Origin of the sequence: Aggregatibacter kilianii, assembly GCF_003129965.1 — a bacterium.
GTDB classification, from domain to species: domain Bacteria; phylum Pseudomonadota; class Gammaproteobacteria; order Enterobacterales; family Pasteurellaceae; genus Aggregatibacter; species Aggregatibacter kilianii_A.
In genome coordinates this window covers 1-168,099 of sequence record NZ_NRCJ01000007.1, presented here as the reverse complement: position 1 = coordinate 168,099, position 168,099 = coordinate 1, and the positions used below count along the sequence as shown (strand labels likewise).

Sequence of the window (168,099 nt, the reverse complement as noted above, 5' to 3'; positions counted from 1 at the left end):
CTCACTCTATTTCTAAATCTATCAAAAACGAATCTTCAAGTGCCCACACAGTTTGTCTGATTGATTGTTAAAGAACAAAAAACGACGCGCTGTTTTCACTTCACAACGGCGCGTCGTTGTGGGGGCGTATTATAGGCATTTAAGATTTCCTTGCAAGGACTTTTTTCAAAAAAGTCCAAATTTTTTTTCGATTGCAAATAATTTAAGCATCATCAAAATTATCGTCCCGTAAAAACTCTAATATTTAACATTAAATTTACAAGGCAAAACCTATTAATTTCATTATATGAAACGCACCGTTTAAAAGGCAGTTTTAGGTTGCTTTCTATAACAAGTGCGGTTATATTTTCAATACTTTTTTGCCATACCCAAAGGATGGCGACCTTACAATCAACTCGTTTTTCCACCTCTCAAACAAAGGAATACATTATGACTAACCAGTTAGATTCTCTCCGCGAATTTACCGTTGTTGTTGCCGATACCGGCGACATTGATGCCATCCGTCAATACAAACCGGAAGATGCCACCACAAACCCATCCTTAATTCTTAGTGCCGCCGCGTTGCCGCAATACGCTACCTTGATTGATGAAGCCATCGCTTACGGCAAGCAACAAAGCCAAGATAAAGCACAGCAACTGGTGGACGCGGAAGACAAATTGGCAGTCAATATCGGTTTAGAAATCTTAAAATTGGTGCCGGGTCGTGTTTCTACCGAAGTGGATGCCCGTCTTTCTTATGACACTGAAGCTACCGTTGCGAAAGCCAGAAAACTTATCGCGCTATATGAAGCGGCAGGCATCAATAAAAATCGTATCCTGATCAAAATCGCCTCCACATGGCAAGGTATCCGCGCAGCGGAAATCTTAGAAAAAGAAGGCATTAACTGCAACCTCACCTTATTATTCTCTGAAGCCCAAGCGCGTGCTTGTGCGGAAGCCGGTGTTTACTTAATCTCGCCGTTTGTAGGGCGTATTCTTGACTGGTACAAAGCCAATTCCGATAAAAAAGAATACGCGCCGGCAGAGGACCCGGGGGTGATTTCCGTGACAAAAATCTACAATTACTACAAACAATACGGCTATAAAACCGTGGTGATGGGCGCCAGTTTCCGTAATGTCGGCGAAATCATCGAATTAGCCGGCTGCGACCGTTTAACTATTGCGCCTCCGTTATTGAAAACCTTACACGAAACCCCGAACGCCGTGGTGAGAAAATTAGACTTCCAAGGCGAAGTAAAAACCAAACCGCAACCGTTAACAGAGGCAGAGTTCTATTGGCAACACAATAGCGACCCAATGGCAGTGGAAAAACTGGCAGAAGGCATTCGTAAATTCGCCGTTGACCAAGGCAAATTAGAAGATATGTTGCTGTCCAAATGGTAATGGTTCGTTAATTATGTTTTAAGCAAAAGTGCGGTGGAAATTTAAGGCGTTTTAAAAACGCCGAAAAATTTGACCGCACTTTTTTATCAGCACACCCTTTTTTCAAATTTATCCAAATCAGGAGGCACAATGTCAAATCGTCAACAACTCGCCAATGCCATTCGTTTTTTAAGTATGGACGCGGTGCAAAAAGCCAAATCCGGTCACCCGGGCGCACCTATGGGCATGGCGGATATCGCCGAAGTGTTATGGCGTGATTTTTTACATCACAACCCGACCAACCCGCAATGGGCAAACCGCGACCGTTTCGTTTTGTCCAACGGGCACGGTTCCATGCTGATTTACAGCTTATTACACCTCAGCGGCTACGATTTATCTATTGAAGATTTAAAACAATTCCGTCAATTACATTCCAAAACCCCGGGACACCCTGAATTCGGTTATGCACCGGGTGTTGAAACCACCACCGGTCCGTTGGGTCAAGGCATCACCAACGCCGTGGGAATGGCAATTGCGGAAAAAACCCTGGCAGGTCAATTTAACCGTGACGGTCACAACATCGTGGATCATCACACCTATGTATTCTTAGGTGACGGTTGCTTGATGGAAGGGATTTCCCACGAAGCCTGTTCATTAGCGGGCACCTTGGGCTTAGGCAAATTAATCGCGTTCTACGATGACAACAATATTTCCATCGATGGGCACGTTGACGGCTGGTTCACAGACGACACACAAAAACGTTTTGAGGCCTATGGCTGGCAAGTGATTCCGGCGATTGACGGTCACAACCCGGCACAAATCATTGACGCCATCAAACAAGCGCAAGCGGAAACCAATAAACCGACCTTAATTATCTGCAAAACCATTATCGGCTTCGGCTCACCGAACAAATCCAACTCCCATGACTGCCACGGCGCGCCATTAGGCGATGAAGAAATCGCCTTAACCCGCAAAGCGTTACATTGGGATTATGCGCCGTTTGAAATTCCAGCAGACATTTATGCACAATGGGATGCCAAAGCGAAAGGCGCGGAACAGGAAAAAGCCTGGAATGAAAAATTCTCCGCTTATGCCAAAGCCTATCCTGAACTGGCGGCTGAATTTACCCGCCGAATGGAGAAAAAACTGCCTGCCGACTGGGCGAAAGCATCTCAAGACTTCGTAGAACATTTACAAGCCAATCCGGCAAGTATCGCGAGCCGCAAAGCATCACAAAATGCCATTGAAGCCTACGCGAAAGTGTTACCGGAATTACTGGGCGGCTCTGCCGACTTGGCAAGCTCCAACCTGACCCTTTGGTCCGGCTCCAAACCGATTCGCGCCACCCAAAACGTTGACGGTAACTACCTCAACTACGGCGTACGTGAGTTCGGTATGGCGGCGATCATGAATGGTATCGCGCTACACGGCGGTTTCATCCCTTATGGCGCCACCTTCCTGATGTTCATGGAATATGCCCACAACGCCATCCGCATGGCGGCGTTAATGAAACAACGCTCATTGTTCGTGTTCACCCATGACTCCATCGGTTTAGGCGAGGACGGTCCGACCCACCAACCGGTTGAACAAACAGCGGCGTTACGTTTAATCCCGAACCTGAACACATGGCGCCCTTGCGACCAAGTGGAATCCGCTATCGCATGGAAAGCGGCGATTGAAAGAACCGACGGCCCGAGCGCGTTGATTTTCACTCGTCAAAACTTAGCGCAAATGGACCGCACTTCCGAGCAATTAGCCAACGTGGCACGCGGCGCTTACGTCTTAAAAGACAGTGCCGGCACGCCGGATCTGATCTTGATCGCCACCGGTTCCGAAGTGGAGTTGGCAGTGAAAGCGGCGGAACAATTAACCGCCGAAGGCAAAAAAGTGCGTGTGGTTTCCATGCCAAGTACCAACGTATTCGACAAGCAAGATGAAGCTTATCGCGAATCCGTGTTGCCAAGCGCAGTGACCAAACGTGTCGCCATTGAAGCGGGCATTTCCGACTTCTGGTATAAATACGTCGGTTTCAACGGCCGTATCGTCGGCATGCACAGCTTCGGTGAATCCGCACCGGCAGACCAATTATTCAAACTCTTTGGTTTTACCGTGGACAACGTCGTCGCCAAAGCGAAAGAAATTCTCTAATTTCTGACCGCACTTTCAACAAAAAACCACCTCACAAGAGGTGGTTTTTTTATTATGAATCATTTAATAACAAGACTAAGCTCTGACCGCAATTGCCTCAATTTCCAAACCCACATCTTTTGGCAGACGGGCAACTTCCACGCAAGAACGTGCCGGGAAATTCGGGTGATTATTCTCTTTGAAGAAACGTTCATATTCGGCATTAACCGCCGCAAAATCATTTAAATCTTTCACAAAAACCGTGGTTTTCACGATGTCGGCCACGTTTAATCCTGCTTGTTCAATAATGGCTTTCACGTTTTCCAAAGATTGACGGGCTTGTGCCACAATGTCTTTCGGCACTTCACCGGTTGCCGGATTCACCGGAATTTGTCCGGAAGTCAGAACCAAATTGCCTAAATCAACCGCTTGTACATAAGGACCAATGGCTGCCGGTGCTTTATCGGTATGAATTACTTTCGTCATTTTTTCTCCTTACTTGATTTATGTCATCGTCCGCCATTCTACGCCGAAATAAGGGGAATGTCAGTTTTAAGGCGTCTTCTAATCAAATTCGCTCGGTTCCGCGCCTACATAATCGGCAAAATCATCCCGATTAAAACCGTGTGAAAGCATATATTGCCAGATTTTTTGACGCATTTTCGGTGTTTGTTTTTCTTTATAATCCGGGAATTTTTTGCGTAGCACACCCAACGCCAGTTCGGGCCAATCGATTTCAGACTCGTTCATCACCGCCTCAATAGTCACACTTTCAACGCCTTTTAACTGACGTAATTCCTGTTTGATCCGATTAAGCCCATAACCTCGTTGAGCACGGCTATGCAAATAACTTTCCGCAAATCGTTGGTCGCTTTGCCAGTTTTTCTGCTGGCAATGCGCGATCGCCTGCTCGATTTCCTCTTCGGAAAAGGATTTCTCCTGCATTTTACAACGCAATTCAAATTCGCTGTATTCACGGCGGGAAAGTAAATTCATCACATAATTAAGGGCAAGGGTGGACATATTGTGAGTCTTGTCATTATTGAACTAACGGATAGAAAAAGTGCGGTCAAAAATGACCGCACTTTTAGCGCAGAAAATCTTATTCAAAATCGTCTTCGCGGGCTTCGTTTTCTACATCGGCAGTAATGGCTGTTTCCGGGTGCGCCAACAATTCGTCACGCAAGGTGCTTTCAATCAATTTGGCTTGCTCAGGATTGTCTTTCAACCATTTCATCGCGTTGGTTTTACCCTGACCGATTTTCTCGTTTTGGTAGGCATACCACGCGCCCGCTTTGCTGATGAGCTTGTGTTTCACGCCGAGATCAATAAGCTCGCTTTCTTTGGAGATCCCTTCACCGTACAGAATTTGGAAATCCACTTGGCGGAACGGCGGCGCCACTTTGTTTTTGACTACTTTCACGCGGGTTTCGTTACCGATCACTTCATCGCCTTCTTTGATGGAACCTACGCGACGAATATCCAAACGTACGGAAGCGTAGAATTTCAGCGCATTACCGCCGGTAGTGGTTTCCGGATTACCGAACATCACCCCGATTTTCATACGGATTTGGTTAATGAAAATGACCAAACAGTTGGCGTTTTTAATTTGGCTGGTGAGTTTACGCAACGCTTGGGACATCAAACGCGCCTGCAAGCCCATGTGAGAATCACCCATGTCGCCTTCAATTTCCGCTTTCGGTGTTAAGGCGGCAACGGAGTCAACGATAATCACATCCACCGCACCGGAACGCACCAAGGCATCACAAATTTCTAACGCCTGTTCGCCGTTATCCGGTTGGGAAACCAGAAGTTCTTTCACATCCACGCCGAGTTTAGACGCATAAATCGGGTCCAAGGCGTGTTCCGCATCAATAAAGGCGCAGGTTTTACCGGTTTTTTGCGCTTCGGCGATCACGGAAAGGGTTAAGGTGGTTTTACCGGAGGATTCCGGCCCGAAAATCTCTACGATACGCCCCATTGGCAAACCGCCGATCCCTAACGCCAAGTCAAGTCCGAAAGAGCCAGTGGAAATCGCTTCAATATCCAGTTTTTGGCTGTCGCCTAATTTCATGATGGCGCCTTTACCAAATTGTTTTTCAATTTGACCTAACGCCGCGTCGAGTGCTTTTTGTTTTTCTTCTTGAGTTGCCATTTTTCTACCTCGGGGGAAATCATTACCAAAATTCGCGCTTATAATAACTGTATCGATATACAGTATCAAGCGAAATTTTGATCTTTTTAAAAATTCTGTGACATGGCTTCCAAAACGGAATTATTTTGTCCTTTATTCCGCTTGCGCCATGATGTTTTCCATCTCTTCCTGCAACGCCAGCCAGTCCGTTTCGACTTCTTCCAGCTGTTTTTTTAGCCTCACCTGATCGCTTAAAAGTGCGGTCAGTTTTGCTTTCATTTCTGCTTCATACAAACTCGGATCCGCCAGATCCGTTTCAATTTGCTGCAATTGTGCACCCAGCTTTTCCATTTGCGTTTCCAGCTGCGTTACCTGTTTACGTAACGGCGCGAGTTGTTGGCGCAGTTCCGCTTCTTTGCGTTTTTGTTCTTTACGATTGGCGGCGGAATTTTCGTTTTCCACAGGCACGTCTTGTGCTTTTGTCGTCGGTTGAGCAGTTTGTTCGTTCAGCCATTTTTGATAATCCGCCAAATCGCCTTTAAATTCTTCCACCTGTTTATCGTGCACCAAATAGAACTCATCCACGGTATTACGCAACAAATGACGATCGTGCGACACCAACACCAACGAGCCCTGATAATCCACCAGAGCTTCCGTCAACGCCTGACGCATATCCAAATCCAAATGGTTGGTCGGCTCGTCCAGCAACAGCAAATTCGGGCGTTGCCAAACAATGAGCGCTAACACCAAACGGGCTTTTTCACCGCCGGAAAAAGAGGCAACGGGCTGATTCACTTTATCGCCATGAAAAGCAAAACCGCCCAAATAATCACGCAGTTGTTGCTCCGTTTGTTGCGGCGCGATTTTTTGTAAATGCCATAGGGCGCTTTCGTCGGCACGTAACGTATCTAATTGATGCTGCGCAAAATAGCCCAGTTGCACGCCTTTCGCCAGTTGAATGGTGCCGCCGGTAGGCGCGATTTCGCCAGCCAATAATTTAATTAAGGTGGATTTCCCGGCGCCGTTTTTGCCGAGCAAGCCGATACGCGAGCCGGGCACCAGATTGAGTTTAATTTTACGTAAAATTTCCACCGCACTTTCGCCATCCCCGTAACCGGCAGACGTATTTTCCATCATTAATAACGGATTCGGCAGGGAAAGCGGTTCGCGAAATTCAAAATGGAACGGGTTATCCACATACGCCGGTGCAATTTTTTCCATACGTTCCAATGCCTTAATGCGGCTTTGCGCCTGTTTGGCTTTGCTTGCTTTGGCTTTGAAACGATCGATATAACGTTGCAGATGGTCGATTTTCAGTTGTTGCTGACGATACATGGCGTTTTGTTGTGCCAATTTGGTCGCCCGTTGCAGTTCAAAAGAAGAATAATCGCCGGTATATTCGTTCAGCTTTTGTTGTTCAATATGCAGAATTTTGCCGACAATCGGGTCTAAAAAGTCGCGATCGTGCGAAATCAGGATCAAGGTGCCGGGATATTGCTTTAACCAACGTTCCAACCAAATCACCGCATCCAAGTCCAAGTGGTTGGTGGGTTCGTCCAACAGCAGTAAATCAGAGCGACAAATCAACGCCTGAGCCAGATTCAGTCGCATGCGCCAACCGCCGGAAAAGGCTTTCACCGGCTGAGTTAATTCCGCCTGAGAAAACCCTAAACCGTGTAATAATTCGCCGGCGCGGGCTTCAATGGTCCAAGCATCAATGGCATCCAATTGGTTGTGCAGGGAGGCGATGGCATTGCCGTCATTATCGGCATTCGCCTGTTGCAGCGCACGTTGTAAACGTCCATATTCGCGGTCGCCCTGAATCACATAATCAATGGCGCGGCAATCCAACGCAGGCGTTTCCTGATTCACCCACGCCAACGCCCAATTGGGCGGGAAAGTCACGTCGCCGCTTTCGGCGCTCATTTCATTTTTCAGCAGGGCGAATAAGGAGGATTTGCCGCAACCGTTTTTGCCCACCAAACCGACTTTTTGTCCCGGATTGATGGTGGCATTGGCATTTTCAAGAAGTGTGGTTAAGCCACGTTTTAATGTTAAATTTGTGAAAAAAAGCATTGGTTTGTGATGAATTTATTATAAGATAGCAGGTCATAAAATTACGCATTATTTTCCACTTTTTTCTTGGGGTTGCCAATGTTTGATTCTCTCGTCGTTCAATTTGTGGTGCTGTGGGCGGTTATCGATCCCATCGGCTCCATTCCTGTTTATTTAACCAAAACTGTGGGATTATCGGTGGAAGATCGCCGCAAGATCGCGTTAAAAGCCGTAATGATCTCCGCCGGCATTTTGATTTTCTTCCTGATTGCCGGGCAAGCCTTATTGGAAGCCATGCAAATCCCGCTCACCGCCTTCCAAATCGCCGGCGGGCTGGTGTTATTGCTGTTCGCGTTGACCATGATTTTCGGCGAAGGGAAAGCGGAACAGGAAATCAAACTTTCTTCCAATTTAAACGAACTGGCGGTGTATCCGTTAGCCGTGCCGTCCATTGCCTCACCCGGTGCCATGATGGCGATCGTGTTGCTTACCGACAACCACCGCTTCAGCCTGTTTGATCAAACCATGACAACCTTAATCATGCTGTCCGTGTTGGCGATTACCTATCTCCTGTTCCTCGCAGCAAACCGCATTCAGCGTTGGATCGGTAACACCGGCGCGGCGGTCATCAGCCGTGTGATGGGCTTAATTTTGGCGGCGGTTGCGATTAACAATATGCTGGTGGGGATTCGTGATTTCTTCACGCAAATGAGTTAATCGATTTCCCAAAACACCGAAAAAAATGACCGCACTTTTTGTTATCGCGTTTAAAGTGCGGTTGTTTTTTTGAAACATTCCTTCATTTAACGATAAACAGAATACTTTTATGATGAAAAAGAAAAATCAAATCCTCGTCAGCCTTTCATTGGTGGCGCTTTTAGGCGGTTGTTCGGAAGAGGAAATGCAGCGCGACGTGTATAACAGCCTGGATGACTGTCTCGCCGACTGGCAACGCCCCGAATTGTGCGAAGCGGATAAATCCGACACGGCGAATGCGCAAAATAATACCGAACCGACCACCAACGTCAGCGGCGACGAAGGACCTTCCATGGGCAGCGCCATTGCCGGCGCGGCAGCGGGTTATATGCTCGCACGCGCCATCGGCAGTTTTATGGGGCCGGCATATCATCCCGGTAACCGCGCCGTTTCCACGCCCACCGGGCAAGTGATTCAACCGCAGGGTAATCGTTCCGTGGGCAAACCCGTGTTAGTGAAAGGCGGTGCCGGCAGCGCCAACAGCAAACCGGTTTCCCGTGGCGGTTTTAGCAACAGCCATGCAAGCAGAAGTTCCGGCGGTTAAGCATGAAACGCATTACCGGTTTGCCAACCCGCCCCGACATGGCGCAACAGTTAATGGATGTGGGCTTCGATTATTACAATCTACCGTCTAGCGACGGCTCCCATTATTGGTCGGATAATGTGGCATACGAATTCACGCTGGCGGAAATCGACCGCATTGAAGACGCCACCAACGAACTGCACGCCATGTGCATGGATTTTGTCGCCGACGAAGTGAAACAGGGCGACTACCACGATTATCGCTTCAGCGAGTTGCAAAAAAAGCTGATCGAACAATCTTGGCGTGAAAACGCGCCGCACTTATACGGTCGCTTCGACTTGGGCTACGACGGCAAACAGCTCAAAATGTTTGAGTATAACGCCGACACGCCGACATCTCTGCTGGAAGCCGCCGTGGTGCAATGGCAATGGCTGGAACAGGTGGAAGGCATCCCGAATCGTGACCAATTTAACTGGATTCACGAAGAGCTCATCACCCGTTTTTCCGTGCTGCAACAGCAAAGCGGCAAGCCGCATTTTCACTTCGCCGCCATGTCCGAAGCCGGGCGGGAAGATTGGGGCAATCTGGATTATCTCGCCGATGCGGCATACAACGCAGGCTGGCACATTCACCGTTTGGCGGTGGAAGACATCGGCTACGATAACGAAACGCAGCAGTTTCTGGATCTCAACAACCAACCCATTGACATGCTGTTCAAACTGTATCCGTTGGAATGGATGACCACCGCCGACTACGCGCCGCATATGCTTAATTCCGCCACGCAATTCTTTGAACCGGCATGGAAACTGCTGCTCACCAATAAAGTGCTGCTCGCCAAATTATGGCAAAAACACCCGAATCACCCGCTATTATTGCCGAGCTATTGCAACAAACACGACCTTGTCGAGCGCAAATCCATTTGGGTGAAAAAGCCGATTCTGGGGCGCGAAGGGGCGAATGTGTTTTATTATGAGAAAAGCAACAATCTGGAATTTGCCGCCAAAGGCAGCGAACATTCCAATTTCTATGCCAATGCGGGCTACATTTATCAACAAAAATTTGAATTGCCGAATTTCGACGGCATGTACCCGGTGATCGGCTCCTGGGTGGTAGGCGATGTGGCGTGCGGCATGGGATTGCGCGAAGATTTCACTGCCGTCACCGGCAACGACAGCCACTTTGTGCCGCATTATTTCGTGGAATAAAAAACACCGAAAAAAAACACCGCACTTTTTAATCTGCATAAGAGAAAATTATGTTTCTGTTTTATATCCTCATTGCGTTAACCGCCGGCGTGGCACTAGCGTCGCAATCGGCGATTAACACCCAACTGGCAAAGGCCATGAGCGGCGAGCCGATTATCGCCACTTTCATTTCCTTTGCCGTGGGCACGCTTATCTTATTTTTCATTGCTTGGGCGAAAACGGATTTTTGGGGAAACCTAAGCACATTGCCGCAACAATCCTGGTGGAAACTCATTGGCGGGGCATTGGGCGCCTTAGTGGTGTTTACCACCGTGCTGCTCGCACCGAAAATAGGCATCACCGCCATGCTGTTTTTCATTATCGTCGGGCAATTGCTCACCGCCGCCGTTATCGATCATTTCGGTTTAATCGGCATGCCGGTGCGGGAAGTGAACCCGATTAAGCTCATCGGCTTGCTGATCGTGGCGTTCGGGCTGGTGTTTTATTTTTTCGGCGACAAGTTTATTCAGGTGTTTATCAGAGGATAGCCTGTCAAAAGTGCGGTCCTTTTTCACGATGTTTCAGGAAATTACGCCATTCCGTCAATGATAATCCCCGTTTCCGACACCTTCTTTACCGGCACTTTCGTCGCGATCTTTCAGCGCAATAATCCGCTTAATTTCGATAATTTGCTCATCGCTTAATCCGACGTTTTTGCCGAGGCGAATATGCGATTCAAATTGGCTTTGTACGCCGTCCATACTACCCAGCGCGGCAATCGTAACGATTTCGCGTTCCTGATGGGTTAAGCGGTTGTCGGAAAAAATATCACCGAATAAATGGCGTTTTAAGTAACGATCGATATGCGGCGAAAAGTCAAATAACGGACCTGCGACCTTTTGTCCCGCCAGTTCGGTTTGCACCTGTTCGCCGAGTGCCAGTAAATCCGTATCGGCAGGCAACGGTGCGGCAGCTACGCCCGCTTTGGTCGGTTTGTGTTGCGTCTGACGTGCATTGACCACGGTCATTAATGTGCTCAATGCATTCAAGCTACGCGGAAAACCGCAATAGGCATACAGTTGCTCCATGGCGCTTTTCGCCTGATTGACGGTTAGCCTATCGGCATCAAATGCCTGATTTAACTGCTTGGTTAACGTTTTCTGATCGCCCGTCGCAGTGGCAACGGCAACGGCGGCTAACGCCTGTTGAGTCGGTGTCAGAATCATAATTCCTCCTTTGTTATTACTATCGGCAAAAACTTTGGGCAAGGCGGAGACCAATGCGAAACCAGCCCAGAGTTTCAATAATGTACGACGTTTCACGAATATTCTCGACTATCCGTGTACAGCGAAATATTCCGCATCACTCACCGGCTCGCACCATTCGGTGGAAATGCCCGGTTTCGGTACCATGACGGAAATGTGGGAAAACCAGCCGTCTTTGGTGGCGCCGTGCCAGTGCTTTACGCCTGCCGGAATATCGATCACATCGCCTTCTTTTAAACGTTGCGCCGACTTGCCCGCTTCCTGATACCAACCTTCGCCTGCGGTGCAAATCAAAATCTGGTTGGCACCATGATGAATATGCCAGAAGTTGCGGCACCCGGGCTCAAAGGTCACATTCGCGACGTTCGCATCGCCGTTCGCCAATGGCGCCAAATAACTGATACCGGTGAAATAGCGGGCATAAGCGGTATTTTCTTCGCCCTGCGGAAACATTTGTTGAAAGGTAGTCTGTGTCATTTCGCTCTCCTTCTTTTAATCAATTGTTCATTTTGTATTCTATGCCTGATGGCTGAAAGGATAAAGTAGGATCCGTTCATGAGTGCGGTGAATGAAATTCAACAATAAAAACGTTTAAAAAAACGACCGCTCTTTTTCTCGCTAAAGACGGATTAAATCCGCATTTATTGTCGTTTTGGATTTTTCCATGGCGATTATTCCGCTACAATGTAGCCCGCGCAGAACTTTTAACCGTTTGCGCGGTCTTTTAGCGGTGTGGCTTGAATTGAGGAAATCATGCGAAAACGTTGGTTGTGTCTTTTGTTGCTGTTGTTCATCCTGGCGGGGATCGGTTCTCTGCCGTGGTGGATAACGTCTAAACAAGTCGCACAGCTTGCCAACCGTTTTTTAGCACCGGATTATTCCCTACACATTAGCGCCGAGCGTTCGCTTAATATCGACGGCTTGCAGTTGCCCGAATTGCGTTTAAATGCCGCACAATGCACGCTCGTCACCCTTGAAGATATACAATTAAACTGGTGGGCGCCCCGTCGTTTGGAGGTGGCGAAGGCGACCTTGGATTATGCCTGCCTGAACACATTGCCTGCCGATGACAATGAAAAAACGCCGCCAAAACTGACCGCACTTTTCGCTGCGCTGCCCGAAGCGGAGGTGGCAATTCGGCATTTAAACATCATCAACACCGACAACATTACCCAACCGTTACTCCACCGGATCATCAACGCCGATCTTGCCGCGATGGCGAATTATGACGGCAAGCGCTTACAATTTCACGCCGAGGCAATGGAAAACGGCACGCTGATCCTGCAACACCGCGCCTCCCTCACGCCGCAAAACGGGCAGTTCCAATGGCAGGGGCAGACCGATTTCCAACCGATGGCGCAACAGGCTTATCACCTGGCGTTCGACGCACAGTTAAACGACGAATTATTACGTCTGCAACCGCGCGGCGAAATTATGCTGAACTGGCAAAATCCCGATTTGCCCGTCACCAAAGGAGAGTTCAAGTGGACCTGGGACGGCGAAAAAGGGCAAATGAATGCGCAGGACTTGGTACGTAACGCGCCGTTGTTAGACGTGCCTTTTATTCTTACACCAAACAGCCTGGAAGTCAGTTGGGGCACGTTTTATTGGACGTTTGACGGTTATCAGCCGGTCAAAGGCTTCCTCGGTTTAACCTTACGTAAACCGCAGGAAAATTGGTTTCCGCTCAATTTGGATTTGGATATCATTCTGCAAACCTTCGGCGAACAGGGCAAAGGCGAAATTGTGTTTGCCGGCAAAGGCGGACAAATCGGTGGCGGCGAACAGCAAAACGAGATTACATTTGACCTGAAAACCCGAGGCGACCTACGTTATAACAACACCGTGGCGCAAACCAATCTGGCATACCATATCGGCGGCAATTTCAGCGATCCGATTCTACAATTCCGCCCCGGTTCGATTTTCAAAATGGACAACCTGCAACCGGATTCCAAAATTCACGTTCGGCTGCCGTTGGATGATGTGATTATCGGGCGTTATGGGCTGGAAGGGCGGTTACAGGCAACCTTACAAGGTTCTACACCGCAATTTGAAAACCTTGATTTAAAGCTCGACGGGCAAGCGCATGAGTTCATTGCGGGCATTAAAACCGTGTTTGAACTGCGCGACGAACAGCAAAATCTGCGTAGAGCGGAAATGCGTGCGGCGAATCGTTGGGATTGGACGATTAACGGCAGCGCACAATGGAAAGCCTTAAAAACCGCCGTGAATATGCAGGGTGTCGGCTTTTGGGAAGCGGATCACATCGAGCTGAACCAACTGTCGGCACATTCCGGTAACGTTTATACGAGCGGGGTAAAAATGGCACCGCTGTCGCTGGAACTGAAAGATCGTCTGCGCTGGAATTATGAAAAAGAACATATTCGCGGGCTGATGCAGGCAAAAACCGATTGGATTGAATTCGATTATGGCGGACGTTTCAACAAACCGGTGTTCGGTGTCGGGCTGGACGGCAAAAGTATCAATCAATTCAACATCGCCGGCGAATTGAAAGCAGGCTCCCTCGGGCCGCTAGATCTCACCGCCCGTTATGAAAATCAAGCATTAACGGGCAAAATCGGTTGGAAAGAACAATCCGCTAAGGTGTTCCAATCGCTGTTCCCACAACAATGGGAATGGATTATTCACAACGGTAGCATTAAAGGCGCAAGCGACTTCGTGATTAACGGCGACGGTGTCGCGTTACATGGCGAACTGAACCTGCGCGGCGGCGAAATCACTATGCCCGACGGCGAAATCCAAGGGCTAAACATTCGTTTCCCGTTAAATTATCAAGATCTTGCACTGCGCGCGACGCGTAACAAACCGATTCGCGTCTCGGCAAAAAACATCCGTAAAGGTGCGCTGTCCATGCATAAAGCGGCGTTTAACCTGTTCGGTGCCTATCCCAATTCCATCAAGGCGCCACTGACTTTAAGCAATGCACGCATCGGCGTATTTGACGGCGAATTACACATCCCAAGTTTAAGCTTCCCGCAACAAAAAATGGCAACGCTCAGTTTCAATAACATTGATTTGGCGCAGGTCATCGCCATGGCGCAATACAACCAAATCAGCCTGCGCGGACGGGTCAACGCCACATTGCCGTTCTGGCTCGGAAACAAAGAATGCCTGATTTGCAACGGCACTATCGAGCAAGTGGATAACCTGTATATCAAGCTGAATGACGACATTGTTTCAGGCTTGAAAAAAGGCGGCTGGACGGAAAGCATTTTGGTAGATTTATTAAAAGAAATGGAATTGGAAAAATCCCATGCCAACCTCAACCTTGCGCCGAACGGGCAAATGACCCTGCGCTCCAGCCTTACCGCTTTTAACCCGACAAGACGCACACGCAGCCCGATTACGCTGAACTACACGCACCAAGAGAATATGTTTGAGTTGTGGAATATGATTGACTACGGCTCACAATTTGAACAGAATTTACAATATCGACTTTACCGACATTTAGAACAATGAAAAAACACCTTAAAAATCGACCGCACTTTTTTTCTTTAGCGACCGCCCTGCTGATGCTTGCCGGCTGCACGCCGACCATTCAATTAGACACGCCGAAAGAAGGCATCACCATTAACATGAATGTGGTGGTGGATCATAATATCAGCGTCAAAATGGATGACAAAACCAAAGCGGCTGCCGGCGAGAATAACGGCACAGACAATAAAACGCAGACAAAATAAAACAAAATTTGTGCATTAAAACCTTGTCTAAACAAACGGAAACATCGTCGTAAACAATAAACGAAAGGGAGAAAATCATGTCACTTTCCGATTTATTACAATATCGCCGCGCCGTGCGTTATTACGATCCTGAAAAGCCGCTGGACAGTGAAAAAGTCCGCCATTGTTTGCAACTGGCAACCTTAGCGCCAAGCAGTTCTAATATGCAACTCTACGAGTTCTATCACATCACCGACAAATCCGTATTGCAACAACTCGCCCACGCCTGCTTAGGTCAACAAGCCGCAGCCAGCGCACAACAGCTTATCGTTTTCGTCGTTCGGCAGGATTTATATCGCCAACGCGCTACCGCCGTACTTAACATGGAACAGGAAAATGTTCGACGTACCAGCCCGCCGGAAAAGCAGGCTTCGCGCCTGAAAGCAAAAAAAATGTATTACGGCTGGCTGATGCCTTTCATTTACGCCCGCTGCTGTGGCTTGCTTGGCTTATTTCGCAAAATCACCGCCTTCCCTGTTCATCTGTTCCGCCCGATGCAAATCGATTTATCGGAAGCGGATATGCGCATTGTCGCCCATAAAAGCTGCGCGCTGGCGGCACAAACCTTCATGCTTGCTATGGCGGAGGCGGGCTACGACACTTGCCCGATGGAAGGCATGGACAGCGGACGGGTGAAAAAAATCCTCAACCTGCCGCGCGGTGCCGAAATCAACATGGTCATCGCCTGCGGCATCCGCAAAGCCGGTCGCGGCATCTGGGGCGACCGTACCCGATTGCCGTTTGAGGATATTTATCGACATATTTAAGAAAAGTGCGGTCGGAAAATCAAACGGATTTTGTGACCGCACTTTCAGCCCAATAATTCCTGGTAAAGCGCTATCTTACGATTGAGATTTACCAAATAGGCTTCCCATTTTTGCTTTTCCTGTAAAACATACGACTGATGTTGTTCTAACAAGGCTAAGCGTAGCGCAATGGTGCTGTCACCCTCATCACGCCATTTGGCGTAAGTGCGAATGTCTTTCAGTGGCATACCGGTTTCTTTTAATCGTTGAACAAACTTTGCCCATTCCACATCTTTTTCCGAATAATAACGCCGCCCGCCGCCATCCCGTTGCACCTGAATCAGCCCCTCTCTTTCATAAAATCGCAAAGTGTGAGGCGTGATTCCCGTCAATACGGAAAATTTGCCGATTCTCATTTTTCCTCCCGATGCTTGACTTAGAGTGCACTCTAAATTCTAAACTGAAAAAAATTCACAACACAAGGAGGAAAATAATGACAACACGTTTTGAGCGGGGACTAAATAACTTGAATGCTATTGACGGCGAAGCGGGCGAGCGGGTGATTCAGGCATTGCAGGACATTGCGCCGGATGTGGGCAACTACATTATCGAATTTGCCTTTGGCGATATTTATAGCCGCGCGGGTCTGACAATTCAGGAACGTGAGCTGATTACGCTCGCCTCACTGCTTACCCAAGGCGGTTGCGAAGCACAACTTGAGGTGCATTTGAATGCCGCACTGAATGTAGGGCTGAGTCTGTCTAAAATCGTGGAAAGTTTTATTCATTGCATTCCGTATGTGGGATTCCCTCGCGTATTAAATGCCGTGTTTCAGGCGAAAAACGTGGCGCAGCAACGTGAGAAAGTATTGTAAAAACGCCGGCGAAAATGACCGCACTTTACATTCAAAGTGCAGTTGTTTTCCCGCCTATTTATAGTTAAATAAGGTTCGCGCCAGAAAATCTGCTGTTTTGGGAAACAGTGTATAACACTTACGGGCAACGGCGAGAGAGCGGGGTAAATTGATTTCGCGGACGTTTTTGCCCAAGGCATCGGCGACTTTTTGTGCCACCACATCCACCGGAATTAAAAACCGTTTGATGGATTTCAAATACGAGCCGTCGGGATCTGCCTGATTGAAGAACTTGGTCGCAATGGGACCGGGATTGACGGTGGTGACAAATACCCCTTTTCCCGCCAGTTCGAGACGAATCGCGTCGGAATAGCCGATCATGGCAAATTTACTGGCGGAATAAAGGCTGGATTTAGCAGATGCCAAAAAGCCCGACATGGACACGATATTCACGATATGCCCGCGCCCCGCCTCTTTCATTGCGTGCCCCACCAGCTGACAAAACGTCATGCCCGCAAACACATTCACCTCAAACATGCTGCGTGCCTGTGCGGTGGTGAGGCGATCAAAATCGTCATACTCTGCGTAGCCCGCGTTATTCATCAACACATCCACCGCGCCATAGCGGGACTCCAGCTCCCGCAAACAGGCGGCGACGGCGTGTTCATCGCAAATATCCAACTGAATACAGACTTTTTGCGGATGGAAGGTGTAAATCCGTTCCAACTGTTCTGCATTTCTGCCGATTAAAATGAAGTGATCATCGGGCAACTGCTTGACGATCGCCTGCGCCAAATCGCCGGCGGCACCCGTGATAATAATGTTTCTCATGGCTCAAACTCCTTTTGTCAGCGTCGAAAATCCCGCGCCTTCAATAAATGCCTGCTGATTATCCGTTCTGTGAGGAAAAAGCACAACTTTTGTTCCTAGGGTAACAAGTTACCCTAGGTTAGGCATAATTCAACCCCTTTGGGGTTGGCTCTTATAGAACAGAAATTTACTTTCCCCGAATCTGTTTTTCCCAAAATTCCACCGCACTTTTCTCCCAACCTTCGGCGGAAGTGCCTGTGCCTAAGGCAAAGCCGTGACCGAGATTAGGGAAGTGGTGAAACTCGGTGGTCGTGCCAAGTTCTGCAAGACGATCAAGGCGGCGTTTCATCACGCTTGGCGGGGCGATGCCATCGTTATCGCCCACGGCAACAAAAGTCGCAGGTTCGCCTTTCGGGTTGTAATCGCTGTGTCCGGTGTAAAGCATAATCACCGCAGAAGGTTTAGAGTTTGCATTTGTGCCAAACACTTGCGTGCTGTGCGAGCCAATCGCCGCCGCCATTCTTGCGCCGGCAGACGCGCCCCAAACGGAATAATGATTCGGGGAGACTTGCAGCGATTTTGCATTTTTCCGCACAAATTCCACCGCTTGCGCCATATCTTGCGTGGCGACATTGCCGCCCATACCTGCCCGATATTTCACCACAAAGGCGTTATAGCCCATTTCCGCTACCTTCTGTGCAATGGGAAAGCCTTCGTGCAGCGAGCCAACATAAGCAAAACCGCCGCCCGGGGCAATCATGGCGAAAGGCGCGTTTGGCTTGCCTTTGAACACAAAAATGCCGGTGTAATGCTTGCTGGGATCGTGGCGTTTTTCCGCTTCCGTATAAATATCGTAAAAAATCGTCTCGCCTTGTGCTTGTTTCTCCGCCATTTTATTCAATGCCGCCACCACCTCTTGCGGATGAATATGGCTGTGATAAGGCATTAAATCCGCCACCCGATTGAGCGGTAAATCCGTGGCAACAGGTTCATCGTCCCAAGGCAAAAGTCGCTCGGCGAAGCCTTGAAATTCAGGCTTATTGAGCAAATCGCCCAAGGTATTTGATGTGGTTAGAGGCTGTGCAAAAGCCGTCATAGAAAGTCCTCCCCATAAAAGTGCGGTTAAAAATTTCGCCGTTTTCATTGCTCGCGCCTAGCGTGAAAATGCGTGCAAATCCAGTTTTACCCGTGCAGGCTCTTGCGCTATCGGGCGATTATTCGGATCTTTCACCGCATCAAAATTTTCGTTTGGTTCATCGCATAACATCGGGGCAAACAAGGCGTTGAAATTCGTCGTCCTTTCGCCTTTTTCGGCAAATAATTCCACGGTTTTATTTAAGGCTTCGGGCGTGCTTAACGCTTTCACCAAGGTTTCCGCTAATTGAACGCGGAAAACGCCACCATCGGCTGCGGTTAAGTTGTAATCGGTACGACCTTGAGTGAGAAAAAGCTGCTGCGCATTCGGTTCATTGCAATCAAACCAGCTCGGGCGCACAATGGTGTAAGGCAATTGCGAAGCACGCACCACCCGTTCCATTCGGCGTTTCCACGCCCGCCCCTTATCCGTGCTGGCATTGTTCGACACCAACGGCGCATAAATCGTACTCATCAAGGCAATGCGTGCAGTTCGACCTTGCAAATCACGCAGCACATTCAACACGCCACCGTAATCCACGCCTTCGGGATTGGCATAATTGCCTTGCGTAAAAATAATACCGTCGATGTTTGCTGTAATCCCGCGCAAGGTTTCGGGTTGGGTTAAATCGCCTTCAAACAACTCCACGCCCGCATCAAAATGTGCTTTTCTCGCATTTCGCACCAAAGCACGCACCGCATAACCCTGCGCCACCGCTTCTTTCACGACCAACTGACCAATGCTGCCTGTTGCGCCGATAACTAAAATAGTCTTCATTTTGTTCTCCTGTTTATATTTAGTGAATGAAAGTATTGTACGGCGATGTGATTGTCTTGATTAGATAGGCAAAATGGGAAAGGGTTGTGAATGAAATTCAATAATTAAAGACGACAAATAAATTTATCAATCATTTTTCATTAATTTTGATTAACAATCTTGCTTGTTTATCATAAATAAGAGACAATTTTATTTGAAAATCAAAAACACACTTTTTTGATTAACAAAGAGGAAACGAATGTACACACAACTTAATTTTGATGAGGCGATTTCATATCATTATGATCAATTTCCACCCAAATCTTTGGATTACACACAATTAATGCCGAGTTTGTTACAAGCAACTGATGCCCTTGCTCGTTACGATCAAATGCTGAAAAATTTGCATAACAGCGAAATTTTACTTGCTCCATTAAGAAACCAAGAAGCGGTTATTTCATCGCGTATGGAAGGAACAATTAGCACAATGGATGAAATTATGCAGTATGAGGCTGATTTCAGTGATGGTAATGAATCTAGCGAGGTTCGTTCTGACATTGTAGAAACCGTGCTTTATCAACGCGCATTAAAAAATGCGCAAGGGGCGATGGAGGATGGCTATCCTTTTAGTAAATCACTTTTAAAGACAATGCATCAACAGCTTTTATCTTATGGGCGAGGGGCAAATAAATCCCCTGGTGCATTTAAACATGAGCAAAATTATTTAGCCGATAAAAGTAAAAAAGCAATTCTCTTTGTGCCAATTAGCCCTGAAAAATTAGAAGAAGGTTTAGATAAACTATTTGATTATATCAATCACAACACAACGCCGATTCTAGCCAAAACTGCTGTTTCACACCTTGAATTTGAGGCACTTCATCCATTCCAAGATGGTAACGGACGTATCGGAAGAATGTTGATTACATTAATGTTATGGCAAGCCAAAGCCATCAGCGCACCGTATTTTTATATCAGTGGTTATTTTGAAGAACACAAAGAACGCTATACCGAATTAATGCGACAAGTTTCTAAAACAGGTAATTGGAATGAATGGTGTGTGTTTTTCCTTGAAGCTATTTATTGGCAAGCAAAACATAATCTGAAAATTGCCCAAGATATTCATGCTTTATATGAAAAAATGAAATCGGTGTTTGCCGAAACCCTTTCTTCCAAATATGCTCTTGCGGTGTTGGATTTTGTGTTTACTTATCCCGTTTTCCGTAACAGTCGTTTAGCCGAATTAACTGATATTCCTCCAGCAACAGCCAATCGTTTTACCAAAGCATTATTGGAAAAAGGGATTTTATCTGTGAAAGAAGAAGCAAGTGGGCGAAAATCGGCGTTGTATTCTTTTGAGAGGATGATGGAGTTGGTGAGGGTTTGATGCACATTTTAATTTAAAGGAAAAAATATTATGTATTCAATAGAACATGCTAGAGACGAAAAAATTATTTTTGAAGAATTAGAAGAATTGTGCCAACAACCTGGATATGCTCATATCATTGCATATTTTTGTTTTAGAGATAATTCTCTATTCGCTGAATCAGATGACATTACTAAAGATGACATATTAAAACAATATAATCTATATCGTTTATTGCGATCTGAAATTTCTTTGCTTATAGGGTTAATGACTAAAAATATTCTCAATTTTACATTGCCAGAACCAGAGCTATTCCAAAACCTTATTATCAAAACAGAAGAATTATTGCAAGAATTACATACTTCAATGATTAAACCTTTTGATATTTTAAAGGATTTAAAGTCTATAGATGACATTCAGAAAAAATTTCAAGACTATCTTAAATCTGGAACATTCCTAAGGGAACCAATGTTTTATGGAGGGGAGTCTGCATATCACTTCCAATATAGAGAATTTTCCAAATTAAAATATTCAAAAGATAATGACTGGTTTATCAAAAACAAGGGATATTCAGTAGAAGAATTGTACCAAGTTATAAAAGTCTTGGAGAATATCCAATCTGAGAAGGTTAATGGTGTTTTAACTAATTTTCATAATAAAGACTCTAAATACTGCAGTGTTTTAGATGGATATAAATTTTCTATTGAAGATATATCATCAAGAGTAAATATTAATAATTCTGTAATTGGAAAAATAATAGATTCATTTACCCTCTCTCAAAATGTTCAAGTATCTAATTTTAATAGCATTGGAAGCTTCAATCCTACCAATGCCTATCCAATAATTTCTTTGGGTAATGGAAGCTATCTACTATTTCAATACTATAGTTTAGTTGAGGCATTATATGAAACTCCATTTTTCTGGTTTAATAGTGATTTAAACTATAAAGATATAGCAATGGTTAATAGGGGATCATTTACTGAAGAATTCTCTTATGAAAAATTAAAATTTGTTTTTGGCGAAGATAATGTATTTAAGAATGTAGATATTAAAGATACAAATAGTAATAAACTTGGAGAAATTGATGTTCTTGTTATCTTTGGTAATAGAGCAATTATATTACAGGCTAAATCTAAAAAATTGACTATTCCTGCTCGGCAAGGTAATGACAAAGCATTAAGTGACGATTTTCAAAAAGCCATCCAAGCATCATACGATCAAGCGGTTGAATGTGGAAAATTATTACTGGATTCTAAAAATAATCTTATTTTACCATCTGGTAAGATGAAATCTATGAGTAGAGATTTCATAGAAATATACCCAATTTCTATTGTATCTGATCATTATCCCGCTTTAGCAACACAGGCAAGACAATTTCTTAAACAAGTAAAACATGAAATTATTCAACCAGCCTTTGTAATCGACATATTTACTTTAGATGTTATTACAGAAATGTTAAAAACCCCTTTATATTTCTTAAGTTATATTAATCGTCGTTCTATTTTAACAGAAAAAGTCATGGCTAATCATGAGCTTACAATTTTAGCCTACCACTTGAAATCAAATTTATATTTACTAGAAGAACACACAATGCTTCAATTAGATGACAATCTAGGAGCTGAACTTGACTTTGTAATGCTATCTAGAAGAACAGGATTATCTGAAAAATATGATATTGATGGAATTTTAACTAAATATAAAGGAACATTCTTTGAGAGATTAATAAAAAGTATCGAATGGAACCCAAAGCCTCAAACTATTGATCTGGGATTTGAGCTTCTCATGTTAAACGAAGAGACTGTATCAATGCTAAATAAGTCTATTGATAAAATTCGACAAGCCAGTTTACAGGATGGGAAATTACACGATCTTGTTTTAACTTTCGATAAACAAGATTCAAAAGGAGTTATTGTACATTGTACCAATGAGCCAGATGAAATTGCTATGCCAAAACTCATTAAGCATTGTGAAATAAGAAAATATAAACATAGAGCAAATTCTTGGTATGGAATTGCAATTGACATTGAAAATGCTAAGTTGCGGTTTGGAGTAAATAAAAATTATCCTTGGGAAAAATCAGATAAAATGGAGCAAGTTCTAGATGTTTTCCCTTTTTCTAAAAAATTTATATTTTCATCTCCTCTAATCAAAAAAAATAAAATTGGACGCAATGACCCTTGTCCATGTGGAAGTGGTAAAAAATTTAAGAAATGTTGTATTAACAATTGTTAATTTTATTTCTGTCGAGGGTAATATCTTACCCTCAGCATTTAACCTAGATCTTTCTCCCTCAACGAGTTAGAGAGTTGATCCGTCACTTCCATATTATTGAGAGCCGATATCATACAATGTGTGTTACCTTTAATGCCGGCTTTTGTCAGTTTCATAATCGTATTTGTTCACCACATCAGGCTTAAGTATCTATAACCAGATAACTGCGGTCAAAAATGTGGAGATTTTTACAAGTTTTTCATGGAGGCTCATTGTAAGGTGGGATTTATCCCACCCTATGGTTTACCCCCTAAACTCCGCCAACCACTTAATCATTTTCGGATCACGGTGATCGAAGATAGTTTCATCACGATTAAGTGTCGCAATGTCCGCGAAATCTTGCGCATCTAACTTAAAGCCGAAAATATCGCAGTTTTCGATTATTCTCTCTTCTTTCACGGATTTCGGGATAATCGCCACGCCGCGTTGATTTAACCAACGAAGCACCACTTGCGCCACGGATTTACCGTGTTTTTCGGCGATTTTCACCAAAACAGGATTCGTGAAAATATCGAATTTCCCTTCTGCTAAAGGCCCCCACGCTTGTTGTAAAATGCCGTTTTCTTTGTGGAAAGCGATTTCCGCTTCACGTTGATAGAACGGGTGGGTTTCGATCTGGTTCACCGCCGGCACGATGTCGTGGCAGGTGATTAAGTCCATCAATCTGTCCATATGGAAGTTACTCACGCCAATCGCATGCGCCTTGCCGGCTTTGTATAGCTCTTCCATCGCGCGCCATTCTTCGTGAACATCGCCGAAGGGTTGGTGCATTAAATAGAGATCCACATAATCCAAGCCTAAGCGCTCGAGCGATTCTTCCAAGGCTTTTTTGGTGTTTTCATAGCCGTTTTTGCGTTGAATCCAAAGTTTAGTGGTCACAAAAATTTCTTCACGCGGAATGCCGCTCGCTTTAATCGCGCGCCCGACACCGCCTTCGTTTGCGTAAACCGCTGCGGTATCTAACAAACGATAACCCGCTTTTAATGCTGCCAATACTGCCTTTTCAGTTTCTTCATCACTCACTTGATATACGCCAAAACCAACCATTGGCATTTCGACACCGTTGTTTAATTTGAATACTTTTTGCATTTTGTTTCCCTCTTCTGAAATCGTTGTTTCGTTTTGATGAAAGCATTATAAAAGCGAAAAATCATTTTGATTAGATAGGCAAAATGGGAAAGGGTTGTGAATGAAATTCAATAATTGAAATAACGAATAAAGTGCGGTCTGTTTTCGTTGTGATTTTACACAAGCGTTTGAATTTGAACTTTGGCTTTGCCAATGACAGAGAAATGAAGCAGGGCGAGTAAATAAAAACGGAAGCCGATGACTTCCGTTTTATTTTTTAATTAGCCAGCACCGCTTTATAGCGTTCTACTTGAGCAGTAATTTGCTCGGTTTGAATTGCCAAACAGCCTCCCGTCACGAATGGCTTTATATATTTCATATTGGTGTAGTTCGCCATAATCTCAAACGGCAATAAAATTTCATCCACCGTATGTCCCATTTCACCTTCAACTTGATAATCCGCTTCAGGTGCACCTAAGGATATGGCAATCATCAATTCCTTGCCTAATAACGCTTTGCCTTTACTACCATATGCCCAACCGTAAGTCAGCACGTCATCTTGCCATTGTTTGAGCAAGGGTGGCGAACTATACCAGTACATCGGAAACTGCAACACAATGCGATCAGCCTGCGTTAATGCCGCCTGTTCCACCGCCACATCAATCTTGCCATCAGGGTAAAGATCGTATAAATAACGCACCTCTACATTTGGTAAATCTGCAATACCCTGTGCCAATGCCGCATTGACGCGGGAATCCTTCAAATTAGGGTGAACTACCAAAACAACCGTTTTCATCATTACTCCTCTCATCAATTAACAAAATAGAGGCATTGTAGAAGGTTTAAGTGAAATTGAAAAGAAAAGTGCGGTGATTTTTTAACCCATTTTATAATGATGCTTTTAAGAAAAACATTTGTTAATCTTATGAGCAAAATTCAACAATCGAGAATTAAATTATGATCGACAACATCAACGAACTGCGCACCTTTATCGTCGTGGCGCAACAAGGTAGCTTTACCAAAGCAGCAACAAAATTGGGCGTATCCACTTCCGCGTTAAGCCATTCCATTCGCAAGCTGGAAGAACAGCTCAACATCAAACTGTTCAACCGCACCACGCGTAGCATTGCCACCACGGAAGCGGGCGAGCAGTTATTCCAAAATTTGCTGCCGTTGTTTGAAAGTATTGAAGATAATCTCAACGCGTTAAGCATATTTCGCGACACGTTAAGCGGTAAATTGCGCATAAACGGCAACGATCACGCCTTTTTATGTGTGATTTGGGATAAGTTGATGGCGTTTTTAGCGCGCTACCCTGACGTGGAATTGGAACTCACCAGCGATTTGAAATTTGTGGATATTGTCTCGGGCAGATTTGATGCGGGCATTCGCCTAGGACACGGTTTGCAGCAGGATATGATCGCCGTAAAAATCAGCGATGATATGCAAATGGGCGTGTTCGCCACCCCTGATTATTTATCAAAACACGGCACGCCGAAAACCTTGGAAGACCTGAATTCGCACCGCTGCATTAGTGTGAAAATTCCGTCCATGGATGGCGTGATGCAGTGGGAATTTATGCCGAAGGGCAAAAAACGCAAATACGATCCGCACAGCGTAATCAAATGGCAGCCGAAAGGGCGATTGTTGCTAAATAATAGCCATCTCGTTACCCGTGCCGTTGTCGCAGGACAAGGCTTGGCGTGGTTATCTAGAGATTGGTTGCATGATGAAATCGAACGAGGTGAGGTGGTGGAAGTGCTGCCTGAATACGCCGTGTATTACGACGGCTATTATCTTTACTACCCAAACCGCCGCCAAAATTCACCGCTCTTTAAGGCGTTGGTGGATGCGCTGAAGGTGTAGTGTGCAAATAAAGTGCGGTCATTTTTTCAAGCGTTTTTTGAAAACAAAAAAGGGGCTTTCGCCCCTAAATTCACGCCTTATTTACACTCAAAACTCTCCGCTTTATTCTCATCTCCGCCGATATAAGTCGCCACTTTCGGATAAGCACAAATCGGCATTTGTTTGTTCGGGTAGGTTTTGCTTTTCGCCAGCAGGCTTTCAGGGGCTTGCTTGTTGTCGTGCCATTGTTCTAGCGCGGTTAATGGATCGAAATCGTCCAAGCCGTTACCGCCACCGCAGTGGGTTAAGCCTGGGGCGACGAAAAGTCGGGAAAATTCACCCGCACTTGGGGTGTCTTTTTGCAGATCGTTGAACCACGCCACTTGGTCTTTAGCGGAGAATACAGGGTCAGACGCGCCTGTCACCACAATCAATTTCCCACCGTTGGCTTTGAAGCTGCTTAAATCGGTGGAAATCGCATCGTTAATCGCGCCTGTTTGATACACGCGTGGCGTGTCTTTGTCGAAGTCGAATTTCATTAAGTCGAAATCAGGTTCCATCGGAGTCATAAAGTAATAGGTCATTGAACCTTTAGAAAGCACGATGTTGCGGGCGTTTGGTTCGGCGGTTTGGGAATCGCCTAACTTCCAACCTCGCCAACCTTCTTGGTTGATGCCTGTATCAAAATACCAACCGCTATAAATTTGCTCGCCGCGGCTGTTTTTCGCGCCATCAAAAATGGCTTTCAATGCCGTGATTTTTTCTTTCGGCAAATCCAAGGTTTGCGGGTGGAAATCGCATTTCTCCCACGCATTTAAAATGCCGTCTTTCAAACCATCTTTCGCATCACATTTCGCCAACACGCCGTTTACCACTTTATCCAAATCCGCTTGGGTTAAGGCGTTTGCAAAAATTTTCTCGCCTTTTTCGTTGGTCGGCGCAATTTTCATCAACTGCTGATTATCCCATTGCTCCGCCACGGCAGCACGAGAAAGACGGAAGCCCGCATTTGCCGCGATGACGCCATCAAACTCCAACGGATAACGCTGTGCCGCCATCATCGCCGAACGTCCGCCGTTTGAGCAGCCCATAAAATAATTATGTTTAGCAGGCTGTTTATACGCCGTTTGCACCAGCTGTTTCGCCACCGGCGTTGCTTTACCGATGGCTTGATAAGCGTAATCAAGACGCGCTTGCTGATCCGCACCGAAATCCGGCGTCGGCGTTGGGTGACCGGAATCCATCGTCATCACCGCATAGCCGCGCATTAAGGCAGGCGTTGCGGTTGAAGTGCGCACCGGAATCGCCCCCACCGCAGGCGCGACGAAACCATCTAAACCACCGCCCCCTTGGAACAAGAATTTGTTATTCCAATGCTCCGGCAAACGGAGCTGAAACTTGATGCCATAAGGCTTGCCGTCAGCCCCTGTGCGCGCTGCAATTTCCCCTTCCACAATACAATGCGGCTTGGCTTGTAACGTTTTCTTTGAACCGCCTGTCAATGCCGACATTCTATCCGCAGGCACTTCACCGCTCGCATTCCATTCTGCTTTTTTGATTTCTGTATTGAAAATTTGGGTATCTTTCAAGGCAAGACATTGCGCTTCAGTGAAAGCGGTCGGATTTTGCGAAGGATTTGCAAAAGCGCTGGAAGATGCGCCAAGTAAGGCGAGAGAAAGGAAAGAAAGGAGGAATTTTTGCATAGAACAACTCCTGAAAAACAGATAGAAAACTAACCGCAGTTTAGCAGAAAATGGCTGTGCGGTCAGTTTATTTAAGCGAGATTACCAAGCCTGTGTGGTCGGTCCGATAGTGAATTCGCTGATGTTGGTATCTGCCGGTTGGGAAAGCGCGAATGCCACTACATTTGCTACGCGTTCGGCGGGGATTTCAAAGTTATCGTAAAGTTCGCGATAGCCTTTTGATGTACTTGAGTCGGTAATGTGGTCCACGAGTTCAGATTGCACCGCTGCCGGATAAATCGTTGCCGTGCGAATGTTAGTGCCCGCTTGAGCCGATTCCATACGCAAGCCTTCCATAATCGCTTTCACCGCCCACTTGGTACCACAATACACCGTGCCACCCGGGTACACTTTCAAGCCTGCGACGGATGAAGTGGTTAAGATGTGACCTGACTTTTGCGCTTCAAACGTCGGTAGCACCGCAGCGATACCATTCAACACGCCTTTGATATTCACATCCACCATCGCATTCCAGTTGTTGGTTTCTAAAGCGGAAAGCGGAGAACTTGGCATTAAACCTGCGTTTAAGAAAATCGCATCCAATTTGCCAAACGTCGCCTTTGCTAATTCCACCAATGCCGCGTTATCCTCCGGTTTTACCACATCTGTTACGCGATAAACCGCCTCACCGCCTTTGGCTTTAATCTTTTCCACAATCGCTTTTAATTTATCTTCACGACGCGCACCCAGCACCAATTTCGCGCCATTTTCCGCTAATTTATAAGCCGTCGCCTCGCCGATACCGGATGATGCGCCGGTGATAATGATTACTTTATTTTCGATGTTTTGCATTTTGCTTTCTCCTATCTATTTAAGTTGAGCCTATTCTAGCCCCGTTTATTTCATTTGATTAGTTGGCTAATCACAAAAAGAATGTTAGGTAAAGCCTAACAATTTTTGATTCTGAATTTGTTAGGATGAAAATAATATAGTCCTCTCGACTCCTTCCGACAATGAATGAAATTGGAATTTAGGATTCTGAAAAATGGAAACATCGAATAAATAAAATTCCATTCAAATTTTTATCTCTATTTATTATTCACTCTCACTAAAAACACCCTTCACTTTCCCCCTCTTTATCTACAATTAAAAGGTTTCTACAATAGATTCATCAAAAATCAACAGAAAAAACAATGAAAAAGATGCCTGTATTATTCGTAGGGCATGACAACCCGATGAATGTACTAAATAAAAAAATCCGCTTAACCGGAACTTCGGTGAAAACGCGGAGCTTGCCGTGCCAACGCCCGATCATATTGAATTTTTCAACGATAACCTGATTGCCGGCTCGTTGAGTATGACCTCCCTGTTAATAAGATAAGGAGAAAAAATGAAAGCAAAACTGACGTTTGAAGTGGAAAAATTAGTGCTGACATTAGGCGAACAAGAGGTCGAAATTCCGCTTTCCATTGCAAAATTACAAGCTCAATTTACGCCTTATCCGCCAAGTGAAATGGCATGGGAAACGGCAATTATGCAGGTGGAAGATGCGATCTCGCCTTACCGCGATGCGCTCAACGCTTATTCCTTGGTCGAGCTACATAATGCGACACCATTGCAAGTGGTAGCCAACGAACAAGGGCAGATTTCCAGCGAAATGTTTGAATGCGCCTTCGCCGTTCTTGCCGGTTATCGCCCAAGCCGCGATTTACCAGCCTTACCCCACAACGCTCAAACCGCCGCTTTTGTACTCATTATGCGGGAATGGATGCATCATTTAGGGTTTGAAATGGCGGAGGTTATTGAGTAAACACAAATGGAAGCCCAGGCTTCCGTTTTTTTACTCCGCCAGCGCCTCCACAATCACCCTTATTTTCGGCTGTAAATGCTGTTTTTTCTGCCAAAGCACGGAAATCGGCACGGGTGGAGGCATAAAATCTGCCAGCACTTGCACTGCTTCGCCGCTGTCGATATAGGGTTGAAACAACCAATCGGGCAGCATTGCCAAGCCATATCCTGCCAAAGTCATTTGCAGTCTTGCATCGCCGTCGTTGGTTTGGTGTGCGGCTTGAATTGGAAAGGCTTGGGCTTCGCCGTTTCTGTTTTTCAGCCACCAAACTCGTTCGGATTGTCCGCCTGTAATCGCGGAATGTTGTGTCAAATCATCGGGCGTTTGCGGCTTGCCGTGCTTGGCAAGGTAATCGGGTGATGCACAAATCATCATCTGCGAATGCCCGATTGGCTTGGCGATAATATCCGCCAAATCGCCCAGTTCGCCAAAACGCACCGCAATGTCCACGCCCTCGGCAATCATATCCACATTACGATCTTGAAAGACAAGATCAAATTTCAATCTCGGGTATCGCTGCCCCAACGCCAACAATTTCGGCAACACATATTGCCGCCCGTAAGTGGTGGGCAAATCTACCCGCACTCGCCCGATGGGTTCTTGTTGCTCGTTGGAAAGCAGTTGCTCCGCCTGCACCAACTCTTCCATCATTCGCTTGCACGCCGCCAACCACACTTCACCTTCGCTGGTGAGCGTGATTTTTCGGGTAGAACGATGGAAAAGTTGCGTGTTCAACCGTTTTTCCAAGCGTGAAATGCTTTTGCCCACCGCGGAACCTGTTAGCCCTAATTTCTCCGCCGCCGCGCTGAAACTGCCGAGTTCAACGGTGGCGAGAAACTCTTTAATACATGAAAAGTCTTGCATTTATTGTTCCCTATTGGCTCGTAGGGTGTGTGAATTTGAAAAATTCACGCACGCGGATATTTTGCGTGCGTGAAACTTCGTTTCACACACCCTACAATTATAGAATTTAATTCCTAAATAAATGGAATTTTAACACATTAATCAAATTATAAGAATAAATATAATGTAACCAACAAAACAAACAACAAGGATTCCAAAATGACAAAACAAATTCAATTTAATCAAACCGGCAATGCAAATGTACTTGAAATCGTGGACGTGAATGTTCCTGCGCCGCAGCCAAACGAAGTGCAAATCGAATTTCACGCCTTGGGCTTGAACCGTGCGGAAATTATGTATCGCAATGGGCAATATGTGATTGAGCCGCAATTCCCTGCCCAATTGGGCTATGAAGGGGCGGGCGTGGTGCGTGCGGTGGGTGAGAATGTTGCTGGCATTCACATTGGCGATCACGTCAGCATTATTCCAAGTTTTATGTTCACCGAATACGGCACTTATGCGGAAGTGGCGAATATGCCGGCACACGCGGTCGTCAAACACCCTAAAAACCTCTCCTTCGAGCAAGCTGCGGCAAGTTATATGATGTTCGTGACCGCTTATGGTGCGCTAATTGAACTGGGCAAACTGCAAGCGGGCGAATTTGTGCTGTTAAATGCAGCCACCAGCAGCGTGGGCTTAGCGGCGATTCAAATCGCGAAAATGCAAGGCGCGACAGTGATTGCCCTTTCTCGCACTCACGCCAAGGGCGATGTGTTGTTAGAAAAAGGGGCGGATTTTGTGCTTGCTACGCAAGAAGACGACATCACGGCACGCCTTAACGAAATCACAAAAGGTCGCGGTGTTGATCTGGTATTCGATCCCGTGGGCGGTAAAGGTGCGGCGGACATTTTCAAAGCAATGGCGCAAGACGGGCGTTATTTCATCTACGGTGCATTAAGCCACGATGATATTGCCGTGCCGGTGTTCGATATTCTCGGCAAACACTTAACCTTGCGCGGCTACGAATTGTTTGAAATCACCACCGTGCCTGAAAAGCTCGAACACGCTAAAGCCTATGTGAATGAAGGCTTAGCCAGCGGCAAATTACGTCCGGAAATCGACCGCACTTTCGCCTTTGAGCATATTCCACAAGCCCACGAATACATGGAAAGCAACGCACAAATCGGCAAAGTGGTGGTAAATGTGAAATAAAGTGCGGTCATTTTTACGAAAGATTTTGCAAGACCGCATAAGGAGAACCCTATGAACGAAATGAACAACGTGCCGAATTTATCGGTGTTAGGACAAGATAACAGCCAACTTTTCCACGCTTCAAACGCGAACACACAAACAACCTTGCCGGCGGATTTGGCACGCCACAAAGCCTTTTCGCAAGTGTTTCAAAAAGACAAATTAACGCTTGGACTCATCGCGCCATTCAAGGGCTACCCGAACACGCCAATCCCGAATGTGGAAGATATGGGCGACGTCGCGGAGCTTGCCGAAAAACTCGGTTTTGCAGCCCTTTGGCTGCGTGATGTACCATTTTTCGACCCGAATTTTGGCGATGTGGGGCAAGGTTTAGACCCGTTCGTGAGCCTTGGCTATCTTGCGGCTCGCACCAAAACCATCGCGTTGGGAACGGCAGGGATTGTGTCGCCCTTGCGTGAACCGATTCATATCGCTAAAGCTTCAGCAAGCGTTGATGCGCTGACTAACGGACGTTTTATCCTTGGCTTATCCAGCGGCGACCGCTCGGTGGAATATCCAGCGTTCAAGCAAGATTTCGGCAACCGCGCGGAACGTTTCCGCGAAAGTTGGGACTTGATTCGCACGCTGACCAACCGTGCAACGCACAATTTCCCCGTGTTCAAAGGCGAACATTACGGCAACTTGACAGGCAATATTGATGTTGTGCCGAAAGTGAAATCCCGCTTGCCGATGGTGGCGATTGGGCGCGCTCGCCAAGAATTAGATTGGCTTGCCAACACCGCCGACGGCTGGATTTGGCACGGCGTAAACCCGAAAGACACCGCAAACATCGTACAAACGCTGGCGGAACTCAACCAAGACGGCAACTGGCATCCCTTCGGCTATGCGAACTTTGTCGAGCTTTCCGAAAACCCGAACGAACCCGCAAAACTGTTCAACAACATCTATTTGCGTGGCGGCGCAAACGGCTTGCTGGAATTTTGGCAAGAACAAAAAGAAAAAAGCTTGGCACACGTTACCATTAACTTGAAACCGACCGAACGCCCTGTGGTAGAAGCGTTGCAGGATTTGGCGGAGAATGTGGTGGCGAAGTTGAATCGCTAGGCTAAAAGAAAAGAGCGGTTGGTTTTTACTAAGATTTTGCACAATGCTTGCGTTTGAATGTTAGCTTTGCCAAGGACTCCAAAGGAGCAAGCGAATCGAGTAAAACTAAAACGGAAGTCTGATTTTTTAATTGGACTTCCGTTTTTTTTCACGTTGTTTTTGCCGACAATGGCACAATCGATAAGGTCTTCCCTAACGGGGCAAGCAGTTTCAGCAATGTTTCAAGTTGCGGATTGGTTTGCCCTTTCTCAATGCGGGCAATCACGGGTTGCTTCACGCCACTTAAAGTTTCAAGCTGTTTTTGGGAAATTCCCAACTGCTGGCGAGCAGTGATCAATTCTTTAATTAACGCCACCCGTAAATTACTTTCGCGGATTTCTTCTTCACTGAAAACTTGGCTTTCAAACTCATTCCAGTTTGAGCCTAATGGACTGACTTTATTCATTTTTTAATCTCTCTTTTAAATCGACCAAACGTTGCTGGGCTATTTGAATTTCTCGCTTCGGTGTTTTCTGAGTTTTCTTCATAAATTGATGAAGTAACACAAACCGACCGCCAACCAATGCAGCAAACAAAATGCGATCTCGAATGGGGCGAAGTTCCCAAATATCGCCTTCTAAATGTTTCACATAAGGTTCACCTGCTCGCGTGCCAAGTTCGCTTAATAATTTGACATAATCCCGAATCTTATTGAGCTTAATACGGCTATCTTTGCTTTCATTTTTTGCAAGAGAAAACAGATATTCCTTTACAGGTTCAACACCGTTCTTATCTCTGAAAAAGATAATTTCGTACATAATTTATCCTATTTATTGCCTCATTTCAATAACTAGAAAGTTATTAAATTAGCTGTTGAGCATAAATAGAAACAAAAGTTTTGCACGGCTCACGTTTCAATTTTTCAAGCAAGATCGCAAAAAATGAAAAAAGCGGTTACTTTTTTAAATGTTTTTTTCCCGTTTTGGGGCTTGTATCTCTACCGCCCTTATCAGCCGATCACGCCAAAACGCGTACTGGTAGTGTTTGAGTTATTGAAAGATATTTTGAGAAAAGAAATGGCATAAAAATACACTAAAAAGCGACCGCACTTAGTCGATCACTTTAATGATTTTCGCCGGCACGCCGCCCACGACGCAATTTGGCGGGACATCTTTGTCCACTAACGCCCCACGGTGATTAAACGAACATTCTACAAGCGCATTGATCTAGTGACAAAATTCAATAAATACTTGCTTGTCCATTACTCGTCCTTTTTAAATTTAATGCGGCTTGATTGCGAAAGTGCGGTCAAATCGCCGTTAAATTTCCCTAGATAAATCAAACCCGTTGCCTTTTCTCCTTGTTCAAAGAACATCGCCACATTACCCCATGGGGCGTAATAAGTGATATCGCCCGCATTCGCGGCATAGCTTTCGGGAGCATTTTCGGCGCTAAGTTTGTGTGACGGGTAGAAGATTTTTTCGTTGTGGGAATAATTGTCGAGCTTACTTTCTAACGGCAACAGCTGCCAAAAACTTTGGCTGGTTGGGTTCTCTTCAAGCGTGGCGGAATACACGTCGCTGTCTAGGGTGATTTTAAGTTTCATCGTTGCTCCTGCATTGAGACTGAATAATGCAAGTGCAAGCATAAACCATTTTTTCATTTTGCAAAATATCGTTAAAAAATAACCGCTCTTTCGAGCGGTCTGTGACGATTATTTCAAATTTGCTTTGAAGAATTGTTCAAATTTATCGTAAGGGATTTTGCCTGCCACATCATCGTATAAATCGACATGCGTTGCGTTTGGTACGATGTATAACTCTTTGTTTTTGCTGCCCAATGATTGGAACGCTTCTTCACCAAAATAGCGTGAGTGGGCTTTTTCGCCGTGAACCACAAGGGCTGGGGCTTTCAACTCTGCCGCACGTTGTAAAAGTGGCATATTGATGAAAGCAATCGGCGTGGTTTTTGACCAACTTGCATTTGAGTTCACCGAACGAGGGTGGAAGCCGCGTGGGGTTTTGTAGTAGTCCGCATATTGTTTCACGAACAACGGTGTGTCTGCGGTGTGCGTTTCTGGTGCAGGTAAGTGGTCGTTTTTGGCAACGTGTTCAGGTTCGCCATTTTCTGCATCTGCCCAACGTTGTACGTTTAACGCTTCTTTCATTTTGTAGCGAGCTTCTGCGTCCATTGCCGGTTTACGATCATAGGTGCCTTGTGCGTTTGGCGTGAAGTCGATTTCATAGCCGTCCGCCATCACTTTACTCATATCGTACATGGTGCTGACCGCTACCGCTTTCACGCGAGTGTCCGCCACTGCTGCGTTCAATGCCATACCACCCCAACCGCAAATGCCTAGAATCCCGATTTCATCACGGTTCACAAAACTTTGTAAGCCTAAGAAATCTACTGCCGCGCTAAAGTCTTCGGTGTTAATGTCAGGGCTGGCGATGTTGCGTGGTTCGCCCGCACTTTCCCCCGTGTAAGAACCGTCAAAGGCTAGAGTAACAAAACCACGTTCTGCCAAGGTTTGTGCGTATAAGCCTGAAGATTGTTCTTTCACTGCACCGAACGGGCCGCTCACTGCAATGGCGGGCAATTTACCTTTCGCGCCTTTTGGTACATATAAGTCGCCCACAAGCGTAAAGCCATAGCGGTTTTTGAAGGTGACTTTATGGTGTTCGACTTTATCGGATTGTTTGAATGTTTTATCCCAAGTTTGTGTTAATTGCATGGTTTGAACTCCTTTCATCGGTGTGATGTTTACCTCTGCCATCGCAGACGTTGCGAATGTTGCTGAAAGTGCTGCGGCAAGTGCAGTGGTTTTTAAGATTCTTTTTAACATTTTGTTTTTCCTAGTAAATGTTGATTGATGACGATGATGAGGAATCATCTGTTTACGGGGTTCATTATAGAAATCAAACTATTTCGAGTAAATTCACAAAAATGAATTTCACAATTTCTGAAAATGGAATAATAAAAATGCCACCGGAAAAAACTTCAAGTGGCATGATTCTGTTTTTATGCTTGGTTAGCGCGTAGGCTATGCATGACGTTTTGCCGTCGATGCAAAGGTGATTTTGTCCGGGCGATAACTAATGCTGCCGTATTGAAATGGGCGCCCGTCGGCTAAATACGTGGTGCTGGTGACGTTCACGACCATGTTATATTCGCCAAGATCCATGGTGCTTTTTTCTTCTTCATTGGCATAGCGAAAAACAATTTCCCGTTGCGAATGGCTGATTTTTAAGCCCAACTCATTCTCTAAATATTGGTAAATGGATTGCTCCGCAATTTCTCGGTTAATAAAAGAGACAATGCGACGATCAAAATACGACACTTCATATTCCACTGCTTCCCCATCAATTTCACGGATACGACCTATACGGTAAAAGTCAATTTGATCATTTACGTTAAAGATCTGCATTAATTCCTCTTCCCCTTGCACAATGTACAGGCTGGTTAAGGTGGTTTTCACTTGATGGGTTAAAGGGCGGTTTAATTCACCCACGGTTTTGATTTCGGAAAGCAACTGCGGCTTTGATAAATTGTGATCCAACACAATGGACGTTCGCCCTTGCTGTTTCTGAATATAACCGTTCATTTCAAGCAGAGAAAGGGCTTTTCGGATGGTGTCTTTCGAAAAGCCATATTCCTGCATCAGCTCACTTTCACTGGGTAATTCTTGTTTTGCGGCTAAGGTTCCGTTGGCAATTTTGCTTTTTATATCGTTATAAACCGCTTTGTATTTACTCACTTTCCCACTCCATTTTTTTGCTTTGATTCCTTATTCCAAACGCCTAATAGCATAACACAAACTTTTATAGTTATACGTATAGTTTTTGTGATCAATATCACACTTTTACGTTAAGGATATAACTTTTACGTAAAAGTTATTGCATAAAATAACGTTTAGGTTAAAATCGCCCGCAATTTTTACTCCCAAAGGAAACATTATGACTACTCGTTCAAGCGGTGTTTTGATGCACATCACCTCGCTACCCAATTCATTCGGAATCGGTAGTTTTGGGCAATCCGCTTATGATTTTGTGGATTTTTTAGTGGAAACCAGACAAACCTACTGGCAAATCCTCCCCTTAACCACCACCAGCTACGGCGATTCGCCTTACCAATCCTTCTCCGCCATTGCCGGCAACACCCATTTAATTGATTTCGCTTTATTAACCCAAATGGGCTTATTGAAAGAAGCGGATTATGCCTCGGTCAACTTTGGCGATGATCCGACAAAAGTCGATTACGAACGCATTTTTTATGCGCGTCGCCCTATCTTAGAAATCGCCGTCAAAAATTTCCTCGCCGATAAAAAACGCCAAGCTGACTTTAAAAACTTTGAAAAAAACAACCGCACTTGGTTAGAAGATTATGCGGAATTTATGGCAATTAAAGAGCATTTCGACAATAAAGCCTTGCAAGAATGGGAAGATAAGCAGGTTGTTGCCCGTCAAGCAAAAGCCCTTGAGAAATACCGCAACATGCTGAAAGAACAGATTCAGTATTTTAAAGTGACGCAATATTTCTTCTTTGAACAATGGCTGGCATTAAAAGATTACGCCAACCAAAAAGGCATCAAAATTATCGGTGATATGCCGATTTATGTGGCGGCGGACAGTGTTGAAGTGTGGACAATGCCCGAGCTTTTCCAATTAGATAAAGCACGCAATCCGCTGTTTGTTGCGGGCGTGCCTGCAGATCAATTCAGTGCCACCGGACAACTTTGGGGCAATCCGCTGTATGACTGGGCTGAACACAAAAAACAAGGCTATGCGTGGTGGATTCACCGTATTGAAGAAAGCTTTAAGATTTACGATATGCTTCGTATCGATCATTTCAAAGGCTTTTCCGATTATTGGCAAGTGGACGGCAAAGCGGACATTGCCAAATACGGCAGCTGGCAGCCGGGCCCGGGCTATGATTTATTTAAAGCGGTGAAAGCCCAATTGGGCGATTTGCCGATTATCGCCGAAGATCTGGGCAATATTGATGAAAAAGCAGAGAAATTGCTGGCAGATTGCGGCTATCCGGGCATGAAAATTTTGCAATTCGGTTTTGAAGATGTAAGCGGTGAAAGCCTTGATAGCCCGCATTATTGCATTCCGCATTGCATTGCTTACACCGGCACGCACGACAATGATGTGATTAACGGCTGGTATGCGGAGTTGGAACCGAAGCAACAACAATATATCAATGCTTATACTCACCGCCGTGCCGATGAATCCGTTTGTCAGGCAATGGTTCGCCAATTATTCGCCACGGTGAGCAATACAGTGATCGCCACCATGCAAGACGTTTTAGATTTGCCTGCCAGCTCAAGAATGAATATTCCGTCCACGATTGGCGGAAACTGGGAATGGCGAATGCAAGAAGGCGATTTAACCCAAGCCAAAAAAGATTTCTTAACTCAAATGACCACCTTATATGGACGCGCTAATAAGGAAAAAACCATGCTCAAATTTACGACTTTTGTGCAAACAACTACACAGAAAACCCTTGAACAATTAAGCGATCGCGAAATTTACGTGCAGCTCTTAAATTACGTGAAAAACATTGCGGCAGATAAACCGAAAAACACGGGAAAACGCAAGGTTTACTACATTTCCGCAGAGTTTTTGATTGGTAAATTACTCTCTAACAATTTAATCAATCTTGGTGTGTATCAAGAAATCAAAGACGAATTGGCGCAGGCTGGTAAATCCTTAAGCCATATTGAAGATATCGAACCGGAACCGTCTTTGGGTAACGGCGGATTGGGGCGTTTGGCTTCTTGTTTTATTGATTCTATGTCCACCCTCGGTTTAAACGCGGAAGGGGTCGGCTTGAATTATCATTGCGGCTTATTTAAACAAGTCTTTAAACACAATGAACAACAAACCGAGCCGAATGATTGGATTGAACAAGACTCTTGGCTGATTCCAACGGATATTAGCTATGAAGTGCCATTTAAAACCTTTACTCTGACTTCTAAGTTAGATCGTATTGCTATTTTGGGTTATCAAAAAGACACGAAAAACTACCTCAATCTTTTTGACATTGAATCCATTAATCATAATTTGATTAAAGAAGGCATTACCTTTGATAAAACCAAAATCAAAGAAAATTTAACCCTGTTCTTATACCCTGACGATTCCGATAAAAAAGGTGAATTATTACGCATTTATCAACAATATTTTATGGTGTCCAATGCGGCGCAATTATTAATTGACGAAGCCATTGCACGCGGCAGTAATTTACATGATTTAGCCGATTATGCTTATGTGCAAATTAATGATACCCACCCTTCTATGGTGATTCCGGAACTCATTCGTTTATTAACGGAAAAACATCATATTGATTTCACCGAAGCCGTTGAAATTGTACGTAACATGGTGGGCTACACCAACCACACCATTCTTGCCGAAGCCCTCGAAAAATGGCCGTTAGCCTACTTAAACGACGTGGTTCCGCACCTTGTGGTGATCATCAAAAAATTGGATAAATTAATCCACACAGCCTATAAAGCGCCTGAAGTGCAAATTATTGATAAACAAAAACGCGTGCATATGGCACATATGGATATTCACTTCTCCAATTCAGTGAACGGCGTGGCGGCATTGCATACAGAGATTTTGAAAAATTCCGAGCTTAAAGCCTTTTATGAAATTTATCCGGAAAAATTCAATAACAAAACCAACGGCATTACGTTCCGTCGCTGGTTAGAGTTTTCCAATCAGGAATTGGCTGCTTATATTAAAGAATTAATCGGCGATGGTTATTTGCATGATGCGACGCAATTAGAAAAATTGCTTGCCTTCAAAGACGATAAAAAAGTGCACAAAAAATTAGCTGAAATTAAATTCAAAAATAAATTGGCACTCAAAACCTATCTGAAAGAAAACAAAGGCATTGAGTTGGACGAAAATTCCATCATTGATACGCAAATTAAACGTTTCCATGAATATAAACGCCAACAAATGAACGCCCTTTATGTGATTCATAAATACCTTGAAATCAAAGCGGGGAAATTGCCGAAACGTAAAATCACCGTGATTTTCGGCGGAAAAGCCGCACCGGCTTATGTGATTGCGCAGGATATTATTCATTTAATTCTTTGCTTATCCGAATTAATCAATAACGATCCGAAAGTGAGCCCATATTTAAACGTGCATTTAGTGGAAAACTACAATGTCAGCGTGGCGGAAAAACTGATCCCGGCGACGGATATTTCAGAGCAAATTTCCCTTGCCTCAAAAGAAGCGTCCGGCACGGGTAATATGAAATTTATGCTTAACGGCGCGCTCACCTTGGGCACAATGGATGGCGCGAACGTGGAAATCGCGGAATTAGCCGGCGCAGAAAACATCTACACCTTCGGTAAGGATTCGGAAAGCATCATTAAACTCTATGAAACCGCCGGTTATGTTTCCAAAGAGTATTACAAAAAGGATAAAAACATCAAAAGAGCGGTCGATTTTATCCTCAATTCTAAACTGGTGAAGTTAGGCAATGCGGTGCGTTTAAAACGCTTGCACGATGAGTTGCTCAATAAAGACTGGTTTATGACCTTAATCGACTTTGATGCTTATATCACGGCGAAAGAACAAATTCTGGCGGATTACGAAGATCAGGATAGCTGGAATGAAAAAGTGATTCATAACATCGCCAAAGCCGGTTTCTTCTCATCGGATCGCACCATTGCACAATATAACGCCGATATTTGGCATTGTGAGGAATAAGGGGAACGTATGAAATTACTTACCCTCAATGTACACGCTTGGTTAGAAGATAACCAAGCGGAAAAAATCGACATCATTGCCGACACCATTATTGAAAAGGGCTACGACATCGTCGCCCTGCAAGAGGTGAATCAATTAATGTCCGCCCCCGCTATTTCACAAGCCTTAAAAGCCGATAATTATGGCGTTGTCTTGTTGAATAAAATCAACCAACGGGCGACGCAAAAATATTCGCTGTTTTGGAGTAATTCACACATTGGCTACGATAAATATGATGAAGGTATCGCCTTTTTAACCCGCTTGCCGGTGTATGAGGTGGATGCCTTTTATTGCAGCCAACATCAACGTTTGGATTCCATTCTTTCCCGCAAAATCCTTGGCTTAACCGTGGAATATCAAGGCGCGCTTGTGGATTGCTATTCCTGCCATATCAACCTACCGAATTGCGAGGGCGAAAATCAGCTCGATAACATTCGTACTATCGTAGAACGCAGCCAAAGCTCAAGCCTTAAAATTTTGCTGGGCGATTTCAATACGGATGCAATCAGCGATCCCAAGGCTTATCAGAAAATTAAATCCCTTGGTCTGTTTGATACTTTTGACCTGGCGGAACAGAAAGATAGTGGGATTACCGTTGAAAAAGCGATTGATGGCTGGAAAGGTCACAGCGAAGAAAAACGATTGGATTATATTTTTTTAAATCAAACAAAAAGGGTTTTATCAAGTCAGGTAGTTTTCAATGGCAAAAATAAACCGGTAGTTTCCGACCATTTCGGTTTGGAAGTCGAGCTCATACTGTAGGAGAACATACATGAAAAAATTGCTCAGTTTTGAATTTTGGCAAAAATTCGGCAAATGCCTAATGGTGGTGATTGCCGTGATGCCTGCCGCAGGCTTAATGGTGAGTATCGGTAACTCGTTACCGTTAATTAGCGATGCCGAATGGCTGGCACGCGTGGGTAATATTATCGCGCAAATCGGTTGGGGCATTATCGGCAACCTGCATTTGTTATTCGCTTTAGCCATTGGCGGCAGTTGGGCGAATGAGCGCGCAGGCGGTGCCTTTGCTGCCGGTCTTGCCTTTATTTTAATCAACTTGATTACCGGTCACTTCTTCGGTGTGAAAATTGAAATGTTAGGTGATCCGAATGCTCACGTCAGCACCCTCTTGGCTGGTGACATTCCGGTGGCAAACTACTTTGTGAACATCCTCGGACAACCTGCATTAAATATGGGGGTATTCGTGGGGATCATCGCCGGTTTTGTGGGCGCGACAACCTTCAATAGCTACTACAACTTCCGTAAACTGCCTGAAGTGCTTACCTTCTTCAACGGTAAACGCTTTGTACCTTTCGTGGTGATTTATCGTTCCGTATTGGTGGCATTAGTGTTAGCGGTGTTCTGGCCCGTGGTGCAAACAGGTATCAACCATTTCGGTGAATGGATTGCCAACTCACAAGACTCCGCGCCTATCCTTGCGCCTTTTGTGTACGGTACATTAGAACGTCTTTTACTGCCTTTCGGTTTACACCATATGCTCACCATTCCGATGAACTATACGTCATTGGGCGGTACCTATGAATTCTTAACCGGTATGCAACAAGGCAAACAAGTCTTCGGACAAGACCCATTGTGGCTCGCTTGGATCAGCGATTTAATCAACCTGAAGGACGCCGGCAATATGGCGCAATATAACGAGCTCCTTGCTAATGTTACCCCTGCACGTTTCAAAGTAGGTCAAATGATCGGCTCAAGCGGTATCTTAATGGGGATTACCCTCGCCATGTACGTAAACGTGGATGCGGATAAGAAAACCATCTACAAAGGGATTTTCCTTTCTTCCGCCCTTGCCGTGTTCTTAACCGGCGTAACAGAACCGATCGAATATATGTTTATGTTCGTTGCATTACCGCTTTACCTGGTTTATGCAGTTATCCAAGGTTGTGCATTTGCCATGGCGGATATTGTGGATTTACGCGTACACTCATTCGGTAACATTGAGTTCTTAACCCGCACGCCAATGGCAATTAAAGCGGGCATCGGCATGGATCTTATCAACTTCATTTGGGTATCCGGAGTGTTTGCCGTCGCGGCATTCTTAATTGCGAATTTCATGATTAAGAAAATGAACTTAGCGACCGCCGGTCGTAACGGCAACTACGACGCCAAAGGCTCAGACGAAGCCCCTGCCGAGGAGAAAAAAGTCGCCAATGCCAGCGCACAAGTAGTGAAAATCATCAACTTACTTGGCGGCAAAGATAATATCGCGAATGTGGACGCTTGTATGACCCGCCTCCGTATCACCGTTCACAACCCGGAATTAGTGGGCAAAGAAGCGGAATGGAAACAAGTAGGCGCAATGGGCTTTATCGCCAAAGGCACCGGCATCCAAGCCATTTACGGCCCGAAAGCCGATGTATTGAAATCAGATATTCAAGACTTACTGGCTTCAGGTGTGGATATTCCGAAAGTGTAATTTTACCTTCCTCTCTCCCTCAAAAGTGCGGTGAATTTTCACCGCACTTTTCTGTTTAGAACACTGTATTATTTTCAATGTGGTTATATAATTTGGCATCATCATTTCTAAAAATGGAATAACCATGAACAACCGCTTTGAAACCCTAAAAGTCTTTTGCTCCCTTGCGGAAACCCTACAATTTAAAGAAACCGCGAATCGCCTTGCCGTGTCGCCCCCCGTCGTCACACGCTTGATTGCCGAACTGGAAGATTATTTGGGTGAGCCGTTATTTCAACGCAACACGCGCCAAGTGCATTTAACGGATTTCGGCGAGCAATTTTTGCCGCAGGCGCAGCAACTGTTAGCCGACAGCGAACGCCTGTTCGTGCCGGGCAAACAACGAGAAGCAGAAGACATGCACGGTGTCGTGCGCATTACCGTGCCGAGCTGGCGGTTGAACGATGACATTTTGGCAAAATTATTGACCGCACTTTCCCCTTATCCGAATCTGGTGATCGACTGGCGAGACGATATGAGCAAGCTCGATTCGGTAAGCCACCGCATTGATATTGGCGTACGTATCGGGTTAGAACCCGACCCGAACTTCATCGTCCGCAAAATCACCGAGATCGGTGATGTCTTGGTTGCCGCTCCCAGCCTACTGGCACGCTTGGGTGAACCGACATCGCTGGAAGACCTGGAACAGCGTTTTCCTTTCGCCGCAGAAATTAACGTTGAAACAGGCAGAACCTGGCATTTTCCGTTAAATACGGAACAAACGCTCAAACCACGACATATCCGCTTCCAAAGCACGAGCGTGTACAGCAATTTGCAGGCCGTGCTACAAGGCAAGGCAGTGGGCATGTTGAGTGATTTTCTGGTTCAACCTTATCTTCAATCCGGCGAATTACGCCAACTGTTTCCCGAGGTGGAAATTCAAAAATGGCAACTGTTTTTATATCGCCCGTACGAAACCATCACGCCGCCGCGCGTGTTGAAAGTGTTTGAAATGTTGGAAGGAATTTTGCGGGAGCAATTTCAATAAAAAACACCCTAGAAAACGACCGCACTTTTCTTTTACCGTCGAACCCACATCACGGAATTCGTTATGCTTAATAAAATCGAACAAACCTTAGAAAAACTGCGCGCCCATTACGGCGAGCAGAATTGGTGGAACAGCGAAAACCGGCTGGCGGATTGGCTGTCGATGATTCTAATTCAGCAAACCACCGCACAAAATGCCATCAACGCCCTATGTCAACTGGAGGATATTTTAACGTTGGAACAACTGTTGGCGGTATCTGAAGAAGAGTTGCAGCGTCGAATTCGATCGGCGGGATTTTATAAACAGAAAAGTGCCTATATCAAACATCAAATGATGTGGTTTGCCGAGCGGGGCGGGGATTTGCGCGCGTTTGAAACCGTACCGACCGAAACCTTGCGCCAAAATCTGCTTGCCCTGAAAGGCGTAGGGCAGGAAACGGCAGATGCCATGTTGTTGTATTTGTTTGATCGCAAAGTATTTATTGCCGATCAATATGCCCTGCGCCTGTTTAACCGCCTCGGCTTAAGCCAAGCCAAAAGCTACACCGCCTTACGCGCGGAATGTATGCCGTTGATGGAACGTATTTCGTTAAAAACCGCCCAAGAATGGCACGCGGTGATAGACGAACACGGAAAAGTTTTTCGACAAAATCCACTGTTGGATGAGGCGTGGTTACGGTAAAGTGCGGTCGGAAAAAACGTTATTTTTTTCCACCGCACTTTTGTGTATACCAAGCGGCAATGAAGTCGGCAATTTGCTCGATATTGTTAATATCTAAGCAAGGTTTAGCCGTCGTTAAAGGATAATCGGCAGCGATGGCGAGGACGTGTTCGTCGATTTCCGGTAGCGGTTTGATCATGTCTTTGCGGTGTAACAAAATCTTTTCGATGGGTTCCTGTTTGAAGCCTTCCACCAAAATCAAATCCGTTAATGCTTCATCAAATTGTTTGCACAAATAAGACAGGGAAATGTGTTGTTGCGGGGTTTCGGTCATCAGCGCCCAGCGTTGGTCGCACGCCATAATCACTTGGCCGGCACCCGCTTCTTTCATGCGCCAGCTGTCTTTGCCCGGCTTGTCCACCTGCGCGTCGTGGTGGCTGTGTTTAATCACGGCGGGACGCAACCCCCGTTGTTTTAGTTGCGGAAGTAATTTTTCCAATAAGGTGGTTTTACCGCTGCCGCTGTAACCGGTAATGCCAAGCATGGGAAGCATAATATTTCCTTAAAAACGATAAAATAAACGGGCTGATTATATACCAGCCCGTTAAGGAAAACGAATCGTGCGGAAATTTATAACACGCGCAATAACACCGGTTGATAAGCGGATTGGCGATTGAGTTTTTGCGCGTACCAACGCACACCGAGGAAAGAAAGTGCGGTGGAAATAAAGATAAAAAACACGCTGACAAGCTCATTCTCAAACAGCGAATCAAACAGCAAGGTGCTGAATAATAAGGTTAATAACGGCACGCAATACATAAGCAATGCGGATTTGATTAGGGAGTGTTCGGACAAGCCGATTTCCACCCGCTGACCGACTTTCAGCGGCGTGATGGTCTCAATAGTGAAAATATGCTCTCCGCGCGCACCTCGACCGGCTAATTCGGACAATGCCGAATTGCCGCAGGCGGATTTCGCCGCACAAGCGCCGCACGCGCTTTGCGATTGGCATTTCACTTTGGCTCTACCGGATTCATATTCAATCACGACCGCACTTTCCGTCAACATAATCGCCCGCTTATTTTCTGAATTTGATGTCTTGCACAATACGTTTTGCCGTAGAAATCGGCAGCTGACCGATAATGGTCACTTCTTTGCTATCCACGCTTTCCGTGTAAATAGTATATGCCCCCTGACGCCAGGTATTGTCCTGTTGTGTGGAATCGGCGATTTTATCGGAAACATATAATTTGAAAGAGAATAAACCGTCGCTGTAAAGTTGCGACTCGATTTTGTCCCCGCCGTCCATTTCGATACTGCGGTTAACGGATTTAAACCCTTCCGGCAACCAGCCCGCCTGCCATTTAAATGCCGGCGTTTTATTGGCGGCTTTGTCCATTAATAACGGCGGGAAAACCATACGGTTTAAATACGCCGGCAACCCCGACAATTCATTGCCGATATACAAATTCACCACGCGGAATTGATCCAGCAAATTGCCTTCTCGATCAAGCATATCGGTGCGTAACAACAAATGATTTTCTTCATCAATAAACGCCAGATATTGATAGCGGAAATCGTCTTTCGGCAGAATACGAATGGTTTGCACCACATGATCCGCCACGCGATTACGCCCGATATTCACGAAATCATAATATTTTTCCAAAGCATCAAAATTGGCGCGTAACAGCGGTGGCAAGTTATCCACAATGCTTGAGCCGTTAATGGTAAACGCCTGATAGTTCGGTTGGAAATAACTGATTAAATTCTCCCGTTGGACGATTTCCTGCTGCGGACCGTCAAGGGTGACCAGTTGGGCATAAGTTTTGCCGTCGGCAGTAAAATGGCGATAGCGTAGGGAATCCATGTTGGAGGGAGTGGTTTGCACAAAAGAGAATTCGTAATTTAGCTGCCCGGCAGCTTTTTTCATTTCGCCTAACAGTTGTTTCGGCGACAGATTCTCTTCTGCCAGAGATGAAAATGAACAGGTTAGCAACAAGAAAAGTGCGGTAGTTTTTAGAAACGTTTTTAACATACTTAAATTCCTAATAAACAAATTCACCACCAAAAATGGTGGTGAATTTTTCAGCAAACAGTCATACCGGAAAACATACAAAGTTTATTTTGCGCGGGTTTGTTCCAAACTTAAGGAATCGCCGTAAACCCGGCGTTGTAGTTCGTAACTTTGCAACATCGCACCGATACGTTTATTTTTTTGTTCCAACTGTTCGGTGGTAATCACATCTTTGGTCGGCGCATTATAGCTTACTTCCTGTACGCCGTTGTTAAACGGTAAGGTTTGTAATACCGGCGTATCCGGCGCATTTTGCACGGCAGATTTGTTGTTAAGGGATTGCACGCCCAACACAGCCACCAAACATACGCTTGCCGCCACCGCAACCTGTGTCATCGGCACAAACCATGACTTCAGTTTTTGCATAAACGGAGAAGATTCCACTTCTTGTGGTAGTGGCTGGGAAACGGTCGGTTGTGCAACGACAATTTCTTCATCCGCAATCAGACTTTCCATTTTTGCAGTGAAATCAGCACCTAAGAAAACGTTTGTCTCCTGACGCATCACCGCGCGAATCGTATGAAAATTCGCCCAGCTTTCTTGCAATTCCGCATCTTGGCATAATTGTTCGGTGAGTTCACTGCTAACCTGCTCACCGTCAATGTATGCTGAAAGTAATTCTTTTTGCATTTGTTTACTCCGACTAACCGTAGTTGTGTTGCTGTTTATGTCTATTAACGTTGTAAAAGCGGTTTGACCTTGCTTTCGATAATTTCACGCGCTCTGAAAATCCGCGATCTAACGGTTCCCACCGGGCAATCCATAATTTCCGCAATTTCTTCATAACTCAATCCTTCGATTTCGCGTAAAGTAATTGCCGTGCGCAAATCTTCCTGCAAGCCTTTGATCGTATCAAACACAATCTTTTTCAATTCATTGGATAACATTTCATTTTCGGGCGTATCCACATCCCGTAAATTTGTCCCCACATCGTAGGATTCTGCATCTTCAGCCAGAATATCTTCATTCGGCGGGCGACGCCCTTGTGCAGTTAAATAATTTTTTGCAGTATTTACTGCGATTCTATATAGCCAAGTGTAGAAAGCGCTATCACCGCGAAACGAATCAATGGAACGATATGCTTTTATAAATGATTCTTGTACAACATCAGGAATATCATTCGGTGAAATATACCGAGTCAGTAATCCAGCCACTTTATTTTGATAACGTGATACCAATAAGTTGAAAGCTTTCTTATCTCCCTGCTGTACCCTTTCTACCAAAGCTTGATCTGTTAGCTGTTCAGCCATATAACCTCATATATCACTTCTAACAAGCTTTAATTTCAAAGCCAGCAAGCTTCTTGTAATGCGTTAGACGAAGTGAAAGAAAAAAAGTTCAGTCCCTTTACAAACTTTACAAAAAACACACATTAAAATTAATAACAAATTAATCAATGTGTTAGATTTAATTTTTGTTGGATTTCCGCCACCATTTGACGTAATTCCGGATCCTCGATCGTGCCGTTATTAAAAAACCATGAAAATAATTGCAAGTCGGAACACGCCAATAACCGCACGAAAACAGCTTTTTTCTGTTCGCTTAATCGGGCGAAATATTGCTGATAAAAAGGCATAATGACCTTATCCAACTCCAACATACCGCGCCGGCAATCCCACTCAATGCGAAACGGATCATAATCTGTCATTTTGATCTCCTTAATCACCACAACGGGCGAATTATATAATCAGTGTGTCGTTTGCGAAAATAAATTAATCACCAATACGCCGCTAATAATCAGCCCAATCCCAATTAAACCGACGGTGTCGATTTTCTGCCCGAAGGCAAAATACGCCACAATCGCCGTCAACACAATGCCCACACCGGACCAAATGGCATACACCAAGCCCACGGAAAGCGTGCGAAAAATAATGGACACAAAATAAAAGGAACAACCATAAAACGCCAACGCGCCGAGGGTCGGAAGCGGCTTGGTAAAGCTATCGCTCACTTTCAGCAGGCTGGTCGCCACGATTTCCAAACAAATGGAAATCGCCAATAACATCCACGGATTCATGCTTTCCTCACACAAAAGTGCGGTCGGAAATTCAGTTAAAAATCCGACCGCACTTTATTCGGTAAATTACGCTTTAATTTGGCTTTTCAGGAAATCAATCAGTTGATCTTTGGCGATCATCTGCTTCTCGCCGCTACGACGGTTTTTATATTCGATTTCGCCGTTCGCCAGATTTTTCTCACCGATCACTACCATGTGCGGCACACCGATGAGCTCCATGTCGGCGAACATTACGCCCGGGCGTTCTTTGCGGTCATCGAAAATCACTTCCACGCCCTGCGCCAATAAAGTGCGGTATAAATCCTCGGCGAATTGTTGCACGCTTTCCGATTTGTGCATGTTCATCGGCACAATCGCTACGGTGAACGGCGCCATGGCATCGGATGGCCAAATAATACCGCGTTCGTCGTGATGCTGCTCAATCGCCGCCGCCACCACGCGGGTCACGCCGATACCGTAGCAACCCATGGTAACGATCGTTGGACGACCGTCTTCCCCCTGCACGGTGGCGTTCATCGCTTTGGAATATTTATCGCCTAATTGGAAAATATGTCCCACTTCGATACCACGCTTAATGAGCAACGTGCCTTTACCATCCGGGCTCGGGTCACCTTCCACCACGTTACGAAGATCGGCGACTTTCGGCAACGCCACATCGCGCTCCCAGTTAATGTTGAAATAATGTTTGCCGTCAATATTCGCGCCCGCGCTGAAATCGGACAGGATTGCCACGCTGCGGTCGATAATCACCGGAATGTTTAAGTTAACCGGGCCAAGAGAACCGACGCCCGCGCCGATTTTGGCTTTAATCGCCGCTTCATCGGCAAATTCAAACGGGGAAGCCACTTCCGCCAGTTTTTCCGCTTTCACTTCGTTTAACTCGTGATCGCCGCGAATGATTAACGCCACCAACGGCTGTTCTTCGCTCGCGCCTTTAACAATCAGGGTTTTGACGGTTTTTTCAATGGGCTGATTGAACTGTTCTACCAGCTCCGCAATGGTTTTCGCGTTCGGTGTATCCACCAATTCCATGGCTTTGGTCGGTTGCGCACGTTCGCCGACGGCAACGGCTTCGGCAAGTTCGATATTCGCCGCGTAATCGGATTCGGTGGAGAAAATCACATCGTCTTCGCCGCTGTTGGCAAGCACTTGGAACTCATGGGACGCACTGCCGCCAATAGAGCCAGTGTCCGCCTGCACAGCGCGGAAATCCAAGCCTAAGCGGGTAAAAATATTGCTGTAGGTTTGGTACATCACGTCATAGGTTTGCTGCAAACTTTCTTTGTCCATGTGGAAAGAATAAGCGTCTTTCATGATGAATTCACGGCTACGCATCACACCGAAACGCGGGCGCACTTCGTCACGGAATTTGGTTTGAATATGATACAAATTGAGGGGAAGTTGACGGTAAGAGGTCACTTCGCGACGCATTAAGTCGGTAATGGCTTCTTCGTTAGTCGGGCCGATGACAAAACCGCGTTCGCCACGGTCGGTAAAACGCAATAATTCCGGTCCATACTGATCCCAACGGCCGGATTCCTGCCACAACTCCGCCGGTTGTACCACCGGCATTTTGATCTCGATGGCGCCGCTTTTGTTCATTTCTTCACGAATGATGTTTTCGACTTTTTGCAGCACGCGCCAGCCGGTCGGCATCCAGTTATAAAGCCCTGAAGCAAGCGGGCGAATCATGCCGGCACGCAACATTAACTGATGGCTGACAATTGCCGCTTCCGCCGGGGTTTCCTTTAAGGTGGATAATAAATATTTACTTGTACGCATTGAATTACCTATAATTCTGAAGAGTTAAAAATATGAGAAAAAAATTGGCGATAGTGTATCTAATGCGCAAGCAAAAGCAAGCAGGAAATCAGGTTTCGCGCGTTACCGCCGCATTTAATGCGCCGATTTAACCCCGTAAAAAAGGAATCATCATGTCAGCCCTTTATCAAGCCCTCCCCGCCGTCGATAAACTCCTCAAAACCCTGCAAGGCGAACAGCTGGTGGCGGAGTTCGGTCACAGCGCCACCGTCAATCAGTCCCGCGAGATGTTGCAACTGGCGCGCGAACACATAAAACGCCACGAAAACCTACCGCACTTTTTGCAGGATACGGACGCCACCTTTCAATACCTTCGCCAACAACTTTTGTTACAGCAACAGGTGAACATCAAAACCGTGCATAATTTAACCGGCACGGTGTTGCACACCAACCTCGGGCGCGCGTTGTGGTCGCCGGCGGCACAACAAGCGGCGTTAGATGCGATGCAGGGCAACGTGGCGTTGGAATACGATTTAAGCGCAGGCGAGCGCAGCCATCGGGACAATTACATCAGCGCCTTATTAAACCGACTCACGGGCGCCGAAGCGGCGTGTGTGGTGAATAATAACGCAGCGGCGGTGTTACTGATGTTGGCGACCTTCGCGCAAGGCAAGGAAGTGATTATTTCCCGTGGCGAATTGATTGAAATCGGCGGCGCGTTCCGCATTCCCGACATCATGGCGCAAGCGGGCTGTAAACTGGTAGAGGTGGGCACCACCAATCGCACCCATTTAAAAGATTATCGCAATGCAATTAACGAAAATACCGCCTTTTTAATGAAAGTTCACAGCAGTAACTACCAAATTTGCGGCTTCACCCACGCCGTCGACGAACAGGAACTGGCGGCATTGGGCAAAGAGTTCGGCATTCCGGTCATCACGGATTTGGGCAGCGGCGCTTTAATCGATCTGAAACAATACCACTTGCCGGCAGAGCCGACGGTGCAGGAAAAATTGCAGCACGGCGTGGATTTGATTTCTTTCTCCGGCGACAAACTGCTGGGCGGCCCGCAAGCGGGCATTATCGTGGGCAAAAAAGCGCTGATTGAACAGCTGCAAGCCCACCCGCTCAAACGCGTGCTGCGTTGCGATAAAGTGACCCTTGCCGGGCTGGAAGCCACTTTACGCTTATATTTGCAGCCGGAAAAAATCACCGAAAAACTGACAGCACTTTCGTTGCTGACAACGCCCGTGGAACAGTTACAAACGCAGGCGGAACAACTAAAAGTGCAGTTGGAAAATCGCTTAAATGCAGACTATCTCGTTGCCATTGAACCGAGCGAAGCGCAAATCGGCAGTGGCTCTCAGCCGTTAGCGCGAATGCCGTCCGTAGCGGTGACCATTGCGCCTACCGATGAAAAAACGCCGGCAAAAATCACCGCACTTTTCGCCCGGTTGTTGGCATTACCGCAGCCGATTATCGGGCGTATCGAACGGGATAAAATTTGGTTAGATTTACGCAGTTTGGCGAGCCTTGATCGCCTTCTAGACAGCTTGGAGACATTATGATTATCGTTACCTCCGGACACGTTGACCACGGCAAAACCGCCTTGTTGCAAGCCCTCACCGGCACCCACACGGCGCATTTACCGGAAGAAAAAAAGCGCGGCATGACCATCAATTTGGGCTACGCCTATTTGCCGTTAAACGATCAGATTCTCGGCTTTATCGATGTGCCGGGACACGATCGCTTTCTCGCCAATATGCTGGCGGGGCTGGGCGGCATTCACTACGCCATGCTTATTGTCGCCGCAGACGAAGGCGTGCAGGCGCAAACCATCGAACATTTAAACATTTTGAGCCTGTTGCAGTTACAGGAAATCATGGTGGTCATCACCAAAGCCGACCGCGCCGACAAGCAACAAATCGATGCGTTGGAAAACCAATTGCGTGGGCAATATCCGCTCTTGGCGAACAGTCACTTTTTCGTCACCTCCGCCACCACCGGCGCAGGCATTGAAACGCTACGCGATTATTTGGCGCAGTTGCCGGAGCTCTCAGACACAGAAAAACCGTTTCGTTATGCCATCGACCGCATTTTCACCATTAAAGGGGCGGGCACGGTGGTGACGGGCACGGCGTTTGCGGGCAAAGTGGCTATCGACGACGAGCTGTATTTAAGCAACGGGCAAAAAGTGCGGGTGAAAAATATCCACGCGCAAAATGAGCAAAACAGCGAAGGCTTGGCGGGGCAACGGCTGGCGTTAAATATTAACCTGGATTTCGACCGCACTTTAATCGAGCGCGGCGATTGGCTGTTCTCCCAACCGCCCGGCAAACCGACGGATCGCGTCACCGTTTGGTTGGAAAGCCAAATTTCGCTGAACGAAAGCCAGCCGGTACATATTTATCACGCCGCCTCGCACACCACCGGCAAACTGACGTTGTTACAACAACAAAAACTGGCGCCACAGGAACAAGCATTAGCGGAGCTGATTTTGGAGCAACCGCTGTTTTTGGCATACGGCGACAAAATCATTCTGCGTAACAGCAACTCCACCGCCGTGTTGGGTGGCGCAAAGGTCATTGAAATCGATTCGCCGAAGCGACACAAACGCACGGAAGCCCGTTTCGATTATTTACGCCGACTGATCCAAGCCGAAACACCTGAAAAACGCACCGCACTTTATTTGCAAAATCAGGCTGCAGAAGCCGAGCGGTTAATGTGGATTGAACAATTGACGAGCGCGCAACTGAACGAGGTGCTTGAGAAAAACGGCGATATTCGCTTCCAAAGCTGGTGTTTCAATGCCGATTATCACGCGCAACAAACGGCAAAATTATTGACCGCACTGACGCAATACCACGAGCAACACCCCGACCAATTAGGCTTAGGCAAAGCCCGTTTGTATCGCATCGCCGCGCTCAATCAGCCGGAAAAACTGATTTATCATTTTATCGATGATTTACTTGCGCAAAACCAACTGCAACAAACTCGTGGCTGGCTACACACCGCCGAGCATAAAATTCAATTTAACGAGCAGGAACGCGCATTATGGCAGCAGGTTCTCACCCAATTCGAGCAACATAACGGACAAGCCTTATGGGTGCGTGACCTTGCCGGTCTGTTGGGGCAGGAAGAAAGTGCCATGCGTAATTTTCTCTACAAAGCGGGCAAACTGGGCTATTTAACCGCCGTGGTGAAAGACCGCTTCTTCCTCACCGAGAACATTTACGCCTTCGCCCGTTTAATCAAGCAACTTGTCGCCGACAAAGAAGGTTTTTCGGTGAACGAATTACGCGACGCACTACAATTCGGACGCAAAATGACCGTGCAACTGGTGGAATATTTCGACCGCTGTGGCTTCCTGCGCCGCAAAGGCAACATTCATGTGTTGCGCGACGCAGATGTGTTTGATTTATAACGGCTCAATAAATCGGCAGAATGGTTGGTAATTCTGCCGCTACCACATTCATCAATTTATCCCGCCATTCATCGCGCGAATGTTTAAGCCAAAGGGCGGACACCGGTAGTTTTTCACGAATCGACTGAAACTCTGCCGCCAAAGGCACGGATTTCACCCTTAAAGCGGACATTTGCGTCACCCAACTCGGCATGATCGCCGCGCCCAAACGGGCGGCAACCATATTTAGAATCGTCAATTTTTCATCGGCAAGTTGTAACAATCGGGGTGGTATGGCACTGTTAGCGAACAGGTGGGTGGTTAAATCATGGCTGTGCGGGCGGGCTTTACGTTCCGGCACAATCAGCGGTACGTCGGCAAGATCCGACACCCTCACTTGTGACTTATGGGCAAGCGGGTGATCAGCGTGCACCACCAGCGCCACATTCTCATAAAACAAAAAATGATTTTCCAGCGCATTATCCGTCGGCACGGAACGGGCAAAAATCACATCCAATCGCCCCGATTTCAATTTCGGTAGCAATTTTGAGGTCTTATCTTCCGTAATATGAATGTCCACATCGGGGTAACGGGCGCAAAATGCACTCAGAACATGCGGCACAAGCCCGACCACGACACTATCGATAGCGCCGATGCGCAAATGATTGGATTTTCTTCGCGCCAGATTTTGAAAACGCTTCTGTAATTCGTCCGCATCCGCAATAATTTTCCGCGCTTCAGGCAAAAACTGTGCACCGTAATCGGTCAACATCACATTGCGGGTTGAACGCACTAATAAACGCGTGCCGAGATCGTCTTCCAACAACTTAATATAACGTCCCAGTGCCGAAGGCAGTATATTCAGGTTGTGCGCCGCCTGCCCGAAATGCAAGGTTTCCGCTACCGCCACAAAACACCGTAAGTGATGTAATTCCATAACAACCCCCGATTAGCCCATGGTTTTTATTCGAGACGATTATGTCAATTTTTTGTATAAACCGATGCGCTTGATGATACCCCGCGTTTGCGCATAATGACAAGCACCCGCACCCACGCAGGTGCTACGTTTTCAAACCGCCAACAGACTTAAAGGAGACTCATTATGCGTAACTATAAAATTGCCGCCATTCCTGCCGACGGTATCGGTATTGAAGTGATTTCCGCCGGGGTTGATGTATTAAAAAGCTTGGAACAACGCTTGGGCGACGTAAAATTTGACGTGCAAAATTTTGATTGGGGTTCCTATTATTACAAGAAAAACGGCGTAATGATGCCCGCCGACGGATTAGATACCTTGAAAAAATTCGATGCCATTTATTTCGGTGCGGTAGGTGCGCCGGATGTGCCGGATCACATTACGTTATGGGGCTTGCGTTTGCCGATTTGCCAGGGTTTCGACCAATATGCCAACGTGCGTCCGACCAAAATCTTCCGAGGTATTCAATCGCCGTTGCGTAATGCCGGTCCGGACGATTTGGATTGGGTGATCGTGCGTGAAAACTCCGAAGGGGAATATTCCGGTCACGGCGGTCGCGCACACAAAGGTTTGCCGGAAGAAGTAGGCACCGAAGTGGCGATTTTTACCCGCGTCGGCGTCACCCGTATTATGCGTTACGCTTTTAAACTGGCACAATCCAGACCGCGCAAATTACTCACCGTCGTCACCAAATCCAACGCGCAGCGACACGGCATGGTGATGTGGGACGAAATCGCCGCCGAAGTGGCAAAAGAGTTCCCGGATGTCACTTGGGATAAAATGTTGGTGGATGCTATGACCGTACGTATGACGCTACATCCGGAATCACTGGATACTATCGTCGCCACCAACCTGCACGCGGATATTCTCTCCGATTTGGCAGGTGCACTAGCCGGTAGTCTGGGTGTCGCACCGACCGCCAATATCGATCCGGAACGCCGTTTCCCATCCATGTTTGAACCGATTCACGGATCCGCTTTTGATATTACCGGCAAAGGCATCGCCAACCCGGTCGCCAGTTTCTGGACGGCAGCGCAAATGCTGGAGCATTTAGGCGAAAAACAAGCCGCCGATATACTTATGGCAGCCGTGGAAAAAGTCTGTGCCGACGGCATTCAAACGCCGGATTTAGGCGGCAACGCCACCACCAAGGAAGTCACCGATGCGGTGATTAAAGAAATCCTTAATCAATAATTAAACCTCTCAAGTGCCGCCTCCCCGGCGGCACTTGTCGCATATTCTTTGCGGAACTGTCTTAAACGCGCCCGATAATGCAATGGTGACGGGCGTCATCTAACTTTCACACAAGAGGACGGATCTATGAGTGCAAGTACTATCACCCTGCTGTTTCTGTTGTTTGCGATTGTGATGTTCGTATGGGAAAAAATTCCGCTGGCGCTGACCGCGATGATCGTCTGTATCGGACTGGTCTTAACCGGGGTGCTGGATGTCAAAACCGCTTTTCATGGTTTTATCGATCCCAATGTGATTCTATTCGTCGCCATGTTTATCGTCGGTGGAGCATTGTTTGAAACCGGCATGGCAAATAAAATCGGTGGATTGGTGACCCGTTTTGCCAAAACCGAACGCCAGTTAATCATTGCCATCATGCTCATTACCGGCACTATGTCAGGCTTTCTGTCCAATACCGGCAGTGCCGCCATCTTAATTCCTGTGGTGGTGGGCATCGCCACCCGCGCTAATTTTGCCCGTTCCCGTTTATTAATGCCGCTGGTATTCGCCGCCGCCATGGGCGGTAATCTGTCGCTTATCGGCGCACCGGGCAACCTGATTGCGCAAGGCGTGTTGGAACAGGGCACCGGCTTAAAATTCGGCTTTTTTGAATACGCCAAAGTGGGACTGCCGATTCTGCTTGCGGGCATTATTTATTTTGCATTTTTTGGCTATAAGCTGTTGCCGAACAAAGAAAATTTAAGTATGTCCGACTCCATTTATCATGGCAAACATGATTATAGTGACGTGCCGCCGTGGAAACAGCATCTATCGTTGATTATTCTAATCGCCACCTTATTGGCAATGATTTTTGAAGAGGTCATCGGCATTAAACTCTATATTTCCGGCTGTATCGGCGCCATTTTACTGGTGCTAACCGGCGTGATTTCGGAGAAACAGGCGTATAAGTCGGTGGATTCGCAGGTAATTTATCTGTTCGGCGGCACGTTAGCGCTTGCTACGGCGTTAAAAGATACCGGTGCAGGGGCGGAAATCGCCAACAGCATTATTGGCTTGTTAGGCGACAAACCGAATCCCTTCGCTTTATTGGTAACCGTATTCATCATCAGCTGCGTCTTGACCAATTTCATGTCGAACACCGCCACCACCGCCTTGCTTGCGCCGATCAGCCTGTCCATCGCCAATGCCCTTGGTGCCGATCCGCGCGCGGTATTAATGGCAACCGTCATCGGCGCCTCCTGTGCTTACGCAACGCCAATCGGCATGCCGGCAAATACCATGGTGTTGTCCATTGGCGGTTATAAATTTATGGATTATGTCAAAGCGGGCGTGCCGCTGATTATTGTCGCCACTATCGTCAGTCTCATTCTACTGCCGATTTTCTTCCCATTCTTTCCGTAGTTCGGGCAAAAGTGCGGTGAAAAAACACCTTAAATTTCCACCGCACTTTTTCGCCTCTCATGCCTCAAGTCCTCTGACCTGACCGCCCGTCTCCGGCATTCTCTTCCCTTTGTCGGTTGCAAGACGAAACAAAACAGCGTTTAATAACTCCGTCGAATCAACATAACGGTAAAAAGTGCGGTCATTTTTTGCCATGAATTTATAAGGAGTTTCCATGAAGAAATTACTCATCGCCACACTCATCGCCGGTAGCCTAATGCTTACCGCCTGCGACGACAAAGAAAAAACCGCGCTTATCGAGCAAGCGCAAAAACAGGCGCAGACGATAGAACAATTAAATACGCAAGTGGATAACCTGCAAAAGCAAGTGGTGGATTTGGCGGAAAATCAAGCCGTTCGAGTGGAACCGGAAGTACTGTTTGAGAAATCGGAAACCGTTAAGTTCGACAAAAAACCCGCCGAACCTTCCGATGGCTATGTGCGGGAAAGCGCCGAGGCGAAAGTCAGCGTGAAAACCCTAAAAACCAACATGGATTGGCTGACGGATTTGCTGTTAAACGAATTAATCCGCAAATTCACGGCAGAGGGTCAAGATAAAATTGAGAGCAAACAACAATTTGTGGAGCAGTTACAAACACTTTATACAGACAGTGTTAGCTATGTTAAAAACAACGAAGCGCTTGGTAGAACCACCAATTTTAATGTTAAGTATCTCGGTCAAAAGGAAAATTTGGCAACCTTCACTATCAATTATTACGGCTATTTCGGCGGTGCTCATGGAATGTATTCCACCGAATTCCTCAACATTGATTTGGCGAAAAAAAACCTGCTGGATATTGATGAGGTCATCAATCCGGATCAACATGATAAATTAAAAGAATTGTTATGGAATGCTTACAGTAACGAATCGAATAACGAGACATTTACACCGAAATCCGAGTTTTATGTACCAAAAGACTTTTACTTCTCTCGAGACGGCATTGCCTTCGTTTACCCGCCTTATGCCATTGGCAGTTTTGCGGAAGGAGAAAAAGAACTGACCCTATATTGGTGGCAACTCAAAGAAGAGAAGTTGCTTATGCCGCAGTTCGACTATTTAACGGAAAACGTTGTTGAATAAAAAAATCCCCAAGCGCAAACTTGGGGATTTTTTTAATTTTCCAGTTCCAAACTCACCACGTTCGAATCATTTTTCAGCAATAAATACAATTCCTGAATAGTGGCTTTGTCGTTGATGGCGCAGCGAATGGAGAGCTTGGTTTCGCCGTTAGGTTGATCTTTGACATTAATGTTTTCGATAGCATGGTTGTTGTTATGTAACAACTGAACAAATTGCCCAATGGCGTTCGGCGACAATAAGGTGGCGTTGATTCGCGTTTTTTTCTTTCTATCGCGATGACGCACCCAGTTATGCACATAAGGGCTTAAGCGGATAGCGATTAAAATCATGATGGTGGCGATCATGGCATCAAAGTAAAAACCTGCACCGGAAGCAATACCGATGCCTGCCGCCGCCCAGATAATCGCGGCGGTGGTTAAGCCGGAAATGGCGTCGTTATGTTTGCGCAAAATCACGCCGGCACCGAGGAAACCGATGCCGCTGATCACTTGCGCCGCCAAGCGCATAGGGTCGGTACGGATGTTTTCCGACACCTGCGCATAATGCTCCGCCGATTGAATAGAAACGATGGTGAGCACGCAAGTGGTAACGGCGATAATCATGCAGGTTTTCACACCTACCGGTTTTGCTTTCAATTCCCGTTCCAAACCGATAATACCGCCCAAAATCATAGCAAACGCCATTTTGGCGAAGATGAAAAAGTGGCTGTTATGCGCGGAAGTTTCAATAAAATTTAATAGGTCATTCATATCAGTCATGTTAAATCGTTAATTTAAGTAATTGGTACAGTTCGCTTAGTTCGTTTTGAGTCAGCGTACGGTAGGTTTTCGGCATCAAATTTTGCAGGTTGAACCCCGCCAATTCATAGCGAATCAAACGCAGCGTCGGAAAACCGATATGCGCCGTCATTCTGCGCACCTGTCGATTTCGCCCTTCATAAATCTTTATTTCCAGCCAGGCGGTGGGAATATTTTTGCGCTCACGAATGGGCGGCACACGCTGCCACAAAAAATCCGGCTCGGAAATCAACCGCACTTTTGCAGGCAATGTCATGCCGTCTTTTAATTGTACGCCACGCCGAAGTTGCACCAGCGCCGTTTCGTCCGGCACGCCTTCCACCTGCACAAAATAGGTCTTTTCCATTTTGAACTTAGGCTCCGCCAAGCGATGCTGTAGCTCGCCGTTATTGGTCAGCAACAATAATCCTTCGCTATCACGATCCAACCGCCCTACGGGATAAACCCCCGCCATATCAATAAAATCTTTCAGTGTGCTACGCCCGTTTTCGTCGGTAAATTGGCACAACACATCAAAAGGCTTATTAAATAAAATGACCTTTGTTTGGGAAAACGTGATTTTAGGTTTAGAAACACCGCGAAAACCGACCGCACTTTTGCGCGTTTTCGCCTTGTTCTTCGCCCGATGAAAAGACGCCGGTTGCATAAGATTCAGGTAACTCAAAACTTGTGCATACTTTACACTAAATTCACCGAAAGTTTAAATTTCCGCCACTGAATTCCGCCGATTTACGGGAAATTTCCTCGTCCAGCGTTTTATTCGGCGCTTTTCCCTGTTTTTTAGCAGTTAAATTCAGTTTTACTTTAATTTCATTTTTTTATTCTAAAAACAAAAAGCAAAAACAGAATAATATTCTATAAAACAATACGATTTATTATAAAAATAGCGTGATTTTTATAAAAATTGTTATTTCTCTCTATTGACTCGCATTTATATTGGTCTATATTGACCGCCTAACATTTTTTTAACTTTTGATTTTTAACATTCATAGGTGTTCAAATGACACACTCCACACACAAACGCGAAACTTTCTCCGGGCGCCGGGCATTTATTTTTGCCGCTATCGGCTCCGCGGTAGGTTTGGGTAATATCTGGCGTTTCCCGTACGTCACTTACGAAAACGGCGGTGGTGCTTTCATCATTCCTTATATCGTTGCCTTATTAACCGCCGGGATTCCGTTACTTTTCCTTGATTATGCCATTGGGCATAAATTCCGTGCCTCCCCGCCATTGGCATACCGCAAATTAAAAACCGGCTTTGAAACCTTCGGCTGGTGGCAGGTGATGATTAACGTCATCATCGGGCTTTATTACGCGGTAATTCTCGGTTGGGCGGCGAGTTACGCCTATTATTCCTTTAGCTCCGCTTGGGGCAACAACCCGGTGGATTTCTTCCTGCACGAACACATCAAAATGGCAGGCGAAGTTGCGTTAAGCCTTGACTTCGTAGGGACTGTAGTTGGCCCATTACTTGCCGTTTGGATTATCACTTTATTGATTTTATCCTTTGGGGTACAAAAAGGTGTGGCTCGATCTTCCGTTATCTTCATGCCAATTTTGGTTATCATGTTTGTCACCCTGGTGGTTTATTCCTTATTTTTACCGGGCGCAGAAAAAGGGCTTAACGCCTTATTCTCACCGGATTGGGATAAATTAAAAGACCCGAGCGTATGGATTGCCGCCTACGGGCAAATCTTCTTCTCTCTTTCCATTTGTTTCGGCATCATGGTGACCTACGCCTCCTATTTGAAAAAAGAATCGGATTTAACCGGCGCGGGCTTGGTAGTAGGCTTTGCCAACAGCAGCTTTGAAGTGTTGGCAGGTATCGGTGTATTCTCCGCTCTAGGTTTCATCGCCGTCGCCAACGGACAGGATGTAAGCGAAGTGGCAAAAGGCGGTATCGGTTTAGCCTTCTTCGCCTTCCCGACCATCATCAACCAAGCGCCCCTCGGTCAAGCGCTAGGCGTGTTATTCTTCGGCTCCTTGGTGTTCGCCGGTTTAACCTCCTTTATTTCCGTATTGGAAGTAATCATCTCCGCTGTGCAGGACAAACTTCGCTTACGCCGCGCCCACGCGACCTTCTTAGTAGGTTTACCAATGATGGTGGCTTCCACCTTGTTATTCGGCACGGCAGCCGGCCTACCGATGCTCGACACAATGGATAACTTCGTGAATATGTTCGGTATCGTCGCCGTGGCGTTCTTCTCCTTATTCTCCATCATCGTCACCGGCAGATTAAAAGAACTCGGCGAACACCTAAACGAAACCAGTTCCTTCAGAGTAGGTATGATTTGGAAAGCCTGCATCGTTATCACCACCGGCGTGTTAGCCTTCATGCTCTATAAAGAAGCCACAAAAGTCCTGACAAAAGGCTACGAAGGCTATCCGGACTGGTTCGTCAACGCCTTCGGTTGGGGCATGGCAATCGGTTTGGTTGTCATCGCCTTCCTACTTTCCCGTCTGCCATGGAAACATTTAGCGCCAACACAAGGAGTAAAATAACATGTCAACCAACGCAATTATCATGATGGCAATCGCCCTCATCATCATCTGGGGCGGGCTATTGGTTTCCGTGATCAGATTACCGAAAGAATAATTCGGCACGTCAAGAGTCAAGAAAGAAAAAACCAACAAAAAGAAAAATCCCATCGATTGCCCGGTGGGATTTTTTGTGGGGAAAGTGCGGTATTTTTTTCAAACGTTTTAAAAAAAACGCCGCCAAAATTCACCGCACTTTTTTGCTATTAGCGCTCTCGCTATCAGCTATTTGACTTTGTCACATTTTGATTCAGGTTTTGGGTTAATCCGTTAATATCGGCGCCGTTTAGCCCGAGTTCTTTTAACAGATTATCTACCAATGGCGCTTGCCCGCGATAGCGTAATGCGCTATTTACCAGCTGATCGGATAAACTTGCATTAGAAGGCACTTCACCGTTTTCGACAGAAGCTGCTCCGCCGAAGCCGGCTAATCCATTGACCTGCAAAATTTTAATGTCATCAATATTTTCCATCGGACGAACACTTTCACGAATAATATCCGGCAGGTGTTTTAATAAGGCAAGGCGTACCTGCATTTCCACCTGTTCCACAGAAAGCACGTTAGACGCTTCATTCACCGCACGGGTACCTTCCGCATCTACTTTATATTGTTGTTCCAACGCTTTTGCCAAAAGAATTTTCGCATCCGCTTCCCCTTTTGCTTGTAGGCGTTGTTTCTCAGCTTCCGCTTCCGCGACAATACGCAAGGCTTCCGCGCGATCGAGTGCCGCTTGTTTTTCGGCTTCGGCGGCAACAGTGATGGCAATCGCATCTTTTTGTGCCACTTCTTGCGCCGCAATTAATTCAACCGCTTTTACACGTTCCGCTTTTTCCGTTTCACGCACGGTAATAACGCTTTCTTCTTCGCGAACGGCAGCGGCTCGGGCTTTGTCGGCAAGGGCTTTGGCTTCCGATTCGGCGCGGGATTTTTCCGCCACGGCAATGGCGCGATCCTGTTCGGCTAATTCGATAGCTTTTTTACGTTCTACTTCTGCGCGTTCAATTTGCTGATCTTTTTGAATTTTTTCATTTTCAATATCACGTTCGGCAAGAATACGTTTTAAATCTACTTCACGGGAGGCAGCAATTTTTACTTCTTCCGCTTCACGTTTTTTCTGCGCTTCCTGTCCGGCAATTTCGGCATTTTGTTCCGCACGACGCACGGCAATTTCACGTTCTTGCTCCAATTTGGCATATTCTTCTTCACGCAAAATTTGCAAACGGGTACGTTCCGCTTCCAAATTTTTGGTTTTAATCGCCAAATCCGTATCCTGTTCAATATCGTTGCGTTTTTTACGACGCACTTCGATAGTTTCCGTTAAGCGAGTTAAACCTTCCGCGTCAAAGGCATTTTGCGGATTAAAGTACTCAAAACTGGTTTGATCCAAACCGGTAAGCGAAACAGTTTCTAATTCCAAACCATTTTTAAACAAATCTTCCGAGACCACTTGTTGTACTTTTTGTACAAAATCCACCCGCTTTTCGTGTAATTCTTCCATTGCCATTTCTGCCGCAACAGCACGCAAACTATCAACGAATTTACCTTCCACCAATTCTTTTAATTGTTGTGGCGACATGGTTTTCATCCCTAAGGTTTGTGCCGCCGTAGCGATGCTTTCGGCAGTCGGTTTAACCCGAACATAAAACTCCGCCGTGACATCAACCCGCATACGATCACGGGTAATCAGCGCCTGTTCTGCCGCTCGACGAACTTCTAAACGCAATGTGTTCATATTAACGGGAATCACTTCATGCAAAACAGGTAAAACAATCGCGCCGCCGTTCATGATGACTTTTTCACCGCCGAAACCGGTACGCACAAAGGAAACCTCTTTGCTGGCGCGGCGATATAGACGGGTAAGAATTAAACCGAGAATTAATAGCGCAATAAGTACAATGCCGGCGATAATTCCTATTGAGATCAGTTCCATAATTTTTCCTTAGTTTTTGATAAAAATGTTTATTTAATCAACCAAATTACCATTTGGGTTTTTGATTGCCTTGAAGAGGTTGTTGTGTAAAGAAATCAGTAATACGGTTTCTCCTTGTGTTAATGCGTTCTCATCATCCGGCTCAACCATCACATAATGTTGCTGACCATAACCGTCTTTTACCCGCGCTTGAGCAGGGCTGCCGGGTTTTGCCGTGCCGAGTACGATAACGCCGACACAGCCCACCAAAGTATCTTGCTCCACGGCGGTAGTTTCATCTTTAGGAAAGATTTTATACACACCGGCAGCGGTGACACGCACCAAAGGCAAGCTTACAAACCAAACGATTACGGCGGCAAAACAACCATGCAAATAAAAGCCGGAAAGGTTATGCCAAGTATATTGCAGGCTGTAACCAAACAAACCAAAAATAGCGAGAAAAATCACCAGTAACATTAACAAAGGCAGCTTGCCTACATATAACCAGCTCAAAAATCGGATAAAAATGCCGGCGTCTGCGGTATCAAGTCCGATTTCCGCATGTGCCGTTTCGGTTAAACTGTCCGGTAAAAAACCATCTACCCAATCATTAATGCCACCTAACATAAATGAAATAATCTCAAGAATACCAAGTAATAACATCAACATAATGGCAATCCCAAAAATTTCATTTTGTGGCGCAGTAATCAGTTCCCACATAATTTATCCTTTATTTAAATAAGCTATTTGGTTGTTTTGAGTTGTGCCAAACGCTCTTTAATTCGATTAGCCCGGCTCACTTCCTCCAGCTCTTTTAATTTTGCTAATTGTGATGGATCACGACCATCAATATTTAAGCCGGTTTGACGCCCCATTATACGATCAAATGCATTTACTGTTTTTTCCGTATCGCGCAAAATTCGATTTAATTTCGTACCGTCGTTGCTATTTTCATTTGTTGCCGCTTGAGTTTGGCTTTGTTTCCAATCTTGAATTGCTTGCTGCATTTCACGTCGTTTCGCTTGTAATGCAACAATAAAACCTTCAAGCTCCTTCTCTTGCGCCGCACAATCCGCCACCGTATTTTCCAACACCGGAAGACGAGCTTCAATATCCATTTGTTCGGCAATGCCGGTCTCGGCCAAATCATCCCGATGAGATTTTAGGGCTTCTTGAATATGCTCCTGCAAGGCCTCATGACGACTACTTTCATCCGCCATTTTTTTCGTCGCTAAGTGCTTTTGCACTAAAATCTTACCTAATTCCGACCGCACTTCATCAATAGCACGTTCAATTTCACGAATATTTTCATTCATTACCGCTTCCGGAGCCAGATTTTCTGCTGCATCTAAAATGGCATGAAAACCACCGCTAACTAAACGACCTACCCGACGGGCTAATGTTTCACTCATGTTTTTCTCCTTTGGTTAATTAATGGTTATTTTTCATCATGTTGACGAATAATTTGCGCTAAATTCAATGTATTTTCTAACTCTTCCAACACGCCGTCATCAAATGCAGCCCCTTTACCGGTAATGGCAAGTTGCAAGACACTGTCCATTAAGCGAACAATACGCCACATCACTTCACGCTCATATTTTTTTAGTCCTTCTAAGTCAACTTCAGAGGGAAAATCAGTTGCCAATGTAGCGGTTAAATCAGGTAATAATTCAAACAAACGTGCCAAAATATGAGAATGAACACCAAGTTCTTTTTCTGCGTGCAATAAATCACGTTTCGCATTCTGTAAAAATTGCTCCGCTCGGCCTAAGGCAGTACCGTAATCTTGCGATTGCGTGTAACTTTGTCTTGCCTGTTTCAATAATTCGCGAATTTTTTCAGAGGGTGTATTCGCGCCATCAATTTGTAAATTAGCAATAAAATCAGCATCATCTTGAGTAATTCTAACACTTATGGGAATTCTATTAACTGCATTCATATACATAATCCTATTTTTGTATTCATTTGAATTCAATATACACAAAATGTTTTCATCACGCAAATTATTTATTAAAAAAACGCTCTGTTATTAATCTGTTCTAACATCAACAAACCTTTAGGCACCTGTAAATATTGAATAAAAAACGAACTAACCATCGCCAAGCCCCTCTAAAATAGTGTAATTATTGACCAATAGAGGAGTAATAAAATGATGAAAAAATACATTAACCGACTCACTTTACTACTATTTCTTTTAACTGCCTGCGTTAGCTTTACCAAAGCGGAAACGCCAAAAGCCAATTTTCAACATTCGCAAATTTATGGCGTGACCGTGGATGATAGTTGGGAGGGTCGGGTTGAAACCGCACAAATAGTGGAAGCGCTCAAAGCTATGGCAGTGAAGCCTACCGTGCGGATTGTAATGTCGCGAAATATTGCGCCCAAGGATTATAAGGAACTGTTTCAGGAAATTCATGAAGCGGCTTATATCATGGCAACACCGGTGGATTCCTACGAGATGAAAAAATACAGCAAAGCGACGTATCTGAAACGTTTTCAGGATGCTTACGCCGCGCTTGCGCCGTATGTGGATATTTGGGAAGTCGGTAACGAGGTGAACGGCGACTGGCTGGGTAAAAATGCGCAGGTCGGCAATAAAGTTTACGAAGCCTATAAATTCATCAAATCCAAGCGGGCGGAAACCGCATTGACGACCTACTATTTTGCGCCGAACAACCAGCAAATCAGTATGGAGGAATGGCTGAACAAATACATTCCGCAAGAAATGAAAAATGGGCTGAATTATGTGTTGGTGAGCTATTACGAAGACGATAACGACGGCTATCAACCCAAATGGCAGGCGGTGTTTGACGATTTAGCCAAAATATTCCCAAATTCGGGACTCGGCATCGGCGAATGTGGTAATACAGATGAAAATGCCACGACTGACAGTAAAGTGAAAATGGCGAGCCGTTATTATGCCATGCCGAAATATGTCAAAAATTATGTGGGCGGCTATTTTTGGTGGTATTGGGTGCAGGACGCCGTGCCTCATGAGGGAAATAAGGTTTGGCAGGCGATAAATAACACCATCAAAAATCAAAACAGCAGATGAATAAAAAAGTGCGGTGGTTTTTTCAAGCGTTTTTAAAACGCCGTAAAAATCCACCGCTTTAGGTGTAACAAGTTAAACGGAACTACGACATCCGCCCGTTTGCAATAGGAATCACCTGATCGCAAATCGCCATGGTGGAGGCGCGATGGCTCACCAGAATAATCAATTTTTCCGCTTTTACGTTCAGCAAAGATTGCAAAATCATGGCTTCGTTTAAGCTGTCCAGATTGCTGGTCGGCTCGTCTAACAAAATAATCGGTGCGTTGTGCAGGAAGGCGCGGGCAATGCCGATACGTTGTTTTTCGCCGTCGGAAAGGTTGTTGCCCATTTCGGTAATTTTGGTGTCGTAGCCTTCCGGCAGGCTCATGATAAACTCATGAATAGAGGCTTTTTTCGCCGCCTCAATCACTTGTTCCTTGGTCGCATTGCGGTTCGCCAACACAATATTTTCATAAATCGTTTCGTTGAAAATATAGGTTTGTTGCGTGATGTAAGCGATATTGTCGCGCAGGTTCACGGTGTTAATCTGTTTTAAGTCCTTGTCATTAATGCGAATAGCGCCTTGCTGCGGGTCGTAAAAGCGCATAATGAGCTTCAGAAGCGTACTTTTTCCGCTACCGCTACGACCGTGAATACCAAGGATCTCGCCTTTATTTAGCTGTAAATTCACATCGGATAAAATCTGTTCCTGTGCATAAGCGAAGCTGACGTTTTCCACCTTGATTTGCTGCACATCGGCGATGTTCACGCCATTTTCCACGTCTTTTAATTCCGGTTGTTCCGCCAATAATGCCAACACACGTTCACCGCTGGCAAGGGTTTGCAACAGGTTGTTGGAAAGGTTACTTAAAGCGATCACAGGGCCGTAGCTAGACATCAATAAAATCACGGCGATGAGCAAACCGGCAAAATCAATTTTGTCGTAGGCAAACAGGGTTAAGCCCACCAATAAAATCACGATATTAAAGAAGGACACGGCGATTTCGGTGAACGAGCGCACGTTGCCTTCCTGTTGTTTGATTTTTAAGAACGCGCGGTCGATTTTTTCGCTGCGTTGATGGATTTCCTGCAAACGTTGTTGTTCGTTGCCGAATAACTGGATTTCTTTCATGCCGCGAATACTGTCGAGGAAGAAATCGTTCATTTCGCCCACCAATTCGCGATATTTGCGGCCGTCTTCACGCGCCATTTGCGTGGTGATAATCGGCAAAATGATGCCGATGGTGACATACGCCAAGAATGCCACCAACACGAAACACCACGAAATATGGGCGAACACCGCCAATAAAATGCCGGAGGTCAGAAACGCGATAGCAATAGGCGCAATGGTGTGCGCATAAAAAACTTCCAGCAATTCAATGTCATTGGTCACCAAAGAAAGCAACTGCCCGGATTGTTTATCCTGCAATTTCACGAACGCCAAGCGACGCAATGCGCCGAACACTTTATCACGCAACAACGCCAATAGTTTGAAAGCAATATAATGCCCGGACATTTGTTCCAGATAACGCAAAATGCCGCGTGCCACCGCCAGCACAATAAGTGCGGTCAAAATTTGCGATAAATTTAAGTGAATATGGAAGTTGAGCAACTCCGCCAAGCCCATGGCGCCCAACACCATGATGAAAATCGCACTGAGGAAACCGAGGGTGCCCATAATAATGGTGAAACTCATGATGTGCGCCAACGGTGTAACCAGTTTCATCAATTGCCACATGACGACAAATCCGTTCTTACGCATGGTTTGCCCCCGTTCTGATATTTTCTAAATTCTTTTGTTGATTGAACATTTCCGCATAAATTCCGTTTTCTGCCATTAAAGAAGCATGATTGCCCGATTCTGCCAAGCGTCCGCTTTGTAACACATAAATCTGATCGGCGTTTACTGCATTTGCCAAACGATGGGAAATCATAACGATGGTTTTTTCATATTTAAGTTGTTGAATAAATTGCAAAATAATTTCTTCGCTTTCTACGTCGATGTTGCTGGTGGCTTCATCGAACACATATAACTCGGCGTTGTGCAGCAGCGCGCGGGCTAACGCCAAACGTTGAATTTGTCCGCCGGAAAGATTGCTTCCGCGACTTAACAACGGCATCTCCAAACCGCCGTTTTCGCGCACGAAATTAGCCAGATTCACTTGTTCCAAGCATTGATAAATGGCGTCGTCGGAAGCATCGGATAACGCCATCAGCATATTTTCTCTAAGGCTGCCTTTGAAAATATAACTGCTATGACTCACCAGCGAAACGTGACGATATAAGGCATGGCGGTCAATTTGTTTAATGTCCACGCCGTTAAACAAAATTTCCCCTTGTTGCGCCTGATAAAAGCCCATTAAGAGAGAAACCAAGGTGGATTTGCCGCAACCGCTTTTGCCCACGAAGACCGTTAATTGCTTCGGTTGAATGCTGAGGTTTAACCCGTTAATCGCCGTTTTTTCGGCGGAATACGCAAAATGCAAATCCTTAATTTGCACGGTGATGTCATTTTTAGCCGGAAAATCCACCGCACTTTTATTTTCTTCTACCGGCGTATCCAACAGGGTGAAGATTTTTTCCGACGCCGCTTTGCCGTTCATTGCCACATGGAAGAAAGAACCGAGCAAGCGTAACGGAATGAAAAATTCGGACGCCAGCAAAATAAACAGCACCACGCCGAAAACGGTTAAATCTCCGTCTTGGAATTGCAAAAGTGCGGTCAAAATACCAAGTGCTGCGCCGCCGTAAGCCAATAAATCCATTAAGGAAACGGAATTAAGCTGCATGGTGAGCACTTTCATGGTGATGGTACGGAAATTCTCCGCTTCAATATCCATTTGTTTGGCTTTGTAATCGTCGTCTTGATAGATTTTTAACGTGATCAAGCCTTGTAGGTTATCCAGAAAGCTACTGCCCAACCCCACATAAATCGACCAATATTTCGCCAATAAACGTTTGGCGATTTTATTCACGGCGATAATAGACATAGGAATTAAGGGCACGCAAACCAGCAGAATTAAAGAAGTCGGCGCGTTAAAAAAGACCAAAAAAACAAACAGCGTTAACGGTGCAAGCAGGCTGTAAAACAGTTGCGGGAGATAACGACCGAAATAAATTTCCAGCTGTTCCACCCCTTCGGACGCCACTTGAATCACGGAAGACGTGGATTGTCGGTTCACTTGGTTAAGAGGCATGGAAGACAGCTTTTGATAAATCAACGTGCGTAATTTATGTTTTACCTGCGTACTGGCTTTGTAAGAGGCTTTCACCGCCATTTTGCCCGCCCAAGCACGTAACGCCAGACAGGCGATCAAAACGCCGGTAAAAATGACCGCACTTTGTAGCGTCAGCGTGCGCTCAAACGCCGACTGTAAACAAATGGCGAACACCACCGCACTTATAATGCCGCCGATTAAAGCAACCCAGTTCCATAACACATTCATCGCAATCCATTTTTTGCTATCGGCGACCGTATTTATCAGCCGTTTATCAATCATCATACTGTTTATTTGTCCTTAAAAAATCACGTCAATGAAAAGTGCTATATCATAACATTTACATAACAAATGATAATTAATTTTATTTGTAAAAATAATTTATTTTATATTTCATGCGCAAATTTAAAACAAAAAAATAGCGCCTTAAAACAAGGCGCTATTGATAATGAAGATGAAATCGCGTTATAGGAAAATATTCGCGAATAATAAACCGAAGGCTAAGCTGAATGCCATGCTCAACAAGCCAGGCAACATAAAGCTGTGGTTGAAAATATATTTACCAATGCGGGTAGTGCCGGTGGTATCAAAGTCGATTGACGCAATGATCGGACCATAGTTAGGAATAAAGAAATAACCGTTTACCGCTACAAACACACCGATTAACACGGCCGGCGGGATACCCAATGCGATACCGAGCGGGAATAATGTGGCAACGGTAGCACCTTGGCTGTTCACCAACACGGAAAGAATAAATAAGGCAAAAGCAAATGTCCAAGGGGCGGTTTCCACTAAACCTTTAACCAATTCTTTCACTTCTTCGATATGCGCTTGCATTAAGGTGTCGCCTAACCAGGCAATACCGAAAATGGCGATAACCGCACGCATACCGGCGTGGAATACGGAACCTTTGGTAATTTCGGTGCCGTCCGGTTTGCAGGTTAAAATAATTAATGCACCGATGGCTAACATGATGATTTCAATGGTGTGTGCCATACCCATCGGTTTGCCGTCAAATACCGGACGTAGTGAAGGCATCGCACCCATTAAGACCACGAGTAATGCGCCGAATAAGAAAAGGGAAACGGAAATTTTCGCAGTTTTGCTTATTTCAAGTTCTTTACCGCTAATAGTTGAATTGAAAGCTTCCGCGTATTTCGGATCTTTTAAACGACGTTGATATTCAGGATCATCTTTTAATTCTTTACCCATTTTGTTAACAAAAATACAGGCAAGGAAAATACCGATAATCGTGGCAGGAATGGTGACAATCAGCACATCGCCCAAATGAATGCCTTGCGGTTCAAGATAAGCAACCACTGCCACTACTGCTGCTGCAATCGGGCTGGCAACAATAGAAAACTGAGAAGCAATCACCGCCATGGATAACGGACGTTCCGGACGAATGCCGTTTTGGCGGCTCACCTCGGCAATCACCGGCAATACGGAATAAGCCACGTGACCGGTTCCCGCTAAAAAGGTAAACAACCAAGTGACGGCTGGCGCCATAAAAGTGATGTATTTCGGATTACGACGCAAAATGTTGGTGGCGATTTTGATCATATAATCCAAGCCACCTGCAGCCTGCATCGCGGATGCTGCAGCAACCACCGCCATAATCATAAACATCACGTCAATCGGCAGGCCTGCAGGTTTTAAACCGAATCCGAAGGATAGGATCGCAAGTCCCAAGCCGCCAAAAACACCCAAACCGATACCGCCGACGCGTGCACCGACTAAAATACAGAGCAATACGATGGCGAACTGAATTAAAAACATAGCAGACATACTGCCTCCTTAGAGTGAAAATAAAATTTGTTTGACGTATAAGAAATTATACTCAATGAGATTTTGATGAAATGCCTTGTGTAAGGCAATTGGGATTTAGTTAACTCAAAATTCGGCTCAATTATATAAGAATGTGGTAAAAGTGAGTATGGCGGATTTCAGATGTTCTGATTAAATTATGATCTATATCACATTTTAAACAAATAATTGATTGTTATTTCAACAAAATCAACAGCCTCCGCAAAAACAATAATTTTTGATAAATAGTCAAAGTAAAGTTATACTTGAGCCCTTATTTTTAAACCTAATTATTGAGAAAAAAATGCAAGAATTTATGCCAATGGCAACCGCTTTTGCCAAAAATCACACTTTAATCGTCGTCGCTTGGGTGGCTGTCTTTGTGATGGTGATCTATAACTTTGTCAAATCCGCCACCAGTAAAACCAAACTGATTGATAATGCGGAAGCGATTTCTTTAATGAACAACCAAAATGCCGTCGTGATCGACTTGCGCTCCATTGACGAGTTCAACAAAGGTCACATCATAAACAGCCTAAATATCCTGCCTTCCGAAATCAAAAATAACAATCTCGGAAAAATTGAACAGCATAAAGATATTCCGGTGATCTTAGCCTGTGCCGATTTCGTTTCTTCCCGTTCTTCCGGTGAAATTTTGGCAAAACAAGGCTTCAACCACGTTTATGTGTTAAGAGAAGGCATCGGCGGCTGGCGTGCAGCAAATTTACCTTTAGTTAAAAAATAAAATAAGGATTTAAAAATGACCGAAGAAAACAAAGATGTAGCGAACGAAGAACAACAGCCTCAGGCAGTGTTACAAATTCAACGTATTTATGTCAAAGACGTTTCTTTCGAAGCGCCGAATTTACCACATATTTTCAATCAGGAATGGAAACCGCGTTTAGGTTTTGATTTGTCCACCGAAACCGTAAAATTAGGCGATGATTTATATGAAGTCTGTTTAAATATTTCCGTGGAAACCACCTTGGAAGATTCCGGTGATGTGGCATTTATTTGCGAAGTAAAACAAGCGGGTGTGTTTACCATCAGCGGTTTGGAAGAAATGCAAATGGCACATTGTTTAACTTCACAATGCCCGAATATGTTGTTCCCGTATGCTCGTGAACTGGTGTCCAACTTGGTAAACCGTGGCACTTTCCCGGCATTAAACCTGTCTCCTGTCAACTTTGACGCATTATTTGTTGAGTACCTGCAACGTCAGGAACAACAAGCGCAAGAAGCCGGCGAACAAACCGTTAATTAATGTGAGAACCCACTTTTTGAAAACAGAAAAGTGGGTTTTTATTATTTTCGTTACCGTCTTTTTCGCCTCTTTTTGTCATAAAGTAAGGAGCAAATGATGAATACGACAATAACCGATTCCCCTATTACCGTGCTCGGTGCCGGTTCTTTCGGTACGGCATTGGCTATCGCATTCTCACGCAATGGTCATCCCACTTATCTGTGGGGACATAATCCGGAAAAAATGCAACAACTTCAGGCTGATCGACAAAATAAAGCGTTTTTGCCCGATATTTTTTTTCCATCAGCATTGGTTATTGAAGCGGATTTAGACAAAGCCATTCATGCCTCAAAAGATTTATTACTCGCTGTACCAAGCCATTGTTTCGGTGAAATTCTCGATGAAATTCGACCGCACTTACGCCCCGATCATCGCATTGTATGGGCAACCAAAGGACTGGAACGGGATACCGGTCGTTTGTTGGAAGACGTTATTAAAGAAAAACTCGGCGATCAATACCCGCTTGCCGTGCTTTCCGGCCCGACCTTTGCCAAAGAACTGGCTTCCGGTTTACCCACAGCCATTACGCTGGCCTCCGATAACGACGTATTTGCCCGCGAATTTCAAGCACGGATTCATTGCAGTAAACATTTTCGGGTTTATATTAATAACGATATGCTCGGTGTACAGCTCGGTGGCGCAATTAAAAATGTGATTGCTATCGGCGCGGGCATTTCCGACGGCATGGGCTTTGGCGCCAATGCCAGAACCGCATTAATTACGCGCGGCATTGCGGAAATATCCCGTTTAGGCACCGCACTTGGTGCCAATCCGAATACTTTCATGGGGATGTCCGGTTTGGGTGATTTAGTGCTCACCTGCACCGACAACCAATCGCGTAACCGGCGTTTCGGCATCATGCTCGGACAAGGCATTTCCGCGCAAGATGCTATGGAAACTATCGGACAAGTGGTGGAAGGGTTTTATAACACCAAAGAAGCGCATTTGCTGGCGCAACGACACGGCATTGAAATGCCCATTACCGAACAGATTTATCAAGTGCTGTTCTGCGGCAAAGCGGCAAAAGACGCCGCCGTTAACTTATTAGGCAGAGAACGTAAAGAGGAATAATCATGTCACAAGACGTTTGGCAAAATATTCGTCAGGAAGCGAAGCAACTGGTAGACAACGAACCCATGCTTGCCAGTTTTTTTCACTCCACGATTTTAAAACACCATAATTTAGGCAGTGCATTAAGTTATATTTTGGCCAATAAACTCGCTAATACCATCATGCCTGCCATCGCTTTGCGCGAAATCATCGAAGAAACTTACCAGGCAAAACCCAGCATTATTGAATGTGCCGCTTGCGACATTACGGCGGTGCGCCAACGCGACCCGGCGGTTGAATTGTTATCCACGCCGTTGCTTTATTTAAAGGGTTTCCATGCGTTGCAAAGCTATCGTATTACCCATTATTTATGGCAACAAGACCGCAAAGCTCTGGCGATTTATCTGCAAAACCAAATTTCCGTTGCTTTTGACGTGGACATTCACCCGGCGGCTAAAATCGGACACGGCATCATGTTTGACCACGCCACCGGCATCGTGGTCGGTGAAACCTCGGTAATTGAAAATAATGTCTCTATTTTACAAGGTGTTACTTTAGGCGGTACGGGCAAAGAATCCGGTGATCGCCATCCAAAAGTGCGCGAAGGTGTAATGATTGGTGCCGGCGCGAAAATTTTAGGTAACATTGAAGTCGGAAAATATGCTAAAATCGGCGCCAATTCCGTCGTGTTACAACCGGTGCCGGAATATGCCACCGCAGCGGGTGTACCTGCACGAATCATTGGTAAAGATAAAGACGCCAAACCGGCGTTTGACATGAACCAAAATTTTATTGATCTGGGTATGGAACTCAATATTTAAGATCAATATAAAATTAAAAAACACCTTAAAAAACGACCGCACTTTAGCGCATTAAAGTGCGGTCCGTTTTTTTGTTATTTTTAAATTAAAACCAATTTTAAATGGATTATACATAATGCAAAATCAATCTTTTTTTTCAAAAAAATCCCGTTTATTTATCTTTTTTATGAGTTTATTTTTTGTTTTTTCCTGCGGAAATAATATGGATAAATTAGAGGATGAATATCTTGGTAAAATCAATCTCAATGAGGAATATCACTATACTGTTAATCTTGATAAATTAGCGAATGGAAAAGCCGTGGAAACGTCGGTAAAAGTTGCTATTACGCCTGAAAATTCAGGTTTAACAGGAAAATACCTATTCAATGAACAAGCTCAACCAGCACAAAATATTGTGGTAATTGAAGGTAAGCCGCAAGTAAAAGGCGATATTTATATTGATGTTCAATGGGGAATTTACGGCAATATGAGCTATTCGCCGAAATTATTTAAAAAGCGCTATATTTTAAAAGCAGAATAAACAAAAGCCGGTTTCATCACCGGCTTTATTTTTTCTTACGCATTAATCAGACGGGAAAGTGCGGTGTCTTTTCTGTCCAAATAATGGGTGGATTGAATACGACGAATGGTTCTGGATTTACCGCGAATTAATAAGGTTTCCGTGGTTGCCAAATTGCCTTTACGATGAATCCCTTTTAATAAATCGCCGTTGGTAATGCCGGTCGCGGCAAAGACCAAATTGTCGTCACGCACCAACTGTTCCAATTGCAGTACCGTATTCACCTCCACGCCCATTTCTTGACAACGACGAATTTCTTCCGCTGCCAACGCCTGATTTTCCGCCGTATCGCCTTTTACCTGATTACGCGGAATTAAGCGAACCTGCATATCACCGCCCAAAGCGCGAATTGCGGCAGCGGCTACCACGCCTTCCGGCGCACCGCCGATGCCATAAACCATATCCACTTCCGCTTCCGGTAAACAACATAAAACGGAAGCCGCAACATCACCGTCGGGAATGGTAAAAACACGCACACCTAATTCGTGCATTTTTTCAATTACCGCATGATGGCGGGGCTTATCTAACACCATCACACTTAAATCGGACAATAATTTGCCTAATTTGGAAGCTACGCGACGCAAATTTTGCTCAATAGGCAGATTCAAATCAATTAACCCTTTCACTTCCGGCCCTACCACCAATTTTTCCATGTACATATCCGGCGCTTTTAAAAAGGTGTTTTTACCGCCCGCCGCCAGCACGGAAATAGCATTGGATTGCCCCATTGCAGTCATGCGCGTGCCGTCAATGGGATCAACGGCAATAGACACCAACTCTCCCATACCGGAACCCACTTTTTCACCAATATACAACATAGGAGCCTGATCAATTTCGCCTTCACCAATCACGATTTCCGCATCCATGTGAATTAAATTCAACATATAACGCATGGCTTTCACCGCCGCATCGTCCGCTGCATTTTTATCCCCGCGCCCCAACCAGGCAAAACCGGCTAATGCGGCAACTTCCGTAACTCTTGAAAATTCAATAGCTAATGCTCTGTTCATGATGTATCCCTTAAAATCAAAATGTAAAATCGCCCTATTTTAGCACCAAGCAAACGATTGCATAGAAAAAATTTAAAGGAAAATTTTATGAAAAAGAATTAATTAGCAAATCATGTGATTCTTTTCTTTAAAAAAGACGATTAAGTAAGGTAGAATACGGTTACTTTACATCCATTTGTTTTAGAGGAAATTACTATGTCACTAGAAATTCTAGACCAGTTAGAAAACAAGATTAAACAAGCTGTCGAAACCATTCAGTTACTTCAATTGGAAGTGGATGAATTAAGAGAAAAAAATGGCAGAGCACAACAAGAAAATGATGCGCTACGTGGTGAAAACGAACAATTAAGAGGCGAGCACCAAAATATTCAAGAACGTTTACGTTCCCTTTTAGGTATCACCGACAGCATCTAAAAAGATTATTTTTAAACAAAGGCTTAGTTAATCTAAGCCTTCTTTTTTAGGAGAGAAAATGCAGCCTAAAATTTGCTTAATTACCGGTAGCACCTTAGGCGGTGCCGAGTATGTTGCCGAACACTTGGAAAGCGTATTAAATCAACAGGGATTTAGCACGGAACTGTTACACGGACCTGCCTTAGCAGACGTAATCAATGAAAAGTTATGGTTGGTGGTCACTTCTACCCATGGCGCAGGCGAGCTGCCGGATAACCTGAAACCGCTATTTGAAGAGTTGAAAACAAGTAATATTGATCTTTCGGATTTAAGATTTGCAGTGATCGGGCTTGGTAATTCCGATTACGACACCTTCTGTTTTGCAGTGGACACGGTTGAAGAAGCGCTATTGGCAAAAAGTGCGGTCAAAATTACCGATGCTTTACGCATTGACGTGTTAACGGATACCGATCAGGAACAATATGCGGAAGATTGGCTACCGCATTTTGTGGACAATCTTTAACCGTTTTAATTAAATATAACTCAATAAAGCAACGAAACCTCTTGTGGATAACTTCATATAAAATTGTGAAAAATCTGTTTTTATAACATGAACAAATTTTAGAAAAGATCCGTTTGTGGATAAATAGCGAAGTTATACACAAGAAATGAGCGTAAGGATCGGTAAGATCTTAACAACTTGTAAAAAGATCCATCTCCTTCATTTACAACAAAAAAAGGATCTTATTCACGGTTTTAACGCCTCTTAATTATAGTAATAATTAATTTATATATAGATAAAGATCTTATTACTTATTAACGACAGATCCTTGTGTAGATCCGATTATCCATTTCCTGAAACTGACCTTTCAACCGCAGAAGATTTTCAGTAGAATAGCGACCAATTTTTTTAAGGATCTAATGATCCTTTCCGAATACAAAAAGAGATAAGAAATAATGATGTTTTATACCGAAACCTATGATGTCATCGTGATCGGTGGCGGTCATGCAGGAACCGAAGCCGCACTGGCGCCTGCACGCATGGGATTAAAAACCCTGTTACTTACCCATAATGTTGATACATTAGGACAAATGTCTTGTAACCCGGCTATCGGCGGGATCGGCAAAGGCCATTTAGTGAAAGAAATTGATGCCATGGGCGGTTTAATGGCAACGGCGGCGGATCAAGCGGGAATTCAATTTCGCACGTTAAACAGCAGTAAAGGCCCTGCAGTACGTGCCACCCGTGCGCAGGCAGACCGTGTACTGTATCGTCAAGCTGTTAGAATCGCCCTTGAAAATCAACCGAATTTAGATATTTTTCAACAAGAAGCCACCGATATTTTAATTGAGCAGGATCGCGCAACTGGCGTAGTGACCAAAATGGGGCTGAAATTTCACGCTAACGCCGTGATCTTAACTGCCGGCACGTTTTTAGCCGGTAAGATCCATATCGGTTTGGAAAATTATACTGGTGGACGCGCGGGCGATCCGGCTTCCGTTACCCTTGCTCAGCGTTTACGTGATCTAAATTTACGGGTGGATCGTTTAAAAACCGGTACGCCACCGCGCATTGACGCACGTACCATTGATTTTTCCGTACTTGCTGAACAACATGGCGATGCGCAGTTGCCCGTTTTCTCTTTTATGGGATCGGTTACGCAACATCCGCGCCAAATTCCGTGTTTTATTACCCATACCAATGAAAAAACCCATGAAGTGATCCGTAATAATTTGGATCGCAGTCCGATGTACACCGGCGTTATCGAGGGGATTGGTCCTCGTTATTGTCCCTCCATTGAAGACAAAGTGATGCGGTTCGCCGATCGCAATTCTCACCAAATTTACCTTGAACCGGAAGGCTTAACCAGTAACGAAATTTATCCGAACGGGATTTCCACCAGCTTACCATTTGATGTGCAAATGGGCATTGTCAATTCAATGAAAGGCTTGGAAAACGCCCGTATCGTTAAACCGGGCTATGCCATCGAATACGACTATTTTGATCCGCGTGATTTAAAACCGACGCTGGAAACCAAATCTATTCAAGGTTTGTTCTTTGCCGGTCAAATTAACGGCACGACCGGTTATGAAGAAGCGGCGGCACAGGGATTGTTAGCGGGAATTAACGCAGGGCTTTATGTACAGGAAAAAGAGGCCTGGTTCCCACGTCGCGATCAGGCGTACATGGGCGTATTGGTAGATGATCTTTGTACGCTCGGCACGAAAGAACCCTATCGTGTATTTACTTCCCGCGCGGAATATCGTTTGCTGTTGCGGGAAGATAACGCCGACAGCCGCTTAACGCCGAAAGCGCATGAACTGGGCTTAATTACGGAAGAACGTTGGGCGCGCTTCAATCAAAAAATGGAAAATATCGAACAGGAACGCCAGCGTTTACGCAGTATTTGGTTACATCCGCGTTCGGAACATTTAGAAGAAGCCAATAAGGTGTTGGGAAGTCCGTTGGTGCGTGAAGCCAGCGGTGAAGATTTATTACGTCGTCCGGAAATGAATTATCAAATTTTGACCGCACTTACGCCGTTCCAACCGCCGATGGAAGACAAAGAAGCCGTTGAACAAGTGGAAATTGCCATTAAATATCAAGGCTATATCGAACATCAGCAGGAAGAAATCGAAAAACAAAAACGCCATGAAAATACCGCGATTCCGCCACATTTTGATTATTCCAAAGTGGCGGGCTTATCTAATGAAGTGCGCGCGAAGTTGGAACAACATCGCCCGGTGTCCATCGGGCAAGCCGGTCGTATTTCCGGTATCACGCCGGCGGCGATTTCCATTATTTTGGTCAATTTGAAAAAACAAGGCATGTTAAAACGTGGTGAATAATGGCTAACCTGGAAATTCAACTGGCGAACAAACTAAAAACGTTGCTAAAACAGACCGCACTTTCCGTCACAGAAAGTCAGCAACAACAATTAGTTAAGTTAGTGTTGTTGCTAAATAAATGGAATAAGGCGTATAACCTGACTTCTGTGCGCGATCCGCAGGAAATGCTGGTGAAACATATTTTAGACAGCATTGTGGTTAGCCCTTATTTACAAGGCGATCGGTTTATTGATGTGGGAACCGGTCCGGGCTTACCGGGCTTGCCTTTAGCTATTGTGAATCCGAAAAAACAGTTTGTTTTGTTGGATAGTTTGGGCAAACGCATCAGTTTTATTCGTAATGCCATTCGTGAACTGGGGCTCACCAACGTGGTGCCGGTATTAAGTCGGGTAGAAGATTATCAGCCCGATCATCAATTTGATGGTGTGCTAAGTAGAGCTTTTGCTTCTTTAAAGGACATGACGGAATGGTGTCATCATTTACCTCAATCTGATGGTATGTTTTATGCTTTAAAAGGAATCTATCAACAAGAAGAAGTACAACATTTAAGCAGTATGTTTATGCTTGAAAATGTCATTCATCTTGATGTTCCTGAGCTCATTGGCGAGCGAAATTTAGTTGTTTTGAGTAAAAAGTAAAATTTTTGTTAATTATTTTTTGAAATTGTGATTCATTTAACGTTTTTTTCAGTGCTTTTGAGTTGAATCTGATTTTTTCAAGGGTATAATTGCTCCGTTTTAAGGTTTAAAAAAGTTATGTCCAGAGTTTTAGCGCAAGCCAGAGCCAAATATAAAAAGTCCATTTTCATTGAATTTTTTATAGGTCTTGTTTCAAGCTCCGTTATTGCGTTGTTATCCAATGCTCAAAGTGCGGTGGATTTTTGTTTAGGATTTTCTTCCGCCTTCATACCTTTTTGTATCTTTGTGTATGTTGTTTTTTATCGCAAACAGGATTTATCAAAAAAATTAACCGCACTTTATCGTGGTGAAGCCATTAAATTTATCTTGACGATTTTAATCATTGTTATCTCATTTAAATGGTTGTCGGTAACGTATTTTATTGTTTTCTTTACAGGTTTTTTTGCAGCATTAATGCTTAATAATATTATTCCGTTTTTGCTGAATAGGTCTTAAGTTTTTATTTTACAAAGGGTTAACTATGTCTGAACAAACAACTTCAGAATATATCGGTCACCACTTGTCTTTCCTTAAAACGGGAGACGGTTTCTGGAATATTCACGTTGATACCTTATTCTTCTCAATTCTCTCTGCTGTTATTTTCCTCTTTATTTTTCGTCGGGTAGCTAAAAAAGCAACACCGGGCGTGCCGGGAAAATTACAATGTCTGGTTGAAATATTGGTCGGTTGGGTTAATGGTATTGTAAAAGAAAATTTCCACGGTCCGCGTGATGTGGTTGCACCGATTGCGTTAACCATTTTCTGCTGGGTGTTTATTATGAACGCCATTGACTTAATTCCTGTCGATTTTCTTCCGCAACTAGCCGGGTTATTCGGTATTCATTATTTAAGAGCTGTTCCTACGGCGGATATAAGTGCCACGTTAGGGATGTCTATTTGCGTCTTCTTCCTGATTCTTTTCTATACGGTAAAATCCAAAGGTGTTGGCGGTTTAGTAAAAGAATACACATTACACCCGTTTAATCACTGGGCGTTTATTCCCGTAAACTTTATCCTTGAAACGGTAACTTTGCTGGCTAAACCGATTTCTCTCGGTTTCCGTTTGTTCGGTAACATGTATGCGGGGGAACTGATCTTCATTCTTATTGCCGTAATGTATTCCTCCAATATGGCGATTGCGGCATTGGGAATTCCATTACACCTGGCGTGGGCGATTTTCCATATTTTGGTAATTACGCTACAGGCATTCATCTTTATGATGTTGACGGTGGTTTATTTGAGTATTGCTTATAACAAGGCAGAACATTAATTTTATTAACCGGCTCTAGGGCTAAACTTAACTTCTATTGGAGAACATTATGGAAACTGTAATTACAGCTACAATTATCGGTGCATCAATCCTTCTTGCATTCGCTGCATTAGGTACGGCAATCGGCTTTGCGATTTTAGGCGGTAAATTCTTAGAATCATCTGCCCGTCAGCCGGAACTTGCTTCAAGCCTGCAAACTAAAATGTTTATCGTGGCAGGTCTTTTGGATGCGATTGCGATGATTGCAGTTGGTATTTCTTTACTTTTCATTTTTGCAAACCCATTCATCGGTTTATTACAATAATCACCTTATTTGCTTATCAACGTGAAGCAAGCAGATTAAGGAGGACGTTGTGAATTTAAATGCAACATTAATTGGTCAGCTCATTTCATTCGGACTGTTCGTATGGTTCTGTATGAAATTCGTTTGGCCGCCGATTATTAAAGCAATTGAAACGCGTCAAAGCCAGATTGCAAATGCTTTAGCCTCAGCGGAAGCAGCAAAAAAAGAACAAGCGGATACTAAAGCCCTTGTTGAAGAAGAAATTTCTAAAGCAAAAATTCAAGCGCAGGAAATTTTAGATGCTGCCAATAAACGTCGTAACGAAGTATTGGACGAAGTTAAAACCGAAGCTGAAGAACTTAAAGCGAAGATTATTGAACAAGGCTATGCGGAAGTTGAAGCCGAACGTAAGCGTGTTCAAGAAGAATTGCGTGTTAAAGTGGCGTCTTTGGCAGTTGCCGGTGCAGAAAAAATTGTGGGTCGTTCTATTGATGAGGCGGCAAACAATGACATTATTGATAAATTAGTTGCAGAACTATAAGAAGGTTGAGCTTATGTCAGAATTAACTACCATAGCTCGCCCTTATGCGAAAGCAGCATTTGATTTTGCCGTAGAACAACGTTCAACCGACAAAAGTGCGGTTGAAAAATGGGGAGAAATGTTAGGTTTTCTAGCCGAGGTTGTTGAAAATGGCACCATGAAGGATTTCTTAACAAGTTCTTTTTCTGCACAAAAATTGGCAGATACGGTGATCTCAATTTGTGGTGAGCAAGTAGATCAATATGGGCAAAATTTGATTCGGTTAATGGCTGAAAATAAGCGTTTAACTGTCCTTCCGGCAGTATTCAAAGAGTTTCAACATTATGTTGAGGAATATAACGCAATTACGGAAGTTCAAGTCACCTCAGCTCAACCATTAAGTGTCGCGCAACAAGAAAAAATTGCTGCCGCAATGGAAAAGAAATTAGCCCGTAAAATTAAGTTAAATTGCAACGTTGATACCTCACTGATTGCCGGGGTTATCATTCGTACAGATGATTTTGTTATTGACGGAAGTAGCCGTGGGCAACTTACCCGTCTGGCAAATGAGTTGCAATTATAAGAGGATTAGAAGATGCAACTAAATTCAACTGAAATTAGTGAATTAATAAAAAAACGCATTGCCCAGTTTAATGTAGAGAGCGAAGCGCGCAATACGGGGACAATCGTTTCGGTAAGTGACGGTATTATCCGTATTCACGGTTTAAGTGAAGTCATGCAAGGCGAGATGATTGCATTACCGGGAAATCGCTATGCAATGGCGTTAAACTTAGAAAGAGATTCTGTTGGTGCAGTGGTCATGGGACCTTATGCGGATCTTGCAGAAGGAATGGAAGTACAATGTACCGGTCGTATTCTTGAAGTACCGGTAGGTCGTGGTTTGTTGGGTCGAGTGGTAAATACCCTTGGTCAACCGATTGACGGTAAGGGTGAAATCGAAAATGACGGTTTTTCTCCGATTGAAGTGATTGCGCCGGGCGTAATTGAACGTAAATCCGTAGATCAGCCGGTACAAACCGGTTATAAAGCGGTTGACTCCATGGTACCAATAGGTCGTGGTCAACGTGAATTAATCATCGGTGACCGTCAAACCGGTAAAACCGCGTTAGCTATCGATGCCATTATCAATCAACGTAATTCAGGTATTAAATGTATCTATGTTGCAATCGGTCAAAAAGCATCAACTATTGCTAACGTTGTACGCAAATTAGAAGAACACGGTGCATTGGCTAACACTATCGTGGTTGCCGCCTCTGCGTCAGAATCTGCCGCGTTACAATATTTAGCCCCTTATGCCGGTTGTGCAATGGGTGAATATTTCCGCGATCGCGGTGAAGATGCGTTAATTGTTTACGATGATCTTTCCAAACAAGCGGTTGCTTATCGTCAAATTTCCTTGTTATTACGTCGTCCGCCAGGTCGTGAAGCTTATCCGGGTGACGTATTCTACTTACACTCACGCTTACTTGAACGTGCTTCCCGTGTAAATGAAGAATATGTAGAAAAATTCACTAAGGGTGAAGTTAAAGGAAAAACCGGTTCTTTAACCGCACTTCCAATTATTGAAACCCAAGCCGGTGACGTTTCCGCATTCGTTCCGACCAACGTAATCTCTATTACCGATGGTCAGATTTTCTTAGAATCTAACCTGTTTAACTCAGGTATTCGTCCGGCGGTAAACCCGGGTATTTCCGTTTCCCGTGTGGGTGGTTCGGCACAAACGAAAGTGATTAAAAAATTAGCGGGTGGTATTCGTACCGCACTTGCACAATATCGTGAATTGGCGGCATTTGCTCAGTTTGCTTCAGATCTTGATGACGCAACCCGTAAACAACTTTCTCATGGTGAAAAAGTTACCGAATTGTTAAAGCAAAAACAATTTGCGCCACTTTCAGTTGCAGAACAAGCCGTAGTCTTGTTTGCCGTTGAATTTGGTTATCTGGATGATGTGGAATTATCAAAAATTGCAAGTTTTGAGACCGCACTTTTAGATTATGCAAATCGTAATAATGCCGAGTTTATGCAAGAGCTTACCAAAACCGGTAACTATAACGATGAAATCAAAGATACATTAAAAGGTATTTTAGATAGTTTCAAAGCGAACAGTGCTTGGTAGTAACGGAGAAACAAGATGGCAGGTGCAAAAGAGATAAAAACCAAAATTGCCAGCGTACAAAGTACGCAAAAAATTACCAAGGCAATGGAAATGGTTGCAACCTCGAAAATGCGTAAAACGCAGGACCGTATGGCGGCATCTCGTCCGTATTCTGAAACTATCCGTAATGTTATCAGCCATGTGTCTAAAGCAAGTATCGGTTATAAACATCCGTTTTTGGTTGAACGCGATGTGAAAAAAGTCGGTATTTTGGTGGTTTCTACCGATCGTGGAATGTGTGGCGGTTTAAATGTGAATTTGTTTAAAGCCGCACTTAACCAGATTAAAGGTTGGAAAGAACAAAATATTACAACAGAAGTTGGTTTAATCGGATCGAAAGGGATTAGTTTTTTCCGTTCCCTTGGTTTTGGTGTAAAAGGTCAACTTTCCGGCTTGGGCGATAATCCGGCTTTAGAAGAACTTATTGGTGTGGCAAATACCATGTTTGATGCTTATCGTAATGGCGAAATTGATGCAATTTATATTGCATACAATAAATTCATTAATACGATGTCACAAAAACCGGTAGTACAACAATTAGTTCCTTTACCGGAATTAGAAAACGATCACTTAAGCGAAAGACAACAGTCATGGGACTATATTTATGAACCTGACCCGAAAGTTCTATTAGATAGTCTTTTGGTTCGTTATTTAGAATCTCAGGTTTATCAAGCGGTTGTAGATAATTTAGCTTCAGAACAAGCGGCTCGAATGGTAGCGATGAAAGCAGCAACGGATAACGCAGGTAATTTAATTAATGATTTGCGGTTGGTGTATAACAAAGCTCGTCAAGCAAGTATCACAAATGAATTAAATGAAATCGTTGCCGGTGCGGCCGCGATTTAATAGAAGAGGAACGGTAATGGCGACAGGTAAAATTGTACAAATCATCGGTGCGGTGATTGACGTCGAATTTCCACAAGATGCAGTACCAAAAGTTTATGATGCATTAAAAGTTGAAACAGGTTTAACTCTTGAAGTTCAACAACAATTAGGCGGCGGTGTGGTACGTTGTATCGCATTAGGTGCTTCCGACGGTTTAAAACGCGGTTTAAAAGTAGAAAATACCAATGACCCGATTCAAGTACCGGTCGGCACAAAAACCCTTGGTCGTATTATGAACGTATTGGGTGAACCAATTGATGAACAAGGTCCAATCGGTGAAGAAGAACGTTGGTCAATTCACCGTGCAGCACCAAGCTACGAAGAACAATCAAACAGCACCGAATTATTAGAAACCGGTATTAAAGTTATCGACTTAATTTGCCCGTTCGCGAAAGGGGGTAAAGTTGGTTTGTTCGGTGGTGCAGGTGTAGGTAAAACCGTAAACATGATGGAATTAATCCGTAATATCGCGATTGAGCACTCAGGTTATTCCGTATTCGCCGGTGTAGGTGAACGTACTCGTGAAGGTAACGACTTCTACCACGAAATGAAAGATTCCAACGTATTGGACAAAGTGTCTCTGGTTTACGGTCAAATGAACGAGCCGCCGGGTAACCGTTTACGTGTGGCGTTAACCGGTTTGACTATGGCAGAAAAATTCCGTGATGAAGGTCGTGATGTATTATTCTTCGTGGATAATATCTATCGTTATACCCTTGCCGGTACCGAAGTATCCGCTCTTTTAGGCCGTATGCCGTCAGCGGTAGGTTACCAACCGACCCTTGCGGAAGAAATGGGTGTGTTACAAGAACGTATCACGTCAACTAAAACAGGTTCTATCACCTCCGTACAAGCGGTTTACGTGCCTGCGGATGACTTGACTGACCCATCTCCGGCGACAACCTTTGCGCACTTGGACTCAACCGTGGTATTGAGCCGTCAAATTGCATCTTTAGGTATTTATCCGGCGGTTGACCCGTTAGATTCTACTTCCCGTCAATTAGATCCGTTAGTTGTCGGTCAAGAACACTATGATGTTGCTCGTGGCGTGCAAGGTATCTTACAACGTTACAAAGAATTGAAAGACATCATTGCGATTCTTGGTATGGACGAATTATCCGAAGAAGACAAACTTGTGGTGGCACGTGCGCGTAAAATCGAACGTTTCCTATCACAACCGTTCTTCGTTGCTGAAGTCTTCAACGGTACACCGGGTAAATACGTTCCGTTAAAAGAAACGATTCGTGGCTTCAAAGGTATTTTAAGCGGCGAATACGACCACATTCCGGAACAAGCGTTCTACATGGTCGGTTCAATTGACGAAGCGCTAGAAAAAGCCAAAAATATGTAATCACTTCAAGCTGATGCATATCAAACTTGAAGGAGAAAAACATGGCAACATTTAATTTAACAGTGGTAAGTGCAGAACAACAAATCTTTTCCGGCAACGTGAAAAGCGTTCAGGCAACCGGTATTGAAGGTGAGCTCGGTGTTTTACCGGGTCACGCCCCATTATTGACGGCTATCAAACCGGGTATTGTTAAACTGACGTTAGAAAACGATAGCGAAGAAGTGATCTATGTTTCCGGTGGTTTCTTAGAAGTGCAACCGACGGTTGTCACCGTCCTTGCGGATGTGGCGATTCGTGGTCAGGAACTTGACAGCGAACGTATTCTTGCTGCGAAGAAACGTGCGGAAGAAAACATTCGCCAACACCACCACGATGCCGACTACGAAGTATTAATGTCCAAACTTTCTAAAGAATTGGCAAAACTTCGCGCTTACGAACTGACAGAACAATTAGTGAAATCAAAACGCTAATTTTTTTGACCGCACTTTAAATCTGCATCTTAAGAATCGTTATATTTTACGATTCAAGGTGCAGATTTTTTATTTCCTCCTCTTACTGCTTTTCCACAAAAAACCGCACTTAACCTAAGTAAAGTGCGGTCATTTTTTACGGTGTTTTTATCAAAACGCGGTTTTATAAATTTCCAGAATCTCTTCTGCCGTACAATCGCGCGGGTTACCGCCGGTGCATACGTCTTTCAGCGCATCTTGCGAAAGGGCGACCAAATCTTCTTCTTTCACGCCGATCATGTGTAATTTTTCCGGAATGCCTACATCTTTGGAAAGTTGTTTTACCGCATCAATCGCCGCTTTGCGATATTCTTCTTGGTTCATCTCATCGACACCTTTCACACCCATGGCGCGGGCGATTTCACGGAATTTTTCGCCGGTTGCAGGCGCATTAAATTCCAATACATAAGGCAATAAGACCGCATTGGCAATGCCATGTGGCGTGTCGTAATAGGCGGACAGCGGGTGCGCCATGCTGTGTACGATGCCCAAGCCCACATTAGAAAAGCCCATACCGGCAACATATTGACCGAGCGCCATGCCTTCGCGCCCTGCTTTGGTGTTTTCCACTGCACCGCGTAAGTGCGTAGAAATCAAGCGAATCGCTTCCAAATGCAAGGCATCGGTGAGCGCCCAGGCGGCTTTGGTGGTGTAACCTTCGATGGCGTGGGTGAGTGCATCCATACCGGTGGCAGCGGTTAAGCCTTTCGGCATGCTGGACATCATGTCGGGATCCACCACAGCGACTACCGGCACATCGTGCACGTCCACACAGACGAATTTTCGTTTGTTGGCTTCATCGGTGATCACATAGTTAATGGTCACTTCGGCGGCAGTGCCGGCGGTGGTCGGTACCGCGATAATCGGTACGCATTTGTTTTTGGTCGGCGCCACGCCTTCAAGGGAAAGCACATCGGCAAATTCCGGGTTGTTGATGATAATCCCGATAGCTTTTGAACTGTCTGTCGGTGAGCCGCCGCCGATGGCGATTAAATAGTCGGCGCCGCTTTGTTTAAATTTTGCCACGCCTTTTTTGATCACATCTACACTCGGGTTGGCTTTGACTTCGTCAAAGATCTCGTAAGCGAGCCCCGCTTTGTCTAAAAGTGCGGTGACTTTTTCCGCCACTTTAAATTTAATCAAATCCTTATCCGTCACGACTAACGCTTTTTTGAAGCCACGGCTTTTGACTTCATCCACAATATGTTGAATGGCACCCGCGCCGTGATAGCTGGTTTCGTTAAGAATCATTCGATTAGCCATAAGATATACTCCTTTATTTAAGATGATAAAAATACCTAAAAAAACGACCGCACTTTTTAGTGAAGTGCGGTCATATTTTGCGTTATTTTAGAACCTTCCAAGTTCTGAAGCCGTAAATCGCGATAACCACGAAGCAGATTAGCGGCAAGATGAATGAGAAGTTGACGGCAGGCAAGCCCATGACTTCGCCTTGGTCGATAATCATGCCTTGTAGCGGCGGCATTAACGCACCGCCCACGATTGCCATGACCAAGCCGGCAGCGCCTAGCGTAGATTCTTCTTTTAAGCCGTAAAGCGCGATGCCGTAAATGGTCGGGAACATCAGTGACATAAAGCCTGAAGTTAAGATTAAGCAGTACAAGCCCCACACGCCGTCAATAAAGATGACACCGAGGATGCTGAAGAAACCGCCGATGGCAAACAACATCAGCATGAATTCGGCTTTCAAATATTTCATTAAGCTGGTGCTAATAAAGCGGCTGGTAATGAAAATCGCCATGGCGATGATGTTGAAGTTTTGTCCTTCCGCTTTGGTGAAGCCCAAGCGTTCCGCATATTGCACAATGAAGGTCCAGCACATAATTTGCACGCCCACATAAAACACTTGTGCAATCACCCCTTCGCGATATTTGGCTTTTTTAATTAAGCGTCCAAAAGCTTCTTTGAATGAAATATGGCTTCCGCTTTCTTCCACTTTTACCGCCGGCATTTTATATAACGCGATGACGATTAACACGGCGACCACCACAAACCCTAACGCCACATAAGGGTCGCGAATTTCCGCCAAATCGTGGGTACGAATACCCATTTTTTCCGCTTCGGATAAGGTGTGGAAAATCAAGTTGCCTGCTGCATCCCGTTTGTCGGATTCCAGATTGGTTAATACCAGTTGAGACGCCACAAACATCCCGGTAATGGAACCGAGCGGGTTGAAGGATTGGGCAAAGTTCAAACGACGGGTAGCGGTTTGCGGATCGCCCATGGCAAGAATGTACGGGTTCGCGGTGGTTTCCAAAAATGCTAAGCCGAAAGTTAAAATATATAAAGAAATCAAGAAGAAATTGAATACTTCATATTTTGCCGCCGGCCAGAACAGGAATGCGCCGATGGCATAGAGGATTAAACCCAGCATAATTCCCGCTTTGTAGCTGTAACGGCTGGCGAACAGTGCCGCAGGAATCGCCATGGTGCCGTAACCGCCGTAAAAGGCGAATTGCACCAGCGCCGCTTCGGAAGCGGGGATTTCCATGACGGTTTGGAACACCGCCACCATCGGATTGGTAATGTCGTTAGCAAAGCCCCACAGCGCAAATAAGCTGGTAATTAAAATAAAGGGAACGACATATTTCTTTTCTAATACTTTAGCGCTCATAATATTTTCCTTGTTTGACCAATGTATTAACTTTATTTATGAACTATTCCTCAATGCGTAAGCCGTAAGTATGGAATTTGCCTAACACGACCTGCATTTGTTCTTTGCTGAGTAGCGGAATTTCCAAGCCGGTGGCGAGCAGTTTTAAATACCAGGAAGCCAGTACTTCCACTTCCTGTGCCAACCATAAGGCTTTGTCCAGATTTTCGCCGCACGCGATTAAGCCGTGATGGGCAAGCAAAATCGCCTTGCTTTCTTTGATGCCTTCGCCTACATAAGCGGCTAATTCGTGCGTACCGAAGGTGGCATAAGGCACGCAAGGAATATGATCGGTGCCGCCCACCGCCACCATGTAGTGAATTGCCGGAATCGGTTTTTCCAGAATGGACAACCCGGCGCAGTTAATGGAATGGTTATGTACCACCGTATTGGCTTCCGGACGAGCGTGATACACCGCCAAATGGAATTGCCATTCGCTGGACGGCAGTTTGTTTTCTTCGTGTTTGCCTTTGCCGTCCACATACACGATATTTTCCGGTTTCATTAAGTGATACGGCATTCCTGTCGGGGTAATCAGCATGCCGTCTTTATAACGCACGCTGACATTGCCCGCCGTGCCTTGGTTTAGTCCTAATCTTGTCATTTCAAGGCAAGTGTCGATAATTTTTTGAGCAAGTTCTTTTCTGTTCATTTTTCAGTACCTCTAAGCTGTTATAAAACGGGAGTCACCCCTTTTTTAAGAATAATATTGCCGTATTTTGCGGTTTCCCCGCTGATCACCACGGCATAAGCCTGTTTGGCGCGATCGTAGAACGCAAAACGCTCGATACGTTCTAAATTAGGCGTAAAACCGACCGCACTTTTAATCGCCGCCAGATAATTTTCTTCCACCTGCGGATCGAGCGTATCGCCCGGCACTGCCTGCATCATAATCAGCGGTGCATCCACATAAGCATCGAACTCAAATAACGGCGCAATGCCTGCAAGCAAAGTGGCGACGGAAATCCCGTCGGCGCGAATAACTTTTGAATGTAACGAATGGGCCGGAAAATGTGCGTCGGATAACACAATTTCATCACCATGCCCCATTTCGGCAAGGGTTTTGAGTAGTTCCGGGGAGATAGCCGGATGAATTCCTTTTAACATGCTGTAACCTCTTTCATGAATGATTGTTTTCTTGTTGTTCTCGGGCAACACAGATTTTTTCGTATGCCTTGAAGAATGGATAATAGATAAATACGTCCAGTATGATTAATGCCGTACTTAATATCGGCGCCCAAACATCGCCGCCGGAGACTAAATACGCTCCGATTGGCGCAGGTGTTGTCCATGGCGCCATGAGATAAATTCGGTGGATTAAATTGAAATCCAGAATCAAATAAGCGATGACGGCATTGGCAATCGGGGCGAAAATCAACGGAATAAAGAACGTCGGATTAACTACCATCGGCACGCCGTAAACGATAGGTTCGCCGATGGAAAAAACGGACGGAAGCAAACCGATTTTACCGATGGAGCGCAAATGCACGGACTTACTGCGCACTAACAGAATTGCTAGGGCGATAACGCCGCCGGATGCGCCATGCACCACATAGAAATCCCAGAAGGAATTGGTGATGATATAAGGCAACGGTTGTCCTGCTTGTAAGGCTTCCAGGTTAGCCGCCATATTTTGTAACAGGAACGGCGTCCAGAGTTGCATTAAAACCAGTGATCCGTTAATGCCTAAAAACCAAAGTAAGTGGGTGGCAAAAACAAACAGAACAATCGCACCTAAAGAATCGCTGACTTTAATTAATGGCGCCATAAAATCCATGATTAACTGCGGAATAATAGAGCCGGTAGCGTGTTCCACATATAAAGCAAAAGGGAAAATAGTCAGTAACATTGCCAGAATCGGAATAACGATATTCAGCGATTCGGCAACTGCTGTCGGAACCTCTTTCGGCAGGCGGATACAAATATTGAATTTTTCCAGTAAACGGGTAACTTCCACGGAATAGATAGCAACGAAGATTGCGGTAAATAATCCGGTTCCGCCAAAGAATTTCACATCTATCATGCCATCTTTAATCGGCATAGAAACCAACAAAAATGTCATCACGGAAAGAAACGCCGCCGGTAACGGTTCGCGTTTATAGGCTTTGGCGAGGTTGTAGGCAATACTGGCGGAGGTTAATAGCGAAATAATGTTGAACGACATTTGGAAGAAGCGCCAACCGTAGTCGCTTGCCCAGTTAGCAAACTTCCACCAAGCCATACCGAAACTGTTCGTCGTATTTTGGTCAAACGGCGGAATCAACAGAATCATAATGAAACTACCGACCACCAAAAACGGTAACACCACAATAAATCCGTCCCGAATGGCGGCAATGTGCGGTTGATTTTCCAAGCGTTTTGCAAATGGAACCAAATGGGCATTCATGTAGTCGATGACTTTTTGATTGAATGAGTGACTCATGCTTTCCCCCTATTCGCCGTTCGCCGTTTTAAAACAAAGGACCTGCCAATCTCCCTTGTAATTTTCAAGGCGGATTTTGACTTTGCCGGATTCCATATTTTGTGCGAATTTCACTTCAGGATTTAAGCAACTCACCTGCACGGAACAAGGCAACTCAAATTCGTTATTGCCGACGTTAAGACCGTCAACAAAACAATAACGATCTTTTCCTTTACGGGTAAAATGGAAAGTCAGATGTTCCTGTTGATAAGATTCCCGACAGCTGCATCTTGTGCCATAAATGCCTTCACCGTTCACGTCCAGCCATTTGCCGAGTCCTTTTAAGCGGTCTATTTGACCTTGCGGAATCGTGCCGTCCGCTTTCGGCCCCACATTAAGCAGTAAGTTGCCGTTATTGGCGACCACTTCAACCAATAACGAAACCAGTTTTTTCACGGAAATTAAACTGTCATCGGTTTCATTTTGGTTATAGCCGAAAGAAAGCCCCAAACCACGACACATTTCCCATTTATTGGTGCGGGAAGCTTCCCCTTGTTTGTATTCTTTGTGAGCAAAATCGCCCCATAAATCATTCCAACGGCTATCTACAACACCGTCTTCCACTTGGTTGTAGTAGTAAGCAAACAGGCTTGGCAGCATATGCTCGCCTTGTTTCGGCCAGCCGATATCATTCCACAGCACAGAAGGTTTATAGCGATCAATGAGTTCTTTGTAATGGTTGTAGGCATAATCGGCGTAAGCATAGGTCGGGCAGGCGTTCGACATATTTTGGCTTTCGGTGAAAATCGGTGCGGAAGAAAACGTCCAGTCAATAACACCGGAATAATAGGCGCCCATTTTCAATCCTTCGGCTCTAACCGCTTCCGTCAACTCACCCATGATGTCGCGTTTCGGTCCATAATTCAGGCAATGATAGTCGGTATATCGGCTTGGAAATAAACAGAAACCGTCATGGTGTTTTGTGGTTAAAACCACATATTTCGCACCGGTTTCACGGAATAACTTCGCCCACTCGGCAGGTTGCCATTTTTCAGCCTTCCACATCGGCAGAAAATCACGATAAGCAAAATCTTTGCCATAGGTTTTGAGGTGATGTTCGTAGGTTGGCCCGCGTTTTACATTAATGGAGTTGAAATACCATTCTGCATAGGGATTATTGCAGAACCATTGTTCATCAACATCGACTTCACCCAGTTCCCAAGTTAAGGGGGCATAAGCCGGAACAGAGTAAATTCCCCAATGAATAAAAATGCCGAATTTATAATCATCATACCAATCCGGTAAAGAGTGGGTTTTTACGGAATCCCAAGTTGCTGAATAATAGTGCTGCATAGACGTACCTCATTTGCTGATTAAGTGAAAATCTGTGTTGCGCTGATTATTGTGACGGATAAACCCGCGTTCTATTCGGTTGCATGGCTTTTTGTGCCTGTTCCGGTGTTTTATATATTCCGATGCCCGCGAAGGTGAACATGGCGGCACCCAGCACGGTGCTTTCCGCCACATCCACCACATCAATCGGCAAGCCTAAAACATCGGCGCGGATTTGGTTCCAGAGCGGGTTTTTGGAGCCGCCGCCGACGCAAAGCAGGCTTTCCGCTTTGAAGCGGCTGACTTGTTGTAATACGTCCAAGCCCTGTTTGAGTTGGTTTGCCATGTAATACAGGGCGGCACGATAAATTTCGCCACGGGTGGAGAACATGGAAAGCCCGGCGATGTTGCCTTGTCCGAGTTGACTGAAAACGCCTTGAAAATTGACCGCACTTTGTGTGCCTTTTTCAGCGGCGGCGGTGCCTTCGGCGATCATGGTCGGGTAATATCGGTCGGTGCCGTACACCTCGGCGAACAGCAACTTACCGAGCCATTCCATAATGCCCGAGCCCACCCATTGCACGGCGGGGTTAAAGCAATTCGGTTGTGCGTCGAATTCGGTAGTTAAGCCTTGCGGTACGAATTCAAATTGCGGTTCGGCGTGTTCGGTGCGCGCCATTAAGATTTCCCAGGTACCGGAGCTGAGCACCGGTTGATTCAATCCCGCGCCGGAACCGAACACCGCAAATTGGGTGTCGTGCCCGCAGGAAATCACCGGCACGCGGTTTAAGCCCCAATGGTCGGCAAGTGCGGCGGTTAATTCGCCTGTTTTTTCACCGGCGTTACGCATCGGCGGGAAATGGTTTTTGCTTAAACCGAGCAGTTTTAAAATGTCCTCGTCCCAATCGCCGGTGGCAAGATTGGTCATCATGGACGTGCCTGCCATGGTGCGGTCGGTCGCGAATTCGCCGGTTAAACGTTGCGCCAACATGGAGGAAATAAACACGAATTTATCCATTTTTTGGAAAATATCCGGTTTATTTTCTTTCAACCAAAGCAGTTTGAATAAGGTATTAAAGCTGTATTGCCCGATACCGTTACGTTGATAAAGGGCTTTTATGTCCAGCAACTGAGGCAGATTTTCCATTACCGGCACGGTACGCGGGCATTTCCAAGAAATAATCGGATAAAGCTGTTGCCCGTCTTTGTCGAAAGGCGCGCCGTCCACCCCGAAGGTTGTCACGGAAATGCCGACAATTTCTTTTAAATCAATCCGTTGTTGCTTTAGTTGAGCAATCGTATTGTCTGCGCACACCGTCAATTTTTGCCAAATTTCTTCAAAATCCCAAATGTGATAATCAGGCGATTCGCTTCCCGCTTGGGTGTTGTTGGCAAGATGATGGGATGCCACGATTTTGCCTTTATCATTCATCGCGATGGTGCGTAAATTGGTGGCACCGCAATCAAAAATCAGTACGATAGACATAAAAGCTCTCCCTAAGATTTGGAGGAAAGTGCGGTTGAAAAAACAAATGGATTTTTAACCGCACTTTGATTTGAATTTTTTATGGGACAATGGCACGCGTCAGGAGACGCGCGCCAGTTATGCTTTATTTATAAAGCGGTCCGAAGTTTTTGCAGGCACGGTAGTCCTGACCTTCTTTGTCTTGACCGAAGCCGTTCCAAGAGCTTGGGCGGAATACGTTGGCGTCTTCCACGTTGTGCATACAAACCGGAATGCGCAACATGGAGGCGAGCGTGATGAGATCCGCACCGATGTGGCCGTAAGTGGCAACGCAGTGGTTAGCGCCCCAGTTCGCCATCACGGAATACACGTCGGTAAAGGCACCCTTGCCGGTCAAACGCGGTACGAACCACGTGGTCGGCCAGGTTTCGTTGGTGCGGTGGTCAAGCACATCGTTGACTTCTTTCGGTAAATCGATGGACCAACCTTCGGCGATTTGTAATACAGGACCTAAACCTTTGATCAGGTTAATACGGTGCATGGTGAACGGCATACCGCCTTTAGTGAGGAATTGAGAAGATAAACCGCCTCCACGGAAGTATTCGTGCACCGCAGGACACCAACGGGTGTGTTCTAAACAACGTTTGCCGTCTTCTTCGGTGACCTCCCACGCCGGTTTCATGGTTGGGTTGCCGTCGGCATCTTTGTGTTGACCTGTGCCGTCAAGGGCGGCGGAACCGGAGTTGATTAAATGCAGGAAGCCTTGTTCCGGACGGAAGCCGGTGACACGTTCGACGGAGTCCGGGCTCCAGTAAGTACGCACGTCGGCGAAAATTTGTGCGCGGCCGGTAAGTTGATTACCGAGCAGCATACAAACCGCGTTCAAACTGTCGTTTTCGGTGGCAAGAATGTATGGCGGACGCACGCCGTTCCAGTCGTAAGTGGAGTTCAGCATGGCTTCCATGAAGTCGCCGTTCGGTAAATGGTCGGTCCAATGGCGTTGACCTTGGAAACCGGCGGCGATGGCGTTGTGACCCAGCGCTTCTTCGCCGAAGTTGAGTTTCGCCAATTTCGGATTACCCACCATTAAATCACGGGCGATGATGGTCATTTTCACCACATTTTCCCAAAGTTCGGCGCGTTCTTCCGGTGTGCGTTGATTTTCCGGGCTGTTCACGTCAATGCCGTCTTTACAATATTGTTTTACCCAGGAAAGCGCTAAATCCACTTCTTCCTGATCGTAAATTTTGCGATCCAAACGGCGTTTAATTTCGGTCATGTCCACATATTCGTTGCGCATGCCGAGGTATTCTTGGAAGAATTGTTGGTTCACGATGGAACCGGCGATACCCATGGAAACGGAACCGATGGATAAATAGGATTTGCCGCGAATGCTGGCGACCGCAAGACCGGCGCGGGCGAAGCGTAACAATTTTTCTTTCACATCGGCAGGAATGCTGGTGTCGTCCGCTTCTTGCACGTCATGTCCGTAAATGGAGAATGCCGGTAAGCCTAATTGAGAGTGACCGGCAAGGGCAGCGGCCAGATAAACGGCGCCCGGACGTTCTGTGCCGTTAAAGCCCCAAATTGCTTTCGGCATATGCGGATCCATGTCGATGGTTTCGGAACCGTAGCACCAGCAAGGGGTAACGGTAATGGTTAAGCCCACGTTTTCATGTTTGAATTTTTCCGCGCAGGCGGCAGCTTCCGCCACACCGCCGATGCAAGTGTCGGCAATCACGCATTCGACGAAAGTGCCGTCCGTATGACGAATGTGGCTTTGTAATAATTCGGCGACGGATTTCGCCATGCGCATGGTTTGATCTTCAAGGGATTCACGAACGCCCAAGCGACGACCATCAATGGTTGGGCGAATACCGATTTTGACCGGAGTAGATTTGAATTGACTCATTTTTTAACCTCTTTAGTGAATTAAAAATAAAGTACAGCGAAGTGAATAAATCTTGCTTAACTTTATTTTTCATGAAAAAAAGAGATTCACATACAATTTCTGCATATTTGTGCGAAAAGCGTGAATGAGATCACAAAAAGCGGGCAAATTATCGGAGGAAAAATGACCGAATTGCTATTTTTATATCCAAAACGGGCAAAACGGTCATTTTCTTAATCAGACAGTGATGAGCACATTATGCTCCCGGCAATAATGTTGCAATTCTTCGGAAGGGAGTTGATCGATAAACAAGATGTCGATTTGTTCCAGTTCGGCGAGCTTAATCAGATTTTTGCGTTGCAGTTTGGAATAATCCGCCAGTAAAAATTTCTTCTCACAGGCATCCATGATTTTTCGTTTAACGGAGGCGTTAAGCTCGTTGGATTCCCAAATATTGCCTTCATTATCAATGCCATTACAGGAAAAAATGCCAATGTCGATGTGCAGTCGTTTCAATAATTGTTCCGACAACGGACCGTAAAAGGCATCATATTTCGCCGAATACACCCCGCCGGTGGCGATGGTGGTGATGTTGTTTTTGTTCATCAGGGCGGTGATATTGTGCATGGAGTTGGTCACAACAGTACAGGGAATATTCGGCAGCATTTGCGCGAAATGCCAACTGGTGGAGCTGGCGTCTAGGCCTATCACGGCGCCTTCAAATAGATATTCCAAGGCGTTTTGCGCGATGGATTTCTTGGCATCGGCATTGGCTTTTTGTCGATATTGAAATGAACTGCCTAAATCATTGGTGTTGCAGCTAACCGCTGCGCCGTGCACTCGGTGTAATAGTCCTTTATTTTCCAGTGCGGTTAAATCGCGTCGAATCGTTTCCACAGCAACGGAAAGGGTTTCGGCTAATTCAATCACACTTAACTTCCCTTTTTGATTGACGAGCTGCAGGATTAATTGGTCTCTTTTTTGCATAGTAATCGGTTCAATCGGTCAAAACGGGCTTTGTGAATATAGTATGGCTTTTTTAGAATAATTCAAATGTTCTTAACAAAAAGTGCGGTAGATTTTTTACGTGTTTTTTAAAAAAACGCCGACAAAAACCACCGCACTTTTCTGCACCGAAACTAATTGGTTTTTAACTTGTTCCAGTATTTTTCATAAATATCAATAGCGTTGCCCACATCACCTTGAATAATGCCTTTTTCTACTTGTGCTTCCGGCGGGAATAAGGTCGGATTATTTGCCATTTCCGGCGAAATTAAGGCTTTTACGCCGTTGTTCGGCATGGAATAACCTAACCGCTCCAAGACGATTTTGGCGTTTTCCGGACGGAGCAGGAAGTCGATGAATTTATAGGCGTTTTCCACATTTTTCGCGCTTTTCGGAATGGCGTAGTTATCCATCCAGAAAATCGCCCCTTCTTTTGGGTAAACGAACTGAATGTTTTCGTTCTCACGGTGTGCCATGTAGGCGGAGCCGTTCCAAATCATGCCGAGCGCCACTTCGCCTTGTACATAAGGCACTTCCGGCGAGTCGGAGTTAAACACCGCGACATTCGGTAACAATTTTTCCAAGCGTTCGTAAGCCGCTTTAATATCCGCTTCGTCAGTGGTATTCGGGGATTTGCCGTCTAACAATAAAGCAATGTGGAACACTTCGCGCGCGTCGCTCGTGAGCAACACTTTGCCTTTGTATTCCGGGTTCCATAAATCCGCCCAGCTGGTGATTTTGCTTACGTCGATGTCTTCCGAATTCACCGCAATGCCGGTCAGTCCGTAAACATAAGGCAGGGAATAGTCATTGTTCGGGTCGAAATCTTTGTGCAATAAATTGTCCGGAATTTGTTTGAAATTGCTTAACTTGCCGTGATCCAATTTTTGCAGCATGCCGTCCTTCGCCATTTTATTCACATAATAGCTGGACGGAAAAACCAAGTCGTAACCGGCATTGCCGGAAATCAGTTTGAGTTTGGCATACATTTCTTCGTTGCTTTCGAAAGTGGAATAAATCACTTCGATTCCGGTTTCTTTGGTAAATTCGGCAACGAGGCTGGAAGGGACGTAATCGGTCCAGTTATAAACGTACAGTTTTTCTTGCGCAAAGGCGGTGGTGGAAAGGAAAGTCAGGGTGAAACAAAGGGATTTGAGTGTTTTTACAAACAAATTTTTCAATTTATCGTCCTCCAAAGCTAAACATAGCGAGCGGTTAATTTTTATCTGGGAATTGAGTAAAAACTCGGCGGGCAGTATAGCAGATTTTCCCTACTTGTCCCGTGGTTTTAGGCAAATCGGAGGAGGAGCCGGGGAAAAATAGAGAAGAAAAAGTGCGGTGCAGTTTTTAAGTGAAAAATACACCGCACTTTTAGATAGAGGGGTTAGCCTTTCAACCGTAACGCCTCCACCACCAGTTTGAACACGTTCGAATGGCCGCGGCGGCTTGGGTAATAGAGGTAAAGCGGGTCGTAGGTCATGGCGAATTGGGGTAATAATTCAATTAGTTTGCCTTCCACCAGTTCTTTTTCCACACTCATGCGCGGTATCCAAGCTATGCCCAAACCGTCTAACGCCGCTTGCTGACGCAGGTGGTTGTTAATGGAAAATTGGGAATTCGGTAGGAATTTGATCACCTCTTTTTTGTGTTTAAATTCCCATTCCATTTCTGCGCCGTGCTGGGCGGAAATACGCGCGCCGATGAGGCTGTGTTGCGCTAAATCCTCCAATGTTTTCGGTGTCGGTTTCCCCGCCAGATAGGCAGGGGACGCCACCAGCGCCATTTTCAGCGGCTCGGAAATTTGCACGGCAATCATCTCTTTCGCCACGTCGTTGCCCAACCGCACGCCGATATCGAAGCCTTCTTTAACAATATCCGACCAGCGATTTTCCACCACGATTTCCACCTTGATTTTCGGGTAATTCGGTAAAAATTCCCGCAAGCGCGGATACAGCACCGCTTCCGCCGCCACCGCCGGCGCATTAATGCGAATGGTGCCCGACGGCGTATTTAAGAAATCGCTCAAGGCATCCACTTCTTCATTAATGGAGCGGTATAACGGCGCTAACTGTTCGTACAACTGCTGCCCCGCCTCGGTGAGCGACACATTGCGTGTGGTGCGGTTAAACAAACGCAAATTTAGGCGCGTTTCCAGACTTTTCATGCTATGGCTGAGCGCCGAAGACGAAATCCCAAGCAACCGACCCGCCTGCACGAAGCTATTGGTTTGCGCGAGCGTAAGAAAATAGTTGAGTTCGTTGAAGTTTTGCATGCTTATTCCTGAGTCCAGTCCTGCCATTTTAATTCGTTGATGCGCGCGAATTCTTTCACGTTATGGGTGACCAGCACTGCATTTAAACTGAGTGCATGACAGGCAATCCAGAGATCGTTATTGCCGATAGGCGTGCCTTGTTTTTTTAACGTGTCCGCCCATTTACCGTAATAATGGCAAATTTGTTCGTCGGGATACAGCACCGAAATCCGCTTCGTGATGCGTTGAATACCGCTGACGGCTTTTTCATAGTTGTGACTACCGTGGGCACCTTTCAGCAATTCCGCATAAGTGATAAAACTCATTGCCAGCCGATCATTAGGCGGCAGTTGCGCCACTTTGTCGGCAACCGCTTGCGGACGATTTTTCATGAGGTAAATAATGATATTGGTGTCCAACAAATAAATCATAGTTGTTCCCGCTCCTGTGGCGGTGTGCTATCGCGATCTTCCAGGGCGGAAATGAAATCTTCGTCAAATCCGTCGAATAATGCCAGAAAATGCGTTTCGTTGTTTTTCACCGGGCGCAGTACTACGTCGCCGTTTTCCTGACGAAAAATTTCCACGGTATCCACATCAAATCGAAAATCAACGGGAATGCGTACCGCCTGACTGTTACCGCTTTGAAAGACTTTTGCTAACATGACTCCTCCGTATATACTATGTTGAATTGAGTATATACTACGCCCATTCCTCTTCCCGGTCAAAATAATCATTGCTGAATTTTATTCACGACACTATAAAACCAACCCTGATTTATCTCAAGCAAAACACTTTGTAAACTGACCGCACTTTCCATGAACAATGAGGTGAATAAATGAAAAACGTCTTGGTTTTAGGCGCGAACGGCGGGTTGGCGCAAACGGTGATTCCGGTGCTGTTGGAAAATTCCGCCGTACGATTAACGCTGATGTTGCGCAATGTGGCGAACTTGCAAAAATTTGTCGGTAAGCGCGTGAAGGTGGTGCAGGGGGATGTAATGGATTTGGCGCAACTTGAACAGTTAATGGCGGGGCAGGATATTGTCTATGCCAACCTCGCCGGCAACCTTGAGCCGATGGCGAAAAACGTCGTACAAGCCATGAATAAGACAGGTGTGAAACGCCTGATTTGGATCAGCTCCATGGGCATCTACAATGAAACCGGCGAAGATCACGGCGCGATTTTAGATCCGTATCGCAATTCGGCGAAGGTGGTGGAAAGCGCCGATTTGGATTACACCGTGATTCGTCCGGGTTGGTTCACTAACGGCGCGGAAATTGATTATCAACTGACCCGCAAAGGCGAGCCGTTTCGTGGGCATGAGGTGTCCAAACGGAGTATCGCGGTACTTATCGCCAAATTGGTGGATCGCCCCGAATATGCTATCGGCGAAAGCCTTGGCATCGCGCGAGTTTAACCTGTTAATGTCAAACACAGAGAGGAAAAAACGATGAAAAAAGCAACCGCACTTTTTACTGGCGTCATGTTGTTACTCGGCGCGCAAATGGCACAAGCCAAAAATCTCATCGTGTATTTTACGCACCCGGAAAGCATTCCGAATGACAAACTGGACGGCGTCAGCGGCGCCAGTAAAATCATCAAAGACAGGCAGGCGTTCGGTGCCACGGAATATCTTGCCCGTGAAATTCAGAAAAACGTCGGTGGCGATTTTTTCCGCATTGAAACCGTACAACGCTACCCGGACACCCACAAGCCGTTATTGGATTTCGCCCAGGCGGAACAGCGCAAAGGCACCAAGCCGGCGTTAAAAGCCAAACCAAACCTGGCGGATTACGACACCATTTTCGTCGGCTACCCGATTTGGTGGTACCAGATGCCGATGGCGATGTACAGCTTCTTTGAGCAAAACGACTTCAGCGGCAAAACCCTTATCCCGTTCGTCGCTCACGGCGGCAGTCGCTTCAGCGGCAGCTTGGAAGAAATCCGCAAAATGCAACCGAAAGCCAATATGAAAGCGGGCTTTGAGGTGTATTTGCACCGCACGACCAAGGCAGATAGCGACGTGGAGCGTGATTTGGCGGAATGGTTGAAGAAATTACAATAGCGATTGCCTAGGGTAACAAGTTACCCTAGGTTAGTTATCATCCTACCCCGTTGGGGTAGAAGCGGCTTGTTCCCCAAAGGGGAACGCTTATGCCTAACCGTGGGTAAACTTACCCTCGGCATTTTTGGAATTTGATGATGCCCCAAAAATACTACATCCAACTCATTCAGGATCTTATTCTCACCGTTCTGCTGCTTTCCCTGATGGCATATCACTTGCTCGGCGAAATAGTGCACGAATGGCTCGGCTTGGCGTTTATCGGGTTGATTTTCAGCCACACGGGGCTGAATTTATGGTGGTTTAAAAAGCTCCGGCAGGGCGATAATGCGTATCGCCTGCTGCAAACAGGGTTAAACGGCGCGCTGATTTTGCTGTTTCTGACGGCTTCTATCAGCGGAATTTTGCTTTCCAAGCATATTTTCGCCGAGATGCCGTTTCACTTAACCGACGATGTCACGCGCAAAACTCACATGTTAAGCGTGCATTGGATTCAAATCGTCATCGCCATGCACGTCGGCTTACACTGGAAGGCGTTGGCAGCGATGTTGGGACGTATCTTCGGCACGGATTTAAACGGCATCACCGTAAAATGGGGATTGCCGTTGATTTGGAGCGCCCTCGCCCTGTACGGCTTATTCGTCTTTTACAGCCGGGATTTATTTCCGTATTTAGTTAACAACGTGGACTTCGCTTTTTTCGACAGCAACGAAAGTGCGGTGCATTTTTATGCCGATTATTTCGCCATTCTGATTTTCTTCGCCTACGCCACGCGCGTTGCGGTGTGGCTGGCGTTATTTCGCCGCCCGCAAAATGAGGATAAAAAATGAAAAAGGATATTGATTTTCTGGTGATGAAAAGTGCGGTCGTTTTTGAGGATATTTTTATTACTGAATTTTATTCAACACATCAATGAACAAGAGGCGGTTTTTCCCGGAAAAAACTCGCGCTAAACTGACCGTACTTTCAATAAATAAGGGGAAGAGAAGATGTCAAAAGAAGTGATCGTTTTAGTCGGTTCCGGCGCCATCGGTGTAGCAATCGCCCGTCGTGTGGCGGTGGGAAAAGAATTGGTGTTGGCGGATTTACGTTTGGAAAACGCGGAAAAACAAGCGGCGGAATTACGCAACGCGGGCTTTCGTGTATATACCGTGGAATGCGATGTCTCCAGCCGCGAATCCATTCAAAACGTCGTGGCATTTTCCACCGCATTTGGTGACATCAAAGGGTTAATCAACACCGCCGGTGTGTCGCCATCGCAAGCCTCCGCGCAGCAGCTCTTCAAAGTGGATTTATACGGCACGGCGGTGTTGCTGGAAGAATTCGGTAAGGTCATCGCGAAAGGCGGTTCGGCAATAATGATCGGTTCGCAATCCGCTTATCGTTTAGCCCCGCTGACCTTAGAACAAAACCGCGCGCTCGCACTCACTCCGATAGATGAATTGCTGAATTTACCGTTCATTAAAGAAGTGGACGACAGCTTGCGCGCCTACCAACTTTCCAAACGTGGTAATGCCTTGCGCGTGCAATGGGAAGCAGTGAAATGGGGCAAACGCGGCGCCCGCGTGAACTGCATTAGCGCCGGAATTATTTACACGCCTCTCGCCAACGATGAGCTGAACGGCGATCGTAAAGAATTCTATCAAAAAATGCTGTCCGAACTTCCGGTCGGTCGTGGCGGCGCACCGGACGAAATCGCCAATTTGGCGGAATTAATCATGTCCGAACGCGGCGCGTATATTACCGGCAGTGATTTCTTAATCGACGGCGGCGCCACCGCGAAATATTGGTGGAAAGATCTGGAAACTGCCAAATAAAGTGCGGTGGGTTTTTCAAACGTTTTTTAAGTCATAAGGAGAAGAAAATGCAAAGTATTCAACTGAATAACAACGTAAAAATGCCGATTTTGGGCTTCGGCGTGTTCCAAATCCCGCCGGAAGAAACCGAGCAGGCGGTGATTCACGCCATTCAAGCGGGTTATCGCCATATCGACACGGCGCAAGCCTACTGCAATGAAGCGGAAGTGGGACGCGGCATTGCCAACAGCGGTGTGGCGCGCGAAGCCTTGTTTGTGACCACCAAAGTGTGGATTAGCAATGCCGGCGAAGAAGCGGCGCGCGCTTCCGTTGAGCATTCACTGGCAAAAATGCAATTAGATTATCTTGATCTCGTGCTGATTCATCAACCTTTCGGCGATGTGTACGGCACTTGGCGCGCGTTGGAAAAATTACGGTCGGAAGGCAAAATTCGTGCTATCGGCGTGAGCAACTTCACGCCGGATCGTGCGGTGGATTTAGGCGAATTTAACCAAGTCATGCCGCAGGTGGATCAAATTGAAATTAATCCGTTCCACCAACGCCGCAATGATATTGCGATTTTAAAAGCCGAAGGCATTGTGCCGGAAGCCTGGGCGCCTTTTGCGGAAGGAAAGCACGATATTTTCCGCAATCCGACACTGACCGCCATCGGCGCAAAATACGGAAAATCGGTCGCACAAGTGATTGTACGCTGGCTGGTGGAGCAAGGCATTGTTGTGTTAGCCAAATCGACCAAACCTGAACGTATGGCAGAAAATTTGGCGGTATTTGACTTCGCCTTGAGTGAAGAAGACAAACAAGCCATCGCCACGTTAGATCTCGGTGAAAGCCAATTTATCGACCATCATAGCATTGAAGCAATGCGTTGGCTGAAAGGCTATATGCAAGACGAGTAATCACCTCGACCGCTTGTTGAAAAAAGACCGGCGGTCTTTCCCTTTATTTTCTATCATTTCATATTATTAAAATTGCAATATCTTTACATGTTGATATTTGTTTGTGATTTTATTTTCAATATAACTCATAAAATATCCCGTATTTAACAGGCTGTAAATCATCTTAATCTTTTCTTTTTTATATAAAACTTCACAAAAATAAAAATCTCATAAAGAAAAGCTTGACCAATTCAAAAAGTGTGGTATAAGTATATCAACTTCACAAAATTTTATTTTCTGTGATGAGAGTGAAAGTAAACCACATAGGAGATTATTATGAGTGTAACGATAGCGCCTTCATTAATGTGTATGGATTTAACCAAATTTAAAGAGCAAATTGAGTTTTTAGATCAGAAAGTTGGTTACTTTCACATTGATATTATGGACGGACACTTTGTGCAAAACATCACGCTTTCGCCATTTTTTGTAAAGGAAGTGAAAAAGCTGGCAAAGAAACCTTTAGATTGTCACTTAATGGTAATGAAACCGGAAAATTATATTGAGGTTCTCGCCGAGGCGGGCGCAGACATGATTACGTTACAGGTTGAAACGATTTCGGGACAAGCTTTTCGGTTATTTGATCGTATTCGTCAGCTAGGTATGAAAGTCGGCATTATTTTTAATCCTGAAACCGATATTTCGGCGGCGCAACTTTATATGCATAAGGTGGATAAAGTCACTGTTTTAACCATCGATCCCGGATTTGCCGGACAGGCATTTATTCCGGAAATGTTGTACAAAATTAGCGCACTAAAAACTTACCGTGAACAACATCAATTAAATTATGAAATCGAAATCGATGGTTCTTGCAATAGTAAAACATACGAACGATTGATTAACGCGGGTTCGGATGTACTCATTGTCGGAACATCCGGCTTATTCAGCCTGGCTGACAACATCAGCGATGCCTGGGACATTATGGCAAGCGATATCGCTCAATATACAACTATCTGATCCAAAAGGAGATTATTATGAAAATTATGGCAGTTTGCGGCAACGGTGTCGGTAGTAGCTTTATGATGGAAATGAACATCAAAAAAGCATTAAGCAAGCTTAATGTCGAGGCGGAAGTGAATCATACGGATCTCTCATCCGTGACATCAGACAGTGCGGATGTATTCGTGATGGCAAGCGATATTGCCGGTAGCAGTAATTTACCGGCGGATCGCATTATCACCGTGAAAAACATTGTCAGCGTAAAGGAATATGAAGAAAAACTTTCCGCATACTTTAATCGCTAGAGGTGGATTATGAATTCCTTACTTTCATTTGTGTTAGATATTCTCAAAGTGCCGGCGGTGCTGGTCGGTTTAATTGCATTGATCGGGTTGGCAACACAGAAAAAATCGTCGGCGGATATTGTGAAAGGTACGCTAAAAACCATTCTTGGCTTTTTAGTATTAGGCGGTGGTGCCGGTGTTCTGGTTAATTCACTTAATCCGCTCGGCGGAATGTTTGAGCATGCCTTTAACGTACAAGGCATTATTCCGAATATGGAAGCGGCGGTTTCTATTGCAGTGGAAAAATTCGGAACGGCAACGGCATTGATTATGGCGTTCGGCATGGTGGCAAATATTGCAATTGCCCGCTTTACCCGTCTGAAATACATCTTTTTAACCGGACATCATACCTTCTATATGGCGTGTTTGATTGCGGTGATTTTAACCGTCGCAGGCTTTGACGGCGTGTTACTTGTCGTGATTGGGGCGTTAACGCTCGGTTTGGTAATGGCCTTGTTTCCCGCGCTTGCACAACCGTTTATGCGTAAAATTACCGAAAGCGACGATGTGGCGTTAGGTCATTTTGGTACTATCGGCTATGTCGCATCGGGCTTAACGGGAAAAGCCGTGGGTAAAAACTCCCCTTCTACGGAAGAGATGAATTTACCGCAAAATTTAAGTTTCCTGCGCGATAGTTCGGTCTCTATTTCATTAACGATGTTGGTTATTTACTTTGTGTTGGCGATCGCCTCCGGTAGCGAATACGTTTCGGCTAATTTCAGCCCGGATCAGCATTATTTGGTGTATTCCTTCATTCAAGCCATCACCTTTGCCGCCGGCGTTTACATTATTCTGCAGGGTGTACGCCTGATTCTGGCGGAAATTGTGCCGGCATTTAAAGGATTTTCCGAAAAATTAGTACCAAATGCCAAACCGGCATTGGATTGTCCAATTGTATTCCCTTATGCGCCTAATGCGGTATTACTCGGCTTCTTGTCCAGTTTTGCCGGCGGCTTGTTTGCATTGTTCTTGCTCGGACAGCTTAATTGGGTATTAATTTTACCCGGCGTTGTACCGCACTTTTTCTGTGGCGCAACAGCAGGTGTGTTCGGCAATGCGATGGGCGGACGACGCGGTGCGATCGCCGGTGCTTTCGTGCAAGGGATATTGATTTCCTTCCTACCGGTGTTCTTGTTGCCGGTATTAGGTTCTCTTGGTGTTGCCAATACAACCTTCTCTGATGCGGACTTTGGCGTGATTGGTATCACCCTCGGTTATATGGCGCAATATTTCTCTAAAGAGATGATTACAGCGGTGATTATCGGTCTATGGGCGGTGCTTATTGCCTATAACGTACTGGCGAAAAAAGGAGAACAGAAATGAATCAATTAACCTCTTTAAAATCACTTAGCATTGTGGTTGCCGACACCGGCGATATTGAGGCGATTCGACAATATCAACCGCAAGATGCGACGACCAATCCTTCGCTGATTTTAAGCGCATCACAACTGCCGCAATACGCCGCTTTAATTGACGAAGCCATTGCTTACGCAAAAGGACAAAGCCATGACAAAGCGCAGCAATTGCTTGATGCGGAAGATAAATTGGCGGTGAATATCGGATTAGAAATCCTGGCAATTGTCCCGGGGCGTATCTCCACTGAAGTGGATGCCCGCCTCTCTTATGACACACAGGCAACGGTGAGCAAAGCACGCAAATTAATCGCCCTGTATAATCAGGCGGGTATCGGTAATGAGCGTATTCTGATCAAAATCGCGGCGACCTGGCAGGGAATTCGGGCGGCAGAGATCTTAGAGAAAGAAGGCATTAACTGTAATCTCACATTATTATTTTCTCAAGCGCAGGCTCGGGCTTGTGCAGAAGCCGGTGTTTATTTAATTTCACCGTTTGTCGGACGAATTCTAGATTGGCACAAAGCCCATTCGGATAAGCAAAATTACGCACCGGCAGAAGATCCCGGCGTGATTTCGGTTAGTCATATTTATCGTTATTACAAACAATATGGCTACGACACCATTGTGATGGGCGCCAGTTTCCGTAACCTCGGTGAAATTACCGAACTGGCGGGTTGCGATCGCTTAACCATTGCGCCGCCGTTATTACAGGCGTTACAGGAAAATCAAGGCGAACTCAGCCGTAAGCTTGATTATTGCGGAGAAGTTCAAGAGAAGCCACAGCCCCTTTCCGAAGCGGAATTTTATTGGCAGCATAACAGTGATGCCATGGCGGTGGATAAACTGGCGGAAGGCATCCGCAAATTCGCCTTGGATCAGGAAAAACTGGAAGCCATGCTGGTGGCGAAATTATAAAAAAGTGCGGTCAAAAAACACCTTGAATTTTGACCGCACTTTCGCCCTTGCGGGTTTCGCTATAAAATGACGCGACGATTAACCATTATCCCTAACACAACAATGAAAGATTTATCGCTAATCCCACGCATAAGAATGCAACGGGAAGGATTGACCGACACGGAAAAACGGGTCGTTGATTGGATTCTCGATCCCTCAAAGTTTTCAGAAAATACGGCATTGAGCGAAGTGGCTGAAGCCCTCTCTTTATCGGAGGCCCTTATCGTCAAAGTCGCCAAATTACTCGGTTTTACCGGCTTTCGCGATTTGCGCAGACAAGTGGCGGCTTGTTTGGCTCACCTCGATCCCGAGCCGATTGAACTGTCCCGACAGGACACGACTCAGGATTTAATCGATAAAGTCTTTAACGTTTCCTTGCAAACAATCGTGGAAGGAAAAAGCATTTTGCGTTCGGATGTGATTGAGGCGGCGGCAAAATGCTTCTTTAATGCCAAAAATCGCGATCTCTATGCGGCAGGCGGTTCCAATTCCATTTGTGATGACATTGCGCATAAGTTTTTACGGGTTGGTATTCGCTGTAATGGTTATAAAGACGTGCATTTAATGATGATGTCCGCTTCGCTGTTATCTGCCGACGACGTGGTCTTGGTCGTTTCCCATTCGGGCAAAACCACCGATTTATTACGGGTGGTGAAGCAAGCGCGAGAAAATGGGGCAAAAATCATCTGTATTACGCATAGCGATGTATCGCCGATTGCCTCGCTGGCAGATTTTGTGATCTGCTCTCCCGCACCGGATACACCGTTACTCGGTAAAAATGCTTCCGCACGTATCTTACAATTAGTTCTGGTTGATGTATTTTTTACGGCCGTTATTCAGCAAAACAGACAAATGGCTAAAAATAATTTAGAAAAAACAGTACAGGCTACGGAATATTTCAGAATGAAATAAATGTATCCTTAAATTTATAATCATGTAAAAGACCGCTTGTTGAAAAATAAGCGGTCTTTTTTCTCTCCACATTACGTATTACTGAATTATATTCACGACGATAATGAATAAACCCCACTTTATCTGAATAAAATTCTTCTTTAAACTCTCTTTATCTTAATTTTAAGCAAGGAGCAAAAATGAAAAAAATATTGACCGCACTTGGACTGTCTCTCGGGCTTTCGCTAAGCGTAGCGGCAAACGCACAAGCGGCTGCCCCCAAGTTTGATTTCGAGCGCAAAACCGTGCAGCTTAACGATGGTCGCACGATGCCGATTTTAGGCATTGGCGTGTTTATGTTGAACCAAGAACAGGCGGAAAATTCCGTCTTGCACGCCTTGCAAAACGGTTATCGCTTGATTGATACCGCCCACATTTACGGCAATGAAGCGGCAGTGGGGCGTGCGATGAAAAAATCGGGCGTACCGCGCAGTGAAATTTTCTTAACCACCAAATTATGGACGGCGGATTTCCCCAATGCGGCGGCAGAAATTGATGCGATGTTGGCACGCTTAGATACCGACTACATCGATTTGCTTCTGCTTCACCACCCCGCACCGCACGACAAGGACGCCTATAAAGCGATGGAAGCCGCGGTGAAAGCAGGCAAGGTGAAGTCAATTGGCTTGTCGAATTTCTACGAACCGGAGTTTGCCGACATCATGAAAATCGCCGAAATTACCCCGGCGGTCGTGCAGAATGAAACGCACCCATACAACCAATGGCAAGATCTCAAACCGTATTTTGACCGTTACGGTACGGTGCTGGAAGCGTGGTATCCATTGGGTGGACGAGATCGCTACGGACGTGGCGGCACGCAAACCTTGTTTGCCGATCTGACCATTGTCGAAATCGCTCAAGCACACCAAAAAACACCGGCACAGATTATCCTGCGTTGGCAATTACAGAGCGGTAATATTGCCATTCCCGGTTCAAGCAACCCGGCACATATTAAAGAAAATATCGATATTTTCGACTTCGCACTCAGCGATGCGGAAATGGCAAAGATGAAAGCCTTAGATAAACAATACCGCTTTTCCACGTTCTAAATGAAGGAGCAAAAATGAAAAAGATTTTAACCGCACTTTTTACCGCCACGCTTGCCTTACCAACTTTGGCAAATAACGTGCAAGATGTTCGCCCTGCGTATCACGAAGCCATTTCACTACAAGAAATCAGCGATCGCATTCAGCTTAAAGAGTTGGTGGATACGTTCTCTAACCTAGCGGACGAAAAACGCATTGATGAGCAAGTGTTGCTGTTCACCGAAAATGCCTCCGTGCAAAGTGTGCAAAACGGCAAAGCAAATCCACCGCTTGTGGGGCGCGACACCTTGAATAAAGCTTTCAGCGGTTATCTCGCCCAGTTCCACACGGTTTATCATTTAAACGGGCAACAAACGGTACGTTTCCAAAGCCCAACGCAGGCAGCGGGCGTGAGCTATTGCGATGTGACGCTGATTAAAACCGAAAACGGCAAAGACATCGCCGAACGCCGTGGTGTGCGTTACGACGATGTGTATGTGAAACAAAACGGACGTTGGTTAATCGAAAGCCGCAAATCGAATTTTTTGTTTAGTCAGGTGAGTGAGAAAGCGGCGGAATAAGCCGTAAGATGTGCAAAGCGTGAAATGAAATTGACCGCTTGTTGATTCGGTAACCGAAACAAGCGGTATTTTTTTACTCAAGAAATGGATTAATAATTTTCACGCCGCAATTTTCAAAATCTTTGACGTTGCGGGTGACTAGCTTTAAACGATGAAATTTTGCGGTCGCTGCAATGTAGGCATCGTTAATATCCATTTTATTGGGAATATGTAACTCTGCTGCCATTAAGGCAATTTCTGCCGTAATGGCTAACGTATTTTGTCGATAAGCTGGGATAATTTGCCGTTTAAACCATTCATTTAATAAATGGGCTTGTGCTTTATCTTTGCGGGCTTTCAACAAAATACCCGTTTGAATTTCTGAAAGCGTAATGCAGCTGATCGCCGTTTCGCTCGGTAAAACATCTGCCAACCACGCTTTCACGCCGGCGTTAATTTTTCCATTACGGAATTTATAAAGCTCGGAAATAATGTTTGTGTCTAATAAGTACATTACTCAAATTCCGCCTAGTCAAATTCCACTTCGCGCATACGCGTTTCTTTACGAATATCAGCCAGAATTTGGTCGAAATCGTCAATCTCTTCAGCGCTCACGCTTGTGGCGGACTGCCCAAATAGTTCTTCAAAACTCGGCTCTGATTGTGCTTTGCGGTAATCTTGATAACTCGACAACACACTCACAATCTTGCCCCATTTGGTAATAAAAACGGGCTGCGTTTCAGAGAGTTTCAGCACATAGCTGGCACGTTGATTAAATTCTTTTGAAGTGACGGTAATTGCCATATTGCCCTCCTGAGTAAAATTGTAGTTATTTTACTACCTTTTATTGCTTTGGCAAGTAAGTCGTTTCTTTCTACAAAATTGATTACTGAATTTAATTCACTACATCATCAATTAAAGCCCCATTTATCCGCACAAAAACTTTCTTTAAACTAACCGCACTTTCAACGAACAAAGGAAAAAATCAAATGACTCCAATCGAAATATTAACTGAAAAACAATCGATTAAAGAATTAGTCGATACCTTCTCAAATTTAGCCGATGAGAAAAACGTGGCAGCACAAGGTCCGTTATTTGCTGAGGATGCCCATGTCACCACTTACATCGGTGGCGAGCTGTTTGCAGATATGACCGGTCGTGCGGAAATCGTGAATGTGTTCACCCATTTCTTAGCGAATTTCAAAACCGTGTATCACTTGAACGGTCAATTAACCATTTCTAACTTAACCGAAACGTCGGCGGACGCTATCACTTACTGCCACGTTGTGTTAGTGGAAGAAAAAGATGGCAAAGAGATGATGCACAATCACCACGTCCGTTATAACGACAGCTACGCGAAAGTGAACGGTGAATGGTTGATTAAACGCCGTATCGCGAATTTTATGATTAGCGACAGCCGTGAAGTGGGTACTATGGCATAATGGCAAAATAGTATGAGAACTTGACCGCTTGTAAAAGCGGTCTTTTACAAAAGAGGAGTAAAAATATGTTTCCATTCAGTTTCTACAATCCAACCCGTATCGAATTTGGTGTCGATAAAGAAAAAAATATGGGTACGTATATGCGCGAATTCGGCGCGAAAAAAGCCTTGATCGTGTATGGCAGTGAACGCGTGAAACAATCCGGATTGTTTGATGATGTGGCAAAAAGCCTGCGTGCCGAAGGCATTGAATTTGTCGAACTTGGCGGCATTAAAAGCAACCCGGTGTTAAGCAAAGTACGTGAAGGCGTGGCATTGGCGAAAGCTGCGGGTGTGGACAGCGTGTTGAGTATCGGCGGCGGTTCCTGCTTAGACAGCGCGAAAGCCATTGCGGCGGGCGCGTTGTATGATAGTGACGTGTGGGATTTTTTCATCGGCACGGAAGTGAAAGACGCGTTGATGATTTTCGATGTGATCACTCTGGCGGCAACGGGCAGCGAAATGAATAACGGCGGCGTGGTTACCAACGAAGAAACCCGGCAAAAATATTCCATTCGTGGAAAAAGCCTGTTTCCGAAAGTGTCGGTCATCAACCCGAAATTGCAATCCACGGTGGGACGCGATTATTTGGTGTATTCCGCTGCAGACATTATCGCCCACTCCATCGAAGCCTACTTTACCGCGCAGGAGCGTCCTGAACTTATTGATTTTCTAGTAGAATCCAATATCAAAACCGTGATTCGTACCACTGAAATCCTGTTGCAACATCCCGATGATTTGAATGCACGAGGCGAATTTGCCTGGGCGGCGACCATGGCGTTAAACGGCTTGACGCACTTAGGCATTTCAACCTACGGTTTCCCGAATCACATGATCGAACACGCCATGAGCGCCATTTGCGACGTGCCGCACGGCGGCGGTTTATCCGTCGTGATGCCGGCGTGGATGACTTGGTATAAAGATCGTAACCCGAAACAGTTCAAACGTTTCGCCAAAGAAATTTTTGGCCTGAACACCGCGGAAGAAGGCATTGCCGCCTTGAAAGCCTGGTTCGATAAAATCGGTACGCCAACCAAACTTTCACAATTCGGCATTGAAGGCGAAGTGCTGGAAAATGTGATCGACAACGCCGCACAAAACGCCGTCAACTGGAAAATGAGCGAGCTTTACGGCAAGGACGTGATCCGTACGATCTTTGCCTTGGCGAAGTGATTGGTTTTACATAAAAGTGCGGTCGGTTTTCGGATTGTTTTTTGATTTTGAAAAACACCTGAAAAAACGACCGCACTTTCCTTCTAATTCCCCATCTTAAATATCCAAAATCTGCGGATGCTGACCTTTTAACGGCGGCAGCCAGGCTTGCGTGCCGCTTAAGGTGAAGTGCCAAAGCAAATCCGGGAAGCCGTAGTGATCAGCGTGTTCGGGGTCGATGGCGCGCTGAATTTGGGCTTCTTCGCCGTGTAAAATTTTCGTGGCGATGTCCGGGTTTATCATCACGGTTTTGCCTAGTGCGATGAATTCCGCCCAGCCGGTATTGAAGGCGTTGAGGATGTCATCGGCGGTGTAAAGATTGCCTACGCCGATTAATGGCAGTTTACCGCCGATGCGCTCATGAATTAACCGAATACGCTCAGCGTGGCTGTCCGCACCACGGCGGGCTTTTTTGTAGAAATCCCACAAGGAAACATGTAAATATTGCAACGGCAGGTTTTTCAGCGCATCGATTAAGGCGAAAGTGTCTTCCATGGTGAGGCCTAATTCCTCCGGTTCTTCCGGTGAAAAGCGATAGCCGACGATAAAATCCTGCGCCTGATGTTTGGCTTTGGCGGCAAGCACCGCTTCCACCACCGCTAACGGGAAGCGCATTCGTTTTTCGCGGGAGCCGCCCCATTCGTCGGTGCGACGATTAGAATGGCCGGAATAAAATTGTTGAATCAAGTAGTTATTCGCTCCGTGAATTTCTACGCCGTCGAAACCGGCGCGAATGGCTAAATCCGTGGCATTGCCAAACGCCGCAATTAATGACCGCACTTCTTCTGCGCTGGCTTCCCTCGTGCCGCTGGCGTCATCACGGCTGGCGGAGATTTTCTCTTTTCCGTTGGATAATTCGGCGAGAGCTTGTTTGCCGCCGTGGTGAATTTGCAAGATGGCTTTTGCACCTTGCGCCTTAATCACATCGGCGGTTTCTTTTAAGGAGGCGAGTTGCGCTTCATGAATGGCTTCCGGCTGTCCGTGAAAGGCTTTGCCGCCATCTTGTACTAAGGTTGCCGCCAGAATAAACATTCCCATATCGCCGGCGCGATTGCTGATAAATCGGCGTTCTTGCACACCCAAGGTGCCGTCCGGGTTGGAACCAAAATGGGTCATCGGCGCGACCACTAAGCGGTTTTTAATTTCCACACCATTGTTTAAGGTAAAAGGTTGAAATAAAGGGGCGAATTTCAGGTTCATGTTGCTTTCCTCATATTTGGATAATAAGAATTTCCCCATGTTACTCCCTTTTGGGCGCGCGGGCTATGTTGCGTCGCGTTTCCAACCGTTGCACTCCTCCGCGTAATCCTTCAAAATACGCCCTTTTATAACAAGGAATGACATCATGCAGGTTAAAGAGCGGCTTCTTCATACCGTTTTATTTGAACTCGGCGCGATTATCGTGACGGTCATTGCCGTCTCTTTAGTGGGCGGTGAGCTGCATTCGGCGATAGGATTGAGTGTGGCGATTTCTGTGGTGGCGATGGGGTGCAACTTCGGCTTTAACTGGCTGTTCGACAAGATTTTTACGGGCAGACGGGAATTGCGTGGCTTTGGGGTTCGGCTGTTGCACACGGTTTCCTTTGAAACCGCTTTAATGCTGCTCACCCTGCCGATGCTTATGTATGCCCTCGGGCTCACCCTTTGGGAAGCCTTGCTAATGGATATTTCGCTTACGTTAATTATTATGATTTACACCTTTTTGTTTAACTGGGCGTACGATCATTTGCGGTTGTTTTTTGTGCGGGAATAGCAAGCGGTCGATGATTCAAAAATACTTTGTAAATCGACCGCACTTTTTTCTCTGTGTTCTTGCTGCGCTGAGGAAACGTCCTATGAAATTGAAACTTTTTGATTTAACGATAGAATAATCACATTTCATTATCCGTAAGGAGGGAAGAATGCTTAAAAATCTCACCGACCCTAACGAAAATATCTTGTGGCAAGGCAAACCGCATCATTTTTTATACACGTTGGGCAACCCGTTGGTTTATCCTTTTGCGCTCTGTTGGGGGATTTTCGATTTCTTTTTTATAACAAGGTTTAATGCCGCGTCGCACGGGCTTTTCCCATATGCGAACCTTTTTATCCTTTTTCATCTGGCGCCGGTGTGGTACGCGCTGTTTTCTCCTATCTATCGATTTTTCAACTGGTATCGTATTGATTATGCGCTGACCGATAAACGCCTGTATTTCACTTCCGGAATTATTGGGCTGGATATTTCCAGTGCCGAGTTGCCCGAAGTGCATGATTTACGGGTGAATGTGGGACTGCTAGAGACCCTATTCAAGCGCGGCACAATCCGTTTCGGTAACAGAAATTTTATCCGTTTTATTGAAAATCCTTACGAGGTTTATAAGCTGATTCAGCAAACTTCAATGGACATCACTACAGACCGCCAATTCCCGAATCAATTACGCCCTGAAGAAAACCCGGGTTATCAAACCCGCTATAAGCCTTAATCTTTTTGAACCACAAAAAAATAAGCCATCGGAAAGCAGACTTTGCTACTTTTCGATGGCTTATGCTTTTTTTTAATAGGCTTTAGACGTTAATCCCCTAACCGTTTCGTTTTATTGACGATAATCTCCACACGTCGGTTTTTCACCCGCCCTTCCGGGTTATCGCTGCCGTCTGCGTGGGTATTGGGTGCAATAGGTTGTGTGGCGCCGAGACCTTCAATTTGATAATTTTGCTGCAAACCTTGTGCTTCAAACCAATCTTTGACTGCCTGCGCACGCGCCAATGACAGACGCTGGTTGTAAGCGGCGGAGCCCTTGCTGTCGGTATGGCCGCTAATCAGTATCACCCCTTTGCCTTTTTGTCGGATGATGTCGGCGGCTTTTTGTAGTTCGCCGTCGGCTTCGGGTTTGAGCTCGGATTTGTTGAAATCAAACAAGACGTCGGAGGACAAATTGATTTGGATATTGAAGCCTGATTCCGTTCCGCTCAAACCGCTGCTTTCAGATGACAGACCGCTACCTTGCGCCGTTAGGGCGGATGGTGCGGGCGTGGCGGATTCCTGTGCGTTGGCGCACAGTGCATAGAACGTAAGAAGACAAGCGAGGGAATGCAATGTTTTCATAAAGCAACCTCTGATTAGGCAATATGCAGGCTGCGAGAAACAGCCTGCATGTCACAATGTGGAAAATTAACGACTGACCGGCACGGAATAAAATGAGCCTGCACCCGGGAAATCAATAGTGATGGTCGGTGAAGTTTCCGGCGGTGCGGGGAATTTGAGTGCAATAACTTTAGGGTTACTACCGTTAATCGTTATTTTTCCGCTTTTACCGTCTGTGCCGGCGATAGGATCGGTCATATATTTGCCGTTTTCATCCCGTAGCAGAGTGATGCGTTTGCTGGTCGTTTCGTCAATATAGGCAAAATCTTTGACCGAGCCACTACTCGTCGATTTAAATTGGTATCCGCCTTCCGCTTTTTTAGGCGGTGTCCAGATAAATTCCACATTGAGAATCTGTCCGACCACTCTGGCTTGGGTTAACGCCAAGGTCGCGCCGCTAAACGGCTTGGTTTGGATTGCTTGGGTGGTAAATTCCGACTGTGTTGCGGCAGGTTCGTTCGCATAGGCGGGAAGTGTGAACAGCGCAGATAAGGCGACGAGAGTATATAGGGGAGTACGCATTCTGAATACCTCTTTAAGGATTGGAGAGTTCAATAAAAATACTACTTAACCACACTTAAATGTATCAAAAGCCCCGATAAAGTTCAACTTACCAATACCGCGCTCCGATGTGTTTTGATAAATAGCGTTTCTTGCGAAAAGTGAACGAGATGGCTAACGATAGTTTGTTTGATTTGCCGGCATACGTCGGGAGGTGCGCGCCATTAGGGATAAATTACCCATGGTTAAACCCGTTGGGTATTTCTAACGCCCAACCCCAAAGGGGTTGAATTATGCCTAACCTAGGGTAACTTGTTACCCTAGGGGGAAAAAACAAAAGCTGGCGGAATAAGCGCGTTAGCATTAGGATTAGGCGGTGTTGCACAGGCAACCTCATCAAAACAGGAGCAAAAAATGAGCAAAGCATTAACCATTGAATCTCAAGGTAGTTTTTTCGCGGGCGGTAAAGTGATCAAAGCGGAAGGCGAATATCACACCTCCAACCCAATGTCTCACGCGGGGCAAACCTTCCACGGTGATCACACTTATGTTGCTTTCCAAAAACCGGTGAATGCACGCCGCTTGCCGTTGGTGTTTTTACACGGTGCGGGGCAATCGGGCAAAACCTGGGAATCCACGCCGGACGGTCGCGAAGGCTTTGGCACGCTCTTTTTGCGTAAAGGTTATGCCGCTTATTTAGTGGATCAACCGCGTCGCGGACGTGCGGGCAATTCCACTGTTGATGAAAACATTGTGGTGCAACCGAACGATCAATTCTGGTTTGAAAATTTCCGTATGGGGATTTTCCCGAACTTGCACGAAAACGGTCAGTTCCCGAAAGATGCGGAAAGCTTGGATCAATTTCTCCGTCAAATCACGCCAAATACCGGCGCGTATGATTTGGGCGTGATTTCCGATGCCTTGTCGGCAGCCTTTGATCGCATTGGCGAAGGCGTGTTAATCACCCACTCGCAAGGGGGCGGCCCGGGTTGGCAAACGGTATTGAAAAATCCAAAAGTGAAAGCGGTGATTTCTTACGAGCCAGGGACAGAGTTTGTCTTCCCTGAAAATGAAATGCCAACCGTGCCGACACCGACAAATACGGCTGCGAACATTTCACTTTCTCAACCCATTTCGTTGGAACGCTTCAAAGCCTTAACTCGCTTGCCGATTATTATTTACTACGGCGATTATATTTCTGAAGAGAATAAACATTGGTCTTCTCAACGCTGGATCGAGCGTATTCACGTTGCCCAAGCCTTCGCGGAATGTGTGAACAAACACGGTGGCGATGCGAAAGTGGTCGTTTTGCCTGAAATCGGCATTCACGGCAACAGCCACTTTATGTTCGCGGAGAAAAACAACGAGCAACTGGCTGATCTGTTGGAAGATTGGTTGAAAGAGAAAGGGTTGGATAAATAGCCCGCTGTAGGTAAAACTCCTCCCCTCGCCCGCTTGCGGGAGAGGGTGGAGAAAATCCGTAGGATTTTCGGAGGGAGAGGGGATGTGTAAATTATCTGAAAAATTTTACCACTTCCCCCTCTCTCTGCCTCCAAGTGCTGAACGCACTTTACGGCTGTCTCTCTCCCGCAAGCGGGCGAGAGGGATATTATAATTGTTGAATTTCATTCACAAGGTTATGAAATAAAACCCCATTTATCTACACAAAAATGCCCGCTAAACTAACCGCACTTTCAATCATTCAGGAAAAAACAAAATGAAAAACCTTACCAAAACGCTACTTTCAACGGCATTATTAGCAACCTCACTCAACAGCTTCGCCACCGATTTCACCCAGCCGGTGCAAACCACCCAAGGGCAACTTCGTGGGGTGGCGGAAAGCAATATGAATGCTTATATGGGCATTCCTTACGCGCAACCGCCAGTGGGGGAATTGCGTTGGCAGCCGCCGAAAGCAGGGAAAAGCTGGGAAGGCGTGCGTGATGCGGTGAGCTACGGCGCGAGCTGCCCGCAAAATGCCGATTTAGGCGTATTTGCCAAAGCGGGCGGCAAGGAAGATTGCTTGACCTTAAACGTGTTCACGCCGAAGGATATGAAAACGGGCGAAAAACGCCCTGTGTTGGTGTGGATTCACGGTGGTAGCTTGTTCGTTGGGCAAGGCGCGGATTACGACCCAACCCGTTTAGTGGAACAAGGCTCCATCGTGGTCACGTTGAATTATCGCTTGGCATTACTCGGTTTCTTCGCTCACCCGGAAATGATGAAAAATGGCGAAGCGGGCGTGAACTACGGCTTGATGGACCAAAGTTTGGCGTTGGATTGGGTGCAAAAAAACATCGCACAATTTGGCGGCGATCCTGACAACATCACCATTTCCGGCGAATCTTCCGGCGGTGGCAGCGTGTTAGCTCAAGTGCTTTCACCGTGGAATAAAGGCAAATTCCAGCAGGCCATTGCCATGAGCGGTAGTTCGGTGATCCATAAATTCCCGTTCTTCGGAGGCTCTCGCACCAAAACGGAAGCGGAGAAAAACGGCGTGGCATTTGCGGAAAAATTCTGCCCTAACGAAAAAGACGTCGCCGCTTGTTTGCAAAAATTGCCGGTGGAAACCATTTTGGCGGAACAAACGCCTTATTTAATCAACCAGCCGGTGGTGGACGGTCAATTCCTTCCGCTTCACCCGAACAAAGCGTTCAAAGAAGGCAAATTTAATCACGTGACCATGATTAACGGCACGACCCACGATGAAGGCACGTTCTTTGCCGGTTTTGTGGAAAATCTCACTCACAAACCGATGGACAAAGCGGGCTATTTGCACGCCTTAGAAGGCGTTCACGGCAAAGAGTTGGCGAAAAAAGTGTATACGGAATTTCCGCCTGAAAACTACATCACGCCAAGCGATGCTTATGCCGACGCGATGACCTCATTCTTGTTCACTTGTCCTGCGCAACATTTGAACGGCATGATGGCAAAACACACGCCGACTTATGCTTATGTGTTCGCCGATCAAACTGCACCGACTTATTTGGAGCCGACCAGCTTCCCATTGAAAGCCGCGCACACTTATGAATTGCCATATTTGTTCAACGAGTTCAAAGGTTCGGCGGATAACCAAGTTGTGCCGAAACTTAACCCAATGCAGGAAAAATTGGCAAATGAAATGGCGGCAATTTGGGCAAACCCGAAAAAAGCCTTGGCAGAACGCCCGGACTGGAAACGCTTCGACCCGAAACAAGATAATCACTTAGAGTTTGATTTACCAACCGCGCAAGTGAAAATGGGCTACGGTGCGAATACTGCGAAATGTGATTTTTGGAAACAAGCGGGTGTGTTTTATTAAACTGTAGGGTGGGATTTATCCCACCATTTGCGATATGTTTTGATTTAATGGTGGGATAAATCCCACCCTACTTTGATTATTGAATTTCATTCAATACCCCATGAAACCAGCCCTACTTTATCTTTGCCGTGAAACCCTTAAAATCACGGCATCTTTTTTATACTTTCGGACAAATTATGACTTCTCAAAAACGTTCACTTTCTTTATTGCTTATTTTGAGCTTGTTGATGGCGACCACGTCGCTTTCAACGGATATTTACTTGCCGGCAATGCCGACGATGGAAAAACAACTGGGCGGCAATGCGGAGCTGACCATTACCGGCTTTTTAATTGGCTTTGCCTTGGCGCAGTTGGTTTGGGGGCCGATTAGCGATCGTATCGGGCGCAAGATTCCGCTCTTTATCGGGACGTTGCTTTTTGTGATTGGCTCAATCGGTTGTGCCATGGCGGATTCCATGAGTGCGGTCGTTTTCTGGCGTGTTTTCCAAGCCTTGGGTGCTTGCGTCGGGCCGATGTTAAGCCGAGCGATGATTCGCGATTTATTCGCCAGCAGCCAAGCGGCACAAATGCTTTCCACGCTAACCATCATTATGGCGATTGCGCCTATCGCCGGTCCCTTTATTGGCGGTACGATGTTAAAAATCGGCTCATGGCATTGGATTTTCTGGTTGTTGGTAGTGATCGGTGCATTGATGTTTTTAGCGATTTTCAAATTGCCGGAAACCTTGCCTGCCGAAAAACGGGCGGACGGTTCTGTACTAAACGCCTTTAAAAACTACCGCACTTTGTTCGGCAATGGCAAATTTATGCGTTACACCTTAAGCGTCACCTTCTTTTATGTGGCGGCTTATGCCTTCATTACCGGTTCGCCGTTCGTGTATATCGACTATTTCCACGTGGCGCCGGAAAACTACGGTTTTCTGTTCGGCATAAACATTGTGGGCGTGATGGGCTTGAGTTTTGTGAACCGTAAATTGGTCAGCCGTTTTGCCTTATCAACCTTGTTGGTGGTTTCCAGCCTGATTGCCTTTGCCGCCGCCTTATTGTTGTTCTTTTTCGCCTTGACGGAAACCGGCGGCATTTACGGCATTGTGGTAGCGATGTTCATTATGTTCAGCATGAACGGTATTATCGCCGCCTGTGCCAATGCTGCGGCGCTGGACAGCGTGCCGAACCAAATCGCCGGTTCGGCGGCAGCTTTAATCGGCTCCCTGCAATACGGCAGCGGCATTATCTCTTCGCTGTTGTTGGCGTGGTTTTCCAACGGCACGCCATTCACGATGTCGTGGATTATCGCCTTGTTTGTGGGCTTGAGCGCGTTGATGGCGGTGCTGGAAAAACGTGATGGAAAAGTGCGGTAGATTTTTTGCGCGTTTTGGGATTTAAAAACAATAAAGGCACAGATTCATTCTGTGCCTTTTGTTATGAGTTCGGTTAGGAAAGAGTGAAATTAGTCTTTTTTATCAAACTGATAACCAAAAATCATGAATGCAACAAGCCCTGCAAATCCGCCGACTAAGCTGGTGACTTGTGATTGACCAAAAAGCAGAAACAGAATGAATGTGACGGCGAGTAATGCAGCAGCGCCGAATCCAAGTCCTCTTTTCCAGTTTAATTTAGGGGTAATTGCTTTTTTACAGCTCGGGCATTCCGTTAAATTTTTTGCATTGATGAGCAGTGATGGAATGGGTAGGTTTTTTTGACAGTGTGGGCAACTTGGTACCATGTTTTTTTCCTTATTATGTTGATATAAAAAAATCGCGCGCATTATATCAGTGATTTAGAAATAATTTTTAGATTTTTTCACACAAAAAACATTTAAAAAAACGACCGCACTTTTGGTTTACTGAGGCGGATTTCGTTAGTTTATTTTGCCGGCGCACGTTTCCGACGCAGTCAACTAACAAGAGGTTGGTAACGTGTGCTTCTCGGTGGGGTTGTAATACGTTGAAATGAAATAAAAAGGCACGCGTCAGAAGACGCGCGCCATCAGATCGGTAGGGTGGGTTTGCTAACCCACCGACCCACTCAAGAACCATTACGCCAAAATACCCGTCCAAGCACCGAAGATGCCGATGACAAAGAAGCCGACGATGATCCACAGGGCGTTGACCCGATTACGCAGCAACCACATACAGGCGAAGGTGAATAGCAAGGCGAGCAAGCCCGGCATGAGGCTGTCTAGGATGCTTTGTACGGTGGTGACCTCAACGGTGCCGTCTTGTTTGGTGATGGTGGAGACCACCAGCGGGACGTTAATGCTGGTCCATTTCTGCACCAGTGCACCCATGATGAACAAACCGAGGATGGAGGCGCCTTCGGTGAGTTTTTGTAATAAGCCGCCGCTCATGTCGCTGACCACGTCTAGCCCTTTGCGGTAGCCGTAAATCACACCGTAATAACGGGTGGCAAGACGCACAAGGTTAAATAAAACAAAGAACAGGATCGGACCTAAAATGCTGCCGTTTAACGCCAAGCCTGCGCCTAATGCGGCGAAGACCGGACGTGCGGTTCCCCAGTAAATCGGGTCGCCCACGCCGGCAAGCGGCCCCATGAGACCTACTTTAATACCGTTAATGGCGGCATCTTCCACCGGTTTGCCGTTGGCACGTTGTTCTTCCATGGCGATTGCGACGCCCAGCACCGGCGCACCGACAAACGGTTGGGTGTTGAAAAATTCCAGGTGACGCTTAATGGCGTCTTTGCGTTCTTGTGAATCCTGCACCGGGTATAACCGTTTGATCACCGGCACCATGGAATAGGCAAAGCCCAGCGCCTGCATCCGCTCGAAGTTCCATGAGCCTTGGAACAGGTTGGAGCGCATTACGACGGCATTCAAATCACTCTTTGTTACTTTTCTGATTTCGGTTGTCATGTTATCGCTCCTCAATTAATCTAGTCTGTTGTCCAAGTCGTTGCCGCCGGCGGCAGTTGTCACTTGCACCACTTGCTTGCTTTGGTTGTATTTCGGGTGCATTTGAATGTAAAGCACCGCCATCACGATGCCTAACACACCGAGCGCTACCAGATTGAATTCGGTATAAGCGGCGATCACAAAACCGGCATAGAAGAACGGCATTAGGTGTCCTGCACGCATCATGTTGATGACCATGGCATAACCGACCACGGCGATGAAGCCACCGGCGATTTTAAGCCCGGTAGTCACCACTTCCGGAATGGCGTTCAACATGCTTTGCACCACGTCAGTACCGGCGGTTAACGCAACGATCAGCGCCGGAATGGCAATACGCATGGCTTGTAACATTAACGCGCCGCGATGGAGCCAGTCTATACGGGTTAAGCTGCCGTCCTCCACGGATTTATCCGCCGCGTGTTGGAAGCCGACGGTAATGGCACGCACGATATAGGTTAACACCTGACCGGCAGCGGCAAGGGGAATCGCCACCGCAATCCCGGTGGAAATGTCCTGTTTGCCGACAATAACCAAGATGGTGGAAATCACGGACGCCAACGCCGCATCGGGCGCCACCGCCGCACCGATATTCATCCAGCCTAACGCCAATAATTCCAACGTACCGCCGATGATGATGCCGGTTTTGATATCACCTAATACTAAGCCGATTAAGGTACAGGCAATTAACGGGCGTTGGGTTTGCCATTCGTCAAGAATCGATCCTGCGCCGCAAATACAGGCGACCAGAAACACCAAGATAATTTGTAAAGTGGTAATTTCCATAATCATTTCCCTTAAAGTAAGTTATTTTTCTTCAATAAATCCATCATGTATTGACGGCTGTCGTTTGATACTTTGCGCACGTCCAGTTCAATGCCTTTGGCATCCAGGGCTTTGAAGGCGGCAATATCTTTGTCATCCACGGACACCGCGCTGGTAATCATTTTCTTGCCGTCGCGATACGCCATGCCGCCGATATTGATAGATTTAAAATCAACGCCCGCATCGGAAAGACGCAAGACATCCGTCGGATTGGTGAACAGCAACATCATGCGTTCGCCGGAATATTCCGGGTTGTTGTAAACGCGTACCATTTTGTCCACGTCCACCACATGGGCGGTGACTCCCGGCGGGGCAACGCTTTTCAGCATGGTGGCGCGCACGGTGTCTTTCGCCACTTCGTCGCTTACGACCACAATGCGCGATACGCGACTTTCTTTCGTCCAGCGGGTTGCCACTTGCCCGTGGATCAAGCGGTCGTCAATACGTGCCAAGCCGATTTCCAAGTGCCCGCCCGCATTCGGTGTGACTACTGACGGTTGCGGTGCGGCTTGCGGAGCAGGTTGTGCCGGCGCGCTTTCGTTGCTTTCAGGCTCTTGATAACGTAATGCACGCACGCCGGTACGACCGGTTTCTAGCGCGATTGCCACCAGTTCTTCCAAGCTCGGGCCGTCATCCCGCGCCATGAAGGTTTCTACCAACATCGGCACGTTCACGCCGGTGACGATGTCCATGTTGTCTTTGCCTTCCGACACGCGATTCGCCGCATTAAACGGGCTGCCGCCCCAAGTATCCACCAAGAATAACACTTGGTCGCAATGGGCAAGATCGCCGCTCAGCTTCGCCTGATATTTTTCCATGATGGTCTCGGCGTTTTCGCCGGGCACAAAATCAATGGTCGCCACATTTTCCTGTTCGCCGATGAGCATTTCTGTGGTTTTTAACAGTTGCTCCGCCGCGACCCCATGTGTTGCGATAATAATTGCAATGGTCATTCGGTCTCCTTAAAAGATAATTATACCGCTGACCATTCTACCTAAAAATGAGTAGCTTATTCGTTTAAGCCTGGTGGTTTTTTAGGTATTTTTTGTGATCCTGATCACATATTTGCAAAAAACATGAGAAAAAAGCACCGCACTTTCGGCTTTTTGTCCCGCCGTTATATAAAAAAGAAATAGTCCGTTCCCACTTTGTCACCACAAAAATCGATTAAATTGAGTGCAATCGACGTGAATCATGTAGAATACGGTATCCGAGAATTTATCAACAAATTCGCCTCTTTTTTCACAGGAGGCATAAAAGTGCGGTGGAAAATTTAGGTGTTTTTCACTGCCGCCGAAATCGAAAAGAGACTGTTATGCGCGAGCGTCAAACTTACCGTAATTTAGCCCTCATTGCCGCCATGGCATTATTTATGCAATCCCTTGACGCAACCATTTTGAATACCGCCTTGCCTGCCATTTCCGCCGATTTGCATGAGTCGCCGCTGGAAATGCAAATGACCATTATCAGCTATTCCCTCACCGTTGCGTTGTTTATTCCGCTCACCGGTTGGATCGCCGATAAATACGGCACGCTGAATGTGTTTCGGGTGGCGGTGACGATTTTTGTGCTTGGCTCCGTGGCTTGTGCGGCGTCCCATTCGTTAAATGCGCTGATTTGGTCGCGCGTGTTGCAAGGGCTGGGTGGTGCGCTCATGATGCCGGTGGCACGTTTGGCGATCATTCGCAATGTGCCGAAAACCCAACTGGTTGCTGCTTGGAACGCTATGGCGATGGCGGGGCTTATCGGCCCGGTGCTGGGCCCGATTGTGGGCGGTTGGCTGGTGACGCACGCCACTTGGCACTGGATTTTCCTGATGAATATTCCTATCGGCGTGCTTGGCATTTGGTTTGCGGGAAGGCATATGCCAAACAGCACAGGCAATATCAGTAAACTGGATTGGTGGGGCTTTGTGCTGTTTGCCGGCGGCTTGGCTGGGGTGACCCTCGGTTTGGATTTACTCTCCGAAGAACGCATTGCACAATGGCTGACTATCTTGATTTTAGCCGTTGGGCTCGGCTGTTTTTCGCTTTATTATCTATACGCAAAACGGGCGCAAAATCCTTTGCTACCGTTAAATATATTCGTCACGCGTACCTTTCGGATAGGCATTGTCGGCAATATGTTCATTCGCCTGAGCGGTTCCGGCATTCCGTTTTTAATGCCGCTGATGTTGCAGGTGGTGTTCGGCTACAATGCCGATGTTGCCGGTTGGTTATTGGCGCCTATTGCCTTGAGCTCCGTGCTGACGAAATCCTTCGCAGGAAAAATTTTGGCACGCTTCGGTTATAAAACAACATTAATTTTGACCGCACTTTCCATGACTTTTGCCATTGCTACTATGAGTCTGTTGCAGCAGCACACACCGATTTGGTTGTTGGTGTTAATTTTGGCGTGGTACGGCTGTGCCATGTCGATTATCTTCACTGCCGTCAATACCCTTGCCATCAGCGATCTAAGCGACCACAACGCCAGTGCGGGCTCCACTTATATTAGCGTCACCCAACAAGTGGGCATCAGCATCGGCATCGCTGTCTCCGCCGTGATTTTAGACACTTACCGCCACCTCATCGGCGAAACCGGCGAACAGCTCCAACACGCCTTCAGCGCCACCTTCCTCACCTCCGCCCTCTTCGGCATCGCCTTGCTGTGGGTCTTGAGCCACCTTAAAAAAGAAGATGGGGCGGGGAATTTTCATAAGGGTTAAAAGTGCGGTTAAAAAATTCGGTAAATTTTAAAGGTTGCCTTTGCAGACGGCAAAGTTAGGGGTAACTCAATGAACTTACGAATATTTTTCACCGCGTTTTTATTTCCCCTCCCGATTGCGAAATTCTTTTGGCGTTTGGTTGAATTCTTTTTTGAATACCGAGTAAAAATATTGCAATGACGGGTAGCCGCAAATATCGGAGATTTCCTGAATGGGAATATCGCTGCGACGCAGTAATTGTTTGGCACGGTTGATTTTTTCTTCGTGGATGACTTGGTGAATGGTTTTGTTCATTTCCGCTTTGAAACGGGCTTCCAGATTGGAGCGTGAAGTGCGCAGGTGATCCAGCACTTGTTCCGCTTTAATGCCCTGGCAGGCGCGGTGGCGGATGTAGTGCATGGCTTGCTTGACTAACGGATCGCGCAGGGAACGGTAATCGGTGGAACTGCGTTCGATGACTTTGACCGGCGGAATTAGCAACGGCGTAGCACTGACTTTTTGTCCGGTTAATAATCGGTGCAATAATTTCGCTGCCTGATAGCCGATTTCACGCGTACCCTGTGCCACCGAGGAAAGAGATACGCGCGATAAATATTGAATCAGTTCTTCGTTATCAATGCCGATCACGCAGAGTTGCTCCGGCACGGCGATACCGGCGGTTTCACAGGCTTGCAGAATATGTCGGGCGCGGGCATCGGTGACGGCGATAATGCCTGTGTGCGGCGGCAGAGTTTTCAGCCAGTCGGTGACGTTCGCCTGTTCTTGCGACCAATTCAGCGAATCCGTTTTACCGCCCAAATAGACCGCACTTTTGTGTTCATATTTGTGCATTAAAGCAAGAAACGCATGTTTTCGTTCATTCGCCCAATGCTTGGTTTCCTCTGTATCCAATCCGTAAAAAGCAAAGTTGGTAATGCCTTTTTGTTTCAAATGCAAAAAGGCGGTTTCCATCAAGGCATAATTATCGGTGGCGACATAAGGCAGATTGGGATAAAAATCCGGGTTTTGATAGGAACCGCCCACGGCTATCACAGGAATGGAAACCTGTTTGAGCAACTCCACGGTTTCTGCATCGTCAAAATCGGCGATAATGCCGTCAATGGACAGGTGGTTAATAGTATCTTTGTGGTAAATAAACTCATCTTCCACAAAAATATCCCACATACATTGCGATGCCTGTAAATACTGCCCCACGCCCTCTACCACTTCGCGGTCATAGACTTTGTTGGCGTTGAATAATAGCGCGATGCGGTAATATTTTTGCTCGATAGTCATTTAGCCGTTCCTATTCTGAATTTTGTTGTCAAGAATATACTACAAATCGGCTAAACGACAAATATCACATTGATTTTACTAATTTATAATTTCTTTTTAGTGCTGGTGTCCATCCATACGGCGAGTAACAAAATAGAGCCTTTTACAATGTATTGCCAGAAGGTTGGCACGTCTAACATACTCATGCCGTTATCCAATAAGGCAATAATTAATGCACCGATAACGACACCGAAAACGCTCCCAACACCACCGGCGAGACTTGCGCCGCCGATTACACAGGCTGCAATGGCATCCAGTTCGGCATTTTGACCGGCTGATGGCGCACCTGCGCCCAAGCGAGCACTGAGAATTAACCCGGCGATAGCGACCATTAATCCGTTGATGGAGAAAATCATGAGTTTGATTTTTTCCACATTAATCCCGGATAATCTGGCGGCTTCAATGTTGCCGCCGATAGCGTAAATATGGCGTCCAAAGGCGGTTTTTCGCGCAATAAACATGCCGATAACCGCTAAAATAGCCAGTAATAAGACAGGGAAAGGAATACCGCGATAATCGTTTAACAAATAAATCGCACCCAAGATGCAAATTGCGAATAAACCGTATTTCATGGTTTCCTTACCTACGCCGGTCACCGCTAAATTCAGGTTTTGACGGGCTTTGCGTTGATAAGATCCCCACAGGATGAAACAAATCACAGCGACACAGCCAAGAATCATGCCGGTGGTATCGGGCAGATAACCTTGGCCGATGGTGGTCATTTCTTTGCTGATCGGGGAAACTGTTGTGCCATTGGTTGCACCTACTAACATTCCACGGAAAATTAACATGCCCGCTAACGTCACAATAAATGAAGGTACTTTGCGATAGGCAACCCACCAACCGGTGCAGGCGCCAAGTACAATGCCGATAGCCAATGTTGTGATGATTGTTAGAGGTAACGGCCAACCCCACCACACATCAGCAATCGCCGCGAAACCGCCGAGTAATCCCATTAATGAGCCGACGGATAAGTCAATTTCGGCGGAGATAATCACGAAAATCATCCCGATAGCTAAAATGCCGGTGATGGACGTTTGACGAAGCAAGTTGGAAATATTGCGTGCGCTGAGATAAGCCCCGTCGGTGGCGACGAAGAAGAATGCCATGATAACAACAATGGCAATCAGCATAATATATACTTGTAAATTAATGGATTTTAACTTAGACATAGATTACTCCTTAAGCGCCGCTTCCATAACTTGTTCCTGCGTTAAATTATCGTTGATTAAATTCGCTTTAATTTGCCCTTGGTGCATGACCAAGACCCGATCACTGATACCAAGAACTTCCGGTAATTCGGAAGAGATAACGATAATTGCAATACCTTCTTGCGCCAGTTGATTAATGAGTTTGTAGATTTCATATTTGGCGCCCACATCAATGCCGCGCGTCGGCTCATCTAAAATCAGAATCTGCGGTTTGAGCAAGAGGGATTTGGCTAAAATGGCTTTTTGCTGATTACCGCCGCTTAAGCGTCCGATAGCTAAGTGCGGTGAAGAGGTTTTGACTTTTAATTGGGTGATTGCCTGATTAATGACCGTTTCTTCCAAGGCTTCATTGATGACCTGTTTACCGAAACAATAATTGCGCAGTGACGGCAGCGTGATGTTTTTCCCTACACCCATAATGGCAACGATACCGTGTTTTTTACGATCTTCCGGCACCATGACAATGCTATGTTTGATAGCTTCACCGCAATCACGAATTTTTATTTTTTGGTTATTTATAAAAATATCGCCTTCATGCTTGCCTTGGTAAGAACCGAAAATACATTGCACCATTTCGGTTCGCCCGGAACCCACTAAGCCGGCAACGCCTAAAATTTCACCTTTGTGTAAAGTGAAAGAGGCGTTATTTACCCGTTTGATGTGGGTATTAATCGGGTGCCAGGCGTTAATGTTTTCCACACGTAGGATTTCTTCGCCGATGTTGTGCTCTTCATGAGGATATAAAGAGGTAATTTCACGCCCTACCATCATCGTGATGATGTCGTCTTCCGTCATGGTTTTCGCATCGCGGGTACCGATATGCTCGCCGTCGCGAATAACACAGATTTTGTCGGAAATTTCTTTAACTTCGTTGAGTTTATGAGAGATGTAAATACAGGCAATATTATGAGCACGTAAATCTTTTACCAGATTTAATAAAATTGCCGTTTCTTTTTCTGTTAGTGATGCGGTGGGTTCGTCTAGAATCAGTAAACGTACCTGTTTATTTAAGGCTTTGGCGATTTCAACGAGTTGTTGTTGCCCTAAACCCAACTCGCCGACTTTGGTATGCGGGTCAATATCCAGTTGTACTTGTTCTAGCAATTTTTTACAGCGCAAGTACATTTCATTGTCGTCGGTAATGCCATTTTTGGTGATTTCATTTCCTAAAAACATATTCTCCAAAATGGACATATTTTTCACTAGGGTGAGTTCCTGGTGAATGATGGAAATGCCCTTTTCTTCGGTGTCTTTAATGTTTTTGGCAACGATTTTTTCATCACTGAAGTAAATGTCACCCTCGTAATCGCCGAATGGATAAATCCCGCACAACACTTTCATTAAGGTGGATTTACCGGAGCCGTTTTCACCGCATAAAGACAGAATCTCCGCTTTTTCCAACGAAATCGAGATGTTGTTTAATGCCACCACATCGCCGAATTTCTTGGTGATGTTTTTCATTTCTAATAGAGCCATAATGGAAACCTTTTGTGATGTGCTATTAGAATTCGGGAGGCATAAGCCTCCCTGTCGCGTTATTTATAAATGCTATCTTTCGAATGGAAACCGTCTTTAATGATGGTGGCTTCAATGTTGTTTTTATCCACGACAATAGGTTCAAGAAGATAAGACGGCACATTTTTCAAACCGTTATTTAATTCCGCATTGGATTGCGGTTTTTCATCTTTAGCCAGGGCAACAGAAATTTCCGCCGCTTTATCTGCTAATAATGTGATCGGTTTATACACGGTCATGGTTTGCGTACCTTCCACAATGCGTTTAATTGCCGCTAAGTCTGCATCCTGACCGGAAATTGCCACTTTGCCGGATAACCCTTGGGCGGAAAGTGCTTGAATGGCACCACCGGCGGTAGCATCATTGGAGGCAACAACGGCATCAATATTATTTTTGTTGGCGGTTAAGGCATTTTCCATAATTTGTAAGGCTTTTTCCGGCAACCAGGAATCTACCCATTGATCACCCACGACTTTAATTTTTCCACTATCAATTAACGGTTGTAATACTTTCATCTGACCTTTGCGGAATAATTTCGCATTGTTATCTACCGGCGAACCGCCCATTAAGAAATAGCGACCTTCCGGTTTTTTCTCAATAATACTTTGCGCTTGTAACTCACCGACTTTTTCATTATCAAAAGACACATAGAAATCTAAATCCGCATTATTAATTAAGCGGTCATATGCCAATACTTTAATGCCTTCTTTTTTCGCTTCGGCAATCACATTACTTAATACTTCACCGTTGTGGGGGATAATCACCAACACGTCAATATCTTTGTTAATCATGTTTTCAATTTGTGCGATTTGTGCCGAATCATCGCCGTTGGCGGATTGCACATACACTTTTGCGCCAAGCGCTTCGGCTTTTTTAACGAAAATACTGCTGTCTTTTTGCCATCTTTCCAAACGCAAATCGTCAATGGACATACCGATCTTTAAGTCTTTGGCAAAGGCTGACGTGCTACATAATGCAAGTGCGGTCACAAGAGAGAATAAAGCAAATTTGATTTTCATAATGACACCTCAAATAGTGATTAATGAATGAGTTGAAATGATGTTAGAGAAGCGACTCAGATTACTCTGAACGTAGTTTTATCACTCCGTTTCAGCGGAAAGCAATTATCAGATCTTCCGACGCTATTACGTTTTTTCTCTTTTGTGACCCAGTCCACAATAAACAATAATCTGAACACCAATGCGAAATAACGTAATTGATCGCCGAAGGGCTTTTATCAAAAATAGGAAAAAATTAACCCGCACTTGGAGGCTACGATGACAAACTACTTCGACAACATTGACAAAATTCGCTACGAAGGCCCTGATTCAACCAATCCGTTTGCGTATAAACACTATGATGCCAATCAGGTGATTCTCGGTAAAACCATGGCGGAGCATTTGCGCTTGGCGGTGTGCTATTGGCATACCTTTTGTTGGAACGGCACGGATATGTTCGGTTTGGGGTCGCTGGATCGCAGTTGGCAGAAAAATGCCGGTACATTAGAAGCGGCTAAACAAAAAGCGGATATCGCCTTTGAATTTTTCACCAAGTTAGGCGTGCCTTATTATTGTTTCCACGATGTGGATGTGGCGCCGGAAGGCAATTCCATTCAAGATTACATTCATAATTTCGGCGCTATCGTCGATATTCTGGAACGTAAACAGGCGGAAACCGGCGTGAAATTGTTGTGGGGCACGGCAAACTGTTTCAGCAACCCGCGTTATATGTCCGGCGCCTCCACTAACCCGAACCCGGAAGTGTTTGCCTGGGCGGCAACCCAGGTGTATCACGCCATGAATGCCACTAAACGATTGGGCGGCGAAAATTATGTGTTGTGGGGCGGGCGCGAAGGCTACGAAACCCTGCTCAATACGGATCTAAAACGTGAGCGCGAACAAATCGGACGCTTCATGCAGTTGGTGGTGGAACACAAACATAAAATCGGCTTTAACGGCACGCTGTTAATCGAACCGAAACCGCAAGAACCGACGAAACATCAATATGATTACGACGTGGCGACGGTTTACGGTTTCTTGAAACAATTCGGTCTGGAAAATGAAATTAAAGTGAATATCGAAGCCAATCACGCTACTTTGGCGGGGCATACTTTCCAACATGAAGTGGCGACGGCGTTTGCGTTGGATATTTTCGGTTCTATCGACGCTAACCGCGGCGATCCGCAATCCGGCTGGGACACCGACCAATTCCCGAACAGCGTGGAAGAAAACACGTTAGTGATGTATGAAATCCTGAAAAACGGCGGCTTCACCACCGGCGGTTTCAATTTCGATGCGAAAATCCGTCGTCAAAGCACCGATCCGTATGATTTGTTCTACGCCCACATTGGCGCCATCGACGTGCTGGCGTTATCCCTCAAACGCGCTGCGCAAATGCTGGAAGAACAACGTCTGCAAAAACTACTTGATGCACGCTATGCCGGCTGGCAACAATCCCTCGGTCAGCAAATTTTGCAGGGCAAGGCTTCGCTGGAACAACTCGCTCAAGCGGTTGAACAACAAGGGTTGAATCCGCAACCGGTATCCGGCAAACAGGAATATCTGGAAAACCTGGTGAACGGTTACCTTTATCGTTAATCGGAAAAAGTGCGGTCGTTTTATTACTCGTAAATCCTGAAGATTTACTCGCTCCTTCGGAGCCGTTGGCAAAGCCAACGTTCAAAAAGCGTTGCTTTTTGTCAGGTGTTTTTTATTAAGGAGGACTTATGTACATTGGCGTGGATTGCGGCACGCAAGGCACAAAGGTTATCGTGGTCGATAGCCGACAACATAAGGTGTTGGGTAGCGGTTATGCCGCCCACGAACTCATCGAAAACTCCGACGGGCGGCGGGAGCAGGCGCCCGACTGGTGGATTACGGCGTTTAAAAGCGCCTTTGCCGACGCCGTAAAACATGCCGGAATTCAACCGCACTTGATTCGTGGCATCGGCATTTCCGGGCAGCAGCACGGTTTGGTAGTGTTAGATAAAAACGATCAGCCGTTATACAACGCCAAACTTTGGTGCGACACGGAAACCGCCGCCGAAAATACGGAGATTTTAGCCTTATTAGGCGGCGAACAGGCCTGTTTTGAACGCCTCGGCATTGTCTGCCAAACGGGCTACACCGCCTCCAAAATTCTCTGGTTGCGTAAACATCAACCGGAAATTTATCGTCAAATCGACAAAATCTGTTTGCCCCATGATTACCTGAATTATTGGCTCACCGGCAATTTCTGCACCGAATACGGCGACGCCTCCGGTACCGGCTATTTTGACGTGGTGCGGCGTTGCTGGGATGAGGAGATCTTGCATCTCATCGCGCCGGAAAAACACCTGAAAAATCTACCGCACTTAGTCGCATCCGATCAGATTATCGGCACCGTGAAAACGGATGTCGCGCAGCAACTAGGCTTGGCGGATAACGTGATAGTGGCAAGCGGCGGCGGTGATAACATGATGGGTGCTATCGGCACCGGCAATATTCAACAGGGTATCGTCACCATGAGCTTGGGCACCTCGGGCACGTTGTATGCGTACAGCGATCAACCGTTGTCCGATTTGCCGCCGATGATTGCCGATTTTTGTTCCAGCTCCGGCGGCTGGTTGCCGTTGGTGTGCACCATGAACGTGACTTCCGCCAACAAAAACCTTATGCAACTGCTGAATATTAATGTAAGCGAATTCAATGAGTTGGTACAACAGGCGGCTATCGGCGCCGACGGCGTGATTATTCTGCCGTTCTTCAACGGCGAACGGGTGCCTGCATTGCCGAACAGCAAAGCGGCAATCCTCGGCTTGGATGCCGGTAATTTCAGCCGAGCCAATTTGTCCCGCGCCATGATGGAAAGCGCCAGTTTCACCTTGTGCTACGGCTTGGATTTATTCGAACAGGCGGGCTTGGCTACCACGGAAATCCGCCTCATTGGCGGCGGCGCGAAAAGTGCCGTTTGGCGGCAGATGATCGCCGATATCATGAACGTCAACGTGGTGTGTTTGGTGGAAGAGGAAGCCGCCGCGTTAGGCGCCGCCATTCAAGCCATGTGGGCTGATAAACAGGCTTCGCTGGCGGAACTTTGCCAAACCTTTGTGCACTTAAACGAAGCGACACGCACCGCACCTATTGCAGAAAATGTCGCCCAATATAAACAGGTTTATCAACGTTATCGCGAGCATCTGAAAACGCAATATTCCGTCTAAAATGAAGCGATTATTTTGCCGCCTCACTTGAATCACCCCGACTTTTGCGCTAAAGTTCGCATCAATTTCCCAAAGGAAGATCGTCGTTTCCGGTGAGGCGGCAGGACTTCAAATCCTGTTGAGGCTGCCAGCAGTCTCGGGTAGGTTCAACTCCTACGATCTTCCGCCACCAATAAAAAAAGTGCGGTCAGAAAAACACTTAAATTTCTGACCGCACTTTTTTATGGTTTATCGTGAGCCGATTCACGACGCGGTAATAAATATGGTCACTTCCCCTTTTCCATCGCCAGCAAACGTCGGATCAGTGCGTCGGATTGATTCAGCGTTTCGATTTGTTGTTGAATATTCTCTAATCTATCCTGTAGTTTGCCGCGTAATACATCACAGAAATTTTGCGGTTCGTCGTTCAGACAAGTGCGTAGTAGTGCAATGTCTTTTAACGCCAAACCGGCATGATTCAGCATGATGACTTTCTTAACATAACCGACGTCTTGTTCTTGATAACAGCGGTAACCGTTTTCGTTGCGCAATGGCGTGAGCAGATTCAGTTTTTCGTAAAAACGAATCATGCGTACGCTGCTCTCGCAAGCTTTGGCGAATTCTCCGATTTTCATTTGTTGCCTCATTGACTCTGACATTGTGTCACAGTTTATAGTATAGCGGCGTTGAAATGAATAAGGAGATTTTATGAACAGACGACAATTTTGCCATTTGAGTATCGGCTTAGGTTTGACGAGTATGCTGCCGAACCGTGGCGCACTCGCGGTGAATAAACATTCGAAAGTTTTCATTATTCACGGCTATGGCGCGACGCTGCGCGATCATTGGTTTCCTTGGCTACAACAGCAGTTAACCGAATCAGGCGTTACGGCGGTTTCGATTCCTTTACCCGACAGCGAACATCCCGATTTTGAACGTTGGCAGAAAACCCTGCGTGATTATATCGGTATGCCGGATGAGCATTGTATTTTCGTCGCGCATAGTTTGGGCACCATCAGTTTATTGCATTACCTGACCGCAACGGCGCCGAAGCGGGTCGGTGGGATTATTCTGGTTGCCGGCTTCGGCGCCCGAGTTCCCAGCTTGGCACAGATTAATGAGTTTAATGTTGATGCTTACGTTGATCGTACTGCAATTGATTTTGCTGCTATTCGCACCATGAGCCGGCGTATTTATTGCCTGATTAGCCAAAATGATCCTATTGTTGCGCCCGCTGCAAGTTATTTCTTAGCCGAGCAATTGCATGCCCGGATTATTGAAGTGAAAAACGGCGGTCATTTCTTGGCGAGCGACGGATTTACCGCATTGCCTCCGGTATGGACGGCGGTTGAACAATGTTTGACATAAGGTTAGGAGGAATTATGTTTAAAATCATCATGTTCGTCATCAAGAAAGCGTCTCTTTCAACTGCGGAATTTCAGGCCTTGTGGGCGGCGCATTCGCAAAAAGTGGAAGATTTTAAGGACGTGTTGAATATTCGGCGTTACGCTAAAACTTTTCCGTTAACCGACGTTCATCAACTTGATACTCAGCGAGCAACGTTGCCCTTTACTTTTGATGCCATGGGTGAGTTGTGGTATGACAGTAAAGAAGACTTTGTGCGGGCGAGAGAGACCGAAGCGGGCAAATATGCGTTGGCAATTTTGCGTGAAGATGAAAAACGCTTTGTGGATTTGGCACGTTCCGTGATGTGGCTGGGTGAAGAGGAGCGAATAATTTAAAAAGTGCGGTCAGAAAAACACTTAAATTTCTGACCGCACTTTTTTATGGTTTACCGAGAACCGATTAACGACGTGGTAAATAACGTAGCGGATCGGCGGATTTGCCTTTGTAACGGATTTCAAAGTGCAGTTTTACGCCGTTGGTGCCGGTGCTCCCCATTTTGGCGATTTGTTGACCGGCTTTGATTTCTTGTTGGTCTTTCACCAAGATGCTGTCGTTGTGGGCGTAGGCGCTGAGGAAGTCATCGTTATGTTTGATGATGATCAGGTTGCCGTAGCCGCGTAACGCGTTGCCCGCATATACCACACGACCTGCGGCGGCGGCGTTAACCGCTTGTCCGCGTGAGCCGCTGATGTCGATACCTTTATTACCGCCGTCGGCATTGGAGAAGCCTTGGATCACGTTGCCGTTGGTCGGCCAGCGCCAAGCTACGTTAGACACGGCAGGGGCGGTATCCGCTTGGGTCGGTTGTGGTGCAGTGGTTTGCACTTGAGTGATTGGTTGATTGCCCGCCGGCGGTGTGGTGCCTGAACCGGCTTTAATCGGGCCGGTAATGGTGCCGTCAGAGCCATATTGTGTGCCGTTTGCGCCCGGGGTATAAGTTACCGTCGGTTCCCCGGCTGGGGTGGCAGGCGGTGTCACGGTCGGTTGCATTTGCGGTGCCGCTTGTGCCGCCGCCGCTGTGCCACGGCTGACTTTTAAGGTTTGTCCCACACTTAGGCTGTAAGGCTCGCTCATGTTATTTAACGCCGCTAATTCTTTCACGTCCAAACCGGAAATGTAGGCGATGAGGAACATGGTGTCGCCTTTGCGTACGGTGTAGTTTTCGCCTTTGTAGAAACCTTTATTGATTTGGCTGTAATCCGGCGCGTTGGTGGTCGGATTGCGCGGAATCGTAAAATCCTGCGAGGATTGTTGCGGACTAGGCTGTGCAACAGGTTGGGTTTGCTGAACCGGTTGTTGCGGCGCAGGTTGTTGATAGGTCGGTTGGAAATTCGGCTGCGGTGTGGATTGCGCACCGGTTGCCTGCGTGTTTGCCTGACCGATTGGTCCGTTCATGGAAGCGGGTACGTTGCCTTGTTGGATTTGCGGTTCCCAAGTGGCATTGCCGCTATCGGTCGAACCGTCCACCGGTTGCATGATTCCCGGTGATAACGTGCCGTCGGCGTTTTCCACCGGTGCCGGTGTGTTGGAAGTACAAGCCGCTAAAACGGCGATACTGATCGGTAACAGTAAAAACGATTTTTTCATGTGTCGGATTCCTTAATTATTGCATATTGGTTGGCATACTTTGTTGTTGAATTTCCGGCATCCAGCTACCGCCTGCAATGGCGCCGGTGCCTTCCACCGGTTGCATAATGCCCGGTGGCAGATCGTTTTCGTCTTTCGGTATTTCATCGTGAGAAGAACATGCCGCTAACGTTAACGACATCGACAGTAACAGAATCAGTTTATTCATTTTCGTGACCTTGCTTAACGTAAAATTAAATATGCGATGACGGCTAATACCACCACCGACCAACCGATAAGTTCGATAGATTTGCGCAATTTAGCGGCAAATTTTTCACCGCCCCAGGCGGCAAGTTTGGCGACCAGCAGGAAGCGTGCTGCGCGGGAAACAAAGGCGGTAATGACAAACGGCAGGAACGCCATGTGCATCACGCCTGCGCAAATGGTGAATACTTTGTACGGAATCGGCGAGAAGCCGGCGACAAACACCACTAAAATGCCCCATTTTTCAAACCACTGAACGGCGGTTTGCCAGTGCGCCTGATAGCCCCATTGGGTGATGTAATGTTCGACCAAATCAAAAGCGTAATAACCCAAAGCGTAGCCGATGATGCCGCCGAGCACGGAAGCCACGGTAGTAAACATGGCAAATTTGACCGCACTTTGCGGCTTTGACATGGACATCGGGATCAACATCACATCCGGCGGAATTGGGAAGAAAATCGCTTCGATAAAGCTCACGAAAGACAACCAAAACGGCGCGAAACGGTGTTTCGACCATTGCATGGTTTTGTCGTACATGGCGCCAAATAAATTCATCTCAGTTTCCTGTTTCAAAGGGTTGCATTATTCACTTTCTAACCAATGTTGTAAAGCGTTGATTGAGCGGTGCGCGGTCATATCCACCTGAATGGGGGTGATGGAAACATAGCCGTTTTTGACGGCGTGAAAATCCGTGCCTTCGCCTTCATATTCAGGCAAACCGCTAAGCCCGATCCAATACATATCTTCACCGCGCGGGCTTTGTTGTTTAATCACTTCGGCGGCGGAAGAACGGTAGCCCAAGTGACAGACTTTAATGCCTTTCAGTTCCTCATAGGGCACATCGGGCACGTTAATGTTTAGAATTTCATGTTTACCCAATAATTGGGAATGTAGCTTCGGCACCAAATCGCACACCACGCGCGCCGCCGTCTCAAAATGTTGACGACCGTCGAGGGACACCGCAATGGACGGTAAGCCGAGGTGACGCCCTTCAAACGCCGCCGCCACCGTGCCGGAATACAGTACGTCATCGCCTAAATTCGCCCCGGCGTTAATGCCGGAAACCACCAAATCGATCCGTCCGGCAAGAAAGCCGTTGAGCGCAATATGGACGCAATCCGCCGGTGTGCCGTTGACGCAATAATCGCCGTTTTCCAAATGTAACGGATACAACGGTTTCACCAAGGTCAACGAACTGGATGCCGCGCTACGATTGCTGTCCGGCGCGACGATGGTTACGTTGGCGATGTTGCGTAGCGCCTCCGCCATGATGCGAATGCCCGGCGCGTGAATGCCGTCGTCGTTACTCAATAAAATATTCATGTTCTTGTTATTCCTGTTTTTTCTTTTAATCTTTTAAATTTCAACGTGCACCAATTCGCGCACTAACGCCGTAGCATAACTGCCTGCCGGCAAATAAAATTTCAAGCGCAAGCCGTTCGGTTCAAATTGCCATTGAAATTGTTGCGGCTGCATTAATATCGGGCGCCGCGCCGCTTTCATGCGCTCCTGTCGCATTAAATCGAACAACGCCTGATGTTGCGCAAAAATGTCGTTCTCAAAATCCACCGCACTTTTGGCTTCATCGCCAATCAGCGGCGCGGTAAGCAAAATATCCTGTTGTGCTAAGCGCTGTTGCAGCTGCGCCAAATCGTCTGAGGCATCCGCCACAAACCAGCTGTGCGAACCGTTTAGTTGCAAAACGTCTCCAACTAAGACCTGCTGCGCCAAGCCAAGTTCAATACGTTTGGCGACGATTAAATTGAAAATCTCGCTACGTGCGGCGGAAAGATAGAAGCTGCGCTTGTTGCGATCCTTCACTTTGATTTCGCCGCTTGCCCAACGCAAGGCTTGGGTGAGATTGTTGCCGTCGCGCCCGAAACGCTGTTCGGTGAAATAATTGGGGAAGCCGTTTTTTGCCAGAAAATCCAACCGCACTTTGAGCTCGTCGGTGTCCTCGGCGTTGCGCAATAAAATTTCAAAATGATTGCCTTGCAGACTGCCGATACGGATTTTGCGTTGGTGGCGGGTCACTTCAAGAATGTCCACGCCTTCAAGGTGAAATTGACTGAAATCCGGCGTCGGTTGCCCGGGCATTTGCAGGCTGAACCATTGCTCGGTGACCGCTTTGCGATCTTTCAAGCCGGCGTAGCTCATGTTGCGCGCGGAAATACCGGCGAATTTCGCCAACTGTTCGCCTACGAACAAGGTGTTGCAATCGGTTTTGCGCACTTTCACCACAACAAATTCGCCGTCGCCGCTCATGTCGTAGCCGAGTTGTTCTTGTACGACAAAATCCGCACATTCCGCTTTTAAAAGTGCGGTCTGTTTTGGCGGTGTTTTTTGCAGGTAAGCTAACGCCGTCATGGTTTGCGCACCAATAATGCCACCGCTTCGCTGGCAATGCCTTCACCGCGACCGGTAAACCCGAGCTTTTCCGTGGTAGTGGCTTTCACGTTTACCCGTTCCATATCGCACGCCAAATCCTGTGCGATCAGCGCGCGCATGGCGTCGATATGCGGGCGCATTTTCGGCGCTTGGGCGATGATGGTCACGTCCACGTTGCCTACGACGTAGCCTTTTTCCTGCACCCGGCGGTACGCCTCGCGCAATAACATGCGGCTGTCCGCGCCTTTATATTGCATATCCGTGTCGGGGAACAGCTTGCCGATGTCGCCCAATGCCGCCGCGCCGAGCAAGGCGTCGGTCAGCGCGTGCAACGCCACATCGCCGTCGGAGTGCGCGATAAAACCTTTATCAAAGGGAATGGTAACGCCGCCGATAATCAGCGGATTGTCGGTACCGAAGGCGTGAACGTCAAAGCCGTGGCCGATTCGTATCATGTTGTCTTCCTCGTTAAGTAAAATTCCGCCAGCGCCAAATCTTCCGGGCAGGTGACTTTAATATTGTCGCTGCGCCCTGCCACCAAGTGCGGTCGAAATCCCGCGAGTTCCATGGCGGAGGCTTCGTCGGTGACGGCGAGCTGTCGCTGTTTGGCGCGGATTAAGGCGTCCCGTAATAAATCCGCACGAAAAAACTGCGGGGTTTGCGCCAGCCACAGTTGGCTGCGATCTTCCGTCTGAGCAATTTGTTGCGAAGGCAGCGCGCGTTTGATGGTATCCGTTGCCGGAATGGCGAGAATAGCGCCGTTATCATCTTGAATTTCAATTAATTTATCCAGATCGCCGTGCGTCAGGCAGGGGCGCGCCGCGTCATGCACCATCACCCAAATATTGATGTCGTTATGCGCTATCGCATTGAGCCCGTTTAACACCGAATCAGCGCGGGTTTCGCCGCCTTCCACCAGTTGAATTTTCGGGTTTTGCGTGAGATTAAGTGCCGCAATATAGGGATCATCGGCGGCGACCGCCAGCACGATTTGACTGATGTGCGGATAGGACAACAGCACGTTTAAGGTGTGTTGCAAAATGGGTTGTCCGTGAATGGGAAGGTATTGTTTCGGTTTGTCCGCCTGCATTCGACTGCCGATACCGGCGGCCGGCACCACGGCGATAATCTTGCGATTTGAGGTCATTATTTGTGTTCTTTGACGATGTGATAAAAGGTTTCGTTCGGTTTCACCATTTCATGCTGCAAGCGGGCACGTTCTTCAATAGCGTCCACCCCTTCTTTTAAGTCTTTGATTTCCGCCGCAATAATTTGATTGCGTTGGGAAAGTTTTTCATTTTCCTGCTGATGTACGGCGATTTCTTTGGTGGTGTTTTTGTAGTCCACATACCCGTTCTTACCGAACCAAAAATCGTACTGAAACAGCAATAAAACCGCAATTAATAAAGAAATAAATACACGCATAACAACCGTTAAATGGAAAAAAATTGCGCCTAGTTTACCTTGAATCGCGTCAAAATGCGACATCGCCCGCCCGGCGCCGAATAATTTCTTAAAAATTCGGTTATATCGTAGTAAGATAAGGCAATTTTGACAGCCTGAGAGGTGAGACCATGAAACCCTATTTAATTGCGCCCTCCATTCTTTCCGCCGACCTTGCCCGTTTGGGCGAAGATGTGGAAACGGTGTTAAAGTGCGGTGGTGATGTGATTCATTTTGATGTGATGGACAACCATTTTGTACCGAATCTGACCTTCGGTCCCGCCGTGTGCAAAGCCTTACGCGATTATGGCATCACTGCGCCCATCGACGTGCATTTGATGGTGAAACCGGTGGATCGCATTATTCCCGATTTCGCTAAAGCCGGCGCCAGTTACATCACCTTCCACCCCGAATCCACCGACCATATCGACCGCACTTTACAGCTCATTCGTGACCATGGCTGCAAATCCGGTTTGGTTTTCAACCCCGCCACGCCGTTAAGCTATTTGGATTATGTGATGGATAAAGTGGACGTCATTTTACTGATGTCGGTGAACCCGGGCTTCGGCGGACAATCTTTCATTCCGGCAACCTTGGATAAACTTAAACAGGCAAGAAAACGCATTGACGACAGCGGGTTTGATATTCGTTTGGAAGTGGACGGCGGCGTGAAAGTCTCGAATATCGCCGATATCGCCCGTGCCGGTGCGGATATGTTTGTTGCAGGTTCCGCGATTTTCGATCAGCCGGACTACCAAAAAGTCATTGATGAAATGCGCCAACAACTTGCCACAGTAGGAAAATAAAGCATGACAGGACAATTTAAATTAATCGGTTTTGATTTGGACGGCACGCTGGTGGACAGCCTGCCCGATTTGGCGTTATCGGTAAATTCGGCATTGGCGGAATTTGACCTGCCTCAAGCGCCGGAAGCATTGGTGCTCACCTGGATTGGTAACGGCGCGCAAATTTTAATCGCTCGCGCCTTGGAATGGGCGACGGCACAATCGGGCAAAACCTTAACGGACGCACAAATCGCCACGCTGAAAGAACGTTTTAACGTCTTTTACGGCGAAAACATTTGCAACCGTAGCCGTTTATTCCCAAATGTGAAAGACACCTTGGAAAAATTGAAAGCCAAAGGTTACCGCTTGGCGGTGGTCACTAACAAACCGACCCAACACACCCGCCCCGTGTTAAAGGCGTTCGGCATTGAAGATTTATTTGATGAAGTGCTCGGCGGTCAATCTTTACCTGCAATCAAGCCGCACCCCGGCCCGCTGTTTTATTTATGCGGTAAGTTCGGCTTGTATCCGAAACAAGTGCTGTTCGTGGGCGATTCCCGCAACGATATTCTCGCCGCACACAACGCCGGCTGTCCGGTGGTGGGCTTAACTTACGGGTATAACTACAACATTCCTATCGCCGAATCCCACCCGGATTGGGTGTTTGAGGATTTTGCGGAATTGTTGACGATTGTTTGATTGATATCGGTTTGAAATGAGGATTTGATTGACGTAGGGGCGGGTCCGGTGCCCGCCCGTGAAATCAAATCGAAATTCGGGCGGGCACCGGACCCGCCCCTACAATTTGATGAAATCATGATAGCGCATACCGCCTAACGTATGCGGTAATCTATAGATATAAAAGGCACGCGTTAGAAAACGCGCGCCATCACAATGATAAAAATTAAGGATGTAAAAATGAGCAAACCTATCGTGTTCAGCGGCGTACAGCCATCGGGTGAATTGACTATCGGTAACTATCTCGGTGCGTTGCGTCAGTGGGTGAAAATGCAGGACGATTACGAATGCCTGTTCTGTATCGTGGATCAACACGCCATCACCGTGCGTCAGGATCCGGCGGCGTTACGCAAAGCCACTTTGGACGTGCTGGCATTGTATTTAGCCTGCGGTATCGACCCGGCGAAATCCACCATTTTCATTCAATCCCATGTGCCGGAACACGCGCAACTGGCTTGGGTGTTGAATTGCTACACCTATTTCGGCGAAATGAGCCGCATGACCCAATTCAAAGACAAATCCGCCCGTTATGCGGAAAACGTTAACGTGGGCTTGTTCACTTACCCGGTGTTAATGGCGGCGGACATTTTGCTTTACCAAGCCAACCAAGTGCCGGTGGGCGAAGACCAAAAACAACATTTGGAAATCACCCGCGACATCGCGCAACGTTTCAACGCCTTATACGGACCGCACTTTGCCGTGCCGGAAGTGTTTATCCCGAAAGCGGGTGCGCGCGTGATGTCCTTGCTGGAGCCGGAGAAAAAAATGTCCAAATCCGATGAAAACCGCAACAACGTCATTGGCTTATTGGAAGATCCGAAAGCCGTCGCCAAGAAAATCAAACGCGCGGTGACCGACTCCGACGAGCCGCCGGTCATTCGTTATGACGTGAAAAATAAAGCAGGTGTATCTAATTTGCTGGACATTCTCTCCGGTGTCAGCGGCAAAACCATCGCAGAACTGGAACAGGAATTTGAAGGCAAAATGTACGGTCACTTGAAGGGCGCGGTGGCAGACGAAGTCTCCGCCATGTTGACCACGTTGCAAGAGCGCTATCACCACTTCCGCAATAACGAGGAACTCTTACACCAAATCGCCAAAGAAGGCGCCGAAAAAGCCAAAGCCCGCGCGCAAGCGACTTTAGCAAAAGTGTATGAAGCGGTTGGGTTTATTGCGGCGAAGTAAATAAAAAGAGATAAACATAAAAAGCTGTTTTGAGACGGATGTTTTAAAACAGCTTTCTTTTCGTCTGATGAACTAAGGACAATCAATGTTGCTACGAATTCCGTTTTATTTTTTCCTAACCTTAGGATTACTCTATCTTGTGCTTACTTGGTGGCAAAGGAAAGAGGGAAAATTTATTGAATCCTTGCGTACTTTTATTTTTATGGGTGGACTTGCCATCGTTTTTCTTGTCGTAATGAATCTTGGCACGAAAGAAGAGCAATACCGAAATTATCAAATCTATGAAAATCTGATTAGAGAAAGAAGATTAACCGCAAGAGAATTAGAAATGCTTCACGGAATAGAAAATATTCCATCAAACGCGAAGCTGATTTTAACGTATGATGATGCAACCTTAGTCGCCCCTAAAGGTCAATTTTTCACTTGGGGACCGTTTCCGTTAAAAAAAATGGAATTGGATCATTTTTCTATGGAACTTTCTGCGAATGATCTTTTTGGCGATAAAGAGAAATATTTCAATGTTCATGGTGTCAATTGTCAATTAAGAAACTACATCAAGTTAAAGCGTAAAAATCAAACATCAGGCTATAATTTTGATGATTTTAGAGTCGACTATTGCTATACAAAAGATATTAAATTTCATTTGGAAAACCAGTTCATAGACTCGGAAAGTACCTATCTTTCGTTTTTCCCTACTCTGAAAGATTTTCTAGATGATAGCTGGTTTAACAACATACCTAAAGCCTATTTACCGAGTGAACAGCCCTCTGTGACGATGTCTTTGTCTCCCTATTCGGCACTTGCATTATTGGTTGGTGAAAAACAAAATATTTTCAGAGTTTATGATATTGCTGCAGACATGAATGGTCAGATTTTTGCACTCTACGGCGGAATAAAGATTCCTGTTACAAAAGAGACGATGACGGAAAAAGAGCAGCCCAAGTACCAAATCGGAAATTGCCGTTATTTCGCTGACTCGAGAATATATGGCATCAACTTTAAAGACGGTTGGGCGGATTGGTATTTTATGCCGCCTAGAGATTCCTCAGATAAAGCGGAACCATTATCGGATGAATGTAAGATACAGCGATTGCCCTATGTTATTACGTCTATTGAGAGATAAAGTGCGGTCCTTTTTACCAACGTTTTTTCGTTTTCAATTTCATGAGTAGCCTATATGCAAGAGAACCTTACCGCAAAATTTAGCCTGCTGATTGTGTTGATTGTCGGCGTTTGGGGGGCTTATGTTCCCGTTGCCCGTATCAATCTTGAACGGGCGGAAGCGCATCGGATGTTACAAGAAACCATCGCGACTATTCAGGACAATCTGCCTGCGCCGAGCGACCCTAAACGCCAACAAAAGATGCCGATAGACATTAATCCCTATTTAAGAAAGGGGCTCCGTTATTACCCGGAACGGGATGCTTATAAATATACCTTCAATCGAAAATATGAACAGGATCATAGAGGACAACCGGGACAGGATTCAGGCATGCCCGAGCCTTTAGAACAACGCAGTATCTGGTGGAAAGTGATTGACGGCAAGTGGCATTGTTATGCCGGCATCAAAAAACATGTACGGCAGGAACTCTGCGGTGAACGCGCAATACTTAACGGGCTTACCGTGCGCGAACATCAGGAAGCGTTATGGGTAAGTGATAACAGCGGGCTCGCCTATTGGTTGAGAAGTTTGCAACTGCCGTACAATACGCAAATATATTATTTAACCAATAAAACAAAAGAGGCGGATATTCGCTTAAATAGTGCGGGACGTGATGTCGTATTAATTTTGGATTCGGCAAAATTCGATGATATTTGGCGTATTCAGCACGCGCCGAATACCCATATTCGTGCGGTCATTTCCGATAGTCGAAGACAACACATTTACGGCTTGCCGCCGCAAACGCCGGTGTTTGATTATTCTGCGGCGATAAATCAATGTAATAAAGAAGATCGACACTGTGGCAGTTTGCCCGATAGCGACAGTTTACGCCAAATGATCGGATTGGGTGCGGGTAATGTGATCTATGAAAGAATTGAAGAAACGTTAAAAGCACCGCTACAAATCGGCATTGATCCGCAGCAATCCTGGATTTCGTTCCCAACGATGATTCAAATAGGGTTATCTGCTACCGAACCAATACGTTTGGTGGAAGAAAATTCAGGTATTGATAGTACAAATGTGACGGAAACACAGGAGAAATAATATGGAAGCCATTGCGATTGTGTTTGTATTAATTATTTTATCTGTTGTCCTATTAGGATTTGCGGGTTTATTTGGCGCGGGCATTTCTCTCATGATGAAAGGCGCTTTTGAAGGCATCACAAATTATTTTGAAGGGTTATACCACCATCCGCTGAAGGGCAAAACGTCCGTTTTCATGTGGCTTTATGCCGTCTTTGTGGCGTATTTTGTTTTTTTGCCGCTTTTTGTAGATTTTGCCGTGGCGGGCGCTTCCGTGCGGGTTAACGGCGACATTATCAATTTACGCCGCATGACCAACAGCCTGCTTGGCGTAAGCGCGATACTGATCAACCTTCCGTTGTTGCCGTTATTATTGCGTTTAAAACCGTTGCAAGCCGACAACCCTTATTTGCTCACCGCACAATGTCTTTGGCGCAGCATTGCCTTTGTAATTTTTCTCTGCTGCGTGCTTGCCGTATTTATGCCGCTGCCGGCACTTTCCGCCTTTGTGGGCAAGGTGTTTGCGCTGTTGTATTTTTGGTGGGCGGCGGTCATGAATTGGTTGGATGCGGATAATGTGCAGACGATTAATCGATTCTCCCGCCCGATTTTCCTTCACGACCGCATTTTCATTTTTGATTTGTGCATGTTGGCGCTGAGCTATCTGCCGTTCGCCTTTTTCCGTTCGAGTTTATTTCCTCAAGCTGAAACGCAGAACACCCCGAATTTATTGAAAGATAGCTGCGAAAAGACGGACATGGAACCGAAATAACAAACAAAAAGTGCGGTTAAAATCCATCGTGAATTTTGACCGCACTTTTTGGGGCTGATTAGAAACGCCCTCTAGCAATGATATTTCTTGCGATATTCGATTAAATCCTCAATCGTCACAATGACATAACCATGTTTTTTGACGAATTCCACCAGTTCCGGAGCGCGTGCCATGGTGCCGTCGTCGTTGGTGATTTCGCAAATCACGCCCGCTTCTTTAAAGCCTGCCAAACGTGCTAAATCCACTGCCGCTTCGGTATGCCCGTTGCGTTGTAATACGCCGTTTGGCGCGGCGCGTAACGGGAAAACGTGTCCCGGGCGGTGTAAATCGCTCGGTTTGGCGCCGTCGGCAACGGCGGCTTTGACGGTCGTCACGCGGTCGGCGGCGGAAACCCCGGTGGAAACGCCCTCGGCGGCTTCGATGGTGACGGTGAAGGCGGTTTTATTTACGCTGGTGTTGTGGTTGACCATCGGCGGCAAGTCCAATTGTTTACACAATGCATCGGTGATACACAAACACACGATGCCGCTGCCGTAGCGAATGAGTTTTGCCATTTGCTCGGTGGTGATGGTTTCGGCGGGGAAGATTAAGTCGCCTTCGTTTTCGCGATTTTCATCGTCTAACACAAGCACGCCGTTGCCTTGTTTGAAGGCTTCAATGGCAGCTTTGACGCGCTCTTCCGGGGTGCCGAAGGGGGATAATAATGACTGATTCATAGTAAATGCCTTTTCAATAAATGAGTTATACCAGAATCAGGGCGGAATGATAAAAAGGACGAACACAGGTTCAAACAAACCTGTGCTGCTTTTTTATTCTCTTTCATCCAGACTGTCACTGTCGGCTTTGGATTCGCACCAAATCTGCTGACTTTATCGCAAAAACGCCGTCAAAAACGACCGCACTTTTGCCGATAAACGCTCGTGGGCTTGCGTTGAAACATTCATTCACGCTTACCACCGGTAGGGACTTTCACCCTGCCCTGAGAATGCGTTGCGTAGTATAGCGCAAAGGAATAGACGTTAAAAACGGTTTTTGGGGAACGGGTTGATTTAACACAAAAAAAAGTGCGGTGATTTTCATCGGCGTTTTTCGTTTCAAAAAACATTTGGAAAACCAACCGCACTTTACGCCCGATTAAGCGGGCAAACGCCCGAATTTACCGGCTTGCACGTCGCGGAACGCTTCCACGATTTGCTCGCGGGTATTCATCACGAACGGGCCGTAACCGACAATCGGCTCATTGAGCGGTTCGCCGGTGAGAATCAGCAATTTGGCGTCATTGTTGGCTTCAATGTGCACGTCCTCGCCACCGCGTTCAAAAGTGACCAATTCACCGCGCCGCGCGATGGCATCGCCGCCGATTTGCACCGTGCCGTCCAATACCAGAATGACGAGGTTGTGGCTTTCTGGCACAGCGAAAGTGTACGCCGTATTTGCGTTCATGACGGTGTCCCACATATTGATTGGGCTGAACGTGCCGGCAGTGCCTTTTGTGTTCAGCAACTCACCCGCAATGACGCGCACGGAACCTGCATGATTCGGCAATGTGACCACCGGAATATCCGCCGATTTAATGGCTTGATATTTCGGCGCGGTCATTTTGTCTTTCGCCGGCAAATTGACCCAAAGTTGCACCATTTCAAACAAACCGCCTTCTTTGGCGAATTTTTCCGAGTGCATTTCTTCGTGCATCACGCCGGAACCCGCCGTCATCCATTGCACGTCACCCGTGCCGATGGTGCCGCCCCCGCCGTAGGAATCGCGGTGTGACACTTCGCCTTGGTAGGCGATGGTGACGGTTTCAAAACCACGGTGCGGGTGTTCTTCCACGCCACGTAAATCAAATTCGGAATCGTCTTTGCGACCGCCTTGGAAAAACTTCGGCGCGTTGTAATCCATTAACAGGAACGGATCCAGATGTTTGTCCGTATCGTTGTAACTAAACATAGACGCCACATGGAAGCCGTTACCCACCCAGTGTTTTTCCGGTGCCATATGTACTTTTGCAACTTTTTTCATGATTTTTCTCCTTATTGATTTTCAGAACCTATCGTTCTTTGATGGGAAGCATTATAAGTTTTCCAATGAGAAGATAAAGACAGGATTTATTGATTCAGTTTCAATAAAAAGGAAATAATTGGCGAGAAAAGTGCGGTCATTTTTGGCAACGTTTTTAAAGAGAAATAGAGCGAGCGTTTTCCGTTCGCCACAAACATTATTCCGCTTCGCTACGTTGCCGATTCGGTAGTACAAGGGACATGCCAATGCCTACAAGTGCTACAGTTAGCCAAGAAAGGGAATAATCGGCGAACGGCAGACGGTTGATGAAATTCGTTAGCCAAGCAAGTTGCAATTGCCCGCCGATAACACTGCTCACCGAAATGGTTGCCACCAACGCCACCGTCAGTTGCATACCGAATTTAGACAGGGCGGCAAATTTATTCACGATGATCAGCATGACAATGACGATGGTGACGGGATAAAGCACCAACAGCACAGGAATAGAATACGTGATGATCGCGCCTAATCCCAAGTTCGCCACAGCAAAGCCCACTAACGTAAACAAGGTAGCATAGGTTTTGTAGCTCAGCTGCGGGAAACGTGTGCGGAAAAATTCGGCAACGGCGACAATCAAGCCGGCGGTGGTGGTGAAGCAGGTGACGGCAACCATCGCCGCTAAGAAGATCTGCGCGCTCGCACCGAAAATGGCTTGAGTCGCTTGGGATAAAATATACACACCCTTGTTCGCGTCGGACGCCATCACGTCGGCAGGCACGGTAAAATGATTGCCTAAATACGCCAAGCCGATATACAGCAGGCTGAAGCCCAACGCCACCACAACACTCACCAGCCACACCGTGGAAACGTATTCCCGTTTATTGCGGAATCCCAACTGCTTCAAGGTTTGCACCGCCACCACGCTAAACGCCACGGAAGCCAGCGCATCGAGGGTGTTATAGCCTTCAATAAATCCCGTGCCGAACGCCGATACGGCATAATCGCCAAGGGCGGCTTGCGGCACAGTATCGCCGTATTTCATCATGCCTAACGTCACCAATAACACAATTAACAGCGCAAAAATCGGCGTTAAAATGCGCCCGATACTGTCGAGAATTTTAGACGGATTCAAGGCAATCAAATAGGCGGCGATAAAGTAAAGCACGGTGAAGATGACCAGTCCGAAGGAATTGAAGGACGCCGGCAGCATAGGCGCAATGCCTACTTCATACGCCACCGTCGCCGTGCGCGGAATGGCAAAGAAAGGCCCGATAGAAAGATAAAGCACGACTAAATAAAGCGTGGCAAACTTAGGTGAGATTTTTATAGAAATTTCATGCACATAGCCTTTCGGATTAAGTGCGCCGATCACCAAGGTTAACACCGCAATCCCCACTCCGGACAACACAAACCCGCTAATCGCCGGCCAAAAATTCGTGCCGGATAACGCCCCAAGGCTCGGCGGAAAAATCAAATTCCCCGCCCCAAAAAACATTCCAAATAACAGTAACCCTGTCAACGCCGCTTTTTTTATCATGGTTTTTATTCTTCTGTTGAATGATTGGGCGGGAGTATAGCACTCTTGGCGGGGGCGTCAATTTTGTGAGAGGGAAGATTTTGAATTAGAAGGAAAAGTGCGGTGGATTTAAAAAACGTTTTTAAAATCCACCGCACTTTTGGTTTTCGAGATTTGTTATTCCAGCGGTATTTCACTCAATGCTGTTTTCTGCGAGCCATCAGCGTTGAAATTATCATCCGCGAGCCAGCGGAGAAAGCGTTGTTTACGTTGTGCCCATTCGCTGTCGAGCATGGAGAACCATGCCGTATCGCGGTTGCGTCCGTGATAAACCATCGCTTGGCGGAAAATGCCTTCAAAGCGGAAACCGGGCCGTTCGGCGGCGTGGCGTGAAGGCGCGTTCAAGGCGTCGCATTTCCATTCGTAGCGGCGATATTGCAAGGTTTCAAACACATATTGCGCCATCAGAAATTGCGCTTCAGTGGCGATTTTAGAACGTTTTAACCGCGCCGAATAAATCACCGCGCCCATTTCGACAACGCGGTAATTCGGGTCGATGCGCATCAGTGAAAATGAGCCGACGGCTTGATTCGTGCTTGCATCGATAATGGCAAAGCAATAGGGATCGGTTGCGGCGGCGGTGCATTGTAAAAAATCCAGAAATGCCGTTTTATCCTCAAACGGTCCGTAACGTTTTGGCAGATACGTCCAGTTCTGCGGCGGCGTATCGGCGTTGTAAACCTGCCATAAATCCTCAAAATGCGCCTCCGGGGAAAGTCGTTCCAAACGACAAAATCGCCCCGAGAGCACTTGCACGTCCGGTAGCTCGCCTGCCGTAAAATGTTCTACGGCATCGCCGATGGGTTGATTAAAGTCGTTATAGCGCATAGTCCTTCCTTAAAGTGCGGTTGGTTTTTCGGGCGTTTTTACTATACGCCGCTAATACACGTCACGCAATAAACGCCCGGCAGCGACCAGTTCGGCGACGATGTTGTCGAAGGCGTCCACATACGGGCGATTGCCGATGTCCGAGGCGATTTGGATAAGCGCGTCGTCAACGGCCTTGCTCATGGATTTGCTGCCGCAAATGTAAAAATAGGCGCCTTGTTGAATGCGTGACCAAATGTGTTCCGCCTGTGCCGAAAGCGCGTTTTGTACATAGTATTTTTCTGCCTGATCACGCGAGAATGCAGTGAACAGATGGGTCAGCACGCCCTGTTGTCGGAAGTTTTCCAGCGTTTCTTGATAGAGAAAATCGGTGGCGCGGTGGCGTTCGCCGAAGAACAGATCGCTTTCCACCTTGACTTGTTGCCCTTCAAGATATTGCAGGAAGCCGATAAACGGCGCAATACCGGTGCCGGAGCCAATCATGACCAACGGTGCGTTGAGATGTTCCGGTAGGCGGAATGTCGGGTTGGCTTTGACAAAAACGGGGATTTTTTGCCCGACTTTCAGCTGCGCCAGTTGATCGCTCGCCGTGCCTTGGTAGTCCCGTTCGCCGAGGCGGTAATGAATGTGACGGATACATAAATCCGTGTATTCCGGGTGGGTTTTGCCGCAGGAACTGATGGAATAGGCGCGGGCGGTGAGGTTCGCCAGCATCTCCGTTACATCGGCAAGGCTGACTTTTTTCTCCGGGTCGAAATCGCGCAACACATCCAGCAGATCGTGCCCGTATAAATAACTTTCCAGCGCTTTTTTATTGGAAATTTTGGTGAGGTCTTTTAATTCGGCATTGCCGGTGATTTTGCTAATGTCTCGCAACACGTTCTTGCTTAACAGGCGCAGTTCTTTTTTACGCAAAATTTCCACCGCACTTTTATCGCCGAACCACTCTGCATATGGCGCCAACGCTTCGTCAGGCTGCTCGATTTGCACATAAACCAAATCGCCCGCTTGGTAGAAAATGCCGCTGTCTTTGAGGGATAAGCGCAGGTGATACACCGCCGGCTCCGCTTGCGCCAGCCGTTGAATCTCCAGCACTTCCGCCTGATAGACGGTGTTTTCATTGTAAACCTGCACGGATAGGGCGTGGCTTAGCGGTTGTGCGGGTAGTTCGGTCAGCGCTTGTTGCAATAACGGCAGCCATTGTTTGAAAATTTCGCGGAAATTCAGGTCGGCATCTACCCGTTCAATAAGCGGTTTGGCTTGCTTTTGTTGTAATACTTCATCTACCTGTTTACTGAAACCGCAAAAGTAGTCGTAAGTCACATCGCCCAGCCCGAAAACGCAATAACGGCTGGAAAGTGCGGTCATTTTTTCCAGCGTTTCTAAAAATTCATCGGCATTTTCCGGCGGTTCGCCGTCGCCGAAAGAACTGGTGATGATGACCAGCAGCGTTTGGTTATCTAACGTATTGAGATCGGTGTCATTTAAGGTGCTAAGTGCGGTGGGGTAAGCCTGTAAAAAAGGCTGATTGGCAAGTTCCGTCGCCAATGCCTGCGCATTGCCGGATTCGGAGCCGTAAGCAATGTGAATGCGTGAAATAGACGGGTTACACATGAGATGTCCTTTGCGAGAGAAAAGAAAAGCGCGCCTGCAATAACAGGCACGCGGGAGCGGGGATTATTTGTCGTAGTATTCGTCGAAAATTTCTTTGGATAATTCAACGGCGTCGAAGTTTTCCATTAAATCATTGATAACGCGACGAACGCTGATGTAACCGGTGATTTTACCTGCCGCATCAAAAATCGGTTGCACGGTGGTGTCCACCACATAAACCACGCCGCCTTTGCCCACGTTCGGGATGATGCCGGTCCAGATTTTGCCCGCTTGGATGGTGTCCCACATATCTTTATACACTTCTTTTGCCACGGCAGGGTGACGAACCAAATTATGCGGTTTGCCGATGAGTTCTTCACGGGAATAGCCGGTGAGTTTGCAGAAAAGGTCGTTGGCGTAGGTGATCACGCCTTGTAAATCGGTGGTGGAAATCACCAGTGTGTCTTGCACGGCTTTGAGAAGAACATCGTCGGAAGGAATGATTTGCTCGGTCATATTTAAGCTCCGTATAATTAATTAACATTACGTTTGATAAGGGATTATCCTTATTTCAACAGCTTTCCTAAAAAGGACGTTTAACATACAAGATCGTTGCTTAGATGTAAATAATTATCATTAGTTATAAAGAGAGGGTAATGTTATTAAAAATATTGCATGAATTAGCATATAATGACGCACCCTAAGAAATAAATTGTATTCAAATGAAACATAAGAAAAAACTGATTGCTTTTGCCGGCGCAGCCGCGTTGCTTGGTTACTGGCTTTATCCGGATCGTTATCCCGTTTATCCGAAAAGCGATCATTATGATCCGAAAACCCAAACCTTCTTCAATGCGGAACCGCAACAAGCGGTGTCCGATATTGCGCGTGCCATGTGGACGCTGATTTTTGACGAAAAGTCCCTTCATCCGCCAAAACCCCTGCCGATGATAAAACCGGATTGGGACGCTTTTTTAGCCCCGGCGGAGAAAAGTCGGTTTATTTGGTTCGGACATTCAACGCTGATGATGCGTCTCGGTTCACAAACCGTTATCACCGATCCGCTATTCGGCAAAAGTGCATCGCCGGTGCCGTTAATGATGAATCGCTTCCAAGATCCGCCCGCTTGGGTTGAGGAATTGCCGCCCATTGATGTGGTGCTGATTTCACATAGCCACTATGATCATCTGGAACAGGAAACCGTGCAAAAGCTGGCGAAAACCCAAAGTCATTTTGTGGTGTCTCTTGGATTGGGCGTGGTTCTGCAAAAATGGGGCGTAGCGGCGGAACGCATTACGGAATTAGATTGGTGGCAAAGCGTCGAACGCAACGGCGTACGCTATACCGCCTTGCCTGCACGGCATGATTCGGGACGCGGACTGTTTGATCATAACAAGAGCTTATGGTCAGGCTTTGTGTTGCAACATAACAACGAAAGTTTTTATTTCCATGGTGACTCGTCACAAGGCAAGCATTTTGATGCCATTGCCGAACGGTTTAACGGCTTTGACATCGCTTTTATCGAAAACGGACAATACAATGAACGTTGGCCGAATAACCATTTATTCCCGCAACAAACCGCCGAATTAGCGGCAAAACTCAAACCGAAACGCTTCATGCCGATCCACTGGGCGGCTTATCCGTTAGCGCTACACAAATGGAACGAGCCCGTGCTGGAAAGTCTGCCTATTGCACGCAAGCTTGGGGTGAACACGTTAACGCCGTTAATGGGGCAGGTATTCGATGCGGATACCCTGACGACGGATTGGTTTGCGCAGACGTGGTAATTTCGGTTTTATAACAAAAAGCCATCTTTCATGAAGATGGCTTTTGACTTTTTAATAAAGACTAAACGCTTGTAAATAAGGCAATTTGCCACGTTTCAGCATATCTTGGATACCGCTTTCGTGGTCGTTACCGAAGCCGCGTAGCTGGAAGGTGACGCCGATACTATTGTCGTAGAAGATTTCGTCGTCTCTTTGGTTTTGGCGGCTGGTGACGTAACGTCTTGCGCCGACACCGATACTCCAGCAGCAGGAGTTATATTGCACTCCGAGGTATTGTTCCACCGGTTTTTTTAATGCCAAATCTTGGTAATAACGTCCGACTACCGCCCAATTATCGGTAATTTCCCAAGCTGCCTGAACGCCCAGCTGTTTAATATCCTGATTGTAACGGTTAGCACCGGCGGTGAGGTTTTGGTCAATATATTCTTGGCTTGCGTAGCGATAATTTAACTGAATTAAATTGTCTTTTTCCGGGTTCCATTCCAAACCGGTATTTGCCAGAGAAACCTGTTTTAACTGCGGATCATATTGATAACTTGCGCGCCAGCGCCATTGCTCGCTGATTTTCCAGTTAGATTCCAACGCCCATGAAGAGGATGCACCGGAGGTTTTGTTGTTCGGGTTATCGTCAATACGGGAAGGCTCTAAATAGAAGGTTTGCCCGATAGCAAAATTGAAGCGTTCTTCTTTTTGTGTGTCGAAGAAGCGGGTGGTTCCCCCTAAAGTCACCTGATTGGCGGATGCAATACGGTCCAAGCCGCTGTAACGGCGGTCACGGAACAAGGAGTAATAATCCTGTTGTAACAAGGTGGAGTCGTAACCGAAACCAAGATATTGCGAGTTTCGTTTGGAGCCGATATTACTTTGATTTTTATAAGGGCGATATAAATATTGTACGCGCGGTTCAAGGGTTTGCGTATAGCCTTCAAACAGGGTTTTATTGGACGCCAACACCGTTTGTAATTCCGCTTTAAACTGCGGCAACACACGGGTTACACTGCGTTCCACCTCTTCCGCATCGGCTGCGCGACCTTTCTTTTGCTGATAGTGGGTCGCATAAAGTTTTGTCTCAAGGTTAAGACTGCCATAACGATTGGAGAAGGTTTTATTTAAACTCGGCTCCACATGGAAACGCCAGGCTTTCGGCATTTGGCTGCTATCATTGTCAAAGCGTACCGCTTGAGAGAAGAGTTTGAAATCCAGATTGTCCCATAAATTGTTTTTGTAATAATTGAAATCAATTTGCGGCAATGCGCGATATGGACCAATCGCGACTTCGTCGAAAATCTGGAATTGTTTTGCCGAAATCGCCAGGTTGTAGTTTGGTTGATAGTAAGCGATGCGGGCTTTTTGGTCGGCGTAACCGTCCGTGCTGCTGCCGTATTCGGAATCAAAATCGGTGAAATAACGTTTATCGCTGACCCGCGTATAATCTACGTTTAAGCGCCAGTTTTCCAAAAAACTGGAACTGTGTAGCCAATGCAATAAATGACGTTTGCGGTTTTCCGCCGTGTAATCCGTTAAACGATCATTGCCTAAATATTCTCCGGCAATTTTACCTTCGCCGATAGGGGTTAAATAACGGAACTCGCCGTTAAGTTGCCAGCCGCGTTTTGACATATATTTCGGTGCGATGGTGGCATCGTAATTCGGTGCAATGTTCCAATATATCGGCTGAGCATAGAAATAGCCGTCGCGGCTGGAGTGTCCGGCAGTCGGTACCAACAAACCGGAACGACGACGATCACCAATTGGCAGTTGCAAATACGGTGTATAAAACACCGGCACGCCGTGCACGCGGAAACGGGCGTGCCACATTTCCGCATATTCTTCTTTTATATGTTGGCGCATTTCGCTAGCGTAAATAGACCAGTCATTATCGTTCGGTAAGCAGGATGTGAAGGTGGCGTTTTTCATTAAACGATAATTTTCCCGCAATTCCACGCTTTCCGCCGAACCGCGCCCTTGGCGATCGACAAATTGATAATCGGCGTGTTGAATATCGGTATCTTTGCTGTTTAAGTGCACTTTGGCATCGCTACCGAGTAAGTTGATTTGGTTGTCGCGATAATCGAATCCGCCGCGCGCAAAGGCATAACGTTGCACATTTTCACCTTCGCCCGATTGCTGAACTTCCACTGCAGCGGATCTCAAATGGCGGTTGCCTTGTTTGATGTCCACATTGCCCTGATAAACGGCGCTACTCGGTTGATTGATTTCCGCCTTGTCTGCTTCAATATGCACCGGTTGATCGTTCGGATCACCGGTCACGACTTCCCCGCTGAAGTGCGGTACGCCTAATAAACATTGCTGATTCAAGTCTGCTGCGCTGTCGGCACTATAAAGTGCGGTCAAAATTGACAGCGAAATTAACGTGTAATAATTTTTCTTCATCGGACAACCATTCTTTGAGCCAAATTTAACGGGATTATACTGTAAAACATGCTGAATCGCATTTTTTAATGGGCGTTTTTGCACGCGCAGCCGTTCCAATGATCGTCCACCAGCCCCATGGATTGCATAAAAGCATAGCAGGTGGTCGGACCGACAAACACAAAACCGCGTTTTTTCAATGCCTTGGATAACGCCACCGAAATCGCCGTTTGTGCCGGCACATGATTTAAATCCGGCACATCGTTGATTTGCGGCTGATGATCAACAAAAGACCAAATAAAACGACTGAAATTTTCACCGCACTTTTGCATAGCAAGAAACGCCCGCGCATTGGTGACAATCGCCAGTAATTTTGCACGGTGACGAATTAAACCGGGATTTTGCATACAATGATCAATATCGGCTTCCGTCATCGTCGCGACTTTTTGCGGATCAAATTGAAAGAACGCCTCACGGTAAGCTTCCCGTTTTTTCAAAACCGTAATCCACGACAACCCGGCTTGTTGCCCTTCCAGACAAAGTTTTTCAAATAATTTTTGATCATCAAATTGCGGCTTGCCCCATTCGTTATCATGATAATCCCGATAAATTTGCGAGCCTTCTGCCCATGCGCAACGTTTTGTCATGTGATTTCCTTTATATTTGTGTATTTTCGATTTGACAGAAAAATAACGATTTCATTATAAAAATATTTTCCCCGAGGATGAAAAAGAATAAAACTTGACTAATAGAAAAAATGCTGAAAATATTAACCGCACTTTTATTTCATTTCCTAAAATAAAAGTGAAAAGCAATTTATTAAAATTTGGAGAGCATATTATGTCAGGACTATTTGTTCAATCCGACCCGTCCCGTCGTCGTTATGGCGTAGCGGCATTCGTGGCGATTATTGCCGGCGTGATTTCCGCGTTCGTCAAATGGGGTGCCGAGCATCCGTTCCCACCACGTAGCCCGTTGGATTTATTCACCGCCGCCTGTAAAGATCCGAGCCAAGCCCTTGAGGTTTGTTCTCGTGCCTTTTTAAACCCGCCGCACGTTTTCCTACGTGATTACATCGGCATCGATCCGACCGAAGCGGTATTTACCTTCGCCGACCACGGTTTCAACTGGATTGGCGTAACGCACATTACGTTCTCGGTGGTGTTCGCGCTGTTCTACTGTATCGTAGCGGAGCGTTTCCCGAAAATTAAATTATGGCAAGGTATCCTGTTCGGTATCATTTGTGATATCGGCGTACACTATGTGACCTTCCCGTTATTAGGCTTAACACCGCCGGTTGCCGACTGGCCATTCTACGAACACGTTTCCGAATTTGTCGGTCACGTTTTCTGGTTCTGGAGTATTGAGCTTATCCGTCGTGACCTGCGCAATCGCATTACGCACGAACCGGATCCGGAAGTGCCGTTAAATCAACCGTATCGTTAATCGAAACAAAAATCCCGCAAACTACGTTGCGGGATTTTTTTATGTTTAACGTTTTGTGTTATGGCAATACACTTTCCAGTTGCCATAATTCGTTTAAGGCTTCGCGGCGACGGATTAAGTAGGCATTATTACCGTCCACCATCACTTCCGCCGTTCTCGGACGGGAATTGTAGTTGGAGGACATACTTGCACCGTATGCCCCGGCGGAACGTTGGGCTAAATAATCCCCTTCCGCAATAGCGAGTTTGCGTTGTTTGCCGAGGAAATCCGAGGTTTCGCAAATCGGGCCGACCACATCATAAATCTTCTCTTCACGCCCTAAAGTGCGGTCGATTTCCAGAATGTTCATGTAAGCCTGATACAGCGCCGGGCGGATCATATCGTTCATGCCTGCATCCACAATGGCGAAATTGCGGGTTTCATTGGATTTCACATATTCCACTTTAGTCACCAAAATCCCCGCATTGGCAGTAATCGCACGACCGGGCTCCACAATAATTTCCAATTCGTTGAAAGCGCTTAGTTTTTCCCACAACGCTTTGGCATATTCCGTCGGGTGCGGTGGCGTTTCGTCGGTGTAAGGCACACCTAAGCCGCCGCCCAAGTCCAAATGTTTCAAACGAATGCCGTCCTGTTTCAACTGTTCCATCAGCACGATTAACCGATCGGCGGCATCTAAAAACGGTTGTAATTCCGTGAGTTGCGAGCCGATATGGCAATCCATGCCGACGATGTCAATGTTCGGTAACGTTGCCGCTAATTTATAGACTTCCCGCGCTTGTTCTACGCTCACGCCGAATTTATTTTCTTTTAACCCGGTGGAAATATAAGGGTGGGTGTGGGCGTCCACGTCCGGGTTCACGCGCAAAGAAATGGGGGCGATTTTGCCCATCTCGCCGGCGATTTGATTAATGCGCAACAATTCCGCTTCCGATTCCACGTTAAAGCAGCGAATGCCTACTTCCAACGCACGGGCAATTTCCTGATGAGATTTCGCCACACCGGAAAACACCACTTTGCCCGCCTCGCCGCCGGCAGCAAGCACGCGTTCCAATTCACCTTGGGATACGATATCAAAGCCCGACCCCAATCTTGCCATCACGTTCAAAATGGCAATATTTGGATTGGATTTCACCGCAAAACACACCAAATGCGGATGGTCGCCAAAGGCATTGTTAAAGGCGTGCCAGTGACGCTCAAGAGTGGCTCTGGAATACACATAAAGCGGCGTGCCGAATTCCTCGGCAAGTTGTTTAACCGGCAGATTTTCCGCCATGAGTTGATCGTTTTGATATTGGAAAAAGTCCATAAAGTCGCCTATAAAAATTATTTGGTCGCCTGATCGGCAGAATCTTGTTCAGGAAAATACAGCGGTCCTTTCACGCCGCAGCCGCTACTTAAAGCACATAAGGTGACGAGTAAAAATAAGGAAATCAGTTTTTTCATCGGTTGCTCCTTGTTCTTAAAATTTGACTGCTCTTTTTACCATTAAATCCGGCTTTGTGCTATCACAACGCACAGAAAATCTTTATAATTTGCGCTTTACCGACATTTCTTGGGAGTGGTTTTATGAATATCGTCGAGTTTCACCAAAAAATCGAGCAGGTTTGGGATGAAATTGAAGAACAGCTGGAAGCGCAGGATTGCGATGCCGATTGTGAGCGCCAGGGGTCCGTGTTCACCATTACGCTGGGCGATCGCAGTCAAATCGTGATTAACAAACAGGAGCCGTTGCTGGAATTATGGCTGGCGAGCCACAACGGCGGCTTCCATTTTGCCTATAAAGACGGTCGTTGGGTCAGCAACGACGGCTTGGATTTCTGGCAGGCGCTCACCGAAGCGCTGGCTAAACACGGCGAGCAGGTGCAGTTCGGTTAATGAACGACCTTAACCCGTCCGAACCGATCAAAAGTGCGGTGGATTTTTCCGATAAATCGTCGGCAAATTCCACCGCACTTCATGCTTCTGCGCTGAATGTGTTGCATTCGGTGTTCGGCTACCAATCCTTCCGCAAAGGGCAAGAGGAAATCATTGACGCCGCGCTGAACGGACAGGATTGTCTGGTAATTATGGCGACGGGCACGGGCAAATCCTTGTGTTATCAAATTCCCGCTCTGTGTTTTGACGGCATGACATTAGTGGTGTCCCCGCTAATTTCCCTGATGAAAGACCAAGTGGATCAACTACGAGCCAACGGTGTGGCGGCGGATTATCTAAATTCCACGCAAACCTTTGAAGAGCAGCAACAGGTTCAAAATAAAGCGATTTCCGGGCAGTTAAAATTATTGTATCTGTCGCCGGAAAAAGTCATGACCAACAGTTTTTTCCAGTTCATTTCTTTGTGTCAGGTGAGCTTTATCGCCATTGATGAAGCGCACTGCATTTCCCAATGGGGACATGATTTCCGCCCGGAATACACCCAACTTGGCGGCTTAAAAGGCAGTTTCCCGCAGGTGCCGATCATGGCGCTCACCGCCACGGCGGATCAAACCACGCAACAGGATATTCTGAAAAATCTCCGGTTAAATCGACCGCACTTTTATGTGGGAAGTTTTGACCGCCCGAACATTCGTTACACCTTGGTGGAAAAATTTAAGCCGATGGAGCAACTTTGTCGTTTTGTATTGGCGCAAAAAGGCAAGAGCGGCATCGTGTATTGCAACAGCCGCAACAAAGTGGAACGTATCGCCGAAACCCTGTGCAGCAAAGGCGTGCGGGCGGCGGCGTATCATGCCGGGATGGAAAGCGGCTTGCGCGAGAAAGTGCAACGGGATTTTCAGCGCGACAACATTCAGGTGGTGGTGGCGACCATTGCGTTCGGCATGGGCATTAACAAATCCAACGTGCGCTTCGTGGCGCATTTCGACTTGCCGCGCAGCATCGAATCCTATTATCAGGAGACCGGTCGCGCGGGGCGTGACGATTTACCGGCGGAAGCGGTGTTGTTTTACGATCCGGCGGATTATGTGTGGCTGAACAAAATGTTGATGGAAAAGCCGGAAACGCCGCAACGGCAAATTGAACAGCATAAATTGCAGGCTATCGGCGAATTTGCCGAAAGTCAAACTTGTCGCCGTTTGGTGCTATTGAATTATTTCGGCGAGCATCGCCAAACATCCTGCCAAAATTGCGATATTTGTCTCGATCCGCCGAAAAAATATGACGGCTTGCTGGACGCACAAAAAATCATGTCGGCGATTTATCGCACCGGTCAATGCTATGGCGCTCATTACGTGATCGCCGTATTGCGCGGCATGAATAACCAGAAAATCCGCGACCAACAGCACGACCAACTCAGCGTGTACGGCATCGGCAAAGAACACAGCACGGAATATTGGCAGTCGGTGTTGCGCCAGCTCATTCATTTGGGCTTGGTACGCCAAATCATCGGTGAATACGGCAATACGTTGCAGCTCACAGAAAACGCCAAGCCGATTTTACGCGGCGAAAAACTGCTGGAACTGGCGACACCGCGTCTCTCCTCCATTGTCACCACCGCCATGACGCACAAAAGTGCGGTCGGTTCTTACGACAAAGATTTGTTTGCCCGCCTGCGCTTCCTGCGTAAACAAATTGCCGATAAGGAAAATATTCCGCCGTATATCGTGTTTAACGACGCGACCTTGCAGGAAATGGCGCAATATCAACCGACCAGCAACATTGAAATGCTGCAAATCAACGGCGTCGGCGCCATTAAACTGGAACGCTTTGGACTGGCGTTTCTTGCCTTAATCCGCGAACATAAAAACGCCCGTGCGGGCGAATAACCATATGTGCCGCCTAGGCGCAGTTATTTTTAGCTAATTGCACAAAATTTTGCTATAATCCCGCCCAATTTTTTACGAATTACACAGAGAAGAATTATGTCGACAACTACTCCTGAAACTTATGGTGCAAACAGTATTAAAGTGCTGAAAGGGCTTGATGCGGTGCGTAAACGTCCCGGAATGTATATCGGTGACACAGACGATGGAACAGGTTTACACCATATGGTTTTCGAAGTGGTGGATAACGCCATTGACGAAGCCTTGGCAGGGTATTGTGACGACATTATCGTCACCATTCATTCCGACAATTCCGTATCCGTGCAGGATGACGGGCGCGGTATTCCGGTGGATATTCACCCGGAAGAAGGGGTTTCAGCCGCAGAAGTCATCATGACCGTATTGCACGCAGGCGGTAAATTTGACGATAACTCTTATAAAGTCTCCGGCGGTTTGCACGGCGTGGGTGTGTCTGTGGTCAACGCGTTGTCCGATAAATTACAACTGACCATTCGCCGTCAGGGTAAAGTGCATGAGCAATTTTATAGCCTCGGCGATCCGCAAGCACCGTTGGCGGTTATCGGCGAAACCACGCAAACCGGCACCACCGTGCGCTTCTGGCCTAGCCCGACGATCTTCACCAATATCGAATTTGAATACGATATTTTAGCCAAACGTTTAAGAGAATTGTCTTTCTTGAACTCCGGCGTGTCCATCCGTTTAATTGACGAACGCACCGACAAACAGGATCACTTTCATTACGAAGGCGGTATTCAGGCATTCGTCGAATATATCAATCGCGGCAAAACCCCGATTCACCCGAAACCGTTCTATTTTTCTGCGGAAAAAGACGGCATCGGCGTGGAAATCGCGTTGCAATGGAACGACGGCTATGCGGAAAATATTTACTGTTTTACCAACAACATTCCGCAACGGGATGGAGGTACGCACTTAGCTGGCTTCCGTGGCGCCATGACCCGCACCTTGAACAACTACATGGAAAACGAGGGTTACACCAAAAAATCCAAAGTGGCGACCTCCGGCGATGACGCCCGTGAAGGTTTGGTCGCGGTGATTTCTGTGAAGGTGCCGGATCCGAAATTCTCCTCTCAAACCAAAGACAAACTGGTTTCCTCCGAAGTGAAAAGTGCGGTGGAATCCTTGATGAACGAATATTTGCAGACTTATTTGTTGGAAAATCCGAACGATGTGAAAATCATCGTGACCAAAATTATTGATGCGGCACGCGCCCGTGAAGCGGCGCGTAAAGCCCGCGAAATGACCCGTCGTAAAGGCGCGTTGGATTTGGGTGGGTTGCCGGGTAAATTGGCGGATTGCCAAGAACGTGATCCGGCGTTGTCCGAGCTTTACATCGTGGAGGGCGACTCTGCGGGCGGTTCGGCAAAACAGGGGCGTAACCGTAAAAATCAGGCGATTTTGCCGTTAAAAGGGAAAATCTTAAACGTAGAAAAAGCCCGTTTCGACAAAATGTTGTCTTCCGCCGAGGTGGGCACGTTGATTACTGCGCTGGGTTGTGGGATCGGTCGCGACGAATACAATCCGGACAAATTGCGTTATCACAGCATTATCATCATGACCGATGCGGACGTGGACGGTTCGCACATTCGTACTCTGTTGTTGACGTTCTTCTATCGTCAAATGCCGGAGCTGATTGAGCGCGGTTATGTTTATATTGCCCAACCGCCACTATATAAAGTGAAAAAAGGCAAACAAGAACAATACATTAAAGATGACGAAGCGATGGCGGAATTTGAATTGGCGATTGCCTTGGAAAATGCCGCGCTGTATGTAAATGAAAACGCGCCGGGTATGCAGGGCGTGGCGTTGCAGAATCTGGCGTCCGAATACCTTGCGGTACAAAAAATGATTACCCGTCTGAGCCGTTATTATCCGGAAAGCGTATTAAAAGAGTTGATTTATCAACCGGCATTGACCACTGTGTTGATGCAACAAGAAAGTGCGGTCAATTCTTGGGCTGATTCTTTAATCGCCGCCTTAAATATGAAAGAAACCGACGGCAGACATTATGCCTATCGCTTGCAATTTAACGCCGAGCGGAATTTATATGAAGTGGTGTTGACCGTGAGAACGCATGGCATTGATACGGATTATTTCCTCAACTTCCAATTCGCCACCGGCAATGAATACACCCGTTTAATCGCATTAGGTGAAAAATTGGTAGGCTTGTTGGAAGAATCGGCTTATGTTATGCGCGGCGAACGCAAAGTGGCGGTAACATCTTTTGAGCAGGCGATTGAATGGCTGATGAAAGAATCCCGTCGCGGCTTGATGATTCAACGTTATAAAGGCTTGGGTGAAATGAATCCGGAGCAGCTGTGGGAAACGACCATGGATCCGAACACACGCCGTATGTTGAAAGTGTCCATTAAAGATGCGGTGGCGGCGGATCAGTTGTTCACAACCTTAATGGGCGATGAAGTGGAACCGCGCCGCGATTTCATTGAAAGCAATGCATTAAGAGCTAATCTGGATATTTAAAATTTACTTAAAAAAAGCACCGCACTTTATTCTAAAAGTGCGGTGCTTTTTGCGTTATTTTCTTAACTTCACCAATTCCACTTCATGATTCGCGCTTTTCTTTAAAATCAAATTGGCACGCTCGCGGGTCGGCAAAATATTTTCTCTTAGATTCAATCCGTTAATTTCATCCCAGATTTTTCCTGCCGTTGCAACGGCTTCCTGTTCGGACAAATTGGCATAATGTTTGAAATAGGAATGCGGGTTGGAAAAGGCGCTTTGGCGGAATTTCAGAAAGCGGCGAATATACCATTCTTTCAGCAAGTCTTCTTCCGCGTCCACATAAATGGAGAAATCCACAAAATCCGATACAAACAGTTCATTAGCTTGATTTTTGTTTGGTTGCAGCACGTTCAATCCTTCCAGAATGAGAATGTCCGGTTGATCGATGACATTAAATTGGTCCGGAATAATGTCATAGGTAAGGTGAGAATAAATCGGTGCGCTGACATTCGGTTTACCGGATTTAATATCGGCTAAAAAATGAATTAATTTCGGCGTATTGTAAGAAATCGGAAAGCCTTTTTTATGTAATAAATTGTGTTCTTGCAGGTAAGACAGCGGGTGTAGAAAGCCGTCGGTGGTTATCAAATCGACTTTGCGTTCCTGCGGCCAATGGCTTAACAAGGATTGTAAAATCCGCGCCGAGGTGCTTTTGCCTACCGCCACACTGCCCGCAATACTAATGATGTAAGGCACTTTCGGACTTTCGCCACCAAGAAAACGATGCAATACGTCCTGACGGCGAATGTTTTCATCTATATAGTAGTTAATCAAACGGGTTAACGGCAAATAAATGGTGCGAACCTCATCAAGGGAAAGCTCCTCGTTGATGCCGAGCAAAGGTTTGAGATCCTGCTCGGTTAAGGTTAACGGTACGGATTTACGCAATTCCGCCCAACGTTGTCGGTTGAACGACAAAAAGGGCGTAAGTTGCGCCGAAACAGAATGAGAAACCGGAAATTCCACGCGCTGAATTACTCTTTTTTAGCCAATAATAGGTTGCAAAATATACCTTATAAATAAGGGATTGAGCAGTAAAAATTTTGCATAATCAGGTAAATTAAACGAAGATAACCTGTTTTTGCTTGATAATTAAACGAATAATCTAAAAAAACTTTATTTACTAAAAAAAAACTTGTCAGGCATAAAAAAATCCCTATAATACGCGTCACTTGTTTACGACGCCGACTTAGCTCAGTAGGTAGAGCAACTGACTTGTAATCAGTAGGTCATCAGTTCGATTCCGATAGTCGGCACCATTTCTCGTAATGCAAGTTCAAACTTAGAGTGGAGGGATTCCCGAGCGGCCAAAGGGAGCAGACTGTAAATCTGCCGGCTCAGCCTTCGAAGGTTCGAATCCTTCTCCCTCCACCATTTCTAAGAGCAACCGATGGGACAGATGAATTAAGAACGGCGGGCATCGTATAATGGCTATTACCTTAGCCTTCCAAGCTAATGACGCGGGTTCGATTCCCGCTGCCCGCTCCAAAGCGCTGATATAGCTCAGTTGGTAGAGCGCACCCTTGGTAAGGGTGAGGTCGGCAGTTCGAATCTGCCTATCAGCACCACTTCTTAATAATCTCTCCATTACAAATTTTAATACTTTGGTTAATCTGGTAAGTTGAACCATCGATAACCGTGTTTGTTTAGAGGGACTCTCAATGTCTAAAGAAAAATTTGAACGTACAAAACCGCACGTTAACGTGGGTACAATCGGCCACGTTGACCATGGTAAAACC

At 46.3% G+C, this 168,099-nt stretch carries 168 protein-coding genes, 5 tRNA genes, 1 pseudogene and 1 riboswitch; of the genes and pseudogenes, 89 read left to right on the top strand and 85 right to left on the bottom strand.

What is annotated here, in order from left to right:
- The first annotated feature begins 429 nt into the window (after nucleotides 1–429).
- Both tal (DK430_RS07075) and tkt read left to right on the top strand, forming a co-directional pair.
- Nucleotides 430–1,383 carry a transaldolase gene (gene tal, locus DK430_RS07075; RefSeq protein ID WP_109078386.1) on the top strand — a complete coding sequence of 318 codons (954 nt, stop codon included), beginning with the start codon at nucleotides 430–432 and terminating at the stop codon, nucleotides 1,381–1,383.
- 129 nt (nucleotides 1,384–1,512) lie between these two features.
- On the top strand, nucleotides 1,513–3,510 hold the full coding sequence (gene tkt / locus DK430_RS07070) for a transketolase (protein WP_109078385.1): 1,998 nt from the start codon (nucleotides 1,513–1,515) through the stop codon (nucleotides 3,508–3,510).
- Nucleotides 3,511–3,585: 75 nt separating this feature from the next.
- Here the strand turns inward: tkt and DK430_RS07065 are convergent, their stop codons facing one another.
- The 4 genes from DK430_RS07065 to DK430_RS07050 form a co-directional block, all read right to left on the bottom strand.
- Nucleotides 3,586–3,975, bottom strand: a complete 390-nt coding sequence (locus tag DK430_RS07065; protein WP_109078384.1) for a RidA family protein — start codon at nucleotides 3,973–3,975, stop codon at nucleotides 3,586–3,588.
- Nucleotides 3,976–4,053: 78 nt separating this feature from the next.
- Nucleotides 4,054–4,512, bottom strand: a complete 459-nt coding sequence (gene recX, locus DK430_RS07060) for a recombination regulator RecX (protein WP_109078383.1) — start codon at nucleotides 4,510–4,512, stop codon at nucleotides 4,054–4,056.
- Between the two features lie 79 nt (nucleotides 4,513–4,591).
- Nucleotides 4,592–5,644: a recombinase RecA gene (recA, locus tag DK430_RS07055; RefSeq protein WP_109078382.1), complete on the bottom strand. Its 1,053-nt coding sequence runs from the start codon at nucleotides 5,642–5,644 to the stop codon at nucleotides 4,592–4,594.
- Nucleotides 5,645–5,776: 132 nt separating this feature from the next.
- Entirely contained in the window at nucleotides 5,777–7,699 is a 1,923-nt protein-coding gene (locus tag DK430_RS07050) for an ABC transporter ATP-binding protein (protein WP_109078381.1), read from the bottom strand.
- Nucleotides 7,700–7,777: 78 nt separating this feature from the next.
- Between DK430_RS07050 and DK430_RS07045 the strand changes: the two genes are divergently transcribed.
- From DK430_RS07045 to DK430_RS07030, 4 genes are all read left to right on the top strand, one after another.
- Nucleotides 7,778–8,395 (top strand): MarC family protein, encoded by a 618-nt coding sequence (locus DK430_RS07045; RefSeq protein ID WP_109078380.1) that lies wholly within the window; start codon nucleotides 7,778–7,780, stop codon nucleotides 8,393–8,395.
- A gap of 112 nt (nucleotides 8,396–8,507) precedes the next feature.
- Entirely contained in the window at nucleotides 8,508–8,978 is a 471-nt protein-coding gene (locus tag DK430_RS07040; protein ID WP_429696968.1) for a hypothetical protein, read from the top strand.
- A 2-nt stretch (nucleotides 8,979–8,980) separates the two neighbouring features.
- Nucleotides 8,981–10,162 carry a glutathionylspermidine synthase family protein gene (locus tag DK430_RS07035; RefSeq protein ID WP_109078378.1) on the top strand — a complete coding sequence of 394 codons (1,182 nt, stop codon included), beginning with the start codon at nucleotides 8,981–8,983 and terminating at the stop codon, nucleotides 10,160–10,162.
- A gap of 50 nt (nucleotides 10,163–10,212) precedes the next feature.
- Nucleotides 10,213–10,689 (top strand): DMT family transporter, encoded by a 477-nt coding sequence (locus DK430_RS07030; RefSeq protein WP_109078377.1) that lies wholly within the window; start codon nucleotides 10,213–10,215, stop codon nucleotides 10,687–10,689.
- 54 nt (nucleotides 10,690–10,743) lie between these two features.
- On the opposite strand, the gene DK430_RS07025 is transcribed toward DK430_RS07030, so the two are convergent.
- On the bottom strand, nucleotides 10,744–11,367 hold the full coding sequence (locus DK430_RS07025; RefSeq protein ID WP_109078376.1) for a carboxymuconolactone decarboxylase family protein: 624 nt from the start codon (nucleotides 11,365–11,367) through the stop codon (nucleotides 10,744–10,746).
- Nucleotides 11,368–11,475: 108 nt separating this feature from the next.
- The gene (locus tag DK430_RS07020; protein ID WP_109078375.1) at nucleotides 11,476–11,883 is read right to left on the bottom strand and encodes a cupin domain-containing protein; all 408 of its coding nucleotides are present in this window, start codon (nucleotides 11,881–11,883) and stop codon (nucleotides 11,476–11,478) included.
- A 276-nt stretch (nucleotides 11,884–12,159) separates the two neighbouring features.
- Here DK430_RS07020 and DK430_RS07015 point away from each other — a divergent pair, with 276 nt between their 5' ends.
- The 3 genes from DK430_RS07015 (at nucleotide 12,160) to DK430_RS07005 (ending at nucleotide 15,913) form a co-directional block, all read left to right on the top strand.
- Nucleotides 12,160–14,886, top strand: a complete 2,727-nt coding sequence (locus DK430_RS07015; protein ID WP_109078374.1) for a YdbH family protein — start codon at nucleotides 12,160–12,162, stop codon at nucleotides 14,884–14,886.
- Nucleotides 14,883–15,107 (top strand): YnbE family lipoprotein, encoded by a 225-nt coding sequence (locus DK430_RS07010; protein ID WP_109078373.1) that lies wholly within the window; start codon nucleotides 14,883–14,885, stop codon nucleotides 15,105–15,107. Before DK430_RS07015 ends, DK430_RS07010 begins: the two co-directional genes overlap by 4 nt.
- Nucleotides 15,108–15,184: 77 nt before the next feature.
- The gene (locus DK430_RS07005) at nucleotides 15,185–15,913 is read left to right on the top strand and encodes a nitroreductase family protein (RefSeq protein WP_109078372.1); all 729 of its coding nucleotides are present in this window, start codon (nucleotides 15,185–15,187) and stop codon (nucleotides 15,911–15,913) included.
- A 44-nt stretch (nucleotides 15,914–15,957) separates the two neighbouring features.
- On the opposite strand, the gene DK430_RS07000 is transcribed toward DK430_RS07005, so the two are convergent.
- Nucleotides 15,958–16,308: a MerR family transcriptional regulator gene (locus DK430_RS07000; RefSeq protein ID WP_109078371.1), complete on the bottom strand. Its 351-nt coding sequence runs from the start codon at nucleotides 16,306–16,308 to the stop codon at nucleotides 15,958–15,960.
- Nucleotides 16,309–16,385: 77 nt separating this feature from the next.
- On the opposite strand from DK430_RS07000, the gene DK430_RS06995 reads away from it, so the two are divergent.
- Nucleotides 16,386–16,766 carry a carboxymuconolactone decarboxylase family protein gene (locus DK430_RS06995; RefSeq protein ID WP_109078370.1) on the top strand — a complete coding sequence of 127 codons (381 nt, stop codon included), beginning with the start codon at nucleotides 16,386–16,388 and terminating at the stop codon, nucleotides 16,764–16,766.
- Nucleotides 16,767–16,820: 54 nt separating this feature from the next.
- Here DK430_RS06995 and DK430_RS06990 read toward each other — a convergent pair whose 3' ends face one another.
- From DK430_RS06990 to DK430_RS06980, 3 genes are all read right to left on the bottom strand, one after another.
- Nucleotides 16,821–17,576, bottom strand: coding sequence for an SDR family NAD(P)-dependent oxidoreductase (locus tag DK430_RS06990; protein WP_109078369.1), 756 nt, complete (start codon nucleotides 17,574–17,576; stop codon nucleotides 16,821–16,823).
- A gap of 166 nt (nucleotides 17,577–17,742) precedes the next feature.
- Nucleotides 17,743–18,699, bottom strand: a complete 957-nt coding sequence (locus DK430_RS06985) for an alpha/beta hydrolase (protein ID WP_109078368.1) — start codon at nucleotides 18,697–18,699, stop codon at nucleotides 17,743–17,745.
- Between the two features lie 9 nt (nucleotides 18,700–18,708).
- Nucleotides 18,709–19,467 (bottom strand): SDR family oxidoreductase, encoded by a 759-nt coding sequence (locus tag DK430_RS06980; protein ID WP_109078367.1) that lies wholly within the window; start codon nucleotides 19,465–19,467, stop codon nucleotides 18,709–18,711.
- Nucleotides 19,468–19,705: 238 nt separating this feature from the next.
- Here DK430_RS06980 and DK430_RS06975 point away from each other — a divergent pair, with 238 nt between their 5' ends.
- Together DK430_RS06975 and DK430_RS06970 are read left to right on the top strand one after the other, a co-directional pair.
- Nucleotides 19,706–20,830, top strand: a complete 1,125-nt coding sequence (locus DK430_RS06975) for a Fic family protein (RefSeq protein WP_109078366.1) — start codon at nucleotides 19,706–19,708, stop codon at nucleotides 20,828–20,830.
- 30 nt (nucleotides 20,831–20,860) lie between these two features.
- Nucleotides 20,861–23,041 (top strand): SEC-C metal-binding domain-containing protein, encoded by a 2,181-nt coding sequence (locus tag DK430_RS06970; RefSeq protein WP_109078365.1) that lies wholly within the window; start codon nucleotides 20,861–20,863, stop codon nucleotides 23,039–23,041.
- A gap of 282 nt (nucleotides 23,042–23,323) precedes the next feature.
- On the opposite strand, the gene DK430_RS06965 is transcribed toward DK430_RS06970, so the two are convergent.
- Together DK430_RS06965 and DK430_RS06960 are read right to left on the bottom strand one after the other, a co-directional pair.
- The gene (locus DK430_RS06965) at nucleotides 23,324–24,169 is read right to left on the bottom strand and encodes an aldo/keto reductase (RefSeq protein WP_109078364.1); all 846 of its coding nucleotides are present in this window, start codon (nucleotides 24,167–24,169) and stop codon (nucleotides 23,324–23,326) included.
- A gap of 256 nt (nucleotides 24,170–24,425) precedes the next feature.
- Entirely contained in the window at nucleotides 24,426–24,947 is a 522-nt protein-coding gene (locus tag DK430_RS06960; RefSeq protein ID WP_239496791.1) for an NAD(P)H-dependent oxidoreductase, read from the bottom strand.
- Nucleotides 24,948–25,105: 158 nt separating this feature from the next.
- On the opposite strand from DK430_RS06960, the gene DK430_RS06955 reads away from it, so the two are divergent.
- Nucleotides 25,106–26,014 carry a LysR family transcriptional regulator gene (locus DK430_RS06955; RefSeq protein ID WP_109078362.1) on the top strand — a complete coding sequence of 303 codons (909 nt, stop codon included), beginning with the start codon at nucleotides 25,106–25,108 and terminating at the stop codon, nucleotides 26,012–26,014.
- A 77-nt stretch (nucleotides 26,015–26,091) separates the two neighbouring features.
- On the opposite strand, the gene DK430_RS06950 is transcribed toward DK430_RS06955, so the two are convergent.
- The gene (locus DK430_RS06950; protein WP_109078361.1) at nucleotides 26,092–27,696 is read right to left on the bottom strand and encodes a tannase/feruloyl esterase family alpha/beta hydrolase; all 1,605 of its coding nucleotides are present in this window, start codon (nucleotides 27,694–27,696) and stop codon (nucleotides 26,092–26,094) included.
- An 81-nt stretch (nucleotides 27,697–27,777) separates the two neighbouring features.
- Nucleotides 27,778–28,527, bottom strand: coding sequence for an SDR family oxidoreductase (locus DK430_RS06945; RefSeq protein ID WP_109078360.1), 750 nt, complete (start codon nucleotides 28,525–28,527; stop codon nucleotides 27,778–27,780).
- 538 nt (nucleotides 28,528–29,065) lie between these two features.
- On the opposite strand from DK430_RS06945, the gene DK430_RS06935 reads away from it, so the two are divergent.
- A complete protein-coding gene (locus DK430_RS06935) occupies nucleotides 29,066–29,485 on the top strand; it encodes a hypothetical protein (protein WP_109078359.1) in 420 nt (139 codons plus the stop codon).
- Between the two features lie 30 nt (nucleotides 29,486–29,515).
- Here DK430_RS06935 and DK430_RS06930 read toward each other — a convergent pair whose 3' ends face one another.
- Complete coding sequence (locus DK430_RS06930; protein ID WP_109078358.1) at nucleotides 29,516–30,388, bottom strand: LysR family transcriptional regulator; 873 nt, start codon at nucleotides 30,386–30,388, stop codon at nucleotides 29,516–29,518.
- 198 nt (nucleotides 30,389–30,586) lie between these two features.
- Between DK430_RS06930 and DK430_RS06925 the strand changes: the two genes are divergently transcribed.
- Together DK430_RS06925 and DK430_RS06920 are read left to right on the top strand one after the other, a co-directional pair.
- Nucleotides 30,587–31,579 carry a zinc-dependent alcohol dehydrogenase family protein gene (locus DK430_RS06925; RefSeq protein ID WP_109078357.1) on the top strand — a complete coding sequence of 331 codons (993 nt, stop codon included), beginning with the start codon at nucleotides 30,587–30,589 and terminating at the stop codon, nucleotides 31,577–31,579.
- A 51-nt stretch (nucleotides 31,580–31,630) separates the two neighbouring features.
- On the top strand, nucleotides 31,631–32,683 hold the full coding sequence (locus DK430_RS06920; RefSeq protein WP_239496790.1) for a TIGR03571 family LLM class oxidoreductase: 1,053 nt from the start codon (nucleotides 31,631–31,633) through the stop codon (nucleotides 32,681–32,683).
- A gap of 148 nt (nucleotides 32,684–32,831) precedes the next feature.
- On the opposite strand, the gene DK430_RS06915 is transcribed toward DK430_RS06920, so the two are convergent.
- Both DK430_RS06915 and DK430_RS06910 read right to left on the bottom strand, forming a co-directional pair.
- Nucleotides 32,832–33,128: a helix-turn-helix domain-containing protein gene (locus DK430_RS06915; protein ID WP_109078356.1), complete on the bottom strand. Its 297-nt coding sequence runs from the start codon at nucleotides 33,126–33,128 to the stop codon at nucleotides 32,832–32,834.
- Entirely contained in the window at nucleotides 33,121–33,480 is a 360-nt protein-coding gene (locus tag DK430_RS06910) for a type II toxin-antitoxin system RelE/ParE family toxin (protein WP_109078355.1), read from the bottom strand. The genes DK430_RS06915 and DK430_RS06910 overlap by 8 nt, the downstream gene beginning before the upstream one ends.
- 123 nt (nucleotides 33,481–33,603) lie before the next feature.
- Here DK430_RS06910 and DK430_RS06905 point away from each other — a divergent pair, with 123 nt between their 5' ends.
- A complete protein-coding gene (locus DK430_RS06905; protein ID WP_343212222.1) occupies nucleotides 33,604–33,747 on the top strand; it encodes a hypothetical protein in 144 nt (47 codons plus the stop codon).
- A gap of 176 nt (nucleotides 33,748–33,923) precedes the next feature.
- Here the strand turns inward: DK430_RS06905 and DK430_RS06895 are convergent, their stop codons facing one another.
- The 3 genes from DK430_RS06895 to DK430_RS06885 all read right to left on the bottom strand — a co-directional run bounded on the left by DK430_RS06895 (nucleotide 33,924) and on the right by DK430_RS06885 (nucleotide 36,419).
- On the bottom strand, nucleotides 33,924–34,268 hold the full coding sequence (locus DK430_RS06895; protein ID WP_109078354.1) for a cyclophilin-like fold protein: 345 nt from the start codon (nucleotides 34,266–34,268) through the stop codon (nucleotides 33,924–33,926).
- Between the two features lie 108 nt (nucleotides 34,269–34,376).
- Complete coding sequence (locus DK430_RS06890; protein WP_109078353.1) at nucleotides 34,377–35,507, bottom strand: alpha/beta hydrolase; 1,131 nt, start codon at nucleotides 35,505–35,507, stop codon at nucleotides 34,377–34,379.
- Nucleotides 35,508–35,705: 198 nt separating this feature from the next.
- Nucleotides 35,706–36,419 (bottom strand): UTRA domain-containing protein, encoded by a 714-nt coding sequence (locus DK430_RS06885; protein WP_109078352.1) that lies wholly within the window; start codon nucleotides 36,417–36,419, stop codon nucleotides 35,706–35,708.
- A gap of 175 nt (nucleotides 36,420–36,594) precedes the next feature.
- On the opposite strand from DK430_RS06885, the gene malQ reads away from it, so the two are divergent.
- The 5 genes from malQ to DK430_RS06860 all read left to right on the top strand — a co-directional run bounded on the left by malQ (nucleotide 36,595) and on the right by DK430_RS06860 (nucleotide 44,576).
- Nucleotides 36,595–40,392, top strand: a complete 3,798-nt coding sequence (malQ, locus tag DK430_RS06880) for a 4-alpha-glucanotransferase (protein WP_275425148.1) — start codon at nucleotides 36,595–36,597, stop codon at nucleotides 40,390–40,392.
- Nucleotides 40,393–40,401: 9 nt separating this feature from the next.
- A complete protein-coding gene (locus DK430_RS06875) occupies nucleotides 40,402–41,193 on the top strand; it encodes an endonuclease/exonuclease/phosphatase family protein (protein WP_109078350.1) in 792 nt (263 codons plus the stop codon).
- 10 nt (nucleotides 41,194–41,203) lie between these two features.
- Nucleotides 41,204–42,868, top strand: coding sequence for a PTS transporter subunit IIBC (locus DK430_RS06870; RefSeq protein WP_109078349.1), 1,665 nt, complete (start codon nucleotides 41,204–41,206; stop codon nucleotides 42,866–42,868).
- Between the two features lie 124 nt (nucleotides 42,869–42,992).
- Nucleotides 42,993–43,895 (top strand): LysR family transcriptional regulator, encoded by a 903-nt coding sequence (locus DK430_RS06865; RefSeq protein WP_109078348.1) that lies wholly within the window; start codon nucleotides 42,993–42,995, stop codon nucleotides 43,893–43,895.
- A 63-nt stretch (nucleotides 43,896–43,958) separates the two neighbouring features.
- The gene (locus tag DK430_RS06860) at nucleotides 43,959–44,576 is read left to right on the top strand and encodes an endonuclease III domain-containing protein (protein WP_109078347.1); all 618 of its coding nucleotides are present in this window, start codon (nucleotides 43,959–43,961) and stop codon (nucleotides 44,574–44,576) included.
- A 19-nt stretch (nucleotides 44,577–44,595) separates the two neighbouring features.
- On the opposite strand, the gene mobB is transcribed toward DK430_RS06860, so the two are convergent.
- The 8 genes from mobB to proS all read right to left on the bottom strand — a co-directional run bounded on the left by mobB (nucleotide 44,596) and on the right by proS (nucleotide 50,428).
- Nucleotides 44,596–45,108 (bottom strand): molybdopterin-guanine dinucleotide biosynthesis protein MobB, encoded by a 513-nt coding sequence (gene mobB / locus DK430_RS06855; RefSeq protein WP_109078346.1) that lies wholly within the window; start codon nucleotides 45,106–45,108, stop codon nucleotides 44,596–44,598.
- A gap of 77 nt (nucleotides 45,109–45,185) precedes the next feature.
- Entirely contained in the window at nucleotides 45,186–45,623 is a 438-nt protein-coding gene (locus tag DK430_RS06850) for a SoxR reducing system RseC family protein (RefSeq protein WP_109078345.1), read from the bottom strand.
- A 10-nt stretch (nucleotides 45,624–45,633) separates the two neighbouring features.
- Nucleotides 45,634–46,590: a sigma-E factor regulatory protein RseB gene (rseB, locus tag DK430_RS06845; protein WP_109078344.1), complete on the bottom strand. Its 957-nt coding sequence runs from the start codon at nucleotides 46,588–46,590 to the stop codon at nucleotides 45,634–45,636.
- Nucleotides 46,591–46,674: 84 nt separating this feature from the next.
- Nucleotides 46,675–47,259, bottom strand: coding sequence for a sigma-E factor negative regulatory protein (locus tag DK430_RS06840; RefSeq protein WP_109078343.1), 585 nt, complete (start codon nucleotides 47,257–47,259; stop codon nucleotides 46,675–46,677).
- Between the two features lie 44 nt (nucleotides 47,260–47,303).
- Nucleotides 47,304–47,879, bottom strand: coding sequence for an RNA polymerase sigma factor RpoE (gene rpoE, locus DK430_RS06835; RefSeq protein WP_109078342.1), 576 nt, complete (start codon nucleotides 47,877–47,879; stop codon nucleotides 47,304–47,306).
- Nucleotides 47,880–48,022: 143 nt separating this feature from the next.
- Nucleotides 48,023–48,277 (bottom strand): FAD assembly factor SdhE, encoded by a 255-nt coding sequence (locus DK430_RS06830; RefSeq protein ID WP_109078341.1) that lies wholly within the window; start codon nucleotides 48,275–48,277, stop codon nucleotides 48,023–48,025.
- A gap of 39 nt (nucleotides 48,278–48,316) precedes the next feature.
- Nucleotides 48,317–48,646, bottom strand: coding sequence for a DMT family transporter (locus DK430_RS06825; protein ID WP_109078340.1), 330 nt, complete (start codon nucleotides 48,644–48,646; stop codon nucleotides 48,317–48,319).
- Between the two features lie 66 nt (nucleotides 48,647–48,712).
- Nucleotides 48,713–50,428 carry a proline--tRNA ligase gene (gene proS, locus DK430_RS06820; protein ID WP_109078339.1) on the bottom strand — a complete coding sequence of 572 codons (1,716 nt, stop codon included), beginning with the start codon at nucleotides 50,426–50,428 and terminating at the stop codon, nucleotides 48,713–48,715.
- A gap of 152 nt (nucleotides 50,429–50,580) precedes the next feature.
- Here proS and selA point away from each other — a divergent pair, with 152 nt between their 5' ends.
- Together selA and selB are read left to right on the top strand one after the other, a co-directional pair.
- Nucleotides 50,581–51,975 carry an L-seryl-tRNA(Sec) selenium transferase gene (gene selA, locus DK430_RS06815; protein ID WP_109078338.1) on the top strand — a complete coding sequence of 465 codons (1,395 nt, stop codon included), beginning with the start codon at nucleotides 50,581–50,583 and terminating at the stop codon, nucleotides 51,973–51,975.
- Entirely contained in the window at nucleotides 51,972–53,831 is a 1,860-nt protein-coding gene (selB, locus tag DK430_RS06810; protein WP_109078337.1) for a selenocysteine-specific translation elongation factor, read from the top strand. The genes selA and selB overlap by 4 nt, the downstream gene beginning before the upstream one ends.
- Before the next feature lie 4 nt (nucleotides 53,832–53,835).
- Here the strand turns inward: selB and DK430_RS06805 are convergent, their stop codons facing one another.
- Complete coding sequence (locus DK430_RS06805) at nucleotides 53,836–54,747, bottom strand: LysR family transcriptional regulator (RefSeq protein ID WP_109078336.1); 912 nt, start codon at nucleotides 54,745–54,747, stop codon at nucleotides 53,836–53,838.
- A gap of 165 nt (nucleotides 54,748–54,912) precedes the next feature.
- Between DK430_RS06805 and DK430_RS06800 the strand changes: the two genes are divergently transcribed.
- From DK430_RS06800 to DK430_RS06790, 3 genes are all read left to right on the top strand, one after another.
- The gene (locus DK430_RS06800) at nucleotides 54,913–55,980 is read left to right on the top strand and encodes a tartrate dehydrogenase (RefSeq protein WP_109078335.1); all 1,068 of its coding nucleotides are present in this window, start codon (nucleotides 54,913–54,915) and stop codon (nucleotides 55,978–55,980) included.
- 126 nt (nucleotides 55,981–56,106) lie between these two features.
- Nucleotides 56,107–57,381 (top strand): SLC13 family permease, encoded by a 1,275-nt coding sequence (locus DK430_RS06795; RefSeq protein WP_109078334.1) that lies wholly within the window; start codon nucleotides 56,107–56,109, stop codon nucleotides 57,379–57,381.
- Between the two features lie 214 nt (nucleotides 57,382–57,595).
- A complete protein-coding gene (locus DK430_RS06790) occupies nucleotides 57,596–58,501 on the top strand; it encodes a DUF3298 domain-containing protein (protein WP_109078333.1) in 906 nt (301 codons plus the stop codon).
- A 32-nt stretch (nucleotides 58,502–58,533) separates the two neighbouring features.
- On the opposite strand, the gene DK430_RS06785 is transcribed toward DK430_RS06790, so the two are convergent.
- Nucleotides 58,534–59,250 carry an MgtC/SapB family protein gene (locus DK430_RS06785; RefSeq protein ID WP_109078393.1) on the bottom strand — a complete coding sequence of 239 codons (717 nt, stop codon included), beginning with the start codon at nucleotides 59,248–59,250 and terminating at the stop codon, nucleotides 58,534–58,536.
- 10 nt (nucleotides 59,251–59,260) lie between these two features.
- A complete protein-coding gene (locus DK430_RS06780) occupies nucleotides 59,261–59,944 on the bottom strand; it encodes an rRNA large subunit pseudouridine synthase E (RefSeq protein ID WP_109078332.1) in 684 nt (227 codons plus the stop codon).
- A gap of 354 nt (nucleotides 59,945–60,298) precedes the next feature.
- Between DK430_RS06780 and DK430_RS06775 the strand changes: the two genes are divergently transcribed.
- Both DK430_RS06775 and DK430_RS06770 read left to right on the top strand, forming a co-directional pair.
- The gene (locus DK430_RS06775) at nucleotides 60,299–61,801 is read left to right on the top strand and encodes a sodium-dependent transporter (protein ID WP_109078331.1); all 1,503 of its coding nucleotides are present in this window, start codon (nucleotides 60,299–60,301) and stop codon (nucleotides 61,799–61,801) included.
- A 1-nt stretch (nucleotide 61,802) separates the two neighbouring features.
- Nucleotides 61,803–61,895 (top strand): methionine/alanine import family NSS transporter small subunit, encoded by a 93-nt coding sequence (locus tag DK430_RS06770; protein WP_005702403.1) that lies wholly within the window; start codon nucleotides 61,803–61,805, stop codon nucleotides 61,893–61,895.
- Between the two features lie 163 nt (nucleotides 61,896–62,058).
- Here the strand turns inward: DK430_RS06770 and DK430_RS06765 are convergent, their stop codons facing one another.
- From DK430_RS06765 to DK430_RS06750, 4 genes are read right to left on the bottom strand one after another with little or no spacing between them, the layout of a single operon-like run.
- Nucleotides 62,059–63,768 carry a flotillin family protein gene (locus DK430_RS06765; protein WP_109078330.1) on the bottom strand — a complete coding sequence of 570 codons (1,710 nt, stop codon included), beginning with the start codon at nucleotides 63,766–63,768 and terminating at the stop codon, nucleotides 62,059–62,061.
- Nucleotides 63,769–63,801: 33 nt separating this feature from the next.
- On the bottom strand, nucleotides 63,802–64,467 hold the full coding sequence (locus DK430_RS06760) for a YqiJ family protein (RefSeq protein ID WP_109078329.1): 666 nt from the start codon (nucleotides 64,465–64,467) through the stop codon (nucleotides 63,802–63,804).
- Nucleotides 64,468–64,490: 23 nt separating this feature from the next.
- Nucleotides 64,491–65,159 (bottom strand): PspA/IM30 family protein, encoded by a 669-nt coding sequence (locus DK430_RS06755; RefSeq protein ID WP_109078328.1) that lies wholly within the window; start codon nucleotides 65,157–65,159, stop codon nucleotides 64,491–64,493.
- A 26-nt stretch (nucleotides 65,160–65,185) separates the two neighbouring features.
- Nucleotides 65,186–65,686, bottom strand: coding sequence for a hypothetical protein (locus DK430_RS06750; protein ID WP_109078327.1), 501 nt, complete (start codon nucleotides 65,684–65,686; stop codon nucleotides 65,186–65,188).
- Nucleotides 65,687–65,896: 210 nt separating this feature from the next.
- Between DK430_RS06750 and DK430_RS06745 the strand changes: the two genes are divergently transcribed.
- Nucleotides 65,897–66,802 carry a hypothetical protein gene (locus DK430_RS06745; protein ID WP_239496788.1) on the top strand — a complete coding sequence of 302 codons (906 nt, stop codon included), beginning with the start codon at nucleotides 65,897–65,899 and terminating at the stop codon, nucleotides 66,800–66,802.
- Nucleotides 66,803–66,884: 82 nt separating this feature from the next.
- Here DK430_RS06745 and cydC read toward each other — a convergent pair whose 3' ends face one another.
- The 3 genes from cydC to DK430_RS06730 all read right to left on the bottom strand — a co-directional run bounded on the left by cydC (nucleotide 66,885) and on the right by DK430_RS06730 (nucleotide 71,787).
- Nucleotides 66,885–68,543, bottom strand: coding sequence for a thiol reductant ABC exporter subunit CydC (gene cydC, locus DK430_RS06740; RefSeq protein ID WP_109078326.1), 1,659 nt, complete (start codon nucleotides 68,541–68,543; stop codon nucleotides 66,885–66,887).
- Complete coding sequence (locus tag DK430_RS06735) at nucleotides 68,536–70,284, bottom strand: ABC transporter ATP-binding protein/permease (protein WP_109078325.1); 1,749 nt, start codon at nucleotides 70,282–70,284, stop codon at nucleotides 68,536–68,538. Before DK430_RS06735 ends, cydC begins: the two co-directional genes overlap by 8 nt.
- A 180-nt stretch (nucleotides 70,285–70,464) precedes the next feature.
- A complete protein-coding gene (locus DK430_RS06730) occupies nucleotides 70,465–71,787 on the bottom strand; it encodes an anaerobic C4-dicarboxylate transporter (protein ID WP_109078324.1) in 1,323 nt (440 codons plus the stop codon).
- Nucleotides 71,788–72,109: 322 nt separating this feature from the next.
- Between DK430_RS06730 and DK430_RS06725 the strand changes: the two genes are divergently transcribed.
- From DK430_RS06725 to DK430_RS06705, 5 genes are all read left to right on the top strand, one after another.
- Entirely contained in the window at nucleotides 72,110–72,550 is a 441-nt protein-coding gene (locus DK430_RS06725; protein WP_109078323.1) for a rhodanese-like domain-containing protein, read from the top strand.
- Between the two features lie 15 nt (nucleotides 72,551–72,565).
- The gene (gene secB / locus DK430_RS06720; protein WP_109078322.1) at nucleotides 72,566–73,069 is read left to right on the top strand and encodes a protein-export chaperone SecB; all 504 of its coding nucleotides are present in this window, start codon (nucleotides 72,566–72,568) and stop codon (nucleotides 73,067–73,069) included.
- A 96-nt stretch (nucleotides 73,070–73,165) separates the two neighbouring features.
- Nucleotides 73,166–74,179 carry an NAD(P)H-dependent glycerol-3-phosphate dehydrogenase gene (gene gpsA, locus DK430_RS06715; protein WP_109078321.1) on the top strand — a complete coding sequence of 338 codons (1,014 nt, stop codon included), beginning with the start codon at nucleotides 73,166–73,168 and terminating at the stop codon, nucleotides 74,177–74,179.
- Nucleotides 74,180–74,181: 2 nt separating this feature from the next.
- The gene (gene cysE / locus DK430_RS06710; protein ID WP_109078320.1) at nucleotides 74,182–74,979 is read left to right on the top strand and encodes a serine O-acetyltransferase; all 798 of its coding nucleotides are present in this window, start codon (nucleotides 74,182–74,184) and stop codon (nucleotides 74,977–74,979) included.
- 115 nt (nucleotides 74,980–75,094) lie between these two features.
- Nucleotides 75,095–75,499 (top strand): hypothetical protein, encoded by a 405-nt coding sequence (locus DK430_RS06705; protein WP_109078319.1) that lies wholly within the window; start codon nucleotides 75,095–75,097, stop codon nucleotides 75,497–75,499.
- A 35-nt stretch (nucleotides 75,500–75,534) separates the two neighbouring features.
- Here the strand turns inward: DK430_RS06705 and glpX are convergent, their stop codons facing one another.
- A complete protein-coding gene (gene glpX / locus DK430_RS06700; protein ID WP_109078318.1) occupies nucleotides 75,535–76,548 on the bottom strand; it encodes a class II fructose-bisphosphatase in 1,014 nt (337 codons plus the stop codon).
- Between the two features lie 195 nt (nucleotides 76,549–76,743).
- On the opposite strand from glpX, the gene zapB reads away from it, so the two are divergent.
- The 13 genes from zapB to DK430_RS06635 all read left to right on the top strand — a co-directional run bounded on the left by zapB (nucleotide 76,744) and on the right by DK430_RS06635 (nucleotide 87,423).
- Nucleotides 76,744–76,962, top strand: a complete 219-nt coding sequence (zapB, locus tag DK430_RS06695; RefSeq protein WP_005558212.1) for a cell division protein ZapB — start codon at nucleotides 76,744–76,746, stop codon at nucleotides 76,960–76,962.
- Between the two features lie 58 nt (nucleotides 76,963–77,020).
- Nucleotides 77,021–77,464, top strand: coding sequence for an FMN-binding protein MioC (gene mioC, locus DK430_RS06690; RefSeq protein WP_109078317.1), 444 nt, complete (start codon nucleotides 77,021–77,023; stop codon nucleotides 77,462–77,464).
- A gap of 437 nt (nucleotides 77,465–77,901) precedes the next feature.
- Nucleotides 77,902–79,791 carry a tRNA uridine-5-carboxymethylaminomethyl(34) synthesis enzyme MnmG gene (mnmG, locus tag DK430_RS06685; RefSeq protein WP_109078316.1) on the top strand — a complete coding sequence of 630 codons (1,890 nt, stop codon included), beginning with the start codon at nucleotides 77,902–77,904 and terminating at the stop codon, nucleotides 79,789–79,791.
- Nucleotides 79,791–80,429, top strand: a complete 639-nt coding sequence (gene rsmG, locus DK430_RS06680; protein WP_109078315.1) for a 16S rRNA (guanine(527)-N(7))-methyltransferase RsmG — start codon at nucleotides 79,791–79,793, stop codon at nucleotides 80,427–80,429. Before mnmG ends, rsmG begins: the two co-directional genes overlap by 1 nt.
- Before the next feature lie 117 nt (nucleotides 80,430–80,546).
- On the top strand, nucleotides 80,547–80,924 hold the full coding sequence (locus tag DK430_RS06675) for an ATP synthase subunit I (RefSeq protein WP_109078314.1): 378 nt from the start codon (nucleotides 80,547–80,549) through the stop codon (nucleotides 80,922–80,924).
- A 25-nt stretch (nucleotides 80,925–80,949) separates the two neighbouring features.
- Nucleotides 80,950–81,738 carry a F0F1 ATP synthase subunit A gene (gene atpB / locus DK430_RS06670; protein ID WP_109078313.1) on the top strand — a complete coding sequence of 263 codons (789 nt, stop codon included), beginning with the start codon at nucleotides 80,950–80,952 and terminating at the stop codon, nucleotides 81,736–81,738.
- A gap of 49 nt (nucleotides 81,739–81,787) precedes the next feature.
- On the top strand, nucleotides 81,788–82,042 hold the full coding sequence (gene atpE, locus DK430_RS06665) for a F0F1 ATP synthase subunit C (RefSeq protein WP_005539567.1): 255 nt from the start codon (nucleotides 81,788–81,790) through the stop codon (nucleotides 82,040–82,042).
- A gap of 49 nt (nucleotides 82,043–82,091) precedes the next feature.
- Nucleotides 82,092–82,562: a F0F1 ATP synthase subunit B gene (gene atpF, locus DK430_RS06660; protein WP_109078312.1), complete on the top strand. Its 471-nt coding sequence runs from the start codon at nucleotides 82,092–82,094 to the stop codon at nucleotides 82,560–82,562.
- A 13-nt stretch (nucleotides 82,563–82,575) separates the two neighbouring features.
- The gene (gene atpH, locus DK430_RS06655; RefSeq protein WP_109078311.1) at nucleotides 82,576–83,124 is read left to right on the top strand and encodes a F0F1 ATP synthase subunit delta; all 549 of its coding nucleotides are present in this window, start codon (nucleotides 82,576–82,578) and stop codon (nucleotides 83,122–83,124) included.
- A gap of 12 nt (nucleotides 83,125–83,136) precedes the next feature.
- Nucleotides 83,137–84,678 carry a F0F1 ATP synthase subunit alpha gene (atpA, locus tag DK430_RS06650; protein WP_109078310.1) on the top strand — a complete coding sequence of 514 codons (1,542 nt, stop codon included), beginning with the start codon at nucleotides 83,137–83,139 and terminating at the stop codon, nucleotides 84,676–84,678.
- Nucleotides 84,679–84,693: 15 nt separating this feature from the next.
- Nucleotides 84,694–85,563 carry a F0F1 ATP synthase subunit gamma gene (atpG, locus tag DK430_RS06645; protein WP_109078309.1) on the top strand — a complete coding sequence of 290 codons (870 nt, stop codon included), beginning with the start codon at nucleotides 84,694–84,696 and terminating at the stop codon, nucleotides 85,561–85,563.
- A 16-nt stretch (nucleotides 85,564–85,579) separates the two neighbouring features.
- Nucleotides 85,580–86,953 carry a F0F1 ATP synthase subunit beta gene (gene atpD / locus DK430_RS06640; RefSeq protein ID WP_109078308.1) on the top strand — a complete coding sequence of 458 codons (1,374 nt, stop codon included), beginning with the start codon at nucleotides 85,580–85,582 and terminating at the stop codon, nucleotides 86,951–86,953.
- Nucleotides 86,954–86,994: 41 nt separating this feature from the next.
- On the top strand, nucleotides 86,995–87,423 hold the full coding sequence (locus DK430_RS06635; protein ID WP_109078307.1) for a F0F1 ATP synthase subunit epsilon: 429 nt from the start codon (nucleotides 86,995–86,997) through the stop codon (nucleotides 87,421–87,423).
- Nucleotides 87,424–87,573: 150 nt separating this feature from the next.
- On the opposite strand, the gene fucO is transcribed toward DK430_RS06635, so the two are convergent.
- From fucO to DK430_RS06570, 13 genes are all read right to left on the bottom strand, one after another.
- Nucleotides 87,574–88,725 (bottom strand): lactaldehyde reductase, encoded by a 1,152-nt coding sequence (fucO, locus tag DK430_RS06630; RefSeq protein WP_109078306.1) that lies wholly within the window; start codon nucleotides 88,723–88,725, stop codon nucleotides 87,574–87,576.
- Nucleotides 88,726–88,807: 82 nt separating this feature from the next.
- Nucleotides 88,808–90,097 carry an L-fucose:H+ symporter permease gene (gene fucP, locus DK430_RS06625; RefSeq protein WP_109078305.1) on the bottom strand — a complete coding sequence of 430 codons (1,290 nt, stop codon included), beginning with the start codon at nucleotides 90,095–90,097 and terminating at the stop codon, nucleotides 88,808–88,810.
- Nucleotides 90,098–90,140: 43 nt separating this feature from the next.
- A complete protein-coding gene (fucA, locus tag DK430_RS06620; RefSeq protein WP_109078304.1) occupies nucleotides 90,141–90,788 on the bottom strand; it encodes an L-fuculose-phosphate aldolase in 648 nt (215 codons plus the stop codon).
- 20 nt (nucleotides 90,789–90,808) lie between these two features.
- Nucleotides 90,809–91,243, bottom strand: a complete 435-nt coding sequence (fucU, locus tag DK430_RS06615) for an L-fucose mutarotase (protein ID WP_109078303.1) — start codon at nucleotides 91,241–91,243, stop codon at nucleotides 90,809–90,811.
- Nucleotides 91,244–91,256: 13 nt separating this feature from the next.
- Nucleotides 91,257–92,558 (bottom strand): PTS sugar transporter subunit IIC, encoded by a 1,302-nt coding sequence (locus tag DK430_RS06610; protein WP_109078302.1) that lies wholly within the window; start codon nucleotides 92,556–92,558, stop codon nucleotides 91,257–91,259.
- Nucleotides 92,559–92,567: 9 nt separating this feature from the next.
- Nucleotides 92,568–93,890: an alpha-L-fucosidase gene (locus DK430_RS06605; protein ID WP_109078301.1), complete on the bottom strand. Its 1,323-nt coding sequence runs from the start codon at nucleotides 93,888–93,890 to the stop codon at nucleotides 92,568–92,570.
- A 46-nt stretch (nucleotides 93,891–93,936) separates the two neighbouring features.
- Entirely contained in the window at nucleotides 93,937–95,355 is a 1,419-nt protein-coding gene (gene fucK / locus DK430_RS06600) for an L-fuculokinase (protein ID WP_109078300.1), read from the bottom strand.
- Between the two features lie 124 nt (nucleotides 95,356–95,479).
- Nucleotides 95,480–97,246 carry an L-fucose isomerase gene (gene fucI / locus DK430_RS06595; RefSeq protein WP_109078299.1) on the bottom strand — a complete coding sequence of 589 codons (1,767 nt, stop codon included), beginning with the start codon at nucleotides 97,244–97,246 and terminating at the stop codon, nucleotides 95,480–95,482.
- Nucleotides 97,247–97,462: 216 nt separating this feature from the next.
- Nucleotides 97,463–98,212 (bottom strand): DeoR/GlpR family DNA-binding transcription regulator, encoded by a 750-nt coding sequence (locus DK430_RS06590; RefSeq protein ID WP_109078298.1) that lies wholly within the window; start codon nucleotides 98,210–98,212, stop codon nucleotides 97,463–97,465.
- Between the two features lie 152 nt (nucleotides 98,213–98,364).
- A complete protein-coding gene (locus DK430_RS06585) occupies nucleotides 98,365–99,411 on the bottom strand; it encodes an extracellular solute-binding protein (protein WP_109078297.1) in 1,047 nt (348 codons plus the stop codon).
- 203 nt (nucleotides 99,412–99,614) lie between these two features.
- Complete coding sequence (locus tag DK430_RS06580) at nucleotides 99,615–100,502, bottom strand: LysR family transcriptional regulator (RefSeq protein WP_109078296.1); 888 nt, start codon at nucleotides 100,500–100,502, stop codon at nucleotides 99,615–99,617.
- A 2-nt stretch (nucleotides 100,503–100,504) separates the two neighbouring features.
- Nucleotides 100,505–100,912, bottom strand: a complete 408-nt coding sequence (locus DK430_RS06575; RefSeq protein WP_109078295.1) for a type II toxin-antitoxin system VapC family toxin — start codon at nucleotides 100,910–100,912, stop codon at nucleotides 100,505–100,507.
- On the bottom strand, nucleotides 100,909–101,145 hold the full coding sequence (locus DK430_RS06570; protein WP_109078294.1) for an antitoxin: 237 nt from the start codon (nucleotides 101,143–101,145) through the stop codon (nucleotides 100,909–100,911). The genes DK430_RS06575 and DK430_RS06570 overlap by 4 nt, the downstream gene beginning before the upstream one ends.
- 173 nt (nucleotides 101,146–101,318) lie before the next feature.
- On the opposite strand from DK430_RS06570, the gene DK430_RS06565 reads away from it, so the two are divergent.
- The 12 genes from DK430_RS06565 to DK430_RS06510 all read left to right on the top strand — a co-directional run bounded on the left by DK430_RS06565 (nucleotide 101,319) and on the right by DK430_RS06510 (nucleotide 111,443).
- Nucleotides 101,319–101,900 carry an NAD(P)H-binding protein gene (locus DK430_RS06565; RefSeq protein WP_109078293.1) on the top strand — a complete coding sequence of 194 codons (582 nt, stop codon included), beginning with the start codon at nucleotides 101,319–101,321 and terminating at the stop codon, nucleotides 101,898–101,900.
- A gap of 33 nt (nucleotides 101,901–101,933) precedes the next feature.
- Nucleotides 101,934–102,548 (top strand): flavodoxin, encoded by a 615-nt coding sequence (locus DK430_RS06560; protein ID WP_109078292.1) that lies wholly within the window; start codon nucleotides 101,934–101,936, stop codon nucleotides 102,546–102,548.
- A gap of 134 nt (nucleotides 102,549–102,682) precedes the next feature.
- Nucleotides 102,683–103,375, top strand: a complete 693-nt coding sequence (locus DK430_RS06555) for a DUF4405 domain-containing protein (protein ID WP_239496787.1) — start codon at nucleotides 102,683–102,685, stop codon at nucleotides 103,373–103,375.
- Nucleotides 103,376–103,534: 159 nt separating this feature from the next.
- Nucleotides 103,535–104,362: an SDR family oxidoreductase gene (locus DK430_RS06550; protein ID WP_109078291.1), complete on the top strand. Its 828-nt coding sequence runs from the start codon at nucleotides 103,535–103,537 to the stop codon at nucleotides 104,360–104,362.
- A 47-nt stretch (nucleotides 104,363–104,409) separates the two neighbouring features.
- Nucleotides 104,410–105,258, top strand: a complete 849-nt coding sequence (locus DK430_RS06545; protein ID WP_109078290.1) for an aldo/keto reductase — start codon at nucleotides 104,410–104,412, stop codon at nucleotides 105,256–105,258.
- A gap of 315 nt (nucleotides 105,259–105,573) precedes the next feature.
- Entirely contained in the window at nucleotides 105,574–106,251 is a 678-nt protein-coding gene (gene alsE, locus DK430_RS06540; RefSeq protein ID WP_109078289.1) for a D-allulose 6-phosphate 3-epimerase, read from the top strand.
- Nucleotides 106,252–106,268: 17 nt separating this feature from the next.
- Entirely contained in the window at nucleotides 106,269–106,538 is a 270-nt protein-coding gene (locus DK430_RS06535; RefSeq protein ID WP_109078288.1) for a PTS sugar transporter subunit IIB, read from the top strand.
- A gap of 9 nt (nucleotides 106,539–106,547) precedes the next feature.
- Nucleotides 106,548–107,900, top strand: coding sequence for a PTS ascorbate transporter subunit IIC (gene ulaA, locus DK430_RS06530; protein WP_109078287.1), 1,353 nt, complete (start codon nucleotides 106,548–106,550; stop codon nucleotides 107,898–107,900).
- On the top strand, nucleotides 107,897–108,847 hold the full coding sequence (tal, locus tag DK430_RS06525) for a transaldolase (RefSeq protein WP_109078286.1): 951 nt from the start codon (nucleotides 107,897–107,899) through the stop codon (nucleotides 108,845–108,847). The genes ulaA and tal (DK430_RS06525) overlap by 4 nt, the downstream gene beginning before the upstream one ends.
- Before the next feature lie 66 nt (nucleotides 108,848–108,913).
- Complete coding sequence (alsR, locus tag DK430_RS06520) at nucleotides 108,914–109,798, top strand: transcriptional repressor AlsR (RefSeq protein WP_239496786.1); 885 nt, start codon at nucleotides 108,914–108,916, stop codon at nucleotides 109,796–109,798.
- A 179-nt stretch (nucleotides 109,799–109,977) separates the two neighbouring features.
- Nucleotides 109,978–110,886, top strand: a complete 909-nt coding sequence (locus DK430_RS06515; protein ID WP_109078284.1) for an aldo/keto reductase — start codon at nucleotides 109,978–109,980, stop codon at nucleotides 110,884–110,886.
- A 14-nt stretch (nucleotides 110,887–110,900) separates the two neighbouring features.
- Nucleotides 110,901–111,443, top strand: coding sequence for a nuclear transport factor 2 family protein (locus DK430_RS06510; protein WP_109078283.1), 543 nt, complete (start codon nucleotides 110,901–110,903; stop codon nucleotides 111,441–111,443).
- Between the two features lie 73 nt (nucleotides 111,444–111,516).
- Here DK430_RS06510 and DK430_RS06505 read toward each other — a convergent pair whose 3' ends face one another.
- Together DK430_RS06505 and DK430_RS06500 are read right to left on the bottom strand one after the other, a co-directional pair.
- Nucleotides 111,517–111,936 carry a type II toxin-antitoxin system VapC family toxin gene (locus DK430_RS06505; protein ID WP_109078282.1) on the bottom strand — a complete coding sequence of 140 codons (420 nt, stop codon included), beginning with the start codon at nucleotides 111,934–111,936 and terminating at the stop codon, nucleotides 111,517–111,519.
- Between the two features lie 14 nt (nucleotides 111,937–111,950).
- Nucleotides 111,951–112,226: a type II toxin-antitoxin system Phd/YefM family antitoxin gene (locus tag DK430_RS06500; protein ID WP_109078281.1), complete on the bottom strand. Its 276-nt coding sequence runs from the start codon at nucleotides 112,224–112,226 to the stop codon at nucleotides 111,951–111,953.
- A gap of 185 nt (nucleotides 112,227–112,411) precedes the next feature.
- Between DK430_RS06500 and DK430_RS06495 the strand changes: the two genes are divergently transcribed.
- On the top strand, nucleotides 112,412–112,864 hold the full coding sequence (locus DK430_RS06495; protein ID WP_109078280.1) for a nuclear transport factor 2 family protein: 453 nt from the start codon (nucleotides 112,412–112,414) through the stop codon (nucleotides 112,862–112,864).
- A 65-nt stretch (nucleotides 112,865–112,929) separates the two neighbouring features.
- Nucleotides 112,930–114,075 carry an iron-containing alcohol dehydrogenase gene (locus DK430_RS06490; RefSeq protein ID WP_109078279.1) on the top strand — a complete coding sequence of 382 codons (1,146 nt, stop codon included), beginning with the start codon at nucleotides 112,930–112,932 and terminating at the stop codon, nucleotides 114,073–114,075.
- Between the two features lie 96 nt (nucleotides 114,076–114,171).
- Here DK430_RS06490 and DK430_RS06485 read toward each other — a convergent pair whose 3' ends face one another.
- On the bottom strand, nucleotides 114,172–115,314 hold the full coding sequence (locus DK430_RS06485) for an NADH-dependent flavin oxidoreductase (protein WP_109078390.1): 1,143 nt from the start codon (nucleotides 115,312–115,314) through the stop codon (nucleotides 114,172–114,174).
- A 145-nt stretch (nucleotides 115,315–115,459) separates the two neighbouring features.
- Here DK430_RS06485 and DK430_RS06480 point away from each other — a divergent pair, with 145 nt between their 5' ends.
- Complete coding sequence (locus DK430_RS06480; RefSeq protein WP_109078278.1) at nucleotides 115,460–115,867, top strand: PACE efflux transporter; 408 nt, start codon at nucleotides 115,460–115,462, stop codon at nucleotides 115,865–115,867.
- A gap of 148 nt (nucleotides 115,868–116,015) precedes the next feature.
- The gene (locus DK430_RS06475) at nucleotides 116,016–116,576 is read left to right on the top strand and encodes a PH domain-containing protein (RefSeq protein ID WP_109078277.1); all 561 of its coding nucleotides are present in this window, start codon (nucleotides 116,016–116,018) and stop codon (nucleotides 116,574–116,576) included.
- Nucleotides 116,577–116,665: 89 nt separating this feature from the next.
- On the opposite strand, the gene DK430_RS06470 is transcribed toward DK430_RS06475, so the two are convergent.
- Nucleotides 116,666–117,199, bottom strand: coding sequence for an OmpA family protein (locus DK430_RS06470; protein ID WP_109078276.1), 534 nt, complete (start codon nucleotides 117,197–117,199; stop codon nucleotides 116,666–116,668).
- 66 nt (nucleotides 117,200–117,265) lie between these two features.
- A complete protein-coding gene (locus DK430_RS06465) occupies nucleotides 117,266–117,760 on the bottom strand; it encodes a phosphoribosylglycinamide synthetase (RefSeq protein ID WP_109078275.1) in 495 nt (164 codons plus the stop codon).
- A gap of 393 nt (nucleotides 117,761–118,153) precedes the next feature.
- Here DK430_RS06465 and DK430_RS06460 point away from each other — a divergent pair, with 393 nt between their 5' ends.
- From DK430_RS06460 to DK430_RS06450, 3 genes are all read left to right on the top strand, one after another.
- Entirely contained in the window at nucleotides 118,154–119,161 is a 1,008-nt protein-coding gene (locus DK430_RS06460; RefSeq protein WP_109078274.1) for an alpha/beta hydrolase, read from the top strand.
- Between the two features lie 295 nt (nucleotides 119,162–119,456).
- Nucleotides 119,457–121,040: a carboxylesterase/lipase family protein gene (locus DK430_RS06455; RefSeq protein ID WP_109078273.1), complete on the top strand. Its 1,584-nt coding sequence runs from the start codon at nucleotides 119,457–119,459 to the stop codon at nucleotides 121,038–121,040.
- Nucleotides 121,041–121,216: 176 nt separating this feature from the next.
- Complete coding sequence (locus tag DK430_RS06450) at nucleotides 121,217–122,401, top strand: multidrug effflux MFS transporter (protein ID WP_109078272.1); 1,185 nt, start codon at nucleotides 121,217–121,219, stop codon at nucleotides 122,399–122,401.
- Between the two features lie 89 nt (nucleotides 122,402–122,490).
- On the opposite strand, the gene DK430_RS06445 is transcribed toward DK430_RS06450, so the two are convergent.
- From DK430_RS06445 to manX, 4 genes are all read right to left on the bottom strand, one after another.
- On the bottom strand, nucleotides 122,491–122,766 hold the full coding sequence (locus DK430_RS06445; RefSeq protein ID WP_109078271.1) for a hypothetical protein: 276 nt from the start codon (nucleotides 122,764–122,766) through the stop codon (nucleotides 122,491–122,493).
- Between the two features lie 312 nt (nucleotides 122,767–123,078).
- Nucleotides 123,079–123,915: a PTS mannose transporter subunit IID gene (locus DK430_RS06440; protein WP_109078270.1), complete on the bottom strand. Its 837-nt coding sequence runs from the start codon at nucleotides 123,913–123,915 to the stop codon at nucleotides 123,079–123,081.
- A 15-nt stretch (nucleotides 123,916–123,930) separates the two neighbouring features.
- Nucleotides 123,931–124,737, bottom strand: a complete 807-nt coding sequence (locus tag DK430_RS06435) for a PTS mannose/fructose/sorbose transporter subunit IIC (protein ID WP_109078269.1) — start codon at nucleotides 124,735–124,737, stop codon at nucleotides 123,931–123,933.
- Nucleotides 124,738–124,748: 11 nt separating this feature from the next.
- On the bottom strand, nucleotides 124,749–125,729 hold the full coding sequence (gene manX / locus DK430_RS06430; protein WP_109078268.1) for a PTS mannose transporter subunit IIAB: 981 nt from the start codon (nucleotides 125,727–125,729) through the stop codon (nucleotides 124,749–124,751).
- A 362-nt stretch (nucleotides 125,730–126,091) separates the two neighbouring features.
- On the opposite strand from manX, the gene DK430_RS06425 reads away from it, so the two are divergent.
- Complete coding sequence (locus tag DK430_RS06425) at nucleotides 126,092–127,483, top strand: DHA2 family efflux MFS transporter permease subunit (protein WP_109078267.1); 1,392 nt, start codon at nucleotides 126,092–126,094, stop codon at nucleotides 127,481–127,483.
- 99 nt (nucleotides 127,484–127,582) lie between these two features.
- Here DK430_RS06425 and DK430_RS06420 read toward each other — a convergent pair whose 3' ends face one another.
- The 4 genes from DK430_RS06420 to xylF all read right to left on the bottom strand — a co-directional run bounded on the left by DK430_RS06420 (nucleotide 127,583) and on the right by xylF (nucleotide 132,542).
- A complete protein-coding gene (locus tag DK430_RS06420; protein ID WP_109078266.1) occupies nucleotides 127,583–128,758 on the bottom strand; it encodes a XylR family transcriptional regulator in 1,176 nt (391 codons plus the stop codon).
- Between the two features lie 83 nt (nucleotides 128,759–128,841).
- Nucleotides 128,842–129,969, bottom strand: a complete 1,128-nt coding sequence (locus DK430_RS06415; protein ID WP_109078265.1) for a sugar ABC transporter permease — start codon at nucleotides 129,967–129,969, stop codon at nucleotides 128,842–128,844.
- Between the two features lie 3 nt (nucleotides 129,970–129,972).
- Nucleotides 129,973–131,487, bottom strand: a complete 1,515-nt coding sequence (xylG, locus tag DK430_RS06410) for a D-xylose ABC transporter ATP-binding protein (protein WP_162616817.1) — start codon at nucleotides 131,485–131,487, stop codon at nucleotides 129,973–129,975.
- A 56-nt stretch (nucleotides 131,488–131,543) separates the two neighbouring features.
- Complete coding sequence (gene xylF, locus DK430_RS06405; RefSeq protein WP_109078263.1) at nucleotides 131,544–132,542, bottom strand: D-xylose ABC transporter substrate-binding protein; 999 nt, start codon at nucleotides 132,540–132,542, stop codon at nucleotides 131,544–131,546.
- Nucleotides 132,543–132,800: 258 nt separating this feature from the next.
- Between xylF and xylA the strand changes: the two genes are divergently transcribed.
- From xylA to DK430_RS13170, 3 genes are all read left to right on the top strand, one after another.
- Nucleotides 132,801–134,120, top strand: a complete 1,320-nt coding sequence (gene xylA / locus DK430_RS06400; RefSeq protein ID WP_109078262.1) for a xylose isomerase — start codon at nucleotides 132,801–132,803, stop codon at nucleotides 134,118–134,120.
- Nucleotides 134,121–134,248: 128 nt separating this feature from the next.
- Complete coding sequence (gene xylB, locus DK430_RS06390) at nucleotides 134,249–135,721, top strand: xylulokinase (RefSeq protein ID WP_109078261.1); 1,473 nt, start codon at nucleotides 134,249–134,251, stop codon at nucleotides 135,719–135,721.
- Between the two features lie 74 nt (nucleotides 135,722–135,795).
- Nucleotides 135,796–135,890: transfer RNA gene (locus DK430_RS13170), tRNA-Sec, on the top strand.
- 97 nt (nucleotides 135,891–135,987) lie between these two features.
- Here DK430_RS13170 and DK430_RS06380 read toward each other — a convergent pair.
- Nucleotides 135,988–136,335 (bottom strand): MerR family DNA-binding transcriptional regulator, encoded by a 348-nt coding sequence (locus DK430_RS06380; protein ID WP_109078260.1) that lies wholly within the window; start codon nucleotides 136,333–136,335, stop codon nucleotides 135,988–135,990.
- Between the two features lie 73 nt (nucleotides 136,336–136,408).
- On the opposite strand from DK430_RS06380, the gene DK430_RS06375 reads away from it, so the two are divergent.
- Together DK430_RS06375 and DK430_RS06370 are read left to right on the top strand one after the other, a co-directional pair.
- A complete protein-coding gene (locus DK430_RS06375) occupies nucleotides 136,409–137,068 on the top strand; it encodes an RBBP9/YdeN family alpha/beta hydrolase (protein ID WP_109078259.1) in 660 nt (219 codons plus the stop codon).
- Nucleotides 137,069–137,082: 14 nt separating this feature from the next.
- Complete coding sequence (locus DK430_RS06370; protein WP_109078258.1) at nucleotides 137,083–137,442, top strand: EthD domain-containing protein; 360 nt, start codon at nucleotides 137,083–137,085, stop codon at nucleotides 137,440–137,442.
- A gap of 64 nt (nucleotides 137,443–137,506) precedes the next feature.
- On the opposite strand, the gene nlpD is transcribed toward DK430_RS06370, so the two are convergent.
- From nlpD to ftsB, 8 genes are read right to left on the bottom strand one after another with little or no spacing between them, the layout of a single operon-like run.
- Nucleotides 137,507–138,694: a murein hydrolase activator NlpD gene (nlpD, locus tag DK430_RS06365; RefSeq protein ID WP_109078257.1), complete on the bottom strand. Its 1,188-nt coding sequence runs from the start codon at nucleotides 138,692–138,694 to the stop codon at nucleotides 137,507–137,509.
- A 16-nt stretch (nucleotides 138,695–138,710) separates the two neighbouring features.
- Complete coding sequence (locus DK430_RS06360; protein ID WP_109078256.1) at nucleotides 138,711–138,902, bottom strand: hypothetical protein; 192 nt, start codon at nucleotides 138,900–138,902, stop codon at nucleotides 138,711–138,713.
- Between the two features lie 14 nt (nucleotides 138,903–138,916).
- Entirely contained in the window at nucleotides 138,917–139,492 is a 576-nt protein-coding gene (locus DK430_RS06355; protein WP_109078255.1) for a YqaA family protein, read from the bottom strand.
- Nucleotides 139,493–139,519: 27 nt separating this feature from the next.
- On the bottom strand, nucleotides 139,520–140,260 hold the full coding sequence (gene surE / locus DK430_RS06350) for a 5'/3'-nucleotidase SurE (RefSeq protein WP_109078254.1): 741 nt from the start codon (nucleotides 140,258–140,260) through the stop codon (nucleotides 139,520–139,522).
- A gap of 33 nt (nucleotides 140,261–140,293) precedes the next feature.
- The gene (gene truD, locus DK430_RS06345; protein WP_109078253.1) at nucleotides 140,294–141,304 is read right to left on the bottom strand and encodes a tRNA pseudouridine(13) synthase TruD; all 1,011 of its coding nucleotides are present in this window, start codon (nucleotides 141,302–141,304) and stop codon (nucleotides 140,294–140,296) included.
- Entirely contained in the window at nucleotides 141,301–141,780 is a 480-nt protein-coding gene (gene ispF, locus DK430_RS06340) for a 2-C-methyl-D-erythritol 2,4-cyclodiphosphate synthase (protein WP_109078252.1), read from the bottom strand. The genes truD and ispF overlap by 4 nt, the downstream gene beginning before the upstream one ends.
- A complete protein-coding gene (gene ispD / locus DK430_RS06335; protein WP_109078251.1) occupies nucleotides 141,777–142,472 on the bottom strand; it encodes a 2-C-methyl-D-erythritol 4-phosphate cytidylyltransferase in 696 nt (231 codons plus the stop codon). The genes ispF and ispD overlap by 4 nt, the downstream gene beginning before the upstream one ends.
- On the bottom strand, nucleotides 142,472–142,750 hold the full coding sequence (gene ftsB, locus DK430_RS06330; protein WP_109078389.1) for a cell division protein FtsB: 279 nt from the start codon (nucleotides 142,748–142,750) through the stop codon (nucleotides 142,472–142,474). Before ftsB ends, ispD begins: the two co-directional genes overlap by 1 nt.
- A 149-nt stretch (nucleotides 142,751–142,899) precedes the next feature.
- On the opposite strand from ftsB, the gene rpe reads away from it, so the two are divergent.
- The 6 genes from rpe to DK430_RS06300 all read left to right on the top strand — a co-directional run bounded on the left by rpe (nucleotide 142,900) and on the right by DK430_RS06300 (nucleotide 148,433).
- Complete coding sequence (gene rpe / locus DK430_RS06325) at nucleotides 142,900–143,574, top strand: ribulose-phosphate 3-epimerase (protein ID WP_109078250.1); 675 nt, start codon at nucleotides 142,900–142,902, stop codon at nucleotides 143,572–143,574.
- 3 nt (nucleotides 143,575–143,577) lie between these two features.
- Nucleotides 143,578–144,252 (top strand): phosphoglycolate phosphatase, encoded by a 675-nt coding sequence (locus DK430_RS06320; protein WP_109078249.1) that lies wholly within the window; start codon nucleotides 143,578–143,580, stop codon nucleotides 144,250–144,252.
- A 219-nt stretch (nucleotides 144,253–144,471) separates the two neighbouring features.
- Nucleotides 144,472–145,476 (top strand): tryptophan--tRNA ligase, encoded by a 1,005-nt coding sequence (gene trpS / locus DK430_RS06315; protein WP_109078248.1) that lies wholly within the window; start codon nucleotides 144,472–144,474, stop codon nucleotides 145,474–145,476.
- An 85-nt stretch (nucleotides 145,477–145,561) separates the two neighbouring features.
- Entirely contained in the window at nucleotides 145,562–146,599 is a 1,038-nt protein-coding gene (locus DK430_RS06310; protein ID WP_109078247.1) for a hypothetical protein, read from the top strand.
- 54 nt (nucleotides 146,600–146,653) lie between these two features.
- Nucleotides 146,654–147,682, top strand: a complete 1,029-nt coding sequence (locus DK430_RS06305) for a hypothetical protein (protein WP_109078246.1) — start codon at nucleotides 146,654–146,656, stop codon at nucleotides 147,680–147,682.
- Nucleotide 147,683: 1 nt separating this feature from the next.
- A complete protein-coding gene (locus DK430_RS06300) occupies nucleotides 147,684–148,433 on the top strand; it encodes a hypothetical protein (RefSeq protein WP_109078245.1) in 750 nt (249 codons plus the stop codon).
- A gap of 71 nt (nucleotides 148,434–148,504) precedes the next feature.
- Here the strand turns inward: DK430_RS06300 and ribB are convergent, their stop codons facing one another.
- The 6 genes from ribB to DK430_RS06270 all read right to left on the bottom strand — a co-directional run bounded on the left by ribB (nucleotide 148,505) and on the right by DK430_RS06270 (nucleotide 154,944).
- Nucleotides 148,505–149,149 (bottom strand): 3,4-dihydroxy-2-butanone-4-phosphate synthase, encoded by a 645-nt coding sequence (gene ribB / locus DK430_RS06295; RefSeq protein WP_109078244.1) that lies wholly within the window; start codon nucleotides 149,147–149,149, stop codon nucleotides 148,505–148,507.
- Between the two features lie 91 nt (nucleotides 149,150–149,240).
- Nucleotides 149,241–149,424, bottom strand: a riboswitch (FMN riboswitch).
- 143 nt (nucleotides 149,425–149,567) lie between these two features.
- Nucleotides 149,568–150,452: a pirin family protein gene (locus tag DK430_RS06290; RefSeq protein ID WP_109078243.1), complete on the bottom strand. Its 885-nt coding sequence runs from the start codon at nucleotides 150,450–150,452 to the stop codon at nucleotides 149,568–149,570.
- Between the two features lie 196 nt (nucleotides 150,453–150,648).
- Nucleotides 150,649–151,968, bottom strand: a complete 1,320-nt coding sequence (gene brnQ / locus DK430_RS06285; protein WP_109078242.1) for a branched-chain amino acid transport system II carrier protein — start codon at nucleotides 151,966–151,968, stop codon at nucleotides 150,649–150,651.
- A 156-nt stretch (nucleotides 151,969–152,124) separates the two neighbouring features.
- Complete coding sequence (locus tag DK430_RS06280) at nucleotides 152,125–152,835, bottom strand: GNAT family N-acetyltransferase (RefSeq protein WP_109078241.1); 711 nt, start codon at nucleotides 152,833–152,835, stop codon at nucleotides 152,125–152,127.
- Between the two features lie 51 nt (nucleotides 152,836–152,886).
- Nucleotides 152,887–154,449, bottom strand: a complete 1,563-nt coding sequence (locus DK430_RS06275; RefSeq protein WP_109078240.1) for a diflavin oxidoreductase — start codon at nucleotides 154,447–154,449, stop codon at nucleotides 152,887–152,889.
- Nucleotides 154,450–154,512: 63 nt separating this feature from the next.
- Nucleotides 154,513–154,944 (bottom strand): PAS domain-containing protein, encoded by a 432-nt coding sequence (locus DK430_RS06270; RefSeq protein WP_109078239.1) that lies wholly within the window; start codon nucleotides 154,942–154,944, stop codon nucleotides 154,513–154,515.
- Between the two features lie 206 nt (nucleotides 154,945–155,150).
- Here DK430_RS06270 and DK430_RS06265 point away from each other — a divergent pair, with 206 nt between their 5' ends.
- A complete protein-coding gene (locus tag DK430_RS06265; protein ID WP_109078238.1) occupies nucleotides 155,151–156,215 on the top strand; it encodes an MBL fold metallo-hydrolase in 1,065 nt (354 codons plus the stop codon).
- A gap of 51 nt (nucleotides 156,216–156,266) precedes the next feature.
- On the opposite strand, the gene lptD is transcribed toward DK430_RS06265, so the two are convergent.
- Together lptD and DK430_RS06255 are read right to left on the bottom strand one after the other, a co-directional pair.
- Nucleotides 156,267–158,609 carry an LPS assembly protein LptD gene (lptD, locus tag DK430_RS06260; protein WP_204352523.1) on the bottom strand — a complete coding sequence of 781 codons (2,343 nt, stop codon included), beginning with the start codon at nucleotides 158,607–158,609 and terminating at the stop codon, nucleotides 156,267–156,269.
- Nucleotides 158,610–158,674: 65 nt separating this feature from the next.
- Nucleotides 158,675–159,235: a DNA-3-methyladenine glycosylase I gene (locus tag DK430_RS06255; protein ID WP_109078237.1), complete on the bottom strand. Its 561-nt coding sequence runs from the start codon at nucleotides 159,233–159,235 to the stop codon at nucleotides 158,675–158,677.
- A 193-nt stretch (nucleotides 159,236–159,428) separates the two neighbouring features.
- Here DK430_RS06255 and DK430_RS06250 point away from each other — a divergent pair, with 193 nt between their 5' ends.
- Nucleotides 159,429–160,034, top strand: a complete 606-nt coding sequence (locus DK430_RS06250; RefSeq protein WP_109078387.1) for a YagU family protein — start codon at nucleotides 159,429–159,431, stop codon at nucleotides 160,032–160,034.
- Nucleotides 160,035–160,092: 58 nt separating this feature from the next.
- Here the strand turns inward: DK430_RS06250 and lysA are convergent, their stop codons facing one another.
- Nucleotides 160,093–161,343, bottom strand: a complete 1,251-nt coding sequence (lysA, locus tag DK430_RS06245; protein WP_109078236.1) for a diaminopimelate decarboxylase — start codon at nucleotides 161,341–161,343, stop codon at nucleotides 160,093–160,095.
- Between the two features lie 17 nt (nucleotides 161,344–161,360).
- Nucleotides 161,361–161,480, bottom strand: coding sequence for an LPS translocon maturation chaperone LptM (gene lptM / locus DK430_RS13340; protein WP_109078235.1), 120 nt, complete (start codon nucleotides 161,478–161,480; stop codon nucleotides 161,361–161,363).
- A gap of 123 nt (nucleotides 161,481–161,603) precedes the next feature.
- On the opposite strand from lptM, the gene cyaY reads away from it, so the two are divergent.
- The 3 genes from cyaY (at nucleotide 161,604) to gyrB (ending at nucleotide 166,318) form a co-directional block, all read left to right on the top strand.
- On the top strand, nucleotides 161,604–161,912 hold the full coding sequence (cyaY, locus tag DK430_RS06235) for an iron donor protein CyaY (RefSeq protein ID WP_109078234.1): 309 nt from the start codon (nucleotides 161,604–161,606) through the stop codon (nucleotides 161,910–161,912).
- Nucleotides 161,912–163,801, top strand: a complete 1,890-nt coding sequence (recQ, locus tag DK430_RS06230) for a DNA helicase RecQ (protein WP_109078233.1) — start codon at nucleotides 161,912–161,914, stop codon at nucleotides 163,799–163,801. The genes cyaY and recQ overlap by 1 nt, the downstream gene beginning before the upstream one ends.
- 96 nt (nucleotides 163,802–163,897) lie before the next feature.
- Nucleotides 163,898–166,318, top strand: a complete 2,421-nt coding sequence (gyrB, locus tag DK430_RS06225; RefSeq protein ID WP_109078232.1) for a DNA topoisomerase (ATP-hydrolyzing) subunit B — start codon at nucleotides 163,898–163,900, stop codon at nucleotides 166,316–166,318.
- Nucleotides 166,319–166,372: 54 nt separating this feature from the next.
- On the opposite strand, the gene coaA is transcribed toward gyrB, so the two are convergent.
- Nucleotides 166,373–167,326, bottom strand: a complete 954-nt coding sequence (gene coaA / locus DK430_RS06220; RefSeq protein WP_109078231.1) for a type I pantothenate kinase — start codon at nucleotides 167,324–167,326, stop codon at nucleotides 166,373–166,375.
- A 217-nt stretch (nucleotides 167,327–167,543) separates the two neighbouring features.
- Between coaA and DK430_RS06215 the strand changes: the two genes are divergently transcribed.
- The 5 genes and pseudogenes from DK430_RS06215 to DK430_RS06195 all read left to right on the top strand — a co-directional run.
- Nucleotides 167,544–167,619: transfer RNA gene (locus DK430_RS06215), tRNA-Thr, on the top strand.
- A 30-nt stretch (nucleotides 167,620–167,649) separates the two neighbouring features.
- Nucleotides 167,650–167,734, top strand: a tRNA-Tyr gene (locus tag DK430_RS06210).
- Between the two features lie 39 nt (nucleotides 167,735–167,773).
- Nucleotides 167,774–167,848: transfer RNA gene (locus DK430_RS06205), tRNA-Gly, on the top strand.
- 4 nt (nucleotides 167,849–167,852) lie between these two features.
- Nucleotides 167,853–167,928: transfer RNA gene (locus DK430_RS06200), tRNA-Thr, on the top strand.
- 93 nt (nucleotides 167,929–168,021) lie between these two features.
- Nucleotides 168,022–168,099: pseudogene (locus DK430_RS06195) on the top strand (GTP-binding protein); the annotation flags it as partial.

Excerpts from the sequence above, each read along its gene's own strand:
- tal (WP_109078386.1), top strand. The coding sequence starts at position 430 with ATGACTAACCAGTTAGATTCTCTCCGCGAATTTACCGTTGTTGTTGCC.
- tkt (WP_109078385.1), top strand. The coding sequence starts at position 1,513 with ATGTCAAATCGTCAACAACTCGCCAATGCCATTCGTTTTTTAAGTATG.
- DK430_RS07065 (WP_109078384.1), bottom strand. The coding sequence starts at position 3,975 with ATGACGAAAGTAATTCATACCGATAAAGCACCGGCAGCCATTGGTCCT.
- recX (WP_109078383.1), bottom strand. The coding sequence starts at position 4,512 with ATGTCCACCCTTGCCCTTAATTATGTGATGAATTTACTTTCCCGCCGT.
- recA (WP_109078382.1), bottom strand. The coding sequence starts at position 5,644 with ATGGCAACTCAAGAAGAAAAACAAAAAGCACTCGACGCGGCGTTAGGT.
- DK430_RS07050 (WP_109078381.1), bottom strand. The coding sequence starts at position 7,699 with ATGCTTTTTTTCACAAATTTAACATTAAAACGTGGCTTAACCACACTT.
- DK430_RS07045 (WP_109078380.1), top strand. The coding sequence starts at position 7,778 with ATGTTTGATTCTCTCGTCGTTCAATTTGTGGTGCTGTGGGCGGTTATC.
- DK430_RS07040 (WP_429696968.1), top strand. The coding sequence starts at position 8,508 with ATGAAAAAGAAAAATCAAATCCTCGTCAGCCTTTCATTGGTGGCGCTT.
- DK430_RS07035 (WP_109078378.1), top strand. The coding sequence starts at position 8,981 with ATGAAACGCATTACCGGTTTGCCAACCCGCCCCGACATGGCGCAACAG.
- DK430_RS07030 (WP_109078377.1), top strand. The coding sequence starts at position 10,213 with ATGTTTCTGTTTTATATCCTCATTGCGTTAACCGCCGGCGTGGCACTA.
- DK430_RS07025 (WP_109078376.1), bottom strand. The coding sequence starts at position 11,367 with ATGATTCTGACACCGACTCAACAGGCGTTAGCCGCCGTTGCCGTTGCC.
- DK430_RS07020 (WP_109078375.1), bottom strand. The coding sequence starts at position 11,883 with ATGACACAGACTACCTTTCAACAAATGTTTCCGCAGGGCGAAGAAAAT.
- DK430_RS07015 (WP_109078374.1), top strand. The coding sequence starts at position 12,160 with ATGCGAAAACGTTGGTTGTGTCTTTTGTTGCTGTTGTTCATCCTGGCG.
- DK430_RS07010 (WP_109078373.1), top strand. The coding sequence starts at position 14,883 with ATGAAAAAACACCTTAAAAATCGACCGCACTTTTTTTCTTTAGCGACC.
- DK430_RS07005 (WP_109078372.1), top strand. The coding sequence starts at position 15,185 with ATGTCACTTTCCGATTTATTACAATATCGCCGCGCCGTGCGTTATTAC.
- DK430_RS07000 (WP_109078371.1), bottom strand. The coding sequence starts at position 16,308 with ATGAGAATCGGCAAATTTTCCGTATTGACGGGAATCACGCCTCACACT.
- DK430_RS06995 (WP_109078370.1), top strand. The coding sequence starts at position 16,386 with ATGACAACACGTTTTGAGCGGGGACTAAATAACTTGAATGCTATTGAC.
- DK430_RS06990 (WP_109078369.1), bottom strand. The coding sequence starts at position 17,576 with ATGAGAAACATTATTATCACGGGTGCCGCCGGCGATTTGGCGCAGGCG.
- DK430_RS06985 (WP_109078368.1), bottom strand. The coding sequence starts at position 18,699 with ATGAAAACGGCGAAATTTTTAACCGCACTTTTATGGGGAGGACTTTCT.
- DK430_RS06980 (WP_109078367.1), bottom strand. The coding sequence starts at position 19,467 with ATGAAGACTATTTTAGTTATCGGCGCAACAGGCAGCATTGGTCAGTTG.
- DK430_RS06975 (WP_109078366.1), top strand. The coding sequence starts at position 19,706 with ATGTACACACAACTTAATTTTGATGAGGCGATTTCATATCATTATGAT.
- DK430_RS06970 (WP_109078365.1), top strand. The coding sequence starts at position 20,861 with ATGTATTCAATAGAACATGCTAGAGACGAAAAAATTATTTTTGAAGAA.
- DK430_RS06965 (WP_109078364.1), bottom strand. The coding sequence starts at position 24,169 with ATGCAAAAAGTATTCAAATTAAACAACGGTGTCGAAATGCCAATGGTT.
- DK430_RS06960 (WP_239496791.1), bottom strand. The coding sequence starts at position 24,947 with ATGATGAAAACGGTTGTTTTGGTAGTTCACCCTAATTTGAAGGATTCC.
- DK430_RS06955 (WP_109078362.1), top strand. The coding sequence starts at position 25,106 with ATGATCGACAACATCAACGAACTGCGCACCTTTATCGTCGTGGCGCAA.
- DK430_RS06950 (WP_109078361.1), bottom strand. The coding sequence starts at position 27,696 with ATGCAAAAATTCCTCCTTTCTTTCCTTTCTCTCGCCTTACTTGGCGCA.
- DK430_RS06945 (WP_109078360.1), bottom strand. The coding sequence starts at position 28,527 with ATGCAAAACATCGAAAATAAAGTAATCATTATCACCGGCGCATCATCC.
- DK430_RS06935 (WP_109078359.1), top strand. The coding sequence starts at position 29,066 with ATGAAAGCAAAACTGACGTTTGAAGTGGAAAAATTAGTGCTGACATTA.
- DK430_RS06930 (WP_109078358.1), bottom strand. The coding sequence starts at position 30,388 with ATGCAAGACTTTTCATGTATTAAAGAGTTTCTCGCCACCGTTGAACTC.
- DK430_RS06925 (WP_109078357.1), top strand. The coding sequence starts at position 30,587 with ATGACAAAACAAATTCAATTTAATCAAACCGGCAATGCAAATGTACTT.
- DK430_RS06920 (WP_239496790.1), top strand. The coding sequence starts at position 31,631 with ATGAACGAAATGAACAACGTGCCGAATTTATCGGTGTTAGGACAAGAT.
- DK430_RS06915 (WP_109078356.1), bottom strand. The coding sequence starts at position 33,128 with ATGAATAAAGTCAGTCCATTAGGCTCAAACTGGAATGAGTTTGAAAGC.
- DK430_RS06910 (WP_109078355.1), bottom strand. The coding sequence starts at position 33,480 with ATGTACGAAATTATCTTTTTCAGAGATAAGAACGGTGTTGAACCTGTA.
- DK430_RS06905 (WP_343212222.1), top strand. The coding sequence starts at position 33,604 with ATGAAAAAAGCGGTTACTTTTTTAAATGTTTTTTTCCCGTTTTGGGGC.
- DK430_RS06895 (WP_109078354.1), bottom strand. The coding sequence starts at position 34,268 with ATGAAACTTAAAATCACCCTAGACAGCGACGTGTATTCCGCCACGCTT.
- DK430_RS06890 (WP_109078353.1), bottom strand. The coding sequence starts at position 35,507 with ATGTTAAAAAGAATCTTAAAAACCACTGCACTTGCCGCAGCACTTTCA.
- DK430_RS06875 (WP_109078350.1), top strand. The coding sequence starts at position 40,402 with ATGAAATTACTTACCCTCAATGTACACGCTTGGTTAGAAGATAACCAA.
- DK430_RS06870 (WP_109078349.1), top strand. The coding sequence starts at position 41,204 with ATGAAAAAATTGCTCAGTTTTGAATTTTGGCAAAAATTCGGCAAATGC.
- DK430_RS06865 (WP_109078348.1), top strand. The coding sequence starts at position 42,993 with ATGAACAACCGCTTTGAAACCCTAAAAGTCTTTTGCTCCCTTGCGGAA.
- DK430_RS06860 (WP_109078347.1), top strand. The coding sequence starts at position 43,959 with ATGCTTAATAAAATCGAACAAACCTTAGAAAAACTGCGCGCCCATTAC.
- mobB (WP_109078346.1), bottom strand. The coding sequence starts at position 45,108 with ATGCTTCCCATGCTTGGCATTACCGGTTACAGCGGCAGCGGTAAAACC.
- DK430_RS06850 (WP_109078345.1), bottom strand. The coding sequence starts at position 45,623 with ATGTTGACGGAAAGTGCGGTCGTGATTGAATATGAATCCGGTAGAGCC.
- rseB (WP_109078344.1), bottom strand. The coding sequence starts at position 46,590 with ATGTTAAAAACGTTTCTAAAAACTACCGCACTTTTCTTGTTGCTAACC.
- DK430_RS06840 (WP_109078343.1), bottom strand. The coding sequence starts at position 47,259 with ATGCAAAAAGAATTACTTTCAGCATACATTGACGGTGAGCAGGTTAGC.
- rpoE (WP_109078342.1), bottom strand. The coding sequence starts at position 47,879 with ATGGCTGAACAGCTAACAGATCAAGCTTTGGTAGAAAGGGTACAGCAG.
- DK430_RS06830 (WP_109078341.1), bottom strand. The coding sequence starts at position 48,277 with ATGACAGATTATGATCCGTTTCGCATTGAGTGGGATTGCCGGCGCGGT.
- DK430_RS06825 (WP_109078340.1), bottom strand. The coding sequence starts at position 48,646 with ATGAATCCGTGGATGTTATTGGCGATTTCCATTTGTTTGGAAATCGTG.
- proS (WP_109078339.1), bottom strand. The coding sequence starts at position 50,428 with ATGCGTACAAGTAAATATTTATTATCCACCTTAAAGGAAACCCCGGCG.
- selA (WP_109078338.1), top strand. The coding sequence starts at position 50,581 with ATGTCAGCCCTTTATCAAGCCCTCCCCGCCGTCGATAAACTCCTCAAA.
- selB (WP_109078337.1), top strand. The coding sequence starts at position 51,972 with ATGATTATCGTTACCTCCGGACACGTTGACCACGGCAAAACCGCCTTG.
- DK430_RS06805 (WP_109078336.1), bottom strand. The coding sequence starts at position 54,747 with ATGGAATTACATCACTTACGGTGTTTTGTGGCGGTAGCGGAAACCTTG.
- DK430_RS06800 (WP_109078335.1), top strand. The coding sequence starts at position 54,913 with ATGCGTAACTATAAAATTGCCGCCATTCCTGCCGACGGTATCGGTATT.
- DK430_RS06795 (WP_109078334.1), top strand. The coding sequence starts at position 56,107 with ATGAGTGCAAGTACTATCACCCTGCTGTTTCTGTTGTTTGCGATTGTG.
- DK430_RS06790 (WP_109078333.1), top strand. The coding sequence starts at position 57,596 with ATGAAGAAATTACTCATCGCCACACTCATCGCCGGTAGCCTAATGCTT.
- DK430_RS06785 (WP_109078393.1), bottom strand. The coding sequence starts at position 59,250 with ATGAATGACCTATTAAATTTTATTGAAACTTCCGCGCATAACAGCCAC.
- DK430_RS06780 (WP_109078332.1), bottom strand. The coding sequence starts at position 59,944 with ATGCAACCGGCGTCTTTTCATCGGGCGAAGAACAAGGCGAAAACGCGC.
- DK430_RS06775 (WP_109078331.1), top strand. The coding sequence starts at position 60,299 with ATGACACACTCCACACACAAACGCGAAACTTTCTCCGGGCGCCGGGCA.
- DK430_RS06770 (WP_005702403.1), top strand. The coding sequence starts at position 61,803 with ATGTCAACCAACGCAATTATCATGATGGCAATCGCCCTCATCATCATC.
- DK430_RS06765 (WP_109078330.1), bottom strand. The coding sequence starts at position 63,768 with ATGGAACTGATCTCAATAGGAATTATCGCCGGCATTGTACTTATTGCG.
- DK430_RS06760 (WP_109078329.1), bottom strand. The coding sequence starts at position 64,467 with ATGTGGGAACTGATTACTGCGCCACAAAATGAAATTTTTGGGATTGCC.
- DK430_RS06755 (WP_109078328.1), bottom strand. The coding sequence starts at position 65,159 with ATGAGTGAAACATTAGCCCGTCGGGTAGGTCGTTTAGTTAGCGGTGGT.
- DK430_RS06750 (WP_109078327.1), bottom strand. The coding sequence starts at position 65,686 with ATGAATGCAGTTAATAGAATTCCCATAAGTGTTAGAATTACTCAAGAT.
- DK430_RS06745 (WP_239496788.1), top strand. The coding sequence starts at position 65,897 with ATGATGAAAAAATACATTAACCGACTCACTTTACTACTATTTCTTTTA.
- cydC (WP_109078326.1), bottom strand. The coding sequence starts at position 68,543 with ATGCGTAAGAACGGATTTGTCGTCATGTGGCAATTGATGAAACTGGTT.
- DK430_RS06735 (WP_109078325.1), bottom strand. The coding sequence starts at position 70,284 with ATGATGATTGATAAACGGCTGATAAATACGGTCGCCGATAGCAAAAAA.
- DK430_RS06730 (WP_109078324.1), bottom strand. The coding sequence starts at position 71,787 with ATGTCTGCTATGTTTTTAATTCAGTTCGCCATCGTATTGCTCTGTATT.
- DK430_RS06725 (WP_109078323.1), top strand. The coding sequence starts at position 72,110 with ATGCAAGAATTTATGCCAATGGCAACCGCTTTTGCCAAAAATCACACT.
- secB (WP_109078322.1), top strand. The coding sequence starts at position 72,566 with ATGACCGAAGAAAACAAAGATGTAGCGAACGAAGAACAACAGCCTCAG.
- gpsA (WP_109078321.1), top strand. The coding sequence starts at position 73,166 with ATGAATACGACAATAACCGATTCCCCTATTACCGTGCTCGGTGCCGGT.
- cysE (WP_109078320.1), top strand. The coding sequence starts at position 74,182 with ATGTCACAAGACGTTTGGCAAAATATTCGTCAGGAAGCGAAGCAACTG.
- DK430_RS06705 (WP_109078319.1), top strand. The coding sequence starts at position 75,095 with ATGCAAAATCAATCTTTTTTTTCAAAAAAATCCCGTTTATTTATCTTT.
- glpX (WP_109078318.1), bottom strand. The coding sequence starts at position 76,548 with ATGAACAGAGCATTAGCTATTGAATTTTCAAGAGTTACGGAAGTTGCC.
- zapB (WP_005558212.1), top strand. The coding sequence starts at position 76,744 with ATGTCACTAGAAATTCTAGACCAGTTAGAAAACAAGATTAAACAAGCT.
- mioC (WP_109078317.1), top strand. The coding sequence starts at position 77,021 with ATGCAGCCTAAAATTTGCTTAATTACCGGTAGCACCTTAGGCGGTGCC.
- mnmG (WP_109078316.1), top strand. The coding sequence starts at position 77,902 with ATGTTTTATACCGAAACCTATGATGTCATCGTGATCGGTGGCGGTCAT.
- rsmG (WP_109078315.1), top strand. The coding sequence starts at position 79,791 with ATGGCTAACCTGGAAATTCAACTGGCGAACAAACTAAAAACGTTGCTA.
- DK430_RS06675 (WP_109078314.1), top strand. The coding sequence starts at position 80,547 with ATGTCCAGAGTTTTAGCGCAAGCCAGAGCCAAATATAAAAAGTCCATT.
- atpB (WP_109078313.1), top strand. The coding sequence starts at position 80,950 with ATGTCTGAACAAACAACTTCAGAATATATCGGTCACCACTTGTCTTTC.
- atpE (WP_005539567.1), top strand. The coding sequence starts at position 81,788 with ATGGAAACTGTAATTACAGCTACAATTATCGGTGCATCAATCCTTCTT.
- atpH (WP_109078311.1), top strand. The coding sequence starts at position 82,576 with ATGTCAGAATTAACTACCATAGCTCGCCCTTATGCGAAAGCAGCATTT.
- atpA (WP_109078310.1), top strand. The coding sequence starts at position 83,137 with ATGCAACTAAATTCAACTGAAATTAGTGAATTAATAAAAAAACGCATT.
- atpG (WP_109078309.1), top strand. The coding sequence starts at position 84,694 with ATGGCAGGTGCAAAAGAGATAAAAACCAAAATTGCCAGCGTACAAAGT.
- atpD (WP_109078308.1), top strand. The coding sequence starts at position 85,580 with ATGGCGACAGGTAAAATTGTACAAATCATCGGTGCGGTGATTGACGTC.
- DK430_RS06635 (WP_109078307.1), top strand. The coding sequence starts at position 86,995 with ATGGCAACATTTAATTTAACAGTGGTAAGTGCAGAACAACAAATCTTT.
- fucO (WP_109078306.1), bottom strand. The coding sequence starts at position 88,725 with ATGGCTAATCGAATGATTCTTAACGAAACCAGCTATCACGGCGCGGGT.
- fucP (WP_109078305.1), bottom strand. The coding sequence starts at position 90,097 with ATGAGCGCTAAAGTATTAGAAAAGAAATATGTCGTTCCCTTTATTTTA.
- fucA (WP_109078304.1), bottom strand. The coding sequence starts at position 90,788 with ATGAACAGAAAAGAACTTGCTCAAAAAATTATCGACACTTGCCTTGAA.
- fucU (WP_109078303.1), bottom strand. The coding sequence starts at position 91,243 with ATGTTAAAAGGAATTCATCCGGCTATCTCCCCGGAACTACTCAAAACC.
- DK430_RS06610 (WP_109078302.1), bottom strand. The coding sequence starts at position 92,558 with ATGAGTCACTCATTCAATCAAAAAGTCATCGACTACATGAATGCCCAT.
- DK430_RS06605 (WP_109078301.1), bottom strand. The coding sequence starts at position 93,890 with ATGCAGCACTATTATTCAGCAACTTGGGATTCCGTAAAAACCCACTCT.
- fucK (WP_109078300.1), bottom strand. The coding sequence starts at position 95,355 with ATGTCTATCGTACTGATTTTTGATTGCGGTGCCACCAATTTACGCACC.
- fucI (WP_109078299.1), bottom strand. The coding sequence starts at position 97,246 with ATGAGTCAATTCAAATCTACTCCGGTCAAAATCGGTATTCGCCCAACC.
- DK430_RS06590 (WP_109078298.1), bottom strand. The coding sequence starts at position 98,212 with ATGCAAAAAAGAGACCAATTAATCCTGCAGCTCGTCAATCAAAAAGGG.
- DK430_RS06580 (WP_109078296.1), bottom strand. The coding sequence starts at position 100,502 with ATGCAAAACTTCAACGAACTCAACTATTTTCTTACGCTCGCGCAAACC.
- DK430_RS06575 (WP_109078295.1), bottom strand. The coding sequence starts at position 100,912 with ATGATTTATTTGTTGGACACCAATATCATTATTTACCTCATGAAAAAT.
- DK430_RS06570 (WP_109078294.1), bottom strand. The coding sequence starts at position 101,145 with ATGTTAGCAAAAGTCTTTCAAAGCGGTAACAGTCAGGCGGTACGCATT.
- DK430_RS06565 (WP_109078293.1), top strand. The coding sequence starts at position 101,319 with ATGAAAAACGTCTTGGTTTTAGGCGCGAACGGCGGGTTGGCGCAAACG.
- DK430_RS06560 (WP_109078292.1), top strand. The coding sequence starts at position 101,934 with ATGAAAAAAGCAACCGCACTTTTTACTGGCGTCATGTTGTTACTCGGC.
- DK430_RS06555 (WP_239496787.1), top strand. The coding sequence starts at position 102,683 with ATGATGCCCCAAAAATACTACATCCAACTCATTCAGGATCTTATTCTC.
- DK430_RS06550 (WP_109078291.1), top strand. The coding sequence starts at position 103,535 with ATGTCAAAAGAAGTGATCGTTTTAGTCGGTTCCGGCGCCATCGGTGTA.
- DK430_RS06545 (WP_109078290.1), top strand. The coding sequence starts at position 104,410 with ATGCAAAGTATTCAACTGAATAACAACGTAAAAATGCCGATTTTGGGC.
- alsE (WP_109078289.1), top strand. The coding sequence starts at position 105,574 with ATGAGTGTAACGATAGCGCCTTCATTAATGTGTATGGATTTAACCAAA.
- DK430_RS06535 (WP_109078288.1), top strand. The coding sequence starts at position 106,269 with ATGAAAATTATGGCAGTTTGCGGCAACGGTGTCGGTAGTAGCTTTATG.
- ulaA (WP_109078287.1), top strand. The coding sequence starts at position 106,548 with ATGAATTCCTTACTTTCATTTGTGTTAGATATTCTCAAAGTGCCGGCG.
- tal (WP_109078286.1), top strand. The coding sequence starts at position 107,897 with ATGAATCAATTAACCTCTTTAAAATCACTTAGCATTGTGGTTGCCGAC.
- alsR (WP_239496786.1), top strand. The coding sequence starts at position 108,914 with ATGACGCGACGATTAACCATTATCCCTAACACAACAATGAAAGATTTA.
- DK430_RS06515 (WP_109078284.1), top strand. The coding sequence starts at position 109,978 with ATGAAAAAAATATTGACCGCACTTGGACTGTCTCTCGGGCTTTCGCTA.
- DK430_RS06510 (WP_109078283.1), top strand. The coding sequence starts at position 110,901 with ATGAAAAAGATTTTAACCGCACTTTTTACCGCCACGCTTGCCTTACCA.
- DK430_RS06505 (WP_109078282.1), bottom strand. The coding sequence starts at position 111,936 with ATGTACTTATTAGACACAAACATTATTTCCGAGCTTTATAAATTCCGT.
- DK430_RS06500 (WP_109078281.1), bottom strand. The coding sequence starts at position 112,226 with ATGGCAATTACCGTCACTTCAAAAGAATTTAATCAACGTGCCAGCTAT.
- DK430_RS06495 (WP_109078280.1), top strand. The coding sequence starts at position 112,412 with ATGACTCCAATCGAAATATTAACTGAAAAACAATCGATTAAAGAATTA.
- DK430_RS06490 (WP_109078279.1), top strand. The coding sequence starts at position 112,930 with ATGTTTCCATTCAGTTTCTACAATCCAACCCGTATCGAATTTGGTGTC.
- DK430_RS06485 (WP_109078390.1), bottom strand. The coding sequence starts at position 115,314 with ATGAACCTGAAATTCGCCCCTTTATTTCAACCTTTTACCTTAAACAAT.
- DK430_RS06480 (WP_109078278.1), top strand. The coding sequence starts at position 115,460 with ATGCAGGTTAAAGAGCGGCTTCTTCATACCGTTTTATTTGAACTCGGC.
- DK430_RS06475 (WP_109078277.1), top strand. The coding sequence starts at position 116,016 with ATGCTTAAAAATCTCACCGACCCTAACGAAAATATCTTGTGGCAAGGC.
- DK430_RS06470 (WP_109078276.1), bottom strand. The coding sequence starts at position 117,199 with ATGAAAACATTGCATTCCCTCGCTTGTCTTCTTACGTTCTATGCACTG.
- DK430_RS06465 (WP_109078275.1), bottom strand. The coding sequence starts at position 117,760 with ATGCGTACTCCCCTATATACTCTCGTCGCCTTATCTGCGCTGTTCACA.
- DK430_RS06460 (WP_109078274.1), top strand. The coding sequence starts at position 118,154 with ATGAGCAAAGCATTAACCATTGAATCTCAAGGTAGTTTTTTCGCGGGC.
- DK430_RS06455 (WP_109078273.1), top strand. The coding sequence starts at position 119,457 with ATGAAAAACCTTACCAAAACGCTACTTTCAACGGCATTATTAGCAACC.
- DK430_RS06450 (WP_109078272.1), top strand. The coding sequence starts at position 121,217 with ATGACTTCTCAAAAACGTTCACTTTCTTTATTGCTTATTTTGAGCTTG.
- DK430_RS06445 (WP_109078271.1), bottom strand. The coding sequence starts at position 122,766 with ATGGTACCAAGTTGCCCACACTGTCAAAAAAACCTACCCATTCCATCA.
- DK430_RS06440 (WP_109078270.1), bottom strand. The coding sequence starts at position 123,915 with ATGACAACCGAAATCAGAAAAGTAACAAAGAGTGATTTGAATGCCGTC.
- DK430_RS06435 (WP_109078269.1), bottom strand. The coding sequence starts at position 124,737 with ATGGAAATTACCACTTTACAAATTATCTTGGTGTTTCTGGTCGCCTGT.
- manX (WP_109078268.1), bottom strand. The coding sequence starts at position 125,729 with ATGACCATTGCAATTATTATCGCAACACATGGGGTCGCGGCGGAGCAA.
- DK430_RS06425 (WP_109078267.1), top strand. The coding sequence starts at position 126,092 with ATGCGCGAGCGTCAAACTTACCGTAATTTAGCCCTCATTGCCGCCATG.
- DK430_RS06420 (WP_109078266.1), bottom strand. The coding sequence starts at position 128,758 with ATGACTATCGAGCAAAAATATTACCGCATCGCGCTATTATTCAACGCC.
- DK430_RS06415 (WP_109078265.1), bottom strand. The coding sequence starts at position 129,969 with ATGTCTAAGTTAAAATCCATTAATTTACAAGTATATATTATGCTGATT.
- xylF (WP_109078263.1), bottom strand. The coding sequence starts at position 132,542 with ATGAAAATCAAATTTGCTTTATTCTCTCTTGTGACCGCACTTGCATTA.
- xylA (WP_109078262.1), top strand. The coding sequence starts at position 132,801 with ATGACAAACTACTTCGACAACATTGACAAAATTCGCTACGAAGGCCCT.
- xylB (WP_109078261.1), top strand. The coding sequence starts at position 134,249 with ATGTACATTGGCGTGGATTGCGGCACGCAAGGCACAAAGGTTATCGTG.
- DK430_RS06380 (WP_109078260.1), bottom strand. The coding sequence starts at position 136,335 with ATGAAAATCGGAGAATTCGCCAAAGCTTGCGAGAGCAGCGTACGCATG.
- DK430_RS06375 (WP_109078259.1), top strand. The coding sequence starts at position 136,409 with ATGAACAGACGACAATTTTGCCATTTGAGTATCGGCTTAGGTTTGACG.
- DK430_RS06370 (WP_109078258.1), top strand. The coding sequence starts at position 137,083 with ATGTTTAAAATCATCATGTTCGTCATCAAGAAAGCGTCTCTTTCAACT.
- nlpD (WP_109078257.1), bottom strand. The coding sequence starts at position 138,694 with ATGAAAAAATCGTTTTTACTGTTACCGATCAGTATCGCCGTTTTAGCG.
- DK430_RS06360 (WP_109078256.1), bottom strand. The coding sequence starts at position 138,902 with ATGAATAAACTGATTCTGTTACTGTCGATGTCGTTAACGTTAGCGGCA.
- DK430_RS06355 (WP_109078255.1), bottom strand. The coding sequence starts at position 139,492 with ATGAATTTATTTGGCGCCATGTACGACAAAACCATGCAATGGTCGAAA.
- surE (WP_109078254.1), bottom strand. The coding sequence starts at position 140,260 with ATGAATATTTTATTGAGTAACGACGACGGCATTCACGCGCCGGGCATT.
- truD (WP_109078253.1), bottom strand. The coding sequence starts at position 141,304 with ATGACGGCGTTAGCTTACCTGCAAAAAACACCGCCAAAACAGACCGCA.
- ispF (WP_109078252.1), bottom strand. The coding sequence starts at position 141,780 with ATGATACGAATCGGCCACGGCTTTGACGTTCACGCCTTCGGTACCGAC.
- ispD (WP_109078251.1), bottom strand. The coding sequence starts at position 142,472 with ATGACCTCAAATCGCAAGATTATCGCCGTGGTGCCGGCCGCCGGTATC.
- ftsB (WP_109078389.1), bottom strand. The coding sequence starts at position 142,750 with ATGCGTGTATTTATTTCTTTATTAATTGCGGTTTTATTGCTGTTTCAG.
- rpe (WP_109078250.1), top strand. The coding sequence starts at position 142,900 with ATGAAACCCTATTTAATTGCGCCCTCCATTCTTTCCGCCGACCTTGCC.
- DK430_RS06320 (WP_109078249.1), top strand. The coding sequence starts at position 143,578 with ATGACAGGACAATTTAAATTAATCGGTTTTGATTTGGACGGCACGCTG.
- trpS (WP_109078248.1), top strand. The coding sequence starts at position 144,472 with ATGAGCAAACCTATCGTGTTCAGCGGCGTACAGCCATCGGGTGAATTG.
- DK430_RS06310 (WP_109078247.1), top strand. The coding sequence starts at position 145,562 with ATGTTGCTACGAATTCCGTTTTATTTTTTCCTAACCTTAGGATTACTC.
- DK430_RS06305 (WP_109078246.1), top strand. The coding sequence starts at position 146,654 with ATGCAAGAGAACCTTACCGCAAAATTTAGCCTGCTGATTGTGTTGATT.
- DK430_RS06300 (WP_109078245.1), top strand. The coding sequence starts at position 147,684 with ATGGAAGCCATTGCGATTGTGTTTGTATTAATTATTTTATCTGTTGTC.
- ribB (WP_109078244.1), bottom strand. The coding sequence starts at position 149,149 with ATGAATCAGTCATTATTATCCCCCTTCGGCACCCCGGAAGAGCGCGTC.
- DK430_RS06290 (WP_109078243.1), bottom strand. The coding sequence starts at position 150,452 with ATGAAAAAAGTTGCAAAAGTACATATGGCACCGGAAAAACACTGGGTG.
- brnQ (WP_109078242.1), bottom strand. The coding sequence starts at position 151,968 with ATGATAAAAAAAGCGGCGTTGACAGGGTTACTGTTATTTGGAATGTTT.
- DK430_RS06280 (WP_109078241.1), bottom strand. The coding sequence starts at position 152,835 with ATGCGCTATAACGACTTTAATCAACCCATCGGCGATGCCGTAGAACAT.
- DK430_RS06275 (WP_109078240.1), bottom strand. The coding sequence starts at position 154,449 with ATGTGTAACCCGTCTATTTCACGCATTCACATTGCTTACGGCTCCGAA.
- DK430_RS06270 (WP_109078239.1), bottom strand. The coding sequence starts at position 154,944 with ATGACCGAGCAAATCATTCCTTCCGACGATGTTCTTCTCAAAGCCGTG.
- DK430_RS06265 (WP_109078238.1), top strand. The coding sequence starts at position 155,151 with ATGAAACATAAGAAAAAACTGATTGCTTTTGCCGGCGCAGCCGCGTTG.
- lptD (WP_204352523.1), bottom strand. The coding sequence starts at position 158,609 with ATGAAGAAAAATTATTACACGTTAATTTCGCTGTCAATTTTGACCGCA.
- DK430_RS06255 (WP_109078237.1), bottom strand. The coding sequence starts at position 159,235 with ATGACAAAACGTTGCGCATGGGCAGAAGGCTCGCAAATTTATCGGGAT.
- DK430_RS06250 (WP_109078387.1), top strand. The coding sequence starts at position 159,429 with ATGTCAGGACTATTTGTTCAATCCGACCCGTCCCGTCGTCGTTATGGC.
- lysA (WP_109078236.1), bottom strand. The coding sequence starts at position 161,343 with ATGGACTTTTTCCAATATCAAAACGATCAACTCATGGCGGAAAATCTG.
- lptM (WP_109078235.1), bottom strand. The coding sequence starts at position 161,480 with ATGAAAAAACTGATTTCCTTATTTTTACTCGTCACCTTATGTGCTTTA.
- cyaY (WP_109078234.1), top strand. The coding sequence starts at position 161,604 with ATGAATATCGTCGAGTTTCACCAAAAAATCGAGCAGGTTTGGGATGAA.
- recQ (WP_109078233.1), top strand. The coding sequence starts at position 161,912 with ATGAACGACCTTAACCCGTCCGAACCGATCAAAAGTGCGGTGGATTTT.
- gyrB (WP_109078232.1), top strand. The coding sequence starts at position 163,898 with ATGTCGACAACTACTCCTGAAACTTATGGTGCAAACAGTATTAAAGTG.